Below are 230686 nucleotides of genomic sequence, written 5' to 3' on the forward strand. Positions count from 1 at the left end.
TTTGGATTATCAGCGATGAGTTCAGCAAAATCGGTGACTCCATCACCTCCCGTTTAGGCCGCGGCGTTACTTATCTCAAGGGCGAAGGCGCGTTCACGGGAGATGACAAGAAAGTCATCTTCAGTGTCATCACCAGGCTGGAAGAAGCCAAATTAAAATCCATCGTCGATGAGCTCGATCCCAAGGCTTTTCTCGCCATTGGTAACATTCACGATGTCAAAGGCGGCCGCTTCAAAAAGAAAGACATTCACTAAACACACAAAAAGGGTTGAACAGAATCTCATCTGTTCAACCCTTTTTCTCATCTCCAGTAGCTGCTCAGATCGACCTTACGGCCGCTCTTCGCGCTGTCGATGGCGCCAAGCACCATGGCCATGCTCTTGATGTTATCGCGGCAGTCCGTCTCCGCACGGCGTCCCTGCTCCAGCGCCGCGAACATCTCATCCAGGCAGCCAGCGTGCCCGCTGCGGCCCTGCCAGCTCACTTCCGCGTCAATACGCGTATGCTCGCGAAGGAACTTGCCGGCTTGCTCGCCGCCGGCGACAACCTCGGCGTACGGTGCGCCAGCCCCGTCCCAGATGGCACTGCCGGTCTCGCCCGTCACGCGCCATTGAGGATCTATTTGATTTTACCGATAGGATTGAAACAGATCGAACATGTAGTGCATCGCTTCTTCCTCATCTTTGCCCTTGGTCAGCAAGCGCAGCGTAGTCCCCGCTCTGATCGGTATTAACAGCATACCCAGTAAACTTTTCACATCGACACAATGCATGGAATGATCATACTCAAAATCAATTGTAATGTCCGACATAAAATGTGAAGATTTGGCCGAAATCGCCGTTAGATCACTTCGCTGCAAGTCAGCGCCAAGCTCGAATTCATGTACTCTCATAGACGCGCCTTCCTTATGTTTAAAATTTAGGAAATCTCATCTCTTCTACTTAGATTGTACCACGAGTTCGGCGAAATTTCTTCCATTTCCGATAGCTTCTCCGCACAACATTTAAAGCAAAATTTGGTATAGGCATTTTGCGAACCCATGGATAATAAAATCGGTCATATGCGTTTTTCAAATCGTCCCACATCGGACAATATTCCTGTTTCATGAAATCCGACACGTCTACAACTAATCCACGGCCATCTTTCATCATCACATTTTTTCCATGAACATCATGTGGATTCAGGCCTCTTTTAACCGCATAGGCTAATGCTTCATCTATATCCTCAATGGCCTGCCTTGGAATCGGAAGTCCACGCTGCAAACATTTATAAAGCGTAACGCCAGTTAATCGGCGCAGAACTAAGTAATTGTCTCCTGCATGCAAACATTCGGAATAAGCGGGATGCTTGCCTAGTCGTCGATAGACTTCCGTTTCTTCTTCGATTCCCGGCCTGCCTGGCGCGTATACCTTAACAACAAGATCCGAATAATTGGGGTGCATAAGTACTGCCGCATAGTTACCTGAACCAAGCAATTTCCACGGCTTCGGAATATAATGGACTACAATCGGATCGTAGGGTTGTTTGCTGTATATCTCTAACTGTGGCAATAATTGATGTTCGATCTCAAGTAACCATGGCTTTAACATTGTTTCTCCAGACTTCCTTCCCCCACAAATTAGTGCCTCTCCAAGATTCTCTGATTCGTGGTTTGTTAATTTCTGCTATGTGTGGTATTATACAAAGATATTTGTGTAAAGTGAAGTGTTGATTATGCGCCTATTGATAGTTACTAGATTACGATATAAATCAAAAAATCCCTTGACCTGAGCTGTACCTAGGTCAAGGGATTTTTTTTCCTTCGGGAAACACTTCTGTAGGAGGTCATCATTCATGACTGTAGACAACAAATCATCCGTATTGGCGATTTGGCTTTCGCTGATCAGCAACATTTTTCTAACGCTCATGAAGATTATTATCGGGTTATGGTTCCAAAGTGAAGTTTTGCTGGCCGACGGACTCCATAATGCCGGCGATATTATCGCCACAATCGCGGCCCTTAGCGCGATGCGCATATCCAAACTGCCAGCTGACGAGGACCACCCTTACGGGCATGGTAAAGCTGAGGTGCTCGGCTCTGGATTTGTCGCTTTTATCCTGCTGATTGCAGCACTTTATATTGGCTATCATTCTACTATTGCCTTATTTCACGAACCTCAATCCCCAAGTTGGGTCGCTTTTACGGCTGCTGTTATTTCAACCGTTTGGAAGTATGTGCTTTATAAATACACCATGCGAATTGGCGTTAACACGAGCAGCAAGGGTCTGATAGCGACTGCGAAAGATCATTTAGCCGATGTCTACGCTTCGCTCGCTGCAGTTATTGGTATTGGTTTGGCATTTGTCGGAGGAGCCTATAACATTGCGTGGTTATCCATTGGCGATGCAGCGGCGGGAATTATCGTATCCCTGCTCGTTCTAAGATTAGCCGTGGAAATGGGCAAAGAATCCTTCGATATTTTGATGGAAAAAACAGTTGATCAAGAGAAACTTCACCAATACATCTTACTGATTGAGGCCGTGCCTGAAGTAAAACGAATAGACCGTATTCGTGCTCGAGAACATGGACACTACATTCTGGTAGATGCTAGAGTATCCATCCCTGGTGAACTAACCGTTCAGGAAGGACACGATATTACCCGTGTGATCAAAAAATCGATCATGGACCAGCACGCCGATGTTGACGAAGTTCTTATCCATTTAAATCCCTGGTACGAAGATTAAAACACAGAGCATATAAGCGAAAAGACGCAAATCAGGCATAAACCTGACTGGCGTCTTTTTTGATTAATTAAACTTCAAAGAAACGAAGATAAGCTCCATATCCTTCTTTTTCCATATCGGCTAGAGGGACGAACCGAAGTGCAGCTGAATTGATGCAATATCTGAGTCTAGTTGGTCCAGGACCATCATTAAACACGTGACCCAAATGCGAATCCGCTTCCTGGCTGCGTACTTCCGTCCTGACCATGAAATGGCTGGTGTCGGTTTTCTCTTTCACGTTGCCTTCGAATACCGGCTTCGTGAAGCTGGGCCAACCACAGCCTGAATCGAATTTATCGATGGAGGTAAATAGCGGTTCGCCTGAAACAATGTCTACGTACAATCCCTTTTCATGGGAGTCCCAGAATTCATTGTCGAAAGGTCGTTCTGTCGCACTGTTTTGCGTCACTTCATATTGCAATGGAGTAAGCTTTTTCTTGCGCTCCTCTTTGTCTTTGGCCGTGTTCCAATGTTTGGAAATAAACGCATCGCGCCCGGAGCCTTTGCGATATGCTTTGTAGCGCAGCGGATTTTTATGATGATAATCCTGATGGTACTCTTCTCCCGGGTAGAAAGCATCCGCATCGATACGCACGATTTCCGTTACGATCGGAGCGTTGAAACGTCCGCTATCCTGCAAAGTTTGCTTGGAGGCTTCCGCTTCCAACTTCTGCTGATCCGTATGTGCGAAAATCGCTGTACGATAGGAGGAGCCGCGGTCATGGAACTGTCCACCCGCATCTGTAGGGTCGATTTGGCGCCAGTAGGTTTCCAATAATTTATGGTACGAAAAAAGTTCGGGATCAAATGTAATTTGGACGGCTTCAGCGTGACCTGTTGTTTCCGAACATACCTCTTCGTATGTCGGATTACTTGTATGACCACCTATATAACCAGATACAACAGACACAATCCCCGGCAGCTGGTCGAACGGTGTAACCATACACCAGAAGCAACCCCCGGCAAATGTTGCCTTGTCATATTTACTTTGTTGAACGTTAGTTTCCATCTCTTCTCCACCTCTTTCATTGAAATCACTTCTATCATACCAAAAGTTTGCGTGATAACCAAAAAGACACCGTCCACTTGCGCGAACGATGCCTGCGGTATGCCGTTTCCTGCTTACAGGTTATTGAAAATATCTGTAAGTACAGGAACGATTTGCGATTTACGGGAAACTACGCCTTTCAGAAGTGCTTTGTTGTCGGCAAGCGTTACCTTGTATGCTTTTTCAACAGCTTCAGCTTTGCGGCCAAGGGCAAGACCCACGGAATCGTTGTTAAGAATATCTGTCACGACAAACAGGAACAGATCCAGGTTTTTGTCAGCAATAATGGTGTTAAGTAGCGCTTCGATCTCGGCTTGCTTCGCAAGCACATCGTTGACATCCACCGCGTTAACTTGCGCGATTTCCACTTTGTAGCTACCCATTTGGAACTCTTTTGCATCCAGGGAAATCAATTGAGCAACGGTTTTGTCGCTCAGATCAGCGCCTGCTTTCAGCATTTGCAGACCATATTCTTCAGCGTCTACACCAGCAATTGCTGCAAGCTCACGAGCTGCGGCAACGTCTTGTTCTGTGCAAGTCGGAGATTTGAACAGCAAGGAATCAGAAATGATAGCAGAAAGCATCAGACCTGCGATGTCCTTATCGATGGCAACGCCGTTTTCTTTGTACAATTTATTCAAAATCGTTGCTGTGCAACCAACTGGCTCTGCACGGTAGTACAGCGGGTGGCTGGTTTCGAAATTTGCAATTCGATGATGGTCGATAACTTCCACTACACGCACTTGATCAATGTCCGCAGCGCTTTGCTGACGCTCAACGTGGTCAACCAAAATTACATTCGCCGCTTCGTTCGCAACCGTTTCGACTTGACGAGGCGCCGCAACTTTAAACGTATCGAGTGCAAATTGTGTTTCACCATTCACGCTGCCTAGACGAACAGCTTCAACCTCTTGGCCAAGCTTCGTTTTCAGTGCTGCATAAGCAATTGCTGATGTGATTGAATCAGTGTCCGGATTTTTATGTCCGAAAATAAGTGTTTTTGACATGATAAGACTCCTTATTAGTAAAAGTGTAGTAAGAGTTTTCAATCTCTACCTACGATTATACTAAAAAATCTCAGTAAATCCATTACTAAACCAAAACCTTATTCATGCGTGCAAAATGATCCGGGTTATTCAGGCTTTCGCTTATGATAGCCGCGATCATCATAAGGCTGCAATTGTTCCAGCCATTTGTCTTCCAGCTTCCTCAAGGCGTCATCCTCATCGAAGTACCCTGTTTCCTTTACTTTAAGCACTTCCAGCACCTCAACTTCAAATGCACTGCTTCCAAATTCGTTCAATTCGAGTTGCAGGGCATGATTCATGTGTTTACCCATATCAAGTTCCATTCGTTTGCCGTTTAAGGAGCGTAAATTTTTTGTGCTCGAGATCCAGCGCTTATCATTCACCGTATTGCGGATTTGAAATACTCCGGATTCTTTTTTCGTTTCTTTATAGATTTGCTGCAATTCTTGTCTCCGTTGATTTGATTCCTTTTTTGTCATGGTCTCATTTCATCCTTTCAACCAATATTGGCTGCCATCTTCTTCGCGGTCCAGGAAGCCATATTCAATTAGATACCTGCGGATTTTCACATAGTCGTGATACACCGGTTTTAACAACTCGTTAACTTCCTTTTCTCCATAAAAGCGATCTTGTTCGAATCGTTTGGCGATCTCACGAAGAACAACAAACTTGTGTTTTTCTTGCTGTGAGAAGGAGGTGAGCTTACCCGATGTACCTTCCGGGAAATATTTTTTGACAATCTGCTCATACTCATCTTTTGTGACATTGTATCGTTCATCCACCATCGTAGCCGTTTTATGAATATCTACAAAAGTTGGCGCATGCTGATCCTTTTCTTTCAACAGCTCCATCATCGTTAGAAAAACTTTGGCCTGCCGCTCTTTCTCTTTCAGCCCAAAGCGATGATTGCGAATGGTCGAGGCGCTGCCAATCCCCATTGCCTGCTGAACTTCACTATCGTTCTTGCCTTCGTAGAACAGCTTCAACAAACTATTCTGATGATCTGTTAACCCTGTAAGTTTCTTGTCCAGACCGATTAAATAGTGAAAAACTGAAACATGCGCATGTTGGATATGCCATTTCATATATCGTTCTGCTTCATATAAAACTCCGCTTTCCGGATAAATAATTCCCGCTTCCGTCCGCTTTCCGCATAACAGACAGCAATAGTATTCATTCTCCTTCACGTAGCCGCGCTTCCAGTCGTCGATTGAAGTCTGCCAAAACTGATCAGACACTTCCAAAACAAACACTTCCTCAAATTGTTTAGTAATTCATAGACATTATATTATTTTGTTTATAAATATGTCAACAACGCGTGAGGTGATACCAATTCATCCCTTTGCGCAAAAAACAAATAGGGGGTAACCTTTGGTTCGGTTACCCCCAAACATATTCTTCCACTCATCCGCGTGAACTGCGCATGGCAAACAAAAGCTTAGGCCCGTCCGGCTGGTCTGACCCCGCTTCAACAAATTGCCGGTATGCTTCCGATTCCATCGGGTAGATCGCTATTTTGCCTTCTTCATTGTAGTGAACGCCCCAACCGTGTTTCTTCGGGAGCATGGATGCTCGAAGACAGGGGTGATTTTTGGCAAACAGCGCCTCACGAATTTCGGCGCCGCGCTGCTTGCTTTCCTCATCTGTAATCTGTTTATGCTGCAAATGTACCGCATAGATGAGTTCGCCCTGCGTGAATTTGTAAGGGTTCTGCGACAACAGCTCATATTGAATTCGGTGAGCCGTTTTGCCTTCCTTTTTCATCGGCGGCTCGACTCCCATCTCAACAGGACAATCCGTCGCGACTTGAATGAACGTATTCGAATAACTCATGTTTTCATCGTTATAAGGCATTGGTTAATTCACTCCTTTCCCCTATTTTTTCCATTATACACCCATTCTCAAACGGGCTTCCACATAGGCAGCAACGCCATCCTGATCATTGCTTGACACGACTTCATCCGCCAAATGCAGAATCTCAGCATGCGCATTCTCCACAGCAATTTTGCGGCCAGCAGCGCGAAACATCCCGACATCATTGAGATTATCGCCAAACACAGTGATTTTATCTGCCGCACAGCCAACATGTTTTGCCCATAAAAGGAGTCCTTCCTGCTTGTTCGCTTGGGGATGGCTGAACTCCAGAAAATAATGGTTTTCAATATAGTTGTCTTTCATCATATGAATATGGATCTCAGCGCCAAACGCTGAAGTAACTGCCGCTTTGAGGGGCTCCAACTCCTCTAGCAAACCAATATATGTGATAAGCAGTGTACGTAAATGTGGCGGACAGCTTAACTCCTTCACTTCGTTGAATCGAGGATCATTCGGTCGGCTAGCAGCAAACTGCAAATCCCCTGTTCTAACAAGCTTTTCATGCAGGACCTTTTCCCGATCTTCATGGTCTAGAGCGAATAAGAGTGGAACAAAACCTCTTGATTTGCCGATGGCTAAAATTGCTTCCGTACGCTCCCGGTCAAGAAAGTAACCGTCCAACACACGTTTATCCACGGGGTCAAACAGCAAGGCTCCATTGTAGAGGACAAGCGGGTAACGCCAGGGAATTTGGGAAACAACAGCGGTTGAGCTTTGATAACTCCTTGCTGTTGCGTAGCTGATCACCGTTCCAGCTTCCAAAGCTTCCGTTATTACACGGACCGTATAATCGGATAAAGTGGCATTTGAGCGAAGCATAGTACCATCTAAATCAGTCAAATAATAACCTTTGTTCATTAAAAAACCTCCTCATAAGGATACACTTGACACTCCCCCTTTGAATTGATAACCTACTCGGCGAGAGGTGATGGATCGTGAAAGCTTTCAAACGCCACTGGTGGAAAGCGGGGTTAGCTCTTATTGTTGTTCTGATGGGAGCCATCTACTTGTATTTGAGACCCTACCAGCCAAGTCTAGCCGCGTTGTCTGCCATGCAGTCTACTGATGAGATTACGGTCAGTGATGTGGAACAGGTCATCCGTTTTGAACCCAAAACCCCTGTACAACCCAGCATCATTTATTATCCTGGCGGCCTCGTGAAGCCGGAGAGCTATGCGACTTATGCTAAAGCGTTTGCACAAGCAGGTCATCGCGTTTATATTGTGAAAATGCCTCTGAATCTCGCCATATTCGGCGGAGACCGTGCCCAGCCGATCATTGCGGCGAAAGCGGCGGATGAAACTTTTTTGCTTGGCGGCCATTCTCTTGGCGGCGTGATGGCAGCTCGTTATGCTGCAGCTCATGCCAGCGAATTGGATGGTGTCTTTTTCTTTGCCTCTTATCCAGATCCTAAAGGAAGCTTAGTTTCGTCTAACTTACCCGTATTCTCCATCGTTGGTTCCGATGATGGAGCCATCAATATGGCGGCGCTGACAAAAGCAAAAAGCGATTTACCGAATACGGCTGAATATCACACGATCCGCGGCGGAAACCATTCGCAATTCGGCAGCTACGGCTTTCAGAAAGGGGATCACCCTGCGGAAATTTCGGCCGAGCAACAATTGGATGAAACCGTCAAACTGCTGCTGGATTGGGAAAGATCTGTTGTGCATCCTACCGAGCGAGCACAATAATAAGTTGAATTTACCGTATAAAAAAGGGGTTGTCCATCAAGTTTTCCTAACCTGATGTGACACCCCCTTTTTTTATCTGCTTTTGACGAGAAGCTCCACGGCTTCTTGAATCAACGTACGACAGTTCAATATCAGCCAGTTCATCCGCTCTCAAACCGCCTCTCATAGCTGTTGCAATCACATCGATACGTTTATCCACTCCGCTCGCTCCAACGGCTTGAGCGCCAAGTATGCGCCCGCTATCTTTGTCAAAGAGAAGCTTCATCGACATCGAAGCCGCGCCCGGATAATAACCGGCGTGCGAATTCGGATGAATATGAATGACTATATAAGGCACGCCTAAGCGGCGAAGCGTCTTCTCGTTGTTGCCGGTAACGGCAGCCGTCAGATCAAATACCTTTACGATTGCAGTACCGAAGGCACCTTGATAAGAAGCTTGAAGGCCGTTAATGTGATCCGCAACGAGGCGGCCTTGACGGTTAGCGCCCCAAGCCAAAGGAACGACCGTCTCAAAGCCTTGAACCCTGTCTTTCACTTCTGCCGCATCCCCGATCGCATAAATCGATGGATCATTCGTCTGCATATGTGCGTTGACTTGAATCGAGCCTTTGACACCTAGCGTGAGTCCTGCCTCCGCTGCCAATTGACTTTCAGGCCTCACCCCGACGGATAAAATAATCATATCCGTGGTTAAAACTTTACCTGACTGAAGTTTCAACGTTCTTCCGTTATCCATCAGTTCCTGTACATTATCATTGAAAATCAGCTTAACTCCTTTTAACAGTAAATGACTTTCGATAAGCTTAGCCATCTCGATATCCAGAGGGCCAAGCACCTGCGGGTTTCGTTAAATAACGGTCACTTCCAGACCGAGGTGACGAAGGTTCTCCGCCATCTCAATGCCGATGAATCCACCGCGAAGGATTATGGCATGCTTTGGATTGCTTGAATCTACATAGTTTTTGATTCGGTCCGTATCCGGAATATTGCGCAGTGTAAACACATGATTAGCCTCTCCCAGACCTGGAATGTCAGGTACGATTGGCTTTGCTCCAGGTGGCATAATCAAAATATCATAAGGCTGATCTTGAAAATTTGCAAAAGAAATATGCTCTCCCCGTTAATACATAATGATTTCATCGTTCTCATTTAATCTCCGTAAACGCGCGGCCGCAGATGCTCCTCCGGCTACACCGCCGATAATAACAATCGTTCAACTCATGATGTTCACTCCTGTTGATTCATATTATATACCCAATGGGGTATATAAATGTCCAGATTTATTTACGGCCTGCTCCCCATACGTTAGGCTTGTCTTAGGAAATACTGCCAAAATGTATTATACTTTGGTCAAATACAAAAACAGGAGACAAGCAATGACGGAACCGCTCCCACCAACCAATTATGAAATTGCGCAAGTTTGTTTGTTAGCCGGTAAAATTATGCTCGAAAACGGCGGCGAAACTTACCGCGTCGAAGATACGATGACGCACGTTGCTGAAGGCTTCGGCATCCCTAATTCGCACAGCTTCGTCACACCGACCGGCATTATATTCTCCATCGATGGGCCTGAGCAGACGACAAGACTGATTCGGATTTCGGCCCGATCTACCGACCTGCATAAAGTGACCGTCGTGAATGCCATCTCCAGACGCATCAGCAAAGGAGATTTATCACCCCAAGAAGCCTACCGCCTGCTTTCAGAGATCGATGCGGCCAATACCAGCTTTCCGACATGGATTAAAATACTGGCAGCCGCGGTTGCGAGCGGTTGCTTCTTAATCATGTTCAAAGGGATGTGGCATGATTTCCTACCGGCATTTCTTACAGGAGGAGCAGGTTTAACCTTCCTCGGTTATTTTAATCGCATAGTTCGGATTAAGTTTTTTGCTGAATTTCTGGCCTCATTATTCATAGGAGCGTTAGCATTTTTATTCGTGCACATTGGTTTTGGCCATGATTTGGATACGATCATTATCGGTTCTGTCATGCCGCTTGTTCCAGGGCTTCTCATTACGAACGCGGTGCGGGATTTAATGGCCGGACATTTTGTGTCAGGTGTTTCCAAAGGGGCTGAAGCTTTTCTCACGGCTTTTGCCATCGGAGCAGGCATCGCCTTTGTTCTATCCTTTTACAATGGGGAGGGGATGGTGTGAATATGCTTGGGCAGCTCGTCACCAGCTTCGTCTCCACCGCAGCGTTTGCCATCTTGTTCAATGTGCCGCGAAGCACGATCATACAATGTGGATTCATTGGAATGGTTGGTTGGATGATGTACGTTTCGACACAATTGATTCCATTAGATCCAATTCTGTCAACGCTGATGGCCTCTTTTCTCGTCACCGTCATCAGCCAATTTTTCGCAAGAATATATAAAACTCCCGTCATTGTGTTCAGTGTCGCGGGAATTATCCCCCTAGTGCCAGGCGGTTTAGCTTATGACGCGATGAAAAACGCCGTGCTTAATCATTACGATCTTGCCGTGCAGCTGGCTGCCAAAGCCTTTATGCTTTCGGGTGCCATCGCGATCGGACTCGTCTTCTCCGAAGTGTTGAATCAGCTTTTTCGCCGCCGGGCAAAATAGCCCTTTTCTGACCTATCCTAATAGGTCGTTTCACTTTCATAGGTTTAACCTATAAAGATGATCGGATTTATGTCTTAGATTTTTCCTTCTTTTCCCTATAAAATAGTCCCAAGAAGCAAGTCTCGCTAAACAACGATATGGAGATGATTTCTATGACGGACAAAAACAATAACCAGTTGATAACGAAATTCGATGAAGTCGCCGAGAAGTATGACGGTCAACGAAGGAAGCTCATTCCGTGTTTTGATGATTTTTACGGGACGGCCACATCGCTTGTTCAGCCGCAAACAGCTGCGCCGCGCATTCTGGATCTTGGCGCTGGAACGGGCCTGCTCTCCTCGTTTATCCTGGGCCAATATCCGGCTGCGAAGCTGACGTTAATCGATCTTTCCCAAGGGATGCTTGACATAGCGAAACTACGCTTCGGTGAGATGAACGCAAATTTGACGATTCAGGCAGGAGATTATACCGCTTTCGAATCGGATGAACCATTTGATTGTGTGGTATCGGCTTTGTCCATTCATCATTTGGAGGATCAAGCCAAACAGAACTTATATGCGCGGATTTTTAAGCTGCTAAAACCAGGGGGCATTTTCGTAAATGCAGATCAAATTCTAGGAAGCACTCCTTATCTTGATCAGTTGTACCGCGCGGATTGGGAGGCGAAAATAGAGGCCACTGACTTAACCCGCGAAGCGCTTCAAGCTGCCTATGAAAGAACCAAACTGGATAAAATGGCGCCTCTCGACCAGCAGCTTGCATGGCTGAAAGCCAGCGGTTTCGCAGATGTTGATTGTGTGTACAAATACTATAATTTTGTCGTTATGTTTGCTCAGAAACCGGAAGCCTAAGTTTACCAAAACGAAGGTTTCGCCACCATGAACCACATCATCGACATCGTTATGATCACGTACCAAATTAACGCGCTGCGCAGTTTGTTCACCAATACGTCCCTGTCCTCGTGCGGCGCACGGAGCTTTCGCAGCAGAGGTGAAAATGCACGCGCAATAAAATATAAGGATGCTACCATAATAAGCACCGTGAAAACGATCCATGATGTTTTCCACGTCCATTCGGTCAGCCAAGTAAGCAAAATTCCGGTCGCTACCAACACATGTCCAGCATGTTTCGTCAGTCGTACCGTAATCCGGAAAGGCTCCAGATATTCGGGCAAAAGCTCAAACGGCGCGGTTCTTATTTTAGCCAATAACGGGAATAACACAAAATAAGGGCCAATGCTAAGTACAACACTGAAAATATGAATATATAAAAGCAAGATGTACCAGGACAACTTCATCATCCATTCTGTAGAAAAATTCAATAAAACAGTGTAGATCCTGCGATCCACACTGTTTTTTTCATCACTTATTCAGCTTTTTGAAATTCGTGTACCCATACTTTCATTTGCGGCAGCCATGGCATGCCGGGATGAATGGATAAGATACTGTCGCGGTATTCGTCAATCGTTGCATGTCCTTCGGCGATGGCATCTTCCACTGTCAGATCACCAAGCGCTTGCTGGTAGACTTTCGTTACAGTAAAAGAATTGCCCTGCAGCTCCATCGTCTCACCGATGTCTGCATAACGCCCATTGCGTCTGCAAGCTGTCTTTTGACCGGCCAGCACTTTGCCAACTTCAGCTTCTTTGGTCACAAGGCGGTCAATGGTGCAAGTTTTTGGCGGTAATGTTTCGTTCATTTATGTTTCCCTCCTTTTTCCAGTACTCATTATAACGAATGAGATCCGATTTGTCGAACGACCCGGATTCGCTACTCTCTGAGCGCTTCTTTCAGTTTCGTAGACATGCTGTCCATCGAACCTGCTGTTGGCCGCTTAACACCGCGAAGCTTGGCTATTTCCTGCTTCAGCTTCTCGTTCTCCAGCTTCAAACGTTCGTTTTCTGCGAGTAATTGTTCTTTGTCCATGCGGTTCACCTGAGCTTTCGATAAAAATGCCCCCTCCCCGCTTGCAGAGCATCACGGCGGATTCTCTCCATGCGTCAAAAGGGGGCTGACTTATTGCCTTATTTCTTGATCTCAATCGTGTAAAGGCGAGCAGACTCACTCCACACTTCGCCAGGCTCCAAGCTCACCAGACCGATTTGATCAGCCGGCATATCGACATTAGGAGCATTAACCAAATTCATTTGTGGCTCCGGACAGAAAAAGCCTTCCGTAGCGCCATTGTTCCAGATCATCCATTGTTTATAGGATGTGCCCACATCATACACCAGTTTGACGCCTTCGCGTGCGTCTGTCAATTCCATGTAATTTCGTCCATTTTGCGGAGCCGTCGTGTAATGATTGTCCATCGACTCGAAGAATGGTGACAAACCTCCGACTTTCATCTTCGCTTCTTCGCTTGAAAGCGGTTGATACTGGCCGGTTGGCAGCATTCTCTCGCTCATCTCCCAGCGGTTGCCGATGGTCATTTTGAAGGTGTAATCCGCTGCTTGCGAATTCGGTGCAAAAGGCGCATTAATCGTTGTATGGTAGGCAATCAGGCAAGGCATCGCTTCTTGACCTTCATTATGGACCGATATATGCTGCTGCAAACCGAATTGATTCAGCACATAAGTCAAGCGAAGCGTGAAATCAAACGGTAAATAGGTATATACGGAATGCCCTTCTCTTACTTTAAGCGCCAGAGTAACGCTGCTCTCGCTTTCATTTGTGCCAAATTTTTCTACTTCCCAAGGGATATCATGGACAAAACCGTGCAGATGATTGCCCGTTTTCGGCTCATTAACCGGAAATTGAAAAACTTTGCCTTTCCATGGGAACTTCCCGTCTTCGTAACGGTTTGGCGGAAATAAGACAGGAATACCGTGTATAATTGGACGTGCTTTAAACGCTTCCATTTCATCCAGGGACGGCTCACGCAGAAAACGGTATTCCTTCTCATTGTCTCTAAAAGCAATCAGGTTCGCGCCAATTTCCGGCAAAACCGCTGCTTCATAACGGCCCGCTTGCAGCCAAACCGCTTTCTCTCCTTGGAATATACCTTCGTAGGCTTTCGTTGTCATCAGTGTTATCCTCCTATTGCGATGCCCATAATTTGGACAGGCTCATATGAATTTACTTTAAAGCATGAGAAACAAGGAAGTCAATGGACGAAAATTGCGCCGATATCGACAAAAGTGACTTCTTTTCGATGGAAAAAGAAAACCGTCTTCCCACTAGGGAAGAACGGTCCTCGGTCTTACGTTCATTTGACAGCTTGCGATCCTAGCGCTTCCAAGCCGCCTCGCCCCAACGTAGTTCGTTACGGAACTGCAGCGTAGATGTATTTTTATTAATAATGACGACTTCAATGCCAGCCAGTTCCGCCCAATCTACCAATTGCTCCGTGCTTACCTCGTAAGAGAAAACCGTGTGATGCGCTCCGCCCGCATAGATCCAAGCTTCTGCGGAATCACGCAGGGACGGCTGCGGTTTCCATAGAACGCGCGCCACTGGCAGCTTAGGCATCGCTTTCATTGGTTGCACGGCATCCACTTCGTTAATTAACAACCGGAAACGGTTGCCCATATCGATGATTGATGCATTCAGCGCAGGACCGGAAGCTCCGTCGAAAACAAGACGCGCTGGATCCGCTTTCCCGCCGATACCAAGCGGATGAACTTCGATGGTTGGACGTGTCGCTGCGATCGTCGGACAAATTTCCAACATATGTGCGCCAAGCACAAGCTCCGCTCCCGGCTCCATATGATAGGTGTAATCTTCCATAAAGGAAGTCCCTTTATTGCCTGCGATAATCTTCATGACACGCGTGAGCGCTGCTGTTTTCCAGTCGCCTTCGCCGCCGAAGCCATAACCTTGACCCATCAAACGTTGCACAGCAAGGCCAGGCAGCTGCTTCAGGCCGTGAAGATCCTCAAACGACGTCGTAAACGCCCCGAATCCGCCTTCTTCCAAGAAGCTTTTCATCCCAAGTTCAATACGCGCTTGCTCACGAATCGCCTCACGTACGGGTCCTGCTGAGCGCCCCTCTGGTGTTATATCATAAACTTCATTGTATTCATCCATTAATTGATCCACTTCCGATTCGGAAATGTCTCTTACGCGCTGAACAAGGTCGCCTACGCCATAACCATTAATCGACCAGCCGAATTTAATCTGCGCTTCAACTTTATCCCCTTCAGTTACAGCCACTTCACGCATGTTATCGCCAAAACGAGCCACTTTCAAGCTGCGTCCTTCGACAAAAGCTGTCGCTGTACGCATCCATCCCGCGATTCGGGAGAGGACGGCCGGATCTTCCCAGTAACCAACAACCACTTTACGGGAAATCCCCATGCGTGCACCAATAAAACCATACTCGCGATCGCCATGCGCCGCTTGATTGAGGTTCATGAAATCCATATCAATCGTTTCCCACGGGATATCACGATTAAATTGGGTATGTAAGTGTAAGAGCGGCTTGCGGTACTCGGCAAGGCCTGCAATCCACATTTTCGCCGGAGAAAAGGTGTGCATCCAAGTAATGATACCTGCACAGTTGTCGTCCGCATTGGCATCCAAACATAATCTGCGAATCGCATCCGGCGTCGTCAAAACTTGTTTAAACACAAGCTTGCTGGGAATCGAAGGATCACGGTCAATCCCTTCCGTAATCTGTTTCGAATGATCTTCTACTTGTAGCAATGTCTCAGGTCCGTATAGGTGTTGACTTCCGGTTACAAACCAAAATACTTTTTCTGCTGAAGATTTCATGGCAATTTGCCTCCTTGGATAATGGGAATGGATGAATGTGAATTAGTGCCGGGCTTCCTCGCGGATTGCACGAAGACGTTTCATGACATCGTTCTCTCCGCGGCCGAAATAATCATGCAGCTTGCTGTACTCTTGGTAAATCTTCTCGTAAACAGCGACATTTTCTGGGATCGGTTTAAACGTATCTTTGCGCACACGCGCCATTTTTTGCGCGGCATCTACGATACTATCGTAACCTCCGTTAGCTGCACCAGCGGCCACAGCCCCGAACATGGCGGCTCCTAGTGCCGGCGTTTGTTTGGAATCCGCGACTTTAATCTCACGATTCGTTACATCCGCATAAATCTGCATCAACAAGCGATTTTTTTGCGGAAGTCCGCCGCATGCGTACAATTCCTGTACCTCAACGCCATTATTGTGAAAAGCATCCACAATTTTACGAGTTCCAAAAGCGGTTGCTTCCAGCAGCGATCGATAAACCTCTTCCGGCTTTGTCAAAAGCGAATAGCCTAGAATAAGGCCATTAAGCTCCGTATCTACCAGCACGGATCGATTGCCATTCCACCAATCCAACGCAAGCAAACCTGTTTCACCTGGTTTGTAAGCGGATGCATGACGCTCCAGCCATTCATGCACATTCGTTCCTTCTTGCTCTGCCGCAACTTGCACATAAGCAGGCACTCCCTGTTCCACGTACCAAGCAAAAATATCCCCAACAGCTGATTGCCCAGCTTCGTAACCTAAATACCCCGGGATGATGCCGTCTTCAACGACACCGCACATACCCTCAACTTCCCGCTCCTCTGTCCCAAGCAGCATATGGCAAATCGAAGTTCCCATCGCCATCACCAATTTGCCCGGTGTTACAACACCGACACCTGGTACAGCCGCGTGGGCATCTACATTCCCTACAGCAATAGCGATGCCTGGCTGCAAGCCCATTAATTTAGCCATCGATTCCGTTAATTCGCCGGCTTTGGTGCCAAGCGCCACAACCTCGCCTCGAAGCTTAGTCTCAGTGACATTTTCCAGCCGCGGGTCCAACGCTTTGAAGAATTCATTGCTCGGAAAGCCCTTCTTCTTATGCCAGATTGCTTTGTATCCAGCCGTACAGCTGTTACGCACAATATCAGAAGCGCCTGTCATTTGTGAGACAACCCAATCCGTCGCCTCCAGGAAGCGATCCGTTTGCTCATAAATGCCAGGAGCTTCATTCAATATTTGCCATACCTTCGCGATCATCCATTCGGATGAAATTTTACCGCCGTACCGAGGCAGGAAATCTTCGCCTCTGCGCTCAGCGATTTCGTTAATCAGGTTCGCCTCGTCTTGAGCGGCATGATGTTTCCACAGTTTTACCCAGCTGTGCGGCTGATTCGCCAGCTCCGGATTGAAGCAAAGCGGCTGGCCTTGCGCATCGACCGGAAGCATCGTACAAGCTGTAAAGTCGATACCAAGACCGATGATGTCGGCTGGGTCAACACCGGATGCTTGCACAACAGCAGGTACTGAGCGCGTGAGCACATCCAGATAATCTTGCGGATGCTGAAGCGCCCAGTCATATTCAAGTTTAATGCCGGAATTCGGCAGTTTCTCGTCAATCACATTGTGCGGATAAGGGGTTACATGATCTGCAACCTCTGTGCCATCACTCAAATCGACCAGAACGGCGCGTCCGGATTCCGTTCCATAGTCGACGCCAATTGCATACTTCTTAGACATAGAGAACCTCCTTCGATTTTCCAATCCCTATGTCCAGTATAGCACTTGTACGTACAAGTTGGCTAGATGAAATTTTTCCTCAGGAAAGGCGGATCGTAGACTCCCTAACCACGAGCTCAGGCTTATAGGTTTTGCCTGTCTCTCTTCCCGTTACTCGCTTATTCTCAATCATATCAATTAAAAGCTCAGCAGCATCTGTGCCTAACTCGGTTTTGGGATGCGAAAGTGTCGTTAATTTCACTTCCGTCGCCATCGCCAAAGAAGAGTCGTCAAAACCGACTAACGAGACATCTTGAGGCACTTGAAGCCCTAAGGTACGTACAGCTTCAAGCAAGTGGACAGCCAGCTCGTCGTTATAGCAGACGAAAGCCGTTGGACGCTCGTCCTCATGGCCCAGCAGCGAAAGCGCATGCTCATAAGGTTTCTGCCTTTTTTCCTCCGTTGTGTAGTGGATGACAAGCTCCGGCAATAAAGGAACCTGGTAATGGTGATGAGCGCGAATAAATCCTTTCAGGCGATTGACCCCTTGTAAGTCATCTGTCTTAAAAAATCCGGCAATCTTGCGGTGCCCGAGCTCGATCAGATGCTGCGCGGCCTTGAAGCCGCCCTCTTCATCGTCGACAACCAGAGACGGGCAGTTCATCTCCGGATAACGTTCATTGATCATCAAATACGGAATATGTTGATAGTCGAGCGAGAGATAGTAGTTGAGATTCGGGTTGCCTTCCGCGCTTTTCGTAGGTTCTATAATCAGCCCGCTTAGGGGCTGGCTTAACATCATTGCTAAACTTTCCTTTTCCTTGTCCTTATCGTTGTCTGTTGACGACAAGACAAGTCTGTAGCCTCTTGCACGTAAAGCTGACTCCGCCCCTCTCACGATATGAGGAAAAATATAATCGGATATATACGTGGTCAGAATGCCGATTGTCTGTACATCACGGCTTTTTTGCGTTTGGGGCGTTGAGACGAAAGTGCCTTTTCCCTGCATCCGGTACAGCCATCCCTCTTGCTCCAGTTCGCCGAATGTCTGGCGCACCGTTTGACGGCTCATCTGAAATTGCTCGGCAATTTCGTTCTCTGACGGCATCTGATCATTCGGTTTCAATCTCCCCGTATGAAGCCAAGTTAATATTTCCTGTTTCAACTGCAAGTATTTCGGCATTTGCTTTTCTTTCATGTTTCTTTCACCTCAGGCGTTTGATTCTGAACGTATTATAACACTCGCTTAACTTGTATGTACATATTGAGAGGTTCTCTATAAAACTCTTAAAGCTATGTAATGTCCCTGATGGTACTTCAACTCGAATAGAAGGAAAATCTACCGCTAATCTGAGCTGTTTCGGCTGTAAAGAAGGAATTAACTGGAAAAACCACCTCTAAATATTCGATAGAGGCTGAGAACTCCATCATATATTGAAATCAGCAGGAGAAAATCCGGTTACTTAGGATAAAGTGTCAAATACTGCGCAAATAGCAGGAGTAATCGGCGTTAATTACTGGGATGCGCCACCGGCTGCCTCCCGTCCTATCCCCATTACGACGTAAAAAGCAACAAAAACCCGTGAGATCACGGGTTTACTTGTCTGCGCTTCGCAATGATCGACTGATAATTAGGCTGCATATCCGGCATCTGAAGCACGTTAAAACGCTTGAGATCGAACACCTCGCGCACCTTCTTCTGAATGTGCTCATCCTCATAAAAAGCAAAAAACCTTTGCGGTCGATACGAATCGTTTTCCCAAATCCCTTCGCTTTCGTACCCGCCATAGAGACCAAAGTAGAAGAAACCATCAGGCTTCAGCACGCGCTCAACGTTCCTGAGCACTTGCAGCAGGTTATCTTTCGGTACATGCAGCAGCGTGTTCATTGACCAAACCGCATCAAACGAAGCTGGCTGCAAATCCAAAGCGAAGAAATCCATGGCATAAGCTTCGAGCCCTTTTTCACGGCAAATGGCGACCATCTCTTCAGACAGGTCGATGCACACTACCTCACAGCCGTGTTCCCGCAAATAGTCAGCTTGATGACCCGGTCCGCTCCCTAGATCCAGCACACGCTTGCTGCTGCCGCCAGCCTTATCCAGTCTGGCTAGAAAATCATTCAGCTCATCTATCTTCCACGACTGCATCGTCTCGCCGTTCCGCTGTCTAGCCTGTTGGTCATAACTCGCCTTCAGCACCTGTTTGACCCCAGCATCATTCGATGGATCCAAGCTGTCATCCCCCTTTATGCCTGTCCACAATCCAACTATTTCTCTAAAACTTGAAGTCCCGCGTTCACAAGCAAATCAAACCACTCGTCTTCTTCCAAAAGCTCTTCAACCGCTTCAATGTCCTCTTCTTTACCGGATTCACTCAAAAAGTTCAACGCATAACTCCAATCGTCTTTGCCACGCAAGCTTTGCAGCGTAATTTCATAAGGATGCTCGTGACCTTCTACGCTAAACTGCACATGACCAAGGTACCCCTCCGCTTTGCTGTATGCCATATTAGCTTTTAAAATGTTAAACATCTTCATCTTCCTTTTCTTTAAAATGTTCCTTCTGTTGTGCCAACCACGACCAGATGGACGCAATCGTCGTTTGCAGATTCGTTGCATCCTGCCATATATAGGGATTGTGATCTCTAAAATAATCCGCATGCCCGCCAACCATTGGCAAAGTTTCCCTGTGAATTGGCGCATGCTTCAATCGATGCCATCGAAATACGCCAAAACGAGACTTAATCCAGCCTCCCCAAGTGCCCAGCCGCGGAATCGGATCTACTTTTTGATCCATGGGATTGACCCCATGGATACATAGTACTCGATCCTTCAATTCAGGAGAAATCGCACATTTCGGCGATCCGATTTGGATCACGCCAAGAACGGGGAGGCCTGCCTTCATCAAAGCTCCTGCCGCTTGAATAGAAGCAACGGCACCTGCACTGTGCCCGATAAAAAGTAAAGTTTGACCAGTGTTCCACTGGTCGGTGACTAACTTGGCCAGGCTTTTGCCACCATATCTCGAAGGCTTCCGGTGGGCATTATTCCACATATCACTTGTTATTTCGCGAAGCTGCTTTTGCCGCTGCCGACTCCAATCTCCATAGGGAAAATGAATCACAACGCGGGCACGTTTACCCGCCTCTTCAAAGCGAGCAGCCAGCGCTGCGCCAAAGCGGTCCAAAAAATCCGGCGCCGTCGCAAAGCCGGCCGTTATATAGATGACGATTTCCTCCGATTCGGAGTGAACGGTCATAGATCATTCAGTTCCCTTCACGGCACCCTTCGTGCCAAATAAGTCAAACGCGCGGTTTCGCTCGATTCGTCGGCATTGCGGCCATCGGATCGTCCGGCCAATAATGCTTGGGATAGCGGCCTTTGAGATCTTTTTTGACCTCGAAGTAAGCCTCACGCCAAAAGCTCGCCAAATCCTTCGTCACCTGAACGGGACGCTGTGCCGGCGATAATAAATGCAGGGTAAGCGGCACCCGCCCTTTAGCAATTCGCGGGGTATCCGACAACCCGAACATTTCTTGCAGACGCACAGATAACGTCGGCGATTCTGTCACGCTGTAATCTACGGGAATACGCGAACCGCTTGGCACTTGAATGTGCGTTGGCGCCCACTCATCCAACCAACGCCGCTGCTCCCATGTTAGCATTTCCTCTAATATATTTGTCAAGTTAAGCCGTCCAAGGGCGCCTTTACTTGTCATCCCAAATAAATGCGGCGCTAACCAGTCTTCCAATGTTTCGAGCAGCGCGCCTTCACGCATATCCGGCCATTCGCCTGCATGATGATGATGAAGAAAAACAACTCGCTCCTGCAGTTGGCGCGCACTGCGACTCCAAGACAGAAGCTCCAGCGATTCAGCCCGAATTCCGGCAATCAAAGCTTGCACGAGCAGCTCTGGGTCAGGCTCCTGCAAGGGCTTCTCTTTCAGTATCATCGCGCCTAACCGTAGTCGCTGTCTGGCTCTGACTGCGCCAGCCGCCGCATCCCAAAGCACTTCCTGTTCGTCCAGGAGGAGATCTCCGAAAGCTTGCAGCAGATCTTCCTCCTGTACAGGGGCAGCCAGAAAAATTCGGCTTTCCGTACCGTTGTCATCCAGCTCGGCCGCGACGAGATAACGTGCGTTCGAGAGCTCCTGCAGCTCAGGCAGCACGGCGCCACGCCCGCTGCTGAGCAAAAACCGCCCTGCCGATCGCCGCTGCGCGACGCGATCGGGGTAGGCGAAGGCGAGCAGCAAGCCGCTCGCCGATGCCCGCTGCCCGCTCGGCCGCAAGCCGAGCGACTGCATCAGCCCTTTGGCCTCCGCCGTAATCCGGCGGCATAGGCCAAAGTCAACGTCTGCGCGCTGCTCCCCCTGCGCAGCGCGCCAAAGCACTTCGATGCGGGTGCGTACATCCGCATCACGGCCCCGAGCGCCCGCCAGGATGTCGCGCTCGCTCAGCATGACCGCGAGCTCGCACGCCAGCGCGCCGAGCTCAAGCGGGATGGCTTGCAGCACCATGTGCGCAAGCCGCGGATGCAGGCCTAACGCCGCCACACGTTTCCCGTGCGGTGTTAGGCCGCCGTCCTCGTGCAGCGCGCCGAGCTGCACGAGCAGTTCCCGCGCCTGCTGATAAGCAGCAGCAGGCGGCATGTCCAGCCAGACCAGCTCCGCTGGGTCTGTCACGCCCCAGGCGGCCAGCTCGAGCGCAAGCGGCGCCAGATCCGCTTCGCGGATCTCTGGCGTGGAGCTTGGCGCCAGCTGCCGCTGCTCGGTCTCGGTCCACAGGCGGTAACACACGCCTGGACCGAGACGTCCGGCACGGCCTCTGCGCTGATCGGCAGAGGCTGCTGACACGGGCACCGTCGTCAGGCGAGTCATGCCGGTGCGCGGTGAAAAACGCGGCACCCGCATGAGGCCGCTGTCGATTACAACCGTGACGCCTTCGACGGTCAAAGAGGTCTCGGCGATCGAGGTCGCGAGCACGACCTTGCGGTGCCCTGGCAGCAAACAGGGCGCCAAGGCGCGATCTTGCGCTTCCTGCGCCAGATTCCCGTAGAGAGGTGCGATCTCCACCTCTTTTCCAAGCTGAAGCGCCGCCAGGCTGCCTGCCACTCGGTGGATTTCCGCTGCGCCCGGAAGAAAAACGAGCAAGCTGCCTTCATCCGTCTGTAAAGCTTGGCGAATGCTTTTGACCACCGTGGTTTCTAGTTTTTCCTCTTGTTTCGCAGTCAAGTAATGCGTGTTCACGGGAAAAGCGCGCCCTTCACTTTGAATAATCGGAGCCTGATCCAGCATGACAGCTACAGGCTCAGCTTCAATTGTCGCGGACATGATGAGAATTCGCAGATCTTCCCTTAGAAGGGTTTGCGATTGCCGGCTGAGTGCCAAGCCCAAATCTGCATGAAGGCTTCGCTCATGGAACTCATCAAAAATAACAATCCCCACCCCCTCCAGGGCAGGGTCCGTTTGAAGCATACGGGTAAGGACTCCCTCCGTGATGACTTCAATCCGTGTGTTGGGTCCGACACAGGTATCATTTTTAACGCGATATCCCACGGTCTGTCCAACGGAATCGCCCAGAAGTCGCGACATATAACGCGCCGCAGCGCGTGCTGCCAATCTCCTAGGCTCCAGCATTAAGATCTTCTGGTTATGCAGCCATGTTTCTTGCAGAAGAGCAAGCGGCACTTGCGTTGTTTTCCCCGCACCCGGTTGAGCGACCAGCACAGCGCACGCATGGGTTCGCAATGCTTCTTTCAATTGCGGGAGAACCGACTCAATCGGTAATGTGTTCATTTCTTTCACTCCGAGCTGTCAATAAGTCTTATCATCAATTGATCTGTACGCTTTAATAGGTTTTCAGGTCCTCTACTCCGAAATATCCGGATATTTGTCGATTATTATTCGGAATTCCGCTTGTAAAAACTGTTCCTGACCCACTCAATCGTGTATACTGAAGGAATATCTGGTCACGAAAAGGAGTACTTGAAGATGAATGTACACGAAGCGATAACCAAACATTCGAATGCACAGCATCTGCACCTCGTGCGTTTTGCAGAACTGGACGCGCAGCGCGAGAGTGCGATTGATGCAGCAGTTGAACTTTGCAAAAGCGGACAGCCGTTTACCGTTGATGCGATCAATGCGGTTACGGCTCAAATCATCGCCCACGCCAAAGAAGGTATTTCTCCTCTACGTTCTTATGTAACCGAGGACATGGTACGCGATTACGTAAACAAAGGGTAGGAGATAAAATTCAATGGGAATTCTAACATTTGTAGCCATGCTAGTGATAGGATCGGCCTTTAGCGCCGGATTCTTGCTTTTGTTTAAACGTAAAATTGCGCTTGGAATCGTGTGTTTCGGACTTTCCATCGCAGGTTATATCGTTTACTCCTACATAGCGACTAAATACTTCGTCTAACATGCTTTGGAGAACCGGACGGCTTAGCCGATCGGTTCTTTTTCAACTTAAGCGAAGCTACCCTTAAATTTAGCTGTGTTCAGCACTCGCTCCATCAAATTCGCTGCTATCGTTGAGCGTGAGCAGCCCCTCACTTACAAGGGGAACTACAGGGCGCTATTTCATCGAAACAGGCTCTTTTTCACACGGAGAGGAACTGTGGGCCTCTATTTGTCCGTTTTCTTCAAGAAAACTGGATTAGGCAGTCAAATAAGGCCCTGTAGTTCCGCTTAAACGTGGAAACGGGCTGAATTTGCTAGAATAACGGCCTGTAGTTCCTCAAAGGGGTATCGTTCACTAGTATGAGGGTTACCCTACTCCAAGTGTCGCAGTAACGTTGAATATTTAGCGGCAATGGGTGTTCTCCACCGGCGCTACTTCATTCTCTTTCACACAAACAAGTCATGTTTCCTTAGCGTTTGAAAAACCAGATCATAATAAGCGGCTGGATGCGGGACCAAATCATGCAGAGACACGAGCAAACTCGTTTCTTCTTGTTGTCCGTTTCCTACTGATCGATAGCCCTCTGCATTCAACTCTCCGATTTCTCCATGCACCAAACGCTCTAACCCCGCTGCACTCACTTTAAATAAACCCGTTACCTCATCTGCTTGTAGAACATATTTGTCCAGAGATTGATCGCAGCGGTAAATAAAAACATGGCAAAACTCACGATCGATAAGATGATCAGACATCAGATCTTCTTCTGCAAAAAGTCCACAGGGTACCAGCTCATTGAAGTCCACGCTCAATCCCAGCTCTTCCTTCATCTCGCGCGCGCCATCTTGAACGGTTTCCCCCGCTGCCAGATGTCCGGCACAGGAGATGTCGAGCAGATTCGGAAACAGATCCTTATCTGGATGTCTTAACTGAAGCAAAAGCGCAGGCTCTTCGCTTTCCAGACTTACAATCCAGCATTGAAAAGTAGCATGCCATAAACCTTTCTCATGAACCTCAGAGCGTGGTGCTTGTCCGAGCCAATTCATTTTCTCATCATAAATATCAAATATTTCTTCGGACTTATTCAACGTGCTCTGTTCCTCCTCAGGCCAACCTGACAACTAGCTATCTGCGCGTTTTTTTGGAAATTTTCATCGCGTACAGATCTTCCTCCAAGACACTCATTCTATCCATTAACGTTTTGCTGGCATCTTCAATCGCCTGATTATAAATAGGTGCCGCCAATTGTTGGATCATATAGTCTAACAGTTGTTCCGCTGCTAAATTCCCCATCGTAACACCATGATCGTTTTCCATATGCTCCTGCAAGTCATTGATCAGTATATCTTTCTCTTCCTTCGGTATTTTCAACGGTTTCATCTTGAAGCTCCTTATTCGTATACAGTTAAATCAATTTCTTGAAAACGGCTGACTTCATTTACCCAACGCTCTGCAACATATTTCGTATGTACGGGATGAACATTATACGCGTCGTAAGCCGCTTGATCCGCAAAAACCATGGAAAATCCGAAATCATAATCCGTTTTGGCACTCACCTGACGAAATACTTCAAATTGCTCGACCCCAGGTATGGCCGCAAGTTCTTGCGCGCTTCCTCTGAGAAACCGCTCAGCTTCAGGAGTGTCCTTGCCAACTTGCAAATTAAAAACGACCATATGTTTAATACGCTTTGAATTCATCGTCTCATGTCTCCTTTTTTATCCAACTTCACTTATTATAGCGGATTTTGCTGGTATGAACTACACAACCTAAAGATCAGATTTCATGCACGGCTCTAAAGAGATTTTTCGCGGCCCTTCCTTATTATGGAGAATAAAATAGTCCCCAAGTGTACACGTTAAGGCTGAACGTTAATCTGACGCAGAAAGGATGGCAACGATGGAAAACAAAAAACATACAGGCAACTACAAAGGGACAACGAATATGAATGCAAAAAGTCAAGACATGGAGTTCGTGAATGACACGTTAGAAAATGCGCCTAGTATCACCCCCGTCAATTTAGCTAAAGACGATATTAACGAAAGCGATGAGGGCCATCAACTAAATCAGAAGTAATTCAGGCAGCGTAAATGAAGGGCAGATTGCTTTCCGAAACTTAATCGGTCGGCCTCTGCTCTATTTTTGCTTGCCCGAACTTGGCATCCCCTTCAGCTTGCGCTACTATAGGATGAGGGAAATGCTAAGAGGAGGTTGTCATACTTTGGAACAAGTTATCGTCGTAGGGGCAGGGCCTTGCGGATTGTCCGCCGCCATCGCTTTGCAGCGTGAAGGGCTTTCCCCCTTAGTGATAGAAAAAAGCTGCATCGTGAACGCAATCTATTTGTATCCTACGTATTTACAGTTTTTCAGCACACCGGAGCTGCTCGAGATTGGCGGCTACCCTTTCTCCACCCCTCATGAAAAGCCATATCGCCAAGAAGCACTGGTTTACTATAGAGAGGTCGCCAGAAGAGAGCAGCTTCGCATTAATTCCTATGAGGAAGTTGTATCTATTGAACCAATAGAGACAGGATTTAGCGTCCATACCGCAGATCAATTTGGCAAAAAGAAAGTCTATACAGCCAAGAAAGTTATTGTAGCTACCGGTTATTTTGATCATCCGAATATGCTTGGAATCCCTGGAGAGGATCTCCCGAAAACGACGCACTATTATAAGGAGGCTCATCCTTATTCCGGCGCCAAGGTAGCCATCATCGGGGGGAACAATTCCGCTGTCGATGCCGCTATGGATTTGCTCCGCGTTGGCGCTGAGGTCACGGTTATTTATCGTGGGAGCCATTTCTCAGCCAGTATTAAACCATGGGTCCGCCCTCTTTTTGAAAGCATGGTGAATAAAGGCCGAATCCAGATGTGGTTTGACTCCCAGGTTGAACACATTGATGAGCACTCCATCTTGGTGCGAAAAGAAAGCGAACGAGTCACCTTGGATAATGACTTCGTGTTGGCCCTAACCGGCTTTCGGCCTGATCGCGAACTGCTGACTTCGCTCGGCGTCGGTTTTCACGAAGAAACGAATGCTCCGATTGTGAATCCCGAAACGATGGAGACGAGTATTCCGGGGTTGTATGTTGCGGGTGTCGTGGCTTCCTCCAAATATGATGCGAACGAAATTTTCATTGAATCTGGCCGGCTGCATGGTTTAGCGATTACTAAACATATCATGTCCACATTTACCCTTCAATCTAGTTGATTGAAGGTTTTTTTCTATGAAAATATTTCCTATTTTTCATAGATCCCTCTTCCAATGCGAACATTTGTTTGATATAATAAAAACAAGAACAAATGTTCCATTTAGATGAGGAGGTAGTTACATGATGAACGCCAGTCACAATTTCCGGTTTATTGAGAGAGATTATTGGTACCATAAGGCATTGTGTGACACTGACCATCTGCTCCCTGGACAGATTGACGTCATGCTGGATGAAGCACACACTCACTATGCCGATTATACGTTCAAGTTCTATGACGACGGCTCCGTGATTATCATAGACAACGACACGAATAACCGAATCAAGCCAAGAGAATTAACTGGCGCCGTTTATGATTTTTACATTCGCAAGCGGATCTATTTAATCAAATATAATTTGATGGAGAAGCAACTCCAATATGCCTGAGTGAAAGCACACAAAAGGCCATCTGCTAGGGACTTTCATCCTTAACCGATGGCCTTCTCCTTTTTAATTCACACCGTGATAACGGAAGCACTTTTGGTTATGATCATTCACCATGCCAACGGCTTGCATATACGCGTAGCAAATCGTCGAGCCTACAAACTTGAAACCACGTTTCTTCAAATCCTTGCTCATGGCATCTGAAATCTCCGATGTCGCCGGCACATGACTCATGTCCTTCCAATGATTCATGATTGGTTGACCGCCAACAAATCTCCAAATATATTGGTCGAAAGACCCGAATTCCTCCTGCACTTTCAGATAAGCTTTCGCATTCTGGACGACAGCTGCGATTTTTAATCGATTGCGCACGATCCCTGGATGCAGCAGAAGCTCCGCCAGTTTCTTGTCATCATACTGAATGATGATTTCCGGGTCAAATCCATCAAATGCTTCGCGATAACCTTCCCGCTTTTTCAATATGGTATACCAGCTTAATCCAGCTTGTGCCCCTTCCAGATTCAGCATCTCAAACAATTTGCGATCATCATGGACTGGAACTCCCCATTCATGATCATGGTAATTGACATATAACGGATCCTCATTGACCCAAGAGCATCTGACCGTCATTTTATACACTCACCTCATCTAGGTATCGAACATTTGTTCTCTTTTATTATAGAACCAATGCGAACAGATGTCCAGTTTCAATTAACCAAGGGTAAGCAGGTTGTAAAATTGTTTCGTATTGTTCAGAATCGTTGCCGCCACGATGCCTGGCTCCACGGCATGCAGAAGCGATATCTGCTCAATGACTTTGTGGATCATTCGCGGATGTGTCATCTGACCCTCAAAGATGCCTTCGAACGGCCATGGTCCGTCTGTTTCGACCATAAGCAATTCAAGCGGATAACTTCGAACGAGATCACGAATTTCTTCTTCATAGAGAACATCCGGCGTGATGGAAATATAATATCCGGCTTGAATCATACGTTGAACGGTTAGTGGCGACCCTTTAAACCAATGAAAATGCGCCCTTGAAATCCCATGCTTTTCAAGAAGATCACATACGACGTCGGCATCTTCATACACCGCATGAAGGACGACAGGCTTTTGCAACTTTGCTGCCAGCTCCAAGAATCGTTCCAACAGCTGAACATAAGGGGTATAATCAAGTTGTTCCCCTTTCTCTTCCGCTTCGAGTCTCCGATAGTACGGCAAGCCGATCTCTCCCACTGCGACCATAGTATTCGCACGCTCGCTGATCCATTTTAATAGTTCCTGGAGGTCAGCTTCATGTGGAATCTCTTGCTCGGGATGAAAGCCGTACGCCGCATAAACCTGATTTGGTGCTTGTAGGCTCAACCTTTCCGTTGCCAAACAGGATGCCAAGTGTCTGGATACGGCAATCAGCGCCTCGACTTGCGATTGATCCAGGTCAGACACGATCTTCTGAGCTTCTGTTTCTGAATACATATCAAGATGTATATGTGCATCGATGGCCTTGTTATTATTCATGATAGGATCTCCTGACGCAGTAGGCCTTGAATATGTTGGCGGAGCTCGTGAAATTTCGGGTCCATCATCACTTTTTCATGTCTTGGCCGTTCAAATGGCACAACAAATTCTTCGAGTACTTGTGCGGGTTTGCTCGAGAGAACATAAATGCGATCCGAGAGAAATATCGCCTCTTCAATGCTGTGTGTCACAAACAAAATGGACCGTTTGTTTTGTTCCCATATATTTAGCAGCCAAGACTGCATCGCTTGCCGTGTTAGTGCGTCCAAGGAGCCGAACGGCTCATCGAGGCACATGACCTCTTGGGGGCTCAAGAGTGCCCGCAGGAAAGACACGCGCTGCTGCATACCACCTGACAGCACATGCGGCAGCTCGTGCTCATAGCCCCCTAATCCAACCTTAGGCAGCCATTCTCTTGCTTTGTCCAAGGCATCAGCACGCGATACCCCTGCAACCTCCTGCGCGAGCGCAACATTCGCTTCAATAGAGCGCCATGGGAATAACGCCGACTGCTGCGGCATATAGCTGATAAGCCCCTTGCTTCCAGTCACGTTGGAGCCATCCAGCCAAACCTCTCCTGAGGAAGGGGCAATAAGTCCGCCAATGATGTGAAACAGCGTGCTTTTCCCGCTTCCGGATGGCCCAATGATGGAAACGAACTCTCCCTCTTTGACATGCAGTGAGATATTAGATAGCACGGGGACCTGTTGTTTTTTGCCTGTAAACGTGTGATGGATCCCTTTCAGTTCTAATTTGCTCAAGTTCCTTTCTCCCCTTCCCTAAGACGACCGTTTCACATTCCATCGAACAACGAGCTTTTCAAGCCCGGCAATGAGCCAAAAGAACAACAAACTAATCACAACAATGATTAGTATGGCGACAAATTCACGATCTGCACGAAACCCTGATTTCTGCAAAATCATATAATAGCCCAGGCCGACACCGCCGCCCAGCCATTCTGCAATGACAGCCCCCATCACGCTGTAAGTAGCGGATATTTTCAGTCCGGTAAACAGAAACGGAAGGGCGTGCGGCAGCTCTAATTTATAAAAAATCTGCCGTCTGCTGGCGCCAATCATTTGCATATAGTTGTACATGTTTCGGTCCGTCTGCATAAATCCGTCCAGCGTTGACATCGTGACAGGAAAGAAGCAAACTAGTGCGATTAGAATAATTTTAGGTAAGATGCCGAAACCAAATAAAATAATGAGCAGAGGTCCCAGCGCGATAATCGGGACATTTTGCGACAAGATCAGGAGCGGATAAAATCCCGCCTTCAGAAAAGGCACTCGATGCAAGCAGCTTGCTACGATGACGCCTCCTGTTACACCAACAATAAACCCTATTAACATTAAACGTACTGTAGCAAATGTATGCATCCATACCCGTGGCATGTCCGTTGTACCGTCCTGCCAGATCTTGAGTGGACTTGGAAGCAGCCAGCTTGCCGTTCCTCCCCAAGTCACCGCAAGCTGCCAAATAAGCAAGAGAAGGATGACCACAACAATCGGTGGCCACCCTGCTTTCAATCCGTTCTTCAGTTTCATTATCTGTATTTCTCCGTCAGCTTGTCCATCGATGCGCCAGACGGGTTAAAATAGATTTTCACTTGCGAGATCACGTTAGGGCTGCCCATCTCAATCATCGCTGTGTTCATATCTTGAATGATCAGCATAAGCTGATCCAGTTCCCCTTCCATCGTCGTTTCGAGCGGAGAAACGAAATATTTCACACCTGACTTAGCGATGACTTCAATCGCGCGATCCACATAAGGAATCACATCTTCACCGTTTTTTGTTTTAGGAATAATTTGAATACTTACAAGTGCGTTAGCCATCGTAAAAGCCCCTTCCGAGTCATAAAATTATTTCGTGCCCGCAGGCAAGAAATTGTTCGTAAACGCTGCGTCTACATCAAGATTTTTCTCCAAAAGCTTATGCTCCAACATCCAGTTCGCGTAATTTTCCCATACTTGACGTTTTTGTTCGCCCCAACGCGGCGCATCATCCTGATAACGAGGGCTGAGCCATTTTTGGCTGGCCAACACGAGTTTGGCATCCAAGTCAGGTACAGCTTTGATCAAAATATTGGCGGCATCCTCAGGCTTGCTGATTGCGAATTGATAACCCTTGGCCGCTGCCGCCGTGAACGCTTTAACGAGCTCCGGCTTCTCTTTAATCAGTTTTTCGTTTGTTGCTAATACAGGAGTATAGTAGTCCAGTTTATCCGAATATTTGTTCAAATAAATCATGTTCAGCGGCTCTCCGCGAAGCTCGGCGTCCACACCTGTCCAAGCATAATAAATCCATGCGAAATCGATATCTCTTTTGACCGCTGTGAAATAATCGGCATCACCGATATTTACGTTTTTCACTTTGCTTGGATCAGCTTTCTCGGATTGCATCAGCGAGTCGATCATTGCGCTTTCCGCCGGGGCTCCCCAACCACCGTATGTTTTGCCTTCGAAATCCTTAGGTGTTTTAATGTTTTTCGCTACCGGTGAAGCAAATCCCGATGTATTATGCTGAATAACAGCTGCAATGGAAACGAGGGGTACACCTTGGATGCGTCCCTGCGTAATGCTTTCTTGATAAGAGACCCCGAATTCAGCCGCTCCTGAAGCAATCATCGCATCGGCTCCGGCTTCGCCAGGCGCAATAATTTGAACATTCAGTCCTTCTTGTTCAAAAAATCCTTGGTCTTTCGCCACATACAGACCCGTATGGTTGGTGTTCGGCGTCCAGTCCAGGACAACCTTTACATCCGTCAGCGGTTTAGCCGAAGCGGCTGGAGTAGCAGAAGTAGCCGGGCTAGCCGGATTGGCGGGTTTCGCCTCTTGTTTCCCGCAACCTGCTGCAAGGACAGTCAAGCTCACGAGCATGAGTGGTGCAATTTTTTTCCAGTTCATTTCTTGTTTCCCTCTCCCTTATATCTATATAACCACAAGAAAAAGCTCCCGTTATCCGGGAGCGCCATTGGTAGAAAGATGATAAACCCATACAAAATTAAGAAATAGACAAACATTTTGTGTGAATTCTCTACGCTGGCATTACCCAGATCAGATTAACGGTTAGTGACATTTCGGTCACAATCTCAGCCTGACGACTCAAGCTCCCGTGGGTTCTTATTGGTTTGATATTACCATACCGCATGTTCGCTATGAATGCAAACAAAAACCACCATTCCTATTCACAGAAATCGCGGTTCTTATGAACATTCGGTTACTTTTTCTTCTTATCCATCGATTAATTAACAAGCCATTCCTTCAATTGCGAACCCAGCCGTTTCGCATCCTGATAACCCAACTCGTGTAAAACTTCGAGTTTCTTAGGATTTTTCTCCATCCGGCCTACCAGCACCTTGGACGATGGACGAATGACGATCGCGCTGCCATCCGCTTCCATTTGCCTAACGAGCTCTAGCGTGCCATTATAAATTTCACTGCGATTAACTAACACATCCACCAAGCCATCATATTTCGGGTAAAAGCTTTTAGCTAACCAGCGCTGTTTGAATGGGGTCTTGCGATAACCCATCTCTTTGGTTAGTACGATGATATGCTTTCTGTTCCCGTCTGCGACCGATTTTCTCACAGGGATTGGATCTACCAAGCCGCCATCAAATAAAGTACGGCCATCATAATGAATGGGCTGAGCAACAAACGGCAGCGAGCTTGATGCTTGAACGATCGGCATCGTTTGCTGGTCAAGTTGATGCTTCGTATAATAGACCGGTTCTCCTGTATGTGCATCAGTCGTTCCGATAGCGAATTGCTGAGGGGAACGATAGAATGCATCGTAATCAAACGGCACTAATTTATTAGGCAATTCATTGAAGATAAAATCCATGCCAAATATGCTCTTATGACGCAATAAATTACGATAACTTAAATACCGATGATCCCCAATATAGTCAATGGTCACTTTCTTATTGCGACCAGGTTGTTTCGAAATATAGGATACCGCGTTGCAGGCTCCGGCTGATACACCAACTACATACGGGAAATACCAATCTTGTTCCATAAAGTATTCCAAGACTCCCGCGGTGTATACGCCTCGCATACCTCCACCTTCCAGTACGAGTCCAATTCCTTCCATCGTGACACCTTCTTTCTGTCTATCTCTAGCCCTTTATTAGCATACAGGAAATGTCAATTAAAATAAATGCTCCTCCGTCTCCGTAAGAGTGACAAAGAAGCAGGTTCAAGCTCTTTTTTTATATGGATTCGGGGATTACCCCATATAATCCGCGTTTTTGACCCAATTCCCCAAGCCTATAAGAAAAGGCTGCTCGCAGGTCTATCGTGACCTTTTGAACAGCCTTACCGCTTTAACTATGAATTCGTTTTGTTAATGTTGTTTAAACTAGGTGGAAATTCAGCAGCATTTTGCTTCTTTAACGTCTGAGCTTCTTCCATCAAGGAAGCGTCATTCTGCTGATTATTCTTCTTATCAGGACGATTCACTTTGGTCATTGCCTTCACCTCCATCATCTCCCACCTAGTATGAGAAGGCTGCCGGCTAATTATGCTTTATCGATCCTTAATGCCGTTAACGTTGTTCTCTGTATAACTCCTTAATCACCAGAAATTCATCCAAGTACTCCAGAAAAAGATCCACAACCACAGGGTCAAAATGGCGTCCGCGTTCTGATTTCAATAAATCCAGCACCCTATCCAGCTCCCATGCTTTCTTATAGACACGATCACTGCACAGTGCGTCAAACACATCGGCTAACGCCGTAATACGCCCATAGACGTGAATATCCTCTCCACGAAGTCCATGCGGATACCCCGAGCCATCGAAACGCTCATGATGCTGCTGCGCAATGATTGCCGCAGCGTTCAACACTTGCTTGTTCGAATGCTTCAGCATTTCATAACCCAAATTCGAGTGGGTTTTCATAATTTCGAATTCTTCCTGTGTCAATGGGCCCGGCTTGTTCAGGATCGCATCCGGAATTCCGACTTTCCCCACATCGTGCATCGGCGAGGCTAGACGAATAACTTCTGCTTCTTGCTCTGACAATCCGTATTTTATCGCCAGCAAACGCGAATATTCCGCTACTCGCTTCACATGATGCCCCGTTTCCCGGGATCGTGTTTCGGTGATTTCACCCATCGTATAGATGATTTCTTGCTGCGTGCTTTCCAACTCTTCATTCAAATATATATTCTCAAAAGCAACGGAAACGTTCGTGCAGTAAATATCGATCAAATACCGCTCCCACTCGCTCAGCTCTTTGAAGCCATTCATATAAATGACATTCTCCATCCCCATCTTGCTTTGAAAATAAATCACAAAACGGTCAGAAGCGAACGAGCTTTTTTTCGTTAAAAAAGCGAGCTCAATTTCACCGAGTACGTGCTCGGGAACGACATCACGCGCTCTTTCATCCTGATTGGACGCATAGTCGCCGCTCGCAGCTAAGATATAAATATCCTCGACACCCTTTGTTACGGCAAAGCTGCAATGAATGGCATTTTTATGCAAGTTAACGATCGAGGTCATTTGCGTTAATACGCCCGAGGCAAATTTCTTCATAGATTGCAGCTCAAACAGCGTTGCTGAAGATTTAATAATTTCCTCCAGGCCTGATCTGCTTTTCTCAATTGTCTTCAAATCCCGATATGAGCGCAGCGCGGTAACGACGGTCGTGAACAGCTTTTGGGTCGTTAGCTCGGTTTTCTCTTTGTAATCATTAATGTCATAATCCATTATGACTGTACGCTCAGGAGCTTGACCGGGCTGGCCTGTACGCAAAATAATGCGTATCGCTGTATCTTTTAATTCCTCGCGTATATATCTTACAGTTTGAAGCCCTGCATCTTCCTGTTCCATCACTACATCGAGCAAGACCAATGCTGCATTAGGCTGCTCCTGTAAGACTTGTTTAGCTTCCGCAGCGGAAAAAGCACTGTGAAACTCCAATTTCCTGCCATCAAACTCGAAATCCTGCAAAACCATCTTCGTCACTTGATGAATCTGTTTTTCATCATCGACAATTAAGACAACCCACGGTTCCTGTTCCATCACAACATCATTTGTGGGAACGTTCTCTTCCTCATCAGCAAAAAGAAGCTCATCCAGGTCCATTAACCCATCCTGTCTCGTCATAGCTCTGACTCCTCCTCTAACGGAATCGTGATCATAAACAAACTGCCTTGTCCCAGCGTACTCAAGCACTGGATGTTGCCACTCAGCGATTGCGTGACAAGGTTATAAACGATATTCATCCCTAAGCCGGTGCCGCCTTTGCCGCGGCTGGTCGTAAAGAAGGGATCAAAGATATGATCCAGTACATCCTGCGTCATTCCCTTGCCATCATCGGAATAAGCGATCCGAATATGGTCTTGGTGTTCAGTGACACGAATGCTTAAGCTGCCTTCATCTTCCGGCCCATAGGCATGATTCAATGAATTCATGACTAAATTCGTAACAATTTGCGATAACGCTCCGGGATATGTATAAAGATTAAGACTTTCATCACAATAAATATCTACACGAAGTCTCGTTTTCTTCAGTGATGGCTTCAAGCTGGCAACGATTCCTTCTAGGTACTCCCGCAAAAGAAACGTACGTTTCACTTCCACGCTCTGATCGACAGAAATTTGCTTAAAGCTGCGCACTAGCGAAGAGGCGCGTTCCAAATTCGTCTGGACCATGGCGTTCGTTTCACCAATGATGGAAAGAAACTGTTCCAAATCAGACTTTTTCATTTTACCTGTTTCATACAAGCTCCGGAAATCCTTCGTCTTCTGATCCAAATAGGTGATCGCGGTAACTCCTATGCCAATGGGCGTATTAATTTCATGGGAGACACCCGCAACAAGATTTCCTAAGGCTCCCATCTTCTCGGATTGAACCAATTGATCCTGCGTAATTTGCAGCGTGTTGAGCGCCTGCTGGAGCTCCTTATAGCGTTCATCCAGATTTTTTACCATATCATTAAAAGCCTCGGATACTTCCGTAATTTCGGGAGAAGTCTGAAATTGCAGCAGCGGAAGCTCCCCGCCCTGCTTGACAATCACAGCAGCTTCGCGAAGCTTGCTTAAAGGTCGAATGACAATTGTGCGTAAGATAAGCCATAGCAAAACGGATAAGATGATAGCAATGCTAATGCCTACAGCTAAAATGAGCTTCGTGCGCTTCTTAAGCAGCACAGATTCCTCGGAAGAGTCGAAAATGACTTCCACGGCTCCAACAACCATGCCATCTTCCTGCAGCGGCGCAATGAGCCTTACAACCGGCTTCTCGCTTTTCGCCATCGGCTGCCGGTCTACGATCGTTTTGTCCTGCTTTGGAATAATCACGCTGGATGGATCTAGACGCTTGCCGACCTGTTCGCGATCAGAAGCAGCCAGAATGGCTCCGTCTTTGCTGTAGAGCTTCATTTCGAGAACCCGCGTGTTTTTATATTGAATATAGTCAAAAATTTGCTGCACATCCGAAATCGACCGGGATTCCTCGTAACGTCCGTTGATGGCGATGGTCATGCCGCTAATTTGGCTCACGTAAGCTTCTTTGATGGATTGATTTAAACTCTTCGTATCGAACACCATCATCGTCGAAATCATAATGACTGTCACCGATGTAATCAGAAATACGATTCGTTTCTGTAAACTGAGCTTCTTTCGCAGTATGGGCATATGCAAGAGGCTCCTATTTGACGTCGAACGTTATCGATTTGCTAACGTCGTAAGGCGTATGGTCGTTGTTATGTAAAGATACTTTGACTTCATGCGGCCCCTTGCTCAAATGATCCAGCACTTTCTGCTTGTCCGTCACGACAATTTTCTCGCCTTTATCCAGGGAAATATGGATGTGCCCTTCCCCTTCAACCCGTTGTTGATCATAATGCTCCTTCGAAATCTTCAGGTCCGTCGTCATCTGCAGCGTTACGGCATCGCCATTGACAGCCGCACTGACTTCTAATGTTGGCGTATACGTATTTGTCGGCGCTGTACTCGTTTTCGCAGGCCCACATCCGGAAATGACGATGGCCATTGCAGCTGCCAAGCAAATACTTTTACAAATTCTCATCTTTTCATCCCCTATTTAATCGTCAAATGTCTATTCATGCAAGGATATGTACTCAAAAAAAGCTATCCTCTTTAGCTTATGAATATTCATAAAGTTTGTCCACTTATATTTTGGAAACAAAACCCTTTGTTAGAACACTATTCAATGTATTCTTAATTTTCAGACTTTTCTTGTCGAATTGTCATGAGAACGCTCACATTTTGCGCTTACCCAGGAAATAATTTCATTTCCCGAATGAAGAATGATTTCCCCAGCTTTGGAGCAATGTAGTAAAGTCGCTGTTCATTTTAAAACAACTACATTCTTAGGAGGCTCTCCCCTATGTCCGACACCCGTGATTTTTCGATGCAGGTTCAACATGCCATTGACGCAGCAGATCAAGCCATACGATTGGCTTCGGATGCTGAGTATAAACTGCAAAGAGCCATCATGCAGGCTCACCCTCAAGATATACAATCGGCTCAAGCAGCTTTGACGCAAGCCAAACACAAAGTTAGAGATGCTCAGGCCCAGCTTCAAACCTACAATAATGCGCAGTATGGGCAGCAAATCCAGCAAACGATGGAGCAATTGAACCAAGCTTCTCAGGACGTCGATGCCAATCAAGTAAAATTTCACACCCCTAAGCAAATTCGGTAAACATCGGTTCTACGTAAAAGGTGATCGAAATTCGATCGCTTTTTTCTTTTTATATGAACAATATGTTAAACTACTGGGGAAGGTTTTCAAGTTATTTGGGGAGGCACTACATTTCATGCTCGTTATCGGAATTGCCGGAGGTACCGGTTCAGGAAAAACTACAGTAGCCAGATCGATCATTAATAAACTGGGATCCACGAACGTGACATTAATTTCACAAGATAATTACTATCTTCATCATAGTGGTCTTACTTTTGAAGAGCGGGAGCGCATTAACTACGATCACCCGCGCGCGTTTGAGAACGAGCTGCTGCTTAAGCATCTGAATGAATTGAAGAACGGAAACGCAGTCAATATCCCTGTATATGATTTCTCGAAACATGCGCGCTCGCAAGAAACGATCCGAGTTGAAGTTAAGCCAATTGTGTTGCTAGAGGGCATCCATGTATTAACCGATGAAGATCTTCGAAGCGCTTTGAATATCAAGGTGTTTGTTGATACGGACCCGGATGTGCGTATCCTTCGCCGACTTTCCCGGGACATTAATGAACGGGGGCGTACGCTGCAATCGGTCTTCGATCAGTATTTGACGACGGTGAAGCCTATGCATGATGCTTTCATCGAGCCTTCCAAGAAATATGCGGACATTATTATTCCTGAAGGCGGAGAAAACCAGATCGGTATCTCCATGCTGACCATTCTGACGGAACGTTATATGACGGATCAGGCTGCTGATTATGAAATAGGTTAAAACAAGAAAAAGACACTCTCGCCATTGCTGGTAAGAGTGTCTTTCTTTATGCCGTTGTTTCACGGCGAAACATAAGCCCAGAGAGTGCAAATAGGACGTAAATAAGACTGAGCATATAAAAAATGCTGGCCACATTCGAGTAACGAATAGCTATTCCTCCGATTAAAGGGCCGGCAATGCTCCCGACACTGTACTGAATAGACGCCAACACATTGGCCGTGGGAAGCAGATGTCTAGGTAAAATGTCTGCCGCGTAGGCAAGTCCAAGCGAAAAAAACGAGCCTACCATACCTCCGGCAATGGCAAATAACAAGCCAATCAGCCATAGTTTCGTTCCTGCAAACGGAATACATAGAAAGGCTAGCGCGCCAATAAGCCCGGATGAGATGAGGATTTTCTTCCTCCCGATGCGATCACTCCATATGCCCAGCGGCAGCTGCATGATAAGGCCGCCTACCCCCATGACAGGCAATAGAACTCCAATGTTAGCCTCTGACAGACCTATGCGTAAACCGTAGAGCGGAAAGTTGCTGTTCATCGAGGCTTCCATATACCCATATAAAAGCGAAGTAATCAGTGGAAACCAGGCCATCGCAGCCACTTTTGAAGCACGCTTATGTACAGCTTCCACCCGTTCGCCTCTTTCAGGACGATCATTTTTCAGCCTTGTCATCAGCAGCAAAATGACAATAAAAAAGCTGCTTGTGTTCAGAAACGGCCCCCAAATCCCCACTTTTAAAAGTGTAATCCCAACTGGCCCTAAGCTGAATCCGATGCCGTAGGCCATTCCGTACAACGTGATATTGCGTCCCCTATGCTCTTTGGGGCTGGACGTTACAATCCATAGCTGTGTGGCATAATGAAGAGCGCTATCCCCTATTCCTACCATTAAGCGAAGCACAAACCAGAATCCGATATGCTGCCAGGCAGGAAACAAGCAGTTCGCCGCGATGACCAGTCCCATCCCAACCATAATAACCGGCTTATAGCCAAACCGCCTGACCGGCTTTTCGATGAAGAACATCGTCGAGAAAATACCGATATACAGAGCAGCGGCATTCAGGCCATTGGCATCTGCAGATACCCCCGATCGATCCAGCAAAATCGTAAGCAGCGGCAGAAGCATGCCTTGGCTCATGCCTGCTACAATAATGACCATAATTAATATGGTTAATTTTTGAGGGGCTAGCCCCTCTTTAAGAGCCTTTTCCAAAACGAACAGTTTCCCATCTTTGAGTGTAATCGTGCAGCTTGGCATGGAGCGGGACATGGAACTGCTCATGAATGTATAATCTTAGGTTCTTAATCCATTCCTTAAAGGACGGATACGTAACGAACAAATTGGCATAGCGATCACTTAGGCATAAAAAATAAGGACCTGATGATTTCTCCGTTAAAAAATGCAAGGAAGTGTCCAGAGGGGTATATTTCTTACGTTTTCCCTCCCATGTGTCTACATCCACTTGAACCGAAGTGTTCACTTGTTTCACAAGGCTTTCCAAATGCTTCACTCTGGCATAATAGGGCATACTGGTCGTAATAGCCATTCTACGAAGCGTTTCTTCATGCTGCGGGTAAAAGATGGCTCTGACGAATTTCTTCTCCTCCGCCCATGCCGTAAATGCCTGCATGTCGGCTTCCGTCCAATCTTCGAAGGTTTCGAATACAAACACCGTGCCTTTGTGCGTTTGGGCAGGGGGTTCATACCCGAAAGGCACTTTAATCTGCTCTCTTGCCATGCATGTCCTCCTCTTGATGTTTGATGTGATCAAGCAAGTCTAGTTCTTCACAATTCTCTATTGTAGCATACCCTTTAAAGTTCTATGAAATGAGGGCTCAATTGGCTTTAAGGCTCCCATTGCGATATACTTTCTAAGTACTAATTTTCAATTAAGGGAGACCTATAGAATGAGAGATCCACGACTTCAAACATTTGCCCGCAACATTATCCGCTACTCGGTTAGCCTTCAACCTGGCGAGAACATTCTGATTGAGATGATTGGCGTCAAAGATCCCGAACTAGCCAAATGCTTCATCGAAGAAGTATATGCCGTAGGCGGCAAGCCATTCATTGAACTGCGTGATCCTATGGTCATGAGAAGCTTGCAAATGAAAGGGACTCAAGAACAATTTAGTGAATGGGCTGATTTCGAGCTTGCCCGCATGAAGAAGATGGATGCTTATGTAGCCGTTCGCAGCGGAGATAACATTACGGAATCGTCCGACGTGCCAGATGAGCAAATGCGCCTGTACTTGAAATATTTCCAACGTCCGCTCTTTGACGAGCGCATTAACAATACCAAATGGTGTGTCATGCGCTACCCGAACCCTTCCATGGCCCAGCTTGCAGGCAAAAGCACCGAGGAATTCGAAAACTTCTACTTTGATGTTTGCAACCTTGATTACAGCAAAATGGCGACAGCTATGGAATCGCTGGTAGACCTGATGAAGAGAACAGATAAAGTTCGCTTAGTTGCCAAAGGCACGGACATCTCTTTCTCCATTAAAAATATTGGCGCAGTTCCTTGCTCCGGGCTGAGAAATATCCCGGATGGCGAAGTGTACACGGCTCCGGTGAAAGATTCTGTGAACGGTGTAATCAGCTACAATACACCAACGATCTACTCCGGCACCTCCTTCGAGAACATCGTGCTTCGTTTCGAAAACGGGCGCATTGTGGAAGCGACCAGCAATGACACCAAGAAATTAAACGATATTCTGGATACGGATGACGGAGCGCGTTATATCGGTGAATTCGCTATCGGGGTGAATCCTTATATTCAGCATCCGATGAAAGACATTCTTTTCGATGAGAAGATTGATGGCAGCATCCACTTCACGCCAGGCCAAGCCTATGAAACCGCGGATAACACGAACCGTTCTTCCGTTCATTGGGATATGGTCCTGATCCAACGTCCGGAATACGGCGGCGGAGAAATTTACTTTGACGATGTGCTTATTCGCAAAGACGGACGTTTCATCCTACCGGAGCTTGAGAAGCTGAATCCGGAAAACTTAATGTAATCAAATAAGCAGTTGAGGCATCCGGAACGATCGGATAGCTTCAGCTGCTTTTTTATGTAATGGCATTAAATTTGGCTAATCACTTACCCAAGCCAATGAAACATGACGTCTTCCGGCGACTCATCTAAGGTCGGCCGCGTGGCAGGAATAAGCAGATTGATGTCCTTCAGCTGTTCATGGCTTGCCCCAGCCCATGTCGATGCCTGGATTTGTACTTCTGCGCCCTTAGGTACAAATGGAAAGAGCTGCTGCACGTCCCCGTTCGTCAATCGCACACACCCCAGCGATTTGTCCGAACCGATGGAACTCTCATCGTAAGTGCCGTGAAGCGCAATTGCCCCCAACCCCAAACCGGCTTCCCCGTAACTCTGTGTGCGGCTTCCCTGAGGGTTTTGCACGCGGTCCTTCACGAGGAATTGACCTTGCGGTGTGCGGTCATTTGCGCCAAGGCCGATTTCTTTATCCCATAAAATATAATCTCCGCTTACGAGTTTGAGTTGATGTTCCTTTTTATTGATTTCAATATGAACGGGGTCGTACGGGATATCTTGCATATCAGCGGAATTCGCATAGAACATCTGCGAAGGGTTGGCCGCATCCGGTGCGTACACCCAGCCCCCATTCCCCGTGAAAGCCTCAGAAATGCCATTAGAGCCCGTTGTCGCTTCCAAAGGGATAAAGCTAAGATAGTTGTTCGGATAATCCTGCAGCAGCGCATCCAGACGGGCTGGCGGGCTGCCGTGATCTTTGGTGTATGCCGCCAGTGCCGTGCGAACTAAATTAGCACCAATCGCACTTAGCGGTTGGTGCTTTCCAAATTCGGTATTCAAGAAACGAATTTTTACGGCTTCATCTGTCGCAGGATGGTATTCAGCAACGACCACAGCACTCTTCGTCAGCTCCTCGTCTCGGAGCAGCATGGTTTTCCCCTGAGCCGTGTTATCCTGGGAAATAACGCCGTAGATCAGGATGTTCGTCTTCGGCATTTCCTTCGCCAGCTCCAGCGCTTGTTTGTGCAAGGCGGTTTCAATCGCTTGGTTCTCGGTCTCAGGTGCGATGTACATCACGAAAGGAGCGTCAACCGTTTCGTAGGTAATGTCGCTGCCAGCGCCCCAGACCTTCATCGTAGAAATGGTTTTGTAGAGCGGATTACTCCCCGCAAACAAAACGATTAACAAAAGATTAAGGACAAGTAGAACGATGAGCAGCGTTTTCATAAAAGGCGGCAAAATTCCCTTCGCTTCCTCCGGGAAAGCTTGCTGCATGTTCATCGCATGTGCGGCCTTCTCCTCTTCGATGTCGCGAATCGCTCGATTCGCGGCAGAATAGAACGGGGACGGGTAGGTGCGAAGAACTTCCTTGTAATGAAAAATAGCTCGCTTGAAATTCCCTCTTTTTTGAAACTTTTGCCCGATTTTATAATGAGCTTCCGGTGAAGTCGCATCCAGATACCGGATCACCTTCTCATAGTACATCGGGTCGGATGGAGAAATGAACAAGTTCTTGCGCAAATGAATGAGATTGTCATCGAGATGGTTACGAAATCGCTGGTTACGGCGTATCATTCGGCTCCTCTCCGTTCAATAGATTAGCTTGTCCATAACGGATGACTGATACGTTTAGTATCTCTGATACATAATGTATCATGTTAGCAACATGAAAACAACCCCTTTCTTGCTTCCTGAAAGCACCAGCATGAACCTTGTCTAATTAGCAAAAGCTGAATCTCGGAGGTGATAGAGATGAGTGGGAGAAACAGCAAACCGAAAAACAACGGACCATCCGGCAGCCCTTCTCGACTGGATCAATTTGGAGACAAAGCCGCCCAACAAGATAAACGTGAAATGAAAGAACGCAATAACAAGTCATCCTGCTAAGCTCCTAATAGGAAAAAGACGCCCCTTCCCGCGCGATCGCGGTTTAGAGCGTCTTTTCCTTTTAACCTTTGTATTAATGCGCCACTTGGTTGTAAGTCATGATCCAAATGGAGCCGCCAACGATGGTCACGAGAATAATGAGACCAAAAATCAGCGTCATAATATTCCAACGCGCGTTCTCGCCTTCCTTCACATGCATGAAGAAGAACAATTGCACCGCAAACTGCAGAATAGCCATGATGAGAATTAAAACCAGTGTACCAGTCTTACTCATCATGTGGTTCATAACAACAACCAGTGGAATGATGGTTAAGATGATAGAGAGCGCGAAGCCGATGATATAAGATTTTAACGACCCGTGCGCATGGTTATCGTGAGTTCCTGTATGGTGTTGGTGTCCGCTCATCTTACATCACCCCCATCAAATAAACGATTGTGAAGACAAAGATCCAAACGACGTCAAGGAAATGCCAGTACAAAGAAATAATTTCCACTTTGCGCTTGGTTACAGCTGTAATGCCTCTGCGTCTAAGCTGCAGGATTAACCCGATCATCCAGATTAATCCCACTGAAACGTGAAGCCCGTGCGTCCCTACGAGTGCAAAGAAACCGGACAAGAAAGCACTTGTACTAATGGATGCTCCCTCGTGATTCACCATGGTAACGAATTCCGATACCTCAAGCCCGACGAAAGAAGCCCCTAGAATAACGGTAACAATCAGCCAGCCGATTAACTGCTTCATGTTCCCCTTGTTCATGCCTAACACCGCTAAACCGCTCGTAAAAGAGCTGGTAAGCAAAATAAATGTCTCAGCGATGATACCCGGCATTTTGAAAAGCTCTTCCGGTGTAGGTCCCCCATTCGTATTCTGATGAAGAACCATATATGTGGCGAATAAAGATCCGAATAAGATGACATCCGTGATTAGAAAAATCCAGAATCCGAAGGTCTTGAGCGATTCGTGATCATGTTCATGGTCGTGTGCATGAGCGTCGTGCCCACCGTTCGCGGCTGCATGTGCCATTAGACTTTCGCTCCTTTCAATGCGGCTTCTGTCCGTTTAATTTCGTCAACCGGAATGTAGTAGTCCGTGTCATAAGTAAATGAACGAGCTATCATACAAACTCCGACACCGATCAGCGCTGGAATCGTAAGCCACATCCAATCCCATACGAAACCAAATCCTGCGAAGAACCAAAATGCAGATTTAAGGAATGGAATAGCCGAATTTTTTGGCATATGAATCGGTTCATAGACGACTGGTGCCGCCGCTGCTGCTGCTTTAGCTTGGGTACCTTGCTTCTGCTTCGTCTCCCACCATGCATCGATCGTAGACACTTGTGGAAGTACAGCAAAGTTGTAAATTGGCGCAGGTGAAGGAATCGACCACTCCAGCGTACGGCCATCCCACGGATCTCCAGTCACATCCGGCTCTCTGAACTTAATGGAGTGGGCAATTTGCCATACTTGGAAAAGGAACCCGATCCCCATCAAGAAACCGCCGATGGTGGATACCAAGTTGAGCGGTCCCCAGCCCATATCGAAATCGTACGTATACGTACGGCGAGTCATCCCGTCTAAGCCTAAGAAATATTGCGGCATGAAACAAACATAGAAGCCGATGTTCCACAACCAGAAAGCCCATTTGCCTAAGTGCTCGTTGAGCTTGAAGCCGAACATTTTCGGCCACCAGTAGTACAAACCTGCGAAGTATCCGAAAGCTACACCGCCAATTAAAACTTGATGGAAATGCGCGATCAGGAAGTAACTGTTATGGAATTGGAAGTCAGCAGGTGCAACAGAAAGCAAGACCCCTGTCATTCCCCCTACGACGAAACACGGTATGAACGCAATCGTCCACATCATCGGCGTCGAGAAACGAATTTTCCCTCTGAACATGGTGAATAACCAGTTAAAGACTTTGACCCCGGTAGGAATCGCAATCAGCATCGTCGTAAGTGCGAAGAACGCATTGACATCCGCGCCTGAACCCATCGTGAAGAAGTGATGCGCCCATGTGAAGAAGGACAACAAGCTGATGATGAACATCGCGAAAACCATGGATTTGTAACCAAACAATTTCTTCTTGGAGAACGTTGCAACGATTTCCGAGAAAATCCCGAATGCCGGAAGGACAACGATGTAAACCTCAGGATGTCCCCACATCCAGATCAAGTTGATGTACATCATCGGATTTCCGCCGCCATCCAGCGTGAAGAAATGCGCACCGAAGAAACGATCCAGGAACAATAATGCTAGAGTAACCGTAAGAATTGGGAATGCAAAGATAATCGTGACGCAGCTGGAAAATACAGACCAAGTAAACATCGGCATTTTCATCAGCGTCATGCCTGGCGCACGCATTTTGATAATGGTGACGATAAAGTTAATCCCTGTCGCCAAACTACCGATACCTGAGATTTGAATCCCCCAAATATAGAAGTTCTGTCCGACGCCCGGACTATGGGAAAGCTCGGAAAGCGGCGGATAGCTCAGCCATCCTGCATCCGGCGATCCGCCGATGACGAACGACACGTTGAACAGCATCGCTCCCCAGAAGAACAACCAGAAGCTAAGTGAGTTCAAGAACGGATAGGCAACGTCCCTCGCTCCAATTTGTAGAGGAACAACGATATTAAACAAACCGAACATGAGCGGCATCGCCATGAACAAAATCATAATAACGCCATGCGTTGTGAAAATTGCGTTATAGTGATCGGCTTGTAGAAACTGCATATTTGGCACGGCGAGCTGTACACGCATCAAAAGTGCGTCGACACCGCCGCGGAATAGCATTAGGATGGAACAAATGATGTACATGATTCCGATCCGTTTATGGTCAACGCTTGTTAACCACTCCCGCCAGAGCCAGCCCCATTTCTTGAAATAAGTCAGTACGAAAACCATAGCAACCATCGAGAGCCCGATACTTACCTGAGCGCCCAGAATAAGCGGGTCGCCCGTTACGAAAAACTCTGATGCGAACTCTTTAATACGATCCAACATGAGCATGACTTCCTTTCGTAAAAACTTCGTTCTATCATTTTGACATATTCATTTGGCTATGATCCATTTGTTTAGAATCTTTCGCTTCACTTTTTTCTGATGCCGATGAGGTTTTCATCGCATCATGATTGGTTTCAGAAGAAGCTCCATGACCGCTGTGAGCGGATTGACCATTCGTATATTTCGTTACCACCTTCTGGAATAGTCCGTCTGGAATGGTGGAGAAATACTGAACCTCTTTTAATTGACCAGGCTTCGCCAATTGTTCATAACTTTCCATCGTAAGTTTGGTTGGCGATTGCTTGGTTTTTGCAACAAAGGCATCAAAGTCCGCTTGGGACGTCGCATTCACGTCGAATGTCATATCGGCGAAATGGGATCCGCTAAAATTAGCTCCCGTTCCGAAATAATGACCAATCTCATCTGCCTGTAAATATAATGTCATGGCCATTCCAGACATCGTATAAATCTGTCCGCCTAACTGCGGAACCCAGAATGAGTTCATCGGAGCGTCAGAAGTCAGTTCAAACTTGATCGGTGTATCCGCTGGAATTTGCACATAGTTAAGTGTGCCAATGCCTAACTCCGGATAAGTGAACAGCCATTTCCAATCCAGCGATGTCACTTGGATCGTAATCGGAGCTTTCTCCGACTTAATCGGCTTGGATGGCTCCAAGGCATACGTATATTTAACGGTGATTACAGCAAGTGCCGCAATCATGATAATCGGTATTGACCACCATACAGCTTCTAGTGTTGTGTTGTGTGCCCAGTTCGGTTTATAAGAAGCTTTACTTCCTTCTCGATCCCGATACCGCCATACAATCCATGCCGTTAGTGCCAAAACCGGAACAAGAATGACCAAACACATAACCGTGGAGATGTACATCAAATCTTTTTGCGTTTCAGCAATCGGTCCTTTCGGATCCAATACCATTGCTTGACCGCTGCAGCCTGCCAATAACACGACGATGGCAATCATCATCAAGGGCAGCAATGCTCTTACGAGTTTTCTCTTCTTCATCCAACTAACCTCCTAATCCACAATCTACAAAGTGCTGTTTCTAAGTATTTATTAACATGCGCTTTTTTATCTAATACTAAGATAACAAATTGCATTTAAAAGTACACAGGCACTAGCAGGACTTAACAAATACGTCAAAGGATCGACGTTTTACTGTAAAACAAATGTCACACAACGTTTGTTGACTATTATGTAAAAGTATGAAAATCCATGAAAATCAAAAAGCCCTTCAAGTTATTCACCTGAAAGGCTAAATTTATTCATGATTTTTGTACTCATTCGTCCTTTGACACAGCACGGGAATGAACCAGATGAATCGCCGTGCGAATCACATAAACGAAAACACTGCCTACCATGAATCCGATTCCAATCATTAACGTAGCATTGCGATCACTGAAATGATCCAAACTCAACAAGCTTAATACTAACCCTATGCCAAGCAAAGCCCATGCCGCGATAGTCATTAACTTTACTAATGGCACCACATCACGTTCACTGCGTTCGTTACTTACGGTTACTGTTTTAACAGCCATCATCATCACTCCAAACTCAGAAGTAAAAGTCTAATACAGTTATTATAACACAAAAAACAAAAAAATGTTCATATTTTATTCACACGTTGATCAAATTTTGGACAAAAATAAAAATCTGAATTTCACAGAATTAACTATTGACTTTTCATTATGTTTATGTTATAATTAAATATTTTATTGACTTAATACACCCTCTATAGGTATGATAGTTTCATTCTTTACTATCACGTTGGAGGGATTAAGATGCAAATTGCAAACGGAATTCATATGTTGGAGCTGGAAGTTCTCATCATGGGACAAACAAACGTTATTTATCCTATCCTATTGAGCGATAGCAACGGTGCCGTATTAATCGATACCGGCTATCCAGGGAACTACCCTCTTATTTGTAAAGCATTCGAGCACGCCTCTGTCCCTCTTGAAGATTTAAAAACGATTGTGATCTCTCATCAGGACATTGACCATATCGGGAGCTTGCCTGCATTTTTATCAGAAATGCCAGGCAAACTAACCGTACTTGCCAGCCTGCTCGAGAAACCTTATATTGAAGGCGAGAAAATGCTGATCAAAGTTACGCCGGAGGCCATTGAGCGCGCTGTCGCAAGCTTGCCCGCGGATGTTTCGCCCGAATGGCGGAAAGCTTTTCGAACGAATTTAGAAAATCCTCCTAAAGGGAAAGTTCATGGCATCTTGGAAGATGGCCAGGTGCTTGCGATCGCTGGTGGCCTTCAAGTCATTTTGACGCCAGGCCATACACCAGGGCATTTGAGCTTTTATCACATACCAAGTAAAACATTGATTGCGGCGGATGCACTGGTTGTAGCCGACGGACAGTTGATGGGTCCAATACCGGCGTATTGCTACGATTATGAGTTGGCGAAGCAGTCAGTTAAGAAGTTTACCGCTTATGACATCGAAACGGTCATTTGTTATCACGGTGGGCTGTTTCATGATAAATCGAGCGCACGGATTGCTGAGCTAGCAAGTGAGCTTTGAGTGGCGAAATACGGGTCTTAAAATAAAAAGCAGGCTGCCCCCAAGGCAACCTGCTTTCCATTATGTACGTCAAACTACTTTAATAGCGTGTATGCGCCAATTACCGGCAGCGGTTTGACTTGACCTTGAGCGGCTGCAACAATGCCCAGGATGGCGAAGATGAAAAGCGCCAGGTTGGCGAGCGGCAGCAGAATCCAACCGATAATCGGGATGATCCCCAGCACTACGTTCAAGATCACGCAGCAGAGGAATAGTGTCAGCCCTTGATTCGCGTGGTACATAGCAAACTTGGAATCTTTAGCAGCAATCAGCGGGACGAAAAACAAGATATAAGCAATAATAGCCATTCCTTTATTACTTTGAATATCCGTGGAATCGTACATGGTCAGCACCTCTTTTCTCAAAGTATACTATTCCATTATATTCGGACTTTTCCATCTATTCTATTGATTTTCACACAATTCAAAAAATATTTTTCGACCAGATCCGCAAGAGTTCCTCCTCACGGGCAGGGTCCATTCCGGCTGCACACGTCGCAGTCATAGAACGATTTTGATCCCATGCCAACGTATCTCGAACAATTTCAATCAATGGTCTAGTTGTCAATCCGTTAGCAAAAGCCTTCGTATTATCCAAGGAGAACATCCCGACTAGACTATCGCTTTGAATCCAAAGCGGCAGCTCCATCCATTCTCCGACCTCATTTGCCACTAGGAACTCTTCCGGCACCCACGTACAGATAACTTCATGCTGAGTAGTTTGTGTACAAGCTTGAACAACCTCCTCCATTGTATAATCATTTCCGCTCGCATGCAGTGTGCCTACCATCTCTTGCTCCACTAAACGAATAATCCAAGCTGACAAGTCGCGCACATCAATAAATTGCAGTTTCCGTTCTCTCGGCAAAGGCACTAACACTTCACCCCCACGGTGAAAACGAGCTGGCCAATACGTAAAACGATCAGACACATCGTACGGTCCGACAATGAGACCGGGACGAATAACCAGCGTATGGTTCGGAAATTCTTGCTGAACGGCTAGTTCGCAAAGGACTTTCTTTGCTCCGTATTTCTGACCAGGATCCATCTGATCTGTCAGTTTAGCAACAGGAGCTGACTCATTAACCTTCGTTTTTTTCAGATCCTCGTAAACGGAAATCGTAGAAATGAACGTGTAGTGTTTCACTTGATTCTTTAGCTGCTTAGCGGCGGCTAAGACCGACTCAGGTTCATAACCGCTGGTATCAATCACCGAATCCCACTCACGACCTTGCAGGAGGTCTAAGTCGTTATTCCGATCGCCAATAATATGCCGAACGTTTGGAAAGGCATTGGCATCATGCAAGCCGCGATGAAACAAGGTAACGTCATGCCCCTGCGCCATTGCCGCTTCCGTTAGGGCTCGTCCAAGAAACTTAGTACCACCAAGAATGAGTATTTTCATTAGTACCCTCCATTGTTATATCTTCTAATGTATCAGTTCAGCCACTCTTTACGATCCCAATCGGACATGCGATAGCCAATCAACCAGTGCAGCTGCTTGATTTTGAATGAATCAGGAAATAAACTCAGCAATAGATTACGTAATTTTATGGTCATCGGGTTTTTCATTTGTACCATTCGGGCCATGCGTCTTGACTGCCGTACAATGCGATTAGCTCGTGGGATTCTAATCGCTTCATATGTCTTGTACGCTCTTTTAATACTAGGAAGCGTTATATCGGCAGCTTCCTTCAGACACTTTGCAAGTACATAAGCATCTTCCATCGCTTGCGCTCCGCCTTGTCCCAAATTCGGCAGCATCGGGTGTGCCGCATCACCGATCAGCACCACTCTGCCCTTGCTCCAGGAAGTAAGCGGCTCTCGATCATAAATATCATGCTTCAGAATCGCTTGTTCGTCTGTCGCCAACACTACCTCTTCAATCGGAGCATGCCAGCCGCTTAATTGCTGAAGGACATGCTCTTTTTTCTTCCGCACTTCTTGGCCTTCAGGAGCATTGATCGCAGCAAACCAATAGATTTGACCTTCGCCCAGCTGCGAAAATCCAAATCGCCGTCCACTGCCCCAAGCTTCAAAACCTCCGCCAACCTCTAAGGTGTAAGCTGGATCTACATAAGCAGCTACGCCTCGAAAAGCCGTAAATCCCGAATACGTCAGCGGACCTGCCCCGAACAAAAGCCTAACCGTATCAGAATGCAGTCCGTCTGCACCGATCAAAATATCCGCGTGATCTTCCGTTCCATCCTCAAACCGAACGCTAACACCATGCTCATTTTGTTCCATTGACATCATCTTTTTCCGATCATACAACTTCGACTCCTCTCTCAGAGACTCTGCCAAAATAGCCTGCAGCTTCGCCCGATGAATAAGATAGCTGTACGTCCCATAGCGGGCTGCTTGTTTGGCTACCGGAACGGATGTGATGGCTTGTCCATGCCAAGAGCGAATGTCCGCCATACCGACTTTGGCACCTACTTGCTTCACCTTATTGGCGACACCAAGATCATTCAAGACTTCCAATGCATTCGCGGCGATGACAATCCCTGCTCCGAATTCAGCACGCGCTTCCTTTTTCTCATAAATGACGGCTTCCCATCCGATTTTTTGTAAAAATAAAGCTGTAGTGAGGCCGCCAATTCCTGCCCCAATAATAATCGCTTTCTTGCCAGATGCAACAGACTTCATGCCATCCTCCCAAATCCAGTCATTTCCATCTACTTTATCATATTCCGGGAAAGACAAATACTCCTTAATCCAAAGACTAAGGAGTATTACGATCATGCATATTCATTGTCATTTAACGATCAATTGGCAACTTTTTCTTGCTGCACTTCTATCAGTTCTAAGTTGGAGAAAAAAAGGCTTAGTTTTTGCATTTTTTCAGAAGCAGCCAACTTCGGCAGTGGAGGGCACATCGGTTTCCCGTTATAACATACGATAAATAACAAATTCATCACCATTCCTTTATGAATTTTTTGCACAGCCTTCTTGTATTTTCCGACAAATAAAGCGCGACACCGTCAATATTCGATATGTATATGCAACTGCACGGGGCAATATGCTATCTTTTTTAAACCATTTAACCTTGTATATAATTCGAAAGACCCCCTCTGGTTAGAGGGGGTCTTCATTATTAAACAATCGCTAATTCGGAAAGTTTAGCTCGTACTCGATTCACTAATTCTTGCGCATCTTCAGGACGGTTCACAACATCCACTTGATCCATATCTACGATCAACACTTCAGAAGCGTGATAATGATTCATCACCCAGTCATCATACCCCGACCAAAGCTGTCGATAGTAGTCAACCAAGGATTGATCCTGCTCGAAGCTGCGTCCTCTTAATCCGATACGATGCATCACGGTATCAAAGGAGGCTTTGAGATAGACCATCAAATCAGGCGCTTTTTTGGGAAGCTCTGCAAGTTCAGACATCATATTGTCTGCAAGCCCTTCGTACACATCGAATTCCAGTTGAGAGATTCGCCCAAGCTCCCTATTCACTTTTGCAAAGTACCAATCCTCGTAAATGCTTCTATCAAGTACATTTCGATTATGTACCAATGCTTGTTTAATCGCCTTAAATCTTGTATTCAGGAAGTGCAGTTGAAGCAGAAACGGATAACGCTTCTTCTCAATCTCTTCCGGAGATGACGTGTAAAACAGCGGCAGAATCGGATTATCATCTACACTTTCATAGAAAACACTTGAATTCAGTTCTTTTCCAAGTAAAGTGGATACTGATGTTTTACCGAGACCGATCATTCCCCCAACCACAATCACAGCCATTGACCCCTTTCTCCTTCTACCCAATCATAATTTACCTACTGTCAATTTTCGCAAAGCTTTCCTATTATACAAGGAATTCAAAGTCCTGCAAACATTATTTTTTGGTTTATCCTGCGTCTATTCCGAAAACGCCACGAAAAAAATGTTCCAATGTTTCCGTGATTGTTTAATTGTTCATACTGTCACTAATAATAAGTGCAAGTTCATAAAAAAATAAGACAGAGGTGTGTCGATGATTTACGGAACTAAACTACTGGATACAGATATAGAGATTTTTATTGCAGCTTTGACCAAAACACCTGTCTACGTTTGGTCGTTAGATCCTTTAGGCGTTTATTATCAAGTCAGCTCAGGGATTATTGTCAAATATACGCCTGATGAAGTACGAATCCACAATGAGCAAGACGCATCAATTTCAAAATGGTATTCCCGCGAATCCAATGAATTCAGCATCAGTTTCTAACTAACGAAAAAACCGCCCTTCTCCCAAGTGGAAAGACGGTTTTTTCACGCGAGCTCAGTTCCATTCCATGTTGTTTTGTCCACTTGTCAACGTAGGTAAACACACATCAATGACCGTTCCTTCTCCTAAATGGCTCTGGATGGTCATTGTCCCTTTATGAGCCTCGACAATTTTAAAACACATCATCAACCCGAGACCTGTCCCCTTTTCCTTCGTCGTGTAAAATGGTTCCCCTAATTGCTTTAATCGATCATCCGGAATGCCACAGCCGTTGTCTTCTGTCCGAACCCTTATCCAATCGTCACCTTGCAGGGAAACCGTCAGTTTGATTTGCCCATCCTTCGCAATGGCTTCCATCGCATTTTTAACCAAATTAATAAATAATTGCTTCAAATGCATTTCCGAACAAACAAGCTGTGTGCTCTCCGTTTCAAATTCCAAGACAAGCTCAACATCGCATAACACGGCCTGCGTTTCGAGCAGTGCAGTAACCGATTGAAGAATATCCTTCAGATCGCTTTTTTTGTAATGAATCGCCTCCGGCTTGGCAATCACAAGGAATTCGCTGACAATAAAATTGATTCGATCTAATTCAGAGAGCATGATGTCAAAATAGTGCTGTTTCCCCTTTACATCATTTTGCAGCAGCTGCAAGAAGCCGCGAAGTGAAGTGAGGGGGTTTCTGATTTCGTGCGCTAATCCTGCGGCTAATTGCCCTGCGACAGATAGCTTATCCGATTTACGTAACAATTCCTCCGTTCGATTCCGTTCTGTGATGTCTCTTGAGATGCCGGCGAAGCCAATAATTTCGCCTTTTTCATTTTTGATCGGCGTTTTCGTTACGCTCACATGTACAAGCTGTCCATCCTTCCGCAATCTGACGGTCTCAAGTCCCGAAATCTGCTTACCAGCCTTCAGCATGTCATAGATTTCTTTGCGCTGTTCCTCCAGGAAATCAGGATAAATCGGCAGCGGCTTATTCAATAATTCATCTTGGTGCCAACCAAATATTTGCTCGTACGCCCCATTGACCAAAGTAACTCTTGCACGTAAATCAAGTACACAAATGGCATCTGTCGTATTGCTGATGAACGATTCAAGAAGATCTTTGGTCTCTCTAAGCTCTGTTTCCATACGTTTGCGTTCCGTAATATCCACACAGGATCCGATAACTTCAACAACGCGGCCATTTTCAAAAATCGGTCGCAAGGAAGTTAAGTATGTAATTCCACGAAAGGTCGCTTCATACATGACATTTTCCTCACCATTCCACGCCCTGCGGTAAAACGAATCCATATTAACAGCCATAGAATACGGCCAAATCTCATAGAGATGATTGCCAAGAATATTGGAAGGTTGAAATCCCAATCGATAGAGAAGCTCTCCGTCGCATAGCGTGTGAATAAACTTTCCTTGCATTTGCCTGAACTTCATCGTCATGCCTTGCTGCCTGCGTACTGTATCGTGTAGATCCTGTTGAGCAACCCGCAGGGATTCGCGATCTTTGTTATGCTGGGTGATGTCTCTGGCAATCACATAAATCCCTTCATTCATGCCATCAACGATGATGGGCACGTTCTTCAAGCCTAACTCAATCTGCTCACCGTTTTTATGCCTAACTCGGAGCATGTAATTATCGGACTTGGAGACGATGCTATCGATCCAATTATTTTCTTGATGTTCCTGCTTCCATAGGCGGTTAATGGACTGACCTACCATTTCTCGCTCTGTATACCCCAAAATCCTTTCCATCGCAGGATTCAGACTTTTAATCATCCCTTTAAGATCACAGGTGAGAATTCCGGCAGGATTATGCTCAATTAACGATTTATACCTCTGCTCACTCTCTGCAAGCTTCCGTTCCATTTCCGTTTTCTGTGAAAGATAATTGATTTGGGCCATATAATAAAACGGTTCATCTTGTGAATCTCTCATTAGAGAGATCCTGAATTCCACCCAGGCGATACTTCCATCTTTGCGAATCAATTTTTTCTCAAGTTGATAGAAGCTTGTATCACCAGAGAGCATTTGCTCGAAATAAGCTTCTAATTCCTCGGCTTCATCCTGTGGAAATATCGCGTGCAGCTCCCTATTGACTAACTCTTCCTCTGTATAGCCGGTTAAAGTGCATAAACTCGTATTCACTCTTATCCATAACCCGTTCAGCGAAATAATGGCGATACCCATCGTGGTGAATTCGAAAACTGCGGCAAAAGACGGTTCTGTGCTCGAAAGCAAACCCTGAATATTGTCGGGATCTGCACGGTTTGAACGATCCTGCGGATTATTGACCCTATTCATACGTTATCTCCTATCATAGATATGCATTGGATGGCTTTCAGTACCGATCGTTTTTTGAATTCGACAACTTGCATATTATTCCTTCTTTAGAAGCTGTTGGAACATAAATAGTTCGCGATATGTGACCTTGAGCGTAATTGTTATGTTAGAATGTAAGTGGTCGCACTATAATTTATCCGTTTGTACGAAGGAGGAATCACAACTTGCCAAACATCTGGACTCATCTCATATTCGGCCAAGAATTGCTGGCGCAACTGGGTCATGACCAAATGTTGAATGACAGACAACTGCGACAAGTTTTCTCCCTTGGTTGTCAAGGGCCGGACTTCTTGTTCTATCATAATTTTTTGCCTTGGAAAAAGGATACAACACTCAATCAATTAGGAAGTCTCATGCATGCGAAAAATTGCGGTCCGTTCCTAGAGGATTTACTCCGTCAAGTGCAAGGCCGCGGTTTGTATAATCCGGCAGTTGTTTATGTGCTTGGATTCATCACACACCATATTTTAGACCGTAACATGCATCCATATGTTTTCTATAAATCAGGTTTCAAAAAATGGGATCATCAACGATTTGAAATCATTATGGACACACTGATCGTCAAACACAAACGTGGAATTCAAACATGGAAAACACCGGTTTGGAAAGAAATTTATGTGGGTGATAAGCTGCCGCTTGGCGTTGTACCTGCTCTACTCCAAGCAACGGCTAACAACTACCCGGACATTACTACGAGCATAACGGAGAAAGACTGGAACGATGCATACTTCGATATGATTAAAGCGCAGCGCCTTTTTCACGATCCTAAAGGAATCAAGAGGGTATTAACCTTCGGTAAAATATCGCCGCTGGTTTATAAAAAGCGTGTGGCTCCGCTTGATTATTTAAACGAAGCCCACACGGTTTGGAACTGTCCGACATCGCTGGAAGAGACCTATACGCATAGCATCTGGGACTTGTGGAAAATGGCTATGGCAGATGGTGAAATCGTCCTTCAAGCGGCTATTCAAGTTTTGCTTAGAGGGTCGTCTGCCGACCTAGAAGCCTTTGTGGCCGTTCTAGGCAATCGCTCTTATGAAACCGGGAAAGACTGTGACAGCGGTCTGGAAATCACGCATGTGAAGCCCATGCTTTAAAGATTCGAATCGTCGACTTGGTCCAACCAATTCTCGATTTGGCCGATTACAGAAGCTACGCAGCCATCATGGAAAGGAGAGATCAAGTTCGCTACTTGAACAAGTTCCGTGAAGCTTTGGCTTCCTCCTTGCTGGCATAATCTTAAATAATCTTCCCAGGCTTGCTCCGGATTTTCATTTGCCCGTTTCCAGAACTGAAACGCACATACCTGCGCGAGCGTGTAGTCGATGTAGTAGAACGGGCTTTTGTAAATGTGTGGCTGCTGCTGCCAGAAGCCTCCTCTTTCCAAAAAGTCGTTATCTTCATAAACACGATGCGGCAAATATTTCCGCTCAATCTCGCGCCAAACAAGTTTACGCTCCACTGGCGTCAGTTCCGGCTGCTCATAGATGCGGTGTTGGAATTCATCAACCGCTACGCCATAAGGAATAAATAACAACGATTCGCTCAAATGTTTAAATTTATATTTATCCGTTTCTTCTTCGAAAAATAGTGACATCCAAGGCCAAGCCAGGAACTCCATGCTCATAGAATGGATTTCACAAGCCTCCAAGGTTGGAAAAACATATTCAGGCACTTGAAACTCTCTGGAGCTATACCCTTGGAAGGCATGGCCAACTTCATGCGTTAAGACATCGATGTCTCCTGAGGTACCGTTAAAATTCGAGAAAATAAATGGTGCTTGGTATGTACTAATATAAGAGCAGTAGCCTCCGACTCGTTTCCCCTTCTTCGCCACTAGATCCATCAAACCATTTTCGATCATAAATGTGAAAAATTCATCTGTTTCCGGCGACAATTCGGCATACATCTTCCGTGCTTGCTCGACAATCCAATCGGCATTCCCTTTGGGTGTCGCATTTCCGGACGGGAAGCCGAACTTATCATCGTAGTAATGAAGGGCGTCTACGCCGATTCTAGCTTTCTGCCGTTCCTTCAATTTCGTAGCCGCGGGTACAATATGTGCCAATACTTGATTGCGGAACGCTTCCACGTCCTTGGCATTATAATCGGAGCGGTTCATGCGCGCATAGGCCAGTTCTACAAAATTGCTGTATCCAAGTTTCTTAGCAATAGCCGTACGAACCTTTACCAACTGATCATAAAGGTCGTCCAATTTCGCTTCATTTTCGATAAAAAAGTTATATTTTACATCATTCGATTCTTTGCGGACATTTCGGTCTGTTGATAATTGAAAAGGGATCAGCTGTGATAAATTTCGTTCTTCTCCTGCATAAACCAGCTTTGCCGAAGCAAGCAGCTTGGAATATTCGCTGGCCAGTTTATTTTCTTGGACGAGATCTTCAACAATTTCCGGAGAGAAGGTTTTGAGCGATAAAGCAGCAATTCTGAACAATTGCTTGCCCCATTTGGCTTCCAGTTCAGCTCGATAGGCCGAATCGATCAACGCTTTGTAGAATTCAGTGATGGAACCTTGATATAAAGGTTCAATTTCATCTAAATATTCTTGTTCCGCTTTATAAAATTCATCCGTCGTATCCACGGTGTGCCGAATTCGTGCAATAGACTCCATAGACTCTTGCTCACTCCGAAGCTTGACGATAGCTTCCATCGCATGGTCCTGCTCCTCAAAAGAAGCTGCTTGCTTAAACTGTTCTAAAAGCTCTTTAAACGCCGCTTCAAATGTACTAAATTCGGGTCTTACATAAGTAAAGTCTTGAAATTTCATTGACTTCTCTCCCTCGCATTTTATTCAATGTAACGGCTACGTCTTCATTATCCCTCATATATTGGGGATTTGCCAATTAATTTCCTGACTCCCTAGCTCCTTAAGAAGCTTATTAACCTGCGAAAATGGCTTGCTGCCAAAAAAACCGCGATAAGAAGAAAGCGGACTTGGATGAACAGATTTTAGAATAAAGTGCCGATTTGTTTGAATGAGTCGCTCCTTAGCTTGGGCATGGTTTCCCCACAGGACAAAAATAACTGGCTGCTCCCGTGTATTCAGGGCCTCAATCACTTTGTCCGTAAAACGCTCCCATCCCTTCCCTTTATGGGAATTAGGTGTGTCTTCACGAACGGTTAACACCGTATTTAGGAGAAGTACGCCTTGCTCGGCCCATTTCACTAAATAACCGTTATTGGGAATAAAGCAGCCCAGATCGGACTGCAATTCTTTGTACATATTTTGTAAGGACGGCGGCGGTGTGATGCCCGGTTTAACGGAAAAACTGAGGCCATGCGCTTGGCCTTTTCCGTGATAAGGATCTTGTCCCAATATGACAACTTTCGTTGCTTCGTAGGAGGTTAAATGCAATGCATTCAGAACTTCATTTTGTTCGGGATAGATCGTTTTGTCTCGGTATTCTTCATTCAGAAACTCACATAATGCTTGGAAATAAGGCTCTTCGAATTCGGAGCCTACTACCTTAGCCCAATCGTTCGTTAAATCAAACACTTTTTGTGATCCCCCATTACTCTGTTTCCGTTCCGAGCTCTCCCGTATCGATGTTTCTCAATACAATACGTCCGTCTGCTGCTGTCCCGTCTGGAAGCACGAGCTTGAGTTTCGTCGTTTTCCCTTTTTGAACAAGTGCTTGCACCTGCGTATCGGTCAAATTCCGGCCAAAACTCTCCTTCCAGATGACAAACTTGCAGCCTTCCTTATAATGAGAGCACCCATACCCTTTACGCCCCATAAAAAGGGAGCCGCCGCAGCCCGGCCGCGGACAAGCTGCCAGGAATGAATTGGCACCGTCCAAAGGGCTGCTGTTGGCATCCGCCGATTTCTTGGACGCTGTTTTCGCCTTGGCGCTGCCCGAAGGAGCAGATGACTTCGCACGTGCCGCGGATCCTCTCTTGGTTCCCGCAGGAGCAGGCGTTTCACCTTCGAAGGCTGTTTTGGCAGCTCTGGGTTGCACGCGGACTTTGTCGACGATTAATGTCGCAAACCTTTTGACATTGTGCATAAACTGCTCGTCCGACGCTGTGCCGCGGGAGATCTCGTTCAGCCTGCGCTCCCATTGGCCCGTCATTTCCGGAGAAGTAAGCAGCTCGATGCCGGCTCCGCGAATGAGTTCGACGGCCATTCTGCCCTTTTGGGTAAGGACAATCTTTTTGCCCTGCATGTCGATATAGCCTACCTTCTTCAAACGTTCAATGGTTGCTGCGCGTGTCGCTGGCGTCCCGAGACCGGAATCTTTCATTGCATCGCGAAGCTCCTCGTCCTCAATCTGCTTGCCTGCGCTTTCCATCGCTTTAAGCAGCGTACCTTCGTTGAAATGCTTTGGCGGTTGAGTATCTTTCTCTTTGACAACAGCATCGCTGCAAACAACTTGACCTTGCGCATCGATGGAGAAGGGTTCGCTGACTTCAACCTCTTCGTCTTCTTCGTCTTCCTTCTCTTTGCCTTTGGAGCTTTTGGGCTTTTCTTTTTTCTGATCGGCATAAATGACCTTCCAGCCCAAGTGGAGAAGTTCTTTCACCGTCGTCTTGAACATCTCTTGCTCGACCTCGGTCATCACCGTGTGAACCTTATATTCGGCAGGCGGATAAAATTGCGATAAAAAACGTCTCACGATCAAATCGTACAATTTCTGCTCATCCGGCGTGAGTCCAGATGCCTTACGATTCGTTGGCAGAATCGCATGATGATCTTCCACTTTAGATGGATTGCAAATATTTTTATTGTTTTTATGCACCAGATTGCGATTAGCTCCCTGTACAAGGTCATGATACGCGGTTCCTTGCAAAGCGGATAGCGACTTGTGCATTTCCGGAATATTTTGCTCGGTGACATAGTTGGAATTCGTTCTCGGATACGAAATGACCTTATGTTTCTCATAAAGCGACTGAGCGGTATCGAGCGTTTTCTTGGCCGAAAAAGCATATTTCCCATTCGCCTCGCGCTGCAGCAGCGTTAAATCATACAATTTAAAGGGGTATTCCTTCGTTTCCTTTACTTCATAGGAAATAATGCGTGCCGGTTTCCCCTTCACCTTGGCCGCTAATGCCTCCACTTTCGGTTGGTCCGTTAAGCGTTCGCCCTGCCACATGCCTCTATACGTGGTATCGCCTTGTGTGAAGTAACCCTCCAGCTCGTAAAATTTGAGTGAGGAAAAGGCTTCTATTTGTTTCTGACGATCGTAAATGAGCGCAAGGACCGGTGTTTGAACGCGACCTACTGAAAGCAGGACATTATGCTTTGTTGTAAAAGCACGCGAGCCATTCATGCCGATTAACCAATCGGCTTCACTTCGGGAACGTGCAGCACGGGTCAGATTCTCATATTCGGATCCGTCTTTCAACGTAGCGAAGCCATTGCGGATCGTTTCCGACGTTAAGTCCGAAATCCAAAGCCGCTTCACCGGCTGCTTCAGTCCTAAATGCCGCTGAATCAAAGAGAAAATATGCTGGCCCTCCCGTCCCGCATCGCAGGCATTGACGAGTTGATTACACTTTTTCGCAAGTTCAGCAATTACCTTCAGTTGATCATACGTCCGCGGATTGGGAATCAACTTAAATTCATCAGGAATGATCGGCAGATGGCTTATGTTCCATTTTTTATATTTCTCATCATATTGATCTGGTTCAGCCAACTCGATTAAGTGTCCGATCGCCCAGGTGATAATGTACTGCTCACCCTCCAGATAGGACCTAAGATTTTTGGCTTTAGGTTCTATTGCGGCGGCTATATTTCGCCCCATGTCCGGTTTTTCCGCAATAATAAGTGTCTTCAAAAGAGTATCGCTCCTTACTCATTCTTTCTAAATGGATCTCATCTATCGACTCAGTGTATCCCACTTTATAAGCGTCTGCAATATGGCAAAGGTTCAATTTTCAACTTTTATTTAAGCCAATTTGCTCGAAATAGCGTTGATTATGAATAACGGAAGGGTGTTTGGGATTGTATGAATAAGATATATCATGATGGAATTTCGCCTTATCCAGCTTGCCGATCCGGTCGTAACACAAACAAAGCTGAACATGCGGCAGCCACGTCCAGGACGAGTGATCCATAAAGCCCATCGATTCCTTTGGCTTGGTAAACTGTGTTGCGGACTCATACCAATAGATCGCTTGTAAATAATCTTGCTCCCCCAGAAAAATAGACCCGATCCGGCAGCAGCAATCTGCGCGAGGCATATCGAATTCAAATGATCTGAACAAAGCCATGAGCTGTTCATCTCTCTTACCTAAATGGCTGTAACAAGTCGCCAAATGAAGAGAAGCAGCAATTTTATCTTCCAACCAGCCGTCTGGCGATTGAAGGAAATCTTCATAATACGTCACAGCTTCCTCATAATGCCCATGTTCTCTGCATTCGTTAGCATAATAAAACTGATCACGTAAACTAAACGTCTCTCCTCCGGCAAGTTTCTTCCGATAGATTTGTAAATTGCGATCTGTATGCAGCTTATCTTTCCGGTGTGTGACCGCTATTTCACTATGGAGAATGGATCCGCTTGCCGCTAAATATTCATGCACAGCGCCATTCCATTGAAACTGGCAATCTCGGCGAACTAGCCGGTTTCTGCGCAGACTATACGTCACATTCTGATCCTCATCAAAGCTGAGGTTATAATTCATCGACACGCGATCCACAAGCGGCTCCAGCGTCTGAATCAATTCGAGAAATAGCAGCCGATCTTTCTCCGTCAGTGTATCATCAGCATCCAACCATAGAATGTACTGCTTCGTTGCTTTGGAAAAAGCAAAGTTTCTGGCTGCAGCAAAATCATCCACCCAAGCAAAATCATAAATTCGGTCGGTATATCTGGCAGCAATTTCCTTCGTCCTATCCGTAGAGCCCGTATCGACAATTATAATTTCATCGGCAATACCCCGCACGGAATGGAGACATATTGGAAGTGCGTTTTCTTCATTTTTGACAATGAGACATAAACTGACTGTGATCTTGCGTTCATCGGCGTTCACCCCAATGCTGCTTTGCCTATAGGCGTCAACACCGGCCAATTCTGACTTGCGATAAATATGATAGGCGGGAAAATGAGTGTCCACGTAGAGTGAGAAGCCCAAGGCTCGTGCGCGAATGCAGAAGTGCCGGTCTTCCCCCCAGAATGATAAATTAGGGATTTCCGCAAAACGTACACCGGCTTGAATGGCTTTGCGGCTGATCAAGGTGCACGCTCCAAGCCCGCCAACCTCATAAATACCCGGGATTCTCAGTTGAGCGAAGAACTGCCAAGTCCGCCTAGCCGACTCCTCATCGGATAAGGATTCCTGTCTGCCTTTGGGATACAGCGTATACTGGTCGCTCAACCAAACTTGGGGCATTTCCATCGTATCAGGCTGCCATTTCGTCCAAAAAATGTTGGCAATAATGTCTTTGTTCGCCGAGACAAGCTGCTCAAGCGTGTGCGGGTGTAGAACGAGATCGGAGTCAATCAGAAAGACATAATCGAATTTCTTTTCCAACGCATATGAAAGGATAGTGTCCTTCATCCCGGCTACTTTCCAAATCGTATCCTCCGGCCAATAGTGAGTGAATTCATCCTTCTCATAGGTTTGGGCATGTTTCTCTTCATTGTAAATGGATGTCCGGCCATATTTCGCTTGAAAATCAAGCAGTAATTGCTGTGAAGCTTCTACCTCGTTATCGTCGACGAATAAATAGCTCACCGTAAAGTTTTTGCGCTCAAGTTCAGCAAGTGAAGCGAGAAAAGGTGTAAGAATTTCAGGTATTTGGCGAATGGGGCTTCCAATCAGAACACGCTTTTTAGGACTCAAAGTGCCTTCTCCTCTCGGCGGAGATTAGCAAAATAAGCTTTATTATGCAAAATGCTCGGATGAGTCGGGTTGTAGACATAGGCGATCTCATTATGCAGCTCCGCTTTCTGCTTCTGTCCCATTCGGTCATAACACAAGCAGAGGTGCAAGTGCGGCATCCACGTCCAAGCCGCATGATCAACCATACCGGCATAGTCGGTTGGCTCTCCTAACGAAGTTGCTTTCTGAAACCAATAGATCGCAAGTTCCAACTTATTGTCTTCGTAGAAGAAGTTTCCCACCCGACAACACATCTCCGCTCTTGGTTTCCCGTGAAGTAAGGTTCTAAACCAAGTCCTCAGCTGCATCTGCCGATTCGTTAGATTGCCGTAACAATCTCCCATCTTCAGGCAAGCGGCAAAACAATCCTCGCGCCATCCCTGTTTGGTAGCAAGAAAACGTTCGTAATACGTAACCGCTTTTTCATGAAGACCATGATCTTTAAGCTCATTAGCAAAGTAGTACAGATCTCGTGGGGAAAAAGATTCATTCTCTGACTCGCGTTTTTGATATATCCGCAAATTCCGGTCGGTATACGCCTTATCCTTCTTATGGGTAACGGCAATATCCGAGTGAATCACGTTACCGCTGACGATCAGCACTTCATGCACGGGACCTTCCCAACGAAACCCTGCTGCCCGTCTGACTAACCGGTTACGTTTAAGGCTCGTTGTTACATTATGATCGGCATCAAAAGCTAAATGATATGGCATCATCACACTGTCAACGGAAGGATCCAAGTCCTCTTTAAGCGCTTTGAATTTCAGTCGATCTGTCTCTTCAAACTCGTCATCCGCATCCAGCCATAAGAGATAGTCCTTAGTCGCTTTAGAAAAAGCAAAGTTCCTGGCCTCAGCGAAATGATCCTTCCATGTCAAATCATAGATAAATTCCGTAAAAGCGGAAGCTATCTCCTTGGTCCTATCCGTAGAACCGGTGTCTATGATAATGATTTCATCCGCTACTTCTCTTACAGAGTGAAGACAGCGGTGAAGGGACTGCTCCTCATTTTTGACAATCATACATAAACTAATCGTTATCAATTGGCTATTCCTCCCAAATCACAAGGTTGGGATGTTCATCCAGAATGGAATCATACTGCTCTTTCCAGCCATATTGGGCATTCGGATCAAGTCGCATATACCGCTCATATTTCTCGATCCTGTCTTCCGGTTTCGCCCATCCGAAGTGCTTGATTCTGGCAGGGTGGCATAAATAGGAAAAATGGTTGATCGTGGCCGGGAAGCGGCCGCAGTGCTGAGGCGTTTCTTTCCAGAGATATGGAAAATCCGGTTTATACCTGATCAGGAAAGGACGGTAGTAATGATGGGCGCTCCAGTAAGCATCATCCCGATAACTGGTTTCGCTCCACATATCGTACAGCCGAAAATAGATGGCATCCTGCTCACAATGACTCAGCAAGACACGCACTTGATTGGCAAATTGATCCTCCAGCAGCTCATCTCCATCCAGATTCAGGATCCATTCCGGGTTGGTTTGCACTGTCGCTTCCCATTGCTGCTTCCTTAGCTGCACCTCATTGGCAAAACGCGATTCAGGATTGCGAATCAACTGCAAAGGGATGCCGGACAAAAGCTCTTCACAAATCTCTGAAGTATCATCTGTACTTCCGTCATCAATGATGACTGCTTCATCAATCCAGTCGCGATGCTGGAGTAGTGCCTTGCGCAAATAGCGGTGGCTTTCGTTTTTTACAACCATGGAAAGTGTCAATTTACTCATGGCGCAGCCCCGCAACGCAAAAGATTTCATGCCCGTGCCCGTTGGACTGAAGTCCAACCATCATCCTCGTCTTATCTTGCAGCTGATAAATAAGCGGACATGGCTGCATGTGATCATCCCTTCTTTCATGTAATTGAAGGTGTGCGCATATCTATGGCCATAAGTGAATAAACCGGAGGTGCCTTTGAATGAGCCGCCCTACAGTTTCGCTGTATCCATAGTCCGCTTCATTCAATCGGGTAAAATGCCCCCTTCTATGCTGTATAAACTGAAATATGCCATCCTCTTTAACACTGGGAGCATCGATGGCGCATGGCCCGGTATCGAGAAAGCTATTGCCTTGTATCCCGATTATGTCGATCTTCATTTTTATAAAGGTGTTATTTGCTATTTGAAGGGGTGGTACGCTGCGGCAATTGACGTTTTTCGGCATTGCATTGAGTCGGGGGACATGACAGGGCAACATCTGACTTTGCGAGGTACAGGCAGCTTTCATGCCTACTATTATTTAGGTTTATGCTGGGAAAAATTAGGAAATAACCTAGAGGCAATAAACGCCTATGAAAAGGCCTATGAGCTGTCCCCGACCTATACCCTTGCCGGCGATGCGCTTAACAGGCTGAAGGAAATCGAAACCTAGTATATCCAGATTACGAATCCAACCAGCACGAAAAACACTCACGGCCTCCCGAGAATGTCATCTCGTGCTGTCGTTATTTCAACAAAAATTTCGCATACTTTAACGGAGTTTCATATGTTTTATAAAAAGTTGTATGCATTTTCGCTTTTCTGAAGGAATAACGCTGATCTCTTCCGTTCACTTCAATGAACTTGATGCCTCCGCTTTGATCAACACCTACATCAAGCCCAAGATCAGCCATGTGAGGCAGACTACTGCCTAGATGCCTCGCTATCGCTAACGATGCTTGATGTATTTCCTCCGTAATGTGTGCGGCATTAAACCCGCTCGACTTAAAAAGCTCCTCGCAGCGCTTCACTTGGCCCCCTTTGGCTACATTGGTCACATGACGGCCTCTAGCCGCGACTTTGCCCACGATGCCTGTGATCTGCCATTGTCCGTTCTCACTTCGCTGCACAGATACCCTGATGTCATAAGGCCTGCCTTTGTATGTCGCTAAAGGTATGGCTTCTTGAATCATATACCTTTGTTTGCGAACTTTTTTATTAATTAAAAGTATGGCCCGCTCCCGGGATACAAGCTTAGGTTTGCTGAAAACACCATGCAGTTTCCAAGCTCCGCCTGCTTGCTTTGAAGCTTTCATGATGCCGTTCCCTACACTGCTGTTCGTTGGTTTAATAAAGAGTGAGGTAATCTTGGACATGGCCAACTCCAACTGTTTGCGCGTGTATTTCGTAGACTCCGGCAAATACTTGCGGAGATGTGCATTCTTATGAATGAGATGATGAATGAGATGTTTGTCATAGCGATTTTGCCTATTAAATACGTAACTATGGCGTGATAGCTGGTTTAATTTATTTTTCAAATATGGCGTTAAGGTTATGGCGCGGTTATGTGTGACACGAGGAATATTCCTCCGGACAAGCTTGTATTTATGATTGGTGTAAAAATAACCCAAAGCTGATTTCCTGTTCACATACCTCAAACACATATAGAAAGGCTTGATTCCCCACTTGCTGCCTGCTCGATCATACAACGCTATACGTTCGTTCCCGGTTCTTCCCTTTGCAATCCCCTTGTACGTTTTTAAGTCAAGTAAGACACCTACCGTCGTTCGCACCTAAACTCCACCACCATTCGCAAATAAGAATATTGTCAGTGTATGTCTCTCTGTTAGCGAGTAACACGGTAAATACCTAAGCGCGAACGAAAAGTATGAAGGAATTATTTAACATTCGTCGAATGTAGACGAAGTAGAAGCAAGACGTGAGCACGCTAACCCGGGACTAAGCTTTGCTCTCATAGAAATAATGCTGCGCCAGAATACGATCGCTCAATTCGATAATGCCATAGGAATATTGAGGCTGTCTTCTTTTATCCGTTGGCGAGCCCGGGTTAAACATCAGGATCCCATCAACAGTTTGATGATAAGGAACATGAGAATGCCCGAAAATGATGATGTCCGGCTGCTCTTCCCGGAATGCCTCCCGGGCTCTTTCCTCTGTCGTCTTACGGAAGCCGTCACCGTGAATAAGGCCGATTCGATATTTCCCGGCGGTCACGATTTTTTTTAAACCAAACCGCTCTATCATGTCGTGACCGTCGTTATTCCCGGCCACAGCCTCGCATGGAGCAATTTGCTCTACGAGATCGACGACATGCTCACTCACCCAATCTCCTGCGTGCAGAATCAGGTCAACACCTTTTAATCCTGCTACTAGCGCATCCGGCAGTTTAAGTACCCTCGCAGATAGATGCGTATCGGAAATAACACCAATTCGCATAAAATCACTCCTTTTTCCACATATGCTCCTATTTTCTCATTCGACAGACGGAACTGCAAATACAAGGCAGAATTAGGAGCAGACTAAGGTAATTGAATCATGAAGAGATAGATTTCTTGAAAATTCGATGTTTACAGATCAGTTTGATACAATATTGCTGAAGTCTACGCCAAGGGGGACACCGATGATGAAAGATCCCATCGTCATACAGAACAAATTAAGAGAAGCTATGGGGCATCTCGAGAAAAGGTTCATGGAGCGTGAAGAACTCATCCGAGTCTTGCTCCTTGCGATCATGAGCGGTGAACATGTCCTATTGGTCGGACCTCCCGGTTCGGCGAAATCGCAGCTGGCCCGAGCTGCAGCAGAATTATTCGGCAATGAGCCCTATTACGATTATTTATTGACTCGCTTTACGACGCCAGACGAGCTATTCGGCCCAGTCTCTTTGCAAAAATTAAAACAAGATGAGTACAGTCGCCTCACGGAAGGATATCTGCCTAGCGCACGTTTCGCCTTCCTGGATGAAATATTCAAAGCAAACAGCGCGATTCTTAACTCGCTCTTATCGATATTAAATGAGCGCGTTTTCTTCAACGGACGTCTGAAACAGCCGTCACCTCTGTTATTTTTAATGGCGGCCTCCAACGAATTGCCTGAAGATAACGAGCAGCTGGCTGCACTTTACGATCGCTTTTTGTTCCGCTTTGAAGTCGAGTATGTCAAGCAAATTTCCAGCTTTGAACTGATGTTTCACGCGCCGAAATCGCCTCTTCCCACACTGCTTTCAACAGAGTTGATCAACCAATTGGGATCACAAGCGATGGATGTGCAATTGCCGGATGCTTTGATTTACATGCTCTTCCAGTTGAAAACAGCCCTTCAAGAGAAAGAATACGTGCTCTCCGATCGGCGTTGGAATAAAATAGGACATACTTGGAAAATTTCAGCCGCTATTCACGGACGAAGCACCGTTGGCGTTTGGGACACCGTCCTCACTCCGCACATGCTTTGGGATTTTCCAGAGGATTTGCCTGAAGTTAAAGCGGTTTTTGATACGTTATTTCAAGATATGCTCAAACGCGAGATGGAACAGGAGCTTCCCCTGCAGCAGTACAATATGACGGTTAAAAAATGGCTGGACAAGGAAGATGAGCTTCATGCCTTCCAATTCAAAAAAGAAATCGGCGGTTCCTTATCCAAAGACGCCGCTGAACGCCTGAAGGGCAGCCTGGAAGAATGCCGCACGGAGCTTGAGGATACAGCACGCAGTTTACGAGGCAGACTTGTCTCTTGGCAGGAAAAAGAAAAGAAATTGCCCGAATGGATTGCTTCACAATCCATTTTCCTGCAGCATCCCGAACAGTATGCCGTCAAATTTACGCACCTTCGCATCCAGGGTGAACGCATTCTACAATCCATTCAAGGTTTATATCGCACATTGTTTGACCGTGAAATTCCGGGAATCGTGTACGACTATACCCTATAAGAGGTTACGCTATGATCATTCGCTGCACACGGGTCGATCGGTATGTGTTTGAAGGTTATGTTCATTCTTCCCGCGTCGCCCAGGAGTGGATGCGCGAAGCGGTGCGGCAAGCTCCCTGGTTTTCGCTTGAACTGTTTGCCGATTTCTTCATGTGCTTTTACTTAACGAAACCTGAGATCGATGCAGCTACCGAGGAAACACCTTTCCATCGTTGGATGGTGTTGACCTTGACCAAACAATACTTCTACATCTCCATTCACCCGCGCACAATTGGACAAGTGAACGCTTCCTTTAAGACGGCGCTTAAAGCGCTAATGTGGCTAACGGAGTCCTACGAGAAAGAAGTAAAGAAACGGCAAAAAGAGCAGCAGCAGATCGGCATCGGTTTGGAGAAAAAACAGCAAATGAGCGGCCAAGAGGACAAAAGCGTCAGCGAGCGGCTCACCGATAAGCAAATTGAGAAGCTGAGGCTTGTTGGATATACCCTGCAGCAGGGAAAAAGAGCTGTAGAGGACAAGCAAGAGGCCTCCGACTCGCGACCGCTGGTTGTAGACGAGATCCGCGCATTGAAACAGCGCATCTTGGAACTGCAAAGCGAGCTGCGTACGGAGTTTATGAAACGCGACAAGCTGAAAGCCAAGCTGCGCAAGGCGGAAGAAGAGCTCGAGCGCCGGAAGCGGCAGCTGGACCGCATGAGCGCCCGCGACCTCGCCGCGATGCAGGAGCTTGAGTCCGAGCTGGGCGACTGGCTCGGGCGATCTTTGAAGGAGACGCTGTCCCTTGAAGAGGCGGACGGCTTTAATGTGTACGAGCTCGTGCAGGCGAGTCAGCGGCTCGCGAACCGGCGCTGGGGCAGCGAGCTGGGGAAGCTGCGGAGGCAGACGTTCGAGCACTACGTGCAGTGGATTGAAAAGCTGAAGCGCAGCAAGGATTTGGTCGCTTTCTTGCAGGAGGTGGGCCGCAACATCCATCATCTGCGGGTTCAGCGTAAAAAGCAGCGCTCGCCTTATGTTCCTGAATCCTACGATGATCTGCGGCATTCCGGAGACATCGCGCATTTGCTGCCCAGCGAAGCCAGTTTGCTCGCGGATGATGATTTTGAGCCTTATTTTCTCGTCAAATGGATGGAAAATAAGCTCATGACTTATAACTACAGCGGTTCCTCTCCCGAACCGCAAAAAGGGCCCGTGATCTGTATGCTCGACACGTCCCATTCGATGCGCGGCAGCAAGCTTCGGCTTGCCCAGCTGTTCACCGCGACCTTCGCCTCCTTTGCGCTTCTCGAGCGGCGGGACTTCGTCCTGCTGCTGTTCGGCGCCAAAGGCGAGCTGGTCGAGCACATCTTGTCTTACAAGCGTCCCGACTGGGACCGCTTCTATGGCCTTGCGCAGCTTGCCTTCGGCGGCGGCACCAACTTCGACGCCCCGCTCAGCAGAGGCATGGACATCGTTCAGCATCAGCCGCAGTTTCGCGATGCCGATTTCGTGATGGTCACCGATGGCGTTGGCCAGATCTCCAAAGCAACCCAGCAGCAGCTTGCGCTGCTGGGGCAAAAAAAACAACTGCGGCTGCATTCCCTGATCATCGGCTCCGCCCGTCAGCATCTCGTGCAAAAATACGAGATTATGGGCGTTTCGCATCAGGTTCGATTTGCAACAGCTTGGGATATGCAAGATCCCGTTAAGGATGAGCTGCTGCTAGATGTGTTTGCAAAGCGATGACCACAACAAACAATCCCCCGATTGCCTCGACTCGACTCGATTCGCTGGCACTGGGGGATTGTTTTCGTTTAACCGTATTTGCCGTCAGACGCCTTTACGCTGTATTAAGTGCAACGTAAGCCTTCAACTTTGCTGCTAAGCCGTACCTTCATTACCTCACTCCGTCACACCTTTTATCACTCATAAACAGGTTACGACTGAAGCACCATTCTATGTTGTATATTGTGCAACCATTTGGCTGTAATTAGGCCTCAGCACGCCTCTATACTGTACTTTATGCAACGAATCATACAATAAAACGCTTACATCTCACCTTTTCACTATAAATGGTTGTATTTTGTGCAATCAAAGACAGCATTCGCGCTCAGACGAGCCCATTACGTTGTATATAATGCAATGTAAGCCTTTTACTCATCCCCCCCTTTACCCTTCCCCAAAACAACGAAATAAGGACCCCTCTCGGAGTCCTCATTGACGGTGAATAGATTTATGGTACTATGCTATGAACCTTAACTCAGCTTGGTCTCTACCTCATCACACTATTGCAGTACTTGACCACATTAATGATTTCTGCGGCACATCTCCTCGCTTCTATACGGATTCAACAACAACTTCCCTTGGTGTAAATTGTCTTTGACACGACACCTCTCTGCTTTCACCGTCAAAGATAGTATGTCCGCTTATTTTCGTTTTATGTATGTAAAAAAATAAGTCACGATTTCGTTTTCACTCATTCCTGTATCAACTCTTTGATCGTCTTGAGGGATACGCCCGTCTCATGATACACATCAATCAGTGTGGCACCCGGATGGCTGCGAACAAAATCTTTGACCTTATGCGACTCGACCAAAAGCAGCTGCGCACAGGGTTTACATCGTTTTTCAAATTGTGCTATGAAAACTTTTCCGCATGCCTCACAGTTGCTTAATGTCATTTCTCTACACCTTCCAGAGCCAACTTTTACCAGACTATTTCCAATCAAAAATAGCTTTCGCAACGGCGATCTGTTTTCAGGGGGTAGGTAGGTGAATCTCGATATGATCCCCCGCTTTAATCTCACCTGGGCATTCCACATAGGCGACAATTCCCCTGCTTTTCTGCGCTTGAATGATAAAATGTTTCGTTAAACTTTTGTCGTCATATTGTTCCGCGATCACTCTGCCTGGCCCGGCACACGGCTCATTTTCTCCCTCAGATACTAACCCTCCGCAACTTGAAAGCATCATGCGAATGCCCATGGGAAGCTTGGTTAAGTCCGGCGCGCCGCTCACCAGAATGTTCGCTCCCAACCACTCGGGACGAATCGTTTCGACACCTAACCGGTCTGCGATTCCTTGTAGTTCCTCAACAGACACGAGGCTAAGTTGACGACGATTAAAGATTTCCGTCCCTCTCTTATACATGGGCTGTCTGGAGTCAGCTTTGGCAAATAGACCAAAATGCCTATCACCTTCTATACCGCCAAATTTCAACTCGGCAACGTCAATTTCTCTTGTAATAAATGTATCTGGGTTATCCGCAATAAGCACAGCTTCAACTTTTATGATCATAGTCATCTATAGCCTACCCGCCTTGTCCAAAAATTCGCAACCTACTTATCCATATGCACGAATGGCATTTGTTGTTAATGATGTTTCGACTTTTATCAGCCTACTGTCTTCCCGCCATCTCCGGCCACATCACACCATCTTCCCATCCCAGTACAAAAGCTTCCCATCTGCGCGCCTCTGGAAAAACCTCCAAATCGCCAAAATATTTCGCGATAGCCACATGCTGGGTCGCATGAGCTTTCAGGGCAGCTGCTTTGACTGACCATCCCAGCTCCGTATCCACAACAATTGAAGGCTGCAGCCCCCGATCCCGCAAAATTCCTGACGCTGCATAGTACAGCTTGCGCACGCTTGGGCATTTCCCGCTTAAAACAGCAGCTGTCGCGGCTTTGGAAATAGTCACATGGTCCGGATGCCCATTCCCACCATCTTCTGCAAAGCTGAATACATTCTCCACCTCATAACGCTGTAGAAATGAAATAACGCCTGCAACCAGATCCTCGAAATCAATATTCGCCAACTGACCGTCCGGGAAGCCCAGATGTTCCGCAATGGAAATCCCCAACACTTCAGCGGCAATATTCATTTCTTCTTCTCTCACTCTGGCAAGCTCCGACTTATCCGTCGCTCTCTCCAACCCATGCCGGCCTGCGTCCCCCCGCGTCGCTAGCAGCAGCGCTGGCGCGTTGCCTTCATCTGCATATTTGCGAATTAAACATCCACTGAGAAAGGTCTCATCATCCGGATGCGCATAAACAAATCCATTTTGAATTCCCATCTTCATCTTCACTCCGTTTTCTTTTATGTAAAATTGGCGGGCGGATACTCGTTCTCAATCACGAAAATCGCTTGATCCCAAGGCATCGTCATCTCCGTGTTTTCTTGCAAATCCAACAAGCTGACTTCGTTCTCCGCCTTCGAGTTATCACTTATTGAGATGACGAAGCGCATGCCAAGCCCTTCCGCTATATGTTTCCCTGAATCCGAAGCCAGACATTCCATTCTTACCCCAATGCCAACGAGTTGCAATTCACTCGTTAGTTCACGTATCCGTGCATTCACTTGCAAGGAAGCTTTAGGTGCTAACAGGATAACTTTGGCTTGTTCGAGGTGATTCATGAACCGACTCTCTTCTTCCGGACTCTCATACCTTTGATTGCTGTTTCCCATACCTTTCACCTAGTCCCTTCTCCCGAGATAAAAAAACGCGCCGGACCTATGGTCCTGCGCGAATTGCTATCTCGCAGGGAGGCCAACGCGAAATGCGTTAGCCCACCCTGATAAGTTCAGGTATGTGCTAACGCCTATAAAAATAATGAAATTGTACGAACCAAGCTGTGTTCTTCATATTGATTCGACTCCTTCACTGTCATGATTATTACTGATTATAGCGGGGGGTTGTCAGCAATGCAACAACTTTTTTCTGAATGCTTTAGGCTAGAACCGCTTCAATATCTGCTGCAATATCGGAAGGTTCCGTTCTCGCGCTGTACTGTTTAACTACGCTGCCGTTAGCATCTACGAGGAATTTCACGAAATTCCATTCAATTTCGCCAGTGCGGTAAGGTTCTGGTGTATGGCTTAGCAAATAGGTGAATAATGGGTGAGCGTGTTCACCTTTCACATCGATTTTGGCGAACATCGGGAAAGTGACATTGTAATTAAGCTCACAGAAACTTTGAATCTCTTCATTAGTCCCAGGCTCTTGACCAGCAAATTGATTACAAGGGAATCCTAGAACAACAAGGCCCTTTTCTTGATATTGTTCGTATAAACTCTGCAAACCTTTGTAATGAGGCGTAAGTCCACAAGCGCTTGCTGTATTGACAATAAGTAATGTTTTGCCTTTGTAATCGGAAAGTGACTTCGTTTCTCCAGAGATGGTCTGAACTTCAATATCATAAATGGACACAGTAATCTACTCCTTCAATGATAATATAACTACTTGTCCATTATAGCATTGTTTGGCAACACCCCCAAATATCTTCATGTTAAAACGTTTTAGCTTCCCATATCCTGACAGGTGTGTTATATTGTTTACCTGTTTATTCGCAAAATAGACATATCATCTGATCTTAGGAGGTAACTGATCTTGGACACAAAGACTCAAAGTGCCTATCAAGAAGAACTGCAGCGACTCGAAGAAACGAATATCGAAATTGACAAACAACTGGCTAGGCTTAGAGCCACGCCAGTCTATTACGGTCCCGATTTAACGGAACAAGCGTTAGAAGTCGCACGTGAAAATGGGCGGAACAACTTAGCCAAAGCGGTTGATGAACCCTATTTTGGCCGTTTGGATTTTCAAGAATCAGGCACCGCTTCATCCCAGCCGCTATATATCGGCAAATCAGGCGTAGAAGACGAACGTACGGGTCAATTGCTCGTTATTGACTGGCGTGCACCGGTGGCCAGCTTGTTCTACTCGTTTACAGGAGGACTTGATGCTGCTTCCTACGACTCACCGGACGGTCTCATCGAGGGTCTCGTCTATTTGAAGCGAAACCTCGTGGTGCGCAAGCAAATTCTTCAGCGCGTCGTGGACACTTATGATCGCACCGAAGACTCTTTAGCCGTTGGCGACGAATTTTTGCTTTATCGATTAGGGGAAAATAAAGATAACAAGCTTCGCGATATCGTCTCCACCATTCAAGCGGAGCAAGACCGCATCATCCGTGCCGCCAAAAATACCGCGCTCATAATCCAAGGGGTCGCAGGAAGTGGTAAAACGACGGTTGCCCTGCATCGTCTCGCCTTTTTACTTTATCAATACCGTGAACAGGTTCACGCTGAGCGAATGATTATTTTTGCACCGAACTCGATGTTCCTCGACTACATATCCGGCGTTCTGCCTGAACTGGGTGTCGGCAATATTCAGCAGAGCACTTTTACCGATTGGGCACTCGATGTACTCGATCAAGAAGTGAAGTTAGCGGATCAAGCGCTCACCCTGCAAACCTGGTTTTCACTTGGCAGCAAAAGACCACCGCTGGATGATAACGCCCCAGGCAGGTTTAAGGGCTCAATTGAATTCAAACAATATTTGGATGATTGCTTGACCAAATTCGAGTCCTCCTACGTCCCATCGGCGGATTTCATTCCTTGGGAGGGCGTTAAGCTGCCGCTTGCGAACATCCGTGAATGGTTTTACGTCGAGAATAAGCATTATCCGCTCGTCAAACGCCGCGAACGTGTCGTAGCGCGTATCAAACGCTGGATGGAAATGCAGCTCGACAAAATCTGGGAGCAAACCCGAAAAAAAGAGCTGAAAAAGAAGTCGGCGCAGCGCTTGCGGACGTATTTGACCAGTTGGCCGGAGCATTCGGCATTCAGCTTTTACAAAATGCTGTTCGCTGAAAACAATCGCCCGGACAGCCTGCCTGCAGAGCTTCTGCATAAGCTTCCTGAGCCCATTGTTAGCGCGTCACTTAAGCTTTTCAAGAAAAAAGAAGTGCAGCTTGAAGATCTCGCTCCACTCCTTTATATTCATACGCGTCTCTATGGCATTCCATCGGACCGATTGTTCGACCATGTCGTCATAGACGAAGCCCAAGACTTTTCACCTTTCCAGGTGGCTGTTCTTGATAGCTATACGCGCAACAGTTCTTTTACGATTCTGGGTGATTTGTCGCAAGGAATCCATGCTTATCAAGGCATCAAAGACTGGAAGGAATTTTCCAGTTTATTTCAAGAAGAGCAAGGCGGCTACTTCGAACTCGAGCGCAGTTACCGGTCAACGATGGAAATCATCCAGTTCGCCAATCTGGTGCTTCAGCGGGGTGTCGAGAACCCGCTCCTTGCCGTGCCCGTGTTCCGCAGCGGGAACAAAGTTCGGGTTTTGCAGACTGACCTCAAACAAAGAATCCCGCTGCTGCTGCAGGCTATCGCGACGTTACAACAAGGAACATCCAGCACGATTGCCGTTGTTGCTCGTACGGAGAAGCAGGCTGAGGACTTGCACGACGTCCTGACCAAAGCCGGCATAGAAACAAATCTCATCACATCCAAACAACGTGTGTATCGCGGAGGAATTTCGGTTGTACCAGTCTATTTAACCAAAGGATTGGAGTTTGACGCCGTTTTGCTAATGGATGTAACGGCTGCACATTACGAAGCAACGCTTATGGATGCCAAATTGCTTTATGTAGGCTGCACACGCGCGCTTCATGAATTGTGGCTGATGGCTCCTGGCGACTTATCTCCTCTTGTCTCGACAGACGATGCGGACATTGTCACAACGGATTCACCATAAAATAAAAGACACCTGATTTTTCTAAGGCCAAGTGCCACAGAAATCAATCAGGTGTCTTTTTTTAATATGCGATCAGCACGCCGCCTTCTCCAGCATACGTGCCAATGACGGTGCCCATGTTTGCGAATAGCACATTGCGGAACGGATGCTTTTGGAGGAGTTGGTTCAATACTTCGCGCGCTCTCTCCTCACAGTTGCTGTGGGCGACGGCGATCACATCTTTATCGTAGTCATGAACAGCCTCGCCCACTTTGGCGATCATTCGCTTCAACGCTTGCTGCGTGCCGCGGATTTTGTCCATGACTTCAATCGAGCCTTCTTCACTGGCTTTCATGACGAGTTTAATATTCAAAACAGAAGCGACAGCCCCTCTGACCCGATCAAGCCGTCCGCCTTTAATGACATTTTCTAGTGTATCTAAGAAAAACAGCGTCCCCGAAGAAGCAACCGAACATCGTATCGTCTCAACAATTTGCTCAAAAGGAACATCATTCTCGGCCATTTTGGCTGCTTTGAAGGCCAGTACACCAAGTCCTAATGAGGCTGTTTTCGAATCGATAACTTCAATACGTCCTTGATAACCTTCCTCCAGAAGCATCTCTTTGGCCATAAGGGCATGATTGTACGTACTGCTTAGCGCAGAAGAAAGACAAATCACAAGAATATCTTGATTGACCTCAGCTTTTTTCTGAAAATCCGTGAGAAAATGCAGCGGCGAGGGACTAGACGTCTTAGGCAGTACACTCTCCGTTTTCATTCTCGCATAAAATTCACAAAGCTCCATGTGAGGAGGCATGCACTCCTCTCCAAAATGTACGGACAAAGGTACAATGGTAATCCCTAGCTCGTCCACAATCAATTTGGGGAGGTCGCAGCTGCTGTCAGTGATAATCTTGATTGTCGTCATGTTGTGTACACTCATTTCTTATTTTTTGGCGAAAACGATTCCAAGCGTGCGAGGGCCGCAGTGACTGGATACCACACACCCGGTTTCCGTCATATAGACTTGCTTTATATTGGTTCGCTGCTCAATCTGCTCTTTGACATACGCAGCTTCATCGGCTGCCATCGCATGAGTGACGAACAGGAACTCCGTATCCATTTCATCTTTTAAAGCAAGTGCATTATCCAATAGTTGATGAAGCGCTTTCTCCCTTTTCCCTCTTACTTTGTCCGTTAATGTCATAGCCCCGTCAATCACTTTCACAACAGGTCTAATCTTCAATAAACTTCCGAGGAAATGCTGGACGCTCGAACATCTTCCGCCTTTATGCAAGTACTCCAACGTATCTATAATAAACTCTACTTCAATATGGGATCGAAACGACTCAATCATGGATTTGATTTCCGAACTGCTTTTACCCTCCTGAGCCGAATGAGCAGCCTTCAACACTAGCAAACCAATCCCTGTTGATAGAGTTCTAGAATCGATTACGGTAACTTTACCATCAGGAAAATTTGCAGCTGCTATGGAGGCATTTTGAATTGTGGAAGACAGTTCTGACGAAAGTCCTATATAAACGACAGCATCACCAGCCTGCACAGCCCCTTCAAACGCCCTCTCAAAATCGATTGGAGAAGGCGCCGCTGTTTTGGGCAGTTTGCCGGTTTCATCTACAAGCTCAAAAAGTCGGTCTGGCTTGATGGAAACGCCATCTTTTAACGATAATTCGTCAAAAATAACATAAAGAGGGACAACTTCAATCTGGTATCGATGAATGAGCTCCTCACTTAAATCACACGTACTGTCAGTAAAAATACGCACCCGGGACATTACGGTCAACCACCTTATCCTTCTATCTATCCGTCTATAAACTGAAAACCACATGAATTCTATGGATTGTTGTGTGTTCAGTATATCGGATATGAGATGAAAGCTCAATCATACAAAAGAAGTAACTATAAATTAGAAACCATAGATCGTCATGCCGCCGTCAACGAATAACGTCTGACCCGTCACATAGTTCGCAGCATCCGAAGCAAAGAAAACAGCAGGTCCTACCAGCTCCTCAAGCTCCCCAACACGCTGCAGAGGTGTTCGCGCAATAACATCAGCCAGAAAATCAGGGTTAGCCAATATTTTCTCCGTAAGCGTTGTTTTAAAGTACCAAGGCCCGATGCTGTTCACGTTAATTCCGAATTTGCCCCACTCTAGCGCCAGTACCTTTGTCATTTGAATCATGGCTGCTTTTGTAGCCGCGTATACAACTCCTGTACGTAGGGCAACCTGTCCGGCAACAGAGGCGATATTGATGATCCGGCCATACTTCTGCTCTTTCATATGATGGCCAACTATTTGGGCGCACAGAAAGGCGGATTTGAGATTCGTCTGCATAATGGTATCCCACTCTTCATCAGTGACGGCCAGCGCTTGGCTGCGTATGTTCATCCCGGCATTGTTGATCAGAATATCCAATCTACCTGCCTTTTCGATAATTTGTTCCACAGCCGCTTCAATTTGTTCTCTACTTGTGACATCCACTTGGAACGGATAAGCTTGTCTGCCCAAAGCACGAATTTCAGCTGCAACTTCTTCGATATCACTTGACGTACGCGCAAAAAGGGCGACATCAGCGCCGGCCTCGGCAAGTCCGATCGCTAGTGCTCTACCGATCCCTCTTCCCGCTCCTGTCACTAAGGCAATTTTATTTTCCAGTCGAAATGAAGGTAATAACATATTCTCATCGTCCAATCTATTAGGTATTTTTTTTACAGCTAAAAAAAGAAAGTAGGTTATTCACATGGAATATTCCGTTCAAGAAGAGAAAGCAAACGCCATTAGCCATGGGGTTGGCGTCCTTTTAAGCTGCGCAGCGCTTATCCTGCTCGTTGTTCAGGCTTGTCTGCATGGCGATGCGTGGCATATTGTAAGTTTCAGCGTGTTCGGTGTGGCGCTCGTTACGTTGTATACCTGCTCCACCCTGCTACATAGCGTCAGGCACCCCCGGCTGAAAGACATTTTTGAGGTGCTCGATCATGCCGCTATTTACGTCTTAATTGCCGGAACCTATACCCCGTATTTGCTGGTGACCCTACGCGGGCCTTTGGGGTGGACTTTCTTTGGTGTGATATGGGGGCTTGCCTTAACAGGCATCGTGCTCAAAATATTTTATGTGAAGCGATTTGTCCTTATCTCCACGCTCTGTTACATACTCATGGGCTGGCTTATTGTTATTGCTTTTAAGCCGCTTTACATGAACCTGCCTTTCGGAGGCATCGTATGGCTTGTAGTTGGCGGACTGCTGTACACGTTCGGTTCCATCTTTTATGTATGGAGGCGCATCCCTTATCACCATGCCATTTGGCATATTTTCGTGCTCGCCGGTAGCGCCTGTCATTTCGTTTCCATCTTCGGATATGTCATCATGTCCTAATCAAGGAATCAGCCGCTGCAGCTGCTGAAGGGAGACGACGCTCTCAACTTGGCGCGCCAGCTCATCATAACCATCCTCATTCGGATGAATGGCATCATCAGAAAGGTAGCGAGTGTCCTGCCCCACAAAAGCATCATACACCTGAACGATGTGAATATGCGGCTGCTCTAATTTACGCAAAAATATGTTAAAACGCTGCACCCAATAAGCCGATTCAGGCACCTGCGGTAAAGGATTATATAGTCCAATCAAGGCAATTAAATAGGGTGTATGAATCCCTTGCCGCAGCGTTTCTATTTGCACCATAATTTCTTTGTAATTCGATTCGTAGGTTTGAAGAGCTGTCTTTAAAAAAGCGGGGTCATTTTGATAAAAGAAAGGAATCGCACCTTGGATTAAATCATTGCCGCCAGCTGTAATCGTGATGATATCCGCCGTTTGGATATCCTTCTGAATTTGCGGATCGGACTGCAGCGTTTGGAGCAATTCGTTAGTCGTAGCACCGTTCGTACCCGCTTGGATCAATTGAACTGGAACGTTAAGCCACTGCTCTACTTTCTGCTTAAAGCTGTACACGAATCCACGACCATCCGGCGCACCAAAACCAACGGTAAGTGAATCACCAAATGCCAAATAATTAATCGTCTTATCCATGCTATCCTCTCCCTAAAGCTGACGTAGGATAGTATATGCGTCAGCGCCCAGTTTGGGAAGGGACACTCTCACCAGTTGTGCGGCAAGTTTTTTTATACGTTTACATGCTCTTGAACAAAATTTTCGATTTGCGCTTTTTCCGCGTAGGTAAATTGAAACTCGCAGTCGCAGCCTTCGTCATGAAGCACAATTTGCACAATGTCCCCATCCAAATTGCAAATCACAAGAATAGAAGGATCGATGAGATCTTCCGGAAACATCTCGCCATCCTCTAGCTGCATGCTTACATACATATCACGCCATTGTCCGCGCACCTCAGATTCAACAAAAGATAAGGTAAATTTGTGTTCAACGTGCTCTGCGCCATATTTCATCATCTGACAGTTCCCCCCGCAACATTATTTTCTAAAAAGCTAATTTTGTCTATTTGAACCTCGTTTATTTATTGTAACTCAGAGCTCCTGAAAGTGGTAGTTTGCGCTCCTTTATACTACAATAAAAGCAAGTAATTAGATAAAGGAGCCTTCTCACATATGACATCGAAATCCACCATTACGCAAACCATTGACAACAACGCCAATAGATTCAAAGCGATTTCCAGCTTTATCGGTGCAAATCCCGAGCTCGGACATGAAGAATTTCAGGCTGCCGCCCGCCTGACGGAAGAGCTGGAATATCACGGTTTCCAAGTTGAACGTGGCGTTCTGGATATTCCAACTGCTTTTATAGCCACCTATGATTCCGGGAAAACAGGACCTGTCGTCGGCTTCTTGGCGGAGTACGACGCCTTGCCGGATCTGGGTCATGCCTGCGGCCATCACTTGATCTGTATGATGAGCATAGGCGCAGCCATCGGCCTTAAATCTGTTCTTGCCGAAACAGGCGGCAGCATTCGTGTGTACGGGACTCCCGCCGAAGAAACCAAAGGTGCAAAAGTACCTATGGCCGAAGCTGGACTTTTCCGCGACGTGGACATCGCCTTGATGGCGCATCCTTATTACACCTATGAGAAATCGGGTGAATCCCTGGCTATGGATGCGATTCAGTATGAATTTTTCGGCCGCCCTGCACATGCCGCTGCGCAGCCTTATGAAGGCGTCAATGCGCTGGATGCCGTGCTCCAGCTTTTCAATTCCATCAACGCGCTGCGCCAGCAGATGAAATCCGATGCGCGCGTTCACGGGATTATTAGCGAAGGCGGCAAGGCGCCAAACATTATTCCGGACTATGCCGTCGCCCAGTTCTATGTGCGTTCAGCGACCCGCACCTACACGGATGAGCTCGTCCAGAAAGTGCTGCGCTGCGCGGAGGGCGCTGCATTGCAAACGGGATGTACGCTCAAGACGTCCTTCTACGAATATTCGTATGACGAGCTGCGTACCAACGAAACGTTGTCCCAAGTATTTTCGGATCAACTAAGCGAGATGGGAATCGACCCGAAAGACGTTGAAATCGGCAAGGATCACGGCTCGCTTGATCTGGGCAATGTATCGATCCAATGTCCGACGATTCATCCTTTCGTCAAAGTCGTTGGCGAGAAGCACATGCTGCATACCAAGGAGTTCCGTGATCTTGCGCTGCAAGAGCCTGCCCTTGACGCGATGATTTTCACAGCCAAAGCGCTGGCTAACACAGCTTACGAAGTTCTCAGCAGCCCGGACCTGCTGCAAAGAATCAAAGATGAGTTTGCGGCAGCTACGAAATAAGATGAAAAAGGGGGTGTCACTACAGGACATGAAAGTCCTGAGGGACAGCCCCTTTTTTTCCGAGCGATTAGCTTTGCTCGCCTCAACTTAAATAGATGGCTCAAGCCGTAACGCCTGAAGCCGAAGCTGCAGCAGTTGCCATGGCCTCCCTGTGACCTTTTTCCGCCTTATCTCTTCGCTCTTCAAGTTGAGCCAAGATCGCGTAAAACATCCCCATACCAATGACTCCACTAATCCCGATGAGCGTTGCCATCAACCAAGACGGCATCCAGCCGCCAAGGATCACGCCGACACCGCCAAGCAGTGTTGCTCCTTTGTATACCATCCCATATAGAGCCATATATGAGCTTCTTGCATGGTCAGGCGCAATATTACCCAAATACGCTTGCTTGATCGGCACATACATCAATTCGCCAACTGTTGCAATGAACATCGATAGCATCAATAGCCAAGGCTGATTGCTATAAGCTAAATAACTATAGCCCAGAATGTAGCAGGCATAGCCGAAAAACAACACTCTGCTGTCTGAGAAACGCCGCATCAGAACTCCCATAAGAACGGAAAGCACAACGACGAGCACGGTATTCTCGGTGCGGATAAATCCTAACATTTTGAGACCGTCAACGGTCCAGGATGACTCCATCCAAGGGATAAACGGAGCGGATACCATCTCTTTTTCCAATCGCACACCGACATAATTACCTAGATGAAACTCAACAGAGACCAACAATAAAGAAGCCACTGTGAAGATCATGAATGTTTTATCATATAGCACCAGCTTGTAATTAGACCACATGGACGCCTTCGCTGGAGACCTGCCCCCCACTTCTCCACGATCATGTAGAGGCTTCGGTTGGTAAGCTTCATGAATAAAGAAGTAGGTGATAATTAGCGATATCAAACCGATAACCGATAATCCAATAAACAACTCAAACAAGTAGGATTTGAATAAAAACGCGCCTGCGATGCCAGCAATTGCAAACGATAAATTGTTCATCCAGTACATAATGGCGTACATGTATTTGCGAATATCGGGAGCTGTAACATCGAGCAGCATCGCGTCGTTGGCGGGTCCATGAACACCCCAGAACATGCTCACGAAAATCATCAGCACAAACGTCATCCACGGTGACGATAACCACGGCGAATTAGACAAAGCCATTCCCATAAAACAGAACATCCAACCGATTTCTGCGGTTAGCATCAGCTTCTTACGACCTATTCGATCCGCGTAATAGCCGCCTACAATTCCTGCGATGACACCCGCCAGAATACCGAGAATGACAACAAGTCCAGCGCTCGTATCACCTAATTTTCCTGAAAAATAGATGGACATGAAGGGAAGCACCATATTGTTCGCGGTACCGGAAATAAAAGAAAGGCCGATTCTTAATTTAACATTACGATGAAAATCGCGAAATCTCACGTGATCCCTCCAAGTGGAAAAACAAATCTGCCGAGCCTCGTATTTCACCTTCGTTCAATTAATACGTTGAAAATTACTTTTTCTCGTTACTGCGCAAGAACAAGCCCACGCCGACTAACAATAGGCAACCCGCCAAAAGCTGGATGGCAGTAATTTTTTCCCCGAGCAAAAAATAAGCCAATATCGTCGCGCCAAGCGGTTCGCCCAACACAGTCATCGACACGGACGATGCCTTCATATACTTGAGCAGCCAGTTGAATACATAGTGGCCGAAGACCGTTGGAATGACGGCAAGCAGCAAGAAAACGCCCCACTCTTTCGCTGGATAAGCTGTGAATGAGGTTCCCGCCATGACATTCGTGACGGCAAGGACGAGTCCAGCGAACAGGAAAACAAAGAAGCTGTAGACGAATGCGGAAATCCGCTCTCGCAAGCTTTTGCCCCAAAGCATGTGCAAAGCAACCGCTACGGTTCCGATGAGCGATAAAAAGTCACCTTTCAATGCCGCACCTGAAAATTGGAAATCACCCCAACCGATGCAAATGGCGCCTACGATCGCCACACACATCGCCAATACAGCCGCTCGATTGGTTCTTTGTCCATAAAGCAGAAACGCACCGACAAGCACGAAGATCGGTTCTAACGTGAGAATCGCTGTCGAGCTGGCAACCGTCGTAAATCGCAAAGAATCCATCCAAAATAGAAAATGCAGACCAAGCGCGATACCGGACGCCGCCGTTCGCAGCCAGTCTCTCAAACGAATTCTAGTAATCTCTGACCGATAACTCCATAGAAAAGGCAGCATAAGCACATTCGTCATCAACAAACGATACATAGCCGTGACTGCGGCAGGTGCATCGGACCATCTCACAAAAATAGCCGAAAATGAGATGGCGATAATACCGATTAACAAAAAAACAGGAATGGGAACTTTCGTTTTATTCATGGCATTCATCTTGCAAAACTCCTTGCTGCGTAGTTGCCTTGTTGTTGCCAAATACCAAATTATTATATAGGAGGATGCCTCTATTGCCAATCTTTTTTAGACATTGTTCAATTATTGTCCCATAAGAAAAAAAGCCCGCAGCGTCCACCTAAATAAGAATAGGCAGCTTCCACGGGCTTTATGATTAAGTCCTGCGCATTGTTTAGTCTAAAACAGCCGTAATATGCTTGGTTGTAACAGACCAGTGCGATGTATTCCAGATGGATTCTTTATTTTTGAAATAAAGAATTTGCGGCGATGCGTGCTTGATGCCCAGATCCTCCGCGATTTGGTTAGAAACCGGGCGAGATTCAATGACCTTAACCAAGTAATAATCTACACCTTCATTCGGCTTCCCCGACAAATATTGTTCATATTCATCAAGCGCGCTTGCGCTTACCGGACAAGTTGTGCTGTGTTTCAGAACGACCGCCGGTTTATCGGAGGAACGATCCCATACTTCCTGCCACTGATCAACCGTTGTGAGCTCTTTCCATGCTGACATTCCAATCTCTCCCTTCGTATTACATTGAAATTATTATAAATTAACCAAGCTGCTTATGCAACTCGCCAGACCAAGAGAGACCTAGACAGACCTAGCTAAACCTCGCAAGATTCGCAAACACAGCAAGCTTATTGCTATAATCAAGATATAAAATGAGCTTTGGAACTAGGAGGAACATAATGGAACCAACACCCCCAGTGTCAAGACGAACATTTCTAAAAAAAGGCGTTCTGCTTGCAGGTTCTTTATTGGCTTCCGGAGGTCTTGTTGGCAGTTATTCCAGCTTTATCGAAACCAAATGGTACGATATTACGAGAATCACCTTATCATTTGAACGGCTACCCAATGCCTTCCATGGACTTAAGCTTTTACAGTTCAGCGATTTACATATAGGTCATCATTTTAATTTAAAAGATTTAGAACGTGTCGTTACCGTTATAAATAAAGAAAAAGCAGATCTACTAACTTTTACAGGCGATTTATTCGATGCCCGAATTACAGAAGACGAAATGTTAACGAGTAAACTGCTCGCCAGCCTAGAAGCACCACTCGGCAAATGGGCCGTACTTGGCAACCATGATAAATGGATCGATAAAAACTATACCCTGCCTATCCTCGAAAACGGCGGGTTTCAAACGCTGCTCAACGCCTGTAAGAAGATTACCTACAAAGGACAATCCATTCAGATTGCAGGTGTAGAAGATCGACTTACCGGTTCTCCCGATATCGTCAAAACCCTCCACGGCACCAATGCTCAAATGTTCACGCTCCTGCTCTCACATTGTCCCGATTTCGCTAATCAAGTCATCGGACAACCCGTCGATTTGCAGCTATCCGGCCACTCTCATGGAGGACAGGTTCGCTTGCCTATCGTAGGTGCGCTCTTCACACCGCTTCAAGGTAAGCAGTACGTGATGGGACTTTACGAACTATCTGATTCCAAGATGCTAGTCTATACGAATCGGGGGATCGGCACAACGTTTCTCCCCTTCCGCTTCCTTTGCAGACCTGAAATTACCGTGATCACCTTAGAAAAACGAAAACCCTGAGCGCCTACACAGCGCCTCAGGGTTCAGGATTTATTGTCTGACATGCAAAAATTGACGGAATAAGAAGACTGCTTTCAGCTTCAACAGATCATTCACTTTCTTGAAATCCACCTGCAAAAGATCACTGATCTTCTCTAAACGGTAGGTAACGGTATTTCTATGAATGAATAATTGCTTAGCCGCTTCGCTAACTTGGCCGTCGTTACGAATAAAGACCTCCAAAGTTCGAATCATTTCTTGCGAGTATTCGGCATCCTTCTCCAAGAGCGGACGCAACACTTTGGCACAGTAATCTTCCATCATATTGACCGACACATGTTGGAACAAATGAGCGAACTCTATCGTTTCGTAGTGAACCACGCGATCTGATAACTCGAGCTTATTGGCCATTCGTTGTGTCTCCATACATTCCATGTAAGCTTCTCTTAACGCTGTCGGCTTGCTTTTCATGGCACTTGTATAGAACACCATCTCGCCGGCTTCCTCTCGGCAGCCTGAATCGCCTGTATATTTGATCAGAAGCTGTGCCAACTCATCTTCGGGGAATCCCTCCGCTTGAGTCGAGGAATAAATGGAAAACATGAGGTCTTTGAGTATAAAATGATTTGCGCGCAAAAGATTCGATTTGGGATGCAGCTCCATGTACTCTTTCAGCCGCTTCATTCTCCCCTGGCGTTGTTCATCTAACTGCCCATCCGGCTTGCTTTTGCTTATCATACATTGGTAAGCGCCTGTAAAGAGCGTTAACCCTCTACCCTCTGCCTGCTCCAGGAACTCTTCCAGCGACGTCCCTTTCTCCAAATAGCGATACAAGGAGTTTTGCAAATCACGCTCTGCTGATGCCTCCACATGTGACCGAAACGTATAGTTCATATGAAAAGTTAAGATGTCTGCCGCTTGCTGGAATAAACCTTCCTCGACATTGGCAAGAAGGACCGCATCCGGCATGATCAACAAATGGCCCAGGAGCTCATCATCCTGATGGTAGAGCCCTACCCGGTACGCGCGGTCTTTGTTCGAGTATACCCAACAGCACTTTCTCTTCGGCCAGTTCTGAGCTAATTGATCTTGCTTCCACGCGCTTGTATTATATAAAATTTGCCCTCTGGCCCCAACGACAGCCATGGGATATCCAAGAATATTACTGAGTAATTGAAACATTGACGCCATATTGTCCTGTTTCAAACCGAACTGCATCAACCTCGTCTGTTTCTCCAGCACGGATTGCAGTAGCTTCGTGTTACGGCGGTATTCCGCATTGAACAAGGCATTCATTTGATCGGAAAAAGTAAACTGGAAGGGCATCTCAATAATCGGAAAATGCAGCCGGTCCGCTTCCTCGACAACAACTTGCGGCAGCTCTGCCCAAAATCGGCCAAGCTTGATCCCTAGCCCGGCAGCGCCGCGATCATTTAATTTACGAAGTAAATTAACGGTCTCCTGCGGACTATCTTTCATGGCGAAAGCGGTGGTGAAGAGCATCTCGCCGGATTTCGTCCAATCCGCAATATCTGGCGCGTCCATAACATTGACAGATTTAACGATGCGGGATTCCCCTTGCTTGCCAGCTACAAGCTTCGCTTCCGTTAATGGATAAATGGATAATGCTTCACGAATGGTAAGATGCATCGTGCTTCCCCCCTTATGCCTTTTTACAGATTATAGGATGACATGACCAAACAGTCAATGGATTTGTGTTAGATTATATGACATTAATCAAATTTTTTTGAACAATTTATGTCTATATCGCACAACGATGTTATTTAATGTAACATAAACACACAAAAAACGAGAGACATGCTTGCACATGCCCCTCGTCCCTAAAGACTCATCCTACTAAATCACGCGAAATGTTCCAGTGCCCATAGTCCCTAAATTTCCTTCGCGATCCATCACTCGCCCTTGTGTTGTAATCATTTTGCGGGATTGATGAACCAGCTCAGCTGTAACAGTCAGCCTCCCCTCATACAGCGGAGCGACAAAATGAACGTTCAAATTCGTTGTAACAACCTTATCCTCCGGCCTTGCCGTCATAACGACAATTCCCATCGCATTATCCAGCAAAGAGGATAGAACACCGCCATGGACTATGCCAATCGGATTCAAATGATGAGGTTTTGCTTCCAATGCGATCGTAATGATACCGTCTTTCAGATCAACAAATTCACAACCAAGAAACCCCCAAAACGTAGGTTCCGCCGCTGCGGCCAGCTGCTGCAGTCGTCTATTCACTCGCTCGTGAGTGTTATCCATAAGATTCCCCTCCACTTTCCTTGTAAAGGGCTACCCCTTTTTCTCTTCTTCTAGTAATTGCCTTCGCAATACTTTTCCAATCATCGTCTTGGGCAATGAATCCCGGAATTCCACTTTCCGTGGAACTTTAAAAGCCGCTAAGCGCTCACGGCACCACAGTTCAAGCTCTTTCTCCGTCAACGTCATACCGGGTTTCAACACAACAAAAGCTTTCACCGTTTCCCCCCGGTATTCATCCGGCACCCCAACAATCGTCGCCTCCAAAATTGCCGGATGCTCAAAGAGCACTTCCTCAATTTCACGGGGATAAATATTGAAGCCTCCGGCAATAATGAGATCCTTTTTACGGTCGACAATGGAGAAAAAACCATCCTCATCCATGCGTCCCATATCTCCTGTGTAAAGCCAACCATCACGAATAGTCATCGCCGTTTCAAGCTCTCGCTGCCAGTACCCTTTCATCACCTGCGGGCCCTTGATCAGCAATTCTCCGATTTCCCCAGTCGGCAATTCTTCTCCGGTATTCGCATCGACAACTTTCGCCGCCGTGTCGGGTAAAGGTACACCAATCGAACCGATTTTGCGATAACCCCAAATGGGATTGGCATGCGTAACCGGGGAGGTTTCCGTTAATCCGTAGCCTTCAATGAGCTTACCTCCAGTCAAAGCCTCAAAACGTTCCTGAACTTCTAAAGGAAGTGGTGCCGAACCGCTTACACAGACATTAATGGACGAAATATCAACCTCTTTGACCCGTTTATGATTAATAATTGCAATGTACATGGTAGGCGCGCCGGGAAAAATCGTGGGTTTCATCTTATTTATCGTTTCTAAAATGAGGTCGATATCAAATTTGGGGATCAGAATTAACATGCCTGCCTGCAGCATGGATTGATTCAGCAAAACTGTTAGACCAAACACATGGAAGCAGGGAATCGCTCCCAGGAACCGTTCTCCGCCCACTTGAATTTTATAGCACCATTTTGTCGTCTGATACGTGTTGGCGATCAAATTCGTGTGAGTCAGCATGACACCCTTCGAAACACCGGTTGTGCCTCCAGTGTATTGAAGCAAGGCAATATCCGTATCCGCATCCGTCTCAACGCAAATCGGTCGCGCTGAAGCGGCAAGCAGCAATTTTTTGAAAGCGTACACGCCTTCGCCATAAGCAACGTCCAGCTTTGCGCCTTCTTTTTTCATTTTAATCGGGTATAAGACATTTTTCGGAAAAGGCAGATAATCCTTAATCGATGTCACAATGACATGTCGAATCAACGTCTGCGCTTTAGCCTTCTGCACACGATTAAATAATAAATCCAGTGTAACAATGACCTCTGCCCCAGAGTCGGAGAGCTGATGGACCAGCTCTCTCTCCATATACAGTGGATTCGTCATCACGACGATCCCGCCCATCATAAGTGTTCCGAAGTAGGCGATAATGGCGGACGGACAATTGGGCAGCATGATCGATACACGATCTCCTTGGCACACACCGAGTTCCTTCAAAACATTTGCAAAGCGATAAGACGCATCAAGCACCTCATGATAACGCATTGTTTTACCAAGGAAGTACAAGGCTGGTCGGTCGGGATACTTATGCGCGGAATCTACCAACAAACGTGCAAGGTTAATCTTAGGGTACTCGTACGTCGGCGCCACTTCCTCTGGATAATGACGCAGCCAAGGCTTTGCCTCACTCATACAAACCATCCCCTTCAGGTTCTTCCCACGGATGACTAGACGATGAATTTCTCACCCTGAATAACACGTGCGGCGATGTCGCGCTTCAGTTGGGTCGTATTGACAGCACTGCGTCTTGACAATTTTTTTAAAATCGATAATTGCGTCCGAAGAACATCTCCTTCTTCCATCGTACTGAGCGCTTGCTTCGCGTATGCCTCAATTTTGTCAAAAGCTTCATGCACGAAAACGGTTGTCACTTGAATCGCATTTTTCGCTTTCTCTTCTCCACACTTGGCAATCATCTTTTGCGTACGAAGAAGTCCGCTCTCTCCAGCAAAAATCTGAATCATGATATCAGCCAAATTGCTTAAGACCTCCTGATTTTTCTCCAAGGCCATGCCATACTTCTGAACAGCAAGTCCGCCAACCATCAAGAAGATCTTCTTTGCCATCGAGACCAAATGCGCCTCTTCAGCAAGTAGGCCTTCGAACGTCTGGCCCGGGACAATCGACAGCAATTCTCCTTGCAGCGCTTGCGCTTTTTGCATCAAAGGCAGCTCGCCTTTCATCGCTTTCTTCACTAATGTACCCGGTATAAGCAGACGGTTAATTTCATTCGTTCCCTCGAAAATGCGATTAATCCGTGAATCGCGATAAATGCGCTCTACTTTATATTCCTGAATGTAACCGTATCCGCCATGAATTTGCACGCCTTCATCGGCAACAAAATCCAAAACTTCCGATGCAAACACTTTATTAATCGAGCACTCCAAGGCGTATTCAGAAATGCCCTTCGCCGAGTGTTTGCCGGCATCGAGACTTGTATGGTCAATATCTTTCAGGATGTGATCCATCAGCCCCGTCGTTCTATAAACCATGCTCTCCAGCATAAAGGTTTGAATATTCATTTCAGCCAGCTTTTTCCCGATCAACGGGAATTTGGCTATCGGCGTATTGAACTGCTGGCGCGCATTCGCATATTTGGCCGACAATTCAATCGTTTCCTTGGATGCGCCCAAACAGCCTGTAGCCAATTTGTAACGGCCGATGTTCAAAATGTTAAAAGCAATCAGGTGACCCTTCCCTATTTCACCAAGCAAATTCTCCACAGGGACTTTGACATCTTCAAAATAAAGCGGTCTGGTTGATGAGCCTTTAATCCCCATCTTTTTCTCTTCCGGTCCCATCGTAAAACCCGGGTCGCCTTTTTCCACAATAAACGCCGTGAAATCCGTTCCATTAATTTTGGCATACACGATGAAAATGTCAGCAAAACCCGCATTCGTAATATACAGTTTGGAGCCATTTAACAGGTAATGTTTGCCATCACTAGAAAGGCGCGCAGTCGTTCTTGCACCCAAAGCATCGGAGCCTGATGTTGGCTCGGTTAAGCAGTAAGCCGCAATCTTAGCGCCTGTTGCGAGATCCGGCAAATATTTTTTCTTCTGCTCAGGAGTTCCAAAAAATACAATGGGAAGCGTTCCGATTCCAACATGCGCTCCAATCGATAAAGCAAAAGCAGACGCTTGTGCCAGATTTTCACTAATAATTGTGGAGCTAACCTTATCCAGTCCAAGACCGCCATAAATCTCCGGCACGTCAGCCCCGAGTAAGCCAAGCTCACCGGCGCTTCGCATCAATTTAACCGTCAAATCGTAATTAAGCTTCTCGATATGCTCATCATTCGGCAGCACTTCGCCCGCTACAAAATCGCGCGTCGTCTCCGCGATCATGCGATGCTCCTCCGTAAAATCCTCCGGTGTCACGATATTGTGGAAATCGAGATCTGAAATGACAAAACTGCCGCCTATAACTTTATCTGACATGGTTCATCTCTCCTCAGATTGAATTGGACAAGGGTTAATAAATGTTAAAAGAGTTGGAACAGGTGCAAGAGCTGAAAGTGTCTGCCAACGATGCTTTACTGGAATTAAAGCTAAATACGCAGGTCAAGCGTGGACCTGAAAAACTCCAGCAGCTCCCATCCCGCCGCCGATACACATCGATACTACGCCATAACCGCCACCGTGCCGCTGCAGCTCATAAATTAATGAGGTCGTCAGCTTCGCGCCGGTACATCCAAGCGGATGCCCGAGGGCAATGGCGCCTCCGTTCACATTCACCAGCTCTTCGTTTAATCCGAGCTCGCGAATAATATGCAAGCATTGCGAAGCGAATGCTTCGTTGATTTCAAACAGATTCACCTGATCTTGGGTGATCCCCGCCATCCGCAGCGCCTTCGGAATCGCCTTCACCGGGCCAACCCCCATAATTTCCGGCTCCACACCGGAAAGCGCAAAAGACTTGAACGTCGCCAGCGGCTTCAACCCCAGCGCCTCCGCGCGCTCGCGGCTCATCAGCACGGCCGCCGCTGCGCCGTCCGACGTCTGTGACGCGTTGCCCGCCGTCACCGTGCCATTCAAGCTGAACGCAGGCTTCAGCTTGGCAAGCACTTCCACGGATGTATCGGGGCGAACGCCCTCATCCGCGGCAAAAACAAACGAACGCTCAAACGCTTTGCCGCGTTCGTCAAGGCCCTTCACGCTCGTGGCCACCGGCACGATCTCATCCACGAACTTGCCGGCTGCAATCGCGGCAGCCGCCAACCGATGGCTTCGCGCCGCGAAGCCATCCTGCGCTTCGCGCGAGATGCCGAAGCGCTGCGCCACAGCTTCGGCCGTATGCCCCATGCCCATGAACACCTCAGGCATGGTCTCAACAAGCTGCGGATGCGGCGAGAACTTGAAGCCCGTCATCGGGACGTGGCTCATGCTCTCTACGCCTCCGGCGATGATCACCTCCGCGTGGCCCAGCATGATGCGCTCCGCCGCATAAGCGATGGCCTGCAGCCCGGAGGAGCAGAAGCGATTGACCGTGATCGCCGGCACGGTCACCGGAAAGCCCGCATAAAGCGACATCGTGCGGGCGAAGTTAAGCCCTTGCTCGCCCTCTGGCATCGCGCAGCCGATGATGATATCGTCAACGTCGCCTTTATCGAGGCCAGGAGCCCTCCGCACAGCCTCCTCCAAGACGGCTTTGCCCAGATCCTCCGCTCTCGTTTGAGCGAAGCTGCCTTTCTTTGCGCGTCCGACGGCGGTGCGCGTAATCGATACAATGACTGCTTCCTTCATCATCTCTCACCTCAATTAGAGTAGTAAGGCATGCACTTTATGAATTTCCGTTTGAATTTTTGTTCCTATTTACATTTCCATTCATCTCTCCTACGCTTACACCGCTTAGTTGCGCAGCGGTTTTCCCTTAGAAAGCATATATTGCATACGTTGTTGGGTTTTCAACTCCCCGCACAAACTGAGGAAAGCTTCTCTTTCCAGATCAAGCAAATATTGCTCGGTGACCAGCGTGCCAGCCGGTACATTGCCGCCTGCAAGCACATGCGCCAACTTGTTCGCGATAAGTACATCATGGTCGCTGATATAGCCGCCTTGCTTCATGGAGTAAGCGCCAACTTGCATGACCGCTTTGCCGTTTTCGCCGACAACGCGAATCTTCTCTTGGGCGGGTGGGGTATAACCTGCCGCATCCATACGCAGAACGGCTTGTTTGGCTTCATAAATCCGATGATCCGGATTGATAACAACCGTATCTTGAGGCCGCATATACCCGAGCCGTTTCGTATCATGCCCGCTTGTCGACACCTTGGCCATCGCCACAGTCTCAAAGCTAGCATTGATCCACGGTTGTAAATCCACTTCAGGATCGCGCACCTGCGAACTCGCCCTGAGCGCCAGTTCTTTACAGCCGCCACCGGCAGGAATCAAGCCCACGCCAACTTCAACGAGTCCATAATATGTCTCCGATGAAAAAATGATTTGATCGGCCGGCATACAAGCTTCAACGCCGCCGCCTAGCGTCATTTTATGAGGCGCCGCCACTACCGGTTTATCCAAGCCTTTGAGCTTCATCATGGAATTTTGAAATAAGCGGATAATACCGTCCACTTCATCCCATTCGCCGTCTTGCGCTTCCATTAGCAGCAGCATTAAGTTGGCGCCGACACAGAAGTTTTTCCCTTCGTTTGCGACGACAAGCCCGCGGTAATTGCTGCGAACTTCGTCTACGCTCATCTGAATCATCGTGAGAATATCTCCGCCTACGGCGTTGTTTGGAGATTGAAACTCCAGGCAGGCAACTCCGTCGCCAATATCGATTAAATTCGCGCCGCTATTCGAACGAATGACTTTCTTTTGCTGTTTTAAAGCTGCCAGAGAAATCAACTCGGGTCTTGATTCAATACCTTTATACTCATTTTTTAAATAGTAGAAGCTTTGCCCTTCTTTACTTGTATAAAAGCTGTCGTTGCCCGCAGCAATCCAACCTTTAACCCAGACAGGCACCTCACTGCCTTCCGCCTCCATACGCTCCACAGAACGCTTAAGCCCAATAGCATCCCAGGTTTCGAAAGGCCCCAAATCCCAGTTAAATCCCCATTTGAGCGCATTATCGATTTCTACGATGGAATCTGCGATCTCATCCAATTTTGCAGCCGAGTACAGCAGCACCGGTTTCAAAATGTTCCACGCCAGCTCCGAGTATCGGTCTTTGCCGCCTAGCAGCGCCTTAAGCTTTCCGCTTGCGCCTTTGGCCTGCTTAGCTGCTTCAAGGGAAACTGAACTGATTTTCCGGCCTGCCGCATAAGTCATGCTGTTTAAATCTAACGACTGGATTTCTTTTCCAATTTCGCTTTTCACTTTTTTATAAAAGCCTTGACCTGTCTTTTCGCCGATCCAACCCTTTTCCACCATGGTCTGTAAAATAGCCGGTGTGTCGAAAACAGCTTTCTCGCTCGGATCCGTTACAAGCCCAAACACGTTATTCGCGACATGTACAAAAGTATCCAGACCGACGAGATCCAGCGTTCGGAATGTCGCGCTTTTCGGTCGGCCCATGGCAGGACCTGTCACGGCATCGACTTCTTCGACGGAATATCCGTTGGCGATCATTTCACGCAGCGTAACCAGAAGTCCGTAAGTGCCAATCCGATTTGCAATAAAATTCGGTGTATCCTTGGCTTGCACGACGCCCTTTCCTAATTTTTTCTCGCAAAACTCCGTCATGAAAGCAACAATCGCCGGATCCGTGTATTGGCTTGGAATAACTTCCAGAAGCTTCATATAACGAGGAGGATTAAAGAAATGAGTGCCTAAGAAATGTTTTTTAAATTCATCGCCTACGTTCTGGGTCATTGCATGAATCGAAATACCGGAGGTGTTAGACGAGACGATCGTCCCGGGCTTCCATACCTTTTCAATTCGGCTTAATAACTGCTGCTTCGCCTGTAAATTTTCCACGATGACTTCAACGATCCAATCTACCTGGCCGAGCTTTGCCAAATCGTCTTCCAAGTTGCCTGGCGTAATACGGTTGATGAAAGCCTCACTGTATAAGGGGGCCGGGTTCGTCTTTTTGAGCTTATCCATCGCATGAACCGCAAAGCGGTTCCGTACTTTCGGATGCTCCAACGATAATCCTGCGGCTTCTTCTTGCGGCAGCAATTGGGCCGGCACCATATCGAGCAATAAGACAGGAATGCCTGCATTTGCCAAATGGGCAGCTATGCCGGAGCCCATCACACCGGAGCCGATAACGGCAGCAGAACGAATCTTTGTCATATGGAAATTTCCTCCTACATGAAATTTTCAGTGTCTTACGCAGTGCCAAATACAGACAAAGCTAGAATTTCAGCGATATCTCGCGCTTTAACCTGCTCCTCAACCTCCTTCAGCTTCGTGCCATCCTCGACCATCGTTAAACAATAGGGACAGGCTGAGGTGATCACCGTCGGCTTCACACTCAATAGTTGTTCCGTGCGCGCTACATTAACGCGAGTGCCAGCGGTTTCTTCCATCCACATCATGCCGCCACCGGCACCACAGCACATACTGTTTTCACGGGAACGCGGCTGCTCCACGAGTACGGCCCCTGGAATCGCACGCAAAATGCTGCGTGGTTCCTCATACACCTCGTTGTAACGGCCCAAGTAACAAGAATCGTGATACGTGATGCGTTCATGCACCTCGTGTTGCAGCTTCAAACGGCCTTCTTTCACCCATAAATCAAGCAGTTCAGTGTGATGAAAAACGTCGGCCTCCAGGCCAAATTCGGGATATTCATTTTTGAAAATATGATACGTGTGTGGACAGGTCGTTACGATTTTCTGAACTTTATACTTTTGAAAAGTCGCAATATTGTCGGCACACAACTGTTGAAAAAGAAATTCATTCCCCATACGACGGGGGGTATCCCCGGAATTTTTCTCCTCATTCCCCAAAATCGCAAATGAGATGCCGGCTTCGTTCATCAGCTTCACAAAAGCATGCGTAATTTTACGGCTGCGGTTATCATACGATCCCATTGAGCCCAGGAAAAAGAGATACTCAAAATCGGGATTATCCTTTACCGTACGAACATTCAGTTCATTTCCTGGATCTACTTCCTTCACCCATTTCACGCGATCATTTCGGGAGATTCCCCATGGATTCCCTTGACGCTCTATGTTTTGCAGGGCACGCTGTCCGTCATGCGGCATACTGCCTTGCGTCAACACCAGGTGTCTGCGCAGATCAACAATTTTATCTACATGCTCATTGCCGACTGGACATTGGTCTTCACAATTGCGGCAGGTTGTGCAAGCCCAAAGCTCCTCCTCGGTGATGACACCGCCGATCAGTTCCATCTCCAGCGGGTTATGCCCGCTATGTGTAGCAAATGCTGCCGCCGGAACCCACGGAGATTTGGATGTGATAGCAGCGCCCTTTTCCGTCAAATGATCACGAAGCTTCGTAATCAGATGCATGGGGGAAAGGAGCTTGCCGGTCGTATTGGCCGGGCAAACATTCGTGCAGCGCCCGCACTCTACACAAGAGTAGAAATCAAGCATCTGCTTTTGCGTAAAATCCTCCACTTTGCCGACACCAAACGATTCCGCATCTTCATCCTCCAAGTCAAGCGAAGCCAGTTTGCCGGTAGGCTCTGTGCGCCGTAGCAATATGTTCAGAGGGGCCGTAATGATATGAAAATGTTTGGATTGAGGAACATAAATCAGAAAGGACAGTAAGATCAGCAAATGCATCCACCAGCTGACATAAAATCCTATAGTCGCCCCCGTATGCGAAAGACCGTTAAACATCCCGGCAAAAACGGATGAAATGGGCACATAACCGGAAGCTCCCAGCCCCTCTCGCACCCGTTCAAAACCTCCGCTGACTACAACGGACAGCATGAGGAAAAAGATAAAAAACACGACAATGCTGGGCTTCCAGCCCCGTTTTAGACGCTTAAGCTTTTCAATATAACGGCGATAAGTCGCATACCCCATAGCCAGCAGAATCAGCGCAACCGTCACTTCCTGGATAAAAGTAAAATATTCGTACCCAGGTATCGGCAGCCCACGGCCGATTAATCCTTTTAGAATCAGATCAAGCGCTCCTAGCTGTAAAATAAGAAAACCATAGAAGATAACGATGTGCATGATCCCGCTTTTCATATCCTTCAACAGTTTCGTCTGGCCAAACACTTGAATGGCAAACTCCTTCAACCGGGCTTTTGCTTCTTTCTTCAAATTCACTGATTTACCTAACTGGATGTACAAATATCGGTGGTACACAATTCGGACAAATAAGAACAACGCATAGCCGGTAACCGCTAGAAACAATACAAACTGAATGAGCGAACCAATCATAGAGGACCTCCTCACCTAAAAAGATAGCGCTTACATGGAAACATCGTAAAAAAGCAAGTTCCATATTCCCCTATTTCCAGAGTTGAAAAATGCTTGATCGTTCGTGTAAGCCGGCTAACTTTCTTACTTGCTTCTTAAGCTGAATAAGTCGTTGACAAGGCGTACTACGTATTTTATGATGAAATTATATAAATGAATGAGTATTCATTCACCAATAATTGTATCTTAACACCGAGGTGATCTCCTTGACAAGTAGCAAAAAACCAGACAAGTATTACGCCATTCTCGAAGGCGCTCTGAAAGTATTTGCAGAGAACGGCTTTCACAAATCACAAGTATCCCGAATTGCCAAGGAAGCCGGTGTGGCTGACGGAACCATCTACTTATATTTTAAAAAGAAGGAGGATATCTTGACCAGCCTGTTCCAAGAGAAATTAGGCGAGCTCGTAGAGAAGTTCAACAGTGGCGTCAACGAACAGATGACAGCGAAAGAAGCCCTTTATAAAGTTTGTGAAATTCATTTCAGCGAGCTTGAAGGGAATGTCAATCTTGCCTTTCTCACGCAAATTGAATTGCGACAAAGCGATTTGGAGCTGCGCAAAGAGATTGGCCTTGCACTCAAGAGATATATTATCCTCATTGAAAATATATTAGAAAGAGGCAAACAAGACGGGAGCTTCCGCGCCGATTTTGATGCGAAACTCGTAAGGCTTCTCATCTTTGGAGGCATGGATGAAGTTGTGACCTCCTGGCTCATCTCCGGGCAAAAGTATTCCTTAACCGCTCAAGTCGGCCCTACCGTTAACTTTTTCATGAAAGGCATCGAGGCTTAAGGGTCTGTATAACATGTATATTCAGGAAGGAGCTTGGCTATGGACATTTTTGTATTATTGAAGCAAACCTTTGATACAGAGGAGAAAATTGTTCTGCAAGCGGGGAGCGTTCAGGAAGATGGCGCCAAATTCGTCATTAATCCTTATGATGAATACGCTGTGGAGCAAGCCATTGAGCTGCGAGATGAATTCGGGGGCAAAGTCACCCTGCTCTCCGTAGGTCCCGACAGGACGGCTGAAGCCCTTCGTACCGCACTGGCTATGGGCGCAGATGAGGCTGTTCTTATCACCGATGAGCGCATTCAAGGCGATGAATACGAGGTTGCTGAAATTTTAGCCCAATACCTGCGCAGTCAGTCCTTCGACCTCTTGCTGGGCGGTAACTTTTCTGTAGACAATGGTGCTGGGCAAGTGGCCATTCGGTTAGCCTCTCTTCTTGATTTACCGCATGTTGGATCCATTACAAAACTTGAAATCTCCGGTGGCGGAGCGGTTGCCCACCGAGATGCGGAAGGGGATATTGAAGTTGTTGAGGTTCCGCTCCCAGCTCTGTTCACTGCACAGCAAGGTTTGAATGAGCCTCGTTACCCTTCCCTGCCGGGCATCATGAAAGCGAAGAAAAAGCCGTTTCAACACTTAACCCTTGATGACATTGAAGGCGCCGTCTCAGCCACCGCCAAGACGACAAGACTTGAATTAACACTGCCGCCTGAACGCCAAGCCGGCCGCATTCTCAAAGGCGAAATCGCGCAGCAGGTGACGGAGCTTGTCCAAGCGTTACGCAACGAATCCAAAGTGATTTAACGAAGGGGAGGCTACGATCATGGCTAAAACATTTCTCGTTGTCGCCGAAGCTCGCGGAGGCAAGCTGCGCCAAGTATCCTTTGAAGCCTTACGTGCTGCGCAGTTGTCTGCTGCGGAAGGCGATGCGATTCACGCTGCACTCATTGGCGGGAGCGGCACCAAAGCTCTAGCAAACGAACTTGCTGCATATGGCGCAGAATCCATTTATGTTGTTGAAGATGCTGCTCTTGATAACTACAACTCGGAAGCCTATCTCAGCGCACTGCTAGCCGTAACTGGCGTTGTGAAGCCAGCTGCCTTGTATTTCGGCCATACGGCTATCGGCCGAGATCTGGCACCGCTGGCCGCAGCGAAGCTTGGCGCCGGCCAGCTGTCGGACGTGACGGCGGTCTCGCGCAGCGGCGATCGCGTCGAATTCACCCGGCCGCTTTACGCTGGCAAAGCCGTGGAGAAGAAAGCGTTTACCGATCCGGATGGCACTTGGATCGTCACGATCCGACCGAACAACATCATCCCTCAAGCGCCAGACGCCACGCGTCAGGCTTCGGTCATCGATGTTGCTTACCCGGCCCCCTCCCTGCGCAGCATCATTCGGGAGGTGGTGAAAAAAACGTCCGGCACCATCGACTTGGCAGAAGCCAAGATCGTAGTCTCCGGCGGACGGGGCGTGCGCAGCGCCGAAGGCTTCCAGCCGCTCGAAGAGCTGGCTGCCGTCTTGGGCGGCGCTGTCGGGGCATCCCGCGGAGCCTGCGACGCGGGCTACTGCGAATACGCGATGCAAATCGGCCAGACCGGCAAGGTGGTGACGCCGGAGATCTACATCGCGTGCGGCATTAGCGGCGCCATCCAGCACCTTGCGGGGATGAGCTCTTCGCGCGTCATCATCGCGATTAACAAGGATGCCGAGGCGCCGATCTTTAAAGTAGCCGACTACGGCATAGTCGGCGACCTGTTCGAGGTCGTGCCGCTGCTGACCGAGGAGTTCCGGCAGCTGCTGAAGTAGCCGAGTGGTCAATACGCATCACTCGAGTGGGAACTACAGTCCGCTACTAGCAACATAAACAGCCAAACTAGCGATATTAGGGAACTGTGATCCGCTAATCCCCCGCTTCGGGGAGGATTAGCGGAACTCTTCTCTTGAAATTTTGATGTTATTCCAGTAAACTCATCGTACATTCCAGATGTTAGGAGTTCTCATCATGTCCATGACCCCAACCGATGTTGTTCAACATTTTTTTGCTAAAGCTCGCACCGGATTACAACCTGATGCCGCTCATGATTACATGGCTGAACACGTGCTAGCCCATCAAATGACGGGAGAAAACGAAACCACCGTTCACCGCACACCGGCCAATTATGCAGATCACGTCAGGGAGATGATTGCCGCTTACGGCGATTTCCAGCTCGAAATTCAAGAAATGATCGCGCAGAATGATCGTGTCTACGTACGCTGGAAGCAAACCGGCACACATATTGGCGAGGTAGACGGATTTGCGCCTACAAGCAAAACGATCATCGAGATCGCAAGCGCTGTTTATCGCGTCGAAAACGAACGAATCGTCGAATACTGGATTCAAATCGATCGCGAAGGCATCCGTTTGCAGCTTCAGCAAAATGCTGTATAGCGGCGTTATTATAGACCACATCGAGTCCACCGTTAGCACGAACGGCTTCCTCTACCAGGCTCCTAGCCTGTTCGTGATCGGTGAGGTCGATTGGTGATACGTTGATATCATCACACACAATCCCCATGTTTAATGCCTCCTGGTATCCTATCGAAAAACTCCTTAAACTGTTTAATGACTTCTTCAGGCTTCTCTTCTGCAATCCAATGCCCGTTGAACCCTGATCCAACTATTTATGTGGATGCATTGCATCTCCTTGGAGGAAATCCTCAAGAGATTATCGGGAAGTTCTTTATGCAACTGAAGCTAAAGTGATTAGTTTACCTAAGCGTCCGATTGAATTTTTCTGATAGCCGATCTATAACGGAATTTATATTGGCATCATCAACAAGCGAAATTTTATCAGCTTTAAATAGCTGTACTTTCTTAAACTGATAATAGTCGTGCAGCACTTCTTTTATTGTTGTTTGATTTTTGAGCAAATATCTAACGCTCGTGATTTCTAGTAGCAGAAGATCATCTTGCAGCAAAATAAACTTTTCGTTGATTGCGTTAAAAATGCCCTTGTCTATTCCTAGGCGATAAAAGCGGAGAGAATTTTCTTCTCGCTTCTGCAATACGCCTTTAAGCATGTTGTAGAGGTCCGGGTAAGCTGTTTGCAAATCTTTCATTAAAGCGTCAGTAATGAATTCTACGAGAGATACTGATTGTTCAAATAGCTGCTGAAACCAGACGCAAAAATACGATTCATCTTCGTTTTCTTTACTCTCCTCAAGCCTTTCGATGTAATCAACGATCATATGAACTACACCATCCATAACATCCTCTTTAGATGGAAAATACCTATACATAGTCGCTCTACTTACGTCCATATTTTTCGCGATATCGTCCATCCTTAAATGTTGAAAACCGTCTCTACTGACGAATACAATTAGTTTTTTTAGAAGTTTTGTTTTAGCATCCTGTTTTACTGGGGCATTCATTTCAAATTCCTCCTTCAATCAATCTATTCTACAATACAGTTTAATCAAATGAAACAATAGATACATTTTATACATTTGAGACATTTAACACTCTTTTTGTTTACTTAGTATCTATATCGTGTTATGATGTGATCATTCTTCAAGCCTGTTTGTCTTCTTTGGCGATTGCCCCCGAAATGGTGGATCGATTTTGCGAGTTAGACGAACGATTGATTAGTATGTAATTCATTATTAAAGCGCACTCTTAATCATTGGAGGAATTAAATCATGGCGACTCACAACGAATACAGAATTACCACACAAACACCGATTTCATCGGGCTTTGGCGCGGAAACGACCGCTTTGGAAGTTGTTAGCGGCATAAGTCTAAACGGTAAAATCGCAATCGTAACCGGTGGACATTCCGGCATTGGTCTTGAAACGACTCGAGCGCTGGCAGCGGCAGGCGCTACAGTCGTGGTAGCAGCTCGTTCTCCTGAGCAAGCCGGTACCGCTCTTGCAGGTATAACTGGCGTAGAAATAGAAAAACTCGATCTGACCGATCCTGCGTCCATCGACAAATTCGCTCAACATTTCCTTGCTTCAGGCAGACCACTTCACTATTTGTTCGCTAACGCGGGAATTATGGCACCTCCACTAGTTCGCGATGCACGCGGCTTTGAATCTCAATTTGCTACGAATCATTTGGGCCACTTCCAATTGACATTGCGTCTATGGCCGGCATTGAAGCAAGCAAGGAACGCTCGAGTCATATCGCTCTCCTCAGCTGGAGTTCGTTTCGGCGGTGTTGACTTCGAAGATCCTAACTTTGAAAAGCGCGAATACGATAAATGGAAAGCTTACGGCCAGTCAAAATCGGCCAATGCTTTGTTTGCGGTAGGCCTGGACAAGCGCGGGTATGCGGATGGAATCCGTGCATTCTCCGTGCATCCAGGCCGAATTGATACTGAACTTGCTCGTTTTTTATCTGATCAAGAACGTGGTGTTGGTGGCATATACAAAACAACAGGGCAAGGAGCAGCAACAAGCGTTTGGTGTGCAACAAGTCAACAGTTGGAAGGAAAAGGCGGCGTATACTGCTTGGACTGCAACATTGCTGAGTTAATTGCTGACTTTAAGATGGGGGATATGAGCCAACAGTATCATGGCGTTCTCCCTTGGGCCGTCGACCCCGAATTGGCTGAACGCTTGTGGATCATGAGCGAGGAAATGACAGGCGTGAAAATTGAAGGCTAAGCTGATTAGAACAAATAAGCAAAGAAAAGGCTGACGTGAAAATGATAAAGCTGAACAACGTCGGACATTTCTTACCGGATGAAGACCCGGAAGCGACGTTCAAGAACTTGATGGCTTTCTTCTATATGAACTACTAGTTTAGTTACGGGACTAGCAAAGGCAAAATGGGCTGCCTCTTCTTGAGACAGCCCATCTTTCTGACATCTTCATTTGAAAGAGGGACATAGCTCCCTATTTGATCCAATATCACCCACGACCTCTATCAACCTGCTCATCCAGCCACGCTGCCAAATCCGCCATCACTTCCTCACGGTTCACTTCATTCAACATCTCATGCCGCCCTCCTGGATAAAGCTTGCTGCTGACGTTCTGGAGTCCGTAATTCTCATACATCCGTATGAGCTTTCGTACCCCTTTCCCATGTCCACCAACAGGATCTTCTTCACCGGAAAAAATATAGAGCGGTATCTCCTTCGGTATCCGCTGCACATGTGCCGGACGATGAATCTCCTTCAGTCCCCGGAAGAAATCTCTAAAAAATCCTGAACTAAACACGACGCCACAGTAAGGATCAGTCACGTATTTATCCACTTCTTCCGGATCTGTGCTTAACCAGTCGAAAGACGTACGATTAGGAGTGAATTTTTTATTATACGCACCAAAAGACACCCCCGTCAGCAGCGAACTCCGGTGATGATCTCCTCGAATGGCTGCTTCGCAAGCCGCTAGCGCAATTCCGGCGTTAAGAGCAGCGCCCTCACTACCATTAGAGCCAGATAATATGATTCCTTGTACTTGGTTGGGATGTTGCACGAGGTAAGTACCCATGTAATATTGTGTCAAAAAGGAGCCCATGCTGTGCCCCATCACGAATAAAGGGAGTTTCTCCTGATGCCGTTTCCGAATTTGCCCTGTCAGTTGGCCCATATTTCCCGCCATCCGCCGAAAGCTGTCTTTCCCAAACTTGCCAACGGCATCCGGCGATCCGGCAGTTCGACCGTGTCCCAAATGATCGTTCGCATACACGGCATACCCCCTTTTCGTCAACCTCTCGGCCAGTCTCTCGTATCTTTTAGCCGTTTCGGCCATTCCGTGTGCAATCTGCACAATCCCTTTCATTGTAACCGCTTCCCCAGGGAGCCACTCATAAACATAATGATTCACATTTTGATCATCCCGCCAAACAAAGTGCTGTTTGCGCATATCACCTGCATCCCCCTTACCCTGCAATTGCTTATGTTCTCTTCAGTATACTGCTCTTTGCATATGAAAACAGCCCCCTTCCGAAGAAAGCGGGCTGTTCGATAAAATACATATAATAGCTAAACTTTACTCGTTTGTTTGACTGATTTCACTGCTTGCAGCTGCGATTGCGCTTGCGAAGGTGTGTCAAATCGTTTTCTCTCTGTTTTATCGATTTGCGCAATTTTACCGTCATGTACCACAATTTGTACCGATCCGTATTCTAACCCATTCAACATTTGCTTAATTCTGTCCACCCAAATGTCATCTAACTCTAGTGGCTTCGCCATCTCATTTTCCTCCGCTTCTTAAATCAGATCGTCCAATCATTCCAATCGTTTTTCTGTTTCTGAATGAAGGATAGCCAATTGCTTGTTTTCTCCAATAGTTCCTTGGTCGCTCCGGAAGTCGAATACGTGTGATCGGCCTGATAGACCAAATCCAGATCGCACTGCCCTTCATTGCGCAGCCAGAACATCTTTTGATATAAAGGGGCATAATCAACTGGGATAACTTCGTCCGCCGTTCCGTGTATGACGAGTACATCGCCATTGAATTTGCGCAGTTGTTCAAACGGCTGATGCTGCGCAAGCGTATCAAAGAATCGGCTGGTAAGCGAATATCCATGATGATCGATGGCGCCGCCAAGCGGTAATTTCTCATATTCATTTCTGCCAACAATTCGAACGATATCATTATGCGGATGGGCTACTGCCGACCATAGTACGAGAGTTTTAACACGGGAATCTTTCGCCGCTGTCAGAACCGCTGTGGCTCCGCCCAAGCTATGTCCAACCAATATCACGCGGCTCAAATCCACGCAATCAATTGTTAATGCATAATCAATCACTCTGCGTGTTTGATCAATGAGAGCGTCCAGTCCGCCTGCACCATAATCCCCTGTGCTGTCACCGCAGCCGCCATAATCAAACCGCAAGACCAAATAGCCTTTCGAGCTAAACTCACGTGCTGCCTTCACAAATAACCGATCCACCCCGATCCGGCTGCCGATGAATCCATGACAGATGATAATCAACGGCCAGCGCTGACAATCAGCTTTCGCAGCTCCTGTTTGATTCGTTGGGTAATGCAGTGTAGCCGACAATTCAATGTCGTCGCTTTGTATAGTGATGGCATGCTCCATGATGTTTACTCCCTTTCGTATAATTCCGATAAGATTAGTATGAATTAGTTATATACCAATATTAGCATCCGCGTACGAGGGTGTCAATCCTGTTTTTAACAAAATTTCGGTAAAACATAGGTTGATTTGAAAAGACCCTCACTAAAGTTATCTCCAAGTGAGAGTCTTTCCATATTAGGCACGCATTAACCACGTTTAATTCGTTGTCTGCTCACAAATTGCTTATACTGAAAGTAAATCGTGCAGCCTACACAATAACCGAACAATGCTGCACCAGCTGCCAAAAGCAAACCCACCGCAAAGAGATAACCTACCAAAGACCAACCCACTGCGAAGGCCAAGGAGGATATGGAAAGAAATAGAACAGCCAATGTATTATTAAACCTGGTCAACTCAAGCGCTTGCGTTACTGTTTGATTTCCCTGAAAAAACCTCTTAAAGGCTGTTACGAACAGGTTCCACTTCGCCCCTCCGGCTAATCCAAGAACCTGTATAACCCAAAGAATAGCAATTAACCACGGCCATTGAAGCGCTATCGCTAGTAGAACAAAGACAACAATCCCTGTTTGATTCGCCTTCACAAGCGATATCGGGACTTCTCTCATCTGCATCACTCCTAATTCGCCAACCAATCCTTAATCGCATAATCTTTTTTTGCTAAGCCTTGATCGACCAAAAATTTCTTCGTTTCTTCAATCAGTTTCAGTCCGTCAGGTTGCGCTGCCTCTACTGGCCACTGCTCAATTTTGAAAGATGCTTTCACAACATCCAGCGGATAACCCGATGCTTCCGCATAAAATTTGAAATATTCTTCGTTGTTCTCACGAATTTCTTTGACCGCTCTGGTGCGCAGATCATTCCACAGCTTAGGGAATTGCGGGTTTTTGGCCAGATAATCCTCCGTCACCACGGTCAAGCTGGAGCCTTGCAGAAGCGGATGACTCGCAGCTTCGTCAATCGCCACATACCCTTTCTTCAGCAGTAAGGGTCCGAAACCAGTCGGGTACGCATAAGCGGCAATATCCCCACGAGATAAGGCAGCTTCTGCATCAGCAGGCAATAAGTGCAGGATCTTCACTTCCTTATCAAGCCCCTTCTCTTTCAAAAGGCTGGTTAAATAACGACTCATATAAGAACCTTGTGAAGTAGCCACTTTTTTACCTTTGAGATCATCCAACGACTTGGAACCGTCCGCTTTCGCAACCAGCCAGGCATTCATATTTACTTGCGTGACGTTGATTAACCGTGTCTTCAAACCTGCCGCTTTCCCATTGATGGCTGGCGTGTCGCCATAGATGCCAACGTCAAGCGTCCCTGCCGAGATCGCCTCGTTTAAGTTGGGCCCGTTAGGAAATGTGAAGTATTTGAACTCTTTAACCCCATATTTCTTTAACTCACTTTCTAAGTATCCTTTGGATTGCGCCCAACCTTCAGGTCCGGTAATCGTCTTGTTATTGTTTGCTGAAATAAATCCGATTCGCAGTGTTTCTGGAAGCGAAATTTTTGCGTCTGATGCCGCATTGGAGGCTGCCGGAGCCGCGGTTTTCTCTGTTTTAGCCCCGCAAGCCGCTAATAAAAAGGTAAATAAAGTTAAGATAAGCGCAAGGTTGATTACCTTCACAGTACTTTGTTTCATATGTCTTGACCCCCTGATTGGTAAATGAAATGAATGATAAATTCAATTAATGCGATGCATGCATACGTTGGAAAATGATATACGAACCGTCGGAAGAGGCCGTAGAAGCTCTGCCTTTGCCCCAGCCCACGTTCTGTTTGTAGCTGCCCATTAAGCCATCTTGAACTAATTCGCTCTCGTCCACCTTTGTCTTCTCTTCTGCCACCGGAGATACATATAAGGCATCAGTCGGGCAATACAATTCGCACATAAAGCAGCTTTGGCAATCCGACTGTCTGGCAATAACAGGAATCTCTCCCTGGACCGCCTCAAACACATTCGTTGGGCATACGGAGACGCACTGGTTGCAACTTATGCAGCGATCTTTACTTAATAGTTCTATCATTAGACAACAGCCTCCTTAATCACCCTTGGCTGGGAACCATCTACCAATGGCTTCGCCCATGTTTTATCCAAACCGCCGCTCTTAATGCGGTATTTTTGATTTTCGTCGATACGCGGGAAATCTTCCCGGCGATGCATGCCTCGGGTTTCTTTGCGTTCCAGTCCGCTGGTATACATCCATCTTGCCGTAACCGTCATGGCTGCTGCTTCGCGAACCCGAACAATATTGCCATCACTTGCTTGAATTCCTTGTTTCAATTCATTCCACAGGTTATCCAAGCGCCCTAAAGAGCTCTGCAAACCTTCCCCTGTGCGGAACCAGTTCCGGTCATATGGGAATACCTCATCTTGAACCGCTTTGATAATTTCTTGCGTGTCAATTGCCCCGGCTCTCGTCGTTGCGACTTTAGGAACACCGCTTGCTTCCGACAAACCTTTGGCCTTGCGATCCGCAGCACCTAAACCTAATTTAAGCGCATATTTCGCTGCAGCTTCCCCCGAGAAATAGCCCGATGACATCGCCCATGCCGCATTGTGACTGCCACCGCCGGTAAATCCGCCGCAAATCAGCTCTCTCGTCGCGGCATCTCCCGCCGCATAAAGGCCCGGCACTTCCGTCGCGCACGTTTCATCGACAATATGAATGCCGCCGGTTCCGCGCACAGTCCCTTCAAATCTCAGCGTCACGGGAAACTTCTGTGTGAACGGGTCGATGCCCAAGCGATCGAAGGACAAAAAGAAATTGGGCTGAGCTTGACGCATCGCCTTCTTGACAATGTCATCCGCTTTATCGATGCGGGCGAATACAGGTTGTGTCAACAGCGTTTTGGCAATGACCGAACGCCCTCTCTGCGAACCGGCCCCTTCAATTACGGTGCCATCTTCATAGTAAAACGTTGCCCAAGTATAGAAGGCTGATTTGGTTACCGGAGAAAATGCCGGGGCTAACGAGTACGCCGTGGAGAACTCCATGCCGGAAAGGCTGGCTCCTGCTTCTGCGGCAAGCAAGTACCCGTCGCCGGTTAATACATTCGTGCCCAGCGCTTTACTCAGGAACGCGCAGCCTCCGGTTGCAATAACGACCGATGCAGCATCAACGCGCCATGTGTCTTTGGTTTGATTGTTCACTCCAGTCGCTCCAGCCACACCATGCTCATCTGCGAGCAGCTCCAGCGCGGGACTATGGTCGAGAATGCGGACACCCGCTTTCTGCACCTGTCTGCGCATTAAACGCATATACTCTGGTCCTTGCAGGCTTTTTCGATGTGAAGTACCTGCTTCATCCAGCGGGAATGGGTATCCCCAAGCTGCAATTTGATTCGTATTGCTATAGGTTTGGTCTAATACCCTCTTCATCCAGCCGCGATCCGCAAGATAGCCGCCCAGCGCCTCTCTGCTCTTCATCGCAGCTTCCCGTTCTTCGGCTGTTGGATTGACATACCACAACCCTGTTCCCGACGGAGCTGTTGCACCGCTCGTTCCGCAATATCCTTTATCGACAAGGATGACCTTTGCTCCTTCTTTGGCAGCTGTAATCGCCGCCCATGCTCCGGAAGGCCCGCCACCGATAATGAGTACATCCGCCTGTAATTGCAAATCATATTGAGCCATCTTATATGCCCTCCCTATTTCCTCATTCTCAAATTCCCTATATGGAAAAAGCTTCTGCAGCTGTTTTCGCTGTCTCATACGGTTGTTTCACAAGCAATCGATCCAAAATAACCTTCTCAAAATAAGCAAAACCGCTATCATGCTCTCTAGGTCTGGCAAGCGATATTTTCAAATCCAGCCCAATCTTCCCGTCTTCAATCACAATGACTCTATCCGCCAACGCTACGGCTTCACTTACATCATGTGTGACAAGCAAGACAGTAAATTGCTTCTCCAGCCATAGCTGCTCAATGAGCTGCTGCATCTCGATGCGGGTTAACGCATCCAATGCGCCTAGCGGCTCATCTAAAAGAAGCAGCCTAGGATTACCGGCCAGCGCCCTCGCAAGCGCCACTCTCTGCCGTTGACCCCCAGACAGCACAGCCGGCCAGTCATCCTTCTTATGTTCAAGGCCAACTTGCTGCAGCGCTTTAAAAGCAATTTCCTTGTCACCGGATTTAATGCCAATCCGAACATTATCGATATTCTTTTTCCAAGGAAGAAGCCGATGTTCTTGAAAAAGTACACGCGTATCTTGGTGCACGCCTCGAATACCTTGAGCATCCAGCATAATCGCTCCGCTCGTCGCTTCATCCAAGCCTGCAATAAGGCGAAGCAGCGTGCTTTTTCCGCATCCGCTACGGCCCACAATCGCAACAAACTCTCCTTGTTTAATGTTTAAATCGATACCTGAGAGCACTCGTGTTGCGCCAAAAGATTTGTTCACGTTACGAATATGAAGCTGAGTACCGCCGACCTTACTCATAAGAATCCCCTCCTTCTAAGCTTTGTGAATATAATTGTGATGCCATTTCAACCAACGATTTTCGAAAAACTTGGCAATCAAATCCGAAAGCTTTCCTAATACGGCGTATAAAATCACACATAACACCACGACATCCATCTGCATAAATTCCCTGGCGTGTGTTGCCATATAACCGATACCGGAATCGGCCGCTATTGTTTCAGCAACGATCAAACTCAACCACATGATCCCTAAGGAGAAGCGGATACCGAGGAGGATGTTCGCCAGCGCTCCGGGTAAAATGACTTTGGTAAATAGCGAGAATCCCCGGAGGCCATACACTTTCCCCATTTCGATTAAACCCGGATCAACGGAACGGATGCCATGGAAGGTATTCAAGTAGATAGGGAACGCAACACCGAGAGAAACCAGAAATAATTTGGAAGTCTCGCCAATGCCAAACCACATAATGACTAGCGGGATCATCGCAAGATGCGGGATCGTTCGAACCATTTGTACCGAAGAATCAATATATCTTTCCGCGATAGGAAATATCCCGTTAAGCAATCCAATGACAAAAGCAATGCTGCCACCAATTAGAAAGCCCAGAAACGCCCGCTTCGTGCTGACCGCTACATACTCAAAAATAGTGCCGTCCTTAATGACACCGTACAAGGCTTTCACGACTTCCCAAGGTGTCGGTAGAATACGTTCCGATAACCAACCCGTTAAGCCGAGCACCTGCCACAGCAGCAAGATGAGTATCGGTATGACCCAGGGCTGCCAAACCTTGGATTGGGCAAGTGGTGCTGTTCGATTCGCTAGCATGTGAATCCCTCTTTCTTTTCATAAAGTGAAAAGGCGTTTGAAAACAAAAAGACTCCCTGTTCCTGCTTGTAAAATACGAAGCAAGGACGGGAGTCTCCAGTCATCTGGTCGACTTTTTCCAATAACTAATAATTCATATTGTTTTACTCGGATATTGATTGATGCCTATGTTACCATCGCCTATTTGCTTCGTCAATGCTTTTTTCAGAGGCTAGTCCACCTGATGAACCCCTTTTCGTATCCTTTCATCTAATGTCAAACATAGATCTTTGTACCTTTGTGTCATTTATAATTTTTTTTGAATAAATCCATAAATATCGAAAATAGGTATATTGACAAATTCGACCACACGCTGTTATAGTCAATTTAAATATTCCGAGTAAAGCACTATGATTAATATTAATGGGTGGTGTAATGTGATTAACAAGGTGTTTAAAGCTACGGTTCGATCTGTGCTTATTGGCTATTTGATTGTGCTACTGCTCATCCCAATTGGCTCCATCTATTTCAAAGGTTTTTCCTTAGGTTGGGAGCCCTTTTGGCAAGAAGTAACAGGACCACTAGCCTGGAAGTCCATTCTACTAACAGTCAAACTCAGTATTGTATCAACAGTTATTCAAGCCATAGTAGGCACCATTATTGCTTATGTTCTTGTAAGATATACATTCCGAGGCAAGAGCATTCTGAACAGTATGGTCGACCTTCCCTTCTCATTGCCAACTTCAGTCGCTGGCCTCATGTTCCTAACCTTGCTTGGACCCTCTAGTCCGCTAGGCGTCTGGCTTGATCACGCCGGCATTAAGCTGCTCTACAATCAGACAGCCATTGTGATCGGCTTGGTCTTCGTTACATTCCCATTCGTCATTCGAACCGTCCAGCCTTTGCTAGAGCAAATTGATCCCGCTGAAGAACAAGCCAGCTTCACACTCGGCGCCAGCAGGTTCTATACCTTCTGCCGAATTGTTTTTCCAGCTATTGTACCGGGCATTCTTGCCGGCAGCATGCTTGCCTTTTCTCGATCACTAGCCGAGTTTGGCGCCATTTCACTGATCTCCGGAAATTTACCGGGGAAAACGATGGTGGCTTCGGTCTATATATACGGTGAGACGCAGAACTATAATCCCGAAGGCGCAGCCGCTATTTCTCTTGTGCTCCTTACATTGTCGCTCCTCATTCTATGGATCATCAATGTATTGACACGCGGAAAGGGGCGCCTGGCATGAGAAAAATTTTAATCAGCATTTCGTTTCTTGTCATTTTTTTATTAATTATGCTGCCGTTCCTGGGCATTACCTTTGGCGCTTTTGAAGAAGGCCCGCAAGCCTTTATCCATGCACTTGTAAGACCTGAAGCGCTGCACGCCTTGAAAATCTCTTTTATCATCGTCCTTATCGTTACTCTTCTTAATACAATTGTCGGTGTTTACGTTTCGCTAGAAATCGTTAGAGGTTCCTGGATCTCTCGCTGGTTGAAGCCAGTTATCAATGCTCTGATTGATTTACCTTTTGCCGTATCGCCGGTTATCGTCGGTTTAATGGTCATCTTAATTTTCGGGCCAAATACGGCGCTCGGCGCATTCTTGGAAGATCATAACATGAAAATTGTGTACGCGATTCCCGGTATGATTCTTGCTACGATGTTCATTACATTTCCTCTAATGGTTCGTGAAGTCGTTCCATTGCTTGAAGAAATCGGAACCCAATCCGAAGAAGCCTCAGCTACACTTGGCGCTGGTCCATGGCGGACATTCTTTCAAATCACATGGCCAGGTATTCGGTGGGGCGTCGTTTACGGTCTCATTTTAACCATTGCAAGATCGCTTGGAGAATTCGGCTCTATCTTAGTTGTCTCAGGCAATATCATCAACCAAACGCAGACAGCTACCACACTCGTGTATCAGGATGCCGAGCAGTTCCAGCTTGTTGCAGCGAACAGTGTCGCATTTGTGCTAGGACTCATCTCGATTACTATTTTGTTAACACTTGAATGGTTAAAAAGAAGAAGCGAAAAAGTAAGCAGTCATTAAGGAGGAACCCTGTATGCATATCGAAGTTAAAAATTTAAATAAAAATTTCGGCTCCTTTCATGCCATTAAAGATGTTAATTTCAGCATCACGAAAGGGCATCTCGTCGGTTTGATCGGCCCCAGCGGCGGCGGTAAAACGTCCATTCTGCGCATGTTGTCCGGACTCGAGAGCCCGACGACAGGCGACATTTATTTCGACGGGAAGCTTGCTACCCACCTCCCTGTTCAAGAAAGAGGAATCGGCTTCGTTTTTCAAAGCTATGCCCTTTTTAAACATATGACCGTTTTTGACAATGTCGCTTACGGCCTCAAAGTTCTCAAAAAGCCGAAAGAATTCATCCATGACCGGGTCACCTATTTACTAAATTTAATGGGGCTTGCCGGCAATGAGCGCAAGTATCCATACCAGCTTTCCGGTGGACAGCGCCAACGGGTTGCCTTCGCTAGAGCATTGGCCCCAGAACCTCAGCTGCTGCTGCTGGATGAACCTTTTGCCGCCATCGACGCCAAAATTCGTAAAGAACTGCGCCTCTGGCTGCGCAACCTGATTGATGAATTTAAAGTAACGACCCTCTTCGTCACGCATGACCAAGATGAAGCCATTGAAGTTGCTGATGAAATCATTCTCGTCCAAGGCGGGAAAATCGAACAGCAAGGCAGCCCTTGGGAAATTTATACGAAACCGGCATCCTCATTCGTGGCGTCTTTCATCGGTGAATCTAATGTGATTTCGCAATATACTCCTCTAGTCGGGTTCCCATATTTAGATGAGATCCAACAGGATTGCAAATGGCTGCCCAATGTTAACGTGTTGATTCGACCGGAAGCAATTGAGGTTCGACCGCATGACGTAAGTCATCTGGCGACAGCCGGAGAGAAAGGGAAAGTGACGCATGTCCACTTCCGCGGGGACTCCTGGTACCTGGAAATCGATACAGGCGCAATAAAGCTATTCGCTTATCAATCCGTAAAAGAAAAGATTTATCAACCTGGCGATGACGTGAATATTTTGATCCATCAAATTTCCGTTTTTACCAAAACCGAGAATATCGTCATTGAGAATCAGGCTAAACAAGATCCGCTGCCTGTTTTTATATAAAAAAATAAGCTTACACATGAAGGGGAGTTGTAAACCATGAAAAAATTCAAATCACTAGGTCTTGTCACAGCTGCGTTATTCACTGCAAGTATCGCGCTTACGGCATGCGGTACAGGTAGTACAAAATCGGCAAACACACCCGCTCCATCGGCCGCGGCAACAGCTGCAGCTACAACAGCGGCAAGCTCTGCACCTAAAGCTGAAAAAGTAACGATCACGATTGGCGCTTATTCCATTCTTAAAGATTCTTTTGACGTCATTTTGCCGAAATTTAAAGAAGAGTGGAAAAAGAAAACCGGCCAAACCGTAGAATTCCAAGAATCCTATGTAGCATCCGGTTCGCAAGCTACCGCGATTATCCAAGGTTTTGAAGCGGATATCGCCCCACTTTCCCTTGAAGGAGATATCCAAAAAATCGTAGAAAAAGGCTTGATCACGCATGACTGGAAAAACAACCCTTATAAAGGCAACATTACGGCTTCTATTGCGGCAATCGGAGTTCGTGAAGGCAATCCCAAAGGCATCAAAGACTGGACTGATTTAACAAAACCAGGCGTGGAAGTGTTGATCCCGAATCCAAGTACATCCGGCGGTGCCAAGTGGGACATTAACGCCATTTATGGGGCTGGACTAAAAACTTCCGAGGCTGCCGGTAAAAAAGATCCTGCGTTCGCCAAGGATTATTTGGCCAAAGTCTACAAAAACATCAAAGTGCTTGATAAAAGCGGCGCCGATTCCCTTGCGACCTTTGACAAAGGCGTTGGCGATGCCATCGTCACTTATGAAAATGAGCTCATCTCCCGGATTCAATCCGGCAAAAAATATGTAGAAGTAATCCCGCAATACACAACGACGATTGAAAACCCGGTTGCACTCATTGATAAAAACGTAGATAAACACGGAAATCGTGAAGCGGTTCAGGCATTCCTGGAATACTTATGGAGCCCTGATGCTCAAAAAGTATTTGCAGATAAAGGCTTCCGCTCCGTACTTCCTGAAGTTGCTAAACAGTATGAGAAAAACTACACAACACCTGCCGGCGTATTCAACATTGAATATCTTGGCGGTTGGGATAAAGTCAATAAAGAATTGTATGGTAAAGGCGCAATCTGGGAAACAATCCTCGCAGAAGGCGGAGCCAAGTAAGACAGTCACAAAAAAGCCCGGAGCGAATGTCAAATTCGCTACCGGGCTTTCTTCGTGAGGACGAATGAACTTATCTGCCGTCCCCATCCAATAAATTACCTAAACCGCCTAAAATACTTCCCTCTTCTTTCCTGCCGCCTGGTCTTGATGCCGCTGCCATCCGATCTGCCAGCCTGCTGAATGGCAAGGATTGAATCCATACACGCCCAGGACCGCGAAGCGTTGCGAAGAATAAACCTTCACCGCCAAATAGCGCTGTTTTCACACCTTTCACCATCTCGATGTCATAATCCACATCTTGCGTCATGGCAACCAAGCAGCCCGTATCTACGCGAATGACTTCACCTGGACGAAGCACACGCTCGCAAATCGAACCGCCGGCATGTACGAAGGCCAAGCCATCGCCCTCAATTTTCTGCATAATAAAGCCTTCACCGCCGAAGAAGCCAGCCCCTAGCTTACGCTGAAATGCAATGCCAACAGAAACGCCTTTCGCTGCGCAAAGGAAAGAATCTTTTTGGCAGATGAGTCGTCCCCCCAGCATCGACAAGTCCATCGGAATAATTTTACCGGGATATGGCGCTGCAAAACTAACTTGCTCTTTTCCGCCACGGCTTTGGTTCGTGAACACGGTCATAAATAAGCTTTCGCCGGTTAATAACCGTTTGCCCGCTCCCAGAAGCTTGCCCATGAACCCTTTATTATCGCTGCTGCCATCCCCAAAAATCGTCTCCATCTGGATGTTCTGATCCATCATCATCATGCTGCCAGCTTCCGCCACAACGCTTTCACCCGGGTCGAGCTCAATTTCTACGTACTGCATTTCATTGCCTAAAATACGATAATCAATTTCATGTGCATTCATTGTGGGATTACCTCCGAATAGTATAAGTTGAAAATATAACCGATTTATTTCTAATACGCTTTTGGAGATGGCAGGTTTCAATGGTTTCTTATTTTCTTCGTTACATAGCTTCCCGAGAAATAGGTAACGACACCAATCACCATGATGATGATAATTTCAGCCACCGTTTCAACAGGTGCAGCTTTAACCCCAAAAGCAACTTGATTACTTCCGAAGGTATCAATCGCAGAATACGAATCAAGAATGTCCGGCACGTATTTCCAAGTGAGATAGACGCCCATCAGCACTTGAAAAGCATAGTATACAATAACTAAAATAATGGCGAAGATCAAAGATCGTAATATCTTTCTTTTCATGAAGAGCTCCTTTCTCATCTAGAATTGCTTATATTTTCCATAATAATCCTTTTTGCGTGAATTCACCACTTTAGCAGAAGAAGCTGAATGTTGAACGGAACTATAGTCCGTTATTTACAATAAAAAAAGCAGACCCCACAAGGGATCTGCTCGATGTCGATGTCTATGTCGACTACAGTTGTAAATTTCGCTCCTCTTTCCGCAGCTTGCGTGCGGCATACCGCATCTCAGCCGTCTCGAAAAGCCGTTTCTCCTCTTCCGTCTCGGGGATAATGCCCGGAACCGCAACAGGCTGGCCATACTCATCTAAGGCGACGAAAGTTAAATAAGAATTGGCTGTGCGTTTTTTCTCGCCGGTCAACAGGTTTTCCGATTCGATTTTCACGAATACTTCCATGGAGCTTCGGTGCGTCCAGGTAACGAATGCCTCTAGTTGTATAGCCTCACCAAGTTTAACAGGCGCATAAAAGTCCAAGCTGTCGCTTGAAGCGGTGACAACCCCCCTGCGTGAATGACGCATAGAGGCGATTGTTGCAACTTTGTCGATGTATTGCATCACACGTCCGCCAAACACGGTATTGTGATAATTGGTGTCAGCAGGCAAAATAATTTCGGTCAACACGGTTCGGGAGAGTCTTGCTGGTTTAGCTTCCATGTCGTTTCCTCCTGATGGCTGATCATGTATGATTTCTTATTCGTAGTTTAGTTTAAGCTTGCCTGCGGCTTGCTTGGCCAAACTGCGCGCTTCCTCTACGGATTCTCCGCTGCTGAGCGCAACCGCCATGCGGCGGCCCACTTTCGTCTCCGGCTTGCCAAAGACGCGAACTTGCGTATTCGGAACGGACAACGCTTCTTCTAGCCCGCTGATTGTATATTCTACTTGCTCGCGATCCGCTTTGAGCGTGTAGCTTGCCCCTGGCGTTAATAGGTGAATGCCTGTAATCGGCAATCCAAGAATCGCTCTAGCATGCAGAGCAAATTCGCTCAAATCCTGTGTCGCCATGGTAACCATTCCCGTGTCGTGCGGACGAGGCGATACCTCACTGAAGTACACGCCATCTTTGGTCAAAAATAGCTCAACGCCATAGAGGCCGTAACCGCCAAGTGCGTCTGTAATCGTTTTGGCCATATGCTGCGCATCAAGTATTTGCTGCTCCGTCATGGCGTGCGGCTGCCAGGATTCGATGTAGTCCCCGTCTTTTTGGATGTGGCCGATTGGCTCACAATAAGTCGTTCCGGAAACAGAGCGAACAGTTAGCAGCGTGATTTCAGACTCGAAATGAATGAATTCTTCCACAATGACGCGAGCGTTCTTAGCACGTCCGCCTTCCATGGCAATGTTCCACGATTGTTCCACATTTTCAGGGGTCCGGCACACACTTTGACCTTTGCCCGAGGAACTCATGATCGGCTTAATGACGCAAGGCGTACCGATTTCCGCAACGGCAGCGTGCAGCTCTTCAAGACTGTTGGCAAAAGCATACTTGGCAGTTCTCAGTTCTAACGTTTCGGAAGCAAGACGGCGAATGCCCTCCCGGTCCATCGTTAATCGAGAGGCTGTTGCTGTTGGGATTACACGATAACCTTCTTTCTCAAGTTCTACAAGCTCAGGTGTAGCAATGGCTTCAATTTCAGGTACGATCAGATCCGGCCGTTCTTGCTCGATCAACGCTCTAAGCTGTTCCCCATCTAACATATTGATCACATGGCTGCGATGCGCTACTTGCATAGCTGGAGCATGCGCATAACGATCCACGGCAATGGTTTCAATCCCAAGGCGCTGTGCTTCGATGACAACTTCCTTCCCGAGCTCTCCTGATCCCAGCAGCATGATTTTCTTTGCTTTGTTTGATAATGGTGCACCGTACATGAAATGATTTCCCCCTTAATGTTTTCCAAACGGAAGTAAACTTATAACAGCAAATGGATATGTATGTAAATAAACATAACAAGAATGGCATAAACAGGGTAATTAGCCAGTTATCCTGAGCAAATACCCTGATCTATTGTAAAGGATTTCGACATTAAAAGATAGATTTCAGCAAAAGTTTGCGTAAAATCGGTACGAGCTGCCCGGTTAACTCCTCCACCTGGGGCACAACAATGCTGCTCCGCCCATACATGTTGCGCATGGCGGCGCGTTCGGTTTCATGAACGGTTCCGCCGCTCGCTAAGTAGATGGAAATGACCTCGATTCCCAATCTGCGTGCTCTCATTACAGCTTCATACGTATCCAGAATGCCTACGTCGTTATAATTCGCTGCGGACGGCTCCCCATCCGAGAATACCAAGAGGATGCGCTGCCGCTCTGCACGCCGCAGCAAGCGCTCTGTCATGCAGCGGATCGCAAAGCCGTCGCGATTGTCCTGCTGCGGCTCGAGCTGCATGAGAGCCGCGCCGCTTCCAGGAACGAGCGAGGAGCCGAAGTCCACAGCAACCTGGAACAGGTTGGGTGCTTCATGCTCCGTTACGCGGTCCGCGTCCTCCCAGAATCCCACGATTTCGTGGGGGATTCGCAAGGACTGGAGGGTCTCGTGAAATAACACGAGTCCCAGTTTGGTTTCGTCCATTTTGTCATACATGGACGCGGAGCAGTCGACAAGCAGCGCGAATGCGGCGTCGAGCTGCGGGACCGGCGCGCGCTTCTTATAGAAGAGGCGCGGCATCTCTTGTGTGAAGGCTCGCGTCAGCCGCTTATCGAGCCGCCCGAACAGCCGATCGCCGCGCGGGGCGATCCGCTTCTGCTCCAGCGTGCGCCGAATCGCACGCTGCAAGGGCTTCGCGAGCGGCGCTGCGCGCTCGCTCAGGCGCCTGAAGGCGGCCTCCTGCGCAGCAGTTGGCCGCTCAGGCGCCAGCCAAGTCGCCGTCGCGAACGCGGCAACTTCGCCCTCGCCGTGCCCCGCGGCAGCGGGCACGGCAGCTTGCCCGCGCCGCTCGCCGGAGGCGGCGCCGGTGCGCTTGGCGCGCAGCGAGCGCCCCTGGGCGATGGCGAGCGCCTGATCAGCCGCGTCGCCCTCGCGGGGCGCAGAACCGAGCGCGGCCGTGCGTGAGCCGCGCTCCAGCTCGAACCGCAGCAGCCCCGGGCTGCGGTCGCTGCTTTCGCGGTGCCAGGTCGGCAGGCGCTCCTGGCCCGGCAATTGACGCTCCCCGTCCTGCTCGGGGAGCACATCATCGTTGGCGAGCCGCTTAGCGCGCTTCAGCTCGCCTTGATACCCCGCGGGCAGCGGCTCCGCCACGCCGCCCCCCGGCTGCATCCAGAAATATGCGGAACTCGCATCTCTATCCAGCCAATAAGATAGCGCGACCATCATTTCCTCACAGCCCGCAGCTACTTGGTCCGTATGTTCAGCTTCCTCGATGCCTTCCAGAATCGGATATAACGGTGTGAGCCGCGCCTTCAATCCCACGCTTTCCGCAGCGCTCCACTCCGCTCCGGTAAACCAGCCGTAAATTAATAAAAGGACGGCATCGGCCAGTTCACCTTTACTCAAATGCGCATTCAATTTATGGCCGAAATAAGCTCCATAGATACGATGCCGTGCAGCGAATATTCGCGTCGTCCCCGGTCTGCGCGCACGGCAAATACGCTCCAAACGCATATCCTCACACAAGGCAAAAAGCGAGTTTGCCAGCTTGGGGAGGGATGCTTTCTGACTACCCTTAAGGTAGGACTTTACAGCCTCTGCGCTGGTAAACCATGCTGTTCCAATGCCTCGGAGATACACATCGCTTTTCATCCCCGCTGCTTTATCCAATGGCGGATAATCCCACCAGAACTGGCTAACGGTCATACGGGCCGAGCTTTCTTCATAATCAGCGTGAAAGGCGGCTTCCACCTCAAGCTCCTTGCGCTTTGTGAACATGCGGGCTAAATCGACCAACTGCATTTGCAGCATAGCGTCGATTTTATCCTCAAGCATACTTATTTTTCCTACAAACATGGCTTAAAATAACGTTTCAGCCGCATTGATCACAGCCGCACGTTCCCTTTCATCCTCCAATTTATCAGCAATCGCTCTCGCCACTGCACGCATCGGAGGAATATAAGCCGTAAGATCACAAGCATCAAGCAATGCTCGGATCGACCCTGCTTCATCAGGCAGCTGTCCCATTTCGATTAAGGTTAACAAATCAGCCGACAACTGCACATAAGTTCTCAATTGCTTGTCGTCATGCAAAACAGACTTGCTTTTCAAAAGTTTGTACAACGCTTCCCCTTGCAAATAGGGAATATCCACGGTCACAAACCTGTTTTTCAATGCTTCGTTCAATGGCACGGTTCCCATATAGCCTTCATTAATCGCGGCAACCACTCTGAAATCAGGGTGAGCGGTGATAACTTCCCCGGTAAATGGATTCGTAATCGATCGCCGATAGTCCAGAACACCGTTGATGAGTGACAAGGTCTCCGGTTTCGCCATATTAATTTCGTCTATGTATAGGAAATGTCCCTTCGTCATCGCTTTCATGATCGGTCCAGGAATGAAAACAATCTGTGAACGGCCTTGTTCGTCATGGAACAACGTTTTGAACCCGAGTAAAGCTTCGGCATCCAAATCCGTTGAACAATTCACGGCGTGCATCGGTTGATTAAAAATCGCCGAAACATGCTCGGCAAGCTTCGTTTTCCCCGAACCCGTCGGGCCTTTGAGCAGGACATTTTTACCCAAAAAAAGCGCAATAACACTATCGATCAAAATGTCTTCCCTAGGCGCCTCAAAGGCAGCTGCCCCGATTAATTTCGCCTCCTCTGCTGTCGCGTTCGTCTGTGCTCTCTTTTGTTCCAACTGCTCACGGATTTCTTGGGGTATAGCTTCTGTTAACATATTCTCTAATGTTCCTCTCCTGATTCCTTTGTTCTTTTACTATTTATCAGGAAAGCTAACGTTGTCAAGCCTTTCAAGGCAGCCACGGTTGTTCGATAACCGAATATGAGTAGAATGCCATCGCTTCTCCACATTTGGGACAGTCTGGCTTGGATGGCAACTCGTTATACAGCTGAGCCAATGCATAAGAGGTTTCCCCATTAATGGCTTGGACGACATCATCGGGATGTACATAGTCACATTGGCGTGAGCTGCAGTAAGCTCGAACTTTAAATTTATTGCTCATTTTTAAAATTTGACGTGTCATGCCGATCAATCACAGTCTTCTGTCCAATCATCGTCATACTCCTTTTTTTCTAATTGGTGGACCATCCGGAAACTATGACAAAACCCTCAGCAGGAAGCTGAGGGAGATGAGTGAAACTTTCGCGCATGGTCTTATTTTAAGGCAGCGTGTTTCTTTGGCCCGTGGAATAGCTTGGGAAAGCATATTGGATCATGGTGTTAAATTCGTTGAGATACGTATCCATATGTTTGTTGTTTTGCTGCTGAGCATCATAATACATCATGCGGTTCACGAAATGCGGGTTCGTAGAAATGAAGATATTCGCTTCCGGATAAATCCGTGTGAGCAAACTCTTAATGGCGCTGGCGCTTTCTGCCGGCAAAGGCTTGGCCGAGAGCCAATCCATCTGAGCTCCGGCTCCTGAACCGAACAACCCAGCCCCGGTTTCCGGGTCGTTTGTTTTACTAAGCATTTTCATGCCGTCATTATCGGCACCCATGGCTTGCATCCCGCCCATATCTACCGCAATATAAATGTTGTTATCCGTAAATGCAACAGCTGTGTTCCCCAGGTGAGCCGCTTGAATAATGCTATCTGCCAAATCACGGTTCATCGTCAAATGTGTATTCGTGTGCGCTTTAATGTTGTCAATCGTAGACGGTCGCATTGATGGCAGCGGGGATTGATTGACACTTTTAGCGCCTAGTGAAGAATTCTCATTGTTCCTGAGACTCGTATCCCATGAGCCAGCATTCGGATTTGAGGAACTTGCTCCTGCATGATTGTTCGGACTTGCGGCGGTGCAGCCAGCGGCGGTGCTTACTAACACGATCGAAAGTGTAAGTTGGATCAACGTTTTTTTCATCTAAAAGCTCCCCCCTTCTTTCTTTTATTTCTTGCTGATGTCCTTCGTTTCCGGTGTGTAAGCAATTAAGGAGATTTCATATCCCAATTGTTCCCTCATCCTGGATTCAAGCCTGCGAAGATCTTCCAACAGATCCTCATGTGCCCCCAGATTAGCGAACTGGTAAGCCTCTATACTCATCATTTCATCCTCCTTCCTGAAAAATAACGATTAGCTTTAATATGGTCATTTATCTCCATTTTTACTAAATAATAAAAAAAGCCCGCCGCCAATTGATTCATTGGCAAGCAGGCTTTACAACGTGCTAGTCTTCTTTTTTACGAGTTTCATCCAATTCTTCGAGCAATTTTCGAACCGCATCCGGATCGGCCGAACCGTTTTCTTTAAAAGCTCTCAGCTTGTTTAGCAAATCCGCAGCTATAGCTTCATCCTCTGACTGCTCCGCTTCATGCGCGGGGTCGAACCAGATGTAGAAACCTTCCGGGCCGTTGCGCAGAAAAGCTTTCCGCCAAAACTCCGGATACGCATAACCCTGCTCCCCAAAAATCATTCCGAGCACATCATCGCTGTCAATCGGCAGCAAATAATGAAACGACTCCGGCTCTCCGGTATTCGTGAAATCGCGGTGCATGTAAGCATAATGAAGATAATGCTCACCCGTTTCTGAATCTTTGGATACTTCGTACAGATCCAATTCCGTTTGAAGCAATTCTTTTACAGGAACAATGCGTGCTGTCATCGTTTCAGCGGAAATCTTTTGATGGTGAAGGAATGATGCTTCCTGTTCCATTGTAAATCACCTCTTTCCTCATCTCGATTTTCAAAAAATCATCCAGCTCTTTAGCGGTAGGCTATGAGTCTGATCTACGCGTTGATGCCGCGATTGCATTGCGCAAAGAACGTTTTGGCAGCTTCCATTTATAAAATACGGATAACATTCTCAAAATGACGATAAGTGCAAAAAGCACGGATATCTGCCAAGCACCTTGCGACCAGCCCAAACCAACCAACGCACCGGCCAGCATGCCCCATACGGCATAGATTTCGTCCTTCAGTACAAGCGGCTTTCGGCCAGCCAGTACGTCTCGAACCATTCCGCCGCCAATCCCCGTTAATACGGCTGCTACGATGACAGCACTTAAAGGATGCCCCATATTGGTTGCATAGAACGCACCTTGAATAGAGAAGGCTGCCAATCCGATAGCGTCAAAGAAAGCTTCCCAGGTCTTCCACACCCGGATGTATTTGACAGGCATCAAGAAAACTAAAGTCATAGCAAATAAGGCGATTTGAAAATATAACCCTTGCTCCCACAACAAAACGACGGGTTTGCCAATTAGCAAATTTCGAATGACACCGCCGCCGAATGCCGTTACGAGCCCAAGAACATAGACCCCTAGAATATCATATTCCTCTTCCATCGCAACAATCGCTCCACTGACTGCGAAAGCGATTGTCCCGATGATGCTAAATAACTCCCAATTCACTTGCTGCAGCCCCTGTCTACTCGATGTCCCAATTCAATTTAACTTCATTGCCGGTTTGTGAGGATTGGTAAATCGCATCTAGAATTAAATTATTCGTATAACCTGTCATCACAGAGGTAATTGGTTGTTGACCGCTTTCGATACACGATAAGAAATGTCTCAGCATACGCACACGAGGCCCTTCGTCCAGCTCAGGCACAGTCAGATCCACATCTGCTTCGCGATCAAACATTTCTGCGAGAAGCTTCCCTTTATTGCCGCGAATCGAAGCGCCTCCTTCGGAACCAAGCAGCTGCACGTAAGGCTGGCTGTCCGTTTCGATAAGTGCGGCCCAGCTGACATCTAGCGATAGGGTTGCACCGTTATCGAGCTTAATCAACGCTGTAGCCAAATCTTCTACATCATATTGCCCTTCCCAGTTCGGTGTCCCCCAAGAGCCGATCCCTTTTTTGCGCGGACCAAATTCTGCATAGGTTGCCCCATAAACCGAAACCGGTTTCGGATTCCCCATCAAATAGAGGGATAGATCTAACATATGTACACCTAGATCAATTAACGGACCGCCGCCGGATTTCCCCATCTGTGTAAACCAGGTTCCCCAGCCGGGAATTCCTTTACGTCTCATCCAGCCTGCTTTGGCATGATAAATATGGCCTAGCGCGCCTTTATCAACCTGCTGCTTGACAGCCTGTGAAAGAACTTCCCACCGCAGCTGGTGTGGAATCATCAACACTTTGCCTGCCTTGCGCTCTGCTGCTACAATTTGTCTAGCCGATTCAAGATTAAGCGCCATAGGCTTCTCCAGCATGACATGTTTACCTGCTTCTAACGCTTGAATGGCTAAAGGCGCATGCCACTCATTGGAGACAGCAATAACTACGGCATCAATGCTTGGATCAGCGAGCAGCTTGTCCGAACTCTCATATACCCGCTCAATGTTATATTGCTTGGCTCTAGCCTCAGCTAGTGGTAAGTACACATCTGTTACCGCGGCAATTTCTGCCTCCGGCACTTTTTTCATCACTTCCATATGTACATTTCCGATATTTCCGGAACCAATAATCCCGATTCTGATTGGTTTTCCTGCTGTCATCTAAATTCCCCCAAAACATGTTTGATTACAATCTTTCTTATTATAATTGTGCTTATCTTTCCCCGCAACCGCCAATCTATCGCTCCGTTGAATCAAATGCAGACGGGTATCCCGATTAATTTCAAAAGATTCTTTGGGAACTAGCCCTCTCTCGCTATTCTTTACATATAATAAGATGCTAAAACTTTTTTAATAGTTTGTCTCAAACATACTTAACATTTGAAATGTATCCTAAATATGTAGACCAGCTGGTACTTTTTCCAGATGGAAGACGTGAAGGAGGGCTTAACATGCAAGCAGTTACCATTAAATTCAAAAACAAATCCATTCCCGTGCTTAATTTCACACATCGCAGTTCACATATGGAATTGTTATCCAGTAAGCTTAAGGAGTTTGAACTTCATTTCGAATTTCGCCGCAAATTAAAAATGATCTCATTGATCGAGATCATTGGTGATGTCGCTATTTTCAAGTATAACGACGGCACAAAATTGTATTTAGAAGTTTCTTAATTCGACTTTGGGAAATATTCTTTCTGCAGTTGACTAAGCTCCTGAAGAGAGCGCCTAGCCCATGCTTCCATTTCCGACAGCTTAGAGATTTGAGCCATTAGCGCTCTCTCCAGTGATACTTGATAATCGGGAATTGCACCCGCATAGGAACGTATCGTTGAAATTGGCATTAAAGCAATCTCCTGAAACGATAAAGCCCGTCTTTGATGAAAAAAAGCGACGCTTGGGTCCATCGGATTATGCAAGTCCCCTTGTGTTGGATGTTCTTTTACAGCCAGGATGCGTACTGCTGCTTTCATCGTACTCGACATTTCCACTACTTCCCCATAATAAACCCCAGTTTTATACTCAGCAATGACGTGATCTCCAATTTGAAAACTGCTCATTCTTATCATCTCCTATAGTTACTTGCTGCTCAATGGCAGCAGTTTGCGATATAGCTCATCCACCGACTGCATGCGGTAAATCAGTTGTTTGTCCTGTCCCTGCCCAAAAATAGCGATGCACGGCACGCTGGTCACTTGCCATTCACGGCTGATTTGCGGCAGAAAATTAATATTGCTTTTATATAGCGGCAAAGAAGGCTGCATGGTCATAATGATCTCCAACATACGTTCAGTCACTTTGCATGTTCCGCAAAACGGCGTGTACAAAAATACAGCAAAGGACTCCCCCTGCCTGTTAACGATCTCTAACAATTCCTGTTGAGACAGTTCCCTCATGCTAACCTCCTCGTTCATCTAACCAAGCCAAACTGTCAGCCGCATACCCAATAAGATGAGGGAAATCATCCAAGTGGCTCTCATCGATTTTTCTGCCGAATGAAAGTGTGATTTGATTATGATAAACCACTGGAAAAATACCATATTTGTATGAAAGAAGTTGTGTGATTTGTGGACGATGTTCCCATATTAGGCCTAACTGTTCTTCAATATGCTTACATTCCATATCCGGATTCTTAACTTTCGTGAAAAGCTTAATCGTAAGCGTACATCCAGGTTTAGCTGTAGGGTTCTCTAAAATTTCAGCAGCCAAATCGCTTAAATGAACATGCAAATTGATTTCCGCTTTGCTCGGCTTATCGATCTTTCTTGCAAACTCAATCGCATACGTTCGGGACATGGAAGACAGATCCACAAGATCCTCCCGGCGTGTGATGATAATTTTGCCATCCAAATCCAAGTCGTAGACGGCTCCTTCCAGAACCACCTTAATGTTGTCATAGATCGTTGGGTCAAACATCGTTCACACCTTCTTTCATCTTTTGTTTGATTCGATTATACTATTAACATATCACGGTAAAGAAGGTGTTTCTATGTCAGACAAGCCACAAGATCAGCTGGAAGAACAACAGGGTCCTAAGAAAGTAAGCCTAGCCGATGCCATCAAACAAAAGTTAGCTCAGAAGAAAGCGGATCAAGCCGCAGCACGTGCAAACCCTAAACAAGCGGGCAATACGAACCAAAGTGCCAAAAGCCAAATGACGAAAAAAGTAAATAATCAACGCCGTCGTACTGGCGGAAGCTAGAGCTATGTAGGTAAAAGCGCCCTGAGAGTCACACATCAGGGCGCTTTTCATTTGGTCTTACGCGTATTGAGCTTCGCGTTGTTTTTTCACATCTTCACTTTCCAGGTATTCATCATACGTAAGCATTTTGTCGATGAGACCTTTCGGCGTGATTTCCATTACACGATTTGCAATCGTTTGAATGAACTGATGGTCATGGGAAACGAACAACATCGTACCGTCAAAATCAACAAGTCCGTTATTGAGCGCTGTGATGGACTCCAAATCCAAGTGGTTCGTAGGCTCATCAAGAATGAGAACGTTCGCACCGCTAAGCATCATTTTGGAGAACATGCAGCGTACTTTTTCGCCCCCGGATAGAACGTTAGCTTTCTTCAAAGCTTCTTCCCCAGAGAATAACATACGTCCTAAGAATCCGCGAAGGAATGATTCATCCGGGTCTTTGGAGTATTGACGAAGCCAATCCACCAGATTCAACTCGGAATTAAAGTAATCTTGGCTGTCTTTTGGGAAATAAGCTTGGGAAGTCGTTACCCCCCATGAGAATGTACCTTCATCCGCTTCCATTTCGCCCATCAGGATTTTGAAAAGCGTTGTTTTGGCAATACCGTCCGGACCGACAAAAGCCACTTTATCCCCTTTGTTCAGGGTAAACGTTACATTATTCAATACTTTTACGCCATCAATTGTTTTGGAGATGCTTTCAACAGCCAACAATTGTTTACCAGCTTCGCGCTCACCTTTAAAGTGAATGAACGGATATTTACGGCTGGAAGGACGAATATCCTCAAGCGTGAGTTTCTCAAGCTGTTTTTTACGGGAAGTCGCTTGCTTGGATTTGGACGCATTCGCACTGAATCGAGCGATAAAGGCTTCCAACTCTTTACGTTTTTCTTCCGTTTTCTTATTCGCATCTCTAGCTAAGCGTAGAGCAAGTTGACTGGACTCGTACCAGAAATCGTAGTTCCCGACATACATTTGAATTTTACCAAAATCAATATCCGCAATGTGTGTACATACTTGGTTCAGGAAGTGACGATCATGGGATACAACGATAACGGTGCCTTCAAAACGGGCAAGGAAGTTCTCCAGCCAACGAATCGACTCCAAGTTCAAATGGTTAGTAGGCTCATCGAGGAGCAAAATGTTCGGATTGCCGAACAGCGCTTGCGCCAAGAGAACACGAACCTTCTCATTGCCGTCGAGGTCTTTCATCTTCGTATCATGCAGGGAAGTAGGAATGCCTAGACCAATTAGCAGTTCTGCCGCATCGGATTCCGCCTGCCAACCGTCCAGATCCTGGAACTCGCCTTCCAGTTCAGCAGCTCTCATGCCATCTTCTTCAGAGAAATCCGCTTTCGCGTACAGCGCATCCTTCTCTTCCATGATTTTGAATAAACGAGCATGCCCCATTACAACGGTTTTCAAAACTTCGATTTCGTCAAACTCGTAATGGTTTTGTTTCAGTACGGCCATTCTTTCACCTGGCGTGATCGATACTTCGCCTGTGTTCGGCTCAATTTCACCGGAAAGAATTTTTAGAAATGTGGATTTCCCTGCACCGTTCGCGCCGATTAGACCGTAACAGTTACCTGGAGTAAATTTAATATTCGCATCTTCGAAAAGCGCTCTTTTGCCGTAACGAAGTGTCACGTTATTAACATTAATCATGTGGAATACTTACCTGCCTTTATTATAGTTTCTTCTATCATAACTTATTTCGCTCTATTTCTTCTACCAACTCGGATAAATAAGTCCATCTTTCCATTGCTGCTTCCAAATCGGCCGTTGTTTGCTGCTCCTGCTCATACAAATCGCGAACACGGTCAAAATCGCTGCCAGCCGCTTCAATTTGCTGTTTCAAGCTTGCCGCCTTGTCTTCCAAAGCCGCAATCGTCCCCTCGATTTCATCCCATTCCTTCTGCTCTTTGAAAGTTAGTTTCTTAGGACGGTTTGAATTCGCTGAGCCGCTGGAAGCTGCTGATTGATTGGCTGCTGTTTTGCTAGAGCCAGTATTGCTACTTACTTGTCGCGCCAATTCTTTGCGTGCCTGTTCCGCCTCTTCTTGCTCTTGCTTCTCCTCCAAATAGTCGGAGTAGTTGCCAATGTAAGGCTCGATTCCTCCTTGGCCATCAAAAGCAAACAGATGCGTAACTGTTCGATCCAAAAAGTACCGATCATGGGAGACGGTAATAACCGCCCCTGGGAAATGATCCAGATAATCTTCCAGTATGGTCAATGTTTGGATGTCCAAATCGTTTGTCGGCTCATCGAGAAGTAGAACATTCGGTTCTCCCATAAGAGTACGCAGCAAATATAATCTGCGGCGCTCGCCGCCTGACAGCTTACCAATAGGAGACCACTGCAGTGTAGGGGAGAACAGGAAGCGCTCAAGCATTTGCGATGCGGGTATTGTCTCGCCGTCAGACGTGCGAACCAATTCAGCCGCTTCCTTGATGTAGTCGATGACGCGCATCTTTTCATCCATCTCGATCGTTTCTTGCGTGTAATACGCGAGTTTCACGGTTTGGCCGGTCTCGATCGTCCCGCTGTCGGGCTGAATACGCCCGGCGAGCATGTTCAGCAGCGTCGATTTGCCGCTTCCGTTAGGGCCAATGATGCCGAGGCGATCCTTCGGCATCACGATGTAGCTGAATCCGCTCAGCAGCGTCTTTCCGCCTGAGAAAGCTTTGGTGACGGCTTCCAGCTCCATCACCTTTTTGCCAAGGCGGCTGCCAGCCAACGCCATGTCCAGCTTGTCAGCGGGACCATCCACCTTGGTGTCCCGCAGCTCTTCGGCGCGCTGCACGCGCGCCTTCTGCTTCGTCGTGCGCGCTTTCGCGCCGCGACGGAGCCAAGCCAACTCGCGGCGCATGAGATTCTGCCGCTTATCTTCGCTGGCGGCTTCGGACTCCATCCGCTCCGCCTTTTTCTCGAGGAACGCCTCATAGTTGCCCTCGTAGCTGTAGATCTTACCCCGGTCCAGTTCCAGGATGCGGTTCGTCACCCGCTCCAGGAAGTACCGGTCATGGGTAACGAGCAAGAGCGCGCCGCGCCACTTGCCGAGGAATTCCTCGAGCCAGATAGCGGTCTCGTTGTCGATATGGTTCGTCGGCTCATCCAGGATGAGCAGATCGGCGGGTTGGATCAGAACGCGCGCCATGGCGACGCGTTTGCGCTGCCCGCCGGACAGCAGGCCGACGGGCTTGTCGAACTCGCTGATGCCCAGCTTCATCAGCACGGTTTTGGCCAAGGTGCTGGCTTCCCAGGCACCTTGTTCATCCATGCGCGATTGGGCTGTGAACAGCCGCGCTTGCTTTTTCTCGCTGGAGGGATCAAGCTCCAGCTCAGCCAGGGCCAGCTCATAGTCGCGCAGCGTCTTCATGAGCGGCGTGTCGCCGTGGAATACTTGCTCTAGCACAGTGGAGTTCGGATCGAACTCCGGGTTCTGCGGCAAGTATTCCACTCGGAAATGGTTCGCGTGCACGAGCTTGCCGCGATCCGCAGTTTCCAGCCCCGCCAGCAGCTTCAGCAGCGTGGACTTGCCTGTGCCGTTCACGCCGATGAGTCCGATGCGCTGCTTCTCGTTCACCGTGAACGTGATGTCATCGAACAAAACCTTGTCGCCATAGGTTTTGGTAATATTAACTGCACTCAAAATATTCATGCTTCCACTGGCTCCATGACATAGGCTGCAAGAAGCGCTGCTGTGTTAACTACAGCATCCATATGCGTCCGCTCCATGCTGTGTGACGCATGAACGCCAGGCCCAATCAGCGCGGCGCGAATATCGCGTCCGCCTCTGAGCGCTGCCGAAGCGTCTGAGCCATACCTTGGATAAATATCGACGGCGTGGCCGATTTCCAGCTTCTCGGAAAGCTCAATCATTTTGGAAGTCATTTGATAGTCATAAGGACCTGACGAATCCTTTGCGCAAATGGAAACATCACGTTCGCTACCGCTCAAGTCATCGCCAAGCGCACCCATATCTACGGCAATCAAATCCGTAATATCTTCCGGAATAAAAGATGATCCATGCCCAACCTCTTCATAATTGGAGAAAAACAGTTTTATCGTGAAGAGCGGCTGCAGGCCTTCTTCTTTGATAAGTCTTAGCAAACCGAATAACGAAGCTACACTTGCTTTATCATCCAAATGACGGGATTTCACGAGGCCATTTTCCTTCACTTGTACACGCGGATCGAACGAAATGTAATCCCCAACCCGGATACCCAGATCCTGAACTTCTTTTTTGGACTTAACAAGCTCGTCGATGCGCACTTCCATATGAGCTTCATCGCGTTTGAACTCTCGGGCATCTTCATAAACGTGTACAGACGGTCTTGAAGTGAGAATCGTCCCATCATAAACGCGTTCGTCGCGTGTATGAATTTGAACATATTCATTCTCAATAGCACCCATCATAAATCCGCCCAATGAAGTGATTTTAAGCGTCCCGTTCTCCTTAATAGAACGAACCATTGCGCCTAGGGTATCCACATGCGCAGAAATACCAATAACCCGGTCATTACGGACACCCGGAACCGTCACAATACCGCAGCCCTTATTCGTATATGTAAGCTCATAACCAAGCTTATTCACTTCTTGTTCGACCTTTTTCATAATGTGGTGCGTGTAGCCAGTCGGACTTGGCGTACGCAGCAGCATCTCGAGCACTTCCGTCATATAAGCTTTATTTAATTTGGATTTCACTCGGGATTCCTCCCTTTTCTATAAATTATGAAGATACCTGTAAACACACAAAAAACAGTGCAGCCTAGGAATTTTAGCTGCGCTAGCGGCATAAGCCGCAATGCTAACCCCTTCTAAGGATACTACACTGTTCCCTTATGTTTTTCAAACCCAATTAGCTTACAAAATCAACACAAATGGAAGTCCCATCAAGTACTGTCTTCATATGGGCCTTCACACCTTCATGAATAGGGTGCGTGTCATATGTTTTTAGATCTTCTACGGAATCGAATTTTGTAATCAATGCAATATCATACGAACGCTCCAAATGAAGAATATCCGTCCCTACTTCAATATGGCGCAACACCGGAATTTTCCCTTCCATGTTCGTAAGAACCGCTTTCGTTACTTCCACCGCTTCAGGGCTACGATCTTTGAGCTTAAAAAACACAACATGAGTTAACATGGACATTTCCTCCTAATTGGTTAATTCGTGACTTTTGCTTTGGCAGACCACTCTTCCACATTCCAAACTCTGGTTACCCAACCTTCATAAAATTCCGGTTCGTGGCAAACAAGCAAAACGGTTCCTTTATAAGCGATCAAAGCTCTTTGAAGTTCTTCTTTGGCCACAACGTCCAAATGGTTGGTAGGCTCATCGAACAACAGCCAGTTGCTTTCCCTCATGAGCAGTTTGCAAAGCCTGACTTTGGCTTGCTCTCCCCCGCTGAGCATGCTCATGGCACGCGTAATGTGCTCATTTTTCAACCCGCACCTTGCCAGAGCGCCTCTGACTTCATTCTGATTCATGGAAGAAAACTCATTCCAAACATCGTCAATCGGCGTCATGTTGGGCGCTTTAACCTCTTGCTCGAAGTAAGCCGGGCTTAAGTAATCGCCTTGATACGTTTTGCCGCTGAAAGGTTCAATTTTCCCTAGAATCGTTTTGAGCAGTGTAGATTTCCCCACTCCGTTGCAGCCAACGATCGCAATTTTCTCGCCGCGTTCAATCGTCACATTCATTTTCGGTAAAAGCGGTCGGTCATACCCGATTTCCAAATTTTCCGCCTCAAATACGATTCTACCACTTGTACGAGATTCCTTAAATATGAACGTTGGTTTCATCGCAGTTTCCGGCTTTTCGATTCGATCCACTTTCTCCAATTGCTTTTGACGGCTTTTGGCACGCGTAGAGGTGGAAGCCCTGGCTTTATTGCGAGCAATAAAGTCTTCCTGCTTTTTAATGTACTCCTGCTGCTTCTCATAAGCATCGATATGTTGCGATTTGTTCATTTCCGCCATATCCAGGAATTTCTCATAGTTCGCTGTATAACGAGTCAGCTTCGTAAATTCCAAATGATAGATCACGTTAACGACTTCATTCATGAATTCCGTATCATGTGAAATCAGCATAAACGCAAACGGATAATCTTTGAGATAGTTTTTCAACCACTCAATGTGTTCGACGTCCAAATAGTTCGTAGGCTCGTCTAACAGCAGCACGGTTGGTTTCTCCAGGAGCAGTTTAGCCAAAAGAACTTTGGTCCGCTGCCCACCGCTTAACGATGTCACGTCGCGGTCTAAGCCAATTACGTTAAGGCCAAGTCCGTTCGCCATCTCTTCGATTTTGACATCCAGCAAGTAGAAACCGCCGATTTCCAGACGCTCCTGAATCTCGCCCATCTGCTCAAGCAGAACTTCCAGTTCTTCCGGCGAAGCATCCGCCATCTTTTCCGTAATGGCCATCATAGCTCTCTCTTCTTCAAAAAGAGGTAAGAAGGCATCGCGTAAAATATCGCGAATCGTTCTGCCCGCCGCTAATACCGAATGCTGATCCAAGTACCCATACTTAATTCGAGGCGTCCATTCTACTTTCCCTGTATCTTTCAATAATTTTCCGGTCAATATATTCATTAATGTGGATTTCCCCACACCATTTGCTCCAACTATGCCGACACGCTCTCCTGCCAGTAGACGGAAGGAAACATTTTTAAACAACGTTCGATCCCCGAAACTGTGGCTCAAATCTTCTATCGTCAAAAGACTCATTTTAAAAATCTAAACTCCTGTCTGTTAAAAAATCGCACATACTCGTGACTTCTTATTATACCACTGCTAGAGCTAGACAGGAAATAGTTAAATTTTCAATTTCGAAATATCAAGGTTTGGCACACAATTTGAATCTCGTCGCCATCTTTTAGCAAGTAAGATTGGTAGGTAACTATCGTTTCTCCATTAAGAGAAGTTCCATTCGTGGAGCCAGTATCCTTCAGTGCATAACCCTTTTCACATTTTGTTATCTCAGCATGAATTCTGGAAACACCTGCTTCTTCCAAGACATAATCTGCTTTTAAATTCGCATCTCCTCGGCCGATCGTGAAATGATCGCTAAGGATTGGCACTGATTTCGTCATACCTTGAATTAGCACTTCGAGCCTCGGCCCTTCCGGTTTAAGGTTTCCTAGAAAAACGGTTGCATTCCTAGCGTTGTTTTGAATTAATGTCGTATGCATATGTAAGTTTTGATAATGACTTTGGATATCGGGCGATTCAACTTTAGATACCGTAACTGCTTCTTTCTTATTTTCAAAATGCTTCTCTAGTTTATCGGAAAAGAGCGGCACCTGCTTGTCACCAGCACTTCTGTACCGCGGTAGCCCAAGAAATCTTAATACAAACCATACATCTAGTAATACAATAGTCATTCCTGCTGACAGGTGCAGCGAACTAGTTGAGGGAGAAGATACATGATTCTGCCATAGAAACGCCAATACGAGTATGATAACAACTAGGACAAGAAATTGTGTTCTCTGTGTGATTGGATAAAAGGCGACTGTTTGACTATTTTTTATATCTAGTTGCACATCCGCTATTGGCGTATTCATCGGCGACTCATCAATCGAATTCGTTGTGTTGATCTGCTTGATGTTTTGTTGCCAAACCGGCTTTGGCAGCCCCTCGTGAACCGGAGGTTGCGGGTCCATAAGTTTTAACAGGTTTGTTTTGAAATTTTGAAGAGTTTGCAGCGTACATGGTAATGCAACAGTGTCTAACCAAGTGTCTATATCTTCCCTAATTTTGTCGTTCAACTTCGAACTAATCTGCCTCATTAAATCCTTAATTGCATTGTAGACACTGCATTCCTTCATACCTTGTTCCATTGGCACATATGTCAAAAATACATCGGACCAGTCACTGCCAATAAAGATGAAATTATCTTTCAACACAAATCCGGTCTCATGCAGCATATAGTTTTTACTTTCATCTATAGCACAAACAATGGCGTACATAAGCTTGGCGAATTGAAACTTGGAAAGCTCCTCAACCTTAAGAACCTGAGCAAGCATTCTTTTAGCTGTTAAACTATAAAGCAGGCTTACTCGATGATCAATCTCCTGGATTTCAAGCGGAAGCATGTTTGGTATCGTGTTAGCCTCAAGCATCTTGATTTGCAAAGTTGAAAGAGCTTCAACGGTCAACCCCTCCCCACCGTCTTTAAAAAGACGCATACAATGGCCATGTTGATATACAAATTCATATCGCAGCCCAAATAACTCCTCTGTCACAGGCCCACCTCATTTTAAATAGAGTAATACCAGGTCATTGCCACGGCTGGCATAACGGCATACATAAACGGAAACTTGATATTGGCATCACGTTTCATCCCCTTGACGATGTTCAGATCATGCAGCACGATAATTGAAAAAAACCATTTCATCATCTTCTGCCCCGTGGCCGCCAATTGCTTGTGCATCAGTAGTAAGAAAAGGCCTATCAATGCGGCGCAGATTATGGAATACAGCATCAATTGAAACACAAAACTGAAGCCCATCATAGCTCCAATAGCCGTAAAAAGCTTCACATCCCCTGCTCCAAGAGCACCTATAAGATAGAGTAGGAACATCGCGAAAAGTGCACTCCCTGCCCCTATAAGCGAGAAAGTTAGTCCGTTCAGTCCACTTATAGACACGTTCAACATGATTCCAGCAACCGATCCGCTAATGGTTAATTTGTTGGGGATCACCGCTTTTCGTACATCGGTAACAAAAGCAATCGAAATGAAAACCAATAGTAAATATTGAATGCAAAATCCTCCTCTATTAAAGACGGCGATTAAGCACCTACCCATGCTCGTTCAAATGCCCTCTTTTTCAAAATAATCGTTTGACTTAAAAACGGGATCGGTAAGCGATACGAAATCTCCGCCTCAATTCCAAAATAAGCCTCTCCATCGTTATACAAACTTGGAAGAGTCACAGAAACAACTTTAAAGTTATTTCTCTGCACGATCGAATCATCGCAAAAAGCGTAAACAATCGGAGTAATCGCGGCATGTAAGCGGGGGTTAACTTGCTGCTCGAGCAGTTCATCTTTCCCCTCTGTCAGTAACTCTTCGCCTTGCAGCCGTTTCTCTTTCTCCCATTTAACGAATTCGAGCAGCGGTTGAGGGATATATGCGGCATACTCATCTGCTAAACTTTCCGTGTTTGACACTTGTTCTCGTGCTGATTGAACATGGCTGATGGCTGAATTTATGATTTCGGCCGGTCCACTCTGCTCAAATTTCACTTTAGCTTCTTGAACGAGAAGTCTTACTGGGTATAACTGGCCAGCAATCGACTTCGTTGCTTCAGACACACCGGCTTGCAGCGCCATTTCCAGGCATGCGATTTGAATACAAATGACAAGGCCAACAACAAAAGCAAGGAAAAAAGGCAGTATTAAAGCAGCCTCTAATACGATACCTCCCTTTTGTTCACTGTAAAACTTGTGCAGCATAAAGCCCCCCCCCCCAACCTTCAATACGCTACTGCAGCTGAGCTGGAGAATTGGCATCGATTCCCTGTCACTTTGCAGCCTAATAACCCGCTCCCATCCAACAGTTTCATGATTTGAGGAATAAACCACAGCTTAATATCACTTGAGGCGTTACCCTGCAAATATGTCGTAGCTTGCATTAAATCCCTTCCGGTTTCAAGCTCTAAGAGCGCCTGCATTCTAGCCATTTGCTTCGTGTTATTGCTATGTATGAGCATAAAGACCCGTAAATAATCCTTATAAGTCAAACTTAAGGCTGGGGCTGCTATTTTTGCGGATAGCTCTACAGCTTCTCCATTCACCAGCTTTGTCATGTCTTGGAAAGCCAAAACGGCCCCTTCTGCGGCTGCTGCCAGAAGTACCAACAGCGGAGAACCAATATTAAGCAGTTCCTTTTTGGGATCGAGCAAAGCCTCGACGGTTCGAATTGCAAGACGAAAAGAGAACATTTCCGCATAAGCCGACGAGATATTCGCTGAACAGGAGGAGAATCCATATAGTAAATATTCTACCTCTTGGTTTACTAACGCGTGTTTTCTCGGGTCTGCTCGATCATTAAATACTGTGGAACTGCCTGTTTGATCTTTTTCCAAGCCAATCGTCCGGTAATTAAATTTAGTAAGCGCATATTCATTCACATATAGCTCGTTACGCATAACCTCCGCCGCATTGTTGAAGGCTGCAAGCATATCCATTGCTTTAAGGCTAACCGGTTCAGATTTCTCTAGATCGTAAGCAACTTCGCTGCCGATAGTGGCTTCCTGTGCGTTAGCCTCACGATATTTCTGGTAGAATCCTTGGCTGGATGAAGATGATTGCGAACCAGTACCTTGAAGACGATCATAAAGTTCATCGTCACTACTCTGAGCATTCACTAAGCTGCATCCACCGATCGATTGCTTCGCTTCATTCAAAATCGTTTGAATCTTACTTTTTTGCTGCTGTTTATTCGCTGAGATCGCACTGTTTTGTTCCATTCTCGTTCTCTCTAATATGCTTTGCTTGTTATAAAATTCTTGCGATTCCGTCCAGTGAGCATCATTAGCCTGATTGGCTTTGTTTGTATTTTCAGCAGTATAAAGTTGTATGGAATCAACTACCTCTTGAAAAGCAGTAAATAAGGCTGTAATGCTTGCAACAGCTGTCTGGTACTTATAGAAGTATTCATCGCCCAGCACAGACACACTCTGAAAAACTTCGTTTGCACTAGTCCCCTCTGTATTAGGTCGTGAAGTAATCCCATTAAGTTTCGTGCGAATTCCATCGTTTTGCTGCTTAGCCGTACGTAATGCTGGCTCAATCGCCTGCTGCAACAACCCAATTTCTTTGGCATTTGCCAGAGCATCGAGCTTTGTAGCGGCAAGGAGAGCCACATATTTAATAATTAATTGCAGCAAATTTTGAAGATCATTCAGCTTTTGAGATAGTAGCTGAGCTTGAGTACTTAATGCCTGACGGGATTCCAAAATAGCCTGCATGCCTGCCACACCGCCCGATCCTGCTCGGCTGATCGCGGCAATGGACATATCCAAGTCTCTTATCGATGCCTGAACAGATTGCAGCTGATTTTCTACTTGAAGGATTTCATTTCGCACCTCATCTGCAGTATGGATACCAATTTGGGAGGCTAAACTGTCCAATTCTGCGATACGGGTTTGATAGTTACTATGGAATAGGCTAGTTTTGCGATAAAGCTCTTCACTGCTCTGCCAAGCTTCATCCAACTGCTTTTCTCTTTGATCTATAAGCTTCTCTAACTCAGCAGCCTCCTTAGAGAATTGGCTTCCAAACTGAAAGGGAGCTTTCGTCCCTGTTTTGCGAAATTTATCCGTAATCTCCAGCGTGAACTCGATTGGCGCCTTGATTTTCATATCCTCCAACAATTGACGCTCAAAAATTTCATGGCTGGCTAATGCATAAACAGGTGTCACACGATCTCCATCATCGATAGGTTTAGTATCCACATAATGAAAAGCGCCTGTCGAAACTTGACTTGACAAATTATTAGCAAAAACGGTTCGAAAAACTTCCTCTGATTCCCCTTGTGAGATCCCCAGACCATATAAGCCCATCGCTTGAAGCTTTGTATCAAAAGATGACATCACTGAGCGCGCAGCGGCCTTGACCGCTGATTCGGTCTCTTTTTCCGCCAATTTAATTCTGGCAAAATCAATGAGTACCGCTTGAAATAAAAAGACCGGCACAATGATTAGAATCAGATAGACGGAAACGGCCCCTCTTTCTGATCGAACGAATCTCTTCAAAAACTCCCCCCATTCTAATTATGAATAACAACGACGATCCCTTTCCGCTCAAGCTCTTTTCGAAAAGCATTGGAGGGCATACCTTTACCGCCGGCATCTTTTTTAAAGAAATGCCACACGACACCCTTCACTTGTGTGCCTTGTTGGATAAGCTCGAGATCCTTAGGAAGCTGCTCCATTCGAAGCTGAGCCTCTGTCAAACTATAAAAGGCTTGATGGCCAATTCCGCGAGCATCCAACGCGTCGACTGTTCTGCTTTTACCGGACTCAGTCGTCAAAACCACCTCCGTGCCACTAACCAAAGATCGCAAATACGCCGCAGCCTGCCGTTCCGACTTAATCGTTATACTCGGACCTGACAGATCACTTGGGGTAGGTTCTGCTAGCGCCTCTCGTGCTTTTTGAGGAGAAATCCGGTCCTTAATCGTTTTAAAATACGTCCGTGTAATATCCGTTAATCGGATAAGTTCAACCGGCTCTACCACGTGCGAGACAGCAGTTCCGCCTGTTTGATTAGCCCTAAACCATTTGCTCATAACAGGCGAGATATGAAATGGTTTTTGGAGTTTCACCTCGACTTGTTGGTCTAGAATAAAATTAGAAAACTTAGCTGATCCCGTAACACCTTGAGGCAGCAATTCAGACGATTTAGCCAGCTTTCTCTCGACGAGATCGCCGGCAGCTGCCGATGGAAGTGCAATTTCTGATGATTCGTTCGACACCAGTCTTCCGAATAAATCGGATACGTGGTTTTGTGTAAGACGAAAGTAAAGTCCATCCGTCTCCGAAGGGTTAAAGTTGCCTGTCAATATATCTTTGTGGCTGTTATCCCAAGTAAAAGATAACCGTTCAGCTGCTGTTCTGGCGATTTGTTGAAGGTACACTTTTTGATAAGCGTATAAGCTAACGAAAAGGACTGTTATTGTGCAAAATAAGATGAGTGGTAAAACTAGGGACACTTCTAATGTAAAGCTTCCCTGTTCACCATCTCTAAAGTGTTGTCTGCGGTTATGGCGGCTATGGCGCACAGCTAGTTGTCGGACTTGGCGCACAAGGAGCCACCTTACTATTGTCTTTGAGGTCAGAATTGGCATCCCCAATCAGCTTTTGAAACCACGAGACTATCCACTTTCTGAAGATAATTGCTATGGCAACAAGCACAGCTACAATTAATAAAATCTCTAAAGTACCGAGTCCATCTTCCTCTTTCCAAAATGATTTCAACCCTACCATCATGCTTCTCATCGTTTCTTACCTCCATTATTTCATCATCAGTAATGCCGGCATGGCCACAATTACCATCACCACTACAAAAATAAGCACCATGCGAAAAACAAGCTTAGAGGAGGCTTCCTCTCCTAACGTTCGCGCAACCGATTTTCTGCGCTGCCAAAGCTCCAGGGATAGCGAATGAAGCGCCGCTACGAAATCACTTCCTCCACGTTTATAGTTGAGCATCATAGCTGAAGTAAACAAAGACACCTCATGCAGCGCGCAACGTTTGCTAAAGTCTTCCATCACTTTCGAAAATGAAACGTTCATCTCCAATTCATGAACAGCCTGTGCAAGCTCTATGTATAGCGGTGATTGCGCTTTATGAGGTCTAACCTCGACGCAGCGAATCCATGCGCGATTGACGGTATCACCTGCATTAACCAACAGCACGATTGTGCTTAATACTTCGGGCAATTCCATGATCATTAAAAGTTGTTTTTTTCTAATTTTCACATCCAAATCGCGCACCATGAGCATTGGAAGAATGATCGCAACGATGAAACCAAAGCCCAAAAGTGATGCATCGCCCCCTGCGAGCGCCGAGAAAAGAGTGACAATCACAACACATAGCAAACTCATCGAAATAATCTCTGCAAAAAACCATTTACTCCCATAAGCGGATAAACTTCTGCCATATAATTTAATTAAATTATGGTGAATTTTAGACGTGAAATCCGGCAACTTTTCCATCAAACGCAGCTGATCAACGATTAAATAACTGCAAGGAAATAGTAATTTGATCCGAAAGGGATAGGGATGAGCAGTAATGTTATCTGCATATCGTTTGCGCCCCCACAGCAGCAATATGAGAATTACCAACATTTCGAATATGAGCAAATAATTGATCCACATGCTACACCTTGATATTCATAATTTTTTGAGTGAGCACATAACATCCGCCCAGCAAGAGCAGGCTCGCACTCATGATGAGAGTCCCGCTCCCTGAATAAAGAGGCTGCATATACTCCGGTGATGAAAAGGCAAGTACGGCAACAATAACAATGGGAGCAAACAATAGCACCCTCGACTCAAACCGCTTCTGTGCAATCATGACGTTGATATCCTGCGTGATTTCAAGTTTTTCTCCAATGACTGTTGCTGTACGCTTCATGACCTCCACCAAATTTCCGCCTGTACGCTTACAGGTAAGGAAGACGTCCGTGAAACTGATGACATCTTCTAAATGGCTGCGATCCGCCAAATGCTTCAGCGCTGCCTCTATGGGCTCGCCGTTCTCAACCTTTCGGCATATAACGCTGAATTCAGTAACAATTAAACAATCAGGGTCAGGATAAAGCAGCTTTAAGTCTTCTAAAGCCTCTTGAAAAGCGCTTTCAATGGATTTGCCTACGGCCATGCAAGAGGATAAACAGCTGAGCGCTTGTTTGAATTGAACAAACAGTTTATTTTTGCGTAACTGAATTAATTGCTGTTTGCGAATGCGGGGAAACATCAGTCCGACTGCTGAAAATGCGGCAGCAAGAACGAAGCTTTTATAGAAAATATAACCTACAACAAAAGCAGGCAAGGCGAGCATTAGGATGGCGCTCAATTTTTCACGAGGAGTCAATTGATAGCAATTGTAATCTACTAGTGTGAAGACGGAATGGCGTTGGGGTTGGTGCACATCTCGAGTTTTTGCCTTCTTCTCAGCAGAACCGCTGCTTTGCCGGCGTCTCTCCAAGAATAACAGGATCATCCAACTGATTGTTCCCGTCAGGACAATAAGTAATATCATTTTCATTCAGTTCCACACTCTTCCTTTCTGTGTGAAAACCAAGTTGGCAACCTTTTTCCAGCCATACGTATTTTATGCATGCTTCGTATTGGGTTGCCTGTATACACAAGCTCTCCCGTTACCTTAGCGTCTGTCACTTCCCCTCTTTCCTCGAATAAAAACAACGGGTGGAGTTGAACTTCACCATCTTTCATTCCAATGACTTCATGAATTTCTGTCACCTTGCGGGTTCGATCACGAATTCGGCTGATATGAACCATCACGTCAAGTGCCGAAGCAATCTGTTTACGGATCACCTCAATCGGCAAGGAGGCGCCACTTAGCACCATGGTTTCAAGTCTGCTAAGCATATCTACTGAGGTGTTACTATGCCCTGTACTTAAGCTTCCATCATGACCAGTGTTCATCGCAGCTAACATATCTAACGCTTCAGCACCACGAACTTCCCCAACAATAATTCGATTAGGCCGCATCCGGAGCGAGGCGCGAATTAAATCCCGAATGGTAATTTCACCCTTGCCTTCCGTATTGGCGTTTCTGGTTTCCATTCTGACCAGGTTGGGTACGGTTTGTATCTGAAGTTCTGCCGAATCCTCAATCGTAATAATACGTTCATGAGCGGGTATCCAGCTGCTTAACGCATTAAGAAAAGTCGTTTTTCCAGAACCTGTACCACCTCCGATAAAAATGTTATATCCAGACTCAACCAGCACCTGAAGTACTTCTGCAGCCTCCGCAGAAATGCTCCCCATCTGAATCAGATCTTCCATCAGCAGCGGTTTCTCAGGAAATTTACGAATTGTCAACGTCGGACCACTCAATGAGGCTGGCGGAAGCACAATATTAACCCTTGATCCATCCTGCAGCCGTGCATCGACAATTGGTGTTGATTGATTAACGATTCTATTTACTTTAGACACAATCATCTGGATGAGATCCTCAAGCTTTTCCGCACTTTCTAAAGAGTATGCATATCGCTCAACGGCTCCTCTCCGCTCGAAAAATATATGTTCATGCCCATTCACCATAATCTCAGTAACAGAGGGATCATCGATAAGCGGCTGCAAGATGTCTAAACCTCGAAATGAGTCAAACATACGCTTAACCGAAGCGTGTATTTCGTTCGACGTCCATTTCCCCTCCGATGATGCAAGAAAAACTGCTTCTTCAATAAGCTCCATCAACTTGGCATCACTGACCGTGCTTGAAAGGTCAAGCTTTTCTTTAATCTGCTGCTTCAACGTTACGAATTGACTTTGTTTCAAGAAGCTACAGCCCCTTCAGCACTTGAAGCAGGATTTCCTTTGATGATATAAAGAGTTGCAGCCATCTCATAGGCCTGTTCCGAGAATAAACAGGATGCCCACATCTGCTCTGGAGATCTAATACTTTTCCACTCCGGGATATAAGGAAGGTTAAAAGAAATATCACGGCCTAGCTCCGAGAAATCGTTCGTCTGCCTGCCAGTATACTTATTCATTACAAAATGAACGTTATGCATCGCACCCATTTGCTTATACAACACCTTCGTTTTATAAACATCATTCAGATCATCCCGAACCAGCCAAATGATATGATCGCTGACTTCCAGTCCTTTTACGATTCGAGGATGCACGGAAGCTTCCAGATCAATAATGATGTATTCATATTCGTTCAATGAAATAAGTACGTCTATGAGGATTCGAATCTGTTCTCCGCTTATTTCTTGCATTTCCCTGATCTGATCATTAGGAGACAAATAATCAAACCGCAGCTGCGGGTCAACTGATTTCAGTAATTGCAGCTTAGGTCCGAGTAATTCAGGCGAACTTTTCAAGTAGTATATTAATTGTGAAAACCGCCCTGTTTCACCCTTCAGCCAAAGTGAAGTTGAACTAACGGACTCCAGGCTTAAATAAAAAACTCGCTCGCCACGAAAAGAAAGCTGTTTGGCTAAATGAATAGCCGTCATGGTCTTACCACTATTTCCACTGGAGCTATAGATGGAGATGACACTGGTTTTAGTCCCGGGATTGCTTCTCTCCTCGTTAAGCTTTTCGGCATAGAAAGCCTGAAGCCGTGTAAGCAAATGGTGCAAAGATTGAAACCGGTACAAAAATGGAATCTTCGTTTCAACATCCAATGAGTTTGTTATCGTCTCGCATAAAATCATCTTGTGGAGGCTAGATCTTCGATCCAAAAAAAGACGATAATATGTCTCCGACACCAATAACACGCCTACAGCCTGCTTGGCCTCCAAAACTTCCAAGATCAAGTCTGCTTTTGAAAAAAGCTTCACCTGCATACGTTCCCCGAACTCAGAGGCACGTATATAAGAGGCTAATCGTTGCGCATATTCTTCGTCATCATCTAATACGTAGAGTTGGAACTTTTTCATCCAGACCCCCTCCTATATGCTCTAAAATCAAGAGAATTGGCTGTATACGCCACTGCCGATTAATACAAAACCAATCACCCCAAATACGATCGCCAGGCGAATCGCAGTAGCAGCTTTCAACGCATCATCCCCCTTATCCATGAAGGAAAAACAAAAAAAGCACGCGCCGATTTCAGAGACGATCTCCAAAACCAGCGGTGCTTCCGCTCGTCCAACAATTTATCCAAATTGTACCACATTTTACCGAAAAATCAATCCCTTTTATTCCCAAGGATATTTCATCGTGAAAAATCCAGCTAATCTTTTACTTTCGCCTCTACGAATACGTCTCATCTCTGCCCGCTGCGGCGCCGATTCATGCAGTTTCGTCTCTTCTTCTGTTTCGGGAATCACATGAGGCACCTCGACCGGAACCTTATTGTCATCCAAGGCAACAAAAGTCAGAAAAGAAGTCGCGGCAATTTTTCTTTCTCCGGTTTTCAAATCCTCTGTAACGACTTTCACAAAAACCTCCATTGAGCTTTTCCCTGTCCAAGTCACAAATGACTCCAAGCAGACAGAATCCGAAGTATGAATCGGATACAAAAAGTCAACCGAATCGGTTGACGCCGTTACAACGGATCTCCGGCAATGTTTATGTGCAGCAATCGAAGCAATATCATCAATGTAGGACATCAACTTTCCGCCAAACAGCGTGTTGTGATTATTCACATCTGTGGGAAAAATGCGTGATGTTTTGAAGCACCTGGATTCTCTGGCAAATCGTTTTTCCATAACTAACTGCCCCTTTGCATTCAAGCTTGTTTAATCATGCAATATCATAGCATATTTCTCATCCGTTTGGTCAAAATTGGCTATAACTTAACGATTGCTAATCTTTTTTAATTTTGAAAATAAGGAATTTTTCGCCCTCTTGCCTTCATTAACAAGTAAACGACTCTCTGGTAGGAGCTCTTTCAAAAGTGGTGACAACGCCGTCATTAACTGTTCTAACACTTCAGGGCGATCCTGGATGCACTCCCCTTTCCATACTGCACGCATGACTTCCCCTCTAGAAAGCTCCGGCATTGTGCACAACGGAGACGCGGGGAGCGATGCCATCCATTCCTTTTGAAAATGATTTTGCATACTTCCATTAGCAATATAGTGTACTTTTTTCCCACGCAGCTGATAGGAATTAAAGCGCTCGAAATTAGCACGTGAGCTAGGCCGATTGCATTTACCCGGCGAAGCATCGAGAACTACGATAATGTCATCTGCACTATGACAGAGTTCTTGAACGGAAGGATGCTCCCATTGAGTCGATATGTCCCATAGAACGATTGGCTTTTTGATCATATGTAGAAGCTTAAATGAGTCTGCTGGCTGCCATTCTTCATGATATCCGTCAGGATGAGCTGGGAACCATGTTGAATACTCTTTATCCCACGGAGAAGAAGCTAGACTCTGATCTTGAACTCTCATTGAATGAGCGGCAAACTTGTAGTTTTTAGGGGCTTTCAGATCTCCGTATAAAAGCATGTACAAATCAGGTTCGATGGTCGGTTGTTCTACAAGCGCGTTAGAAATGTGGAGGGCGTTTAAAATTCTAGCTAGTGTAACTGCAAGAAATGTCGATCCTACGCCAGCAAAAAGACCTCCGATTACAATTAATTTATCCTGTTGCGGCATTGGATTGGAATGTTTTTGATAATCCGTCGTGTGTGCGGGATCAGGGGAAATGGAACGAAGTCTCATCTTCACTTCCATGGCGGATTGGCAGCGGTGCTGAGGAATCTCTTGCAGGAGTAGCCGTATTGTTGAAGTAAGTGTTTCGGGGAGTTCAGGATTTAATTGATCCAAAGACTTGTTGGTGAGATAAGCATACTGACCACCCGTTAATAAGTAGTAAAGCATGGCACCAAGTGAATATAAATCAGAACGCGCATCGGTTTGTAAACCCATAAATTGCTCCGGAGCAGCAAAGCCAATCGTTCCCAGTTGCATGGTATCGGTCTGTTTGCCTTGTGTGAAATGCCTCGCAACGCCAAAATCAATTAACCTGACTTGCGATTGCTCATTCAGCATGATATTGGAGGGCTTGAGATCCCGGTAAATAATCGGGCGAGGCTGGAATGTATGCAAATAATGAAGGATATCACATAATTGAAAAGCGATCTGGACGACTTTGGCCGTAGATAGTTCTCGCCCTTTTTCTTCAAACAAATCTTGAAGCGTTGGTCCTTGAATGTAATCCATAACCAAAAAACCTGTTCCATCCTCCGTTATCAAATAATCAACCAACTGTGGCAGTTGGGGATGATGAAGCCTTGCGAGCATCTCTGCTTCGTCTAGGAAGGATGCCCCGTCTTGTTCAATTGGCGGGATTTCCTTAACAGCCCACATCTTTCCTTTGAGCTTTTGATCTTCTGCTAAGTAAACTTGACTCATCCCTCCTTGCCCTAACAAAGATTCCATATGGTATCTTCCACCGATGCAAGTTCCAATCCAATTCTTCTTTTGGCTTACGATAAAAAAGCCCCCTTCATCAAGTAATAATTACATTGATTATAAAAGGGGCTCCGTTAAAAATCTACATTATTTTCCAAAAACACTACATCTTTTGCAAATAGAGCGTCAATTCCTCCCGATTGTGAAACAGCTGTTTCGCTTTAAGCAGGAAAAGAGAAGGCTCTAGAATTCGTAAAATATCGCGAACCGTTTGGAACGGTTTCTTATGCATCAGCTTGACTGTAATAATCGCTGTGCCTCCACTTTGCAGGGAATATAGCAAATCTGCTACCAAACGTCCCATTTGGCGGGGATCCCAACTCATGTCACAAACAAGCAAGTCAAACTCTTGATCCCGAAGCTTCACATCGCTTGCATTTTTCTTGTAAATCTTGAGATTAGGGTTGCCAAGGAGCCTTGGACTCATTGCTGCAGGGTCAATGGCCGTAACCTTCAAGCCGCGCTCTAATAACAACGAAGTCCAACCACCTGGTGCAGCCCCGATATCAAGAGCCGTTCTTGCGACACTAAAATCAATGCCAAATCGCTGCTCCGCTTCCAAAAGTTTGAATTTGGCGCGTGAAATTTGATCCTCTTCCTTCATAAAACGAATGGCGCCGCCTGACCAATCCGACAAATTATCGGCTGGTTTAGATATCCCTACAAATAGTTTCTTCGCATTGATGTAGATAGATATAATTTGGTCAGCATAGCGAACTACCGGTTCAGCATGAACTTCCGAAACAAGGATTTCATCTAATGCAGCCTTGATTGTAAATGGGGCATAGGGAACATCGGCGCGGTCTTCTTTACGCACTTGGATAGCTATTTTTTCACCGGAGTGAACAAGTCCTTCTGCATGTGCGTTTTTTAACCATCCTTTGAGATGTTCAAGATCCGCTTCAGTTCCTGAAATCTCCCATTGCTGAAAAACAGGTTGAATATGTCTAAGAAAAATGGGTTCTTGCTCTTTCATTTGTGTTACTGCATCTTCCGTACCTGACGGCACTTCGAATAAAAAAACTTCAGTTGGCACTAGTAAGGTGAACTTGGTCAGCGGAAATAATTTACGGATTTCATCCTGCGCGTACTGTGCAAACCCGTGATTCGAAGAACCAATGTATGTCGTCATTTGTGTCATAGCCGCATCCTTTATCTTCTTTAACTTCTTTAATCCAAAACCTTAATCCACGGTCGATCCTGAAACCATTCCAATTCAATATCCACGTCAAAAGCTTTACGGATATTTTCCGGCGTCAGCACCTCTTTCTTAGGCCCAGCAGCAATTAATTCCCCTTGTTCGATGATGGCAACATGCGTAATTAACGGAATAATTTCTTCAATATGATGCGTCACATAGACGACCGTTATGTCCTGCTTGCTAAGTTCATTGACATCTCTTAAAAAGCGTTCTCTCTCGTATAAATCCAGGCCAGCAGCAGGTTCATCCAAAACCAGAAGAGAAGGTTTCATCATCAAGGACCTGGCAAGCATCACTTTCTTCCGTTCACCCTGCGACAAACTGCCTAATGTTTGATGAGCTAAATGGCGAATTCGTACCCGCTCCAACATAACCATGGCGCGATCCAAAACATCCTGCGGAATCTCTTGATAAAACCTGAGATAGGCATATTCGCCAGTAGCGACAACCTCAATAACAGGATCGCTTAGATTTAGTTTTTCCATTAGCGACTGTGAAATATAACCAATTCTCTTACGAACTTCTCTCACATCGCATTGGCCATATCGGTTTCCTAAGACGTCTACAGTTCCCCGGCTCGGGAATTCGTAACCGTTCATCATCTCGAGCAATGTTGTTTTGCCTGACCCGTTACGTCCTAACAATACCCAGTGTTCACCTTGATGAATATGTACATTCACATCATTTAAAATATGTCGTTCGCCTCGAATAAAATGAATATGCGATAAATGAATCATATCAGGCTACATTCCTTTCTTATTACACTTCACTTTTGTAAATTCCCTGTGCAATTTGCAGCAGCAACTCGTCAGGAACACGGTGAGCGTAGATGCTCGTTCCATCCGGTTTGGCCGTATAAAGCTTCTGATACATGGCCGTACAGGCTGCCTGGCTGGAAGTATGAATATAAATTTGTCGCGGGAATTTCCGCTTCTGGACAAGCCAAATCACAACATCCATGCCTGTCTGCTCGGTAGACCAGCCCATATCGTGATCCAGCGATAAAATATCGATGTCACATTCTTCGAGCAGCAGCAAACACTCCTGTATATTTCTAGCTAGCGTAAACCCTTGGGGACAAGGACGCAGATCATCTAAGTATACATGAATCATCGCTGGATTTCCTTCCCTTCCTGTTCCTACGGATCGTCAGTCAGCGTTACTGAATAAAGTTTTCACGAGAGCAATTTCCTCGGAATGAGTGCCATTGCTCCCTTTTCCCGTTTCGAGAACAACCGGAATATGTCTTAAATAGGTAGAAGACAGCATCTGTCCAAAATTATCAAGACCGATATATCCCGTTCCAATATTCGCGTGACGATCTCTGCGCGAGCCATAAGGATGAAGGGAATCATTCAGATGAACAGCCTTCAAATGGGGGAAATAATCCAGCATTTCTCCTCTACCTTCCAGCTCACCCCATCCATGGCTCGTCCATAAACCGCTGGCAAAAGCATGGCACGTATCCAAACAAAAGCCAATTTTCTCCGGGCGCTGACACAGTTTCCGCACCTGAGCCATCTCTTCCAATGTAAGACCAAGCTGTGAGCCTTCACCGGCTTGATTCTCGAGCAAAATGAAAGACGCCCCCTCATAGCCTTGAGTGGCGCTATTCAAACATTGTATTATATTTTTATAACCTTGTAACGGGTCTTTTCCAACATATTTGCCAAAATGCACCACGAGACCGACAGATCCGCATGCTTCCGTAATTTCAAGCCCGTTCTTTATCAAACTCACCATTACATCGCGCTCAGCAGCATCTGCCGCTGGATTCAACGGGTAAGGTGCATGCCCAATAGACAACATATCATGCTCTCGGCAAAATTCCGCACACCATGCAGCTTCCCGCAGATTTACTATTTTCGTTGATAGACTTCTCGGATTCATCGGGAAATATTGAAAAGCATTTGCCCCCATCGCTAGCGCCGTTTTGGCTGCTCCGCTATATCCGCCCCTTGTACTCACATGGGCACCAACGTACATGACCCTTCAGCCCTTTCACGATTGACAGTTCGCACAATAAAAGCATTTGCGATTAGAAATTTCTGTCTTCAATAGTGGATGACCACAACGTAAGCAGGGCTCGCCTTCACGGTCATATACACGGCATTTCGCATCAAATTGGCCAGTCAATCGATCTCCAACAAATAAAGGTTCATCGATATAGCCGCCATACTGAATGGCTTCGAGAAGAACGGTGCGCATCGCTTGAAATAAATGATTTTGCTCCTCGTTTGTTAAGGATGACAGCTTACGCAGCGGCAAAATACTTGCAATAAAGCAAATTTCATCCGAGTAACAGTTCCCGATTCCTGATAAAAAGGATTGATCAACTAGCGTCACTTTCAGATTGCCATTTTTGCCTTTGAGTAGACTTTGAAATCGGGTCAATGTAAAACCAGGATCCAAAGGTTCAGGTCCTAATTTACTTAAAACCTTCTCAACCTCAGGTATCGTATGCATGTGTAGATAACCTAACCGCAATCCAATGAAGTATAAGTGCTGCGAGCCAAAATGGATCACGACCTGCGATGTTCGATCCGGTTTCTCCTCTTCCGTCCCATAGAACATCCAGCCTCCGAGCATTAAATGCAGCAGCAATACTTCACCGGAGCTTAAAAGAAATAGCAAATGCTTCGCTCTGCGCTCAATTCGTACAATTCGATTGCCGGTTAGCTTTTGGATAAAATGATCCGGATCCACATTCAAGGATTTGGGACGCGTGACTTCCGCCCCTGTAATTGGCGAGTTCTGGATAAGTCTCGTTAACTGCTGACGATATGTCTCCATCTCCGGTAGCTCGGGCATGACAAATTCTCCTTGCCTTTTTCTACCTTGTATATCCAATTGATAGGGAAAGTAAACGGCTGCGTGCAAGACTTAAATTAATCCCTCACTCGCGTAGATGGGCTTCATCTTGCGAGTTTTGGGTTTCGGGCGAGAACCTTCGTGAGGCTCCATGTTCTCGGTTTTTCTCACTTTATTTTTTAAGCGGCTGATACGCTTCTCTAAAGCTTCCTCTATCTCATTATGTTTCCGATCGCCACGATGCAGGGAGCGCCTGCGCCATAGTTTGGCCCATGCTTCCTCTGCGTAAAAAATGGCCTGCGCAAAATTACGCTCCCGATGCTCATAATACATGGCTAACTCCAAATAAGGCTCAAGTTGCAGCGCAAGGCTTGCACCCTTGATTTGGATCCAGCGTTTCCAGAGATCAACAGCACGGGAATAATCGCCTTTTTTCTTATAAAAAGCAGCTAGTTGGAGAATCGCCGATTCATGTTGTGTTGCATTTGCAGGTTTCGTATCATGCATTAGCCTCGAAAATAAATCTTGAAAAAACGTCTCTGCACGTGCCGGACGATTCATCTTATCCAGCCAAAGACCTGTTCGAAATAGCTCTTCTACTTCGATATCGGCGTAGTGTGCAGTATTCTCAGCCACCACGGACTCAGCCTCAACATTTACAAAAGATACTGCCGGTTCTATTTCTCCGCTTAACAGCTTGGAAAAGTGGATAGCAAGAGCTGCCAATGTAACAATATCATGCTCATTATGAACGAAAACGCCTTGCAGGACAGATGGATTTTTCTCTGCCAAATACTGAAAATAAAGGGTAGGCGCCATTGAGCCGGGCACATCGTCCACGCGGTCAAACCCAAGTCGGCTCTCTTCAACTTTGCTCAAACGGCACGAGGGCAGCGTATTCCGCCACAAGCTTCTGGAAGGATATAGAAAATCCAATTGCAGAAGATTCGAATCATCGAGCGTAAGCCGATTAAGTACATAGCGATTCTTTAAGATTGGCCAGTCAAATGTCCGTCCATTATACGAAACGATATGCGTAAAGCGGTCGAGCAGCTCTTGCAAATACACAAGCATGGCTTGCTCTTCCACTGGATTGCGTATAAAAAGCTGTTCCACCGTGAACAGCTCGCCGGTGTAATAACCGATGCCGACCATGAACGGCACGTTGCCCGCCCCGACACCGAGCCCCGTCGTCTCGGTGTCAAAGAAAAGCAGCGCGTCATGCCGGACGGCAGCGCCGCGGTCGTGAAAGCAGACAAGCTGCTGCGCGCAATCGGCCAGCTCCCGCAGCCGATATTTGCCGTGCACGCTGTCTGTGCCGTACACCCGGCGCCGCATGATGAACGAGCCAACCTGGCTCGTCTCGATATGGGCGCCGAGCTGCGCCCATTCGTCGTCGGCCGCAGGCACGGACGGCGGAGCGGCCTGCGCCGCGCCGGGTCCCCGCAGGCGGCTGAGCCTTTCGCGGAGCCCGCTCATCGGGCACCGCCATTCAGCGTTTTCAGACGGATTATACTAAACAGGGGTACAAAACCATACATCTATAATCCCTCCAGTATTCGAAGGGATTTTTTCTTTGCATCCATCCCCTCTATTTCGGTACCAATACATGACGGGCAGCCATCGTCACATGGACATTTTCGAATCAGACTCCTGGCTGCTTCTTTTATCTCATCAAAGCGTTGAAATACGTCTTCCGCTAGTCCAATCCCGCCTGGATAATGGTCGTAAATAAAAATTGTTGGCAGCTGGGAGTGTTCGGCCCGGATTTGAGAAATTACGTGTATGTCGCTGCGGTCACACATTACGTGAATGGGTACGATATGCCTAATCACGTTGGAAATTCCCATTAGTATCTGTTCCAACGTTTTCGTTTCTACAGTTGGGTCTACTTCTTTTATTTCTATCCAGGTCGCGCTGGTATGAAGTTCTTCTTCTGGAAGTTTGATCGGACCGTATCCAATATTTTCAAAACTGGTTAAACGGATTTTCTTAAACATGGTTGCCATAACATTTATCGCAGTGTCGCCGAAATTTATAGAAGTTGTTTGCCTTTTGGCTATACGGTCAATAGATAAAACTTTCAGCTTTACGGCCAAGTTCGCATCTGTGTAATACTCTACGTCTACCTCGCGTACATACGCTTTTTTATGTTCCCAGTCCAGCTTTTCGACTTGAAACTGTGTACCTTCATGCAAATAAATCGCTTCGTCATGTAAAAGAGTCATAGCGCTAAATCTGTCCATCTCACCGATAATTTTTACGTTCGCTACATCCGATTGATCAACAATTACTACGTTTTCCTGTGCGGCAGATCGTAAGCTTACTTCGTGAGCCGGAAACGATTGACTAGCCCAATAAAATGAATCGGCAGCCTGGGTAAGCACTCTCTCTTCTACCAAGTATTCCAGTATATCGGTAATCTCTAACGGTCCGAATTCCTCCCCTATTTTTACTGGAAGTTCATACGCAGCGCATCGTAAATGATCTACCAGGATCAGCAAATTTTCAGGGTTGATTCTGGCAGACTCTGGGGAACGTTCGAAAAAGTATTCCGGGTTCTGGACTACGTATTGATCAATCGGTGTATTGCTGGCTACCATAATAACCAGGGCTTCACCGTGTCGCCTTCCAGCCCGACCCGCTTGCTGCCAGGTGCTGGCGACGCTTCCGGGATATCCAGACATAATACAAACTTGCAGCTGGCCTATGTCTACGCCTAATTCCAGTGCATTGGTACTTACTACGCCCAGGATTTCCCCGTTGCGCAACCCTCGTTCAATTTCCCGGCGCTGGCTAGGCAAATAGCCGCCCCGGTATCCTCTTATGGTTTTCGTGCCTAGTTCATTTTTAACCAGTTCCTGTAAATGACTTAATATGAGTTCTACCCTTACGCGGCTGCGGGCAAAAACGATCGTTTGTACTTTATTCGATAAAAATTCTTTCGCCAGCTGATTCACTTCTACCGTCGCGCTTTTCCGTAGGTTCAGTGGCTTGTTAACAATAGGCGGGTTATAAAATACGAAATGCTTACGGCCCCTGGGTGCGCCATTGTCGTTTATTAGCCGCATAGGTTTACCTGTCAGCTGTTCAGCCAATTCCTTCGGGTTTGCTATCGTCGCCGACGTACAGATAAACAGCGGATTGCTGCCGTAAAATTTGCAGATACGCAGCAGCCTGCGTATTACGTTGGCAACATGGCTGCCGAAGACGCCCCGGTATGTATGTAGTTCGTCAATAACGATATATTTTAAATTGCTAAATAGGCTTACCCATTTCGTATGATGAGGCAAGATGGCCGAATGCAGCATGTCAGGATTCGTAATAACGATATGGCCTACGTTCTTTACAATCTGCCGAATAGCCGGGGACGTGTCGCCGTCGTAGGTAAAGCTTTTGATATCAATTCCCATTTCGTTAATGATTTCGTTTAGTTCGCTTTTTTGATCTTGTGCCAAAGCCTTCGTAGGGAAAAGGTAAAGCGCCCTGCTGGCGTCATCTTCAGCAATAGCCTGTAGAACTGGGAGGTTATAACAAAGCGTTTTACCTGAAGCCGTAGGGGTTACAGCTACTACATTTTCACCCTGTCGGATAGTCTCGTACGCTGTTGCTTGGTGACTGTATAGTTGTTCGATTCCCCTTTTCGTCAGGGCACCCTTGATGCGTTCGTCCACGTTTTCAGGCATAGGCCGGGTCTTCGCTTCTATGGGTTCGACTTCGTGCCAATTAATTATATTTTCATTTGCTCTTAAATTTTGTATTAGTTGTGTAAGATTCTTCTTTCGAAGCAAGGTTAACCCCTCCCTTATAGAACGACTGTTCCCCTCATTATAAACGTCTACAGCAAAATAAAAAAGCCCCAGGAATTGGGGCTAATGAATTGTAAGGCTATCTCTGATTTTAATCCAATGACTACGTTCGTATGTCTACATGAGATCCGATGAATCATCGTAATCATACCGAATCCCTTCGTGATCAGCTCTCGCAACTGGGGCATTAACTTGAAAGGCTTGGCTAGCACTCTCTTGCATTTTTAACAAAACTTCCTGATAATCTCTAGAACGGTGCTCTTCCAAATCATGTTTCATCGCAGTTCTCAAAGCTCTTTCAATGATCACAACATCATGACTAGTAAAATTCACGGTTCCTCGCACCTCTCTCGGTACTTTTATTTCACAACCTCTAGCTTTTCCATAATAGGGTAAACACATACCGAACACGGTTATTTTCAAAAATTCGTATTGTACGAAGAAATCAGGTAAAATCAGGAAGAGTATATAAATAAGGAGGAATTCATCATGACAACATCTTTACCCGCCGAAGTCGAATCCAATCGCCAACCGGATCACGAAATCAATCCGCAATTCCTGACCCGTTGGTCACCTCGCTCATTCACAAAGCAAGAGGTTACCGAAGATGTACTCCTTAGCTTGTTTGAAGCGGCACGCTGGGCGCCGTCCGGCAGTAATATACAACCATGGCGGTTCATCGTTGCGCGTACGGAAGAGCAGCTAGCTAAGTTTCACAGCTTTATTGCCCCTGCTAACCGCGAATGGTGCGAGAAAGCACCTGTTCTTGCTTTAGTCATTTCCTATACCAAGGCCTCTAACGGGAATACCTCCCCTAGCCATGCTTTCGATGCAGGAGCAGCTTGGGGATACCTTGCGCTAGAAGCTAACAATCAAGGATTAATTACACATGCTATGGGTGGCTTTGATCATAATCAAGCCCGTGAAACGCTTCAAATTCCTGAGGATTATCAAACGCATGCCGTGATTGCGATTGGTTATCGCGGACCTGTTGAAGCTTTGCCTGAACGCTTTCAAGAGCGTGAAGCCCCATCAACTCGCCGTCCTGTAAGCGAAATCCTATTTGACGGAACTTTTGGCCAAACACTATAAGTTTGAAAAAAATAACCGCCAGGGAAGTGCCCCTGGCGGTCCCCTCAAGGGAACTAGGTCTGCTAATTGAAAAATATTGAGCAAACTAATAAGGAAGTTCGACTTTATCGACTCTTGATTTGTAGGATGGGTCGAAATAAGCTGTGAACGTAAGATTTACAGTCAATTTTCGCGTTAAATCCTTAGTTAAATTTCCGAAGTTTACCGTATCCACACGTATTAATCGAGATAAAGCTTGCAGTTGTGTGATGGCATCCGTAATTTCATTAAATGTCCCGCCAACTGAAGTTGTCACTCTGACTTCCCTGACATTCGGATACGGGTTTTTACTGTTCGCATCTGTTTGCTGCGTTTGCGTGCTCTTGTCACTCACCACATAGGAGATCGAATTGAAATTAACTTTTGAGCTCGTTTTAATTTGATTTAAATCAAGAGTCAACTGCTCCGTATTGTCCCACAACGGAAGAGAGGCTTGAATGTCTTTTAGAGACGGACCCACATCTTCTTTCTTCTCACTTAACTTCTTCGTTAGCATCTGTATTTGTTTTTCCACGAGTGCCATTTCGTTTTCTTGCGCTTTAATTTTATTGGTAGAAGGCAGTTGTATGAAATAATAGAAAGCAAAAAGACCTAAAAACAACAGAACCGCGAGAAATAGAAAAAGAGACTTCGCATTATTTTTGTTGGACATTCGTAGCCTCCTCTCCTTTCGCTTCCCCAGTTCCCTTAGTTCCCGATTCTTTTGCAGCCGTAGCTTTTTTGAACGCTATTGAGTAATTAACTGTATATTGCTTAGCCGTAGTGGTAATTGGGTTATTCGCAACAGGGTTTGTTGGGTCAATTGGTGTCTCGGCACTCAACGCTGCATTCGTAGTCCCAATCGTCGTCTCGGTCATTGACTGAAGCATGGCATTTTCACCAAAAGACAACTTGCGCAGGTCAAATAAATAGCGGGCCGAATCCTCCATCTTCGCGAAAACGACAGTTAAAGAGATTTGCGATTCCGATGAATAGGAAATGGTGCTGATTTGAGCATCTACCGGCAACGGTTTCTTGATATCTCCGATCATCGCGACAACATCCTTACGGTTCGCCCTCGTCATTGTAATAAAAGCCGCTGGATCCCCCTGAGTTGCAGGTTTTGAGGTTAATTTTGCCTCTGCAGCCGATTTTTGATCATTGAGCGCAGTTAGTCTTGACGCGTTTTGAGCTGCAACCTTCTGATTATCCAAATAATTCGTACCTATCAATGCTGCACAGGCAACCCACACCATCATGCCCAAAATGGCTAATACAAACTTGATTTTCGTCTCCGTTTTCCGATGCGGCAGCAAGTTGATTTGCGTTTTTTGCTTGGAAAATAAAGCGACCCCGATTGCAACACGATACGCATTAGCGCTAAAATCTTTGGACCGTCCGCTCGCATATATATCAAAATCGACCTTTTCTACCTTCAGCTCAGAAAGAGCCTGCTCAAGCTCCAAATGCAGCTGAACTCTGCTTAGATTCGCACCCGTCACGAAAATATGAGAAATTCGGCTTTTCCCCTCTTGAATACTGTATTGATAAAAGCTCAGCATTCTGGATATTTCAGCAATAATTTCCCCGATCTGATCGGGTGTTAGTTCATCATCAACAGCTATATCGTGTTCAACAAGACTAATCGTTCGCATAAAAATGGGATTGCCATTTTGCAGCATGTACACTTCCAGCGTACCACGATCTAAGGAAACCAACATGGATTCCTCAAAAAACTCCTCCTGCTGCGACGATATCGCTCTGACTAGTGCAGTAGCAGATATCTCCGCCGCTTTTACGTGTACTCCAGCATCCTCAAACACTTTTACATAGCTCATAATCAGCTTTTTTGGAGCTGCAAACACTAGTACTAACGTGCTTTCATCATCTTGGCTTACCTTAATGTAATCGTAGACAGGGTCTTCAAAAGGCAGACGTAACGCTGTTTCCACTTCAAGCTCTACAAGCTGACGCAGCTCTTGCGGCTTAATACTTGGAATTCGCATTTTACGAATAATAATTTGCGATGTCGGAATGGCAATGGTCGCTGACGCGCCCCTCAGCTTCTCCGCTTTTACCCATTGTTTAACCTGAAGGCTAAGAGATTCCGAATTGACAATTTGATCTTCAACAATAATCCCTGACGGGATGGGAAGAAATCCGCTCGAGCCAACTTCCCACGACTTTTTCTTTTTAACAGTAACATACCGGACTCCCGTTTGATCTACCGTAATCCCGATTCGCTTAGTACCTAAGCCGAACATATTAATCACACCCTGCTATCCGAGTAATGTTAGGTAAGCTTTTATCATATCCGATCCATAACCGTATGAAATCATAATGCCCAACGCCAATGACGGGCCAAATGGTATCGGTTGTTTTCTCTTGGTGATTTTTAGCAGAAGAAGCAACCCACCTATCAGACTGCCAATCATACATGCCAAAACAAATGCGACCATTATATGAGATAAGCCTAAGACTGCACCACAGACTATAAGGAGTTTGGCATCTCCCATTCCCATACCGCCGCGCGAAAGAACTGCTATTAACATGATAATACCGCCCCCGATTACAGCGCCTAGTACGTAACTCCACCAAGCCTGAGCTCCAGGAAAAATGAAACGTAAAACTATGAAAATTGGAAAGAAAACTATCAATATTTTATTAGGAATAAGCATAAAAGATAGATCTGAAACCGTGATGATAACTAGAAGACTTACCAATGTTAAAGCGACCAACGACTCTCCTGTGATGCCGACATGCATGTAAACCCATAAAAATAACAACCCGGTTGCAAGCTCCCCTAAGGGATAGAGAATGGAAACTCTTGTTTGACAGTGCCTGCATTTGCCTCTGGTAAGAAGATAGCTGATCACCGGGATTAGATCTTTCGCTTTCAGCTTAGTCCCGCATTTCGGACAGGCTGATGGCGGGTTGATGACCGATTGTTTGGCCGGCACTCGCAGCGCAACTACGTTGAAGAATGATCCGAGTACAAGACCGACTATGAAAATGTAGATTGCGATGAGTAGTGTCATATGTTTGGGTCGCTTTCTTTGATTTTAAAAAAGGAATCGGAATGGACCGATTCCTTTTTGGGGTTATTATGGAATTTCAGTAGTATAAGCTGTTGTTGCTGGTACAATCGGTCCTGCACTTGCCATAACACCCTCTGCAGCTAAGTAGAAAGTCCCATCAACAGTTGTTAGAGTTACACCTGTAAGTTGTTTTGAAGTAGGATCGTATTCAACTTTACCTACTGAGATCTTTTTCCCGCTACTAGGCATTGCTAAGTTTCCTTCCAAGTAATTCTTGCTTTGCAATTCCGTATTAAATCTAACAACTGAAGGCATCTCACCTTGCTTTTCTGCAGTTATGTATAACCTCGATGCTTCGTACACTTGGTGGAACATAGCAGCATCTGCTTTACTTTTCTGACTGCTAATTATATTTAAGATCATAGGAACTGCGATAGCAGCAATAACAGCTAAAATAACAATAACTGCTAGTAATTCTATTAATGTAAAACCTTTTTCTTCCTTCTTGAGACGGTTCATCATTTTTACGATCATTGTTTTCTACCTCCGAATTTTTATTAACCAAGATTTGAATATAGACTAAACATTGGAAGCATTATTGCTGCAACAATTGAACCTACTAACCCTGACAAAAGAACTAACAAAATTGGTTCTAGTAATGACTTTAAGCGATCTACAGTGTTCTCAACGTCCATTTCATAGAAATCTGCAACCTTTTCAAGCATCTGATCCAAAGCGCCAGTCTCTTCACCTATTGATATCATTTGTGTAACCAAAGGTGGAAAAACCCATGCTTGCTTTAGTGGTTCTGAAAGTGGATTTCCCTGTCTTAGTGACTCTGCAGATTTTTTAATAAACCCACCAATGACTTTATTACCAACTACTTCTTCAACAATCGCGAGAGACTGTAGCACAGGAACTGAACTAGAATACAAAGAAGATAAGGTTCTGGTCATTAATGCTACAGATCCTTTTTGTTTAAGTTTTCCGAATATTGGTATCTTTAACTTCAAGTAGTCTAATAAATAAGCCCCTTTTTCATTTTTCTTGACAACTTGATAAAAAACTAGAATTAGTAAAAGTGTAATCAACCAAATCAACCACTGATGCTGAATACTGTTACTTAGCTTCAGTACAACTCTAGTAATCAAAGGAAGTTCAGCATGCAGTGACTCGAATGTGGTTACAAACTGAGGAACAACAGATTTTAAAAGATAAATTACTGCAACAATAGACAGTCCACCGACCGTTGCCGGATAAGTCATCGCCGACTTAATCTTCTCCCGAGTCACATGCTCCTTCTCAAAAAACTTTGCAAGTCGCTCCAACGTTCCTTCCAAGTCACCCGTCTCTTCCCCAGCGCGAACCATGTTGACAAACATTGGCGGGAAAATCTTTTTATGCTCCGAGATCGAGCTGGAGAATGAAACCCCCTTCGAAATGTTCGATGCAACCTGCAAGAGCGCTTTGCGAAGCGGCTTGCTCTCGGTTTGTGAAGCCAAGATCGATGTTGCTTCCACGATGTTGACCCCTGCCCTGATCAACGTCGCGAACTGTCGGCAATACACGATAAAGTGAATTGTTTTTACCGGATTACCGATGTAGATTTCCGTTTTGAGAGCTTTGAACTGTTCTTCTTTTACGGAGAGAACGATATATCCCTTTTTGCGGAGTTCCTCGACCGCAGTTGATTTATCTGTGGCGGAGATTTTGCCTTTTACCTGTTTACCGCTGCTGCCTCTTACTTCATACAGGAACTCTGACATTACATCACACCACCCTCAGCAAGATAAGCTCTTGCTGCGATTGGATCAATAAGTCCTTGCTGCATTTGTTCCTTAATCGACATGTCCAACGTATGCATGCCTAAGCTGCGTCCGGTTTGCATGACACTCTTGATCTGATGAATTTTCTCCGAACGAATAAGATTGCTTACAGCCGGTGTATTGATCATGATTTCCGTAGCGCAAGTTCGTCCTAGGCCACCAGGCTTGGGAAACAACCGCTGTGAGATGACTCCGACCAAAACTGCTGCCAGCTGCACACGGATCTGACCTTGCTGATGCGCCGGGAAAGCATCGATGATGCGATCAATCGTTTGTGGTGCGTCTGTTGTATGTAAGGTTGCAAAGACCAAATGTCCTGTTTCAGCTGCCGTAACTGCCGCCGAGATCGTTTCAAGATCACGCATCTCGCCAACAAGAATTACATCCGGGTCTTGACGCAAAGCCGCTCTTAAGCCATTTGAGAAAGACTTCGTGTCACTGCCTACTTCTCGTTGGTCAATAATCGACGCCGCATGTGCATGAAGGAACTCGATCGGGTCTTCCAACGTTACAATATGTTTCTTCTCGGTTCGATTAATGTAATCGATCATAGCTGCCAATGTGGATGATTTGCCACTTCCCGTTGGTCCTGTCACTAAGACAAGTCCTTGTGGTTTTAACGCTAATGAATTAATGACACTGGGCAACTGGAGCTGTTCCAGTGACGGAATCTTTGTTGGAATTGTTCGAATAGCGACGCTGACGCGTCCTCTTTGACGATAGGCATTAATCCTATACCGTGAACAGCCTTCCAGCTCATACGAAAAATCCAGTTCTCCAGCTTGATGGAATCGTTCAATTTGGTCAACATTTAAAAGCGCCTCTGCCATCGAACGAGTATCCTCAGCTTGCAGCGATTCGTTCCCAACTTGCTGTAATGTGCCGTGGACGCGAATGATTGGTGGTGAACCTACAGAAAGATGCAAGTCAGATGCCTTAGACTCATGGGCAATCCTCAATAAACTTACGATCCGCTCTAACGCATTTGACATTTCCCACACCTCCTTTCTCGTTAATAAGCCACTGTCTCTCTGATAACTTCTTGCAACGTCGTAATTCCTTGCCGTACTTTCTGAATCCCGTCATCCATCAGTTGAATCAGACCATGCTCTAGTGCAGCATCCCGCATTTCCTGAACAGACGCTTTGTTGCTAATTAACTGGCGCATTGTATCGTTCACGACGAGAATCTCGTGAATGGCTAACCTTCCGCGAAATCCGGTACGATTACAGTTGCCGCAGCCATTGCCTTTGTGAAGCTTTTCGACATGTATCCCTCTGTTGGTCATGAAGATCCGTTCTTGCTCCGTTGGCGTATACACCACTTTGCATTCGTGACATATTCTACGAACAAGCCTTTGTGCAACAACTCCAATAAGGGACGAAGCAATCAAATACGGCTCTATTCCCATATCCCGAAATCGAGTTATCGTACTTACGGAATCATTGGTATGTAGAGTTGACAGTACAAGGTGCCCCGTTAATGATGCACGGATAGCAATCTCTGCTGTCTCGGAGTCCCTAATCTCACCAACCATGACGATATTCGGATCCTGCCGTAAAATAGAGCGAAGTCCTGCGGCAAAATTGAGACCAATCGTCGGATTCACATGCACTTGATTGATACCTTCCAATTGGTACTCAACAGGATCTTCAATCGTAATAATGTTGGCATTCTCTTGATTTAAATGACTTAGCGCAGAGTAAAGCGTCGTTGTTTTCCCGCTTCCAGTAGGACCTGTGATAAGCAAAATCCCATAGGGCTGCTCAATCATTTCACGAAAAACACCCATGTTACGCTCCCCGAATCCTAGCTGCTCGATAGGCTTAACGCCGGTTGATAAGTCTAGAATCCGTAAAACGATTTTCTCACCATGAATGGTAGGAAGTGAGGAAACACGGATATCAACATGCTTATAATCCACTTGCATTTTAATTCTGCCGTCTTGAGGCAATCTTCGTTCTGCGATGTTCAATTTAGCCATAATTTTCAGACGAGCGGTAATAAAACCTTGCATTTGCTTTGGAATCACACGCTCAGTTCTCAAATGACCGTCAACCCGGTAGCGAATAACCAGATTCGTCTCACCTGGATCAACGTGAATATCCGAAACTTTTAACTGAACCGCTTGCTGTATCATTTGATTGACCAACCTTACGATTGGAGAATCCTCATCCGTAATTTCAGTTTCCTTGATATCTTCGGTCGTCGGCATATCTGTCATCATCTGACTCATTGAGTCCTGAAGTCCATAATGACGGGCAATGGCTCGCTGCAACTCATCTCTGCTCGTAATTGCCGGTTCGATCCGATACCCTGTACTCATTCTCATCTCTTCAATTGCAAAGTAATCCAGCGGATCCGCCATAGCCACCATGAGCTTCCCGCCCTCTTTGTGAAGAGGAATGGCCTGGTAGCGTCTTGCCATGCTTTCAGGGATGATTTTCGTTATTTCAGGATCAATCTGATATTTAAACAAGCTGACATGAGGAATGCCGAGTTGAAACTCCAGAACCTCAATTAATTGCTGCTCTGTAATATATCCTTGCGTAATCAGCAGGTCCCCAAGCTTCTGTTTTGTTTTACTTTGTTCCTTAAGTGCCTCTTGGAGCTGAGTTTCTGAAATAATCCCGCTCTCTACTAGCAAATCACCTAATCTTTTCCTAACAAGAGCCATTTCCTTATCAACTCCATTACTAATTTCACCCATGAAAATAATAGGACTAAATACCTAATTTGAACAAGATAAAAATCATTATACAACATCAGGTTACATTTTAGAATAATTTTCTTATATCATTGCGTCTAATTACCCATTTTAATAGTTCCTAACTACCTGTAACGTTACAATTCGTTCCCTATATCGGATAATCCTCTTTATAAAAATTATTAAGATTTTGTAATTTTCGTCAACTTTCTTATGTTTTTCTAAAATATTTTCGATATCATATGCACAAACTGTATATTTTTTAGGACCAAAAAGTAGTAAAATAGTCTCATATAAGAATTACTATATGAAAGTCTACGGGAGGAGAGAAAAAAATGTTTTCAGCCATACAAAAAAAGATCAGTTTTTTACTGATCGCATCCATGGCCATATCATGGTTCGGGTTCACAGGTCTTCCGAGCCAAACAGTTCTAGCAGCTGCCGGAGACGCGGCAACCGTAGCACTGAAATCTGTCAATAACAGTAAGTATATAACGACAGATACGAGTAACAGTTCTTCCCTTTATGCTAATAAGACGAATCCATGGGTATCGGATTTGTTTGATTTAGTTGACCAAGGGGAAGGCATTTATGCTTTGAAATCAAGAGCAAATTCCAAATATGTGACGATTGGGTCTAATAGTGAGGATACTTTAAAAGCCACTTCCCAAACGATTGGTACCAATCAGAAGTTTAAAATGATTACAAACTCAGACTCTTCGGTCTCCTTCCAGCCAACGGGAAATCTCAAAGCTTATTACCTCAGTTTAGAGAACGATAGCAGCGGTGAGATCAATGTGGAGCAAAGCAATTCCACGTCTACGCTTACAAAATTTCAAATTTCCTATTTCGATCTCACCAAACCATTGAAAGTTCTTGAGATTAAGGATTTAGAGAAGTCTTCTAACGAGAAAACACTCACTTCAGATTTAAAAGATAAACTAGGTACGAATACTGATTTTCAGCTAGAAACGATGAGTATGAAAAAATTCGTAGCGCTCCGCGATGAATTAGATGGTAAATACGATGCCATTTACTTCGGAAAAAGTTTATTTAATCCCACCTCAGAGACTGGAAGCAACCACGATACTCGTTTCCTTGAGAATGACATTACATCTCTTAAAGCAATTGAAATTACAGACAAATACATAAATAAAGGAATACCCGTTATTGTCTACAGCGACTCATCTAAGAAACGTGGTGCTTTGTATCAAGGATACTTAAACAGCAATGGTAACTATACACAGTCTAGTGGTAAATTATACAATTTGTTTAATCCCTATAATACGACAACACCTAAAAGTAACGTTATTTTTGTAAATGACTCTGACATTGGTAGTTCATCTGCCTTTATTGCGAAAACAAACTTGCTAGTAAATGCCAATGTTCGCCCTCAACTCAATCTGACAAGTAAACCAACTGACTACACAGTAAGTTCTAATCGTGACACTAAGTATAAAGCTGGCGACACTTTAACATACACATTTAATGTCTCTAATGTTAGAAACATCGCTCAGCGCAATTTGGTAGCTAATTTGTATTTAGGTGTCGACAGCGTCTTAAAATTCGATGCTTCCAATTTAGTACAAACGGCCCCAGTAACTTCCCTTACCAATAATACAATTAGCTTCACGCTTCCAAAAGGTTACTCAGGGCTTTACTACTGGCGTCTAGAACTCGTTGATCAGACTAGCACTGGCAAGCTGAAGGATTCAGCTTCAGGCGTTTTCCGTTATAAAGACCAATCGCCAACCATAAAGGTATTGCAAGTTATTCCTAACTCGCAGTCGAGAAGCTTGACCAGCAGCTTACTTTTAGAATCAAACTTAAAACAAAATTATTTGCATTCAGACGATTATGATATCAACATCTCAGTCATTGACTTCAATACGTTTAACTCTACAGAATACAAAACTTTAAATAGCAAATACGATATGCTGATCTTCGGTTTTAATGATTCTTATAACGGAACTGCAGACATTTCTTCAACAGCTGCTGCTGCTGTAAAATCATTTATCGCTACGGGTCAAGGTGTTATGTTCACCCACGATACCGTCTATCAAGGGAATCAAACATGGATCACTAATTTCCAAGCGGATACTGGCCAAATCGGTCCAATGACGAATATGGGTCTCAATGCCCCTAACACATCAACGTCAACTGTAAAAATAAATGAAGGTTTGCTAACCGAATTTCCTTACTTTATAAGCGAAATGACACCATCCGTGGCAACAACGCACGATCAATATTTTAGGTTGGATCTAAACGATCCCAAGGTTATTCCTTGGTACAACATTAATGGAAGTCCTCGTGACGTGGAAGATAGCTGGAATCATTATTACACCTACTCCAAAGGGAATGTCACCTATTCAGGTACGGGGCACAATTTCGTAAACACTACCAAAAACAGTTCTTTTCCAGATTGGGAACAAAGGCTGTTCGTAAACACGATGTACAGGGCTTTCATTGGTTCAAATCATAAGCCTACTCTGGATCTCATATCTCCAGCAGCTTTTAGCGAATCTTTAAAGAATTACATCTCAGCGAATAGTTCAATTTCTGTCACTTTTAAACCGGATGATTTGGATTTAAATGACAAAAAGGTGATCTCATCGATTACTTTTACTTACAAAGACGCTTCAGGTAATAATCAATCTGTCAAAGTTTTAGCGGATACGGAGACAAATAAAGGTGAGACAATCACCAAAACGTTCCCTAATCCTCTAGCAGCAAGCGGTGGAGATTTGACAATCTCAGTCTCAACCAAAGACGCCGCAGGCGCTCTTGAAACAAAAGAAGTTGCCGTCAAAGTCATTACCTCTACTGGTTTAACGCCAGATCGTACCGTATCAGCTGAAAAAATTGAAGTGAACAGTCCTGTGACTGTGAATTACAGTATTAATCCAACAGCAAAACCTTACAGTGCGGCTACTAACTTAGATGATTTAAAAATCACAGGTCTGCATTATAAAGAAACATTCCCAGCAAACTTGGAAGTTGTTACCATTCCTGCAGGTTTCACGAAAACCGGCTCTATAACAAGCGGCTTTACCCTTGAAGGTGATATCGGCGAAATTCCATACCGCAGAGAAGGCAATCAATTTGTAGCTAACAGTTCCACGTTCACCGTCGTTGTTAAGCCAACGAAAGCAGGAGATTACTCATTATCAAATGCCAACCTGAAATACAAGGATTTTGCTTCATCAGATCAAAATGTTCTTTTCTCGAATAAGGTCATAACCGCATTCACAAAACTAACATCCTTGACGTTGGATAACCTTACGATTGCAAAAGGTGATACTTCCAAACTGATTCCAAAGATAATGCCTAGTGATGCTACCTACCAAAAGAACGAAGACTTCACTTGGACAACGGATGCGGCAACCATCGTTACGGTTAATGCAAGTGGTGAAATTCGAGGTGTCAGTGCTGGAACTGCCAAAATCATGGCTGTCGCAAAAGACGGAAGCGGACTTACCGCAACCTCCGTCGTCTCTGTTATCCAACCTGGTTTGAATATCACAGGTCCGACGGAAGTGGCCGTTGGTGCAGACATATCATTGCAAGCAGCACTGGTAACCGTGAATGAGAACGTAACTTCTGTCAGATGGAGTTCTTCAAATCCGAGTAAAGCGAACTTCACCGTCAGCGATAAATTTACAGGTATTCTACATGGTGTGGAAAAAGGCACCGTGACCGTAACGGCTACCGTTGTAACGGATAAAGGTAATACCTATTCCAAGGATTACACAGTAAAAATATTCATACCTTTAACATCAATTAATGTAGGAAGCGCTAGTATTCGCGTTGGCGAAACCATCAAATTAAATTCAAACTATGCACCGTCCGATGCTGATAATCCCAACTTGACCTGGATCACAGACCGATCCGATCTGGTTACGGTAGACAGTTCAGGGAACATCACAGGCGTAGCTGAAGGAACAGCGAAAGTTATCATTACTTCCACAGACGGCTCTAATTTGACAGCCAACGCGACCGTTACCGTTGTTAAACCTTCTTTGACAGTTAATGGGCCAACTTCCGTAAATATTGGAGAGAAAATTACGTTAGAAGCTATATTCTCAACAATTAATGAAACTGTAGCAACCATTACTTGGAGCTCACCTGATCAGGATAAAGCGAGCTTTGTAACAGACGGTGATTACAAGCGCGTCTTAACTGGTGTCAAAGCGGGAACTGTGAATGGCTCAGTTACGATTACAACAAATAAGGGAAGTACTTATTTCAATAATTTCAGTGTGAATGTTACAGCGGTTCCTGTAACTTCTGTAAGAATAGATAATGCTACAATTCGTGTTGCTCAATCATATGACCTAACACCTAGTTTTGAGCCTTCAAATGCAAGTATTAAAGTACTTACATGGGAATCAAACAATCCAAATGTCGTGACAGTCGACTCAAACGGAAATATTCATGGCGTAGCTGCCGGTACAGCTACAATTAAAGCAACCACGACGGATGGCACGAACAAATCCGGCACAGCGGCGATTACAGTCATTCAGCCATTCATTTCTGTTAACGGGCCTGATAAACTCTTTATTGGCGGACAACCCATCACTCTTCAAGTCATTTTAAGTACTGTCAACGAAGTACCTACTTATACGATTTGGAATGTTTCAGATGAGGATAAATTGAAGGCTGATTTCAACGGTGAAGATGGAAGTTCAACGAGAACTCTTACTGGAAAACAGCCAGGCATCATTAATGGAACCGTTCATACGGTCACTAACCAAGGTAGTTCCTACGATGCCAGCTTTAAGGCAACCGTCATTTCACTGCAACTGAATGATCAAACCGTTGACGTCGGCCAAAGCGGCAGTCTGTCGCCATCCATTACACCACCGTTAGAATTGAATTCGGATGTTATCTGGAAGTCAGCAAATGAGAATGTGCTGAAAGTAGATAACTCGGGGAATTATCAAGCAATATCTGAAGGATCGACACAAGTAACGATTATTTCGAAAATTGATCAAAGTGTCATTGCTTCCGCTACGATCACGGTTGCTCAACCTACTGTCGAATTTGATGGAGATAAAGTGGTAAATATCTCCGGAACGACAATACTTCGGGCATGGTTGCGATCTTCACATCAAAAAGCAAAGACTTTCACATGGGCTTTGGATAACCCGAATCAAACTTTTGCAAATGTAACGAAATCTGCAGAAGATTCCAGAGGTTTTACAGGCAAAAATGTTGGCTTAGTAACAGGAACGGTCAGCATTGTGACGGATAAAGACATCACGTATAAGCAAAGCTTCAGCGTCTCCGTCGAATCCTTAGCCATTGTTAGATTGGTTGACGGTATTGAGAGCGACACCGCTGTTATTTCAATGGACAAAGGTGAGTCCATCGTGTTGAAAGCTGCTCTGAATCCTTCAAATGCATTAAATAATGGTTTTAAATGGAGCTTAATCAGCGAACCTGGAGAAATTGGTGAGGCTGCCATTGTTGGCGATGACAACAAGCAAACTGTAACACTCTTAGGGGTCAAGAAAGGTATCCTCCATATCAAAGTAGACGTGGCCGGAGGCCCTGGCTACCCCTCCAAAACAGCAGCCAAGGTTGTTGACGTGAGGCAAGACCTGACGAAGTTGGAACTTCCTAAATCGACGATCACTTTATACGCAAAAGGTACAACTGCTCAAAGAACGTTTGACTTACTCAAGTATCTAACCGTTACGCCAGACAAGTGGAAAAAAGAATGGATTAATGATTTAAATGGTCAATTACAGTGGAAAAGCAGTAGTTCGACTATCGCTGATGTTGACTCCAATGGCCAGATAACCGGCTTCAAGCAAGGATCAACAACCATTACCGTCTCGAATAAAGACGATGAAACGGTGAAAGACGAAATTACGGTGAACGTCATCGAGTTTGACGACAGATATTAAAACGCTAAGAGGCTGCCCCAAACACATTGGGACAGCCTCTTTTTTACCAGTATCATTTAAACTCCGTCACTTGTTTTTTCTTCCCTACCGTCAAGCCTACTTTAGAAACACGTGGTAAACCAACCTTCTGATTCTCAAAAATTTTACTGTTATAATCGATAATGAGACGCGACAGATTCTCCGAGGTTACTTGCGTTTGATCATCCATTTGAATGCTTTCTACATGGCCTGTAGCATTCCCTCGAATGGCATTTACCGTCAGGTTACCTTTGGCAAAAAATCCGCCATACACCCAAAAAACGGAACCCACCCCATAGATCGTCGCATCACTATCCGTGTAAAAAAAGGCTCTTAAAATTGGAGGATTATCCTCATGCGTCTCCACCGGTTTGTTCCCAGCTGACTCCGAATTATACTTAAAAGGTTCTTTAATATCACGAAACGAATTGACACGATATATATCAATTGCACCTTTTGAAATAAGAACTAACTCTTTCTCATCACCATCTGGATCTGGACCCTTCATACCTAAAATAGAAGCATCGACAATCTCCGTTTTGCCTAACGTATAGATGGTGGAATCCATATTAACGGTGTTACGAATAGACAGATTTCCTGTAACCAGGATATTAGCTCTTATGTTAAAGAAGTTTGCTTCTGAGCTAATATTATTAATCGTCAAATCACCATTTACGATGAACCAACTGCTTTTATTAAAATTAGGGGGCTCGGGGTTTTTCACGCTTTCTTTGTAAAGCAATTGACTGAATACCTCGCCGCCATCTATCGTTAAATTGCCATTATACATGATCGTATTCTCAAGCTCGGATGAAAATAAAGCCGCAAGATTACTTTTCTTTGCCATGTAATCGGCATACCCTGCAGCATCGGCAAGATCAGGCGCTATTTCAGGCAGGGGTTCAATAACCTGCATCAATGGACGCAAATAGTTCGTCAGACGGTCCCGTGACGCCAACTCCGTTTTCACATCCATTCTTTGTTTGTCTGGATTTGCAGTGTTTTTCCCGATAGCCTGAACCATTTTATCCACGAAGGCTTCGTTTACTTCAATACCTGCAAATTTACTCTGATCTTTGACATGTATATTCGCCGGATCCGTGCTTGTCAGCACGTCTTTAATTGTTTTTACGCCTTCTCCCTCTTCTTCACTAATGCTTTTATAGTCGCTATTGCTGTTGTCGACATTTTCAAGTGTGTCACATTGCGGACTGGTTTGAGATGATGTGTCGCTTACCGTTTCACAATAATAAGCATTTAACCCGTCCCCGGATGCATTCTTTTGAACGTAGGCGCTTCCCTCCAATTTCGGGAATTTCGTCGACTGATATAACGGCTTACCAAGGTACAAATATTCGGCTTCATTTTTAACCTTTAATGCCTCCCCCGCATAAATATCACCGATGATATAAGGCGACCCGTTAATCAACACCGTACCTTCCGAACCCATCGCATATTTCAGTGAATCTGGAAACGTGTCCAAAATAAGATCCTGGGTAAGTAGACGCGTGACATTATTCACAGTAGCTTCAGCATTAATCGTTATTTTATAATTCAGCGAGCTGTCCTTTTTTTTATTTTGTTTGAATTCAATACTATATATTTTCCCTCTGGCCTCACCAACATGTTGATCCAATTCAGTACTGGTCGCTCTCCCATTTAACCGCACCGTAATTTCATCCAACCTGGATTGAACTTCATCAATATTAACGCCATCCTGACTTTGAAAATCGGACATAATATAAGCAGCAGCCTCATTCAACGCCTTCTCTGCCAAATGTAGACTTTGAACATCCTTTTGCTTCGTCTCCGTTCTCGTTGCCCCGCCTATGCTTGCACTCAACACAGCCAAACCTAATATCGAAAAAATAAGAACCATAAATAAAACTAACAGCAATGCTGAACCGCGCTCCTCGCGAAACATGCTACTCCTCCTTAGAAACCGAACTGGCTTTGCAGCTTGAGTTTGTGATCTCTTCCTTTGGAAGTCTGACTTAATTCCAATGTGACATTGATAAGCCCGTTCGTACATCCATTCGTACAACTGTTAATGTGAATCATAGAATCGCTCATAACTTGAGATTTTAATTCCAGGCCACTGCCAACCGTTTTTTGATCGTTATAGATATAAACTTTATGGTCGACATTATCAATGACCACATGACGTGTTGAAATGTGCTCCACATCTTGTTCATCCTTTGTTATTATGTGCATTAAAATTCCAGTTTCATTGTTCGAGCTGAAGTTTTCTATAGTGTCTGGGCCTTGTGTATACAGTTCACTCATAATCGACGACATAATGATATCGCCTTCATCACGCAGAGAGTTCTCGACATTCACTCGATCATAAGCCTTGAAACCAAAATTAATCACCCCATATATGGATCCAGCTATTAAAGAGAAAATGCTTAAAGCAGCAATGAGCTCGACCAACGAGTAACCCTTTTGCTCTTTAATGCTGTTAACGAATCGACTCATTTGCAATATAGCCCTCCACAATAACAGGTTTATTTCTTCCGTTATTCACGTTTTTATCTTTGACACTCACTTCAACACGAATAGGTAGCAAATAATCCTCCATCCCTTTTTTGACAGGATCACTTTCTAACTCTTCTGTTAATTTATCTTGATAAGAAGCGGATATTTGATATTCAATATCATTGACCTTGGGATTAAGCACTTCCCAGAGCTTCATATTCGGATTTAGAAATAAATTTTGCAAATCATTATACTTACAAATATTTCTAGCACTGCAGTCTATGGAAGAAATAGCTGGATTCTCTTTTAGCTTACTCGTAGCAGGATCAATAAAATAATTATGGATCGTCGCATAATTCTGCTTCTCCATATAAAACAAAGCATTCCTCGCCAAATTCACCATCACCGTTTTATTCTGATTCCCTTTGTTATACGACATCGCGTTAATGAAAAACGCCAGCATCGCCATGGAAGCCACAGACAATATAACCGTCGCAGCCAGAACCTCTATCAGCGTAAATCCCTCTTCACGGGGCTCTCTTCTACTCATCTCATGCGCTCCTAAATTTAATAATTTCAACCTGACACGCATCTGCAAATATAGGACTTTTAATATAGGACTATTGTACCATATTTTCGACTCCAATCACTGTTTTCCTGCATAAAAAATGACAATCAGAGCTCAATTTGTGTCCCTTTCCCGAAATGCCAAAAAAGCCTCACTCCCTAATAGGAGCAAGGCTTCTTAAGCTGTTCTCGACCTTAGACGTAGGGTGGGTCCCACGCCTTTTTATCCCATCCCAGCGTGTCGCTGACGACATTCATGTCGCGATCCAGATGAACATTTACGCCAAATGGCAGCTTGCGTTGATGCCAGAATCGGACATCGCGCCACTGCACTTCATAGCCGTCCGTTTTCTCGGTCCAGCACACATGAATGCGCTGCGCAAAGTGCAGGAAGGCACGGACGCCATCCGTAGCCAAGGTAGCTTGCACGATCGGGTGTGACTGTTCCTGGTTATAGTCAATTTTGCTATATTCCACTTCCGTCACGACGGAACCATCCCGAATTTCGCCCAAGTAAAACCGCGTATCGCTTTCAATGACGAATTGCCAACGGAACCAACTGAGGCTGGGAATGAGATGGCATATCCCGTCTTCCAGATTCAGTTCCTTTTTCACCAATTTGACAAATCGTTTCCGCTGTTCGCTCCGAATGGCAATGTAAAAGAAGGTAGCCACGTAAATCAGCGCGAACATCTCCCCGATATGAAGCCCCCCGCTGCCGTGCCAAACAAAAATCCAAATAAGGACGCCAACGGTATGCAGGACGAACAGGAAAGGCTCGTAGAGACAGAGGGTATCGAGATGATGCCATTTGGAAGAGAACGGGCGGAGACATTGCACGCCATATACGTTAAATAAGTCCAAAAACACATGAAAAACAACGGCCAATAAAGTCCACATATACAGGCTAAAGAAATGATCCCATACTCCAAAGATAGCTGCAAGCGGTAAACTGAGCACAATCGGCCAAATAAATAGTGCCGGCAAGGAATGGGTAATTCCTCGATGAACACGCAAATAGTTCGTATACCCTTTGATTCTTGCGATCGTGTCAAAATCAGGGGCATGCGAGCCAATGAGCGTTCCGGCCAGAATTGCGTGGGTCAAATTCGGATCTTGCGATACGACAGGCTCCAAACAAGCAAGGCCTGCTAAGGTGACGCCGAACAATAAATGGCTTCCTGTGTCCATGTGTCAATCACCCATCCTTTGTCATATATGTGCTACCCTACTTCAGATGATGTCGTTTGATCAGCATTTGTGACAGATGTTTCTTCCCAACGTTCATGCACATTGAACCAATAGAACCAAGAACCCGGCTGCTCACGGATGACCCGCTCCATGAACCCATTCAGCTGCAGGTTCACCTCGGCGCGTGCGATACGCCCGGATAAATCACCTTGCAGTTCAAGAGGCGAACCAAAGATGAGCTTGTGGTTGAATCCGCGGGTGCGATGCCCGTAGAACGGTACAATGGGGATTCGCAAATCATGAGCAAGCATAGCTGCGCCCTCAGGCGTACGAGTCAATCTCCCGAAGAAACGGGATAACGGAAAGGAAGCGCGCCAGAAGTCACCCAGCAGAAAAACGACTCCACCATTCTGCAAATGCTTCTTTAAAGTCCGATACAGCTCCAGAGGAGGAACACTGTCATAATCCAGCCCCTTGCAGCCCATGGCAGCAAATTTCAGATAAAGCGGCCTAAGCTCCTGACTGCCTGCTGAAGCGACGGTCAAACAATCGTATTTCCGGGTCAAATACCAGTAGTAGTAAAAAAAGTTGCCCATATGCGGCGTATAGACGATAAAACCCTTTCCGTTCGATCGGCTTTGAGCTTCTCGAAGATTTTCCTCGCCCTGCACATCGAAATGATGCGTTTGCAATTTTAAAAGTCGCTTAGATAAGAAAAGAATCTCAACAAGCGTAAACACAACATTGTCCATATAATTCTTGGAAGTCGCTCGAATGGCTCGTTTCGGCATGTCATCAAGTAAATCGGCAATATTATGCTCCACTCGTCTAACTAAGCTATTACGCAAAGCAGCATGACCGGCAAAAGAGATAAACGCACACACCGCATGCAAAACCCAAAGCGGAACGATTCGCAGCCTGTGTTCGATACGCGCCAGTTTTTGTTCATCTGAAGTTAGCTTGGCGATCCAATCATACAAAGCAAATCCTCCTTGCCTACGTTGTTAGAAAATGACGTTTGTACCGTCTTGTAACCCGCTCTTTTTCCAAAATGATAAAGAAATCGACGGTCTCAAAAAGCTCATCATACGCCGGATCGCCGCCAATTTCAGCACCGAGCCATTGATAACCCTTCATGAGTGGGGGCAGCTTACGAAACACATCTTTCTCATTGCATTCAACTTCCAATCGAGCAAGCCCGGGTATCCGGTGGGTGGATAGCGGTTCGATACCGTATCGGTTAGTAATAACCTGTTTTTGAAGCAGCATCGTATAAATGAGATTTAAATCCTCTAGATTGCTCATATGTACACTAGCGCAGCCAATTAAATGAGTGTAATTTCGCTCCGTAATGTAACCGGCAATGCCTTCCCATAACAGCTGAATCGCTTTCCCGCCGCGATACTCCGGTGCAATGCAGCTGCGCCCGAGCTCCAGCGTCTGTTCTTTATACGCGGTATAAGCCGCTAAATTAAATTCGGTCTCCGAATAAAAACCTATGCCTTGAAGGGCACGATCTCCTGGAAGCAGACGGTAAGTCCCTACAACCTGATCTGTGTCCAAATCTTTCACAATGAGATGATCGCAGTACGCATCATAAGCGTCTTTTTCAAGACCTTCCTCATTGAGCATTCGCATGTTTTTCTCTTCTTCAACGAAAACCTGATACCTTAGTCTCATGGCCTGCTCAATTTCATCCGCGCTGCTTGCAAGCCTAACTGTTAGTTTGGCCTGCTGAGGCGCCGTATTCAGAAGGGGTCCACTCATCTTCTTCACGCCTTTCTACTGGATTCTCACTGTTCCATCGTAGCAGAGGTTTATTATGGTTTCGTTTTCGTATTGTAAAAAAATTGTAATGTTTGGAAAATGAAATAAACCGCATTCGCCACTTTGACGAAATACGGTTTATCCTGTTCATTTACAAAGTCATTGGAGCCAGTAATAGATCGGTATGAATAAAATGGATGTCATGATGCCACAGATCGCCATGGACAGTCCGGCAAAACCGCCCTGTTGTTCTGAATCCTTAACAACTTTCGCTGTTCCAATACCATGTGCGGCCGTCCCTAGAGCAATTCCGATGGAGATGTCGTCACTTATCTTCAGCCAATTCAACAAACGTGTGCCAAACATGCTGCCAAACAAACCCGTCATCGTCGTCAGAACGGCCGTAAGCTCCGGTATCGCCCCTAACCGCGTAGCGATTTCAATGGAAATTGGCGAACTAACCGATTTAGGCAGCATACTTAGAATAATTGACTGGCTGCCGCCAAGGAGTCCAACAATAGCTGCGCTCGATGCAATGCCGGTGATGGATCCTGCCAATACGCTAAGCATGACGCGCTTTAAATTGGACCGGATTAAGGATCTGTATTTATACAGCGGGACGCCTAAGGCAACGGTTGCCGGTCCAAGAAGAAGCGTGAGAACGTCCGCCCCTCGTTTAAAGTCTTCAAAAGGAATTCGAAATCCAACTAAAATAAGAATAATAAGTCCTGTACATACAAAAAGCGGATGCATAAACCGCCATCGCTGATACATCACATTAGCGAACGCATAAATCAGAACACTCAATGATAAACCGAATAAGGGGTTCTGCAGCATATTACCCGCCATATTTTTCCCCTTCCTTACCTAGCTTGGAGGATACCCATCCCGTAACGATCAGAACGACGGCCGTCGCACCGACGATACCACCGCAAATCGCAACCAGATTGGCACCAATAATAGGCAGAAACAAGAGAATACCAACCGTGTAGGGGATAAAAAAAAGCATCATATGCCTGGTCAGCAGCGACGCGGCGTCTTCCACCCATTCAAGTTTAACCAGCTTAGCGAATAAAGCCGCTGTAAATAGCATGAGCCCGATCACGTTGCCAGGTAGCGGCAGGTGCAGGCCCATTTGAATCACATACCCTATGAAATTAAAAGCCAATAAAATTGCAAAACCAAGCATGTTGTCTCCCTTTCCGCTCAAAAACAGGTTCATCCAGAATCTTTATAAGCATTTCTTATTTCCCTTAACATAACATAAAAAATCGAGGACATAAAGATAGAAAGCAGTATTTCTGCTGCTGGAATCCCCATTTCGTCACCTCAGTCTACACACCTTTTGGATAGTGTATGAGTAAGAATTGCGAAAATGACTTTTTCCGACGGATGGACACGACTAACTGGATAAAAAAGAGACTATCCGTTCGGCCATCACTGACCTTCCGAAATAGTCCCATTCCATGCTCCCTATCCTTTTCGCGGCACATCAAAACTCCAAAAGTCTTTGGCAATGTGGCTGTTGCTGTGATGATGCTGTGCTTCTTGCAGCAGTTCCAGCACAGCGTCCCCTTGGTAGCGCGAACTAATGTGCGTCATAATCAAGGCATTCGCTCCTGCTTCTTGCGCAATCCGTGCCGCATCCGTAGATGTCGCATGATCGAAAGAATAGGCTAGTTCCTGCTTATCCATGGCGAATGTCGCCTCATGCACAAGAACGTCGGCGCCTCGAGCCAAAAGCTGTGCCCCGCTGCAATAACGCGTGTCGCCGAGAATAACGACGATGCGTCCCGGTATCGCCGCACCCAGGAAATCGGCGCCATGCAGTGTGCGCCCATCTTCAAGCTGAACCGTCTGCCCTTGCTTAAGCTTCCCGTAGATCGGCCCGGCGGGGATACCTAGCGCCGTCAACTTATCCAACATCAGCTTCCCGGGTTGGTCCTTCTCGATGATCCGATAACCGAAACATTCGATGCGGTGCTCCAAACGCGCAGTCTCCACCAAGAAGGTGTCATCTTCAAAGAGGAGTCCTTCCTCCTCGATTTCCACAATCTTGAGCGCATAGGTCAGATGCGCGCCGCTAACTTCTAGAGCCGTGTCAACAAATCGTTTGAGCCCCGGAGGGCCAAACATCGTAAGCGGTGTATCGCCACCCAAATACGAGCGGCTGGTTAACAAGCCTGGCAATCCGTATAAATGGTCTCCATGCAAATGCGTGATGAACAGCATCTCCGTCCGTCCGAGTTTCACGGGAGAATTCATAATCTGCTGTTGGGTGCCTTCACCACAGTCAAATAACCAATAGGTTCCACGCTCATCCAGCAAGTTAAGAGCAATCGATGTGACATTGCGCTGCTTGGAAGGCATGCCTGCCCCTGTTCCCAAAAAATATAGTTCCACGTTCTAAAACCCCAATCTCTCTGAAAATCACTGTTCGTAACACGGAAAGCGAGGTCGCTGCCGAACATGGTGTTCGGATAAGCTGCCTCGCTTTATGCCATAACTTTTCTTAGCCTACATTGAAATAACGCGCTTCTTTGTGGGCGAACACGATAGCCGATACCGACGCTTCCGGCTCCATCATGAATGACTCTGTCAGCTCAACGCCAATATCTTCCGGCTTCAGAAGATTGAACAGCTTGGCTTGGTCTTCGAGATTCGGACATGCCGGATATCCGAAGGAGAATCGTTGGCCGACGTATTTGGCACCGAATCTCTCCTGCATCGTCATATCGACGCGATCCGCGATACCCCAAACATCCCTCATAATATGGTGGATTCGCTCTGCAAAACCTTCCGCTACTTCCAGGGCAGTCGCTTGCAGCGCGTGAGATTTCAAGTAATCTCCTTTGTCGCGCCATTCCTTAGCCAACTCATTAATATCATGCCCAGCTGTCACAAGCAAGAAGCCTACATAATCCATCTGACCACTCTCTACGGATTTTAAATAGTCAGCTAGGCATAGATACGGCTCTTTGTCCTGACGCGGGAATGTGAAGGTCTCAAGAACCTTGCTATGATCTTGCGGATCGTAGACAATGACATCGTTCCCGCTGGATTGCGCCGGGAAGAAGCGGTACATACCATGTGCTTTAATGATCCCGTTATTTTGAGCCGCGTACAGAATGGAATCGACCGTATCTTTAAGCTGCATAGCCTTCGCATCCCGATCGCTAAGCAGGGCTTCAACCTTCCCTTTGAGACCGAGATGATGGCCGAGCAGCATTTGCATGTTCACATAAGGCATGAGATGGCTAATCGGGTAATCTCTCATGATATGGCGTTCTGTATCTTGCGGCACTTGTACAGGCAAATCCTTGGACACTGCAGACGAACTCACACGCGTAAGCTGCGGTAGTTTCTCTTCCTTCTTGCCTGTATCCATGACATCGGATTCCAGATTTTCTCTTAGTTCTTGGATGAGACGTTTGCGCTGCTCAGGGTCGCTTAACCGGTTAGCAATATCTAGACCGTCCATGGCATCCTTCGCGTAGAGCACAACACCTTCGTACTCCGGTTGAATACGCGTTTTGGTGAATTTCCGTGTCAGCGCGGCGCCACCTACCAGAATCGGCACATCTACACCTGCCGTACGCAAGTCTTGTGCGGTAATAACCATCTGCTGAGCGGATTTTACCAATAGACCCGATAAACCGATCGCATCTGCGTTTTCTTTCCGCTGTGCATCAATGATTTGCTCAGGCGGTACTTTGATTCCAAGGTTTACAATTTTGTAGCCATTGTTCGACAGAATAATTTCGACCAAATTTTTACCGATATCATGCACATCACCTTTAACGGTTGCCAAAATAATTTTTCCTTTGACAGCCGTTTCGGATTTCTCCATAAAAGGTTCCAAATAACTAACGGATGCTTTCATGACCTCAGCGCTCTGAAGTACTTCAGCAACAATCAATTCATTGCCATTGAAAAGGCGGCCTACTTCCTCCATCCCTCTCATAAGCGGTCCATTAATCACTTCAAGAGGCGAATAAGTTTGCAGCGCAATTTCCAAATCTGGAATTAACCCTTCCTTCGTCCCTTCCACCACATAAGAACCAAGGCGCTCTTCCAAGGTCAGATTGGAAATCTTCTCCTTCTTCTCGACCTTCTTCTCACGGAAATGAGCGACAAATTTCGCCAAAGTCTCATCATTCGTATTGTAAATCAGTTCCTCAGCCAGTTGACGTTCTTCCTCTGAAATAGAGGCATAACGCTCCAACTTCTCTGTGTTCACAATCGCATAATCAAGACCGGCTTTCGTACAATGGTACAAATAAACCGAGTTCAACACTTCGCGTCCAGCATCCGGTAATCCGAATGAGATATTACTCAAACCAAGAATGGTTTTGGCTCTTGGGTATTTCTCTTTAATCAACTTGATTCCCTCGATCGTTTCAACAGCAGAACCGATATACTGCGGATCCCCAGAGCCGACAGGGAACATATTCGGATCAAAAATGATATCCTCTGGATTCATCCCGTATTTCTCGGTTAGCAGCTCATAAGCTCTTGTTGCAACCTCAATTTTCGCTTCGCGCGATACAGCCTGGCCTCGTTCATCAATGAGAATACAAACAACGGCAGCCCCATATCTATGGATGAGAGGTAAAATCCCGGCAAATTTCGATTCGCCATCCTCCAGGTTAATGGAGTTAATAATCGCTTTACCTTGCGAGTATTTAAGTCCCAACTCGATAATGTGATCATACGTGGAGTCAATCATCAAAGGCACCTTCACCTTTTTGACCACCTGCTGCATGAATTCTTCTACCGCGTAAGCCTCATCAATATCCGTATCCTGCAAATTGATATCGATGATGTGTGCTCCGTTTTTCACCTGATTACGGGCAATTTCTGAACCTTCTTCAAATTTGCCTTCTTTAATCAAGCGTTTGAATTTACGCGATCCCGAAATATTCGTACGTTCACCGACCATGATAGGGCGGTTCTCAGGTTCGATAAATAAGGTTTCAATCCCCGAAACAGCGGGTAAATGGGTTCCATATTCCGTTCTAGGTTTGTACTCGCTAAGTGTTTCTGCCATAGCACGAATGTGCTCAGGAGTTGTTCCACAGCATCCGCCGGCAATATTAAGCCAGCCCTGCTCGGCAAAACCGGCCATTTTCTTGGCCAAAGATTCCGGCGATTCATGATAATGACCATTCTCATCCGGCAATCCGGCGTTCGGATAACAGCTGATTGCAGTTTCTGCAATACCCGCCAGCGTTCGGATGTGATCCCTCATGAACTCAGGGCCTGTAGCACAGTTCAATCCCATAGAAATAGGTTTCAAATGTTCAAGCGAGATATAAAAGGATTCGATATTCTGCCCGGCTAGTGTTGTACCCATTGGTTCAATCGTTCCCGAGATCATAATCGGAAGCTCGAAGCCCAGCTTTTCAAAAGCTCTGCGAATCCCAATGCTCCCTGCTTTCACGTTCAGTGTATCTTGTGACGTTTCCAGAAGAATAGCATCGACCCCTGCTTCACATAAAGCTAAAGCTTGTTCGTAGTAACTATCTTCCAATTGGTCGAACGTAACGCCACCTGTTACTGATAAGGTTTTGGTTGTTGGCCCCATAGCCCCTACGACATATCGCGGCCATTCCGGCGTTGAATATTTGTTCGCTGCCTCGATCGCCAACTTGGCTGCAGCGAGATTCAACTCGCGATGACGGTCTTGCAGATCATATTCGGCAAGAACTACACTTGTCGTTCCGAACGTGTTCGTTTCTATCATATCCGCGCCTGCGGCGAAATAAGCCTCATGAATCTTACGAATCACATCCGGGCGTGTTACGCATAGAATTTCATTACAGCCGTCTAAATCATCGCCGCCGAAATCTTCAGCTGTTAAATTCTCTTGCTGAATCATGGTACCCATGGCGCCATCGAGGATCATGATCTTTTTCTTTAGCTGCTCTTGAATCGGTGGTTTAGACATGAAATGACTCCCTTTCAACTTATCCTGAAGCGATAAATAATAAATAATCGACAAATTATGTTAAGATTTAGTGTAACAGAATACGGCTTCTATGAAAAGATTTTGAATTATCATAAAAACCTATAGGTTTTATCGGGTAAACTTATGATCATGCATCGACAGCGCACATCATTTCCACTATAATACAAGTATATTTACTAAGAAAGAGGGATGCTGCATGGCACAAATTAGAATTCGCAATACCAACGAACGAATCGAAGGCGAAGAGCAAGTCAAAGCCTTCTTGGATAGCCAAGAAGTTGTATATGAACATTGGGATGCGAACAAGCTTCCTGAAGCGCTGCGCGAGAAATTCGTACTGAATGATGAAGAGAAAGCTCAAATCATCAGCACGTATGAGCCGGAAATCCGTGATTTAGCGGCAAGACGCGGTTACGAAATCTGGGATGTTATCTCCCTTTCCGATGCAACACCGAATATCGAAGAACTGCTTAAGAAATTTGAGCAAGTTCACACACACACAGAAGATGAGATTCGCGCTATCGTTTCAGGTAAAGGGATCTTCATCATTAAATCCGAAGAAATCGGCTATTACGATGTTGAACTTGAGCCAGGGGATGTCATCTCGGTTCCTGAGAACACCAACCACTTCTTTACACTTATGGATAATCGTCAAATCGTTGCCGTACGTCTTTTCATCGAGAAAGATGGATGGGTCGCTTATAACGTGGAAGATCCTGCTTTTATCAAAGCCTAATACCTTATTTAGAAGAAAGCCCAACAGCGCAGGACTCACTGTCCAAAACGCCGTTGGGCTTTTTGTTATGCTCTATTAAGCATTAGCGATAATCGGTAAAACTTCTTCTAAGCGCGATACCTCATTCGCAGGAACAATCTCATCTCCACTTTGTAGTCCATGATGGTTGATCCAAATATTGCGCATGCCTACACGTCCGGAACCAAGGATATCCGTCGTCAGCTTATCACCGATCATGATCCCTTCTTCTGCATGAATCCCCAGAAGTTCCAGCGCATGGTGGAATATAGAAACATCGGGTTTACCCACTCCAAATTCCCCGGAAATGACAATATGATCGAAATAGGACGTAATCGCTGGCACGTCAGCTAATTTTTCTTTTTGAAGATCAGGCGATCCGTTTGTTAGGAGCAGCAGCTTGTAGTTACCCTTCAATGCGTCAAGTACACGGAACGTTTCTTCATAAACGTACGGGCGCTTGCGGCGTTCAGCAGGAAAAAGCTCGCCGAGCTTGTACCCCAGCTCTGCATCTTCTACTCCTAACGCGCGAAGCCCGCGAGTCCACGCTTCCGTGCGATAACCTGGTGCTAATGCTTGCAGCTTGCGGAAATTTTCATTTTCACCTTGTGTAAAATTAGCCCAAAGCCCTTCAAACGGATTAATGCCAATCATCTTGGTGAATGGAAAAGGTTCATAGGATTCGTATAAAGCACGGGCTTCTTTACGAACAGCAGCTTCCAATTCTTCCGGATTCACTGCCGCGTGTTTCGCCGCCTCCGAGCAAGTTGCTTCAAAAGCTTCTTGTACACTGCGGTCATCCCACAAGAGCGTATCATCTAAATCAAAAAGTACAGCCTTCAACGTCATCATTCATTTCCCCTTTGAATGTTGTTTCTATGTGAAAAAGCAACTACTCTTCGTCCGTGAACTTGATGGAATCAAGTTGAACTTTAAGATTGCCTCGGAAAGCCTCAATATATTTTTTTCTCAGTTCATTTCGTTCATCGATTTCCGCATCCGATAAGCCAACGGTTTTCGCTTTACGAGCAAGCTCATTAATGCGCTCGATGTTTTTTTCCATACTGTCACTCATAGTGATCCTCCAGTTCAAAAATTCAATATGACTATTACTTTGCCATCCCTCTAGTGGAATGTCAAGAAAACAACTAAAAGAGGCATAGGAATAATTCCTAGCCTCTATTCGTCTATTTCCATTCCATAGGATAGTAATGATTAAGGGAGCAATAAAACCTGTCCTTCTTTCAAGGAGCTCGTAGTTAAATGATTTTTTGTCTTAATCTCATCTATATAGGAACGAATGTTCTCTCCATCTTTCTTATGAGCAGTCGCAATACCCCAGAGCGTGTCCCCCTCTTGAATGACAACTTGCTCCTGAACAACTTTCTTAGTTTCAGCGTGATTAGATATACTGCCCGTCGGTGAAGACGCCGCCGCATAAGCTTGTACCATGGCACCGAATGAGAAGACAGTCCCCAGAATTAATGCAATAAAAAGAAATCGAATGATTGTTTTCGTATTACGTGATTTGGTTGCAATCCCTTTGGACGCGGCAGTTGATCTATGAGGTGTGCGTGAATTGGTAGTGTGTGAGTAGGCCATATACATGAATAATCATCCCCCAAACATTTGTTCTGTTTTTAGAATAACACGAACACATGTTTGAGTCAACGATTTATTCGAACTTATGTTTGTACGAACTCGGGTTCTATGTTATACTTTGGGTAATGATTCCCAGTATTGGAGTGATAACTATTGAGTAAGATTTCGCAGCGTCAACAAGCTATTTTAGAATACATTAAGAACGAAGTGAAAGATAAGGGTTACCCGCCTTCCGTACGCGAAATCGGCGAGGCTGTCGGACTAGCCTCCAGTTCAACCGTACACGGGCATTTGGAGCGTCTTGAGAAGAAAGGTTTGATTCGTCGCGATCCAACCAAACCTCGCGCTATCGAGATTCTTGGCTTAGACGGCGCCGAGACTCATTTCGCTGTTTCCGTTGCACGCGTACCGCTCGTAGGTAAAGTTACCGCCGGGGTACCGATTACGGCGACAGAGAACATCGAAGACTACTTCCCTCTTCCAGTCAGCATGGTCGGAGACAACAATGTGTTTATGCTTAGCGTCCTGGGAGACAGTATGATCGAAGCCGGTATACATAACGGCGATTATGTTATCGTCAAGCAGCAGCAAACAGCGAACAACGGTGACATCGTAGTCGCGATGACGGAAGACGACGAAGCGACAGTCAAACGTTTTTACAAAGAGAAGGATCATATCCGCCTTCAACCGGAAAACTCTGCTTTGAAGCCGATTCTGCTCAAGAATGTTACGATTCTAGGCCGTGTCATCGGATTATTCCGCGATATGTAAGACTAAAAAGGACCGTCAGGTGAATCATCCTGACGGTCCTTTTAGGTGCGCGCGAATCCAGCTAAGGGTCCACGAAAAGGATAAGGGAACTTAAGTACTCTATTTGGAGAGAAATAGCCATTGTAATCTCGAAAAGGAACTACAGAACTTTATTTGACGTCCAACAATCGTTTTACAAGTGAAATCAACAGATTAGCGAATGAACTGCTGTTCCCCCCCACTAGTGGATGAGGTGCTTTTTCAAACATATAAGGGACTATAGTTCCCCTATAAAATCAAAAAAACCGAAGGACAAACCATCCCTCGGTTTTATTACTAATTCAAAGGCTTAAAATGCAAGCGCCCAATTCCCCTGACGGAAAATTGGCTCCAGACTGCCATCCTGAAGCACACCGTCAATCTCAAGATCAGACGTCCCGATCATGAAATCCACGTGGATCAAGCTAGTGTTTCCGCCTCTTACTTTCAGCTCCTCGTTGGATAAAGAAGCCCCATCCTTCATATTGATTGGATAGCAGCTGCCCAAAGCAAGATGGCAGGAGGCATTTTCATCAATCCCTGTATTGTAAAAAATCCGTTTTAGATTGGATATCGGCGAATCATAGGGAACAAGCGCGACTTCGCCTAAATAACGAGCGCCTTCGTCCATTTCCAATAATCTAGTCAAATGCTCATGGCCGACCTCTGCCTTATAATCTACGACCTTCCCGTCTTCGAACCTGAACGAAAACTTATCAACCAATGCGCCATTCACATTCAGCGGCATGGTACTTGTTACCGTCCCGTTAACGCCAGTCCGTTTGGGCATCGTAAATACTTCTTCCGTCGGCATATTCGCAACAAAGCGAATCCCTCTTGCGTTCGCTTTATCCCCGCCAAGCCAAATGTGGCCAACTGGCAGCTCTACGCGCAAATCAGTCCCTGCAGCCCGATATTGCAGCGCTGCATATTGCTTATCGTTCAGCACCTTGCGAACGCGCTTCAACTGCTCAATATGTGCTCGCCATGCGCTAACCGGATCATTTTCATATACGCGATTGAAACGGAAAATTGCATCCCACATCGCATCCATCCGCTCTTCTTCAGGAAGATCCGCATACACTTTGGAAGCCCAAGCAGTAGTAGGAGCTTTAATCAAGCACCAGCTGAACGTGCTCGTTCTTACATATTTTTGATACTTAGAACGTGCTGTCGCCATCGCCTTTGAAGCTCTGGAAATCACACCAGGGTCAATGCCGGCGTACAAATCTGGATCTGGCACCTTAATATTCAGAAGTGCGCCGCCATTCTCAACAAAACGCTCCAACATATCCGTGTACCACACCGGGTAGTAGTCGAGTGCATCATCATGAGCCGTCTCTAAGCGCGCACGCGTCAGGAAATCATCTTGCCAATTCACCTGCACATAGTTCGCACCAGCCTCATAAGCTTTCTTAACAATTAGCCGCGTCAAGTCCAAGCATTCCATTGGCGACTCAATCATTAGATCTTGACCTTTGGTCAAATTAACGCCAATTTTTACCACTAGTTCTGCATATTTCTCTAAGTTGACTAAAAAATTATCCATGAGTTCCTGCTCCTTCGCATGAAAAAGCCCATCAGTTCAGGACGTGCCTGAATCATGACGGGCTATCTTATCTAATTTTCAAACGTTGCTGATGGTCTTAGTATAGGGACAGATATTGATCTCTTTCCCATTGGTGAACCTGTGTGCGGTACATATCCCATTCGATTTCTTTGAGCTCATAGAAATGTGCTAAAGCATGCTCGCCTAGTGTATCACAGATCACATCATCACGCAGCAGCTCGTCCAAAGCTTGTTTCAAGTTGAGTGGCAAGCTTGGGATGCCTTGGCTTTCTCTCTCTTCTTCCGTCATCACATAAATGTTGCGATCCGTTGGAGGAGGCAGCTGCATTTTGTTTTTGATGCCGTCCAGACCAGCTGCAAGCATAACAGCAAGCGCCAAATATGGGTTCGCCGCTGGATCCGGATTACGAACTTCAACGCGCGTGCTTAAGCCGCGGGAAGCCGGGATACGAATCATCGGACTGCGGTTGCTCGCAGACCATGCGACGTAACAAGGTGCTTCGTAGCCAGGTACGAGACGTTTATAGGAATTAACAGTCGGATTCGTAATCGCTGCAAAGGAACGGGCATGGCGAAGCACACCTGCCATATAATGTCTTGCAACATTACTTAAACCTAACTTGTCGGACTCATCGTAAAATGCGTTGGTTTCACCTTTGAATAACGATTGGTGACAGTGCATGCCTGAACCGTTCATGCCGAACAATGGCTTAGGCATAAAGGAAGCATGCAGACCATGCTGTCTAGCAACCGTTTTAACAACGAGTTTAAACGTTTGAATTTGATCAGCCGCTTTAATTGCATCCGCATATTTAAAGTCGATTTCGTGCTGACCAGGAGCTACTTCATGGTGAGATGCTTCAATCTCAAAGCCCATTTCTTCCAGCGTTAGCACGATATCGCGACGGCAGTTTTCACCAAGATCCATCGGAGCCAAATCAAAGTATCCGCCTTGATCATTCAGTTCAGTCGTCGGATTGCCTTTTTCATCGGTTTTGAACAAGAAAAACTCTGGTTCTGGACCAACATTCATCGCTGTGTAGCCCATTTCTTCCGCTTGCTTCAGCGCTGTTTTCAAAATAGCACGAGGATCGCCAGGGAATGGACGCCCATCCGGCAAGTAGATATCGCAGATCAAGCGAGCCACTTTGCTTTCCGTTACCCAAGGGAAGATTACCCAAGTATCCAAATCCGGATACAGGTACATATCTGATTCTTCAATCCGCACATAACCTTCGATGGAAGAACCGTCAAACATCATTTTGTTGTCTAACGCTTTTTCAAGTTGGCTGAAAGGAATCTCAACGTTCTTGATGCTTCCCATCAAGTCCGTAAATTGCAAGCGAATGAACCGAACGTTCTGTTCTTTAGCAATGCGCAAAATATCTTCTTTCGTATAGTTGTTGTTGTAAGTCACGTTCATTCTCCTCTCATTTTACAAGCGCTTACGGAGTGTTATTTATAAAACCGGGAAAGCTGTCCTTGGATGAGGGAAACCTGATCCGGACGCTTGCCCCCGCCTATCAACTGCTGTTTAAGCATTTTGTGCAGTTGGGAGTCGGTTAGTTCCTTACGCTTAACTTCCGTATGCTCGTTCAAAATCGTAGCATCTTCCGAATCTTTATCGACGGGGATGAGCACCTGCTTGATCCCTGCGATGTTCACGCCTTTTTCAATCAAATCTTTAATTTCAAGTAGTCGTTCAACATCATTAAAGGAGTAGAGTCGTTGATTGCCGCCAGTTCTGGCTGGAATAATAAGCTCATGCTGCTCGTAATATCGAATTTGTCTTGCGGTTAGATCCGTCAGCTTCATGACGATCCCGATTGGGAATAACGCCATATTTCTACGTATTTCATCACTCATGCTAATCACTCCTGCAAAGTTAAGTAACTCTCCTATATTGTACCTAAGTAACAAAAACGTGTCAAGGAGTGTAAGGTTTGTTCACAGTCTTATTTTTCAAAGCAATCCCTTGTCTACCATATGTTGGATTGCCGTTAGCACCCCTAACTTACAATGTGAATAGGTAAGTCCTCCCTGCATGTACGCGATGAACGGCTCGCGAATCGGAGCATCGGCGGACAACTCCAGGCTGCCGCCCTGGATGAAGGTCCCGGCCGCCATAATGACGGGATGCTCATAGCCGGGCATATCCCACGGCTCAGGCACCACGTGCGAATCCACGGCAGCCGCTTTCTGGATGCCCTGCACGAACGTGATCAAATGATCCGCCGACGTGAAGCGGATCGCTTGGATTAAATCCGTCCGCTGCGCGTCCCAACGCGGATGGCTCTCGAAGCCCAGCTGTTCGAATACGGCACTTGCGAACACCGAGCCCTTAACCGCTTGCCCGACAAGATGCGGGGCAAGGAATAGCCCTTGAAACATGGCTCGCGTAGCGCCGAGCATGGCACCAACCTCGCCCCCAATGCCAGGGGCGGTCAATCGATAGGCGGCGAGGTCCACGAGATCCTGCCGCCCGGCTATGTAGCCGCCGGATGGGGCTATGCCGCCTCCGGGGTTTTTGATCAGTGAGCCAGCCATCAGATCGACGCCAACCTGTGTCGGCTCCTGCAGCTCGGTGAACTCCCCATAGCAATTATCGACGAAAACGATAAGATTAGGGTTTATTTCTTTGACGAACCGGACCATCTCTCCGATTTGTTCGATTGTGAACGACGCCCGCCACGAGTAGCCGCGCGAGCGTTGGATGCCGATCACCTTCGTGTTCGGCTGAATAGCAGCTGCGATAGCCGCCCAGTCGGGCGATCCGTCCTCCAGCAAGGCTACCTCGTCATAGCCTATCCCGAAGTCCTGCAGCGAGCCAGTGCCGTCGCCAGGCTTGCCAATCACCTTATGCAAGGTGTCATAGGGCTTCCCTGTGATGTAAAGTAGATGTTCGCCTGGCCGAAGCACACCGAACAATGCAGTCCCAATCGTGTGCGTTCCTGACACGAAATGCGGTCGAACCAGCGCTGCCTCTGCCCCGAAGCTATCCGCATACACAAGGTCGAGCACCTCTCTGCCGCGATCATTGTACCCATAGCCGGTAGATGAGGCGAAATGGTAATCACTTACTTTATGTTTCTGAAAAGCGCTGATCACTTTCCATTGATTCAGATCGATTGTTTTTTCAATGTGACGAAATGCGCTTTCGACTTGGCGTTCAGCACTTTCCATCAACGACATGACTTTATCCCCAAATTGCATGATTATTAAATCTCTCCCTCGCTGTCCTCTTGCTGCCCTTGCTTCGCTTGCTGGTCATATGCAACCAACTGATAAGCTACTTTTACATAATCGTCTTTATTTACACGGACTTTGAATACCATATCCTCGCCGTCCACATCCGTCTCAAGGACATCGCCGATTCGGTACATCAAAGAGATAACGTCTCCTTTATTGGCAGGAATACGAAACTCTTTGCTCTCCCCCATCAGCTTCTCTTGAATAGCAATCCGCAGACGTTCCAAATCCTCTTGATTGAAAGCGCTGATCTTCAGAAACTCTCCTTCAGTCGTCAGCATTTCACGCTCTTCCTGAGAACAAGCATCGATTTTGTTGAAAATCGTAAGCTGTTCCTTCTGATGAGCGCCAAGCTCCTGAAGCACCTCGCCTACGACGCGCATCTGTTCATTGCGCATATCTGTGGAGCTATCGACAACATGAAGAATGAGATCCGCTTCATTAGCCTCTTCCAAAGTAGCACGAAATGAAGCTACAAGATCATGCGGCAGGTTTTGAATAAATCCTACGGTATCTGTAAGAACGATCTCTTTGCCGCTTGGCAATTCCATCGTTCGCGATGTCGGGTCTAATGTAGCAAAAAGCTGATTCTCAATATAGACGTCTGCTTGCGTCAATTGTTTCAATAAGGTTGATTTGCCGGCATTCGTATAGCCGACCAGGGCAACCTGAAACACACCGGTCTTCTTCCTGCGCTCCCGATGCAGCGTACGATGTCGGACGACCTCTTCAAGCTGCGCCTTCAACTCGTCTATACGCCCCCGGATATGCCGGCGATCTGTCTCCAGCTTGGACTCTCCGGGCCCTCTCGTACCGATACCGCCACCCAGCCTGGAAAGGTTCTTCCCTTGGCCGGAGAGCCTAGGAAGCAAATAGCTGAGCTGTGCCAGCTCAACCTGGATAATGCCTTCACGCGTCTTCGCACGCTGCGCGAATATATCAAGAATAAGCTGTGTGCGATCAATGATTTTGACGTCGAGAGCCGCTTCCAAATTACGGACTTGAGCACCCGATAACTCTTGATCAAATATCGCCGTGTTGCCTCCCAACTCTTCCAGCATTGCCTTGAGTTCATCCACTTTCCCTTTACCGATGAACCATTTGCTATCCTTCGTCTCTTTGTTCTGCGTCATGGTTTCCAGAACCTGCACACCGGCGGTTTCAGCCAGTTTCACGAGCTCCTGCAGCGAATACTCGGCAATCGCTTCATTGCGCTTCTGCTTTTGTGTGACCAGACTTACAAGCACAGCACGGTCATCGATTTCTTTTTCAACCATATGTGAAGTTGTTTTCATAAGTAATTGTTCTCCTTTACCTTGCACTATCACGATTGAAATCCACTAAAATCGGCAGATTCCTTCATTATTGTGTAGGAAATGCTTGGGAAAGTCAATTTACTGTGAAGGAAAATTCAATTATAGCCATGATAATCAAAAAAACCGAAAGGCACGTGGCCTTCCGGTATCTTTCCACAAATGTTACGCAAATAAACTTTGGCCTAAGTAGGAACCTTTCGAAGGAACACCAGGAAGCACAGCGAAATAACCGCCGCCTGTCGTATCCGTATAAGCTAACATTTGATCGGGAAGCTTCGGATTCGTCAACCTTTTCTGAATCGATTCAAACTGTGTCTGAATGTTCCGATTGAAACATACGAACAACAAACCGGCGCTTAACCGTCCAACGCTGTCCAGGTTCTCCATGAAATTATAGCCTCTTCGCAAAATACGTTCACGTTCGGAATTCTCGCCTGTGCGCGGATTCGAAAGGCGAATGTGGGAATCCAGTGGTGTAAATTTGCCGTCGGCATCTCCTTGGAAATTAGGCTGATCCATTTCCTTTTGGCCATCCAGCGGTGCCCCTGAAACTTTCTGACGACCTATAATGTCCTCTTGAGCAACGTACGTTTGTTGATCCCATGTTTCAATTCGCATTTGAATGCGGCGCACGACCATGTAGGTGCCACCGGCAAACCAGGAGGCACCATCACCGCTGTCTGCCCAAACGTTATTTTTCATGAATGTATCATCATTCAAAGCCGGATTATTCGTGCCGTCCTTGAAACCGAACAGATTGCGCTTGGTTCCTTGCGATTTGACGCCTAACTGTCCGGTTTGCTGCCAGCGCAAATGGGCAACCCCACGTGCAGCCTTGGCTAAATTCCGAATAGCATGAAAACAAACCATGGGATCGTCCGAACAAGCCTGAATCAAGATATCGCCATGGGTTAATTGATCCTGCAAGGAGTCTTTATGAAAGATCGGCATCTCCGTTAAACCGGAAGGTTTACGTAAACGAAGTCCGAATCGATCAACCCCTTCCTTTTCGAAAAGAGAGGCACCTACTGCGAAAGTAATCGTCAATTTCCCTGTATCTAATCCTAGCTGCTCCCCTGTATCCGTTGGAGGAAATTTGGCTTCTTGAGGCTCGGCTGCCAGCGGTTTACCTGCCATAAGCGTAGCTGCCATTTCCGTCCAATGCTGCAGGAGCTCTTTAAGCTCCTGCACATTCTCAGTCGTAACATCGAAAGCCGCCACATTGGCAAAGTTCTGAGCAGGCGTCACGACACCCGTTTGATGAGTGCCGTAGAAAGAGATCGTTTCACTCTCAACATTGGCTTTGTTAACATTCGCCTCTGCCGCATTTGGAACCGCTCCTTGCGCTTTCCCCAGCAAATCACCGAGCACGATTCCCGCTGCTCCTGCCGCAGTCATCCCCAAAAAAGCTCTGCGATTCATTTTATCCGCCATTGCCGCTTCTCCTCTCCGCTCGTTTATTTACTTAACGTTCCCGGCATTTTCACCAGAGGCTCTGCCAAAGCTTCCAATTTATTTTTCAAATCCACTTGTTTGGCTTGATCAAGTTTTCCAAAATCGTTCCACGTTGGTCCAACTGGCGATAATGTGTTCATCGTATCTATGACAGCTGCCAAGCTTTTTGAAATTTTCTCATCTAAGGCAGCATCTTTCTTCTTCAGTTCACCTTTGACTAGATCATAAATCGCTTGGGCGCCTTCAACATTCGCCCGGATAACAGGCACAGTAGCCCCGCTCCAGCGTTCTTCTTCACCTGTAATTTTACTGGACTGCGCTTCCTCCATCAGTTCCCCGACACCAGCGATAAAGTCTGAAGGTTCGATTGTTGTAGCTGCGATTGCCTGCTGCATTTTCTTGCCGTCTTCCAGTAAGCGGGCAGAGAATGGTTCAGCATCTTTTACACTCTTTTTCACAAAAAGCAAGTGCTCAATTCGGTGATAGCCTGTAAATGCCGGATCTTTTTCGTTCTTGAAATCGTCCACACGAGCATCCATCACGCCGTCCAACTCACTGAATGTCTCAATGATCGGTTCAATTCTTTCATACGGCATACGCGACTGTCCATAAGCTTCCTGCGCTTTTTTCAAATCGCCGCTTTTCACTGCTGCATCAAGCTGTTCCAATAAGGTGACAAGTTGTTTCCCTTGATCTTGTACATATTTATTATAAGCTTTCGCTGCTTCTTGAAGCTCTTTGGAAGCCTCGATGACATCTTTATTGACAGCACCTTTATTCTCCGTAAAAGCTGTCGTTAACTCCGCCATAGCTGCTTTGGCGTTCGTGTTGAGTGCTGTTAATGTGGGATAATCCAACTTGTCTTGTTTCAAACCGGCTTCCAAAGGAATCAAAAATTTCTCCACTTTAAAATAAAGTTCCGGGAATTTAGGCTTTACTTCGTCCTCAAAGCTGGCCCATTGATCTTCCAATTGCGTTGACAGCTTCTTCGCATCTTTAATTTTATTGGCATCTAATTGGCCTTTTAGCTGATCAATGCTCGTTAGGAGCGCAGCGGAACCTTCTTTAAAAGGCACTTTCGTAACCTCCGCCGTTTCCGTTTTTCCGCAGCCTGCGAGTACTAGCGTTGTTGCTGCCGCTAAAATAATAAGTTTCTTTTTCATGAATGAGTGCCCCTTTTCGATTAAAAAATTATTTATAGACCGTACGATTTTTGTTTTGAATCAGTTTTAGGCGTTCCCAGATGACGGTAACCAATGCCGCTATGAGAAGAATAAATTGAGGAATCGCACTCTCTAATGTCGGATAAAGAGCAACGAAATCCCAACTAGGCAGCCAAGATGCCGTCGTGGCAGGCAGATAACCGGCTAGCTGCAGACCGTGGACGCCCATACCGGCAAACTTGAAGCACAGATAAAATACGAAAAAGCTGGAAACCAGGAAGAAAGGCCGCATCGGAATACGCAAGCCGACTTTTAAAATAAGGAATGCCACGATAATCAGAATGACTACACCAATGGCGATGCCGCTGACCAAAGAAGTCAATGAAATCGAGGATGCCATTCCGATCATGAAGAGAACCGTTTCCGTGCCTTCGCGGAATACTGCCAGAAAAGCCAACAAGCTTAATGAAACCAAGCTCCCTGTCGCTAGCGCTTTGACGCTCTGATCTCTTATGTATTTTTGCCAGTTCGAAATGCTTGACTTGCTGTGCAACCAATAACTCATATATAACAGCATAACCGCAGCGAAAATACCGGTACACCCTGCAATTAAAAAGTTGTTATTGCCAAAAGCGCTAGCTGAGAACAGCTGCTGAACGACGATGCCTAGAGCGATACTTACCAGTAGTCCGCCGAGCACCCCGTACCAAATCCATTGTTTTTTATCACTATGACCCGATTTATTTAGAAACCCGAGCAAGGCAATGACGACTAATAAAGCTTCAAGCCCTTCTCGCAGCAATATCGTCGTTGCATCCAGCATGGTGTATCTGGTTTTGGCAGCTAACGGATTCAGATCTGCATGCATACGTGCAATCGTTGCTGAAGCTTCATTGACTTGAGCAGGCGACGCAGACAGCTGTGCATAGGCTATGACCATGTCTCTTTCCATGGAAGTATAAACAGCGGAAGACTGTGTAAGAACAATCCCCTCTATCTGCAGCCAAGAATCTCGAAGCGTTTGAATACTGGCCGAAGCCCCTTCCACATCGTTCTCTTTTAACTGTCCGGCTGCTTTGTCCAAAAGTGCAACCAAATCAGCAACCGATACTTGGCCATCATCCTTAGAAGCTTGACCAAAAGCATCCAAATTCCCTTCGATAAAGTTCTTATTTAGCGTGTGAAGCTCTTTCAAGCCCGTTAGAAGCTTTTGCTCATCGATGGGCTGCTTTACCGTTTGAAAGGATACCTCACCCATCGCCTGCTCAATCTTCTGATAAGCCGCAAGCGAGCGTTCCTTCACGCCACCTTCATAAGACAACCAGTTCATTTGAAACGTATCGAACAGTTTGGAAGCCTCTTCCACCTTCCCGCTCTCTGCAGCTTGGATAGCACGCACAATACTCTCGTCTTCTTTCGCGAGGTCATCCTCTGCTTTAGCGAAAACGGAAAAGGGGACCGTTAAAAATAAGACCAATGCGATCCAGCTAGCAATAAACATTTTAGGCATGATAGCAAAAGCCCTCCTTGGCCAATCAATTACCAAGCCGGTTAAGACTGATAATCATTATCAAGATCTAATTACTCTGTCTATTTTACTCCGTTCTTTCAAACTGTCAATTCATTTCAACAAGAAAAAAAGCCATTTAACTTTAAAAAAGTTAAACAGCTTTCCAAATGTTCATTTAAATTTCATATCTTCGGGCCGTATCGACATTAATTCCGATTTGGAAGGGGCATTCACATATTGACTAAGCAGCCTCACCGCTTGATGCCTCATCGCTTTCTCCAGAATATTGCGAACATATCTTGCATTGCTAAAAGCGCGCCAAGTCGCTGCCTTCTCCTCCATCAAATGCTGTTTAAGTTTCATTACCGTTTGCGGCATAAGCACATATTCACGGTCTTTGGCCATAAGTTCCGTAATCTGAATTAATTGTTCAATGGGATAATCTTCAAAATCAATTTGAATCGGGAACCTGGAAGGCAGCCCGGGATTCGTAGCAAGGAATTGCTCCATCTCGTCGCTATAGCCGGCGAGAATCAGAATAAAATCATTTTTTTTATCCTCCATGCCTTTGACCAACGCGTCGATCGATTCCTTCCCGAAGTCTTTATCCCCTCCGCGCGCCAAGCTGTAGGCTTCATCGATGAACAGGATCCCGCCCATCGCTTTTTTCATCAATTCCCTCGTCTTCAGAGCTGTATGTCCAATGTATTCGCCTACGAGATCTGCCCGTTCCACTTCAATAAAGTGCCCCTTGCTTAACACACCCATTGCGTGAAACATGCGTCCCATCAGCCGGGCTACCGTCGTTTTCCCCGTTCCGGGACTCCCTTTGAAAATCATATGGTACACATGCGCATTGCTGATTAATCCAGCCTCTGCGCGGAATTGAGAAATTTGGAGCAGCGCATAGATTTCATGCACCAATTCTTTGACATTATCAAGACCTATCAATTGATTCAGCTCTTTAAAAATATCCGATAACGGACCCTCAAGCGGCGTCCTTTTTCCGGTTTGCTGCGGTTCTGTTTCGGTCTGCGGCGAAGCATGAAGCTGGTCGCCGGCGCTATCAACCGCTCGCCGCTGCTCTGGCTGCCGCAAGACGATGTTGATCTGTCTGGATGGCAAGCTCCGACCACTCATGAGGATCACCTCGTTTACAAGTTGGTTTCGATGGATGGTATCTATCCATCCTACGCTCATTCCTTGTTTTTTAGACCGATCATTAGAGCTTATACCCAGAGAAAAAGCCTCCGAACCAAGTCGGAAGCTTTTCTGCTTTATTTGCCATAAGTTTGCGTTAGCGTGTAATGCTCTACAACCGGGAAAGGATCATAGAAATGATGCAGCAGCTTCCGCCATTCCTGGTACTCTGCTGAGCCTCGAAAGCCTACGGTATGATCCTCAAGCGTCTCCCATTGCACCAAGAGCAGATATTTGTTCCCATCTTCGATACATGACTGCAGCTCATGCGATACATACCCTTTCATGGACGAAATAAGGGATGATGCTTCGCGAAATGCTGCTTCAAATTCTGTATTTTTCCCGGCAATCACAGGTAAAATGGCTACTTCCAGGATCATTGTCGATTCCTCCCAATTGATGAATGTTAGTACCCGAAGGCTTCGTCTTGAAAATGCGAAGTGTCTGCGTGAAGACGGATGTGCGGTTCGTTATCTACCATTTCAACTAAACTTAAACAAGTCGGATGAAAATATGGCGGATTCCATAGCTCAGCAAGCCCTCTCCGCTCAAAATAAGCCATAATGACTTTCAGCGTGACGGTGTGTGATACCAACGCAATCGTCTGCCCCTCGTGTGCTGCAAGCAATTGTTCAAGTGCCGGGGTCACCCTTTTCTGCAGATCCGAATAGGTTTCGCCACGCGCCGGACGATACGCTTCCGGATTACGCCAGAAGGCATGGAAATTATCGGGGTCCAATCGCTCAATTTCATCCGAGATGCGCCCCTCCCAGTCGCCTAAATTCATTTCCCGCCACTCATCTGAAGGTTGAATCGCCAGATTGCGATCCCCCTTGATAATCCGTGCAGTTTGCAGCGTTCGACCACTGGTGCTTGCGTACATAGCTTCAAAGGGAACATCTTTCAAAGCGTAGGACAACCATAAAGCTTGCTGCTCGCCTAAAGCAGACAGCGGTGAATCCATATGTCCCTGCATGCGTCGCTCTTCGTTCCAAAGCGTCTCCCCGTGCCGGATCAAATATAGTTTCGTCATTACTGAATCTTCCTCCCCCAAGATGAATCACAATTACTTAAGTTAACATGAGCAGAGCAACGAAAGAGTCAAGCTCCAAAGCGCCAAAGTACCGCCGCAATTCAACGCCTTCCAGCCGCTCTCGTACAGCCTTTTCTTCGTAACGGGAGCCGCGCAGCACTTCTTCCAGCTCAGCTACATCGCTAGCGCCGAAGAAATCGCCATAAATTTTGATATCTTGAATTTGGCCTTCTTCTATCGCTAACCGAACATCTAACTTCCCAACACCTTCGAAGCGCTTGGAATTTTGGATCGTACTCTTCGGCGACTTGCCATAGTTCCAGTCCCAGTTCCCGTAACGTTCTTCGGATATACTGCGAATTTGGCGCCAATCTTCTTCTGAAAGCTTGTACGTCGGCACTTGCGACGCCTCCATCCCGAATATAGAAGCTAGCAGTTTCAAACGGAATTCTTCAATTGTTAACGGAGCATCCAGAAATTCAGCGATGTTCGCAACTCGGCTGCGAATCGATTTAATCCCCTTGGATTGAATTTTATCCGGGCTAACCTTGAGCGCAGACACGACATTTTCGATCTCAGAGTTGAATAAAAGCGTGCCATGGCTGAACATCCGGCCTTTTGTAGCAAACTGCGCATTGCCTGAAATTTTACGTTCGCCGACCTGGATATCATTTCGTCCTGTTAAAGCCGCTTCTACCCCGAGTTTGCGAAGGGCTGCTACGACAGGCTCCGTAAACTTTTGAAAATTGTGAAAAGAATTCCCGTCATCTTTGGTAATGAAGCTAAAATTCAAATTGCCTAAATCATGGTACACAGCTCCGCCGCCGGATAGTCTGCGAACGACATGGAGGTTATGATCTTTTACATATTCCGGATTGATTTCTTCCAGCGTGTTTTGATTTTTGCCAATAATAATGGATGGTTCGTTCATATAAAAAAGCAGGTAACTGTCCTGATCCGGCAGATGCCTTAACGCATATTCCTCTATCGCCAAGTTGATCCGTGGATCTGTTATTCCTTCGTTATCTATAAATCGCATACATATGCTCCTTTAACTAGTTAGATAAATCGGACGTCATCGTTCGATTGAGAGTGGACATGCCCAAAGAACGATAGAAAGCGATGGCGCTCTCGTTAAATTCCCATACATAAAGCTCAAGAGAGGAAGCCCCCTGATCCCGCGCCCACGCTGCCGATGCTTGATAGAGCAATGTTCCAACGCCTTGCCGCTGGAAATCAGGAGACACCGCGAGTTCGTTCAAATAGGCGTAAGAGCGTGGCACCAGAGCCTCATAGGATGGGCTTTTTTTCATCTCCAGCATCGCTACACCGACCACTTGCCCGCTTGTCTCAGCGACCCATATGACCTTGTTCACTTGATCGGAAAAGCTGCGGTACCAGCCCATGGCAACGACGCGATCCAATCTTGCAAAATACTTAGGCAGAGCAGCCGCGTGCTCCTCTTGGCCGAAACGGATGATGGCGTTGACTACCTCATAATCTTCGGAACGCGCCCGTCGTATGATAAATTCCAAATCATTCACTCCTGTTGCCAGTTTGCCATAAACTTTCCGTTGTTTCATAGCTTACATCAATGGACTGTTTTTTTCCACTTTTCATATTGTATTTTTATACATTAATATGTATATTTATTAAAACACCTCGAAAGAATTGAAAGGAGTCTACGCTTAATGAACGATTCCATCACTTTTTACAACGAAATCGATACCATTGCATCCAACACTTGGCCTGCCGAAATAACTGCCTATATCGATAACTGGCAATTGCGAGCCACCCAAGGTGTCACGAAACGTGCCAATAGCGTGCTTGCCATCGGTGATTATCCGAAAACCGCCAATTGGCTGCCGCTTATCGAACAATTTTATGCTGACAAAGGCCTTCCTGCCATCTTTCATATTAGTGATGCATCGCCTCCTGGGCTTGACGAGAAGTTGGATGCACAAGGATATGCCTTTGAGCTTCCATGTCTCATGATGTTTGCTAACGCACAAGAAGCGGCCACATTCGCACAGGAGAAACTTTTGCTGAAACCCCCTTTGTCGATTACGACCGAATGGATCAGCCAAGTGGATGAGGAATGGTTGGATGCTTTTCTTGAGCTTGAACGTTACGACAAAACGCTCAAAGACTGCTACAAAGGGATATGTGACCGAATTTCCAAGACGAAAGGTTTTGTAAAATTAAAAAAAGAGGATCAAATTATCGCCGTCGCCACAGCTATCGTCGAAGGTGAATATGCCGGCTTTCTGAATGTGGTTGTAAGCGAGAAAGAGCGAGGCCAAGGTCTGAGTTACTATCTTCTGCACGCCCTCTCGTCTTGGAGTCTGGAGCATGGCGCAACCCAGCAATATTTGCAAGTTGTCGCTTCCAATACGACCGCTGTTTCGTTATATGAAAAACTTGGTTACCAAACCAAGTACCGCTATCATTACCGAATGAAGTATGATTTAGATCCCTTTGCATCATCCTAACTAAGAATTTGTTAAGGATATGAAAGGAGTCTAATTGCATGGCAACAGCTACTACGCCAAAACCTGTTTTTCCACCACAGCATCAAAATACACAACCTGGCATTGAGTCACAAATGAACCCGCGTCCTGAGTTTGACAACGCTGCTTACAAAGCAGCCGGCAAGCTGAAGGATAAAGTCGCATTAATTACCGGAGGCGACAGCGGAATAGGCCGGGCAGTTGCGGTAGCCTTTGCCAAAGAAGGCGCCGACGTCGTGCTCGTCTACCTCAATGAACACGGAGATGCGGAAGAAACGCAGCGGCATGTGGAAAAGGCAGGTCGTAAATGTCTCCATGTTGCAGGTGACGTTGGCGATGAGAACTTTTGCAAGAAAATTATCGAGCAAGCCGTTCAACAATTCGGAAAACTTGATATTCTTGTTAATAACGCCGCCGAGCAGCATCCGCAGCCAAGCATCGAGAATGTGACGTCCGAGCAACTCGAACGAACCTTTAGAACGAACATTTTTTCACAATTTTATTTAACCAAAGCGGCACTCCCCCATCTGAAATCAGGAAGCGCCATTATCAATACAGCTTCCATCACAGCTTATCATGGTCATGAGCAACTAATCGACTATTCCGCTACGAAAGGTGCGATTGTTACTTTTACACGCTCCCTTTCCTTGCAGCTGAACGCCAAGGGGATTCGCGTGAACGCCGTCGCGCCGGGTCCAATCTGGACACCGTTGATTCCGTCTACTTTCACGGAGCAGGAAGTCGCGACCTTCGGCTCAACGACGCCAATGAAGCGTGCGGGGCAGCCAAGTGAACTTGCTGCAAGCTACGTCTTCCTGGCCAGCGAGGATTCCTCCTATATGGCGGGTCAGGTGCTGCACGTCAATGGTGGAACAATTGTTAACGGGTAAAGAATACGAAGAACCGTCAGGGAAATCCACATCCTGACGGTTCTTTTCGGTTTAACGAGCAACTCAGCGGAAATGGAGTCCGCTCCACTTAGACGCCTACCTTGAGCAGCAGCTTGTCCCATATCCATTTCGTATAAGCAAGTGTTTCTCTAGCTTCATGATACGGCATGAACAGGACTTTGGAATCGATGGATGAAACGAGCGGCTCTTTCAATCCTACCGTTTCCGCAATATCAAGCGATCGCGAGCCATGATAAGAGTGCGTCACAATGATGGAGCTCACAAGGCCCTCCTCGTCCATAATTTGCTTGGAAAACAACAAATTCTCGTACGTACTTGTCGCCCGTGGTTCGATCAGAATGCTTTTGGCGGGCAGCCCCTTTTGGACTAAATAATTGCGCATACCCTCTGCTTCAGTCAGTTTAGAGCCATTATGATCCAAACCGCCGCTTACGATCAGTTGTTTGAACTTCCCTTGTTTATATAAGTTAACAGCTAAATCTAACCGTTCCTGAAGCCCAGGGCTTGGAATATCTTGACGCAGCGATGCTCCTAATACAATGCCGACGTCAACCTGCTTCGGCAAAACTTGGTCTGGAGCGACTTGCACCTTCCACTGTACGTAAATGATCCAAGCTACACCGAGAAGGAACAAAACGATAAATGTTCGGAATAAATAAGCTAGCCTTCTGCGAAATTTTGACTTTGGACCCGCTTTTGATGATGGTTTCGCAGCTTTGCGCGGTTTTGGGGAAACCGTTCGTTGCTTATGGTTCATATTTGATTTGGCTGTCATCCAGGTGCTCCTTATCCAGAAATGCGCTTACTTGCCGGAACAATGCAGCCGCATCATCGCTATGGCAAATGAGGTGGTTGGATCTCGGATGCCAATGGAGCTCGCGTTGTCCCTTCACTTTGCTATAAATGTAACGCGCACTTTGTGGATGAATCACTTGATCCTTCTCTGATTGTGCAATTAGCGTAGGAATGTTCACTTGACTCAGTTCGGGCTTTAATTTGTTAACTAGCCGCGCAAATTGCCAAGTGGCTCTCAGTGGTGTTGATTTGGCCTTGTCGAGCGAAATTTTCCGCTCATATTTCCACTCATCACGCATCACTTCCAGCATCCGCCCTGGACTTACATAAATGACTGCCGTATTTAATAAAATGAGTCTGCGAATCGGATATCTCACGGATAAATACGCTGCCAGCAAACCACCCATCGAGAAGCCTACCATGTCAAATTCGCCGTATTCTTGCGTCATTTTCTCCGCTTGCTCTTCGGCAGCCCTCACCCAATCTTCCCAGCGGGAAGTTTTCAGTTGGTTATTGGCATCCCCATTCCATGGGAGCTCCGGCACCTTACAAAGTTGACCGCGTTCACGCAAATGCCGAGCTAACGGCTCAACTTCATACGGCCCACCTGTAAATCCGTGGAACAATAAACAGGGTTGTTTCACCCGGCATCCCTCCCGTCAAACTTTCCATCGTAATGTCAGTACATTGTAATTTATTCTATTTTTCCTTAATCGTGATGGAATTGATCGTTACCTTTTCTTTCGGTTTGCTTGGCGTAGCTTCTCCGCCCTTTTCTACAGGAGTGTCAGCAATTTTGGCTATTGTTGCCATCCCCTCCTGCGTCACTTTCCCGAAAATGGTATAGTTAGGCATTTGGTTCAAATTCGCGCAATCATCACCTGAGCAGATGAAAAACTGGCTGCCATTCGTATTGGGACCGGAATTCGCCATTGCGACTGTACCAAGCTCGTATTTGTGCGTGGTTTTGAGCTCATCCGCAAACTTGTAGCCAGGTCCGCCCATGCCTGTTCCTTGCGGATCCCCTGTTTGAATCATAAATGATTTGATAATACGGTGAAACGTCACATTATTGTAGAAGCCCTCTTTGGATAAAAACACGAAATTGTTAACCGTTTTGGGAGCTTCCTTCGCATAAAGGTCAATCGTGAACGAGCCTTTCGACGTCGTCACTTCCGCTTGATAATTTTTATTTGTATCAATCGTCATATCCGGAGCTTTGCTCCATTGCTTTGCCGCTGCAGTAGCCGCTGGTGAGGCAGAAGCAGAAGTAGCCGGCGCTGTGGCGCCGCTTTTTGGCGTCGCTGTACCGCCAGCAGTTTCCGCTGGTTTGTTGCCGCAGGCCGAAGCAAGCATCGTAAGTGCGATCAATGTGAGTGGTAATAGTTTCGCTGGTTTAAGCAAGTTCATTGTAAATTCCTCCGTCTAGTGGTGGGTTTCAAATAACTGCATTACGGCGTTTTGGGAACAATGACTTGTTCCCCATCCGGCTTGCCATCCTTAGGTTTATCCGGAGTTCCATTCCCCGGTTTGGTTGGTGGCGTAGGTGTCGGACTTGGTCCATTGCTTGAGTTCGGACTTGAACTCGGAGTTGGACTTGGACTCGGGCTTCCACCTGGCTTGACCGTGTTACCCGGCGTTGGCGTAGGTGTAGGCTTCGTTCCCGGTGATTGCGTTGGATTTGTTGGGTCCATCCCATTACCTGGTGAAGGCGTAGGTGACACTCCCGGTGATGTAGACGGCTTCGTTCCGTCCGGAAGCGTGTCATCCTTAGGAACTTCCACAGAAGCCACGTTCGATCTAGCGCCTTCGACATTCGTATCTGCACTGAAAGGAACAACATAATACTGATACGTTTCCCCGCTGAATACTGAGGAGTCATTCACGATTGGCGTAGGTGATTGGATCAGAAGTTTAGCATCCGTCTCCTTGGAACCCTTACGGTACACATTATAACTCGTCTTCTCGCCAACCGGTGTCCATGTTAGTTTAACAGATTTCTTATCAATCTCATAAACAGCCGCTAGATCGGTAACTCCAGTAGGCGTCTCCGTTGGTGTCGGCACATTCGCCGGCTTAACGAAATTGGTGATAGGAACGCCGTCCAGCGACTTGGACATGATCTCTTTGAAAATTGCCGCCGTGCCTCCGCTTCCGACCGTCACGTAATGCTTCGAATCTACCTTATCGAAGCCTTCCCACACAGCCGCCGTCCATTCCGGCGTATAGCCAACGAACCAGACATCACGATCATACTGCTCGATGCCTTTAATATCCAAACCGGTTGACCCTGTTTTACCTGCGACAGGACGATTGAATTTCGCTTTCGTACCTGTGCCGCCCGTTTCGACAACTCCTTGAAGAAGAAGGGTCATATAATAAGCCGTTTTCGGCTGAATCACTTGTTTCTTCTCCGCTTTATAAGCAGCGATTTCCTTCCCTTGAGCATCCGTTATGCGAAGAATCGCATGTGTTTTGTTCAGTGATCCCTGGTTCGCGAAGGCTGAATAAGCTGTTGCCATTTGCAGTGGAGAAACTCCATCCGTAAGACCTCCAAGGGCGATAGCCAAGTTTCTGTCTTTCGCCGGATTCAGCTGAATGCCCAGGTTTTTAGCAAAAGTGATACCTGCATTTACGCCCATTTTTTCTAAAAGCCAGACTGGAGCTAAGTTATATGACTTTTTCACGGCTTCAAGCATCGTAACTTGACCATGCGTTACACGGTCATAGTTGCGTGGCGAATACGTCCCATTCCCGAATGAAGTTTGAGAATCATCCAAGATGGAATATGGCGTATAATCCCCACTTTCTAGGGCAGGTCCATATGCAGCGATTGGTTTAAAAGAAGAACCCGGCTGCCTTTTGGAATAAATACGGCTGAATCCACGCGATTTGTAATCACGGCCGCCAATCATCGCCATCAAACCGCCTGTTTTGTTGTCTACAATAACCATGGCGCTTTGAATTTTCTGCCCATCCGTAGCATCCTTCTGGAAAAAGCTCGGATTCGCGTAGGTTGTCTCCATGGTTTGCTGCGCCTTCGTATTCATCGTTGTGTAGATGCGGTAACCCTTCGTCAACAATTCATCTTCATCAATATCGTACATATCTTCCGCTTCATTCATCACATAATCCACGTAGCTGGCGTAATCTTTGGTGCTCGTAGCGGCCGCCGCAGGAGGTGTATAGTCCACAGCTGCTGCTTTCGCACGTTCAGCTTCTGTTATATAACCTTGATCCGCCATCAATTTGAGCACGACACCCCTTCGCTCTTTAGACAGATCCGGATTCGCTAGCGGCGAGTATTTCGAAGGTGCCTTCGGCAAAGCGGCTAAGGTAGCCATTTCCCATATCTCCAAGTCATTCAAGTTGGATTTCCCAAAGTAAACCTTGGCTGCCGCTTTAATGCCATAAGCATTACTGCCAAAGAAAATGCGATTTAAATACCGCTCAAGAATTTCATCCTTGGTATACTTCTCATCCAAAGCAAACGCAATGGACATCTCAGTTCCTTTACGGAACGCTGTTTTCTCTGAGCTGAGGAACACGTTTTTGGCTAACTGCTGGGTAATGGTACTTCCGCCTTCAACAGCGCTCATATGAATAACGTCCTTAACCAGCGCTCGGCCAATTGCCCAGAAGTCTACACCGGAGTGCTGCTCAAAGCGGCGATCTTCCGTCGCAATAAATGCCTGCTTCAATCGTTCCGGAACATCTTTGATGTTCACACTCTCCCGGTTCTCGCCTTTATAAATCTTGGCGATTTCCTTAGGCTGTGCATCCTTGCCTTCTTCCTGCGCATAAATAAGGGTTGATTCCGTCGTCGTCTCGATTTTATCGATATTCGTTTCCAGAATCTTAAAGCCGTTCATAATAACGACAATATAAATAGCCATTGCACAAATAATTGCCAATATCGTTGCTATAATGGTACCTAAGATTAATTTGCGAAAATTAAACTTCTTCTTTTTAGGACCTTTTTTCTTGCCTTGTGGTTTCGTTTTGGTATTCGTTGTTGACTGTTTATTCGTAGGTCTCTCCAAATCCACCGACTCCCTCGTTGTACAATTCTTTATCTATTAACCAAGAAAAGAACAACCTTAAACAAGGTTGCTCCCACAAGTGTCTATTCGGTTAGACGGTTCAGTCCATTAAAAAGTTGCAAAACCAAACGAGTAAAGGAATATTATTCCGTTGTTTCCGTTGCAGCCATTAAAGAAACAGCGCGTTGCGGCGTGAACGTAGAAATGGCATGCTTGTACACCATTTGCTGACGGCCTTCGCTGTCAATGATAATCGTGAAATTGTCAAAAGCGCGGATAAGCCCTCTGATTTGGAACCCATTCGTAAGATAGACGGTTACGGGAATGCTTTCTTTGCGAAGTTGATTTAAAAAGTTGTCCTGAATGTTAATGGATCGGTTCATCAGTAGGTCCCCCTTAATGGAATGAAACTATCGCCTGACGGCGCTATTTTCTAGTGGTCATATTTGTTAATTATATTCAATTTTATGTACAAACTTTCCTGCTAGTATATCACTAATCTTTTCGAAATGGTCAGAAAAATTTGCCGGCTCCGTTACATCCACCCAGTTGATATCTTTCATATGCCGGAACCAGGACAGCTGCCTCTTGGCAAAACGGCGTGTATCTCGCTTGAGCAGCGTCACAGCCGCATCAAGAGTAAGCTCGCCCTCCAAATAGCTGACGATTTCTTTGTAGCCGAGTGCTTGCATAGAAATAGCCTGCTTCGGACAACCTGCGGACAAAATCGACTGCACCTCGCCCACAAGTCCCTCTTGCATCATCTCGTCGATGCGTTCTTCAATGCGCTTATAGAGAAGCGCACGGTCCATCGTCAGTCCAATGATACATAGTTCGTACGGGGATTCTTTTTTCTGGGCGGCCAAATGGGAAGTCATCGTCTCACCGGAGACATGATAGATTTCCATAGCCCGAATCACCCGTCTACGGTCATTTGCGTGCAGGCGGTCTGCGCTTTCCGGATCAATTTCACGCAGTTTTAAGTGCAAGGCTTCGTCGCCATGCTCAATCGCGTAGGACTCCTGCTCGAGACGGAACGCTTCATCCATACTGACATCTGTAAATTGATAGTTATAACAGACGGACTCAATATATAGGCCTGTACCGCCAACGATAAATGGAAGCTTTCCACGCGAGTGGATATCAAGGATTAATGCTTTCACACGTTCTTGAAATTCCGCTGCCGAAAAAGGGTAGGAGGGATCATGAATATCGATCAAATGATGCGGAACAAGGAGCTGTTCAGCTTCGCTCGCTTTGGCTGTTCCAATATCCATCCCCCGGTAGACCTGCATGGAATCTCCGGAAATAATTTCGCACCCGAACTTCTGGGCAATTTCTAAACTAAGCTTGGTCTTGCCAACTGCCGTGGGACCAAGAAGCACGAGTAATTTCGGCTTGGCTGATGGGGCTAACACAGTCGAATCACTCCATACGTTGTTTTGGTCGTCGATCGTAATACATGCTCAAAACCAAGACGCGCAAACTCCTTGCTGTCCCTGTTTTCTTTGAGCACAATGCTTTTGCGTGCAACACGCTTGGCCTCTTCGATAGAATCCAGCGTGACGGCCTCATCGTTCGCATTCCTTCTAAGATGAGAAATCGCTTGAGATTCTTCGATGGGATTGCGAAACATCGGATCAAAGTATACAACATCCACACTTTTTGAACTTAATTGTTGCAAATAGGCAAGATGATGTTGCTTGATGACCGATATGCGCCTCATGGCCTCGTTAAGCTCCGCAACCTCTGATTCGTAGAGCGCTAAGCCCTCTTGAATCAACATGGCCGGAATGGCTTCGCTTTCTACGGCAGTAACGCTTCCTTGCGCGCCGACGGCGAAGGAGAACACGATCGAATCTGACGCTAAACCTGCTGTACAATCCACAATAACATCGCCGCTTGCCGCACCTGAGGCTTCAACCAATAGATCTGTTTCACCTCTAAGCATACGCTTCACGCGAACGAGTGCCATACTGGGATGGAAAAAAGCTGCAGGATGGTCATCTTCATAGTACCTGATCTCTTCCCTGGTCACAAGCAGAAGGGCAGAATCCTTATTATTTTTCCTAAGATGTTCCAAAGAATACTTCCTTCGGGGGACGAATCGGCCGCCATAAGCCTCAGCCAATCGTCCTGCTTTGCTTACTATCTCAACCGAAGGATCAAAAGATGTCGTAACAATCACGGGGTTACATCACTCGCTTAAACATTTTTTCCAGTTCATAGGTCGTAAAACTAACAACAATAGGTCGTCCGTGCGGACATGTATACGGATTTCGGCAGCCCGCAAGACGATCAATAAGGGTCTCCATCTCTAAGACACTCAGCCCTTGATTCGCTTTAATGGAGGCTTTGCAGGAACACATAATCGCTGCTTTCTCCCTCAGTTTGGCAATATCAACCGCCTTCTTCTCGCTAAGCACCCATTCGCACATTTCTTCAACGATGCCTTTTTCTTCCCCTGACGGGAACCAATGAGGATGAGCGCGAACCAGGAACGTATTGCCGCCAAAAGCTTCCATAAACACGCCGGCTTGTTCAAAAAGAGACAATCGATCCGCGAGAATCCCAGCCTCCGAAGGCGTAAACTCCAGGGTTATCGGAACGAGCAGTTCTTGGCTTGCCTCAGCAGGATTGCCAAAACGCTCATAATAATATTCATAATTAATCCGCTCATGTGCAGCATGCTGATCAATTAAGTATAGGCCATCGCCATTTTGTGCAATTAAATAGGTGCCATGCATTTGGCCGATAGGCTCTAGACTTGGAAAAGCTGGCAGCTTCGGCTGTTCGCTCTCTTCATTCGAAGGCAGCAAATCCATGAAGGCTTCATTCGTGCGGCGCTGCTGCTGAATCGAAACTTGTCTTGGATTTGCGGCTGCCGGCGAGTACGAGCTGGCGGCCTGCGTTGATGAGGTCCTATTGGAATAGGACGGACTCGGGCTGGCTGTATGCCTCTGAATCTCCGCAGGAGGAGACCATGCTTTAGGTTCTGCCGTTCTTGCCGGCGGATCAAATACAGGCTTCTGCTGCTCAGGTTTGTAAGACGTCACGCTCTCTTTAATTTGAATCCGCGGAGCATCCGTTTCCACCGGAATGTCCATTGTTTTTGTAACGCCGGGATTCGGTGCTGCTAACGGTTCAATCGTTCGCGTGAGATCGAGCTGCTCCTGAATATAGGCGCCCTTCGGGGCTGACGGCTTGCTTCCCGTAGGAATCAGTACCTGACGGCCGAATAAGCGTTTGACCTCCGCTTCGATTAGAGCGGTCAACTCCGCTTCTTTGCTGAAGCGGACCTCAAGCTTGGATGGATGCACGTTCACATCCACCAGAGCAGGGTCCATCCCGATTTGCAGCACGGCAACCGGGAAGCGGTTGATCGGCAGCAGGGTATGATACCCCTGCAGCAGCGCTTGATTCAGCGCGAAATTGCGGACGTATCGGCCATTCACAATGGTCGATATGCCGCCGCGATTCGCGCGCGTCATTTCGGGCTTCGCAACGAAGCCCGTGATGGTGTAATCCAAGCTATCCACTTGGAGTGGAAGCATTTGCTTGCCTATGGCTGTGCCGTATATGCCGGCGATCACTTGAAGCAAATCGCCGTTGCCCAGCGTTTGCAGCAGCATATTGCCATTGTGCTTAAGCGAAAAGGCAATGCCGGGGTGAGCTAGCGCTAACCGGTACATATAGTCCGAAATATGGCCTAGCTCGGTTTGGATCGTTTTCATATATTTGAGGCGTGCAGGCGTGTTATAAAATAAATCTCTTACCGTCACTTCGGTCCCGCGCGAAGCGGCTGTTTCTTCAACCGTCCGAATGGTCCCGCCTTCGATGGAGATTTTCCGCCCTAAACCATCATTGGTAGAGCTCGTCACACACTCCAGTCGGGAGACCGACGCGATACTTGGCAATGCCTCGCCGCGGAAACCCAATGTGCGAATCGAAAACAAATCTTTGCTTGTCGCAATTTTACTCGTCGCGTGCCGCTGAAAGGCTAATTCACAGTCTTCGAGCGCCATACCGGTCCCGTTATCGGACACGCGAATCAACTGCAGCCCACCTTCTTCGATGGTTACATCAATCCGTGTGCTCTCTGCATCGACCGAGTTCTCAACAAGCTCTTTAACGACGGAAGAAGGGCGTTCCACCACTTCCCCTGCGGCAATCTGGTTCGCGATATGTTCGCTTAAAAGCTGGATTTTACCCATAATACCTTAGTTCCCCTTTACAGCTCGGATGGAAACATGATCTCCTTGCTCTTTCACTTGCAGTTGCGGGAAATATTGCGCGAACAGGTCAACATTCACATAGCTTGTGCCATTTTCGATGATAAGCTTGTCATCCTCAACCGGAATGGCCTGAGTCCCTTTGCTGTCGGAAATATCGACGGTATGGTTCGCTTCATTCCAAGTAATGGTCGCCCCGACTAAGGCTGCCAATCCGCGAGAAGTCGCAAACAATTTGCCATTTTCATGGAAGTTTCCAAAACCGCTGCTAACTTCAACTCCATTGAACGTCACCAAATGATTGGAGATATCAACTTGAACATCAGGGATGCCTGCTGTGTGCAAGGCTGTAATGAATTGAGCGGCTGGTCCATCTACCTTCACATCTGGCGTAATGCCGACTTTGTTCACTTTCCGTTTGTTCGGTGTCAGATACTCTTCAATCGTCACTTTCAATGCACTGTCGTTATCTAGCTGATACAACTGCTGTACGCTTCCTTTGCCATAAGTTTGCATGCCGATTACTTTCGCAACATTATAATCCTGTAAAGCGCCTGAAAGCACTTCCGATGCGCTGGCACTGTTCTCATTGGCTAAAATATAAACCGGAATCGACAGCTCGCTTCCGCCTTGAATCAATACGGGATCATCCACGCCATTGCGGTCTCTCGTATGAATGAGCACGCCGTCTTTCACGAAATGCTTCGCAATGTTCTGTGCGGTGTCCACAAGGCCTCCGGGGTTATTGCGCACATCCAGAATCAACGATTTCAAACCTTTGGCCTGAAGCGCGGCAAGCTGTGTATCAAAATCCTCATCCGCATCGCTGGAGAAATCTGTAATTTGGATGTAGCCTACCCCATTCGTAAAGCTGTGGCTGTACACTTCAGGGACGTTAACCCCTTTGCGCGTAAGCTCAACGGTCAATTCCTTCTCTCCGCGAGCCACCGTTATCTTTACTTTCGAGCCTTCCACACCGATGATTTTGTTGCGCACTTCATCGATGGACGTTGTCGAGGCAGGCACACCATCTACCGCACGGATGTAGTCATCCCGCTGCAAACCGGCGATTTCGGCAGCTGAACCTGCAAAAATTTCCGTTAAATATACGCCTTTTTCGTCAATTCCAATGCGTGCACCCATACCAACATAATTATTTTCCAAAGAACTGGAGAACTGGCTAAACTCTTCTTGGCTAAAGAAAACGGTGTAAGGATCTTTCAATCCATCGATCATTTGTTTAATGCTTTGACCGGCTAATGCTTCCTCTGTTACCCCGCTCACATGCATTTTTCCGATAATTTCTCTGACTTGCATGGTTTGCAAATCTTCTTGGGCTAATGCGGCGCTAGCAGGCAATACGGCCATTAAAGCAGAGACGAGAGCTAAGGTTACCTTCATTTTTTTCAATCTAGGTTGATTTTTCATGTGCGTCTCTCCTTGGGTTTTATAAAATGAATAGATGAATGCCATCCGTTTTATTGCAGCTTTTGTTTCCATTCATAGACCAAATTCAGCGCCTGCAGTGGCGTCATATTGATTAAATCAATCCCTTTCAGCTGGTCAATCACCAGCTGAGACTTGGTGTCCGGCTTCTTCTTGCCGGACACAGCCGCTGCGCTGTCCTCCTCGAAGAGGGACAGCTGCTGAATCGGGGCGGGCGCAGGAACGGCGTCCGCCACGGCTGTTGCGGCGGCGACCTGGGCAGAGCCCGCCGCCCGCTCTTCAAAGCCATTCAGCAGCTCGTAGGAGCGCTGAATGATCGTATCCGGCAGCCCGGCGATTTCGGCACAATAAATGCCGTAACTCGTACTTGCTGCCCCAGGAATGAGCTTGCGCAGGAAGGTTACCTGCCTGCCGCTTTCCTTGACCGCCATGCAATGATTGCGCAGATGGCGGAGGCTTTCTTCCAGATGCGCAAGCTCATGGAAGTGGGTCGATACAAGCGTCTTGCAGCCGATACGGTCATGCAAGAACTCGATAACGGCCTGCGCAATCGCCATGCCTTCTCCTGTTGAAGTGCCGCGTCCGAGTTCATCAATGATAACAAGGCTCTTGCTTGTCGCTTTCTCCGTCATCACTTGGATGTCCATCATCTCGACCATGAACGTGCTCTGCCCGCCGATCAAGTCATCCGCCGCTCCGATTCTCGTGAAGATCCGGTCCGTAACCGGAATGCGCGCGGACCTTGCAGGAACGAAACAGCCGATCTGCGCCATCAGGCAGATGACGGCGACTTGCCGCATGTATGTACTTTTACCGGCCATGTTCGGGCCGGTAATGAGCAGGATGCGGCCTTGCTCATCTTCAAGGCGCGTATCGTTCGCGATGAACGAGCCGTCTTGGATAACCGCCTCTACGACAGGGTGGCGGCCTTCTTCTATCTGGAGATCGAAGCCTTCGCCGATCTCAGGCTTGCGGAAATGCTGCGCCGCGCTGACAGCGGCCAGCGATTGGTAGACGTCGGCGGTCGCGATCACCTCCGCCAGCTTCTGCAATCTGGAAATATGCTGGGAAATCCGGTCGCGAAGCTCCGTGAACAGCTCATATTCCAGATCAATCATTTTATCCTGCGCTTCCAGAATGAGCGCTTCTTTCTCTTTGAGCTCCGGCGTGACGTAGCGTTCCGCATTCGCCAGTGTTTGTTTGCGTTCATAGCGGCCTTCTTGAAGCGCCGACATGTTCGCTTTGGTCACCTCGATGAAGTAACCGAACACTTTGTTGTAGCCGATCTTAAGCGATTTAATGCCAGTCGCTTCGCGCTCCTGGCGCTCCAGCTCCGCAATCCACTGCTTCCCGTTGGTGCTGGCCTCACGCAGTTGATCCAGGTAAGGCTGGTAGCCTTCACGGATCATTCCGCCATCCCGAATGGATACCGGAGGCTCGTCAACAATGGCGTTAGAAATCCACGACATTACGTCGTCGCAGACATCCATATTCTCAACAAGCTTTCGCAAGGTTGCAGAACCAGATTGTGCGCAAACTTCCTGCAGCAAGGGCACTTGCTGCAAGGAATGCTTCAAAGCGACCATGTCCCGGGCATTCGCATTGCCATAGGAAATACGCGCTACAAGACGCTCCAAATCGTAGACTTCCTTCAACGCTTGCTTCACGTCATCACGTACGATGAGCTGATTGTAAAGCAAGTCAACAGCTTCCAGACGCTCTTCAATGCGCGAAACGCTCATGAGCGGCTTCTCGATCCAGCGGCGCAGCATCCGTGCGCCCATTGCCGTTACGGTTTTGTCGAGCAGCCAAAGCAAAGAGCCCTTTTTCGCGCGTTCGCGGACTGTTTCTACAAGTTCAAGATTTCTTCGTGTGAAAGGGTCCATCGTCATGAATTGATCAGGTTCATAGACCCTTATATGTTTCACGTGAGTAAGAGCGCGCTTCTGCGTTTCTTTCAAATAAGCCAGCAGTAAAGCCACACCGTTACGACTAAGTGACGATAAACCGGGAAGCGCGGAATCTTCTGCAAAATGCTCGTCCAACAGCTTCTCGTCCGACTGCGTCCACTCGGTTAATACTGTGCTCCGTCCCCAAGTGACACCGGACTCGCGAATTGTCGTTAATAAAGCCGCATCCGTAATAATCTCGGACGGGTTGTACACATTAAGCTCATCTACTACGAGCTCCCAAGATGGAGCCAGCTTCGTCGTATACAACTCGCCGGTTGAAATATCGCATGCCGTAAAGGCATATCCTGCTTCGCGGCTTACCAGAGAAACAATGTAATTGTTGCTGGATTCCCCTAACAGCTTGCTGTCCATGACCGTACCCGGTGTCACAATCCTCACAATTTCGCGGCGGACAACACCTTTGGCCTCAGCAGGATCTTCGACTTGTTCGCAAATCGCAACTTTGTAGCCTTTCTCGATCAAGCGAGACATATAATTCTCAGCCGAGTGATGAGGCACGCCGCACATCGGAATTTTCTCGTCTGCGCCGCCTTCTCTTCCGGTTAAGGTGATTTCCAGCTCACGGGAAGCGTTGATGGCATCTTCAAAAAACATTTCATAAAAATCCCCCAGACGAAAAAACAAAAATGCATCCGGGACCTGTGCCTTCACGGCCAAGTATTGCTGAATCATCGGCGTATATTGGGCCACCTTGCGTTCCTCCAACCAATCACGTTATTCATTAATCTACCACTATGAAACTACTATTTTTCCTTTTCATAGACAGGCAAAATATTAAAAAGCAGTAACCGCTAAAGGTCCATCGCCCGATTACAGCCTACCGGTTGGACAGGCACATTCGGATTTACGAACCTCTAGCGTTAGCCAATCTTCCATCATTTTATAGATAATCTATTATAACATGATTCCTTCTTCAATTGCTTCTTTACGGTTGTACGGAGCAATTTTCCAAGCTTTGCGAATGTCTTCTCTCTCATCCCAAGGTTTCATGGATAGGATTCGCTTACGGAAGCGGTCGAGAACGGCGGCGTGCACCTCATAACCCTTCAACTGCTCTAGATCCTGCCAAAGCTTGGCAACCACACTGTAAAGCCGCTGCTTATCTCCGCTATAATAAGCCGCTTGAATGTCTAGCTCCTGCAGCGGCTGCCTTGCAAGAAGCCAATAATTATCCGCTATAAGCGCAGCAAGCGCGAAAACCCCGCGCGTAATCAAAGGCGAATGCATCCAGCTCGGCAGCGTGCGGTACTCGAAGCCTCCGTGCGACTTTTTGCGGAAGTCGCCGAGAAAACCGTATCTGGGGCGACGTTGGACCGTCGTGTCGCCCTCGATCAAGATCAGAGGCAGCGCGAGGTAGTTATCGAGCGCGCGCAGAAGATGGGCATTCAGCCAGCAGCGGCTGAAGTGAATATGTCCGCCGAGGGGGTAGCCCCCCACCGGCATGCCGCCCGAGAGCCACGCCAGGCTCTCGTCAGGGATGGACCGCGCGGCGAGCTGCATCGTAGACAGCAGGTTCCTCGCCAGCTCGCGCGGGTCTGCGCTGGGCTGCGGTCGCAGCTCCGCCAGCGGCAGGATCAGGCGGTGCCCGCTGAGCACGATGGCATCGCAGCCGACATCGCCTTTCCGCGTCAGGAAGCGGTCGGCGAAGACGACTTCGCCTTGCGGGCTCAGGAGCAGGAACTCGGGATCGGTTCCGAGCATGACCCGCTCCTTGCGCAGCACTTCCTTAGATAGTGCGAGCTCATACCGGTCAATGGCCTGTGCGAATAACTGCGCCAGCTTGTCATTGAGCCTAGGTACCGGATCTACATCCAAAACGACGGTATGCCCGGAGGCCAGAACCCCGATTGTAACCAAACCATAATCCAAACCTAACGCATATATGGCTTTTACCGCCTCACGGCTTGCTCGGCGCACATGAAAGCTGGCTCGGTCCGGCAAGACTTCTATGTAGGCGGAGCTTGCGTTTGCTTGCCGCTGGTTAAACAGCGTTTTCTCAGGCAAGAGCAGCGTTTCTTTTTTCTCGTAAACAATTAGCGTTTGCAAGTGAAAGACAGCCACTTTATATTTGTGAGTAAACGTCGGCGGGGCATCTTTCATCAAACCGCGCTTCTTCAAAGACACTAAGGTCTTTAACCCATGCATGGCCAGCTGCTCATCGCGCTTAGCGCTTGCCTTCGCTCTCAGAATCGCGCGAATTGGCTGCAGCGCCTGCTTCTGTGGCCATTCATCATGAGCGGCTCCCCAATGAATGATGGTCCGTCCCTGCCAATCATCCGGAAGTTTCGTACCGCTCGGAATTTGAATAAGATCAGCCAGCTCCAGCGCTTCTTTCTCCTGTGCGTGCAGTAAAAAAGATTCCATCGAGATTGCCCCTTCTCGTGTAGCCCAAATATGTCTATAAAACAAAAAAGAGGGCAAATGCCCTCTGCCGAACCTGCTACGCCAGCATACACTGGCGTATAGGGTTCATTAATCCAGATCATCTTCAAGAAGTTCGGCATCGAGATCCTCGAAATCTCCATCGCCGCTATCATCGAAGTCCACATGTTTGTCATCGAAATCTCCCGGACCATACGGGCTCACAATGACAAACACTTTCGTTTCGGCAGTGAGCTCGACTTGGAACTCGCGCTCAACCCGAATCACTACGCTGTCGCCGCTTGTAGCGATACTGGCTTCCACACAGTTTGGCTCTTGCGTTGCGACAGCGGATACTTCAGCTGTCGTTGGCTTATGTTTTTTGTCCAGATAGCTTAGTCCGACGACTTCTACATAAGAAACGGTTTCTTTTGCTACGTCTGTTTTCGTGTTGCGATCGTAAGAATACCAGATGTTGATATCATAAGTACCAACTACCTCTACGCCCTCTCCAGATTGGATCGCCTCGAATTGGTTATTAATAATCCAAGCGCCCAATATACTGGTCGGAGAAAAGGGCGGAGTCACGGTATGACTTACATGTGAAAATTTGCGACCTTTACCGCAGACAGCTTTAGTAATGATCTCTCTGCTTTGCAAATCTTTATCTAATGACATCCTTTCAACCTCCTCCATACAATCATTCATTACAAGTGTATGCAGGACAGTAGTCTAGAGTGACAATTATTTTATATTATTTTTACTTCATAAAAATAGGGATATCTGTTAGAGTCAACCCGCCCCCGCGCGGTGTTTTTTTTGCTTTTTGGCAATCGATAAGTACATCTTCAGTTCTCTGTTTAGCAGAAGAATCGCGGATCGGACCTCGAATTCCTCGCGGCTTTCCGGCAGGCTCATCTGTTTATAACGGGCATCCAGCTCTTGCAATTCTTTCTCCGCTTCGCCTGTATAATAGTCTTCCTTCACAGATTGGCTAATATCTTCAAGAATCTTTGCGAGCAGTTCTCCTTGCGGCAAAGCCTGATATACCTGCGCGACCAGAACGAGCATCCGATTCACCGACTCCAGCTGCTCGCCCCTCATATAGAAATAAACCCGCCAGTAGGGTTCTCCTCCGAAAAGAAGCGTATTATCTAACGAGCGTTTGGCAAGCGCGGCACCCAGATCAATTTGTTCACTGACCTCCAGAAGCTCCTTTCCATCCCAAACGATGGAATTATCCCGCAGATGCTTGGCCATATTCATAAAAATGATTGAAAATAAGTCCTCTACTCTTCTTTTCTGGTCCGCCATTGCTTTATCCGCCTTTGGCATGTAAGCAATATTGATAAGTGTAGCAACGCCTAATCCGATAAGAAGTAAAATGATTTCGTTCCATATGGCTGCCCAGGTATCATCCTCATACGCATAAAGATGAAGCAAAACAACGGCTCCGGTCACGGCTCCCTCTGAAATCCGCATGCGATGCAGTACCGGGAATACGAACAGAATGAATAAAACGACGACCCAAATGTGAAAACCCAAGAACCTGAATAACAGGCAGCCCATCAGCAGTGCGAGCATAGAGGAAGCTATGCGGTGCAATGAACTTTCTATTCCTTTTTTCTTCGTTACTTCTATTCCGAGAATAGCTAACAGCCCTGCGGCGGCCGGCGTTTTGATCCCGAATAGATGAGCAAGATACATCGCTATCCCCACCGCAATGGCCGTTTTGAGCACGCGAAAGCCCATAGCGTTTCACCTCTTTACTGGTTGTACTATGGGCTCCATTATTTCATTTTGATTACAAAGTGGCAAGTATTACCGATGTTTTGTCAATCTTTTTTCTAAATTGGATACGATCTGGTACATGAAAGTCGCTACAATCGCAATAACGAACAACGTTGAGATAACCAAAGTAAAATTAAAAACTTGAAAGCCGTATATGATTAAATATCCGAGACCCATTTGAGAGACTAGAAATTCCCCTACAATGACACCGATCCACGCTAGGCCTACATTTACTTTCAAAGTCGAGACAATCGCAGGAAACGATGCGGGTAGAATAACTTTTTGGAATACTGTTCTCTTCGTACCCCCGAATAAGGACACTACTTTCACGTAATTCTGATCAACCTCTTTGAAGCTGCCATAAACAACTAGCGTAGTGATAATGACAGTAATCGAAAGGGTCGTCGCGATGATCGAAAGCAATCCTGGACCCAATCCAACGATAAAAAGAGGCCCTAACGCAACCTTCGGCATACTGTTCAAAACGACGATATAGGGGTCAAGCACCCTGGAAAGAAACGGTGACCACCAAATGACGACAGCCAGTGCAGTGCCGAATAATGTGCCCAGCACAAAACCTATGATTGTCTCGACAACCGTGACACCCACATGAGGAAGCAAGCTCCCGTCCAGCAACTTATCCCAGAGCAGCTTAAATACTTTCGTTGGGTAGCTGAACAGGAGCACATCAATCCATTTTAACCGGGCCGCGACTTCCCACAGAGCAAAAAACACAAGTAGAATGAGGAGTTGAACAAGCCTTACCTGCTTCGTTTCCTTCTTTTTCGATTGAGCAAAACGATTATGAACCTGTTTGCTAAGTGAATCTTCAGTTGCTATATGTTTAGCCGATTGGCGTTGATTTTCTATCATGCGTCATGCCCTCCAAACTCCTGCCAAATCAATCGAAAGAGTGCATGGAAACCTGGCAATTCTCTTGCTTCAAAAGGGACTGATGTGCGGATTTCATCTGGAATACGAAATTCTTGCCGTATCCGACCCGGGTTAGGATCCAGGACAATAATGCGGTCGCTCATCGCAATGGCCTCAGAAATGTCATGCGTTACAAGGAGCGCTGTTTTCTTCTTGGCTTGCAGCGTTTCCACCACCAAATCTTCCAGCTGAAGCTTCGTCTGGTAATCAAGTGCAGAGAACGGTTCATCCAACAGCAGCAGCTCGGGCTCGGTAGCAAGTGTGCGGACCAAAGCGACCCGTTGGCGCATCCCCCCGGAAAGCTGAGAAGGATAATAATCCTTGAAGCTGTACAGCCCCATCTCTTCCAGCAAGTGAAGCACGTTTTGCTTCTTCTCTTTGGTCAAAACACCTGCAATCTCTAATCCCATGCAGGCATTATCTTCAATCGTCCGCCAAGGGAACAGATAGTCCTGCTGCAGCATGTAACCGACCCTTGTCGATGGACCTTGCACCATGTTCCCAGCGACCGTCACAGTGCCCACGGTCGGCCGAATCAGGCCGGCAATGATCGACAAGAGAGTCGTCTTCCCACAGCCGCTTGGTCCGATGAGACTTACAAATTCGCCGCGCGCTACCGCAAAATCGATCCCCTGCACAGCAAGTGTCGCCCTCTCTTCGGTCACGTAGACTTGAGTTACATTTTGAACCGTCACAGCTGAATCCATGTTCGTACCCCCTCTCGCCTTTCATTGCCTTCCCACGTTCTTCTTAAGGTTTTACAGTCGATTTGGCTTTCTCAGCAAATGTGTTGTTCACCAGCGTTTTCCAAGCCACCTTTTCCTTCAACTCGCCTGCAGAAGTCATGACATCGAGCAAATTGTTCCATTCCTGCTCATCGACGATACCGTCTGTGGCAAACGAACCTTGCTCTTTGTAACGTTTAACAACACTTTTTACGATTTCAACATCGATATCTTTAAAATAAGGCAAAACGGCATTCGTGATTTCATCTACACTTTTCGCCGCAACCCATAGCTGTGCACGTTGGATCGCATTCGTGAACTTTTGAACCGTACCCGGATTTTGCTTGATAAAGCTTTGTTTGGTCATGAATACTGTGTATGGCAGGTGACCGCTCTCGACGCCAAAGGAAGCCAGCACGAATCCTTTTCCTTCTTTCTCAACAATCGATGCCTGCGGTTCAAACAACTGCACATATTCTCCGGTTCCCGACGAATAAGCCGAAGCGATGTTCGCAAAATCGATGTTTTGAATCAGCTGCAGATCTTTCTTAGGGTCGATGTTGTGCTTCTTAAGCGTGAACTCCCCGGCCATCTGTGGCATTCCGCCTTTTCTTTGGCCGAGAAATACAGAACCCTTGAGTGAATTCCAATCAAATTGATCCACTTTCTTGCGAGCCACGAGGAAAGTCCCGTCCGTTTGCGTTAATTGTGCAAAATTAATAACGGGATCATCTGAACCTTGCTGCGACACATAAATGGACGTTTCCGAGCCAACCAGCGCCACATCGATGGCATTAGAGAGCAAAGCCGTCATGGTTTTGTCGCCGCCAGGTGTTGTTGTAAGCTCTACATCAAGGCCTTCATCCTTGAAGAAGCCCTGTGACAGCGCCACATACTGTGGTGCATAAAATAATGATCGCGTTACTTCACCAATGCGAACCTTGGTTGTTTCCGTGCTTTTCGTTCCGCAAGCCGAAACGATGCTGCTGAGCAGCAAGACCACGGATAAAGCCACTCCCCATTTTTTCCGAATCTTCATACGACGTCCCTCCGCTAAAGTAGTAATCTATCCTATGCAGGAGCCCAGAAGACGGTTAATGGCAACTTTTGGCTAAATTGTTTGTTGCAGCACAAAAAAAGCAGCACCCCTAGACAGTTGTCACTGTCGAAGGATGCTGCACTTCTGCTTTTATATGCCGTAGACCGACTTATACTTTTCTTCCAAATACTGAACCAAATACTCGGGGTTCAACTCTTCGCCCGTTACTTGGCGAATAATTTCGTTTGGCGTCAGCAGTTTTCCATGCTTATATACTTTCTCTGTGAGCCATTCCTTAATCGGCGCCAGATTGCCTTCGGCAATCAGAGTTTCGAAAGCCGGCAGCTCTTTACGTAAAGTTTGCGTAAATTGTGCGGCATACATGTTGCCGAGCGCGTAGGATGGGAAGTAGCCGAACGCTCCGCCTGACCAGTGCACATCTTGCAGCACGCCTTCGCCATCATTTGCCGGAGTAACGCCCAAATACTCTTCATATTTGGCATTCCAGGCCGCAGGCAGATCCGCTACCGCGATGGTTCCGTTAAACAGCCCTTTTTCCAGCTCATAACGAATCATGATATGTAAGTTGTACGTCAGTTCATCCGCTTCAATACGGATTAGGGATGGTTCAATGTGGTTAATCGCCTTATAAAACGTATCGACATCCACTTGATCGATTTGCGGAGAGAACGTCGTTTGCAGTTCACCATAGTATCTGTCCCAGAACGCTTTGCTGCGGCCAATCACATTTTCCCAGAAACGGGACTGTGACTCGTGAATGCCCATGGAGGTTCCGGTGCACAGGTTCGTACCTACCAAATCGTCGGAAATGTTCTGCTCATACAGCGCATGTCCGCCTTCATGAATCGTTCCGAATAATGCGGAAGTGATATCGTTAGGTAAATAGCGCGTTGTAATCCGCACATCTCCTGGATTCAGCGCCGTCGCGAACGGATGCACCGTTTCGTCCAACCGGCCAGCTTCGAAATCGTACTGCATTTGCTTCAAAATCGAAAGTGAAAATTGTTTCTGTTTGCTGATCTCGAATTGTTGATCCAGGAAAGAGCGATCCGGCTGATTTGGAGACGCTTGGATACGCTGCAGCAAAGGAACTGCTTTTTCTCGCAAAGCCCCGAAGACCTCATCCAGCTTCTCAACTGTCATGCCAGGTTCATACATTTCAAGGAGCGTGTTATATTTATGTCCTTCATATCCCCATAGTTCAATAAACTCTTGGGTTGTCGCCACAATTTTCTCCAAATACGGCTGGAACGAATCCCAATCGGAATTGTGCTTGGCCTCTTCCCAAGCGGATTCAGCTTGCGATGTCAGCACGACATAGGCTTGATATTTCTCGGCAGGTATCTTTTTGGAGCGATCATATTCTTTTTTGCACTCTTCAACCATCTTTCTCGAAATGGCATCCAGTTGTTCAAGCTCAGAAGGCCGCGTGAAAAAAGCAACATATTCGCCCATTTCATCAGAAGTGGACATCCGGAATACTTCGGTGGAGAGCTCTCCGACTACTTCAGAGCGTGTTCCAATGCCCTTTTTCGGGGCACCAGTCCGCATATCCCAATAAATTAGGGCGATAGCTTCCTCGTACTGCTTCATTTTACGAACATAGGCTTTGAACGATTCTAGCTTGGCTGTGGCAGTTTGCACACTCATGCTTCAAAACTCCTCCCATCAATTTCTATTTTCATCATACTTCGTCCCTTCCACAGAATCAAATTTATTGAACTTGTGTTAAAATAATGACTAGCCATTATTTTTAATGCGAGTTCAATTCATTGTCAAACAACATTGTGAGGAGATAACATCCATGAAAATTACATTTACTGATTCAGCAATTGAGCGATTAACCCCATATATGGGCCAAGGTGACGCCCAATTGAAGCTTGTTTTTGATACTGAAGGATGCGGTTGTTCCGTTAACGGAGTGCCGACGCTCTGGCTGGTTTCTGAAGAAACTCAACAGGATTTAACTGCCGAAACCAATGCTTTTAAGCTGATCTATAACAGCAAGGATGAAATTTTTTATGAAGCTAATATGAAAATTGACTTTTCTGAAGGAAATAAATCCTATATACTGAAGAGTAATAATCAGATTTACAATGCGGGTATGAGCTTGGTCGACAAAAGATAAAGCTGCATGAACATATAAGCAGCACAATAACTTACCTGGAGGAGAAACCATGTCTTTGATTAGTGAAATTTTGAATTACAATGAACAATTTGTTGCAAAAGAGGAGTACAAAGAATTTCTGACTACGAAGTTTCCAGACAAAAAAATGGTTGTTCTAACATGTATGGATACGCGTTTAGTCGAACTATTGCCTAAGGCGATGAATTTGCACAACGGTGATGCCAAAATCATCAAAAATGCCGGAGCCATTGTCTCCCACCCATTTGGCAGTATTATGCGCAGTATCATTGTAGCTGTTTATGAGCTCGATGCAGATGAAGTATTCGTAATCGGCCATTACGATTGCGGGATGACGGGGCTGAATTCGGACAAGGTGATCGCAAGCGCCAAAAAACGCGGCATTTCCGACGATGTCATCACAACGCTCGGCCATTCCGGTATCGATTTGTCAAGCTGGTTGACAGGCTTTGACCATGCTCGAGAAGGGATCGAGAAAAGCGTAAATATTATTCGCAATCATCCGCTGCTTCCCAAAAACTTACCGGTTCACGGTTTGATTATTGACCCGCAAACGGGAAGATTAGATTTAATCAAAGATGGCTATCAGGATGTTGAATAAGCACGATATAAAACCTCACGGGAAACCGTGAGGTTTTTTGCTTTTCTATACGGACTCTTTAATAATCAGCTTCTCTCTTGCATCGGTCCGTGGCCTCACAGCCGGTACTTGCTCCGGGTACCCGATATGCAGCAAGCCTACAATTTTCTCTCCTGGCTTAACGCCTACCGCCTCGCGGAAGTTCGGACTGTGAATAAACGGGTTCGTTTTCCAAACAACGCCAATCCCCGCTTCCCATGCAGCCAGCTGAAAATTTTGTATCAAGCAGCAAACGCAGGCGAAATCTTCTTCCCACTGTTTCTGCCTTGGATCTTCGTTCATGACGACAACGAGATGGGCAGGGATTTGCATGAAATAGTCCAGTTTCTGCGCAGCGAGCCTTTCTTTCTCCTCCGCCGTGTAAGTGCGGATCATAGCTTCAGCAAGGGGCTTACGCGCCTCGCCTTTGTATAAAATGAACCTCCATGGCTCCCTTAGGCCATGTGTTGGCGCCCATACGGCTACATTAAGCAGCTCAGTTATAAGGTCCGTGTCGATGGGATCGCTTTTAAATGCGCGGACAGAACGTCTGTCTTTAATCAGTTCGCTGATTGCGCCTAATTTCTCATTTTGCATAGTATTCATCGTGCTTGTGCCTCCAATTTGGTTAGACTCTTGCTTCAACGTACAAATTGCCTCAACATACAAATATAAGTGCTATTCGGCTACGCAAATCAATACGCAAACGATCATGATAATCATTCTCATTTTCGCAAAAGGATATCTAACTGTCAATCTTTTTCATGCCATTCTCTTCCATTAGTTTGACTTGGAACTATGCCCTTCCTTCCACTCATCATCCATCACCATTACCTATCAACCTTCACCAAATTCGACTACAACAATATTCTATGTTGTACTCTGTGCAAGCATTTGGCTGCAATTGGGCCACAGAGTGCCTCTATATTGTATTTCTTACAGCGATTCAAGCACTAAATCACTTACAAGTCACCTATTCGCAACAAATCGTTGTATAATGTGCAACGAAGGATCACATTCATGATCAGATCACGCCATATTGTTGTATAAAATGCAACATACGCCTTCAAATTTGCAGCTCATCCGTCTCAAGTTACTCCGCCAACGAACATAAAAATGAGGGTAAGCCGTAGCTCCCCCCCCCCAAAAAAAAATGCCCATCCCCAAGGGATGAGCACCTTCTTTACATAATCAACGTCTTCACCAAACGTTTCGCGTCACCGCTCGGTGTAGTAACAACCTCGTAAAGATTAATTTTAACATTCGTGTTCAGTTGTTCGGATTTAATTGAACCAAAATCGATAAACTGGATGCCTGACATAATTTTGTCCTGGCCTACGAAGCTCATGGTCTTGGTGCTAAGCAGGCGGTCTTCGGAATCGACAACATCGAAGACGAGGGATGAGAAGTTAGCGTCCGTAATGACCTGCTCTTGACGTTTCACATCCAAATCCAAGCGCAGACGGTATGCGTAGGATTGATCTTTACTATAAGTTGCGCTGACACTGTAATCGTTAATTGCAATGCTAAATGGATACAAGGATACGGCACCGGTTGTTGGCACTGGTTGGACAGCTGTTTTGTAGGAGCCGATCGCTAAACGATTGGCATCATATAAGTTAAGCGCCAACTTATCTGCCGTTTCTGTACCAGGCACCAGGTAGGAGTAATTCAACACATAGCTGGTGTTCGGTGCGATTGTCTTCGCAACGGTAGACTGTCGTTCACCCGAATAAGTAAAGCCTTCATCGTTGGTCAAATCGGTTTGGAAATCCGGTAAATTCAACGATGTCGTCCCTTTATTTGTCAGTTTATATTTGGCAACGACGGTTTTGAAGCCGAAGTCCGTATTCTCGCTCATTCCAAGCTCTACAAGCGATACATCAATATTCGAGTCAATGAGCGTATTGGACGACAGTTTGAATGGCGTACCGAGCGTGTAATCTGCCGCCGAAGTATAAGAAGAGTTCTCTCCGCCTTGTCTAGCTCCAGCCAGTGTCGTGATTGTAACCGGTAGCGACGCTGTTTTGCTATTGCCAGAATTACTGGAATTGCCTGCATTCGTTGTATTCCCTGTATCGGAAGATCCTGAACCAGTTCCCGTATCTGTGTTCGTTTGCGTACTGTTATTTGCCGTACCTTGTTTCTCTGAAACAACCAGTTGCAAAGCATCTGTGCTCAGACCGGCTGGCAAAATACCGGAGAAGCGGAAGGTTGTCGATTCATTTGGCGATAAGTAGGATGTCCGAGCGGCATTATCCGAAGACGTAACCGCCACACTGCCGCGAAGTGCTTGAAACGAAGCAGACAAGTTAGGAATCGTTATGATGCCGTCACTTTTGTTCGTCAATGTGACATTGGCTTGAAGATGCAGCCCATCCGATTGTTTGTTAGCCGCGGCCCACGTTGTTGTGATATGTAGCCCCTCTAAATCTGCATCCGGGTATTGGGTGTCGTCGCCGATCTTGCCAACCACGAATGATTTGGCTACGTTTAATGACCCGAGCACCGTCGTTTTCACTTTGCCTTTTGGCGAGAAAAGCAGGGATAACCCGTTCGCATCCAGGGATGCCGGAACCGCTGTTTGAATGGTTGTTTTAACAGGCTGCTGCGGCAGCAAGGTTTGACCTGATCCCGAGATAAACTGGGAGACGTAAGTCAATCCCTTGCTATCTTGTAAATTAAGTTCAAGTGCATCCGGCAGCTTAAGGGTCGTATTGCTTAAATTTTCCAACGTTAAGTCTGAATAAATCAACCAGGCACCGTCTTTGTAAACTTTGTAGCTATTGCCTAGCTGAGCTGTCACTGTAGCATCATCTGCGAAGGTAGTATCTACCTCCTGTAGATTAATGGCGGCTTGCTGAACCACGGATTGTCCCGCTTCATTCATGGCGGCTTCTACGGATAAAGCCCCGATATCGTGCATCGTATTGTAGTTCCATTCGAAGATATCCACTTTGAGTTGACCCGGTGTCAGATTCGCCGGTATTTCGGAGCTAAATTTGAAAGTGCCGGTTTCCCCTGCTTGCACACGGCCATTGACTTTCTCACTCAGTTTAGCCGTATAGGAAACACCATTCGTATCCATAACTTTGACACCATAATTGTTAAAATCCACAGGCGAAGCGCTGTTATTGTTCAGCCCAAGAGAGAAACGAAGGGAACCGTCGTCCGCTCCCGAGGACAAGGAAACCTTGTCTAATGTAAAGTAGACGGAATCGCTCAGGAAGACGCCTTCCTTGCCAGCGAAAGCCGATGTGGCCAGAGGTAGTGTCAGGAAGCTTGCAGCCGTTAGCAATAGTGCTGAGCGGCTAAGCAAGCCTTTCATTTTAAGATGTTGCTTCACAGGTAGTCCTCCTCTTTTGTTCATCAATCAGATCGTAAGGCGTCAATCGGACGCAGTTTGGATGCTTTGTTGGCCGGATATAAACCGAAGATAACACCGACCAATACGGAAAATAAAAAGGCATATAAACTAATATCCAGGGAGAGGCTAGTCGTTTGTTTCGGGCTGAAATAAGGCAGTGCGTAGGATAAACCGATCCCTAATCCAAGCCCGATAAGTCCGCCAAGCCCACTGATGACGACAGCTTCGACAAGAAATTGGAGCAAAATATTGCGCCTTTTGGCACCGATGGATTTACGAATCCCGATTTCTCGCGTCCGTTCACTGACCGTCACCAACATAATGTTCATAATTCCGATACCGCCGACGAGCAAGGAAATAAGTGCGACAGCTACTAATTGATTCGTAAGTGTGTTCGTTGCTTCAGTCCGTGCCTTGAGCAGCTCATCCTGATTCGTTAGCACGAAACCCGTATCGCTTTTGAATTTATAAGTCAAATATTGCTTCATCGTTTCTTGAGCGGTGTAAATATCTTCTTTGGTTGGCGCTTCAACGTAGGTCGTACGAATTTGCCCCAGCTTGAACACACGTCTGGCCGATTCCAGTGGCACAATGATAGAGCTGTCTACCGAGGCTCCTCCAATATTAGAACCTTTGGCTTCTAGGGTCCCGATAACACTGAACACAGCGCCATCGATATTGATTTCCTCTCCCACTGGATCCAAAGTGCCAAAAAATGTCTTCGCCACTTCGCTCCCGAGAATGGCCACATTGGAACGAAACTCAAGATCCGTCGGCGACAAGTTGCGGCCCTTATCGACTTTCGCTTTAATAATGTCCAAATATCGATCATTGGTTCCAAGTACGTTGTACTTCTCTTGCGTACGGTCATATTTAACGTTGGAGCCATTCTTCGTCATTGTAGGCGCAATGGATTTGAATTCTTCAAAATTCTCGAAATTCATCAGTTCATCATAATCCAACTGCGTCGCACGACCGTTTCCTGTCGCTGTAACAACGAGAAGATTCGTCCCCATATTTTCATACTGCTTGGCGATTTGTTCCGAAGTTCCTTGCCCGATGGACACTAGCGTCACGACAGAGCTGACTCCGATAATAACCCCCAGCATCGTCAGAAAGGTCCGCAGCGGACTGGAGACAATCGTCTGCAGCGACATCCTGAGCAGTTCACTTACCTTCATACGCTCACCTCTTGCTTAACATCGCTTTTGTCAGCGTTATTCCGGTAATCATCAATGATGACGCCGTCACGAAGGGCAACGACACGCTTAGCATTATCGGCAATATGATGATCATGGGTAATCAGAACGATGGTATTTCCCTGCGCATTCAGCTGCAATATTAACTCCAGAACCTCTTCCCCCGTCCGGGAATCCAATGCTCCTGTCGGCTCATCCGCCAAGATAAGCGATGGCGAAATCGCAAGGGCTCGGGCGATCGCCACACGTTGTTGTTGACCACCGGATAACTCGCTAGGCTTATGATGGCCCCGCTCGCCCATCCCAAGCATTTTGAGCATTTCGTGTGCCCGCTCCCGCCGTTCTTTTCTTGGAATTCCTGCATAAATCATCGGAAGCTCTACATTTTCCATCGCGGATAAACGGGGCAATAGGTTAAATTGTTGAAAAATAAAGCCGATCTTTTGATTACGAAGCGCAGCGAGTTCATTATCACTCATACGTTCGGTTACGACACCGTCCAGGATATAGCTTCCCGACGTCGGAACGTCCAAGAGCCCAATGGTATTCATCAGCGTAGATTTACCGGATCCACTGGGCCCGATGATGGCTACGAAGTCGCCTTCTTCAACAGTTAGCGATATCCCCCGCAGGATAGGTAGATCTTCTGAACCGCGCTTATAGGTTTTGACAATATCTTTTAGCTCGATAATATTCATACCGCACTAACTCCTTTCCCGGCAGTGTTATCTGTTACCGCCGCCTCCACCACCGCCGTTAGTCCGGGTAGCTCCGCCTGCGCCGCCACCACCGCCGCCGCCTTGGAATCCACCTGCGCCACCGCCGCCAAACCCGCCGGCTCCACCTGCTCCGCCGTTTTGTTGGAACTGCTGCCTTAAGCGGTTAATTTCGTCCTGGCTGAGGTTTTGTTGTCTTTTTACTGCAGTAGGAAGAACAACTTTATCTCCTTCACTCAGACCTTCCGTGATTTCAATTTGCGTTTTCGAGCGAATCCCGATTTTTACCTCATGATCAGGTTCAACCGTTCCATCCGCTTTTTTTAATGTGACAATGCGCTTACCTTTTTGCAGCTGCAGCGCTTCAGGAGGTATGTAAATCACATCTTTCTTGTCTTGAATCAGAATTTCACCTGTAGCCGTCATGCCGTATTTCAATACATTATCTTTGTTATCAGCAGCGAGTACGACATCATAAGCCGTTACACCGTTCGTTGTTGTACCCACAGAAGAAATTTGCGTTACTTCCGCCGGGAAAATGCGGCCAGGGTAAGCATCAACCTTGATTTCAGCCTTCATCCCAAGCTTAACGTTAGGCAAGTCTAACTCATCTACCTGTACCGGAAGCTGCATTTTGGCAATACTCGCAACGGCTCCTAACTGCATACCGCTGGTTACCTTGGTTCCTACTTGTAAAAGACTAAGAATATCATTGCGTTTGTTAACAAAGTCCGTTGAGAATACACCATCAAATGGCGCTAAAATTTTAAGTCCATCCACCTTGTCTTGCGCCGATTCCACTTTCAGCTTCGCACGCTCAAGAGCAGACTGTTTCGAGAGAATATCATCGCCGATCGTATCATTCGCGAACGTTGCAAGCAAATCACCTTGACGAACCATATTGCCTGTTTTTAAAGGCATCGTAGCCACATTGCCGGTTGTGCCTGCCAAGACAGTTGTGACTTTCACATATTGAAGCGCAGCTTTCGCTTGCGAATCAACCGCACGCCCGCCGATTGTCACGCTGCCCAACACGCTCGTACCTGCATCCATGGAGTTATCATTGGGAATGGCAACATCAATATCGACGACTTTACCGCCTTTTCCATCCGATTTCGGGTCTTTAGAAATGCTTTGAATCTTGCCTGTTTTCGTTATCATATAGCCATCTATCGTAATATCAACAGGATCGCCGTTGTGCAGCTGGGCAGCATCCTCTACAAAAAATGGCAGCGTCACCGTCAAGTTGTTTACATCGGAAATGGTGGCAATTTTAGTCGACTTGTTAATCGTAGCTCCTTCCTCCAGGTTCGTGGCATAGGTTAGTTTCCCGCTAACGGGAGCCTTAACAGCCATTAATCCTTGTTGAGCCATCAAAGAATCCAAGTCCTTCTGCGTTTGCTCGTAAGTCAACTGGGCATCCTGCAAATCACTTTCCAAGCTTGTACTCGTCAATTCTAAAAGTACATCCCCGGCCTTCACCGCCAGGTTCCGTTTTAGATTAATGGATTTAATGTCCGAATCAACCGGGACAGAGATCGTTTGTGTATCTTTGGGTTCGAATTGGGCTGTACCGGAAACGGAAGAACGGATATTGCCTTTTTTAACCTCGTAAATAGCCTCCTTCACGTCCGCTGCTTTGCTTTTCTTACCTTTCGTCAAATAAACATAAGTGCCGCTTCCGCAGACGATTACCGCGATCAAAATTATAAACCACTTACTGCGATACCATTTCATGAAGTAACTTCCTCCTTAGAGTTTGGACATGAGTAATTCCATTAACTGCTGCTCTACGCTGATCCCCATGCTTCGAGGATCGAACTGGTTTTCTCCATGCTCACGGTCAATGAAGTCTGACTCTGCCTGTCGATCGGTTTTTCTTTTTTGCATAAAAGCTTTCACCCGCTTCTCTCGTTCTTCGGAAGAGAGCTCATCCCCCTGGTTGCCCGAACGCTCAGCAAATCGCGCCTTTTCTTGTTTGGATTGTTCCTCTAGAAAAGCAATTTGATCTGCGGTCAAGCCACCAAGAACAAGCTTGCGTTCGGATTCGTTCATGCTTCCTTCATCTATGCTTTTACGGACCAATGGAAGAATCGTCTCTGCTTGCTTAGCAGTAATGGACAAATTGGTATGCCGGTCCATAAGAAGCAGTTCCTGAGAGAACATGACCAGCTGCATTTCCTTCACATTCTGGACGTCTTCTGTGGAATTTTCTTCGGGGAGAGCTTGCTCGGTTATGGGGGGCGATGTGATCACGGCTTGCGTTGTGGAAAGATCCGGCAAATGAGTCTGACAACCACCCAATAGGAAGGAAAAAAGCGTCAAACCCATAGCTGCTTTCCAAGTGTACTTCATCAAACATACACCTCCAAGACAAAAAATCCTGTCCAATAGGATCAGGATACATTTCAAACATGAAATAAGTTTGTTTAAGTTGTAAAAAAATTGTGAAACTCTACGAAATTCGCGGAAATGTTACACAAAATTCGGTTCCTTCGCCTACTCGGCTGCGTACTTGGATCGTGCCATGCATACCTGTGACTAAATGCTTCACAATCGTAAGTCCAAGCCCTGTCCCCGTAGGTACATCTGATCTTGATGTTCTGGCTTCATCCGCCTTATAGAAACGATCCCAAATGCGCGCCAACTCGGCATCCGTCATCCCGGTTCCCGTATCACGAATGAACAGATGGACTTCATGCTCCGCTTCTTCCAAAGCAACGGTTAACGTCCCGCCCTTTGGCGTGAATTTTAAGGAGTTATAGATTAAATTATGGACGATCTGAGCAAATCGATCAGGATCTAGCGGAACCTGAGCGGGCTCTTTATCCGGGCTAGGCAAAATAAGATGCAGTGAAATTTCATTGACAGCGATCGGCGCTTTCAATAATTCCAATGATTCTTCAAGTGCTTCTGTCATGACAACCGGTCTAAGTCGAAACACATCGACCCCATTTTGAATCTGAGCAAGGTCTAATAAATCCGTCACGAGACGCTGCAGCCGTTGAACCTCTTGATCACAAATGCGCAGGTAATGCGAGTATTTCTCTTCAGGGATGATCTTATCGTTCATCGCCACGATGAAACCACGCAGTGTCGTAAGCGGTGAACGCAGCTCATGGGATACGTTCGTCAGAAACTCCTGCCGAG

At 46.5% G+C, this 230686-nt stretch carries 227 protein-coding genes and 1 pseudogene (2 of these 228 running past the window's edge); 44 read left to right on the top strand and 184 right to left on the bottom strand.

Going from position 1 to position 230686, the window contains the following annotated elements; translation table 11 throughout:
- A protein-coding gene (locus tag AC3WTJ_RS06900; protein WP_315949750.1) for a YitT family protein crosses the window boundary here: on the top strand, positions 1-254 show its 3' portion. The gene continues 643 nt to the left of window position 1, outside the view; only the last 254 of its 897 coding nucleotides appear in the window; the start codon falls outside the window, past its left edge; it ends in the stop codon at positions 252-254.
- A gap of 47 nt (positions 255-301) precedes the next feature.
- On the opposite strand, the gene AC3WTJ_RS06905 is transcribed toward AC3WTJ_RS06900, so the two are convergent.
- From AC3WTJ_RS06905 to AC3WTJ_RS06915, 3 genes are read right to left on the bottom strand one after another with little or no spacing between them, the layout of a single operon-like run.
- The gene (locus AC3WTJ_RS06905; RefSeq protein ID WP_492521211.1) at positions 302-604 is read right to left on the bottom strand and encodes a hypothetical protein; all 303 of its coding nucleotides are present in this window, start codon (positions 602-604) and stop codon (positions 302-304) included.
- Positions 605-628: 24 nt separating this feature from the next.
- The gene (locus AC3WTJ_RS06910) at positions 629-892 is read right to left on the bottom strand and encodes an HPr family phosphocarrier protein (protein ID WP_127456074.1); all 264 of its coding nucleotides are present in this window, start codon (positions 890-892) and stop codon (positions 629-631) included.
- Between the two features lie 49 nt (positions 893-941).
- Positions 942-1589, bottom strand: coding sequence for a serine/threonine protein kinase (locus AC3WTJ_RS06915; protein ID WP_492521212.1), 648 nt, complete (start codon positions 1587-1589; stop codon positions 942-944).
- A 244-nt stretch (positions 1590-1833) separates the two neighbouring features.
- Here AC3WTJ_RS06915 and AC3WTJ_RS06920 point away from each other — a divergent pair, with 244 nt between their 5' ends.
- Positions 1834-2724: a cation diffusion facilitator family transporter gene (locus AC3WTJ_RS06920; protein ID WP_492521213.1), complete on the top strand. Its 891-nt coding sequence runs from the start codon at positions 1834-1836 to the stop codon at positions 2722-2724.
- 67 nt (positions 2725-2791) lie between these two features.
- On the opposite strand, the gene msrB is transcribed toward AC3WTJ_RS06920, so the two are convergent.
- From msrB to AC3WTJ_RS06950, 6 genes are all read right to left on the bottom strand, one after another.
- Positions 2792-3772, bottom strand: a complete 981-nt coding sequence (gene msrB / locus AC3WTJ_RS06925) for a peptide-methionine (R)-S-oxide reductase MsrB (RefSeq protein WP_492521214.1) — start codon at positions 3770-3772, stop codon at positions 2792-2794.
- Positions 3773-3885: 113 nt separating this feature from the next.
- Positions 3886-4818, bottom strand: a complete 933-nt coding sequence (locus AC3WTJ_RS06930) for a manganese-dependent inorganic pyrophosphatase (protein ID WP_492521215.1) — start codon at positions 4816-4818, stop codon at positions 3886-3888.
- A 125-nt stretch (positions 4819-4943) separates the two neighbouring features.
- The gene (locus AC3WTJ_RS06935) at positions 4944-5318 is read right to left on the bottom strand and encodes a GIY-YIG nuclease family protein (protein ID WP_492521216.1); all 375 of its coding nucleotides are present in this window, start codon (positions 5316-5318) and stop codon (positions 4944-4946) included.
- A 9-nt stretch (positions 5319-5327) separates the two neighbouring features.
- Complete coding sequence (locus AC3WTJ_RS06940; RefSeq protein ID WP_492521217.1) at positions 5328-6083, bottom strand: DUF2087 domain-containing protein; 756 nt, start codon at positions 6081-6083, stop codon at positions 5328-5330.
- A gap of 160 nt (positions 6084-6243) precedes the next feature.
- The gene (locus AC3WTJ_RS06945) at positions 6244-6693 is read right to left on the bottom strand and encodes a DUF6157 family protein (protein ID WP_492521218.1); all 450 of its coding nucleotides are present in this window, start codon (positions 6691-6693) and stop codon (positions 6244-6246) included.
- A gap of 33 nt (positions 6694-6726) precedes the next feature.
- On the bottom strand, positions 6727-7572 hold the full coding sequence (locus AC3WTJ_RS06950) for an HAD family hydrolase (protein WP_492521219.1): 846 nt from the start codon (positions 7570-7572) through the stop codon (positions 6727-6729).
- Between the two features lie 77 nt (positions 7573-7649).
- On the opposite strand from AC3WTJ_RS06950, the gene AC3WTJ_RS06955 reads away from it, so the two are divergent.
- Positions 7650-8408 carry an alpha/beta hydrolase gene (locus AC3WTJ_RS06955; RefSeq protein WP_492521220.1) on the top strand — a complete coding sequence of 253 codons (759 nt, stop codon included), beginning with the start codon at positions 7650-7652 and terminating at the stop codon, positions 8406-8408.
- A gap of 115 nt (positions 8409-8523) precedes the next feature.
- Here AC3WTJ_RS06955 and AC3WTJ_RS06960 read toward each other — a convergent pair.
- Positions 8524-9618: pseudogene (locus tag AC3WTJ_RS06960) on the bottom strand (FAD-dependent oxidoreductase); the annotation flags it as partial.
- Positions 9619-9784: 166 nt separating this feature from the next.
- On the opposite strand from AC3WTJ_RS06960, the gene AC3WTJ_RS06965 reads away from it, so the two are divergent.
- The 3 genes from AC3WTJ_RS06965 to AC3WTJ_RS06975 all read left to right on the top strand — a co-directional run bounded on the left by AC3WTJ_RS06965 (position 9785) and on the right by AC3WTJ_RS06975 (position 11843).
- On the top strand, positions 9785-10564 hold the full coding sequence (locus AC3WTJ_RS06965) for a threonine/serine exporter family protein (RefSeq protein ID WP_492521221.1): 780 nt from the start codon (positions 9785-9787) through the stop codon (positions 10562-10564).
- 2 nt (positions 10565-10566) lie between these two features.
- Entirely contained in the window at positions 10567-10992 is a 426-nt protein-coding gene (locus AC3WTJ_RS06970) for a threonine/serine exporter family protein (RefSeq protein WP_157326703.1), read from the top strand.
- Between the two features lie 152 nt (positions 10993-11144).
- Positions 11145-11843, top strand: coding sequence for a class I SAM-dependent methyltransferase (locus AC3WTJ_RS06975; RefSeq protein WP_492521222.1), 699 nt, complete (start codon positions 11145-11147; stop codon positions 11841-11843).
- 2 nt (positions 11844-11845) lie between these two features.
- Here AC3WTJ_RS06975 and AC3WTJ_RS06980 read toward each other — a convergent pair whose 3' ends face one another.
- From AC3WTJ_RS06980 to hrpB, 11 genes are all read right to left on the bottom strand, one after another.
- Complete coding sequence (locus tag AC3WTJ_RS06980; RefSeq protein ID WP_492521223.1) at positions 11846-12313, bottom strand: DUF2269 family protein; 468 nt, start codon at positions 12311-12313, stop codon at positions 11846-11848.
- A 44-nt stretch (positions 12314-12357) separates the two neighbouring features.
- Entirely contained in the window at positions 12358-12690 is a 333-nt protein-coding gene (locus AC3WTJ_RS06985; RefSeq protein ID WP_315949732.1) for an ASCH domain-containing protein, read from the bottom strand.
- 71 nt (positions 12691-12761) lie between these two features.
- On the bottom strand, positions 12762-12917 hold the full coding sequence (locus AC3WTJ_RS06990) for a hypothetical protein (RefSeq protein WP_181646487.1): 156 nt from the start codon (positions 12915-12917) through the stop codon (positions 12762-12764).
- Positions 12918-13015: 98 nt separating this feature from the next.
- Positions 13016-14017, bottom strand: a complete 1002-nt coding sequence (locus AC3WTJ_RS06995) for an aldose 1-epimerase (protein ID WP_492521224.1) — start codon at positions 14015-14017, stop codon at positions 13016-13018.
- 202 nt (positions 14018-14219) lie between these two features.
- The gene (araA, locus tag AC3WTJ_RS07000) at positions 14220-15707 is read right to left on the bottom strand and encodes an L-arabinose isomerase (protein WP_492521225.1); all 1488 of its coding nucleotides are present in this window, start codon (positions 15705-15707) and stop codon (positions 14220-14222) included.
- Between the two features lie 42 nt (positions 15708-15749).
- The gene (locus AC3WTJ_RS07005; protein WP_492521226.1) at positions 15750-17429 is read right to left on the bottom strand and encodes a ribulokinase; all 1680 of its coding nucleotides are present in this window, start codon (positions 17427-17429) and stop codon (positions 15750-15752) included.
- A gap of 79 nt (positions 17430-17508) precedes the next feature.
- Positions 17509-18606: a GntR family transcriptional regulator gene (locus AC3WTJ_RS07010; protein ID WP_492521227.1), complete on the bottom strand. Its 1098-nt coding sequence runs from the start codon at positions 18604-18606 to the stop codon at positions 17509-17511.
- Positions 18607-18996: 390 nt separating this feature from the next.
- Positions 18997-19641 (bottom strand): class I SAM-dependent methyltransferase, encoded by a 645-nt coding sequence (locus AC3WTJ_RS07015; RefSeq protein WP_492521228.1) that lies wholly within the window; start codon positions 19639-19641, stop codon positions 18997-18999.
- A gap of 35 nt (positions 19642-19676) precedes the next feature.
- Positions 19677-19940 (bottom strand): hypothetical protein, encoded by a 264-nt coding sequence (locus AC3WTJ_RS07020; protein ID WP_127456091.1) that lies wholly within the window; start codon positions 19938-19940, stop codon positions 19677-19679.
- Positions 19933-20667: a hypothetical protein gene (locus AC3WTJ_RS07025; protein WP_492521229.1), complete on the bottom strand. Its 735-nt coding sequence runs from the start codon at positions 20665-20667 to the stop codon at positions 19933-19935. The genes AC3WTJ_RS07020 and AC3WTJ_RS07025 overlap by 8 nt, the downstream gene beginning before the upstream one ends.
- A gap of 43 nt (positions 20668-20710) precedes the next feature.
- Positions 20711-23203 (bottom strand): ATP-dependent helicase HrpB, encoded by a 2493-nt coding sequence (gene hrpB / locus AC3WTJ_RS07030; RefSeq protein ID WP_492521230.1) that lies wholly within the window; start codon positions 23201-23203, stop codon positions 20711-20713.
- 195 nt (positions 23204-23398) lie between these two features.
- Here hrpB and AC3WTJ_RS07035 point away from each other — a divergent pair, with 195 nt between their 5' ends.
- Positions 23399-23653 carry a YpbS family protein gene (locus AC3WTJ_RS07035; protein ID WP_127456441.1) on the top strand — a complete coding sequence of 85 codons (255 nt, stop codon included), beginning with the start codon at positions 23399-23401 and terminating at the stop codon, positions 23651-23653.
- A 13-nt stretch (positions 23654-23666) separates the two neighbouring features.
- A complete protein-coding gene (locus tag AC3WTJ_RS07040; protein ID WP_157326596.1) occupies positions 23667-23831 on the top strand; it encodes a hypothetical protein in 165 nt (54 codons plus the stop codon).
- A gap of 428 nt (positions 23832-24259) precedes the next feature.
- On the opposite strand, the gene AC3WTJ_RS07045 is transcribed toward AC3WTJ_RS07040, so the two are convergent.
- From AC3WTJ_RS07045 to AC3WTJ_RS07055, 3 genes are read right to left on the bottom strand one after another with little or no spacing between them, the layout of a single operon-like run.
- Positions 24260-24898, bottom strand: coding sequence for an NUDIX hydrolase (locus tag AC3WTJ_RS07045; RefSeq protein WP_492521231.1), 639 nt, complete (start codon positions 24896-24898; stop codon positions 24260-24262).
- Between the two features lie 37 nt (positions 24899-24935).
- On the bottom strand, positions 24936-25190 hold the full coding sequence (locus AC3WTJ_RS07050) for a DUF2164 domain-containing protein (protein ID WP_492521232.1): 255 nt from the start codon (positions 25188-25190) through the stop codon (positions 24936-24938).
- 11 nt (positions 25191-25201) lie between these two features.
- Positions 25202-25510 (bottom strand): Dabb family protein, encoded by a 309-nt coding sequence (locus tag AC3WTJ_RS07055; RefSeq protein WP_492521233.1) that lies wholly within the window; start codon positions 25508-25510, stop codon positions 25202-25204.
- Between the two features lie 199 nt (positions 25511-25709).
- Between AC3WTJ_RS07055 and AC3WTJ_RS07060 the strand changes: the two genes are divergently transcribed.
- The 3 genes from AC3WTJ_RS07060 to AC3WTJ_RS07070 all read left to right on the top strand — a co-directional run bounded on the left by AC3WTJ_RS07060 (position 25710) and on the right by AC3WTJ_RS07070 (position 27445).
- Positions 25710-25886 carry a hypothetical protein gene (locus tag AC3WTJ_RS07060; RefSeq protein ID WP_492521234.1) on the top strand — a complete coding sequence of 59 codons (177 nt, stop codon included), beginning with the start codon at positions 25710-25712 and terminating at the stop codon, positions 25884-25886.
- Between the two features lie 145 nt (positions 25887-26031).
- Positions 26032-27021: a YpdA family putative bacillithiol disulfide reductase gene (locus AC3WTJ_RS07065; protein ID WP_492521235.1), complete on the top strand. Its 990-nt coding sequence runs from the start codon at positions 26032-26034 to the stop codon at positions 27019-27021.
- Positions 27022-27142: 121 nt separating this feature from the next.
- Positions 27143-27445, top strand: coding sequence for a hypothetical protein (locus tag AC3WTJ_RS07070; RefSeq protein ID WP_407872403.1), 303 nt, complete (start codon positions 27143-27145; stop codon positions 27443-27445).
- Between the two features lie 63 nt (positions 27446-27508).
- Here AC3WTJ_RS07070 and AC3WTJ_RS07075 read toward each other — a convergent pair whose 3' ends face one another.
- The 11 genes from AC3WTJ_RS07075 to AC3WTJ_RS07125 all read right to left on the bottom strand — a co-directional run bounded on the left by AC3WTJ_RS07075 (position 27509) and on the right by AC3WTJ_RS07125 (position 37002).
- The gene (locus AC3WTJ_RS07075) at positions 27509-28072 is read right to left on the bottom strand and encodes a DNA-3-methyladenine glycosylase I (protein ID WP_492521236.1); all 564 of its coding nucleotides are present in this window, start codon (positions 28070-28072) and stop codon (positions 27509-27511) included.
- Positions 28073-28153: 81 nt separating this feature from the next.
- On the bottom strand, positions 28154-28960 hold the full coding sequence (locus AC3WTJ_RS07080) for a TatD family hydrolase (protein ID WP_492521237.1): 807 nt from the start codon (positions 28958-28960) through the stop codon (positions 28154-28156).
- The gene (locus AC3WTJ_RS07085; protein ID WP_492521238.1) at positions 28957-29721 is read right to left on the bottom strand and encodes an ABC transporter ATP-binding protein; all 765 of its coding nucleotides are present in this window, start codon (positions 29719-29721) and stop codon (positions 28957-28959) included. Before AC3WTJ_RS07085 ends, AC3WTJ_RS07080 begins: the two co-directional genes overlap by 4 nt.
- A gap of 18 nt (positions 29722-29739) precedes the next feature.
- Positions 29740-30507: an ABC transporter permease gene (locus tag AC3WTJ_RS07090; protein WP_492521239.1), complete on the bottom strand. Its 768-nt coding sequence runs from the start codon at positions 30505-30507 to the stop codon at positions 29740-29742.
- Positions 30507-30797 (bottom strand): thiamine-binding protein, encoded by a 291-nt coding sequence (locus AC3WTJ_RS07095; protein ID WP_492521240.1) that lies wholly within the window; start codon positions 30795-30797, stop codon positions 30507-30509. Before AC3WTJ_RS07095 ends, AC3WTJ_RS07090 begins: the two co-directional genes overlap by 1 nt.
- A 27-nt stretch (positions 30798-30824) precedes the next feature.
- On the bottom strand, positions 30825-31868 hold the full coding sequence (locus AC3WTJ_RS07100) for an ABC transporter substrate-binding protein (RefSeq protein WP_492521241.1): 1044 nt from the start codon (positions 31866-31868) through the stop codon (positions 30825-30827).
- Between the two features lie 337 nt (positions 31869-32205).
- On the bottom strand, positions 32206-33057 hold the full coding sequence (locus AC3WTJ_RS07105; RefSeq protein WP_492521242.1) for a patatin-like phospholipase family protein: 852 nt from the start codon (positions 33055-33057) through the stop codon (positions 32206-32208).
- Positions 33058-33293: 236 nt separating this feature from the next.
- Entirely contained in the window at positions 33294-33434 is a 141-nt protein-coding gene (locus AC3WTJ_RS07110; RefSeq protein WP_164819706.1) for a hypothetical protein, read from the bottom strand.
- Between the two features lie 76 nt (positions 33435-33510).
- A complete protein-coding gene (locus AC3WTJ_RS07115; RefSeq protein WP_492521243.1) occupies positions 33511-35076 on the bottom strand; it encodes a DUF3369 domain-containing protein in 1566 nt (521 codons plus the stop codon).
- Positions 35073-36608 carry a sensor histidine kinase gene (locus AC3WTJ_RS07120; RefSeq protein WP_492521244.1) on the bottom strand — a complete coding sequence of 512 codons (1536 nt, stop codon included), beginning with the start codon at positions 36606-36608 and terminating at the stop codon, positions 35073-35075. The genes AC3WTJ_RS07115 and AC3WTJ_RS07120 overlap by 4 nt, the downstream gene beginning before the upstream one ends.
- Positions 36609-36621: 13 nt before the next feature.
- Complete coding sequence (locus AC3WTJ_RS07125; protein ID WP_492521245.1) at positions 36622-37002, bottom strand: hypothetical protein; 381 nt, start codon at positions 37000-37002, stop codon at positions 36622-36624.
- 321 nt (positions 37003-37323) lie between these two features.
- Between AC3WTJ_RS07125 and AC3WTJ_RS07130 the strand changes: the two genes are divergently transcribed.
- Together AC3WTJ_RS07130 and udk are read left to right on the top strand one after the other, a co-directional pair.
- Positions 37324-37641, top strand: a complete 318-nt coding sequence (locus AC3WTJ_RS07130; protein WP_492521246.1) for a hypothetical protein — start codon at positions 37324-37326, stop codon at positions 37639-37641.
- Between the two features lie 115 nt (positions 37642-37756).
- Entirely contained in the window at positions 37757-38392 is a 636-nt protein-coding gene (udk, locus tag AC3WTJ_RS07135; protein WP_127456463.1) for a uridine kinase, read from the top strand.
- 46 nt (positions 38393-38438) lie between these two features.
- Here udk and AC3WTJ_RS07140 read toward each other — a convergent pair whose 3' ends face one another.
- Together AC3WTJ_RS07140 and AC3WTJ_RS07145 are read right to left on the bottom strand one after the other, a co-directional pair.
- Positions 38439-39674, bottom strand: coding sequence for an MFS transporter (locus AC3WTJ_RS07140; protein WP_492521247.1), 1236 nt, complete (start codon positions 39672-39674; stop codon positions 38439-38441).
- Entirely contained in the window at positions 39589-40131 is a 543-nt protein-coding gene (locus tag AC3WTJ_RS07145) for a hypothetical protein (RefSeq protein ID WP_492521248.1), read from the bottom strand. Before AC3WTJ_RS07145 ends, AC3WTJ_RS07140 begins: the two co-directional genes overlap by 86 nt.
- A gap of 169 nt (positions 40132-40300) precedes the next feature.
- Between AC3WTJ_RS07145 and AC3WTJ_RS07150 the strand changes: the two genes are divergently transcribed.
- The gene (locus AC3WTJ_RS07150) at positions 40301-41416 is read left to right on the top strand and encodes an aminopeptidase (protein ID WP_492521249.1); all 1116 of its coding nucleotides are present in this window, start codon (positions 40301-40303) and stop codon (positions 41414-41416) included.
- A gap of 83 nt (positions 41417-41499) precedes the next feature.
- On the opposite strand, the gene AC3WTJ_RS07155 is transcribed toward AC3WTJ_RS07150, so the two are convergent.
- Positions 41500-42981 (bottom strand): L,D-transpeptidase family protein, encoded by a 1482-nt coding sequence (locus tag AC3WTJ_RS07155; RefSeq protein ID WP_492521250.1) that lies wholly within the window; start codon positions 42979-42981, stop codon positions 41500-41502.
- 177 nt (positions 42982-43158) lie between these two features.
- Here AC3WTJ_RS07155 and AC3WTJ_RS07160 point away from each other — a divergent pair, with 177 nt between their 5' ends.
- Positions 43159-43293, top strand: coding sequence for a hypothetical protein (locus AC3WTJ_RS07160; RefSeq protein ID WP_258567612.1), 135 nt, complete (start codon positions 43159-43161; stop codon positions 43291-43293).
- Between the two features lie 73 nt (positions 43294-43366).
- Here AC3WTJ_RS07160 and cyoD read toward each other — a convergent pair whose 3' ends face one another.
- From cyoD to AC3WTJ_RS07185, 5 genes are all read right to left on the bottom strand, one after another.
- Positions 43367-43699, bottom strand: coding sequence for a cytochrome o ubiquinol oxidase subunit IV (gene cyoD / locus AC3WTJ_RS07165; protein WP_157326610.1), 333 nt, complete (start codon positions 43697-43699; stop codon positions 43367-43369).
- A 1-nt stretch (position 43700) separates the two neighbouring features.
- Positions 43701-44318: a cytochrome o ubiquinol oxidase subunit III gene (gene cyoC, locus AC3WTJ_RS07170; RefSeq protein ID WP_157326611.1), complete on the bottom strand. Its 618-nt coding sequence runs from the start codon at positions 44316-44318 to the stop codon at positions 43701-43703.
- The gene (locus tag AC3WTJ_RS07175) at positions 44318-46300 is read right to left on the bottom strand and encodes a cbb3-type cytochrome c oxidase subunit I (protein WP_492521251.1); all 1983 of its coding nucleotides are present in this window, start codon (positions 46298-46300) and stop codon (positions 44318-44320) included. The genes cyoC and AC3WTJ_RS07175 overlap by 1 nt, the downstream gene beginning before the upstream one ends.
- 34 nt (positions 46301-46334) lie before the next feature.
- Positions 46335-47324, bottom strand: a complete 990-nt coding sequence (gene cyoA, locus AC3WTJ_RS07180; protein ID WP_492521252.1) for a ubiquinol oxidase subunit II — start codon at positions 47322-47324, stop codon at positions 46335-46337.
- A 275-nt stretch (positions 47325-47599) separates the two neighbouring features.
- Positions 47600-47857, bottom strand: coding sequence for a hypothetical protein (locus tag AC3WTJ_RS07185; RefSeq protein WP_157326613.1), 258 nt, complete (start codon positions 47855-47857; stop codon positions 47600-47602).
- Between the two features lie 243 nt (positions 47858-48100).
- Between AC3WTJ_RS07185 and AC3WTJ_RS07190 the strand changes: the two genes are divergently transcribed.
- Positions 48101-48853, top strand: a complete 753-nt coding sequence (locus AC3WTJ_RS07190; protein ID WP_492521253.1) for an MBL fold metallo-hydrolase — start codon at positions 48101-48103, stop codon at positions 48851-48853.
- A 74-nt stretch (positions 48854-48927) separates the two neighbouring features.
- On the opposite strand, the gene AC3WTJ_RS07195 is transcribed toward AC3WTJ_RS07190, so the two are convergent.
- The 4 genes from AC3WTJ_RS07195 to AC3WTJ_RS07210 all read right to left on the bottom strand — a co-directional run bounded on the left by AC3WTJ_RS07195 (position 48928) and on the right by AC3WTJ_RS07210 (position 52645).
- Entirely contained in the window at positions 48928-49236 is a 309-nt protein-coding gene (locus AC3WTJ_RS07195) for a DUF4870 domain-containing protein (protein ID WP_127456473.1), read from the bottom strand.
- A 79-nt stretch (positions 49237-49315) separates the two neighbouring features.
- Positions 49316-50296: an NAD-dependent epimerase/dehydratase family protein gene (locus AC3WTJ_RS07200; protein ID WP_492521254.1), complete on the bottom strand. Its 981-nt coding sequence runs from the start codon at positions 50294-50296 to the stop codon at positions 49316-49318.
- Between the two features lie 32 nt (positions 50297-50328).
- Entirely contained in the window at positions 50329-51540 is a 1212-nt protein-coding gene (locus tag AC3WTJ_RS07205; protein ID WP_492521255.1) for an FAD-dependent monooxygenase, read from the bottom strand.
- Between the two features lie 448 nt (positions 51541-51988).
- A complete protein-coding gene (locus AC3WTJ_RS07210; protein WP_407872382.1) occupies positions 51989-52645 on the bottom strand; it encodes a deoxynucleoside kinase in 657 nt (218 codons plus the stop codon).
- Positions 52646-52877: 232 nt separating this feature from the next.
- Here AC3WTJ_RS07210 and AC3WTJ_RS07215 point away from each other — a divergent pair, with 232 nt between their 5' ends.
- Positions 52878-53108, top strand: coding sequence for a hypothetical protein (locus AC3WTJ_RS07215; RefSeq protein WP_157326617.1), 231 nt, complete (start codon positions 52878-52880; stop codon positions 53106-53108).
- A 54-nt stretch (positions 53109-53162) separates the two neighbouring features.
- On the opposite strand, the gene AC3WTJ_RS07220 is transcribed toward AC3WTJ_RS07215, so the two are convergent.
- Positions 53163-55409, bottom strand: coding sequence for a PAS domain S-box protein (locus tag AC3WTJ_RS07220; RefSeq protein ID WP_492521256.1), 2247 nt, complete (start codon positions 55407-55409; stop codon positions 53163-53165).
- 203 nt (positions 55410-55612) lie between these two features.
- Between AC3WTJ_RS07220 and AC3WTJ_RS07225 the strand changes: the two genes are divergently transcribed.
- The gene (locus tag AC3WTJ_RS07225) at positions 55613-56545 is read left to right on the top strand and encodes a zinc dependent phospholipase C family protein (protein WP_492521257.1); all 933 of its coding nucleotides are present in this window, start codon (positions 55613-55615) and stop codon (positions 56543-56545) included.
- On the opposite strand, the gene AC3WTJ_RS07230 is transcribed toward AC3WTJ_RS07225, so the two are convergent.
- From AC3WTJ_RS07230 to AC3WTJ_RS07255, 6 genes are all read right to left on the bottom strand, one after another.
- Positions 56542-58236 (bottom strand): M3 family oligoendopeptidase, encoded by a 1695-nt coding sequence (locus AC3WTJ_RS07230; RefSeq protein ID WP_492521258.1) that lies wholly within the window; start codon positions 58234-58236, stop codon positions 56542-56544. The two genes, AC3WTJ_RS07225 and AC3WTJ_RS07230, sit on opposite strands and share 4 nt — an antisense overlap.
- A 54-nt stretch (positions 58237-58290) precedes the next feature.
- Complete coding sequence (locus AC3WTJ_RS07235; protein ID WP_492521259.1) at positions 58291-58965, bottom strand: uracil-DNA glycosylase; 675 nt, start codon at positions 58963-58965, stop codon at positions 58291-58293.
- A 16-nt stretch (positions 58966-58981) separates the two neighbouring features.
- Entirely contained in the window at positions 58982-61246 is a 2265-nt protein-coding gene (locus AC3WTJ_RS07240; protein WP_492521260.1) for a type IA DNA topoisomerase, read from the bottom strand.
- Positions 61247-61346: 100 nt separating this feature from the next.
- A complete protein-coding gene (locus AC3WTJ_RS07245; RefSeq protein WP_492521261.1) occupies positions 61347-63257 on the bottom strand; it encodes a glycosyltransferase in 1911 nt (636 codons plus the stop codon).
- Entirely contained in the window at positions 63254-64339 is a 1086-nt protein-coding gene (locus AC3WTJ_RS07250) for a glycosyltransferase (RefSeq protein ID WP_492521262.1), read from the bottom strand. Before AC3WTJ_RS07250 ends, AC3WTJ_RS07245 begins: the two co-directional genes overlap by 4 nt.
- Before the next feature lie 4 nt (positions 64340-64343).
- Positions 64344-65039: a glycosyltransferase gene (locus tag AC3WTJ_RS07255; protein ID WP_492521263.1), complete on the bottom strand. Its 696-nt coding sequence runs from the start codon at positions 65037-65039 to the stop codon at positions 64344-64346.
- Positions 65040-65223: 184 nt separating this feature from the next.
- Between AC3WTJ_RS07255 and AC3WTJ_RS07260 the strand changes: the two genes are divergently transcribed.
- Positions 65224-65679: a tetratricopeptide repeat protein gene (locus tag AC3WTJ_RS07260; RefSeq protein ID WP_492521264.1), complete on the top strand. Its 456-nt coding sequence runs from the start codon at positions 65224-65226 to the stop codon at positions 65677-65679.
- Positions 65680-65752: 73 nt separating this feature from the next.
- Here AC3WTJ_RS07260 and AC3WTJ_RS07265 read toward each other — a convergent pair whose 3' ends face one another.
- Positions 65753-66799 carry a YheC/YheD family endospore coat-associated protein gene (locus AC3WTJ_RS07265; RefSeq protein WP_492521265.1) on the bottom strand — a complete coding sequence of 349 codons (1047 nt, stop codon included), beginning with the start codon at positions 66797-66799 and terminating at the stop codon, positions 65753-65755.
- 166 nt (positions 66800-66965) lie between these two features.
- Entirely contained in the window at positions 66966-67463 is a 498-nt protein-coding gene (locus AC3WTJ_RS07270; RefSeq protein ID WP_492521266.1) for a metallophosphoesterase family protein, read from the bottom strand.
- A 187-nt stretch (positions 67464-67650) separates the two neighbouring features.
- On the opposite strand from AC3WTJ_RS07270, the gene AC3WTJ_RS07275 reads away from it, so the two are divergent.
- Complete coding sequence (locus tag AC3WTJ_RS07275; RefSeq protein ID WP_492521657.1) at positions 67651-68952, top strand: AAA family ATPase; 1302 nt, start codon at positions 67651-67653, stop codon at positions 68950-68952.
- A gap of 11 nt (positions 68953-68963) precedes the next feature.
- Positions 68964-70673, top strand: a complete 1710-nt coding sequence (locus tag AC3WTJ_RS07280) for a vWA domain-containing protein (RefSeq protein WP_492521267.1) — start codon at positions 68964-68966, stop codon at positions 70671-70673.
- Positions 70674-71403: 730 nt separating this feature from the next.
- On the opposite strand, the gene AC3WTJ_RS07285 is transcribed toward AC3WTJ_RS07280, so the two are convergent.
- From AC3WTJ_RS07285 to AC3WTJ_RS07305, 5 genes are all read right to left on the bottom strand, one after another.
- On the bottom strand, positions 71404-71607 hold the full coding sequence (locus AC3WTJ_RS07285) for a hypothetical protein (protein WP_492521268.1): 204 nt from the start codon (positions 71605-71607) through the stop codon (positions 71404-71406).
- A 76-nt stretch (positions 71608-71683) separates the two neighbouring features.
- Positions 71684-72229 (bottom strand): MOSC domain-containing protein, encoded by a 546-nt coding sequence (locus AC3WTJ_RS07290; protein ID WP_492521269.1) that lies wholly within the window; start codon positions 72227-72229, stop codon positions 71684-71686.
- Between the two features lie 94 nt (positions 72230-72323).
- Positions 72324-73001: a PIG-L deacetylase family protein gene (locus AC3WTJ_RS07295; RefSeq protein WP_492521270.1), complete on the bottom strand. Its 678-nt coding sequence runs from the start codon at positions 72999-73001 to the stop codon at positions 72324-72326.
- 23 nt (positions 73002-73024) lie between these two features.
- Positions 73025-73402 carry a hypothetical protein gene (locus AC3WTJ_RS07300; protein WP_492521271.1) on the bottom strand — a complete coding sequence of 126 codons (378 nt, stop codon included), beginning with the start codon at positions 73400-73402 and terminating at the stop codon, positions 73025-73027.
- Between the two features lie 253 nt (positions 73403-73655).
- Positions 73656-74135: a glutathione peroxidase gene (locus tag AC3WTJ_RS07305; protein WP_492521272.1), complete on the bottom strand. Its 480-nt coding sequence runs from the start codon at positions 74133-74135 to the stop codon at positions 73656-73658.
- A 180-nt stretch (positions 74136-74315) separates the two neighbouring features.
- Here AC3WTJ_RS07305 and AC3WTJ_RS07310 point away from each other — a divergent pair, with 180 nt between their 5' ends.
- A complete protein-coding gene (locus AC3WTJ_RS07310; protein WP_492521273.1) occupies positions 74316-76475 on the top strand; it encodes a HelD family protein in 2160 nt (719 codons plus the stop codon).
- Positions 76476-76536: 61 nt separating this feature from the next.
- Here AC3WTJ_RS07310 and AC3WTJ_RS07315 read toward each other — a convergent pair whose 3' ends face one another.
- From AC3WTJ_RS07315 to AC3WTJ_RS07325, 3 genes are all read right to left on the bottom strand, one after another.
- On the bottom strand, positions 76537-77382 hold the full coding sequence (locus AC3WTJ_RS07315; RefSeq protein WP_492521274.1) for a DegV family protein: 846 nt from the start codon (positions 77380-77382) through the stop codon (positions 76537-76539).
- An 18-nt stretch (positions 77383-77400) separates the two neighbouring features.
- Positions 77401-78249, bottom strand: a complete 849-nt coding sequence (locus AC3WTJ_RS07320; RefSeq protein ID WP_492521275.1) for a DegV family protein — start codon at positions 78247-78249, stop codon at positions 77401-77403.
- Between the two features lie 132 nt (positions 78250-78381).
- The gene (locus AC3WTJ_RS07325; protein WP_492521276.1) at positions 78382-79152 is read right to left on the bottom strand and encodes an SDR family NAD(P)-dependent oxidoreductase; all 771 of its coding nucleotides are present in this window, start codon (positions 79150-79152) and stop codon (positions 78382-78384) included.
- Between the two features lie 64 nt (positions 79153-79216).
- Here AC3WTJ_RS07325 and trhA point away from each other — a divergent pair, with 64 nt between their 5' ends.
- The gene (gene trhA / locus AC3WTJ_RS07330; RefSeq protein ID WP_157326641.1) at positions 79217-79849 is read left to right on the top strand and encodes a PAQR family membrane homeostasis protein TrhA; all 633 of its coding nucleotides are present in this window, start codon (positions 79217-79219) and stop codon (positions 79847-79849) included.
- Here trhA and AC3WTJ_RS07335 read toward each other — a convergent pair whose 3' ends face one another.
- Both AC3WTJ_RS07335 and AC3WTJ_RS07340 read right to left on the bottom strand, forming a co-directional pair.
- A complete protein-coding gene (locus tag AC3WTJ_RS07335) occupies positions 79850-80503 on the bottom strand; it encodes a GDSL-type esterase/lipase family protein (protein WP_492521277.1) in 654 nt (217 codons plus the stop codon).
- A 92-nt stretch (positions 80504-80595) separates the two neighbouring features.
- Complete coding sequence (locus tag AC3WTJ_RS07340; RefSeq protein WP_492521278.1) at positions 80596-80880, bottom strand: hypothetical protein; 285 nt, start codon at positions 80878-80880, stop codon at positions 80596-80598.
- A 156-nt stretch (positions 80881-81036) separates the two neighbouring features.
- On the opposite strand from AC3WTJ_RS07340, the gene AC3WTJ_RS07345 reads away from it, so the two are divergent.
- On the top strand, positions 81037-82209 hold the full coding sequence (locus tag AC3WTJ_RS07345) for a M20 family metallopeptidase (RefSeq protein ID WP_492521279.1): 1173 nt from the start codon (positions 81037-81039) through the stop codon (positions 82207-82209).
- Positions 82210-82309: 100 nt separating this feature from the next.
- On the opposite strand, the gene AC3WTJ_RS07350 is transcribed toward AC3WTJ_RS07345, so the two are convergent.
- The 3 genes from AC3WTJ_RS07350 to ytxJ all read right to left on the bottom strand — a co-directional run bounded on the left by AC3WTJ_RS07350 (position 82310) and on the right by ytxJ (position 85125).
- A complete protein-coding gene (locus AC3WTJ_RS07350; RefSeq protein WP_492521280.1) occupies positions 82310-83635 on the bottom strand; it encodes an MFS transporter in 1326 nt (441 codons plus the stop codon).
- A gap of 73 nt (positions 83636-83708) precedes the next feature.
- Positions 83709-84590 (bottom strand): DMT family transporter, encoded by an 882-nt coding sequence (locus tag AC3WTJ_RS07355; RefSeq protein WP_492521281.1) that lies wholly within the window; start codon positions 84588-84590, stop codon positions 83709-83711.
- A 193-nt stretch (positions 84591-84783) separates the two neighbouring features.
- Positions 84784-85125, bottom strand: a complete 342-nt coding sequence (gene ytxJ / locus AC3WTJ_RS07360) for a bacillithiol system redox-active protein YtxJ (protein ID WP_127456505.1) — start codon at positions 85123-85125, stop codon at positions 84784-84786.
- Between the two features lie 179 nt (positions 85126-85304).
- Between ytxJ and AC3WTJ_RS07365 the strand changes: the two genes are divergently transcribed.
- Positions 85305-86174, top strand: coding sequence for a metallophosphoesterase (locus tag AC3WTJ_RS07365; protein WP_492521282.1), 870 nt, complete (start codon positions 85305-85307; stop codon positions 86172-86174).
- A gap of 30 nt (positions 86175-86204) precedes the next feature.
- On the opposite strand, the gene AC3WTJ_RS07370 is transcribed toward AC3WTJ_RS07365, so the two are convergent.
- From AC3WTJ_RS07370 to AC3WTJ_RS07400, 7 genes are all read right to left on the bottom strand, one after another.
- Positions 86205-87803, bottom strand: coding sequence for a PucR family transcriptional regulator (locus AC3WTJ_RS07370; protein WP_492521283.1), 1599 nt, complete (start codon positions 87801-87803; stop codon positions 86205-86207).
- 207 nt (positions 87804-88010) lie between these two features.
- Complete coding sequence (locus tag AC3WTJ_RS07375) at positions 88011-88427, bottom strand: PaaI family thioesterase (protein WP_492521284.1); 417 nt, start codon at positions 88425-88427, stop codon at positions 88011-88013.
- A 30-nt stretch (positions 88428-88457) separates the two neighbouring features.
- A complete protein-coding gene (locus AC3WTJ_RS07380) occupies positions 88458-90128 on the bottom strand; it encodes a long-chain-fatty-acid--CoA ligase (RefSeq protein ID WP_492521285.1) in 1671 nt (556 codons plus the stop codon).
- 35 nt (positions 90129-90163) lie between these two features.
- Complete coding sequence (locus AC3WTJ_RS07385) at positions 90164-91936, bottom strand: acyl-CoA dehydrogenase FadE (protein ID WP_492521286.1); 1773 nt, start codon at positions 91934-91936, stop codon at positions 90164-90166.
- Between the two features lie 123 nt (positions 91937-92059).
- Positions 92060-93241, bottom strand: coding sequence for an acetyl-CoA C-acyltransferase (locus AC3WTJ_RS07390; RefSeq protein WP_492521658.1), 1182 nt, complete (start codon positions 93239-93241; stop codon positions 92060-92062).
- A 105-nt stretch (positions 93242-93346) separates the two neighbouring features.
- Positions 93347-95740 carry a 3-hydroxyacyl-CoA dehydrogenase/enoyl-CoA hydratase family protein gene (locus AC3WTJ_RS07395; protein WP_492521287.1) on the bottom strand — a complete coding sequence of 798 codons (2394 nt, stop codon included), beginning with the start codon at positions 95738-95740 and terminating at the stop codon, positions 93347-93349.
- A gap of 35 nt (positions 95741-95775) precedes the next feature.
- A complete protein-coding gene (locus AC3WTJ_RS07400) occupies positions 95776-97809 on the bottom strand; it encodes a (Fe-S)-binding protein (RefSeq protein WP_492521288.1) in 2034 nt (677 codons plus the stop codon).
- Positions 97810-98054: 245 nt separating this feature from the next.
- Between AC3WTJ_RS07400 and fadR the strand changes: the two genes are divergently transcribed.
- The 4 genes from fadR to AC3WTJ_RS07420 all read left to right on the top strand — a co-directional run bounded on the left by fadR (position 98055) and on the right by AC3WTJ_RS07420 (position 101071).
- Positions 98055-98642, top strand: coding sequence for a fatty acid metabolism transcriptional regulator FadR (fadR, locus tag AC3WTJ_RS07405; RefSeq protein WP_157326655.1), 588 nt, complete (start codon positions 98055-98057; stop codon positions 98640-98642).
- 39 nt (positions 98643-98681) lie between these two features.
- Entirely contained in the window at positions 98682-99446 is a 765-nt protein-coding gene (locus AC3WTJ_RS07410; RefSeq protein ID WP_492521289.1) for an electron transfer flavoprotein subunit beta/FixA family protein, read from the top strand.
- Between the two features lie 19 nt (positions 99447-99465).
- Entirely contained in the window at positions 99466-100449 is a 984-nt protein-coding gene (locus AC3WTJ_RS07415; protein ID WP_492521290.1) for an electron transfer flavoprotein subunit alpha/FixB family protein, read from the top strand.
- A 202-nt stretch (positions 100450-100651) separates the two neighbouring features.
- Positions 100652-101071: an ester cyclase gene (locus tag AC3WTJ_RS07420; RefSeq protein ID WP_492521659.1), complete on the top strand. Its 420-nt coding sequence runs from the start codon at positions 100652-100654 to the stop codon at positions 101069-101071.
- Here the strand turns inward: AC3WTJ_RS07420 and AC3WTJ_RS07425 are convergent.
- Together AC3WTJ_RS07425 and AC3WTJ_RS07430 are read right to left on the bottom strand one after the other, a co-directional pair.
- Positions 100959-101198 carry an SDR family NAD(P)-dependent oxidoreductase gene (locus AC3WTJ_RS07425; protein WP_492521291.1) on the bottom strand — a complete coding sequence of 80 codons (240 nt, stop codon included), beginning with the start codon at positions 101196-101198 and terminating at the stop codon, positions 100959-100961. The genes AC3WTJ_RS07420 and AC3WTJ_RS07425 overlap by 113 nt on opposite strands.
- Before the next feature lie 193 nt (positions 101199-101391).
- Positions 101392-102054: a TetR/AcrR family transcriptional regulator gene (locus tag AC3WTJ_RS07430; RefSeq protein ID WP_492521292.1), complete on the bottom strand. Its 663-nt coding sequence runs from the start codon at positions 102052-102054 to the stop codon at positions 101392-101394.
- Between the two features lie 267 nt (positions 102055-102321).
- Between AC3WTJ_RS07430 and AC3WTJ_RS07435 the strand changes: the two genes are divergently transcribed.
- Positions 102322-103290 carry an SDR family NAD(P)-dependent oxidoreductase gene (locus tag AC3WTJ_RS07435; RefSeq protein WP_492521293.1) on the top strand — a complete coding sequence of 323 codons (969 nt, stop codon included), beginning with the start codon at positions 102322-102324 and terminating at the stop codon, positions 103288-103290.
- Between the two features lie 246 nt (positions 103291-103536).
- Here the strand turns inward: AC3WTJ_RS07435 and AC3WTJ_RS07440 are convergent, their stop codons facing one another.
- From AC3WTJ_RS07440 to AC3WTJ_RS07480, 9 genes are all read right to left on the bottom strand, one after another.
- Positions 103537-104493, bottom strand: coding sequence for an alpha/beta hydrolase (locus tag AC3WTJ_RS07440; protein ID WP_492521294.1), 957 nt, complete (start codon positions 104491-104493; stop codon positions 103537-103539).
- A gap of 119 nt (positions 104494-104612) precedes the next feature.
- Positions 104613-104822 (bottom strand): YezD family protein, encoded by a 210-nt coding sequence (locus tag AC3WTJ_RS07445; protein WP_315949633.1) that lies wholly within the window; start codon positions 104820-104822, stop codon positions 104613-104615.
- Between the two features lie 23 nt (positions 104823-104845).
- Positions 104846-105676 carry an alpha/beta hydrolase family protein gene (locus AC3WTJ_RS07450; RefSeq protein ID WP_492521295.1) on the bottom strand — a complete coding sequence of 277 codons (831 nt, stop codon included), beginning with the start codon at positions 105674-105676 and terminating at the stop codon, positions 104846-104848.
- A 185-nt stretch (positions 105677-105861) separates the two neighbouring features.
- Positions 105862-106281 (bottom strand): DUF4395 domain-containing protein, encoded by a 420-nt coding sequence (locus AC3WTJ_RS07455; RefSeq protein WP_492521296.1) that lies wholly within the window; start codon positions 106279-106281, stop codon positions 105862-105864.
- Positions 106282-106292: 11 nt separating this feature from the next.
- A complete protein-coding gene (locus AC3WTJ_RS07460) occupies positions 106293-107312 on the bottom strand; it encodes an ABC transporter substrate-binding protein (RefSeq protein ID WP_492521297.1) in 1020 nt (339 codons plus the stop codon).
- A gap of 46 nt (positions 107313-107358) precedes the next feature.
- Positions 107359-107697, bottom strand: coding sequence for a 4Fe-4S binding protein (locus AC3WTJ_RS07465; RefSeq protein ID WP_492521298.1), 339 nt, complete (start codon positions 107695-107697; stop codon positions 107359-107361).
- Positions 107697-109307: an FAD-dependent oxidoreductase gene (locus AC3WTJ_RS07470; protein WP_492521299.1), complete on the bottom strand. Its 1611-nt coding sequence runs from the start codon at positions 109305-109307 to the stop codon at positions 107697-107699. Before AC3WTJ_RS07470 ends, AC3WTJ_RS07465 begins: the two co-directional genes overlap by 1 nt.
- Before the next feature lie 37 nt (positions 109308-109344).
- The gene (locus tag AC3WTJ_RS07475) at positions 109345-110112 is read right to left on the bottom strand and encodes an ATP-binding cassette domain-containing protein (protein ID WP_492521300.1); all 768 of its coding nucleotides are present in this window, start codon (positions 110110-110112) and stop codon (positions 109345-109347) included.
- A 15-nt stretch (positions 110113-110127) separates the two neighbouring features.
- Positions 110128-110919 carry an ABC transporter permease subunit gene (locus tag AC3WTJ_RS07480; RefSeq protein WP_407872331.1) on the bottom strand — a complete coding sequence of 264 codons (792 nt, stop codon included), beginning with the start codon at positions 110917-110919 and terminating at the stop codon, positions 110128-110130.
- A gap of 416 nt (positions 110920-111335) precedes the next feature.
- Between AC3WTJ_RS07480 and cysT the strand changes: the two genes are divergently transcribed.
- From cysT to AC3WTJ_RS07500, 4 genes are read left to right on the top strand one after another with little or no spacing between them, the layout of a single operon-like run.
- A complete protein-coding gene (gene cysT, locus AC3WTJ_RS07485) occupies positions 111336-112142 on the top strand; it encodes a sulfate ABC transporter permease subunit CysT (protein ID WP_246069225.1) in 807 nt (268 codons plus the stop codon).
- Positions 112139-112945 carry a sulfate ABC transporter permease subunit gene (locus AC3WTJ_RS07490; protein ID WP_492521301.1) on the top strand — a complete coding sequence of 269 codons (807 nt, stop codon included), beginning with the start codon at positions 112139-112141 and terminating at the stop codon, positions 112943-112945. The genes cysT and AC3WTJ_RS07490 overlap by 4 nt, the downstream gene beginning before the upstream one ends.
- A 13-nt stretch (positions 112946-112958) precedes the next feature.
- Positions 112959-114044, top strand: coding sequence for an ABC transporter ATP-binding protein (locus AC3WTJ_RS07495; protein WP_492521302.1), 1086 nt, complete (start codon positions 112959-112961; stop codon positions 114042-114044).
- Between the two features lie 36 nt (positions 114045-114080).
- Positions 114081-115190, top strand: coding sequence for a sulfate ABC transporter substrate-binding protein (locus AC3WTJ_RS07500; protein WP_492521303.1), 1110 nt, complete (start codon positions 114081-114083; stop codon positions 115188-115190).
- 70 nt (positions 115191-115260) lie between these two features.
- Here AC3WTJ_RS07500 and AC3WTJ_RS07505 read toward each other — a convergent pair whose 3' ends face one another.
- The 12 genes from AC3WTJ_RS07505 to AC3WTJ_RS07560 form a co-directional block, all read right to left on the bottom strand.
- Entirely contained in the window at positions 115261-116055 is a 795-nt protein-coding gene (locus tag AC3WTJ_RS07505) for a TIGR00266 family protein (RefSeq protein ID WP_127456533.1), read from the bottom strand.
- A gap of 77 nt (positions 116056-116132) precedes the next feature.
- Positions 116133-116411, bottom strand: coding sequence for a hypothetical protein (locus AC3WTJ_RS07510; RefSeq protein WP_492521304.1), 279 nt, complete (start codon positions 116409-116411; stop codon positions 116133-116135).
- A 172-nt stretch (positions 116412-116583) separates the two neighbouring features.
- Entirely contained in the window at positions 116584-117066 is a 483-nt protein-coding gene (locus tag AC3WTJ_RS07515; RefSeq protein WP_157324791.1) for an acyl-CoA thioesterase, read from the bottom strand.
- 36 nt (positions 117067-117102) lie between these two features.
- Positions 117103-118281 carry a formate-dependent phosphoribosylglycinamide formyltransferase gene (gene purT, locus AC3WTJ_RS07520; protein ID WP_492521305.1) on the bottom strand — a complete coding sequence of 393 codons (1179 nt, stop codon included), beginning with the start codon at positions 118279-118281 and terminating at the stop codon, positions 117103-117105.
- 154 nt (positions 118282-118435) lie between these two features.
- On the bottom strand, positions 118436-120331 hold the full coding sequence (locus AC3WTJ_RS07525; protein WP_492521306.1) for a nitric oxide reductase activation protein NorD: 1896 nt from the start codon (positions 120329-120331) through the stop codon (positions 118436-118438).
- Between the two features lie 24 nt (positions 120332-120355).
- Positions 120356-121237, bottom strand: a complete 882-nt coding sequence (locus AC3WTJ_RS07530) for an ATP-binding protein (protein ID WP_492521307.1) — start codon at positions 121235-121237, stop codon at positions 120356-120358.
- 73 nt (positions 121238-121310) lie between these two features.
- Entirely contained in the window at positions 121311-121553 is a 243-nt protein-coding gene (locus AC3WTJ_RS07535; RefSeq protein WP_492521308.1) for a hypothetical protein, read from the bottom strand.
- Positions 121554-121680: 127 nt separating this feature from the next.
- On the bottom strand, positions 121681-122388 hold the full coding sequence (locus AC3WTJ_RS07540; protein WP_492521309.1) for a hypothetical protein: 708 nt from the start codon (positions 122386-122388) through the stop codon (positions 121681-121683).
- A 24-nt stretch (positions 122389-122412) separates the two neighbouring features.
- Positions 122413-122571 carry a hypothetical protein gene (locus AC3WTJ_RS07545; RefSeq protein ID WP_407872324.1) on the bottom strand — a complete coding sequence of 53 codons (159 nt, stop codon included), beginning with the start codon at positions 122569-122571 and terminating at the stop codon, positions 122413-122415.
- 121 nt (positions 122572-122692) lie between these two features.
- On the bottom strand, positions 122693-123178 hold the full coding sequence (locus AC3WTJ_RS07550; RefSeq protein WP_492521310.1) for a hypothetical protein: 486 nt from the start codon (positions 123176-123178) through the stop codon (positions 122693-122695).
- Positions 123179-123239: 61 nt separating this feature from the next.
- Entirely contained in the window at positions 123240-123875 is a 636-nt protein-coding gene (locus tag AC3WTJ_RS07555) for a trimeric intracellular cation channel family protein (protein ID WP_181646366.1), read from the bottom strand.
- 16 nt (positions 123876-123891) lie between these two features.
- Positions 123892-124968 carry a Gfo/Idh/MocA family protein gene (locus AC3WTJ_RS07560; protein WP_492521311.1) on the bottom strand — a complete coding sequence of 359 codons (1077 nt, stop codon included), beginning with the start codon at positions 124966-124968 and terminating at the stop codon, positions 123892-123894.
- 290 nt (positions 124969-125258) lie between these two features.
- Here AC3WTJ_RS07560 and AC3WTJ_RS07565 point away from each other — a divergent pair, with 290 nt between their 5' ends.
- A complete protein-coding gene (locus tag AC3WTJ_RS07565) occupies positions 125259-125480 on the top strand; it encodes a hypothetical protein (RefSeq protein ID WP_127451768.1) in 222 nt (73 codons plus the stop codon).
- Here AC3WTJ_RS07565 and kapB read toward each other — a convergent pair.
- Genes kapB through AC3WTJ_RS07580 form a run of 3 tightly spaced genes read right to left on the bottom strand, consistent with a single transcriptional unit; the run spans position 125477 to position 126722 of the window.
- Positions 125477-125866 carry a kinase-associated lipoprotein KapB gene (gene kapB / locus AC3WTJ_RS07570; RefSeq protein WP_492521312.1) on the bottom strand — a complete coding sequence of 130 codons (390 nt, stop codon included), beginning with the start codon at positions 125864-125866 and terminating at the stop codon, positions 125477-125479. The two genes, AC3WTJ_RS07565 and kapB, sit on opposite strands and share 4 nt — an antisense overlap.
- Before the next feature lie 18 nt (positions 125867-125884).
- Positions 125885-126202: a thioredoxin family protein gene (locus tag AC3WTJ_RS07575; RefSeq protein ID WP_492521313.1), complete on the bottom strand. Its 318-nt coding sequence runs from the start codon at positions 126200-126202 to the stop codon at positions 125885-125887.
- Between the two features lies 1 nt (position 126203).
- Positions 126204-126722 carry a hypothetical protein gene (locus AC3WTJ_RS07580; RefSeq protein WP_407872319.1) on the bottom strand — a complete coding sequence of 173 codons (519 nt, stop codon included), beginning with the start codon at positions 126720-126722 and terminating at the stop codon, positions 126204-126206.
- A gap of 73 nt (positions 126723-126795) precedes the next feature.
- Here AC3WTJ_RS07580 and AC3WTJ_RS07585 point away from each other — a divergent pair, with 73 nt between their 5' ends.
- A complete protein-coding gene (locus AC3WTJ_RS07585; RefSeq protein WP_145655009.1) occupies positions 126796-127008 on the top strand; it encodes a hypothetical protein in 213 nt (70 codons plus the stop codon).
- A 57-nt stretch (positions 127009-127065) separates the two neighbouring features.
- Here the strand turns inward: AC3WTJ_RS07585 and AC3WTJ_RS07590 are convergent, their stop codons facing one another.
- The 25 genes from AC3WTJ_RS07590 to AC3WTJ_RS07710 all read right to left on the bottom strand — a co-directional run bounded on the left by AC3WTJ_RS07590 (position 127066) and on the right by AC3WTJ_RS07710 (position 154816).
- Positions 127066-128679 carry an ABC-F family ATP-binding cassette domain-containing protein gene (locus AC3WTJ_RS07590; RefSeq protein WP_492521314.1) on the bottom strand — a complete coding sequence of 538 codons (1614 nt, stop codon included), beginning with the start codon at positions 128677-128679 and terminating at the stop codon, positions 127066-127068.
- Positions 128680-128716: 37 nt separating this feature from the next.
- Entirely contained in the window at positions 128717-130675 is a 1959-nt protein-coding gene (locus AC3WTJ_RS07595) for an ABC-F family ATP-binding cassette domain-containing protein (RefSeq protein ID WP_492521315.1), read from the bottom strand.
- Positions 130672-131694, bottom strand: coding sequence for a M42 family metallopeptidase (locus AC3WTJ_RS07600; protein ID WP_492521660.1), 1023 nt, complete (start codon positions 131692-131694; stop codon positions 130672-130674). Before AC3WTJ_RS07600 ends, AC3WTJ_RS07595 begins: the two co-directional genes overlap by 4 nt.
- Positions 131695-131875: 181 nt before the next feature.
- Positions 131876-132166 (bottom strand): Dabb family protein, encoded by a 291-nt coding sequence (locus AC3WTJ_RS07605; protein WP_127451752.1) that lies wholly within the window; start codon positions 132164-132166, stop codon positions 131876-131878.
- A gap of 20 nt (positions 132167-132186) precedes the next feature.
- Positions 132187-133749, bottom strand: coding sequence for an ABC-F family ATP-binding cassette domain-containing protein (locus tag AC3WTJ_RS07610; RefSeq protein WP_315949606.1), 1563 nt, complete (start codon positions 133747-133749; stop codon positions 132187-132189).
- Between the two features lie 95 nt (positions 133750-133844).
- A complete protein-coding gene (locus AC3WTJ_RS07615) occupies positions 133845-135266 on the bottom strand; it encodes a DUF6382 domain-containing protein (RefSeq protein WP_492521316.1) in 1422 nt (473 codons plus the stop codon).
- Positions 135267-135280: 14 nt separating this feature from the next.
- The gene (locus AC3WTJ_RS07620; protein ID WP_492521317.1) at positions 135281-135829 is read right to left on the bottom strand and encodes an A24 family peptidase; all 549 of its coding nucleotides are present in this window, start codon (positions 135827-135829) and stop codon (positions 135281-135283) included.
- On the bottom strand, positions 135814-136479 hold the full coding sequence (locus AC3WTJ_RS07625; protein ID WP_492521318.1) for a TadE/TadG family type IV pilus assembly protein: 666 nt from the start codon (positions 136477-136479) through the stop codon (positions 135814-135816). Before AC3WTJ_RS07625 ends, AC3WTJ_RS07620 begins: the two co-directional genes overlap by 16 nt.
- A 20-nt stretch (positions 136480-136499) precedes the next feature.
- A complete protein-coding gene (locus tag AC3WTJ_RS07630; protein WP_492521319.1) occupies positions 136500-138782 on the bottom strand; it encodes a TadE/TadG family type IV pilus assembly protein in 2283 nt (760 codons plus the stop codon).
- Between the two features lie 14 nt (positions 138783-138796).
- Entirely contained in the window at positions 138797-139834 is a 1038-nt protein-coding gene (locus AC3WTJ_RS07635) for a TadE/TadG family type IV pilus assembly protein (RefSeq protein ID WP_492521320.1), read from the bottom strand.
- Positions 139800-140027 (bottom strand): Flp1 family type IVb pilin, encoded by a 228-nt coding sequence (locus tag AC3WTJ_RS07640; RefSeq protein ID WP_492521321.1) that lies wholly within the window; start codon positions 140025-140027, stop codon positions 139800-139802. Before AC3WTJ_RS07640 ends, AC3WTJ_RS07635 begins: the two co-directional genes overlap by 35 nt.
- Positions 140028-140042: 15 nt before the next feature.
- A complete protein-coding gene (locus tag AC3WTJ_RS07645; RefSeq protein WP_492521322.1) occupies positions 140043-140909 on the bottom strand; it encodes a type II secretion system F family protein in 867 nt (288 codons plus the stop codon).
- A 1-nt stretch (position 140910) separates the two neighbouring features.
- Positions 140911-141801, bottom strand: coding sequence for a type II secretion system F family protein (locus tag AC3WTJ_RS07650; RefSeq protein WP_492521323.1), 891 nt, complete (start codon positions 141799-141801; stop codon positions 140911-140913).
- The gene (locus tag AC3WTJ_RS07655) at positions 141798-143060 is read right to left on the bottom strand and encodes a TadA family conjugal transfer-associated ATPase (protein WP_492521324.1); all 1263 of its coding nucleotides are present in this window, start codon (positions 143058-143060) and stop codon (positions 141798-141800) included. The genes AC3WTJ_RS07650 and AC3WTJ_RS07655 overlap by 4 nt, the downstream gene beginning before the upstream one ends.
- Positions 143057-144172 carry a nucleotide-binding protein gene (locus tag AC3WTJ_RS07660; protein ID WP_492521325.1) on the bottom strand — a complete coding sequence of 372 codons (1116 nt, stop codon included), beginning with the start codon at positions 144170-144172 and terminating at the stop codon, positions 143057-143059. Before AC3WTJ_RS07660 ends, AC3WTJ_RS07655 begins: the two co-directional genes overlap by 4 nt.
- 261 nt (positions 144173-144433) lie before the next feature.
- Complete coding sequence (locus AC3WTJ_RS07665; RefSeq protein WP_315949596.1) at positions 144434-144946, bottom strand: acyl-CoA thioesterase; 513 nt, start codon at positions 144944-144946, stop codon at positions 144434-144436.
- Positions 144947-145033: 87 nt separating this feature from the next.
- Positions 145034-146629, bottom strand: coding sequence for a protein kinase domain-containing protein (locus AC3WTJ_RS07670; RefSeq protein WP_492521326.1), 1596 nt, complete (start codon positions 146627-146629; stop codon positions 145034-145036).
- A 136-nt stretch (positions 146630-146765) separates the two neighbouring features.
- The gene (locus tag AC3WTJ_RS07675) at positions 146766-147803 is read right to left on the bottom strand and encodes an SAM-dependent methyltransferase (RefSeq protein WP_492521327.1); all 1038 of its coding nucleotides are present in this window, start codon (positions 147801-147803) and stop codon (positions 146766-146768) included.
- Positions 147804-147832: 29 nt separating this feature from the next.
- Positions 147833-148600, bottom strand: coding sequence for an ABC transporter ATP-binding protein (locus tag AC3WTJ_RS07680; RefSeq protein WP_492521328.1), 768 nt, complete (start codon positions 148598-148600; stop codon positions 147833-147835).
- Positions 148601-148622: 22 nt separating this feature from the next.
- Positions 148623-148976 (bottom strand): cyclic-phosphate processing receiver domain-containing protein, encoded by a 354-nt coding sequence (locus AC3WTJ_RS07685; RefSeq protein ID WP_127451723.1) that lies wholly within the window; start codon positions 148974-148976, stop codon positions 148623-148625.
- A 36-nt stretch (positions 148977-149012) separates the two neighbouring features.
- Positions 149013-149849, bottom strand: coding sequence for a deoxyribonuclease IV (locus AC3WTJ_RS07690; protein WP_492521329.1), 837 nt, complete (start codon positions 149847-149849; stop codon positions 149013-149015).
- Positions 149850-149864: 15 nt separating this feature from the next.
- Positions 149865-150674, bottom strand: coding sequence for an Fpg/Nei family DNA glycosylase (locus tag AC3WTJ_RS07695; RefSeq protein ID WP_492521330.1), 810 nt, complete (start codon positions 150672-150674; stop codon positions 149865-149867).
- A gap of 72 nt (positions 150675-150746) precedes the next feature.
- A complete protein-coding gene (locus AC3WTJ_RS07700; RefSeq protein ID WP_492521331.1) occupies positions 150747-152153 on the bottom strand; it encodes a ribonuclease H-like domain-containing protein in 1407 nt (468 codons plus the stop codon).
- Between the two features lie 62 nt (positions 152154-152215).
- The gene (locus AC3WTJ_RS07705; protein WP_492521332.1) at positions 152216-154465 is read right to left on the bottom strand and encodes a DEAD/DEAH box helicase; all 2250 of its coding nucleotides are present in this window, start codon (positions 154463-154465) and stop codon (positions 152216-152218) included.
- Positions 154466-154600: 135 nt separating this feature from the next.
- Positions 154601-154816: a hypothetical protein gene (locus tag AC3WTJ_RS07710; protein WP_246068986.1), complete on the bottom strand. Its 216-nt coding sequence runs from the start codon at positions 154814-154816 to the stop codon at positions 154601-154603.
- 156 nt (positions 154817-154972) lie between these two features.
- Here AC3WTJ_RS07710 and AC3WTJ_RS07715 point away from each other — a divergent pair, with 156 nt between their 5' ends.
- Positions 154973-155575 (top strand): nitroreductase family protein, encoded by a 603-nt coding sequence (locus tag AC3WTJ_RS07715; RefSeq protein ID WP_492521333.1) that lies wholly within the window; start codon positions 154973-154975, stop codon positions 155573-155575.
- Positions 155576-155660: 85 nt separating this feature from the next.
- Here AC3WTJ_RS07715 and AC3WTJ_RS07720 read toward each other — a convergent pair whose 3' ends face one another.
- From AC3WTJ_RS07720 to AC3WTJ_RS07750, 7 genes are all read right to left on the bottom strand, one after another.
- On the bottom strand, positions 155661-156266 hold the full coding sequence (locus tag AC3WTJ_RS07720; RefSeq protein WP_492521334.1) for a hypothetical protein: 606 nt from the start codon (positions 156264-156266) through the stop codon (positions 155661-155663).
- Positions 156250-157857 carry a pilus assembly protein PilM gene (gene pilM, locus AC3WTJ_RS07725; RefSeq protein ID WP_492521335.1) on the bottom strand — a complete coding sequence of 536 codons (1608 nt, stop codon included), beginning with the start codon at positions 157855-157857 and terminating at the stop codon, positions 156250-156252. Before pilM ends, AC3WTJ_RS07720 begins: the two co-directional genes overlap by 17 nt.
- A 15-nt stretch (positions 157858-157872) precedes the next feature.
- Positions 157873-158631, bottom strand: a complete 759-nt coding sequence (locus tag AC3WTJ_RS07730) for a prepilin peptidase (protein WP_492521336.1) — start codon at positions 158629-158631, stop codon at positions 157873-157875.
- A gap of 66 nt (positions 158632-158697) precedes the next feature.
- Complete coding sequence (locus AC3WTJ_RS07735) at positions 158698-159165, bottom strand: type II secretion system protein (protein WP_492521337.1); 468 nt, start codon at positions 159163-159165, stop codon at positions 158698-158700.
- 23 nt (positions 159166-159188) lie between these two features.
- Positions 159189-160397 carry a type II secretion system F family protein gene (locus tag AC3WTJ_RS07740; protein WP_492521338.1) on the bottom strand — a complete coding sequence of 403 codons (1209 nt, stop codon included), beginning with the start codon at positions 160395-160397 and terminating at the stop codon, positions 159189-159191.
- The gene (locus tag AC3WTJ_RS07745) at positions 160397-161449 is read right to left on the bottom strand and encodes a type IV pilus twitching motility protein PilT (protein WP_492521339.1); all 1053 of its coding nucleotides are present in this window, start codon (positions 161447-161449) and stop codon (positions 160397-160399) included. Before AC3WTJ_RS07745 ends, AC3WTJ_RS07740 begins: the two co-directional genes overlap by 1 nt.
- 20 nt (positions 161450-161469) lie before the next feature.
- Positions 161470-163134, bottom strand: coding sequence for a GspE/PulE family protein (locus tag AC3WTJ_RS07750; RefSeq protein ID WP_492521340.1), 1665 nt, complete (start codon positions 163132-163134; stop codon positions 161470-161472).
- A gap of 365 nt (positions 163135-163499) precedes the next feature.
- Here AC3WTJ_RS07750 and AC3WTJ_RS07755 point away from each other — a divergent pair, with 365 nt between their 5' ends.
- On the top strand, positions 163500-169076 hold the full coding sequence (locus AC3WTJ_RS07755; protein WP_492521341.1) for an Ig-like domain-containing protein: 5577 nt from the start codon (positions 163500-163502) through the stop codon (positions 169074-169076).
- Between the two features lie 52 nt (positions 169077-169128).
- Here the strand turns inward: AC3WTJ_RS07755 and AC3WTJ_RS07760 are convergent, their stop codons facing one another.
- The 10 genes from AC3WTJ_RS07760 to metH form a co-directional block, all read right to left on the bottom strand.
- A complete protein-coding gene (locus tag AC3WTJ_RS07760) occupies positions 169129-171018 on the bottom strand; it encodes a hypothetical protein (RefSeq protein WP_492521342.1) in 1890 nt (629 codons plus the stop codon).
- An 11-nt stretch (positions 171019-171029) separates the two neighbouring features.
- Entirely contained in the window at positions 171030-171572 is a 543-nt protein-coding gene (locus tag AC3WTJ_RS07765; RefSeq protein WP_492521343.1) for a PulJ/GspJ family protein, read from the bottom strand.
- Complete coding sequence (locus AC3WTJ_RS07770; RefSeq protein WP_492521344.1) at positions 171556-172122, bottom strand: type IV pilus modification PilV family protein; 567 nt, start codon at positions 172120-172122, stop codon at positions 171556-171558. Before AC3WTJ_RS07770 ends, AC3WTJ_RS07765 begins: the two co-directional genes overlap by 17 nt.
- Before the next feature lie 212 nt (positions 172123-172334).
- The gene (locus tag AC3WTJ_RS07775) at positions 172335-173330 is read right to left on the bottom strand and encodes a metal-dependent hydrolase (RefSeq protein WP_492521345.1); all 996 of its coding nucleotides are present in this window, start codon (positions 173328-173330) and stop codon (positions 172335-172337) included.
- A 32-nt stretch (positions 173331-173362) separates the two neighbouring features.
- Positions 173363-174310 (bottom strand): lysophospholipid acyltransferase family protein, encoded by a 948-nt coding sequence (locus tag AC3WTJ_RS07780; protein ID WP_492521346.1) that lies wholly within the window; start codon positions 174308-174310, stop codon positions 173363-173365.
- A gap of 16 nt (positions 174311-174326) precedes the next feature.
- Entirely contained in the window at positions 174327-175097 is a 771-nt protein-coding gene (locus AC3WTJ_RS07785) for a GNAT family N-acetyltransferase (RefSeq protein ID WP_492521347.1), read from the bottom strand.
- A gap of 159 nt (positions 175098-175256) precedes the next feature.
- The gene (locus AC3WTJ_RS07790) at positions 175257-175946 is read right to left on the bottom strand and encodes an LrgB family protein (RefSeq protein ID WP_492521348.1); all 690 of its coding nucleotides are present in this window, start codon (positions 175944-175946) and stop codon (positions 175257-175259) included.
- Positions 175936-176286, bottom strand: coding sequence for a CidA/LrgA family protein (locus AC3WTJ_RS07795; protein ID WP_407872286.1), 351 nt, complete (start codon positions 176284-176286; stop codon positions 175936-175938). The genes AC3WTJ_RS07790 and AC3WTJ_RS07795 overlap by 11 nt, the downstream gene beginning before the upstream one ends.
- A gap of 284 nt (positions 176287-176570) precedes the next feature.
- On the bottom strand, positions 176571-177500 hold the full coding sequence (gene rnz / locus AC3WTJ_RS07800; protein ID WP_492521349.1) for a ribonuclease Z: 930 nt from the start codon (positions 177498-177500) through the stop codon (positions 176571-176573).
- A gap of 109 nt (positions 177501-177609) precedes the next feature.
- Positions 177610-181047 carry a methionine synthase gene (gene metH / locus AC3WTJ_RS07805; RefSeq protein WP_492521350.1) on the bottom strand — a complete coding sequence of 1146 codons (3438 nt, stop codon included), beginning with the start codon at positions 181045-181047 and terminating at the stop codon, positions 177610-177612.
- 217 nt (positions 181048-181264) lie between these two features.
- On the opposite strand from metH, the gene AC3WTJ_RS07810 reads away from it, so the two are divergent.
- Positions 181265-181804 (top strand): 1,2-dihydroxy-3-keto-5-methylthiopentene dioxygenase, encoded by a 540-nt coding sequence (locus tag AC3WTJ_RS07810; RefSeq protein ID WP_492521351.1) that lies wholly within the window; start codon positions 181265-181267, stop codon positions 181802-181804.
- A gap of 75 nt (positions 181805-181879) precedes the next feature.
- On the opposite strand, the gene AC3WTJ_RS07815 is transcribed toward AC3WTJ_RS07810, so the two are convergent.
- From AC3WTJ_RS07815 to AC3WTJ_RS07825, 3 genes are all read right to left on the bottom strand, one after another.
- Positions 181880-182671: an HAD family hydrolase gene (locus tag AC3WTJ_RS07815; RefSeq protein WP_492521661.1), complete on the bottom strand. Its 792-nt coding sequence runs from the start codon at positions 182669-182671 to the stop codon at positions 181880-181882.
- A 43-nt stretch (positions 182672-182714) separates the two neighbouring features.
- The gene (locus AC3WTJ_RS07820) at positions 182715-182897 is read right to left on the bottom strand and encodes a DUF896 domain-containing protein (RefSeq protein ID WP_127451673.1); all 183 of its coding nucleotides are present in this window, start codon (positions 182895-182897) and stop codon (positions 182715-182717) included.
- A 140-nt stretch (positions 182898-183037) separates the two neighbouring features.
- Positions 183038-183430, bottom strand: a complete 393-nt coding sequence (locus AC3WTJ_RS07825) for a LysM peptidoglycan-binding domain-containing protein (RefSeq protein WP_492521352.1) — start codon at positions 183428-183430, stop codon at positions 183038-183040.
- 147 nt (positions 183431-183577) lie between these two features.
- Between AC3WTJ_RS07825 and lexA the strand changes: the two genes are divergently transcribed.
- Positions 183578-184195 carry a transcriptional repressor LexA gene (gene lexA / locus AC3WTJ_RS07830; protein ID WP_492521353.1) on the top strand — a complete coding sequence of 206 codons (618 nt, stop codon included), beginning with the start codon at positions 183578-183580 and terminating at the stop codon, positions 184193-184195.
- A 328-nt stretch (positions 184196-184523) separates the two neighbouring features.
- Here lexA and AC3WTJ_RS07835 read toward each other — a convergent pair whose 3' ends face one another.
- The 13 genes from AC3WTJ_RS07835 to AC3WTJ_RS07895 form a co-directional block, all read right to left on the bottom strand.
- A complete protein-coding gene (locus AC3WTJ_RS07835) occupies positions 184524-185762 on the bottom strand; it encodes an aminopeptidase (RefSeq protein ID WP_492521354.1) in 1239 nt (412 codons plus the stop codon).
- Between the two features lie 97 nt (positions 185763-185859).
- Positions 185860-187200, bottom strand: coding sequence for a type I glutamate--ammonia ligase (glnA, locus tag AC3WTJ_RS07840; protein WP_309491814.1), 1341 nt, complete (start codon positions 187198-187200; stop codon positions 185860-185862).
- Positions 187201-187238: 38 nt separating this feature from the next.
- Complete coding sequence (locus tag AC3WTJ_RS07845; protein WP_127451665.1) at positions 187239-187649, bottom strand: MerR family transcriptional regulator; 411 nt, start codon at positions 187647-187649, stop codon at positions 187239-187241.
- 96 nt (positions 187650-187745) lie between these two features.
- Positions 187746-188966: a methionine gamma-lyase family protein gene (locus AC3WTJ_RS07850; RefSeq protein WP_492521662.1), complete on the bottom strand. Its 1221-nt coding sequence runs from the start codon at positions 188964-188966 to the stop codon at positions 187746-187748.
- 35 nt (positions 188967-189001) lie between these two features.
- Positions 189002-190327 (bottom strand): GTPase HflX, encoded by a 1326-nt coding sequence (gene hflX, locus AC3WTJ_RS07855; RefSeq protein ID WP_492521355.1) that lies wholly within the window; start codon positions 190325-190327, stop codon positions 189002-189004.
- Between the two features lie 183 nt (positions 190328-190510).
- Complete coding sequence (gene efeB, locus AC3WTJ_RS07860) at positions 190511-191782, bottom strand: iron uptake transporter deferrochelatase/peroxidase subunit (protein WP_492521356.1); 1272 nt, start codon at positions 191780-191782, stop codon at positions 190511-190513.
- 23 nt (positions 191783-191805) lie between these two features.
- Positions 191806-192966, bottom strand: a complete 1161-nt coding sequence (locus AC3WTJ_RS07865) for an imelysin family protein (RefSeq protein WP_492521357.1) — start codon at positions 192964-192966, stop codon at positions 191806-191808.
- Positions 192967-192994: 28 nt separating this feature from the next.
- Positions 192995-194476, bottom strand: coding sequence for an FTR1 family iron permease (locus AC3WTJ_RS07870; RefSeq protein ID WP_492521358.1), 1482 nt, complete (start codon positions 194474-194476; stop codon positions 192995-192997).
- Between the two features lie 171 nt (positions 194477-194647).
- Entirely contained in the window at positions 194648-195616 is a 969-nt protein-coding gene (locus AC3WTJ_RS07875) for an AAA family ATPase (RefSeq protein ID WP_492521359.1), read from the bottom strand.
- Between the two features lie 137 nt (positions 195617-195753).
- On the bottom strand, positions 195754-196056 hold the full coding sequence (locus AC3WTJ_RS07880; RefSeq protein WP_315949476.1) for an antibiotic biosynthesis monooxygenase family protein: 303 nt from the start codon (positions 196054-196056) through the stop codon (positions 195754-195756).
- A gap of 26 nt (positions 196057-196082) precedes the next feature.
- Complete coding sequence (locus tag AC3WTJ_RS07885) at positions 196083-196709, bottom strand: histidine phosphatase family protein (protein WP_492521360.1); 627 nt, start codon at positions 196707-196709, stop codon at positions 196083-196085.
- 37 nt (positions 196710-196746) lie between these two features.
- Entirely contained in the window at positions 196747-197748 is a 1002-nt protein-coding gene (lplA, locus tag AC3WTJ_RS07890; protein WP_492521361.1) for a lipoate--protein ligase, read from the bottom strand.
- Between the two features lie 16 nt (positions 197749-197764).
- Positions 197765-198292: a GNAT family N-acetyltransferase gene (locus AC3WTJ_RS07895; RefSeq protein ID WP_492521362.1), complete on the bottom strand. Its 528-nt coding sequence runs from the start codon at positions 198290-198292 to the stop codon at positions 197765-197767.
- Positions 198293-198400: 108 nt separating this feature from the next.
- Between AC3WTJ_RS07895 and AC3WTJ_RS07900 the strand changes: the two genes are divergently transcribed.
- Both AC3WTJ_RS07900 and AC3WTJ_RS07905 read left to right on the top strand, forming a co-directional pair.
- Entirely contained in the window at positions 198401-199201 is an 801-nt protein-coding gene (locus AC3WTJ_RS07900; protein WP_492521363.1) for a GNAT family N-acetyltransferase, read from the top strand.
- Positions 199202-199239: 38 nt separating this feature from the next.
- A complete protein-coding gene (locus AC3WTJ_RS07905) occupies positions 199240-200109 on the top strand; it encodes an SDR family oxidoreductase (protein WP_127451641.1) in 870 nt (289 codons plus the stop codon).
- Between the two features lie 88 nt (positions 200110-200197).
- Here AC3WTJ_RS07905 and AC3WTJ_RS07910 read toward each other — a convergent pair whose 3' ends face one another.
- From AC3WTJ_RS07910 to AC3WTJ_RS07990, 17 genes are all read right to left on the bottom strand, one after another.
- Positions 200198-200905: a YdcF family protein gene (locus AC3WTJ_RS07910; RefSeq protein WP_492521364.1), complete on the bottom strand. Its 708-nt coding sequence runs from the start codon at positions 200903-200905 to the stop codon at positions 200198-200200.
- Positions 200877-201569 carry an alpha/beta hydrolase gene (locus tag AC3WTJ_RS07915; RefSeq protein ID WP_407872267.1) on the bottom strand — a complete coding sequence of 231 codons (693 nt, stop codon included), beginning with the start codon at positions 201567-201569 and terminating at the stop codon, positions 200877-200879. The genes AC3WTJ_RS07910 and AC3WTJ_RS07915 overlap by 29 nt, the downstream gene beginning before the upstream one ends.
- A gap of 55 nt (positions 201570-201624) precedes the next feature.
- The gene (locus AC3WTJ_RS07920) at positions 201625-202335 is read right to left on the bottom strand and encodes a peptidylprolyl isomerase (RefSeq protein ID WP_492521365.1); all 711 of its coding nucleotides are present in this window, start codon (positions 202333-202335) and stop codon (positions 201625-201627) included.
- Positions 202336-202376: 41 nt separating this feature from the next.
- Entirely contained in the window at positions 202377-204968 is a 2592-nt protein-coding gene (locus tag AC3WTJ_RS07925; RefSeq protein WP_492521366.1) for a transglycosylase domain-containing protein, read from the bottom strand.
- A 143-nt stretch (positions 204969-205111) separates the two neighbouring features.
- Entirely contained in the window at positions 205112-205351 is a 240-nt protein-coding gene (gene hfq, locus AC3WTJ_RS07930) for an RNA chaperone Hfq (RefSeq protein WP_127451633.1), read from the bottom strand.
- A gap of 66 nt (positions 205352-205417) precedes the next feature.
- Positions 205418-206386 carry a tRNA (adenosine(37)-N6)-dimethylallyltransferase MiaA gene (miaA, locus tag AC3WTJ_RS07935; protein ID WP_492521367.1) on the bottom strand — a complete coding sequence of 323 codons (969 nt, stop codon included), beginning with the start codon at positions 206384-206386 and terminating at the stop codon, positions 205418-205420.
- On the bottom strand, positions 206380-207156 hold the full coding sequence (locus AC3WTJ_RS07940) for a class I SAM-dependent methyltransferase (protein WP_492521368.1): 777 nt from the start codon (positions 207154-207156) through the stop codon (positions 206380-206382). Before AC3WTJ_RS07940 ends, miaA begins: the two co-directional genes overlap by 7 nt.
- A 4-nt stretch (positions 207157-207160) precedes the next feature.
- On the bottom strand, positions 207161-209182 hold the full coding sequence (mutL, locus tag AC3WTJ_RS07945; protein WP_492521369.1) for a DNA mismatch repair endonuclease MutL: 2022 nt from the start codon (positions 209180-209182) through the stop codon (positions 207161-207163).
- A 6-nt stretch (positions 209183-209188) separates the two neighbouring features.
- Positions 209189-210628 carry a S41 family peptidase gene (locus tag AC3WTJ_RS07950; protein ID WP_492521370.1) on the bottom strand — a complete coding sequence of 480 codons (1440 nt, stop codon included), beginning with the start codon at positions 210626-210628 and terminating at the stop codon, positions 209189-209191.
- Between the two features lie 50 nt (positions 210629-210678).
- Complete coding sequence (mutS, locus tag AC3WTJ_RS07955; protein ID WP_492521371.1) at positions 210679-213309, bottom strand: DNA mismatch repair protein MutS; 2631 nt, start codon at positions 213307-213309, stop codon at positions 210679-210681.
- 204 nt (positions 213310-213513) lie between these two features.
- Positions 213514-214983 carry a putative amidoligase domain-containing protein gene (locus AC3WTJ_RS07960; protein ID WP_492521372.1) on the bottom strand — a complete coding sequence of 490 codons (1470 nt, stop codon included), beginning with the start codon at positions 214981-214983 and terminating at the stop codon, positions 213514-213516.
- A gap of 108 nt (positions 214984-215091) precedes the next feature.
- On the bottom strand, positions 215092-215658 hold the full coding sequence (gene cotE / locus AC3WTJ_RS07965) for an outer spore coat protein CotE (protein WP_127451622.1): 567 nt from the start codon (positions 215656-215658) through the stop codon (positions 215092-215094).
- Between the two features lie 114 nt (positions 215659-215772).
- Positions 215773-216732, bottom strand: a complete 960-nt coding sequence (locus AC3WTJ_RS07970; RefSeq protein ID WP_492521373.1) for an aromatic acid exporter family protein — start codon at positions 216730-216732, stop codon at positions 215773-215775.
- Positions 216733-216801: 69 nt separating this feature from the next.
- Positions 216802-217644 (bottom strand): ABC transporter permease, encoded by an 843-nt coding sequence (locus tag AC3WTJ_RS07975; RefSeq protein ID WP_492521374.1) that lies wholly within the window; start codon positions 217642-217644, stop codon positions 216802-216804.
- The gene (locus AC3WTJ_RS07980) at positions 217641-218411 is read right to left on the bottom strand and encodes an ABC transporter ATP-binding protein (protein ID WP_492521375.1); all 771 of its coding nucleotides are present in this window, start codon (positions 218409-218411) and stop codon (positions 217641-217643) included. The genes AC3WTJ_RS07975 and AC3WTJ_RS07980 overlap by 4 nt, the downstream gene beginning before the upstream one ends.
- Before the next feature lie 43 nt (positions 218412-218454).
- Positions 218455-219468, bottom strand: coding sequence for an ABC transporter substrate-binding protein (locus tag AC3WTJ_RS07985; RefSeq protein WP_492521376.1), 1014 nt, complete (start codon positions 219466-219468; stop codon positions 218455-218457).
- 150 nt (positions 219469-219618) lie between these two features.
- Positions 219619-221139, bottom strand: coding sequence for a carboxypeptidase M32 (locus AC3WTJ_RS07990; RefSeq protein ID WP_492521377.1), 1521 nt, complete (start codon positions 221137-221139; stop codon positions 219619-219621).
- 154 nt (positions 221140-221293) lie between these two features.
- Here AC3WTJ_RS07990 and AC3WTJ_RS07995 point away from each other — a divergent pair, with 154 nt between their 5' ends.
- Together AC3WTJ_RS07995 and AC3WTJ_RS08000 are read left to right on the top strand one after the other, a co-directional pair.
- The gene (locus AC3WTJ_RS07995; RefSeq protein ID WP_492521378.1) at positions 221294-221617 is read left to right on the top strand and encodes an iron-sulfur cluster biosynthesis family protein; all 324 of its coding nucleotides are present in this window, start codon (positions 221294-221296) and stop codon (positions 221615-221617) included.
- Positions 221618-221666: 49 nt separating this feature from the next.
- Complete coding sequence (locus AC3WTJ_RS08000) at positions 221667-222236, top strand: beta-class carbonic anhydrase (protein WP_492521379.1); 570 nt, start codon at positions 221667-221669, stop codon at positions 222234-222236.
- Between the two features lie 45 nt (positions 222237-222281).
- Here AC3WTJ_RS08000 and AC3WTJ_RS08005 read toward each other — a convergent pair whose 3' ends face one another.
- The 7 genes from AC3WTJ_RS08005 to AC3WTJ_RS08035 form a co-directional block, all read right to left on the bottom strand.
- Positions 222282-222860, bottom strand: a complete 579-nt coding sequence (locus tag AC3WTJ_RS08005; protein ID WP_407872252.1) for a nitroreductase family protein — start codon at positions 222858-222860, stop codon at positions 222282-222284.
- A 577-nt stretch (positions 222861-223437) separates the two neighbouring features.
- Entirely contained in the window at positions 223438-225600 is a 2163-nt protein-coding gene (locus AC3WTJ_RS08010) for a hypothetical protein (protein ID WP_492521380.1), read from the bottom strand.
- A 23-nt stretch (positions 225601-225623) separates the two neighbouring features.
- The gene (locus AC3WTJ_RS08015; protein WP_492521381.1) at positions 225624-226802 is read right to left on the bottom strand and encodes an ABC transporter permease; all 1179 of its coding nucleotides are present in this window, start codon (positions 226800-226802) and stop codon (positions 225624-225626) included.
- Positions 226799-227518 (bottom strand): ABC transporter ATP-binding protein, encoded by a 720-nt coding sequence (locus AC3WTJ_RS08020; protein WP_492521382.1) that lies wholly within the window; start codon positions 227516-227518, stop codon positions 226799-226801. Before AC3WTJ_RS08020 ends, AC3WTJ_RS08015 begins: the two co-directional genes overlap by 4 nt.
- Before the next feature lie 27 nt (positions 227519-227545).
- Positions 227546-229273, bottom strand: coding sequence for an efflux RND transporter periplasmic adaptor subunit (locus AC3WTJ_RS08025; RefSeq protein ID WP_492521383.1), 1728 nt, complete (start codon positions 229271-229273; stop codon positions 227546-227548).
- A gap of 15 nt (positions 229274-229288) precedes the next feature.
- Positions 229289-229891: a hypothetical protein gene (locus AC3WTJ_RS08030; protein ID WP_492521384.1), complete on the bottom strand. Its 603-nt coding sequence runs from the start codon at positions 229889-229891 to the stop codon at positions 229289-229291.
- Between the two features lie 100 nt (positions 229892-229991).
- Positions 229992-230686: the end of a sensor histidine kinase gene (locus tag AC3WTJ_RS08035; protein WP_157324652.1), read on the bottom strand. 760 nt of this gene lie beyond the right edge of the window; 695 of the gene's 1455 nt are visible here — the last part of the coding sequence; its start codon lies beyond the right edge, outside the window — the gene reads right to left on this strand; it ends in the stop codon at positions 229992-229994.

This window comes from Paenibacillus sp. FW101-FHT12H11, assembly GCF_058790355.1.

Excerpts from the sequence above, each read along its gene's own strand:
- AC3WTJ_RS07200 (WP_492521254.1), bottom strand. The coding sequence starts at position 50,296 with ATGAAAATACTCATTCTTGGTGGTACTAAGTTTCTTGGACGAGCCCTA.
- AC3WTJ_RS07010 (WP_492521227.1), bottom strand. The coding sequence starts at position 18,606 with ATGAAAGAAAAGCAAATGCCGAAATACTTGCAGTTGAAACAGGAAATA.
- AC3WTJ_RS07100 (WP_492521241.1), bottom strand. The coding sequence starts at position 31,868 with ATGAACTGGAAAAAAATTGCACCACTCATGCTCGTGAGCTTGACTGTC.
- AC3WTJ_RS08020 (WP_492521382.1), bottom strand. The coding sequence starts at position 227,518 with ATGAATATTATCGAGCTAAAAGATATTGTCAAAACCTATAAGCGCGGT.
- AC3WTJ_RS07150 (WP_492521249.1), top strand. The coding sequence starts at position 40,301 with ATGAGAGATCCACGACTTCAAACATTTGCCCGCAACATTATCCGCTAC.
- AC3WTJ_RS08005 (WP_407872252.1), bottom strand. The coding sequence starts at position 222,860 with ATGAATACTATGCAAAATGAGAAATTAGGCGCAATCAGCGAACTGATT.
- AC3WTJ_RS07885 (WP_492521360.1), bottom strand. The coding sequence starts at position 196,709 with ATGACGAAACTATATTTGATCCGGCACGGGGAGACGCTTTGGAACGAA.
- AC3WTJ_RS06935 (WP_492521216.1), bottom strand. The coding sequence starts at position 5,318 with ATGACAAAAAAGGAATCAAATCAACGGAGACAAGAATTGCAGCAAATC.
- AC3WTJ_RS07340 (WP_492521278.1), bottom strand. The coding sequence starts at position 80,880 with ATGATGAAATATGGCGCAGAGCACGTTGAACACAAATTTACCTTATCT.
- AC3WTJ_RS07665 (WP_315949596.1), bottom strand. The coding sequence starts at position 144,946 with ATGGAAAAACGATTTGCCAGAGAATCCAGGTGCTTCAAAACATCACGC.
- cotE (WP_127451622.1), bottom strand. The coding sequence starts at position 215,658 with ATGTCATTAGATAAAGATTTGCAAAGCAGAGAGATCATTACTAAAGCT.
- AC3WTJ_RS07270 (WP_492521266.1), bottom strand. The coding sequence starts at position 67,463 with ATGCGAATTGGTGTTATTTCCGATACGCATCTATCTGCGAGGGTACTT.
- AC3WTJ_RS07055 (WP_492521233.1), bottom strand. The coding sequence starts at position 25,510 with ATGAATTCAAAGCGTATTAAACATATGGTCGTTTTTAATTTGCAAGTT.
- AC3WTJ_RS07900 (WP_492521363.1), top strand. The coding sequence starts at position 198,401 with ATGAACGATTCCATCACTTTTTACAACGAAATCGATACCATTGCATCC.
- AC3WTJ_RS07380 (WP_492521285.1), bottom strand. The coding sequence starts at position 90,128 with ATGAGTGAGGCAAAGCCTTGGCTGCGTCATTATCCAGAGGAAGTGGCG.
- AC3WTJ_RS07510 (WP_492521304.1), bottom strand. The coding sequence starts at position 116,411 with ATGAAAAGAAAGATATTACGATCTTTGATCTTCGCCATTATTTTAGTT.
- trhA (WP_157326641.1), top strand. The coding sequence starts at position 79,217 with ATGGAATATTCCGTTCAAGAAGAGAAAGCAAACGCCATTAGCCATGGG.
- AC3WTJ_RS07195 (WP_127456473.1), bottom strand. The coding sequence starts at position 49,236 with ATGTACGATTCCACGGATATTCAAAGTAATAAAGGAATGGCTATTATT.
- AC3WTJ_RS07050 (WP_492521232.1), bottom strand. The coding sequence starts at position 25,190 with ATGAAACCGTTGAAAATACCGAAGGAAGAGAAAGATATACTGATCAAT.
- AC3WTJ_RS07460 (WP_492521297.1), bottom strand. The coding sequence starts at position 107,312 with ATGAAACAAAGTACTGTGAAGGTAATCAACCTTGCGCTTATCTTAACT.
- AC3WTJ_RS06965 (WP_492521221.1), top strand. The coding sequence starts at position 9,785 with ATGACGGAACCGCTCCCACCAACCAATTATGAAATTGCGCAAGTTTGT.
- AC3WTJ_RS07090 (WP_492521239.1), bottom strand. The coding sequence starts at position 30,507 with ATGAAACTGAAGAACGGATTGAAAGCAGGGTGGCCACCGATTGTTGTG.
- AC3WTJ_RS06990 (WP_181646487.1), bottom strand. The coding sequence starts at position 12,917 with ATGGACAAAGAACAATTACTCGCAGAAAACGAACGTTTGAAGCTGGAG.
- AC3WTJ_RS07370 (WP_492521283.1), bottom strand. The coding sequence starts at position 87,803 with ATGCATCTTACCATTCGTGAAGCATTATCCATTTATCCATTAACGGAA.
- AC3WTJ_RS07645 (WP_492521322.1), bottom strand. The coding sequence starts at position 140,909 with ATGTGGATCAATTATTTGCTCATATTCGAAATGTTGGTAATTCTCATA.
- AC3WTJ_RS07280 (WP_492521267.1), top strand. The coding sequence starts at position 68,964 with ATGATCATTCGCTGCACACGGGTCGATCGGTATGTGTTTGAAGGTTAT.
- AC3WTJ_RS07005 (WP_492521226.1), bottom strand. The coding sequence starts at position 17,429 with ATGTCTAAGAAGTATGCAATTGGCGTCGACTATGGAACGGAATCCGGA.
- AC3WTJ_RS07765 (WP_492521343.1), bottom strand. The coding sequence starts at position 171,572 with ATGAGTCGATTCGTTAACAGCATTAAAGAGCAAAAGGGTTACTCGTTG.
- AC3WTJ_RS07640 (WP_492521321.1), bottom strand. The coding sequence starts at position 140,027 with ATGAGAAGCATGATGGTAGGGTTGAAATCATTTTGGAAAGAGGAAGAT.
- AC3WTJ_RS07985 (WP_492521376.1), bottom strand. The coding sequence starts at position 219,468 with ATGAAGATTCGGAAAAAATGGGGAGTGGCTTTATCCGTGGTCTTGCTG.
- AC3WTJ_RS07400 (WP_492521288.1), bottom strand. The coding sequence starts at position 97,809 with ATGATTGGTTCGCTCATTCAGTTTGTATTGTTTCTAGCGGTTACCGGC.
- AC3WTJ_RS07650 (WP_492521323.1), bottom strand. The coding sequence starts at position 141,801 with ATGAAAATGATATTACTTATTGTCCTGACGGGAACAATCAGTTGGATG.
- AC3WTJ_RS07450 (WP_492521295.1), bottom strand. The coding sequence starts at position 105,676 with ATGGAGCATGCCATCACTATACAAAGCGACGACATTGAATTGTCGGCT.
- AC3WTJ_RS07025 (WP_492521229.1), bottom strand. The coding sequence starts at position 20,667 with ATGACCGTTCACTCCGAATCGGAGGAAATCGTCATCTATATAACGGCC.
- AC3WTJ_RS07530 (WP_492521307.1), bottom strand. The coding sequence starts at position 121,237 with ATGTTAACAGAAGCTATACCCCAAGAAATCCGTGAGCAGTTGGAACAA.
- AC3WTJ_RS07990 (WP_492521377.1), bottom strand. The coding sequence starts at position 221,139 with ATGAGTGTGCAAACTGCCACAGCCAAGCTAGAATCGTTCAAAGCCTAT.
- AC3WTJ_RS06995 (WP_492521224.1), bottom strand. The coding sequence starts at position 14,017 with ATGACAACGAAAGCCTACGAAGGTATATTCCAAGGAGAGAAAGCGGTT.
- AC3WTJ_RS07255 (WP_492521263.1), bottom strand. The coding sequence starts at position 65,039 with ATGAGTAAATTGACACTTTCCATGGTTGTAAAAAACGAAAGCCACCGC.
- AC3WTJ_RS06945 (WP_492521218.1), bottom strand. The coding sequence starts at position 6,693 with ATGCCTTATAACGATGAAAACATGAGTTATTCGAATACGTTCATTCAA.
- AC3WTJ_RS07205 (WP_492521255.1), bottom strand. The coding sequence starts at position 51,540 with ATGAAGTCTGTTGCATCTGGCAAGAAAGCGATTATTATTGGGGCAGGA.
- AC3WTJ_RS07815 (WP_492521661.1), bottom strand. The coding sequence starts at position 182,671 with ATGACGTTGAAGGCTGTACTTTTTGATTTAGATGATACGCTCTTGTGG.
- AC3WTJ_RS07585 (WP_145655009.1), top strand. The coding sequence starts at position 126,796 with ATGTCAGACAAGCCACAAGATCAGCTGGAAGAACAACAGGGTCCTAAG.
- AC3WTJ_RS07695 (WP_492521330.1), bottom strand. The coding sequence starts at position 150,674 with ATGCCCGAGCTACCGGAGATGGAGACATATCGTCAGCAGTTAACGAGA.
- hrpB (WP_492521230.1), bottom strand. The coding sequence starts at position 23,203 with ATGAACACATTACCGATTGAGTCGGTTCTCCCGCAATTGAAAGAAGCA.
- AC3WTJ_RS07825 (WP_492521352.1), bottom strand. The coding sequence starts at position 183,430 with ATGTATATGGCCTACTCACACACTACCAATTCACGCACACCTCATAGA.
- AC3WTJ_RS07895 (WP_492521362.1), bottom strand. The coding sequence starts at position 198,292 with ATGAAACAACGGAAAGTTTATGGCAAACTGGCAACAGGAGTGAATGAT.
- AC3WTJ_RS07580 (WP_407872319.1), bottom strand. The coding sequence starts at position 126,722 with ATGTTTGACCCAACGATCTATGACAACATTAAGGTGGTTCTGGAAGGA.
- AC3WTJ_RS07210 (WP_407872382.1), bottom strand. The coding sequence starts at position 52,645 with ATGGCTGTGATTGTGGTTGGGGGAATGATCGGTCTCGGTAAAACATCA.
- AC3WTJ_RS07600 (WP_492521660.1), bottom strand. The coding sequence starts at position 131,694 with ATGACGGAAGTGCTCGAGATGCTGCTGCGTACGCCAAGTCCGACTGGC.
- metH (WP_492521350.1), bottom strand. The coding sequence starts at position 181,047 with ATGTCTAAACCACCGATTCAAGAGCAGCTAAAGAAAAAGATCATGATC.
- AC3WTJ_RS07325 (WP_492521276.1), bottom strand. The coding sequence starts at position 79,152 with ATGTTATTACCTTCATTTCGACTGGAAAATAAAATTGCCTTAGTGACA.
- AC3WTJ_RS07810 (WP_492521351.1), top strand. The coding sequence starts at position 181,265 with ATGGCACAAATTAGAATTCGCAATACCAACGAACGAATCGAAGGCGAA.
- AC3WTJ_RS07620 (WP_492521317.1), bottom strand. The coding sequence starts at position 135,829 with ATGGGTAGGTGCTTAATCGCCGTCTTTAATAGAGGAGGATTTTGCATT.
- pilM (WP_492521335.1), bottom strand. The coding sequence starts at position 157,857 with ATGTTCGGCTTAGGTACTAAGCGAATCGGGATTACGGTAGATCAAACG.
- AC3WTJ_RS07020 (WP_127456091.1), bottom strand. The coding sequence starts at position 19,940 with ATGTTTAACATTTTAAAAGCTAATATGGCATACAGCAAAGCGGAGGGG.
- AC3WTJ_RS07365 (WP_492521282.1), top strand. The coding sequence starts at position 85,305 with ATGGAACCAACACCCCCAGTGTCAAGACGAACATTTCTAAAAAAAGGC.
- AC3WTJ_RS07760 (WP_492521342.1), bottom strand. The coding sequence starts at position 171,018 with ATGTTTCGCGAGGAGCGCGGTTCAGCATTGCTGTTAGTTTTATTTATG.
- AC3WTJ_RS07970 (WP_492521373.1), bottom strand. The coding sequence starts at position 216,732 with ATGGGCTTTCGCGTGCTCAAAACGGCCATTGCGGTGGGGATAGCGATG.
- AC3WTJ_RS07560 (WP_492521311.1), bottom strand. The coding sequence starts at position 124,968 with ATGACAGCAGGAAAACCAATCAGAATCGGGATTATTGGTTCCGGAAAT.
- AC3WTJ_RS07285 (WP_492521268.1), bottom strand. The coding sequence starts at position 71,607 with ATGACATTAAGCAACTGTGAGGCATGCGGAAAAGTTTTCATAGCACAA.
- AC3WTJ_RS07960 (WP_492521372.1), bottom strand. The coding sequence starts at position 214,983 with ATGGAATCTTTTTTACTGCACGCACAGGAGAAAGAAGCGCTGGAGCTG.
- AC3WTJ_RS08015 (WP_492521381.1), bottom strand. The coding sequence starts at position 226,802 with ATGAAGGTAAGTGAACTGCTCAGGATGTCGCTGCAGACGATTGTCTCC.
- AC3WTJ_RS07775 (WP_492521345.1), bottom strand. The coding sequence starts at position 173,330 with ATGGACACAGGAAGCCATTTATTGTTCGGCGTCACCTTAGCAGGCCTT.
- AC3WTJ_RS07440 (WP_492521294.1), bottom strand. The coding sequence starts at position 104,493 with ATGCGCAAACAGCACTTTGTTTGGCGGGATGATCAAAATGTGAATCAT.
- AC3WTJ_RS07040 (WP_157326596.1), top strand. The coding sequence starts at position 23,667 with ATGGGAATTCTAACATTTGTAGCCATGCTAGTGATAGGATCGGCCTTT.
- AC3WTJ_RS07540 (WP_492521309.1), bottom strand. The coding sequence starts at position 122,388 with ATGAAAAAAACGTTGATCCAACTTACACTTTCGATCGTGTTAGTAAGC.
- AC3WTJ_RS07730 (WP_492521336.1), bottom strand. The coding sequence starts at position 158,631 with ATGACACTACTCATCGCAATCTACATTTTCATAGTCGGTCTTGTACTC.
- AC3WTJ_RS07130 (WP_492521246.1), top strand. The coding sequence starts at position 37,324 with ATGTCCGACACCCGTGATTTTTCGATGCAGGTTCAACATGCCATTGAC.
- AC3WTJ_RS07550 (WP_492521310.1), bottom strand. The coding sequence starts at position 123,178 with ATGGAACAGGAAGCATCATTCCTTCACCATCAAAAGATTTCCGCTGAA.
- AC3WTJ_RS07515 (WP_157324791.1), bottom strand. The coding sequence starts at position 117,066 with ATGGAAGCTAAACCAGCAAGACTCTCCCGAACCGTGTTGACCGAAATT.
- AC3WTJ_RS07140 (WP_492521247.1), bottom strand. The coding sequence starts at position 39,674 with ATGAGCAGTTCCATGTCCCGCTCCATGCCAAGCTGCACGATTACACTC.
- AC3WTJ_RS07545 (WP_407872324.1), bottom strand. The coding sequence starts at position 122,571 with ATGATGAGTATAGAGGCTTACCAGTTCGCTAATCTGGGGGCACATGAG.
- AC3WTJ_RS08000 (WP_492521379.1), top strand. The coding sequence starts at position 221,667 with ATGTCTTTGATTAGTGAAATTTTGAATTACAATGAACAATTTGTTGCA.
- purT (WP_492521305.1), bottom strand. The coding sequence starts at position 118,281 with ATGTACGGTGCACCATTATCAAACAAAGCAAAGAAAATCATGCTGCTG.
- AC3WTJ_RS07980 (WP_492521375.1), bottom strand. The coding sequence starts at position 218,411 with ATGGATTCAGCTGTGACGGTTCAAAATGTAACTCAAGTCTACGTGACC.
- AC3WTJ_RS07390 (WP_492521658.1), bottom strand. The coding sequence starts at position 93,241 with ATGAAGGAAGCAGTCATTGTATCGATTACGCGCACCGCCGTCGGACGC.
- AC3WTJ_RS07315 (WP_492521274.1), bottom strand. The coding sequence starts at position 77,382 with ATGACGACAATCAAGATTATCACTGACAGCAGCTGCGACCTCCCCAAA.
- AC3WTJ_RS07435 (WP_492521293.1), top strand. The coding sequence starts at position 102,322 with ATGGCGACTCACAACGAATACAGAATTACCACACAAACACCGATTTCA.
- AC3WTJ_RS07430 (WP_492521292.1), bottom strand. The coding sequence starts at position 102,054 with ATGAATGCCCCAGTAAAACAGGATGCTAAAACAAAACTTCTAAAAAAA.
- AC3WTJ_RS07680 (WP_492521328.1), bottom strand. The coding sequence starts at position 148,600 with ATGATTCATTTATCGCATATTCATTTTATTCGAGGCGAACGACATATT.
- AC3WTJ_RS08025 (WP_492521383.1), bottom strand. The coding sequence starts at position 229,273 with ATGAAATGGTATCGCAGTAAGTGGTTTATAATTTTGATCGCGGTAATC.
- ytxJ (WP_127456505.1), bottom strand. The coding sequence starts at position 85,125 with ATGTCAGCATGGAAAGAGCTCACAACGGTTGATCAGTGGCAGGAAGTA.
- AC3WTJ_RS07035 (WP_127456441.1), top strand. The coding sequence starts at position 23,399 with ATGAATGTACACGAAGCGATAACCAAACATTCGAATGCACAGCATCTG.
- AC3WTJ_RS07060 (WP_492521234.1), top strand. The coding sequence starts at position 25,710 with ATGGAAAACAAAAAACATACAGGCAACTACAAAGGGACAACGAATATG.
- AC3WTJ_RS07610 (WP_315949606.1), bottom strand. The coding sequence starts at position 133,749 with ATGAGTCTTTTGACGATAGAAGATTTGAGCCACAGTTTCGGGGATCGA.
- AC3WTJ_RS07845 (WP_127451665.1), bottom strand. The coding sequence starts at position 187,649 with ATGAGTGATGAAATACGTAGAAATATGGCGTTATTCCCAATCGGGATC.
- AC3WTJ_RS07575 (WP_492521313.1), bottom strand. The coding sequence starts at position 126,202 with ATGAGGGAACTGTCTCAACAGGAATTGTTAGAGATCGTTAACAGGCAG.
- AC3WTJ_RS07070 (WP_407872403.1), top strand. The coding sequence starts at position 27,143 with ATGATGAACGCCAGTCACAATTTCCGGTTTATTGAGAGAGATTATTGG.
- AC3WTJ_RS07880 (WP_315949476.1), bottom strand. The coding sequence starts at position 196,056 with ATGATCCTGGAAGTAGCCATTTTACCTGTGATTGCCGGGAAAAATACA.
- AC3WTJ_RS07320 (WP_492521275.1), bottom strand. The coding sequence starts at position 78,249 with ATGTCCCGGGTGCGTATTTTTACTGACAGTACGTGTGATTTAAGTGAG.
- AC3WTJ_RS07605 (WP_127451752.1), bottom strand. The coding sequence starts at position 132,166 with ATGTTAACTCATGTTGTGTTTTTTAAGCTCAAAGATCGTAGCCCTGAA.
- AC3WTJ_RS06930 (WP_492521215.1), bottom strand. The coding sequence starts at position 4,818 with ATGTCAAAAACACTTATTTTCGGACATAAAAATCCGGACACTGATTCA.
- AC3WTJ_RS06920 (WP_492521213.1), top strand. The coding sequence starts at position 1,834 with ATGACTGTAGACAACAAATCATCCGTATTGGCGATTTGGCTTTCGCTG.
- AC3WTJ_RS07565 (WP_127451768.1), top strand. The coding sequence starts at position 125,259 with ATGCAAGCAGTTACCATTAAATTCAAAAACAAATCCATTCCCGTGCTT.
- AC3WTJ_RS07230 (WP_492521258.1), bottom strand. The coding sequence starts at position 58,236 with ATGAAATTTCAAGACTTTACTTATGTAAGACCCGAATTTAGTACATTT.
- AC3WTJ_RS07685 (WP_127451723.1), bottom strand. The coding sequence starts at position 148,976 with ATGATTCATGTATACTTAGATGATCTGCGTCCTTGTCCCCAAGGGTTT.
- AC3WTJ_RS07290 (WP_492521269.1), bottom strand. The coding sequence starts at position 72,229 with ATGACTATGATCATAAAAGTTGAAGCTGTGCTTATTGCGGATAACCCA.
- AC3WTJ_RS07720 (WP_492521334.1), bottom strand. The coding sequence starts at position 156,266 with ATGTCCAACAAAAATAATGCGAAGTCTCTTTTTCTATTTCTCGCGGTT.
- AC3WTJ_RS07670 (WP_492521326.1), bottom strand. The coding sequence starts at position 146,629 with ATGGAATCTTTGTTAGGGCAAGGAGGGATGAGTCAAGTTTACTTAGCA.
- msrB (WP_492521214.1), bottom strand. The coding sequence starts at position 3,772 with ATGGAAACTAACGTTCAACAAAGTAAATATGACAAGGCAACATTTGCC.
- AC3WTJ_RS07220 (WP_492521256.1), bottom strand. The coding sequence starts at position 55,409 with ATGAATAGGGTCAATAATCCGCAGGATCGTTCAAACCGTGCAGATCCC.
- AC3WTJ_RS07480 (WP_407872331.1), bottom strand. The coding sequence starts at position 110,919 with ATGCTAGCGAATCGAACAGCACCACTTGCCCAATCCAAGGTTTGGCAG.
- AC3WTJ_RS07495 (WP_492521302.1), top strand. The coding sequence starts at position 112,959 with ATGCATATCGAAGTTAAAAATTTAAATAAAAATTTCGGCTCCTTTCAT.
- AC3WTJ_RS07715 (WP_492521333.1), top strand. The coding sequence starts at position 154,973 with ATGACAACATCTTTACCCGCCGAAGTCGAATCCAATCGCCAACCGGAT.
- AC3WTJ_RS07835 (WP_492521354.1), bottom strand. The coding sequence starts at position 185,762 with ATGGATAATTTTTTAGTCAACTTAGAGAAATATGCAGAACTAGTGGTA.
- AC3WTJ_RS07790 (WP_492521348.1), bottom strand. The coding sequence starts at position 175,946 with ATGGCGGGTAATATGCTGCAGAACCCCTTATTCGGTTTATCATTGAGT.
- AC3WTJ_RS07445 (WP_315949633.1), bottom strand. The coding sequence starts at position 104,822 with ATGGCGAAGCCACTAGAGTTAGATGACATTTGGGTGGACAGAATTAAG.
- AC3WTJ_RS07865 (WP_492521357.1), bottom strand. The coding sequence starts at position 192,966 with ATGAAAAAGAAACTTATTATTTTAGCGGCAGCAACAACGCTAGTACTC.
- AC3WTJ_RS07095 (WP_492521240.1), bottom strand. The coding sequence starts at position 30,797 with ATGGCTAACGCACTTGTAAGTATTCAAATTATTCCTAAAACAAAAAAC.
- AC3WTJ_RS07475 (WP_492521300.1), bottom strand. The coding sequence starts at position 110,112 with ATGAGTAAGGTCGGCGGTACTCAGCTTCATATTCGTAACGTGAACAAA.
- AC3WTJ_RS07660 (WP_492521325.1), bottom strand. The coding sequence starts at position 144,172 with ATGAAAAAGTTCCAACTCTACGTATTAGATGATGACGAAGAATATGCG.
- AC3WTJ_RS07910 (WP_492521364.1), bottom strand. The coding sequence starts at position 200,905 with ATGACAGCCAAATCAAATATGAACCATAAGCAACGAACGGTTTCCCCA.
- AC3WTJ_RS07675 (WP_492521327.1), bottom strand. The coding sequence starts at position 147,803 with ATGACACAAATGACGACATACATTGGTTCTTCGAATCACGGGTTTGCA.
- AC3WTJ_RS07735 (WP_492521337.1), bottom strand. The coding sequence starts at position 159,165 with ATGATCGTAAAAATGATGAACCGTCTCAAGAAGGAAGAAAAAGGTTTT.
- AC3WTJ_RS07190 (WP_492521253.1), top strand. The coding sequence starts at position 48,101 with ATGCAAATTGCAAACGGAATTCATATGTTGGAGCTGGAAGTTCTCATC.
- AC3WTJ_RS07795 (WP_407872286.1), bottom strand. The coding sequence starts at position 176,286 with ATGCTTGGTTTTGCAATTTTATTGGCTTTTAATTTCATAGGGTATGTG.
- AC3WTJ_RS07410 (WP_492521289.1), top strand. The coding sequence starts at position 98,682 with ATGGACATTTTTGTATTATTGAAGCAAACCTTTGATACAGAGGAGAAA.
- AC3WTJ_RS07420 (WP_492521659.1), top strand. The coding sequence starts at position 100,652 with ATGACCCCAACCGATGTTGTTCAACATTTTTTTGCTAAAGCTCGCACC.
- AC3WTJ_RS07115 (WP_492521243.1), bottom strand. The coding sequence starts at position 35,076 with ATGACGAGACAGGATGGGTTAATGGACCTGGATGAGCTTCTTTTTGCT.
- efeB (WP_492521356.1), bottom strand. The coding sequence starts at position 191,782 with ATGGCGGATAAAATGAATCGCAGAGCTTTTTTGGGGATGACTGCGGCA.
- kapB (WP_492521312.1), bottom strand. The coding sequence starts at position 125,866 with ATGAGCAGTTTTCAAATTGGAGATCACGTCATTGCTGAGTATAAAACT.
- AC3WTJ_RS07785 (WP_492521347.1), bottom strand. The coding sequence starts at position 175,097 with ATGAGTGGACCCCTTCTGAATACGGCGCCTCAGCAGGCCAAACTAACA.
- AC3WTJ_RS07455 (WP_492521296.1), bottom strand. The coding sequence starts at position 106,281 with ATGAGAGAAGTCCCGATATCGCTTGTGAAGGCGAATCAAACAGGGATT.
- AC3WTJ_RS07850 (WP_492521662.1), bottom strand. The coding sequence starts at position 188,966 with ATGGAAAGTGCTGAACGCCAAGTCGAAAGCGCATTTCGTCACATTGAA.
- AC3WTJ_RS06975 (WP_492521222.1), top strand. The coding sequence starts at position 11,145 with ATGACGGACAAAAACAATAACCAGTTGATAACGAAATTCGATGAAGTC.
- AC3WTJ_RS06985 (WP_315949732.1), bottom strand. The coding sequence starts at position 12,690 with ATGAACGAAACATTACCGCCAAAAACTTGCACCATTGACCGCCTTGTG.
- AC3WTJ_RS07345 (WP_492521279.1), top strand. The coding sequence starts at position 81,037 with ATGACATCGAAATCCACCATTACGCAAACCATTGACAACAACGCCAAT.
- mutL (WP_492521369.1), bottom strand. The coding sequence starts at position 209,182 with ATGGGTAAAATCCAGCTTTTAAGCGAACATATCGCGAACCAGATTGCC.
- AC3WTJ_RS07625 (WP_492521318.1), bottom strand. The coding sequence starts at position 136,479 with ATGCTGCACAAGTTTTACAGTGAACAAAAGGGAGGTATCGTATTAGAG.
- AC3WTJ_RS07465 (WP_492521298.1), bottom strand. The coding sequence starts at position 107,697 with ATGATAGAACTATTAAGTAAAGATCGCTGCATAAGTTGCAACCAGTGC.
- AC3WTJ_RS07470 (WP_492521299.1), bottom strand. The coding sequence starts at position 109,307 with ATGGCTCAATATGATTTGCAATTACAGGCGGATGTACTCATTATCGGT.
- AC3WTJ_RS07500 (WP_492521303.1), top strand. The coding sequence starts at position 114,081 with ATGAAAAAATTCAAATCACTAGGTCTTGTCACAGCTGCGTTATTCACT.
- AC3WTJ_RS07275 (WP_492521657.1), top strand. The coding sequence starts at position 67,651 with ATGAAAGATCCCATCGTCATACAGAACAAATTAAGAGAAGCTATGGGG.
- AC3WTJ_RS07820 (WP_127451673.1), bottom strand. The coding sequence starts at position 182,897 with ATGAGTGACAGTATGGAAAAAAACATCGAGCGCATTAATGAGCTTGCT.
- AC3WTJ_RS07175 (WP_492521251.1), bottom strand. The coding sequence starts at position 46,300 with ATGTTGGATCGTATTAAAGAGTTCGCATCAGAGTTTTTCGTAACGGGC.
- AC3WTJ_RS06950 (WP_492521219.1), bottom strand. The coding sequence starts at position 7,572 with ATGAACAAAGGTTATTATTTGACTGATTTAGATGGTACTATGCTTCGC.
- AC3WTJ_RS07870 (WP_492521358.1), bottom strand. The coding sequence starts at position 194,476 with ATGCCTAAAATGTTTATTGCTAGCTGGATCGCATTGGTCTTATTTTTA.
- cyoC (WP_157326611.1), bottom strand. The coding sequence starts at position 44,318 with ATGGCACATGCAGCCGCGAACGGTGGGCACGACGCTCATGCACACGAC.
- AC3WTJ_RS07690 (WP_492521329.1), bottom strand. The coding sequence starts at position 149,849 with ATGTACGTTGGTGCCCATGTGAGTACAAGGGGCGGATATAGCGGAGCA.
- AC3WTJ_RS06915 (WP_492521212.1), bottom strand. The coding sequence starts at position 1,589 with ATGTTAAAGCCATGGTTACTTGAGATCGAACATCAATTATTGCCACAG.
- araA (WP_492521225.1), bottom strand. The coding sequence starts at position 15,707 with ATGAAATCTTCAGCAGAAAAAGTATTTTGGTTTGTAACCGGAAGTCAA.
- AC3WTJ_RS07745 (WP_492521339.1), bottom strand. The coding sequence starts at position 161,449 with ATGTCAAATGCGTTAGAGCGGATCGTAAGTTTATTGAGGATTGCCCAT.
- AC3WTJ_RS07995 (WP_492521378.1), top strand. The coding sequence starts at position 221,294 with ATGAAAATTACATTTACTGATTCAGCAATTGAGCGATTAACCCCATAT.
- AC3WTJ_RS07595 (WP_492521315.1), bottom strand. The coding sequence starts at position 130,675 with ATGAATATTTTGAGTGCAGTTAATATTACCAAAACCTATGGCGACAAG.
- AC3WTJ_RS07525 (WP_492521306.1), bottom strand. The coding sequence starts at position 120,331 with ATGCTTGAGGATAAAATCGACGCTATGCTGCAAATGCAGTTGGTCGAT.
- AC3WTJ_RS07375 (WP_492521284.1), bottom strand. The coding sequence starts at position 88,427 with ATGGATAACACTCACGAGCGAGTGAATAGACGACTGCAGCAGCTGGCC.
- AC3WTJ_RS06970 (WP_157326703.1), top strand. The coding sequence starts at position 10,567 with ATGCTTGGGCAGCTCGTCACCAGCTTCGTCTCCACCGCAGCGTTTGCC.
- AC3WTJ_RS07395 (WP_492521287.1), bottom strand. The coding sequence starts at position 95,740 with ATGACAAAGATTCGTTCTGCTGCCGTTATCGGCTCCGGTGTGATGGGC.
- AC3WTJ_RS07590 (WP_492521314.1), bottom strand. The coding sequence starts at position 128,679 with ATGATTAATGTTAATAACGTGACACTTCGTTACGGCAAAAGAGCGCTT.
- AC3WTJ_RS08030 (WP_492521384.1), bottom strand. The coding sequence starts at position 229,891 with ATGAAGTACACTTGGAAAGCAGCTATGGGTTTGACGCTTTTTTCCTTC.
- AC3WTJ_RS07490 (WP_492521301.1), top strand. The coding sequence starts at position 112,139 with ATGAGAAAAATTTTAATCAGCATTTCGTTTCTTGTCATTTTTTTATTA.
- AC3WTJ_RS07185 (WP_157326613.1), bottom strand. The coding sequence starts at position 47,857 with ATGGCTGTTAAAACAGTAACCGTAAGTAACGAACGCAGTGAACGTGAT.
- AC3WTJ_RS07755 (WP_492521341.1), top strand. The coding sequence starts at position 163,500 with ATGTTTTCAGCCATACAAAAAAAGATCAGTTTTTTACTGATCGCATCC.
- AC3WTJ_RS07355 (WP_492521281.1), bottom strand. The coding sequence starts at position 84,590 with ATGAATGCCATGAATAAAACGAAAGTTCCCATTCCTGTTTTTTTGTTA.
- AC3WTJ_RS07505 (WP_127456533.1), bottom strand. The coding sequence starts at position 116,055 with ATGAATGCACATGAAATTGATTATCGTATTTTAGGCAATGAAATGCAG.
- AC3WTJ_RS07770 (WP_492521344.1), bottom strand. The coding sequence starts at position 172,122 with ATGAGTAGAAGAGAGCCCCGTGAAGAGGGATTTACGCTGATAGAGGTT.
- AC3WTJ_RS07105 (WP_492521242.1), bottom strand. The coding sequence starts at position 33,057 with ATGGAAGGAATTGGACTCGTACTGGAAGGTGGAGGTATGCGAGGCGTA.
- AC3WTJ_RS07125 (WP_492521245.1), bottom strand. The coding sequence starts at position 37,002 with ATGAGAATTTGTAAAAGTATTTGCTTGGCAGCTGCAATGGCCATCGTC.
- AC3WTJ_RS07335 (WP_492521277.1), bottom strand. The coding sequence starts at position 80,503 with ATGGATAAGACGATTAATTATTTGGCATTTGGTGATTCACTTACCGTT.
- AC3WTJ_RS07080 (WP_492521237.1), bottom strand. The coding sequence starts at position 28,960 with ATGAATAATAACAAGGCCATCGATGCACATATACATCTTGATATGTAT.
- AC3WTJ_RS07215 (WP_157326617.1), top strand. The coding sequence starts at position 52,878 with ATGATTTACGGAACTAAACTACTGGATACAGATATAGAGATTTTTATT.
- udk (WP_127456463.1), top strand. The coding sequence starts at position 37,757 with ATGCTCGTTATCGGAATTGCCGGAGGTACCGGTTCAGGAAAAACTACA.
- AC3WTJ_RS07905 (WP_127451641.1), top strand. The coding sequence starts at position 199,240 with ATGGCAACAGCTACTACGCCAAAACCTGTTTTTCCACCACAGCATCAA.
- AC3WTJ_RS07415 (WP_492521290.1), top strand. The coding sequence starts at position 99,466 with ATGGCTAAAACATTTCTCGTTGTCGCCGAAGCTCGCGGAGGCAAGCTG.
- AC3WTJ_RS07110 (WP_164819706.1), bottom strand. The coding sequence starts at position 33,434 with ATGACCAAAGTGAATCGTCCTGATAAGAAGAATAATCAGCAGAATGAC.
- cyoD (WP_157326610.1), bottom strand. The coding sequence starts at position 43,699 with ATGAGCGGACACCAACACCATACAGGAACTCACGATAACCATGCGCAC.
- cyoA (WP_492521252.1), bottom strand. The coding sequence starts at position 47,324 with ATGAAGAAGAGAAAACTCGTAAGAGCATTGCTGCCCTTGATGATGATT.
- AC3WTJ_RS07075 (WP_492521236.1), bottom strand. The coding sequence starts at position 28,072 with ATGACGGTCAGATGCTCTTGGGTCAATGAGGATCCGTTATATGTCAAT.
- AC3WTJ_RS07875 (WP_492521359.1), bottom strand. The coding sequence starts at position 195,616 with ATGAGTGGTCGGAGCTTGCCATCCAGACAGATCAACATCGTCTTGCGG.
- hflX (WP_492521355.1), bottom strand. The coding sequence starts at position 190,327 with ATGAAAACAACTTCACATATGGTTGAAAAAGAAATCGATGACCGTGCT.
- AC3WTJ_RS06910 (WP_127456074.1), bottom strand. The coding sequence starts at position 892 with ATGAGAGTACATGAATTCGAGCTTGGCGCTGACTTGCAGCGAAGTGAT.
- AC3WTJ_RS07950 (WP_492521370.1), bottom strand. The coding sequence starts at position 210,628 with ATGAAAAATCAACCTAGATTGAAAAAAATGAAGGTAACCTTAGCTCTC.
- AC3WTJ_RS07975 (WP_492521374.1), bottom strand. The coding sequence starts at position 217,644 with ATGATAGAAAATCAACGCCAATCGGCTAAACATATAGCAACTGAAGAT.
- hfq (WP_127451633.1), bottom strand. The coding sequence starts at position 205,351 with ATGAACCGATCCATTAACATTCAGGACAACTTTTTAAATCAACTTCGC.
- AC3WTJ_RS07385 (WP_492521286.1), bottom strand. The coding sequence starts at position 91,936 with ATGTCAGATAAAGTTATAGGCGGCAGTTTTGTCATTTCAGATCTCGAT.
- AC3WTJ_RS07145 (WP_492521248.1), bottom strand. The coding sequence starts at position 40,131 with ATGGCAAGAGAGCAGATTAAAGTGCCTTTCGGGTATGAACCCCCTGCC.
- lplA (WP_492521361.1), bottom strand. The coding sequence starts at position 197,748 with ATGCGATTTATAGATAACGAAGGAATAACAGATCCACGGATCAACTTG.
- AC3WTJ_RS07425 (WP_492521291.1), bottom strand. The coding sequence starts at position 101,198 with ATGGGGATTGTGTGTGATGATATCAACGTATCACCAATCGACCTCACC.
- AC3WTJ_RS07700 (WP_492521331.1), bottom strand. The coding sequence starts at position 152,153 with ATGAGCGGGCTCCGCGAAAGGCTCAGCCGCCTGCGGGGACCCGGCGCG.
- AC3WTJ_RS07160 (WP_258567612.1), top strand. The coding sequence starts at position 43,159 with ATGAGTGGGAGAAACAGCAAACCGAAAAACAACGGACCATCCGGCAGC.
- AC3WTJ_RS07750 (WP_492521340.1), bottom strand. The coding sequence starts at position 163,134 with ATGGCTCTTGTTAGGAAAAGATTAGGTGATTTGCTAGTAGAGAGCGGG.
- AC3WTJ_RS07120 (WP_492521244.1), bottom strand. The coding sequence starts at position 36,608 with ATGCCCATACTGCGAAAGAAGCTCAGTTTACAGAAACGAATCGTATTT.
- AC3WTJ_RS07920 (WP_492521365.1), bottom strand. The coding sequence starts at position 202,335 with ATGAACTTGCTTAAACCAGCGAAACTATTACCACTCACATTGATCGCA.
- AC3WTJ_RS07295 (WP_492521270.1), bottom strand. The coding sequence starts at position 73,001 with ATGGGAATTCAAAATGGATTTGTTTATGCGCATCCGGATGATGAGACC.
- AC3WTJ_RS07740 (WP_492521338.1), bottom strand. The coding sequence starts at position 160,397 with ATGTCAGAGTTCCTGTATGAAGTAAGAGGCAGCAGCGGTAAACAGGTA.
- AC3WTJ_RS07155 (WP_492521250.1), bottom strand. The coding sequence starts at position 42,981 with ATGATACGCCGTAACCAGCGATTTCGTAACCATCTCGATGACAATCTC.